This is a genomic window from Acidovorax sp. FJL06, assembly GCF_003852545.1.
Classification (GTDB): Bacteria; Pseudomonadota; Gammaproteobacteria; order Burkholderiales; family Burkholderiaceae_C; genus Acidovorax.
The window spans coordinates 1-166,071 of record NZ_QAJR01000030.1 but is presented as its reverse complement, the minus strand read 5'-3'; the positions used below and the strand labels follow the sequence as shown (position 1 = coordinate 166,071).

Genomic DNA, 166,071 nt, shown 5'->3' with positions numbered 1-166,071 from the left:
TCGACAGGCTCAGCCCGAACGGGTGGAGCAGGTGCGGGAAGGATCTGGCGCACATCCGCGCCCACCGGCCTCATGCCGATGAGCGTTCAAAAACCCCCCATCCGTTCACGCTGAGCGTGCCTGTCCTGAGCTGGCCGAAGCGCCGAAGCGCCGCGCGAGACTTTGACAGACCTGCCCTGGGCCCGCCCGAGGGCTCAGCCCGAACGGCTCCAATGGATCAGCCGCGCACCGGGATCAGAACCGCACGGCCTCAAACGCCGGGTGCAGCGCGTCGATCCAGTGGTCCAGCTCGTCCTGGGTTACATGCAGATGGTCCATGCAGGCCTGGCCATGCAGTTGCCACTCGCGCGTGGGCGCCAGGCCGTCGTGCTGGTTGACCAGGAACTCGGCCAGCAGGCCCAGGGCCACCAGGTGGCGCACCGTGGGGTCGAAGCGTTCGTCGTTCAGGCACGCAAAGTCGTGGTGCAGCCAGATGGCCTGGGCCACGTCGCCCGGCAGGTGCCAGGTGCGCGCCACGATGGCGCCCATCACGGCATGGTCGGTGCGGTGGCTGGCGTTTTCGGTCTGGGTGAAGGTGCGGTCCTTGCGGGCCAGGGCCTCGGTCACGGTGCCCGCGTAGCCACGCACGGCCTTCACCAGCACGGGCATGCCCACATGGCAAAACAGGCCAAAGCTGTAGCCCAGGCCGGGGTCAAAGCTGTAGAGCTGGTGGCCGATGTGCTCGCAGGCAATAGCGCGGCGCTGTGAGCTTTCCCAGAAATGGTCGAGCAGCGGCGAGCGCACCAGCAGCGCATTGCGGGTGATGAAGGCCGACATCAGCTCCACCGCCGGGCGCAGCCCCAGCACCGTGAGCGCCATGCCCACCGTCTGCACCGGCTGGGCCAAGCCATAGAGCGGGCTGTTGGCCAGCCGCATCACGGCGGCGGCCAGGGCCACATCGGAGGCGGCCAACTGCTCCAGCGCTGCCGCGTCCAGTTCAGGCTCGGCCATGATCTGCTGCAGGCGCAGCAGCGACTCGGGGCATGGCGGGATCACGATGGCGCGCACGGCGGGGTGCGCGCGGGCTTGCCGGATGTCTTGGTCGATGGAGTGAGAAGCGGTCACAAAGGCCCAGTTCCGGGCCGTTCCGCGCAGCGCCACACCCAGTGACGCCCAGGTGCGCTGTGTTGCAGGAAGGAAGGCGGCCCAAACAGTTGCAATTCGTTGCATTGTGGGGCCAAAAATGTGCGCGGCGGGCGCCGTCCCACGGGGGCACACGGTCTTTGTGGCGGCCGCTTGCCAAACCCGTGCAAGGCGCCCCGGTCGCCTCCGGGATCGCAGAGTCAAATATCGGCGCCATCCACCCCTTGCAGCACTTGGCGCGTGCTCAGGCTGCTGCGCCCGGGCATCGCCTCGCCCAGGTAGTCCAGAAAACGCCGCACGGCGGGCGACAGCCCCCGGCGCGACGGGAACACCGCATGCACGATGGCGGGCGCAGGCGCCCAGTCGGGCAGCACGCGCACCAGCTTGCGCTCGCGCATTTCGTCCTGGCACATGTAGTCAGGCATCCAGCACACGCCCGTGCCGGCCACGGCGGCGTACTTGAGCGTGAGCAGGTCGTCGGCCACGTAACGCGGGGTGTGCTGCACCACCTGGTGCACGCCGCCCGGGCCGATCAGGTTCCAGGTGGACCGGCCATCGGGTGCCGACATCGCAATGCTGTCGAGCTTGGCCAGGTCGTCCAGCGTTTGGGGCGTGCCCTGGCGGATCAGCAGCTCGGGGCTGGCCACCAGGATCTGCGTGGTGTGGTCCAGCCGCTTGACCACCATGCTGCCGCTGTCGTCCACCGAGGGGCGCACGCGCAGCGCCACGTCGATGCCCTCTTCCACCAGGTTCACCGCGCGGTTGCTCACCAGCATGTCGATGCGCACCTCGGGGCAACTGGCCAGGAACCGGGGGATCAGCTCGGCCACCACGGTCTGCGCCAGCGTGACGGGGCAGCTCACGCGGATGGTGCCGCGCGGCACGGTCTGCACCTGGGCCACCGTGTCGGCCGCCGCCTGGGCCGATTCGCGCATGGCCTGGCAGTGGCGCAGATAGGCCTCGCCCACCTCGGTCAGCGACAGCTTGCGGGTGGTGCGCTGCAGCAGGCGCACGCCCAGGTGGGTCTCCAGGTCGGACACACGCCGCGACAAGCGGGACTTGGGAATGCCCAGCGCACGGCCCGCAGCGGCAAAGCCACCGCGCTCCACCACTTCGGCGAAATAGAGCATGTCGTTGAGGTCTTGCATGGCTTTCATCGTCCTATGGATGGAACAATCTATCGCAAGTTCCCGGCCTTATCAACAACTGGATGAACAACCACAATTCATCCCATGGCCACACGCTGTGGCTCCATCCACAGACCCCCCAGGAGTTTTCCATGCAACTGCTTCACATCGACTCTGCCATCACCGGCGAACAATCCGTGTCCCGCCAGCTGACCGCCCGCACCGTGGCCGCCTGGCAAGCCGCTCACCCCGGCACCCGGGTGGACTACCTGGACCTGGCCGTGCAGGCCCCCTCGCACCTGTCGGTGGAATCGCTGGGTTTTCGCACCGGCCAGGCCGCTGCCACCGAGGCAGAGCGCAATGAAAACGCGCTGTCCGAAGCGCTGGTGAGCCAGTTTCTGGCTGCCGACGTGATCGTGATCGGTGCGCCGCTGTACAACTTCTCGGTGCCCAGCCAGCTCAAGGCCTGGATCGACCGCGTTGCCCAGACGGGCCGCACCTTCAAGTACACCGACAAGGGCCCCGTAGGCCTGGCCGGCGGCAAGACGGTGATCGTGGCTTCGACCCGGGGCGGTGTGTATTCGACCAGCGAAGGCGGCCAGGCCATGGAGCACCAGGAGAGCTACCTGAAAGTGGTGTTCGGCTTCTTCGGCATCACCGACGTGCGTTTTGTGCGCGCCGAAGGCGTGGGCATGGGCCCGGACGCCAAGGCCGCCGCCCTGGCCTCGGCCGAGCGTGAAATCGCCACCAGCACCAGCGAAGCCGCCAACCAGGCGCGCGTGTCGCAGGCTGCATAAGCAGCGGCTGCCCGGCCTTCACCAGACACCCGGCCCCGTGCTGGGTGTTGCGTTTGGGGCGCATGATCCAGAGCGAAAACCGGCCCTGGCGCTCGTCCATCATGCCCTATCAGCTATCATTTTTGATAACCTGCGCCAACGGGCCATCGGCCACCGGTTGCAACCATTGCCGCGCCAGGTCCTCCGGCGCCAGGGCCGGCGCAAACAGCCAGCCCTGAAACCGCTGGCAGCCCATCTTGACCAAAAGCTGCAGCTGCTCCTCGGTCTCCACCCCTTCGGCCACCACCTCCAGGCCCAGGGTGCGGGCCAGGGCGTTCACGGTGGCGCAGATCTCGCGGTCGTTCGGGTCCACCACGATGTCGCGCACAAACACCTTGTCGATCTTCAGCTCGCCCACGGGCAGGCGCTTGAGCTTGATGAGCGACGAATGGCCGGTGCCAAAGTCGTCGATGGACAGCGCAAAACCCGCGTTCTTCACATCCAGCGCGATGGCGTAGAGCGACTCGTCCAGCAGCTGCGACTCGGTGATCTCCAGCACCAGGCTGGCGGGCTCCACCCCGGTGCGCTGCGTCACGCCCAGCAGGGCTTGGGTGAACCCGGGCTCGCGCAGCTGGATGGTGGAGACATTGACCGACACCACCGGCACCTGCCAGCCCTCGGCGCGCCACTGCGCCACCTGGCGGCAGGCCGCCTCGAACACCCACAGGCCGATGGGCACGATGAGCCCGCTCTCTTCGGCCAGCGGGATGAACGCGTCGGGCGGCACCGCTTTGCCGTCCACCGACCAGCGCAGCAGCGCCTCGGCGCCCACCGTCTGGCGCAGGTGGTTGAGCTGCGGCTGGTACACCAGCGTGAACTCACCGCGCTGCAGCGCGCTGTGCAGGCGGCGGCGCAGCTCCAGCCGGCTGCGCGTGGTCTGTGTGAACTCCTCGATGTAGAAGCGGTACGAGCCCCGCCCCGCACTCTTGGTGGCATGCAGCGCCGCATGCGCGTGCCGCACCAGCTCCAGGCTGTCGCCCGCATCGTCGGGGAACAGGCTGATGCCGATGCTTGCGCCCATGTACTGCGCCCCCACCTCCGACAGCCCCCAGGGCCGCGCCAGCCCTTCAAGCAGCGCCGTCGCCCGCTGCGCCAGCACCGTGCGCGATGCCGGGCGCTGCAGCATCACCGAGAACTGATCATTGGCCAGGCGCGACACCAGCCCCTGCCCTTCAAGCAGCTGGTGGATGCGCTGCGCCACCTCGCTCAGCAGCGCATCGCCCACGCGGTGGCCATAGGTTTCGTTGACGCTCTTGAAATGGTCCAGGTCGATCAGCAGCAGCGCCACGCGGCTGTCGGGCGCCTGGGTGTAGCGCGCGGCCTCGGCCACGGCGCGCTCCAGCGCATCCTCAAAATAACGGCGGTTGGGCAGCCCAGTGAGGGCGTCGAAATGCGCCAGGTGGTAGAGCTGTTCTTCGTTGCGCAGCACGGCGGCCTCGGCGGTGCGCAGGCGGTGGAGCAGGCCCACCACGATGGTCTGGCGCAAGGCCGCCAGCAGCACAACCAGCAGGCAGCACCCCAGGATGAGCGCCTGCATCCCGGCCCGCCCATCGGGGGCCGCGAACAGCAACACCAGCGTGATGGCCGCCAGCGTCATCGACACCAGCGGGACATAGTTCATGGCCTGGTCGCACCGGCGCAGGTAGCCGGGCTCGGCCGACACCTCGAATCGCAGCCAGCGCGCGCCCCAGCCCAGGGCCAGCCCGGCCAGGCTGAAGCCGCCGTTGAGCCAGATGCCCGGCTGCACGGTGCCGCCCAGCAGCATCAGGTTCCATTGCATCCAGCTCAGGCCATAGCCCAGCATGCCCAGAAACACCAGCAGGTGCGAGCGTGTGATGCGCACCCCCACCGTGGGGATGGCCAGCGCCGTCACGCCAGCCGCCGTCAGATAGCCCGCCGGGTACAGCAGCAGCACCGTGCCCACCGCCAGCGAATCCACCCCACCCGAGGGCAGGTAGATCACCAAAGTGAAGGCCACCAGCGCCAGCACCGCGCCCCCGAAGTCCAGCGCAGCGGGGTAGACGCGGTCCCTGGACAGGCGCGCAAACGTGGCGCGGATCACTGTGGCCGCCCACAGCGGCCCCACGCTCACAAAGAACAGGTCGGACGGCGCCGGGAACGGGTTCCAGTCCTGCACCACCTGCAGGTTCCACACCAGTTGCCCGGCCAGCACCAGCACCGTGCCCGCCCACAACCCCGTGTGCAGCAGGCGCCCGGCCGGCGGCACCTGCGCCCGGCCCCGCCAGGCCCAGAAGGCCGACAGGCCAAACGCCAGCGTCCACGAAGCGTTGTCGAGGAACACCTTCATGCCCGCATCCGGCACCCACAGCGACGCGGCGAACAACAGCATGGCTGCACCCAGCCAGACCGCTGCGAGGGCTCGTTCGGCAAAGGGCATGGGGATGGATGGGCGGGGTGTTACTGGACGTTACCCTTCCATTGTGGACGCAAGCGCCGCAGCGCTGTTGCCTCAGAAGCACGCGGGGGTGCTGGGGTGGCTCGATAGCTACAAATACGATAGCTATCAGCGCTTGATGGACAGGCGTTGGGGCCTGATTTCATTCAGAATTTCGATTGCAACCCCCTCGCCCACAAGGGGAGAGGGCACCGCACCAGGGAACCGCAGCGCCCCCTCACAGGGTGCGCTGGCAGTCAGCCTCAGAACCCCGGCAGCACCGAGCCCTTGAACTCGGTCTGGATGAACTTCTTCACTTCTTCCGAGTGGTAGGCCTTCACCAGCTTGGCCACCCAGGGCTTGTCCTTGTCGGCTTCGCGCACGGCGATCAGGTTGACGTAGGGGCTCTTGGCGTTTTCTTGCGCAATGGCATCCTTGCCAGGATTCAGGCCGGCCGACAGCGCAAAGTTGGTGTTGATGGCCGAGGCGTCCAGATCGTCCAGCGAACGGGGCAGTTGGGCGGCATCCAGCTCCACGAACTTGAGCTTCTTGGGGTTGCTCACCACATCGAGCGGCGTGGCCTTGAGGCCCGCGCCGTCGCGCAGCTTGATCAGGCCCTTGTCCTGCAGCACCAGCAGCACGCGGCCGCCGTTGGTGGGGTCGTTGGGGATGCCGAACTTGGCGCCTTCCTTCAGGTCTTCCAGCTTCTTGACCTTCTTGGAATACAGGCCGATGGGGAAGTTGACGGTGTAGCCCACCGCCGCAAACTTGTAGCCCCGGTCGGCAATCTGGGCGTCCAGGTAAGGCTTGTGCTGGTAGCTGTTGGCGTCCAGGTCGCCCGCCGACAGCGCGGCGTTGGGCTGCACATAGTCGCTGAACTCGATGACCTGGATCTTGAGGCCGTCTTTCTCGGCCACTTTCTTCACCTGCTCGAAGATCTGCGCGTGGGGGCCGCCCGTCACGCCGATTTTCAGGGGCTTGTCTTGGGCCAGGGCGCCAGTGGAGAAAGCGGCAGCAGCGGCCAGGGCCAGGGCGGATTGCAGGAGGAGGCGCTTGTTGTTCACAGGAAAACCTTTCATGAAGAGATGGTTCGCATCCTAGGGTTTCCCCGATAAAACAGGAACGAATAAGTTTTCATTTCGTTCCAACCCAATCGCATATCAAACCATCTAGCCCCGGGCACTCAGCCGCGCAACGCGACATTGTTCAGCTTGTCCAGCCGCTCCGGCCAGGTGCCCTCCACCGTCGCGCCCTGCAGCAGGATGCGCGTCCAGGCCACCCAGGCGTCCCACTGCACGCGCTTGTCCCACGCATTGCCCCAGGCGCTGAACAGGTGCAGCGCGCTCTCGGCAGCGGCCTTGGCCTCGTCCTTGCGACCGGCCGAAAGATACAGCTGAGCCAGCACCATCTGCGGCTCACCCACCCAGGGGTTGTGGCGCACGGCAGACTCCAGCACGCCCGTGGCCACGTCCAGGTCCACCAGCGGCTGGTCTTGCTGGATGACCGACCAATACAGCGACGTGGCCGCCGCCTCGTTGGCCGCAGACAGGTACTGCGTGCAGTGTGCAAACACGGGCGGCATGGGCAGCACATCCTTCAGGCCCGGGTGCTGCAGTGCCTTCGCCAGCCCATTGATCTGGTGCACCATGCGCCCCGATGGCCGCATGGGCCCGGGCCAGAGCGACGCGGCCCAGTGCGCCTTTTGATTGCGGTGCTGCACCTCCGGGAAGCGCGAAAAGATGTCGTCCTGCCAGCTGAACCACTGCTCGATGGTGTCGGCCATGCTCACGATGATGAAGGCCGCCACCTCATACGGCGTGAGCACATGGTCCTGCCCATCCTTTTGCAGCACCAGGCTGCCATCGGCCTCCAGCGCGTGGGCCAGCACCTTCTGCACAAACTGCGTGCGCGACTGGGTGCAGAACAGATACACCAGGTGCTCGGCCGACTCGCCTGCAATCTCGCGCACGCGGGCGCGCTCCTTGGCGGGGTCGAACTTCACCAGGTCCACAAATGCATTGCCATACACGCTGTGCAGCAGCCCCAGCAGGCGCACATCGCGCGGCTGCTGCCACACGGTCAGGGTGCGCGTCACGCCCACCAGGTGGTGGCGAAACGTGCCCGCCTTGTGCCAGTCCTGCCCCACATTGCGCGCCAGCACGGTGGGCAGCACGGGGGCCAGCTCGGGGTCGCGGGCCAGCCACTCGTCGTCCAGCAGCGGCAACGCGCGGGCAAACAGGTCGGCATCCAGGGGGTGAAGCGGCAAGGTCATGGTGGGGTGTCTCCGGTGTTCTCGTGCGATCAGGCCCATCGGGTGGGCTGAATGGATCGGCGGGCAGGTGAAGAAAAATGCAAAGTACACACAGTATCAGCATCGCCCCCAGCCCGCGCCAGCGGGCACACCCTGGGGGTTGCAAGCAAAAAGGGGCCCTACCGCTCGACTGGATTGCCCAAGCAGCTATCAAAAATATAGTAACTACCGCCAACCCAGCACGCACCGGCGCTCCGCATCGCGCCACGGCACTCTGGTGGAGTCCTGCAATTTCCAGTTTTATGGATTCAAGTTCCAATAAACTGCCGCCATGGACATCCACCACCGCATCGCCCAGCGCCTGCGCGAACTGCGCAGCGCCCGGGGCTACTCGCTCGACGCCCTGGCCGAACGCAGCGGCGTGAGCCGCTCCAACATCTCGCTCATCGAACGCGGCGAAAGCAGCCCCACGGCCGCCGTGCTCGACAAGCTGGCAATCGGCCTGGGCGTGGCGCTGGCCTCGTTTTTTGACGACGGCAGCGAAGGCGGAGAGGGCATGCAGGCCCCCTCCCCCCACATCCGCGCCGCCGACCAGCCCCGGTGGCAAGACCCCGCCTCGGGCTACGTGCGCCGCCGCCTCTCGCCCCCCGCGCCCTCGCCGCTGCAGCTGGTGGAGGTGGTCTTCCCTCCCGGCCAGCGCGTGGCCCTGGACTCGGCCGTGCCGGGCGCCGACATCCACCAGCAGGTCTGGCTGCTGGAAGGCCGCATGGAGCTGACCGTGGGCGACACCCTCTGGCCACTGGCCGCAGGCGACTGCCTGGCCATGCAGCTCAACCAGCCCATCGTGTTCCACAACCCCGGCACCGCGCCCGCGCGCTACCTGGTGGCGCTGGCCACGGTCGCGCCCTTTGCAGCATTCACACCATTCGCCCCGCCCGCACCGCTCGGCCCACTCGGCCCACGCAGCCAGCCCCCTGCGCGCGTGACCGCCCCCACCACCACTCCACCCACCGCCCGGAGAAAACCATGACCGCCGCCCACACACAGGCCCAGCCATCGTCCACAGCCACCATCCGCCGCCTGGGCCCCCAAGACGCCGCTGCCCGCGTGGGCGCGCTGGCCGATGTGCTGATCGACTGCGTGCACGGCGGCGCCTCGGTCAGCTTCATGACCCCCCTGCCACGCGACAAGGCCCTGGCCTTCTGGCGCGGCGTGGCGGACGGCGTGGCGCGCAACGAACGCGTGCTGCTGGTGGCCGAAGATGCCAGCGGCGCCATCGTGGGCACCGTGCAGCTCATCACCGCCATGCCCGACAACCAGCCCCACCGCGCCGACGTGGCCAAGATGCTGGTCCACCGCCGCGCCCGCCGCCAGGGCATCGCCCAGCAACTCATGGCCGCCGTGGACGATGCCGCGCGTGAAGAACACAAAACCGTGCTGGTACTCGACACCGTGACCGGCGGCGACGCCGAGCGGCTGTATGAACGTGCGGGCTGGCAGCGCGTGGGCGTGGTGCCGGACTACGCGCTGATGCCGGATGGAGCGTTGTGCGGGACGACGTTTTTTTGCAAGAAGGTGTGATACGGATCAGCGTTCAAAAATGGAAAGCCGTTCACGCTGAGCGTGTCGAAGCGCCGCGCGAGGCTTCGACAAGCGCAGCCCGAACGGTTCTTTTTGAAGGATCGAACGCGAATCCGTCGCATGGGAAGGATTGCGTGGGGCACGGTGCTGAGACAGGCCACCAGCCTGGGGGTTGCCCGTCTGGTGCCCAGGTTTCGCCTGGTTCGCGGGCTATAGTCCGCTCGTTGCACACCTGCCGGGTTTCTCGGATTTTTTGTACCTGGATGTTCACACAGCGCAGCGACTGCAAACCCAGGCTGCAAGCCACGCTCAGGAGGAATCAGTGTCCAGAATATCCCGCACGATCCAGTTTATCCCGAAGGTTTTTCGGTCTAAATTGCGTTAGGCCCATGATTCCCGCTGCCGTAGAAACTGAAATCCTTCGTCGAATCCGCGCTGCCGAAGAGCAGCACGGTGTTCGAGTTCTCCTTGCGGTGGAGTCGGGGAGCCGCGCTTGGGGTTTCGAGTCACCGAACAGTGATTTCGATGCTCGATTCATCTATGCACATCCACAAGATTGGTACCTGTCAGTAGGCCTTGAAGAACAACGCGACGTAATCGAATATCCGATCGTTGACGACATCGATCTGAATGGATGGGATGTTCGAAAGGCACTTCGCCTATTTTGGAAGTCCAACCCAGCATTCATCGAATGGATTCAGTCGCCGATCATCTACGCCGAGCACGGGTCGTTCGCCGCTCAGGTCCGAAGCCTGATGCCAAGCATCTACTCGTGTGAGAGTGGAGTTCATCACTATCGAAGCATGGCCAAGACAAACTTCCGCGGCTATCTGAAGGGTGACTTGGTGCCCCTGAAGAAGTACTTTTATGTCTTACGGCCGTTGCTATCGGTTCGTTGGCTTGAGCGCTATGGAGGTGCTGCCCCTATCGAGTTCCAGAAGCTTCTCCACCTGATTGAAGGCGATCAATTATTGGTAGCAGATATCGAGGCCTTGCTTGCGCGCAAGCGTGCCGCACCTGAAATGGGGCTTGAACCTCCTGTAAGAAGCATCCATGCGTTCATAGAGGCAGAGCTAGAGCGGCTTGAATCCATTCGACCGCCCGCACCGCAGCGTGGCGAGGTGGTATCCAAGCTAAATGAGGTCTTCCATCGAAGCCTCCGCGATGCATGGGCCTAACCCTTCCATCGAGAGGACTCGCCCCGGCAAGCCGGGTCGAGCCCCTCATGTCAAACGTTATATCTAGGTCACAGAACACGATGGTTGCATTTTTGAATTGGTTGATTCCAGCGCTTGTCGGAATAATCCTGTTGTCGACCCTCGTCTTGGGGCCGTTTATCAAGCGCTGGTGGATCAGGCGTTATGGTGAACCAGACCCGATCAAAGAGGCTGAGGTGTACCTTGCCTACGGTAGAACCCAGCAAGCGATACAAGTCCTGGAGGTCGGGCTTCAACGCTGGCCCGAACGTCAGGACATCGCAGCAAAAATAGCGCCCCCTCACCCCCCCGAAGCCGCCACCACAAAATCCAGAAACGTCTTGACCCGCAGCGAGGTCCGGTGCTGCTGCGCATACACCGCATAAATATCCGCGTCCGGGCTGCTGTATTGCGCCAGTAGCTGCACCAGCCGGCCCGACTGCAGGTATTTCTGCACATCCCACTCGGCGCGCAGCAGGATGCCGTGGCCGTCGAGCGCCCAGTTCACGGCGATGCCGCCATCGTTGGTGGTGAGGTTGCCCCGGATCTTCACGCTCTCGGTGGATTCGGTTTTGCTGTTGCTGCTGTTCTTGCCCTTGCCTTTGGTCGTGGCAAACCGCCACAGGCCATAGGCCTCGTCGCCCTGGCGGATGCCGATGCAGTTGTGGCGGGCCAGGTCGGCGGGCGTCTTGGGTTCGCCATGGCGCTTGAGGTACGCGGGCGATGCCACCACCACGCGGCGGTTGGCGGCGATCAGGCGGGCGATGGATCGGCTGTCTGGCGGGTTGCCGAACCGAAAGCAGATGTCATAGGCGTCGTCCCCGCTGGGCGGCGGGTTGACCGACAGCTGCAGCTGGATGTCCACCTGCGGGTACTTGCGCACAAAGTCCGAGATCAGTGGCGCAATGTGGCTGCGGCCAAAGCCCAGGGTGGCGTTCACGCGCAGCAGGCCCTGCGGCGATGCGGTGGCGCCCAGCAGCTGGTCTTCCATCTCGCCGATGCTGCCCAAGATCTTGCGCGCATGGCCCAGGTACACGTCGCCCTCGGGGGTCAGGCTCATGCTGCGGGTGGTGCGGTTGAACAGCGGCACGCCCAGGCGCGACTCCATCAACGCCAGGTGTTTGCTGACGGCGGCCGGCGTGATGCCCAGCTCGCGCGCGGTTCGGCTCACCGAGCAGGCGTTGGCCAGCGCCAAGAAGAACTCCAGGTCGGTGGGGCTGATGAGTCGGGCCATTTTTTATTAACTCCAGGTTAATAACCAATTGAAAAACAGGCCTGATTTTAAAGTTTCAATCGCCTAAATTACAAGCCATCCGAGACCATGAGGTTGCGGAAATTCCAAACCCACGGAGACAAAAAAGATGGCACCCCCACGTTCTCAAGGACTTCTTGCCGCCGCACTGTGCGGCTTTGCGCAGCTGGCTTCGGCGCAGGCCCAGGCACCCGCCTGGCCCACCAAGACCCTCACCATCGTCGTGCCCTTCCCGGCCGGTGGCACCACCGATGTGCTGGCGCGCGCTGTCTCGACCAAGCTGGCGACCGCGCTGGGCAAGCCTGTCATCGTGGACAACAAACCCGGCGCGGGTGCCACGCTGGGCGCGCTGCTGGTAGCCAAGGCCCCGGCCGACGGGCACACCCTGCTGATGGGGGCGGTGCACCACACGGTGGCCCCCAGCGTCTACAAGAACCTGCAGTACAGCTTTGAAAAAGACTTCGCCCCCATCAGCACCGTGGCCCTGGTGCCCAACGTGCTGGTGGTGAGCGCCAAGGCACCCTATGGCAGCGTGAAGGATCTGATCGCCGCGGGCAAGGCTGCGCCCGAAAAGCTGTCCTACGGCTCCAACGGCAACGGCACGGCGCAGCACATGATCGGCACACAGTTCCAGATGGAAACCGGTGCCAAGGTGCTGCACGTGGCCTACAAGGGCAGCGCCCCGCTGACCACCGACCTACTGGGCGGGCAGATCGACATGTCGTTCGACACCATCACGCCGGTGCTCCCGTTCATCAAGGACGGCAAGCTGAAAGCCCTGGCGGTGACCACGGCCAAGCGCTCGTCCACCCTGCCCAACGTGCCCACGCTGCAGGAGATGGGGGTGCCCCACATCGCCATCGGCACCTGGTTTGGGCTGCTGGCGCCAGCAGCCACGCCCAAGGGCGTGGTGGCGCAACTGAATGCCGAGGTGGTCAAGATCGTCCACTCGCCCGAGTTCAAGAAGCAGATGCTGGACATCGGCGCCGAGCCCGTCGGCAACAGGCCCGAAGAGATGGCCGCCCAGATCAAGGAAGAGACCGAGAAGTTTGCGCACCTGGTCAAGGTGGGCAAGGTCACGCTCGACTGACAGACCGCACCCCACCCCAACCCACAGCCCACAAGAGAGAGAGCCCCATGGACAAAGAAGCTGCCGTCGCAGACCTGACCCACCTCATGTCGAAGTTCACGTCGTACATCGGCAAACGCCTGCCCACCGACGTGACCGAAAAACTCGGCGAGCTGCGCGAGAAGGAGGTCAACTTCCTCGCCAAGGAGGTGTACGAATCGATGCGCCAGAACCAGGAGGCGGCCGACGAGCTGGATCGCCCCAGTTGCCAGGACACCGGCGTGATCCAGTATTTCCTCACCGCCGGTGCCAACTTTCCGCTGCTGGGCGAGCTGGAGGGCATCCTGCTGGGTGCCACCGCAGGCGCCACCAAAGACGGCCCGCTGCGCCACAACGCGGTGGAGACCTTTGTCGAGAAGAACACCGGCACCAACACCGGCACCAAGATCCCGTGGCTGGACTGGGAGATCGTGCCCGGCGACGACAGCGTGACCATCGATGTCTACATGGCGGGCGGCGGCTGCACGCTGCCGGGCGCGGCCAAGGTGCTGATGCCAGGCCAGGGCTATGAAGGCGTGGCCGAGTTCGTGTTTGACGTGATCACCTCGCGCGGTGTGAACGCCTGCCCGCCGCTGCTGGTGGGCGTGGGGGTCTCGACCTCGGCCGAGACGGCGGCACGCCTGTCGAAAAAGGCCATCCTGCGCCCCGTCACATCGCGCCACAGCAATGACAGCGCGGCGCTGATGGAAGAGCTGATGACCGAGGGCCTGAACGAGCTGGGCCTGGGGCCGCAGGGCCTCACGGGCAATGCCAGCGTGATGGGCGTGAACATCGAGTCATCGGCCCGCCACCCTTCCACCATCGGCGTGGCGGTATCCACCGGCTGCTGGGCGCACCGCCGCGGCAAGGTCCGCATCAACGCCGACCTGTCTTACGAAGTCATCTCGCACCAAGGATTCGCGCTGTGAAAAAAATTCTCACCACCCCCATCCAAGACGAAGACCTGGAAGCGCTGAACATCGGCGACGTGGTCTACCTGAGCGGCACCCTCGTCACCTGCCGCGACGTGGCGCACCGCCGCCTGATCGAGCTGGGCCGCGAGCTGCCGGTGGACCTGAAAGGCGGCGCGATCTTCCACGCCGGGCCCATCGTGCGGCAAAAGGAAGATGGCGAATACGAGATGGTCTCCATCGGCCCCACCACCAGCATGCGCATGGAAAAGTTCGAGAAGGAGTTCATCCGGCAGACCGGTGTGAAGCTCATCGTCGGCAAGGGCGGCATGGGCGCCGAGACGCAAGAGGGCTGCGTGGAAAACAAGGCCGTGCACGCCATCTTCCCTGGTGGCTGCGCCGTGCTGGCCGCCACCAAGGTCGAGAAGATCGAGGCCGCCGAGTGGAAGGACCTGGGCATGCCCGAGACCCTGTGGGTCAACCGTGTGAAGGAGTTCGGCCCGCTCATCATCTCGATCGACACCAAGGGCAAGAACCTGATCGAGGAGAACAAGGCGGTCTTCAATGCGAAGAAGAAACCGATCCTGGAGCGCATCAACGCACAGGTGCGGTTCATCAAGTAGCTCCATCGCTCAAGCCGCGCGGCGCGCGCGGCACCCGGTTGCGCTCAGGCAGGTCGCTGGATCACATCGACGGATCCATCAACACCTTGCCCCCCGTGTTGCGCGGTCCGTAAAACGCGATGGATTCCGCGCTCAGGGCCCCCGCCAACGACACCGTGCGCGCATAGTGGCTGGCAAACGTGGTCTTGAGTTCGGCGGCCACCCGCTCGCGCAGCGCCTGGGTGGCAGCGTCGCCGATCTTGACCAGAAACGGGAACAGCAGCCAGCCCCCCACGCCCCAGGCCATGCCAAAAGTGCGCTGAATTTCGGTGGGGCGGGTGTCCAGGTGGCCGTACAGATAGACCTGCTTGTGCACGGCCGAGCCATAGCGGCTGTATTCCTTGGCGTTGCGGTTGATGGCGGCTTCCATGCACTGCAGGATCTGCCCGGCCAGCGTGCCGCCGCCCGTGGCGTCAAACGCGATGGTGGCGCCGGTGGCGGCCAGCGCATCGGTCAGCTCGGCCATGAAGGTGGGCGCGCTGCTGTCGCACACATACTGGGCACCGATGCCGCGCAGCAGTGCGGCCTGCTCGGGCTTGCGCACGATGTTGACCAGGCCGATGCCGTCTTTCTGGCAGACCTTGTTGAGCATCTGCCCCAGGTTGCTGGCCGCAGCGGTGTGCACCAGCGCGGTGTGGCCCTCGCGCTTCATGGTTTCGACCATGCCCAGTGCCGTCAGCGGGTTGACAAAGCACGACGCACCTTCTGCCGCGGTGGTGCCGGTCGGCAGCACCAGGCACTGCGCGGCGGGCATGGCGCGGTACTGCGCATACATGGCGCCGCCAATCACCGCCACCGTGCGGCCCAGCAGCGCCTGCGCTGCGGCTGACGCACCAGCAGCCACCACCAGCCCCGCGCCCTCGTTGCCCACGGGCATGCTCTGCCCGATGCGCGCCGCCATGCCGGGCATGGCGCGTTCGGGGATGCGGGCGGTGGCGACCGGCCGGTCCGGGCTGCCTGCGACTTGCACGGTGGACAGATCAGCGGGCCCGAGCAGCAGCCCGATGTCCGATGGGTTGATGGGCGTGGCCTGCACCTGGATCAATACCTCGTCGGGCCCTGGGGTGGGCACAGGCACCGGTTCCAGGCTGATTTGCAAAGTGCCGTCGGCCTGCACAAGCGAGCGCAACTGGAGCTCGGTGGTGGGGATGGTGGGGTTCATGCGGGGTTTTCGGTGGGGGTGGCGGGGGGAGGGAGGTTCCGCGTTCGGCGGTGGATGTGGCGGGAACCACCGCATCCAGATGGCAGGGCCTTGCCGTTGGCAGGTCCATTGTTGATCAATCGACGTTGCTTTGCTCAGTGCCGCCCACAAACACTGCGGGGGCCGAACCGTGGCCCATGACCGAGGTCCGATTACTTTGCGGCCCCACCCACCGGCATGGGCCGCACCAGCCGCACGGGCAGCTTGCTGGCCCGCGCTGCATCCCCCCGCGCCTCGCCAGTGGAGAGGTTCACGGCCCAGCCGTTGATGATGGCGGCCTGCCGGGCCCCGTCACCAGCGCGGCTGTGCGCGATGTTGCCGTAGGTGTAGGGGTTGACGCTGGGCGCGCTCACGTTGGCGGTGGCCGACCAGTGCCACTGGCCCGGCGCGGCCGGGAACAGCAGGGGATTGAGGCCGGGGGGCGAAAGGGACTTGTCCAGCAGCCGCTGCAGCTCGGCCGCACGGGGGATGCGCCAGCCGACGCCTTCGGCCTTCCAGCGGTCGGTGGCCAGGGCCGTGGCCTCAGCGCGGTCCAGCAGCAGGGGCTTGCCGGTGCAGGTTGTGCCGCTCCATTGCATGCCCTCCACACAGCGCGGCCAAGCCAGGCCGGCGCGCAGGTCGAGCACATAGGCGCCATTGGCCGACAGCGACCAGTCGGCAAAGGCCGATGGCTCGGCCGCCCGCGCGGCGCCGCCCGCCCCGGCCAGCGCCGCGAACAGGCACAGCAGGAAAGAAAAGCACGTGGTGGGTTTCAGTGTCATGGGCAGAAGCGGCATGCGACAAGCGCATGCGGCAGACGGAGGGGACCACCACACCCTAACCGCAGGTGGCCCCCGGCGCCCCGGCCCAGATCAAAAAATCGCCATGGGAAGCAGCGCGCGCCCGTCCTGCCTGGCAAGGGGTCCATCCCGGCATGTGGGCGGATCACCCGCCTTCACTGTTAACTTCAGGTTAATAACGGATTCACCTGCACGCCGCGCCAAAGCACCCTGCAGGACGTAACTTTGGCCCACGGCCCCGCCTATCCCTCTGGCAGGGGCTCCCCATTCTTAACCAAGACGACCTTCGCATGACCACCTACCACATCGCTACCATCCCCGGAGACGGCATCGGCAAGGAAGTGATCCCCGCCGGCCAGCGCGTGCTGGAAGCCCTGTCCGCCCAGCGCCCCGGGCTGCAGTTCGCGTTCGAGAACTTTGGCTGGGGCGGCGACTGGTACCGCGCCCACGGCGTGATGATGCCGGCCGATGGCCTGGATGCCCTGCGCGGCAAGGACGCCATCCTGTTCGGCTCGGCCGGCGACCCCGACATCCCAGACCACATCACGCTGTGGGGCCTGCGCCTGAAGATCTGCCAGGGCTTCGACCAGTACGCCAACGTGCGGCCCACGCGCATCCTGCCGGGCATCGACGCGCCCCTGAAGCGCTGCGCGCCCCAGGACCTGGACTGGGTCATCGTGCGCGAAAACTCCGAGGGCGAATACTCCGGCGTCGGTGGCCGCGTGCACCAGGGCCACCCCATCGAGGCGGCCACCGATGTCTCCATCATGACCCGCGTGGGGGTGGAGCGCATCCTGCGCTTTGCCTTCCGCCTGGCGCAATCGCGCCCGCGCAAGCTGCTCACCGTCATCACCAAGAGCAATGCCCAGCGCCATGCGATGGTGATGTGGGACGAGATCGCCGCGCAGGTGTCGGCCGAGTTCCCGGACGTGAAGTGGGACAAGGAGCTGGTGGACGCCGCCACGGCCCGCATGGTCAACCGCCCCGCCACGCTCGACACCATCGTGGCCACCAACCTGCACGCCGACATCCTCAGCGACCTGGCCGCCGCGCTGGCCGGCAGCCTGGGCATTGCGCCCACCGGCAACATCGACCCCGAGCGCCGCTACCCCAGCATGTTCGAGCCCATCCACGGCTCGGCCTTCGACATCATGGGCAAAGGCCTGGCCAACCCCATCGGCACCTTCTGGTCGGTGGTGATGCTGCTGGAGCACCTGGGCGAAGCCGAGGCCGCGCAGCAGGTGATGCAGGCCATCGAACAGGTCACGGCCAACCCCGCGCTGCACACCCGCGACCTGGGCGGCACGGCCACCACGGCGCAGGTGACGGACGCCGTGTGTGCGCTGATCAGCAGCGCACCGCCCGCGCGCAAGGCCGCCTGACCCGCCTGACCGCGCAGCACGCCCACGGCCCGCAAAGACGGACCTGGGCGCCCCGCCGGTGGACACCACAACAAGGCCGCACAGGCCACGCATCCGCCGCCCTACCCCCTTTCGGAGACACACCATGCGCTGCCCCACCGCCCGCCACCCCGGCATTGCCCACCCTTTGCGCCGCCACCTGATGACCGTGGCGCTTGCCGCAGCCGCCACCTGCCTGCTGCCCGGCGCACGGGCCCACGCGCAGGCCTGGCCCACCAAGCCCGTCACCATCGTCGTGCCCTTTGCGGCGGGCGGCACCACCGATGTGCTGGCGCGCGCGCTGGGCGAAAAGTTGGGCGCGGCCCTGGGCCAGCCGGTCATCGTGGAAAACCGGGGCGGCGCGGGCGCCACCATCGGCGCCGACTACGTGGCCAAGGCCGCACCCGACGGCCACACGCTGCTGATGGGCGCGGTGCACCACACCATTGCCACCAGCGTGTACAAAAAGCTCGGCTACGACTTTCAAAAGAGCTTTTCGCCCATCACCACCGTGGCCCTGGTGCCCAACGTGCTCGCCGTCAGCGCGGCCACACCGGCCAAGGATGTAAAGGAGCTGGTGGCGCTCATCAAGGCCGCGCCCCACAAGTTTTCCTACGGCTCCAACGGCGCGGGCACGGCGCAGCACCTGATCGGCACGCAGTTTGCGGCCACCGTGGGCCAGCCGCTGCTGCATGTGCCCTACAAGGGCAGCGGCCCGCTCACCACCGACCTGCTGGGCGGCCAGGTGTCGATGTCGTTCGACACGGTCACGCCAGTGCTGCCCCACATCAAGGCCGGCAAGCTGCGTGCGCTGGCGGTGACCACGGCCAGGCGGTCCTCATCGCTGCCCGACGTGCCCACGCTGCAAGAGAGCGGCTTTGCGGGCTTTGACATCGGCACCTGGTTTGGCGTGCTGGCCCCGGCACGCACGCCCGCCGATGTGGTGGCCCGGCTGAACGCCGAGATGGTCAAGGTAATCCAGTCGCCCGACTTTCACAAGCGCATGCAGGACATCGGCGCTGAGCCCATCGGCAACACCCCGGCGCAGATGGCCGAGCAGATCGCGGCAGACACGGCACGCTTTGCCAAGCTGGTGGCAGACCACAAGATCACGACCGATTGAGCGTGCGCCTGTGGTGGCGGGTTGGTATAACGCCTGCCATGACGCCCACCACCATCGAGCCCACCGTTCCCATTGCCCTCATCCGCGCCCTGGAAGAGCGCGCCTTCAACGCCTGGCCTGCACGCCAGACGGTGTTCCACCGGGGCTGGGTGTTCCGGCTGTCGGGGGGCTACACCAAGCGCGCCAACTCGGTCAACGCGCTGCAGCCCGGCGCGCCGTTTGACGGCGTGCGCGAGGCAGCGGCAGCGCTGTATGCGCGGCATGGGCTGCCCGCAGTGTTCCGCATCTCGCCCCTGGCCCCGGCCGAGGCCGACCAGGAACTGGCCGAGGCGGGCTACCAGCATTTCGAGCCATCGCTTGTCCTGCACCGGCCGCTGGCCTTGGGGGCCGCAGGCAAGCCCGATGGCAGCACCCTCATCGGCACCAGCCCCACCGGCGCCTGGCTGGAGGGTTTTGCCGCCGCCAACAACGTGCCCCTGCACCACCGCGCATTGCACAACAGCATGCTGGACCACATTGCCCACCCTGCCGCGTTTGCGCTGCAGCACAACGTCCAGGGCCAGCCCGTGGGCTTTGGGCTGGCGGTGCTGGAGCGCGGCGCCGTGGGCCTGTACGACCTGGCCGTTGCGCCCGAGCACCGGGGCGGCGGGCGCGGGCGCGCGCTGGTGCAGGCCCTGCTGCACTGGGCGGCCGAGGCCGGGGCAACCAGCGCCTACCTGCAGGTGCGCGCGCACAACGCACCTGCGCTGGGGCTGTATGAGTCGATGGGGTTCAAGACGGCCTATGGCTACCACTACCGGGTGCCGGGCTGAGGCGTTGAGAGGCCGCGCGGCAATAGCGGTTTAGATTGGCGTCAGGGCCTCGTAGAGAATGCGATGCAGATGACGGCGATGTGCATGTAGTACCAAGACGCCGTGAGTTGCCGAGTGTGTTTTTTCAACCTGGAGGGAAGTAGATGATGAAAAGGGTTCTTTCTCTGTGTATGACTGTTCTTGTGACTGGCTGCGCTTTCTCACCCGTAGACAAGCCGGTCGCAGCCAAGCACGTGTCGCAAGACAAGCTTTGGCAGGTTAAAAGCAAGGACACAGTAGCAGTTCTAGACGCAACAAAGGTCGCTCTTGAATCCGCAGGCTACGAGACCGCCTCCACAACTCCAGAGCTAGGGGAACTTAAAACCAAGCCCAAACAGCTTCCTATTCCTGAGCACTGTGACTGTGGTACGTGGAACAGCGGCGTTGTACAAGGCTCAGCGCAGTCTGTTCTGGTAGCCACATTCAAAACGCAGCCGAATGATGAAGGGGCGCTGAAAATCTCGCACGGCTGTGCAACAACGTTTATGGGGCGGAATTTATACGGCGCTGTAACCACCCAAGAGACCTACGTTTGTGCGAGTCGGGGTCAAACTGAATCTGATGTGTCTCAGCGGATCGAGGCGATCTTTAAGGCTCGAGGTATTGCGCTCAAGTAAGGTCGCGGGAAAACGGACGGTTTTCATACCGTCGCGTCCCCCTTGGAGTAGCTGTGTAAGCTGGTGGCACGCCTGATCGCCGACCCGGACTTCCGCAAGGCGCTGGCCAGATAACTAACAGCCTTCACCCGGCCACCGGCCTCACCGGCCAGAACGGTCTCTTGTGCTGCCGCGCAAGAGACCGTTTTCTTTGCGGACCGCCGTCCCGCGCCATGTGCCGCGCCCCCCTGCGCCAGAGCCCACAAAGAAAAAAGCTGCTAGCGCCCATCCATCAAGCGCTAGCAGCTATCTAATCCATAGCAGCCACACACTGCGGCGGCTGGGGCATCAACGGTGGCTGAGCCTGCGCACCGCCCAGTCGCCCAGGCTCTGCACCGCCTGCACGAAGAAGATCAGCACCAGCACCACGGCCAGCATGATCTCGGGCAAAAAGCGCTGGTAGCCGTAGCGGATGCCCAGGTCGCCCAGGCCGCCGCCGCCAATCGCGCCGGCCATGGCCGAGTAGCCCGTGAGGCTCACGAAGGTGATGGTCAGGCCCGCCACGATGCCGGGCAGCGCCTCGGGCAGCAGCACCTTCCACACGATCTGGCTGGTGGTGGCGCCCATGGCCTGGGCGGCTTCCACCAGGCCTTGGTCCACCTCGCGCAAAGCGGCTTCAACCAGGCGGGCCACGAAAGGCGCGGCGGCGATGGTCAGCGGCACCACGGCGGCCGCCGTGCCGATGGACGAGCCCGTGATGAAACGCGTGAACGGGATGATGGCCACCAGCAGGATGATGAAGGGCGTGGAGCGCACGGCGTTCACCAGCCAGCCCACGAGCTTGTTGACGGGGCCGTTCTGCAGCACGCCGCCGTGGTCCGTGAGGCGCAGGAAGACGCCCAGCGGCACGCCGATCAGGCCGCCCACCAGGCCGGAAATGCCCACCATGATGAGCGTCTCCCACAGCGAGGAGGCAAAGAGGTCCAGCATGGCCGGTGTGAAATGGTCGAACATGGTCTGGGCCCTCAAATTTCAATCGTGACTTCTTCCACCGCCACGCCGCCTGCGCGCAGGTGCTCCACCGCGCCGCGCAGGTGCATGGGCTCGCCGCTGGCATACACGGCCAGCGAGCCGAAGGTCTCGTCCTGGATTTCGTCCACCTGGCCGTGCAGGATGCTCATGTCCACGCCAAACTCGCGGATCAGCTGCGACAGGATGGGCTGGTAGGCGCTGTCGCCCGAGTACGACAGCCGCAGCAGCCGGCCCGCGTGGCCGGGCGCCGTGGTGGCCAGCTGGCGGGTGAGCTTGCGCACATGGTCGAGCACGCTCACGGGCAGCTCCTGCGGCAGGATCTCGTCGATCAGGCTCTTGGTGATGGCCTGCTGCGGGCGGGTGAACACCTCCAGCACCCGGCCCTGCTCCACAATGCGGCCCGCCTCGATCACGGCCACGCGGTCGGCCACCTGCTTGATGACCTGCATCTGGTGCGTGATGAGCACCACCGTGAGGCCCAGCTCGCGGTTGACCTGGCGCAGCAGGTCGAGGATGGAGCGCGTGGTCTCCGGGTCCAGCGCCGAGGTGGCTTCGTCGGAGAGCAGCACCTTGGGCCGGCTGGCCAGTGCGCGCGCAATGCCCACGCGCTGCTTTTGCCCGCCGCTGATCTGCGCGGGGTAGCGGTCGGCCAGGTGGGCCAGGCCCACCAGTTCGAGCAGCGGGTTCACGCGCTCGCGGATGGCGGCTTTGTTCATGCCCGCCAGCTCCAGCGGCAGCGCGGCGTTGTCAAACACCGTGCGCGAGGACAGCAGGTTGAAATGCTGGAACACCATGCCGATGTCGCGGCGGGCTTCGCGCAGCTGCGCATCGCCCAGTTGCGTGAGGTCGCGGCCATCCACGATGACCTGGCCCGTGGTGGGCCGGTTGAGCAGGTTGATGACGCGCACCAGCGAGCTTTTGCCCGCGCCGCTCTTGCCGATGATGCCGAACACTTCGCCCGGCGTGATGTGCAGGTCGATGCCCTTCAAGGCCTCGACCGGGCCTTGTGGGCCCCGGTAGGTTTGGGTGATACCCCGTAAGTCGATCATGAAATGCCAGGGCGCCGCGCAGACCGGGTCTCGGTCCGCAGCGGCGCCCGTGAGGAAAAATTGGGATGCCACAAATATAGGTGCAAACCCTAATACCTCAAACTACAAAAAACTCCAATGTTTAGATGCAACGCTTATATGGGGCCGGCCAGCGCCTGGACTCACTACTAAATTAATAGCAATTAGCGCACTCCTATCAAGCCCAAAAAGGCAATTTCTCTGACCAGGTGCCTGCGCCTCCAAACACGGCCCCCGCGGCTCAAGCCCCGGCCACCGCCCCCCGCGCCTGCACCCGGCGCGAAATCAGCAGCCCCAGCACAAAAATGCCCACGGCCGCCGCAGAGAACACGGGCGGCAGCCAGCCCCGGTCCACGCTGAAGGCCACGATCAGCACCCCCGTGGATTGGCCCAGGAACAGCAGGCAGGCAAACAGCGTCACCGCCGTGCCACGCGCCTGGGGCGCCATCTGCGTGGCCTGCACCTGCAGCGTGTTGTGCAGCATGTAAAACCCGATGCCCGCCAAAAAGCACCCCAGCATGGCCCAGCCCACGGCCGGCGCCCAGGCCAGGGACAACAGCCCCACGGCCACAAACGTGGCCCCCAGCACGGCCAGCCCCTGCTCGCCCAGGGCCGCCAGCCAGCGCCGGGCAAACACGCTGTAGATCAGGCCGCCCACGCCATACAGCACCATCACGCCCCCGGCCGCTGCGGCCGACAGCCCAAAGCCGTCGACCATGCGTGCGGGCACGAAGGCCAGCGTGCCAAACGCCAGCGCCCCCTCGATGGCCACCACCGCGAGCACCCAGCGCACGCGCGCAATGCGCAACAGGGCCATGGTGCCCGCCAGGTAGTTGGCCATCGAAAACGCCGGCGCACCAGGCGCAGCCACCGCGCGCAGCACCCCGCTGGCGCGCGCATGGCGCAGCAGCAGCGCAGCCGCCGTGAAAAAGGCCAGCGCCAGAGCGCCCAGCGCGGCCCGCCAGCCCAGCGTCTCGGTGGCAAAACCGCCGAACCACTGGCCCGCCATCATCCCGGTGACGGTGGCCACCATGATGCGCGCCAGCGTCTCCTGCCGCTGCTCGTAGGCCACCTCGTCGCCGATCCAGGCCATGGACAACGGAATGATCCCTGCCGCTGCTGCCCCCATGGCTGCGCGCGCCACCACCAGCACCGTGAAGCTCGGCGCCAGCGCCGTCACCCCGCTGAACAGCGCGCAGGCCGCCGTGGCCCCGATGATCACGCGCACCTTGCCCACACGGTCGCCCAGGGGGCCATACACCAGCTGCAGCACCCCGTAGGCCACGGCAAACGCGGCGATCACGGCCGAGGCATCGCCGGTGGTGATCTTGTATTCGAGGGCCAGTGCCACCAGCATCGGGTCGCACACACGCATGGACGCCATGCTGCAAAAGGCCGCCAGGCTGATCAGCCGCAGCATCGTCGAGGAAGAGGTCATATGACCCGATTGTGGTGTGGCCCACGCAAGGCTGCTGGCGCGTGCGCGCATGCACCCCGGGCATTGAAGGTTGAGCGCAGCACACCCACACGGGTGCCTGCCATTTTTTGGGATGCAGAAGCGCAGCCCGCGCTTACCATGCGCGCCTGATCTGAACAGGAGCACACGATGATGAAGATGAACAAACGCCGCTTTGTCGCCGCCGGCGCCGGCCTGGCCGGCTTGTGGACGGCCGCCACCAGCGTCAGCCACGCCGCCCCGCCCGCCAAACCATCCGCCAGCCCGGCCCTGCTGACCATCAGCGGCGCCATCACCCAACCCAACCGGGGGGCACTGGACACCACCATCGACCAGATGATGGGCAAGCACGGCATCCAGTTCACCAATGCCCACGCGCTCGACGCCGCCGCGCTGCAGCGCATGCCCGCCATCACCATCAAGCCCACGCTGGAGTACGACAGCAAGCCCCACACGCTGCAAGGCCCCCTGCTCACCACCGTGCTGGCCGCCGCCGGCGTCACCACCAGCAGCCCCCTGCAACTGGTGCTGCGCGCGGTGGACGGCTACAACGTCTCCATCAGCCTGGCCGACGTGCAGGCCTACCGCATGATCGTCGCCACCCACATCGACGGCCACCCCATGGCCCTGGGCGGCCTGGGCCCGCAGTGGGCCGTGTACGACGCCGATGTGCTGCCCGCCTTCAAGGACAAGCCGGTGAAGGAGCGCTTTGGCTTGTGCCCGTGGGGGCTGTACCACATCGAGGTGAAGAAGGGCTGAGCGGGCCTGCCTTCGCCACTATTGTTTTTATAGCTGTTGGCGCTTTCTGCACAAGCGGAAAAGCCATTTCTTCCTCTTGATGGCGAGCCTGCGCCTGGCCGACGCGGCCTGCACCGTGCCCGCCTCCCCCGCCCTGTGCCGGAGACACGCATGCCCCCACCCAGCCCCGCAGGCAACCCGCCCGCCTCCACCCTGATCGACCAGCGCATTGCCGACCTGGGCGACTGGCGCGGGCCGGTGCTGGCCCGCATGCGCCAGCTCATCCACGAAGCAGCGCCCGGTGTGGTGGAGGAGTGGAAGTGGATGGGCACGCCGGTGTGGTCGCTGGGCGGCATCCTCTGCACGGGCGAGAGCTACAAGGCGGCAGTGAAGCTCACTTTCCTCAAAGGCGCCTCGCTGCCCGACCCGTGCAGGCTGTTCAACGCCAGCCTGGACGGCAACGCGCGGCGGGCCATCGACATTCATAAGGGCCAGGAGGTGGATGCCAACGCCTTCCAGGCCCTCATCCGCGCCGCCGTGGCGCTGAACACCGCCCAACAGACCACCGCCAGGAAGCCTGCGCGGGCCAGGTAGCCGGGCCAGGCCTGCGACGGCCAGACCGTGGACAATCTGCCAGCACGCAATCATCTCCCGCTCTCTTCCTCCCTTTCCTTCGGCCGGCAACATGGAACCCGCAACCCAGGCACAACTGCACCACAAGCTGCAATCGGGCGGGCATCTCTCCGTCTTGATGGTCTGCATGGGCAACATCTGCCGCAGCCCCACGGCCCATGGCGTGCTGGAAAAGATGGTGGCCGACGCCGGGCTGTCTGGCCGCATCCATGTGGACTCTGCCGGCACGCATGGCTACCACGTGGGCGAGCCGCCCGACGCACGCGCCCAGGCCCATGCCGCGCGGCGGGGCTATGACCTTTCGGCCCAGCGCGCCCGCCAACTCACGCGGCGCGACTTTGCCGACCACGACCTGCTGCTGGTGATGGACGACAACAACGAGCACGCCGCCCGCGCGCTGTGCCCGCCCGGCAGCGAGAACCGGCTGTACCGGCTGACGGACTTCTGCACCGCCCTGCAGGCCCACGAAGTGCCCGACCCGTACTACGGCGGCGCCAACGGGTTCGAGCATGTGCTCGACGTGGTGGAGGATGGGTGCGCAGGCGTGCTGAGGCAACTGGTGCCAGCCCGGTAGGCCGTCCGTCCCTCACCAGGAACCGAAGGAGGTGAATCTATGCAAATCACGCTCACCAGCCTGCTGGTCGAAGACCAGGAGCACGCCCTGCACTTCTACACCGCGGTCCTCGGCTTTGAGAAGAAGCACGACATCCCCATGGGCAGGTTCCGCTGGCTCACCGTGACCTCGCCCGAAGGCGCCACGGGCGTCGAACTGGTGCTGGAGCCCGTGGCCTTTGCCCCCGCGCGGGTGTACCAAAAGGCCTTGTTCGACGCGGGCATACCGGCCACGGCGTTCATGACGCAGGACATCGACGCAGAGTTCCGCCAGTTGGCGGGCCGGGGCGTGCAGTTCCGCAGCGCGCCCCAGGCCCTGGGGCCGATCAAGGCAGTGCTGTTCGAGGACACCTGCGGCAACCTCATCAACCTGGTGCAGCCGGTGGCTTGACACACCGCCACGTGCGGAAAACCGCCGCGCAGGAGCCGCACCAGTTCTGCGCCCCGCCAGCCGCGCCATGCTGCCGGCACCTTGCCCGGGGCCGGCGAGCCCTGGCCGATGCCGGGCTGAATACTGTGATTAAAATCAGTATTCAACCAACCTCCCACCCCCATGACGGCGCCGCCCTCTCCGCCCCTTCCCGTGGCCTTGACCCGGTTTCACCGCACGCGCCTGATGCAGATCTGGCGCTCGGCGGGCTGGCCGTGCAAGGACGGGCTGGAGATCGACCTGCTGGCCGCCGGGCTGATTGCACCGCGCACGTCGCCCCAAGGCGGTGAAACACTGCAGCTCACCGATGAAGGCATCCGCACACTGGCCCTGGCGCGCCAGCGCAGCGTGCGCGCGCTGAGCGCCCACGACCGGCTGGGCCAGAAGTTTGCCGCGCAGCTGCTGGCCAGCGGCCGCATCGTGTGGGCCGAGCTGTCGCTGCGCGCCGTGATCGACGCGCCCGCCATGCCGCCTCCATCGCCCCCGTCGCTGGCCCTGCCACCGGCCACCCCGGTCATGGCCCCGCTGTGGAGCGACGACGACGCGCCCGCCACCCGCGCCGCGGCCCACCTGTGGCGCATGGCGCGGCCCGACCTGTTCTCGGTGCGCAATACCTCGGTGCCCGCCTACCTGCAGCCCATGGTGCACGAGATCAAGGCCAGCCGCGCCGACCTGCTGTCGGACCTGCGCCACGGCGCCAAGCGCCAGGCCTACCAGTGGCTGTGCGAGGAGTGCTACTACGTCTTTCCGGCGGGCATTGCCGAGCCCGACGAGATCCCCGAGCAGTTCGGCATCTGGGTGCTGCAGGGCGGGCTGGACACGGGCCGCTTCGAGCTGCTGCGCCCCGCGCGCCACCAGCCCTGCACCCTGCCCTTTGCCGTGTGGATGGCCCTGTGCAAGGCCACGCCGCTGCGCAGCGATGAGGACAAGGCCCAGGCGCTATTGGGTGACATGGGCGACACGGGCACACCGCCCTTCGGCACCGAGGCGCCATGACCTACACCGTGGCGGTGCGCGAGCTGTGCGAGTTCACCGCCAAGCAGGGCGACCTGGACCTGCGCTTTACCCCTGCCCCCACCGCGCTCGAAGGCATGGCGGGCCACGCCGTGGCCGCGTCGCGCCGGGGCGCGGGCTACCGCGCCGAAGTACCGCTCAGCGGCAGCTACCAGGCCCTGCAGGTGCGTGGCCGGGCCGACGGCTACGACCCCGCACAGCAGCGCATCGACGAGGTCAAAACCTTCAAAGGCCGGCTGGACCGCCAGCCCGCATCCCACCGCCACCTGCACTGGGCGCAGGCCAAGGTGTATGGCTGGCTGCTGTGCGCGCAGGAGCAGCTTGCGCGCATCGACGTGGCGCTGGTGTACTTTGACATCGGCTCGCAGCAAGAGACAGTGTTCACCGAACGCTGCAGCGCCGACGATTTGCGCCAGCACTTCGAGGCCCAGTGCGAGCGCTTCCTGGCCTGGGCCGAAGCCCAGGTGGCACACCGCGCGGCACGCGATGCGGCACTGGCCGCACTGGCCTTTCCCTTTGGCGCATTCCGCACCGGCCAGCGGCCACTGGCCGAGGCCGTGTACAAGGCCGCCACCGCCGGCCGCTGCCTGCTGGCCCAGGCGCCCACGGGCATCGGCAAGACGGTGGGCACGCTGTTTCCGCTGCTCAAGGCCGCGCCCGCGCAGCAGATCGACAAGCTGTTCTTTCTGGCCGCCAAGACCTCGGGACGCCCACTGGCGCTGGATGCGCTGGAGCGCATCCGCGCAGGCCTCCCCGGCCTGCCGCTGCGCGTGCTGGAGCTGGTGGCGCGCGACAAGGCCTGCGAGCACCCCGACAAGGCCTGCCACGGCGAATCCTGCCCGCTGGCCCGGGGCTTCTACGACCGCCTGCCCGCCGCCCGCGCCGCCGCCGTGGCGCAATGCGCAACAGGCGGCGCGGCGCTGCACCAAGCCGGTGTGCGCACGGTGGCCCTGCGGCACCAGGTCTGCCCCTACTACCTGAGCCAGGAACTCGCCCGCTGGGCCGACGTGGTGGTGGGCGACTACAACTACTACTTCGACCTGGGCGGCCTGCTGCACGGTCTGGCCCAGGCCAATGGCTGGCGCACGGCCCTGCTGGTGGACGAAGCCCACAACCTGGTGGACCGTGGCCGCAAGATGTTCAGCGCCGAATTGCACCCCGCCACGCTGGCCGAGGCCCGCCGCAGCCCCGGCGCCACGCGCCATGCCCCGGTGAAGAAGGCGCTGGACAAGGTCCGCCGCGCCTGGGTGGCACTGGACAAGGAGTGCGACAAGGCGCACAGCGGCACCTACACCGTGCTGGAGGCCTTCCCCGGCAAGCTGCTGGCCGCGCTGCAGCAGTGCGGCAGCGCCCTGGGCGAGCACTTCGCCGAGCACCCCACCGAGCCCGATGCCGCGCTGCAGGCCTTCTACTTCGACGCACTGCACCTGGTGCGCATGGCCGAGCTGCTGGATGCGCATTCGATGGTGGACCTCACCCCGCCTCCGGCTGTGCAGGGCAAGGCGGCCAGGCCGGGCGACTCGGTGGTGTGCATCCGCAATGTGGTGCCCGCGCCCTTCCTGCAGCCCCGGCTGGCCGCCGCGCGCACCAGCACACTGTTCTCGGCCACGCTGCTGCCCGCGCACTACCATGCCGACCTGCTGGGACTGCCGGCCGACCATCTCTGGATCGATGTCGAATCGCCCTTCCACGCCCGGCAACTGCAGGTGCAGGTGGCACGGCACATCTCCACGCGCTTTGCACACCGCACGGCATCGCTCGCCCCCATCGCGGCACTGATGGCGCAGCAGTTTCGCGCGCGGCCGGGCAACTACCTGGCATTTTTCAGCAGCTATGACTACCTGCAGCAGATGGCAGCGCTGCTGGCGCAGCAGCACCCCGAGGTGCCGCACTGGTGCCAGTCGCGCCGCATGCTGGAGGCCGAGCAGCGCGCCTTCCTGGACCGCTTCACCGAGTCGAGCCAGGGCATTGCATTTGCCGTGCTGGGCGGCGCGTTCGCCGAGGGCATCGACCTGCCGGGCCCGCGCCTCATCGGCGCCTTTCTGGCCACGCTGGGGCTGCCGCAGATCAACCCCGTCAACGAGCAGATCCGTGCGCGCATGCAGGCCCTGTTTGGCGCGGGGTATGACTACGCCTACCTCTACCCCGGCCTGCACAAGGTGGTGCAGGCCGCCGGCCGCGTGATCCGCACGCCCAGCGACGAGGGCGTGCTGCACCTGATGGATGACCGGTTTGGTCAGGCGCAGGTGCGGGCGCTGCTGCCCGCCTGGTGGGGGGCCTAAGAACCTGTTCAAGATCTTTTCGGGGATCGCATTGGAGTGCCATCGTGATGAAGTGGATGCTTCGGGTGCGCCGCATGGGCTCGTGCCCATGCAAGCAGCCGGGGCGTCCAATCGCCCGATTTCACTCCAACCCTTCGGGCAAGTGCCTTGCCTGGCGGTCTGCGGCGTTGCGGCGCTTGCCAATAGCCGAGCTATTGGCGGCGCACCGCGCCTAGCATCCCATCCCGGCAAGGGACTTGTGCGACCCCGAAAAGATCTTGAACAGGTTCTAAAAAAAAGGCCGGTCGCCATGCGGCGACCGGCCTTGCAAAACCGCCAAGGCGGTATACAGGGAGTCAATCTTCAGGTTGCGGCGGGCGCCACCACCAGTTCCTTGGCCTTGCCGCGCTGGCGGAAGAACCCGATGGTCTGCCACAGGATGAACAAGGCGATCAGGCCGATCAGCGTGCCGCTGATGGGGCGGTTCACAAACACCTCGAAGCTGCCGCGCGACAGCAGCATGGAGCGGCGGAAGTTCTCTTCCAGCATCGGGCCCAGGATGAAGCCCAGCATCAGCGGCGACGGGTCCATCTCCAGGCGCATGAACAGATAGCCCAGGGCACCGAACACCACGGTGATGAACACATCGTCCAGGTTGTTGTTGATGCTGTAGGTGCCGATGCAGCAGAAGAACAGGATGGCCGGGAACAGCACGTTGTACGGGATCTTGAACACCGACAGCCAGTAGCGCACCAGCGGCACGTTCAGCACCAGCAAAAAGCAGTTGCCGATCCACATGCTGGCCACCAGGCCCCAGAACAGCTCGGGGTGGCCGGCGATCATGTTGGGGCCGGGCTGGATGCCCTTGATGATGAACGCAGCCATCATCAGCGCCATCACGGCGTTTTCGGGGATACCGATGCTCATCAGCGGGATGAAGCTGGTGCGCGCGGCGGCCTCGTCGGCCGCAGCCTGGCCGGCCACGCCCTCGATGCAGCCGGTGCCGATTTCGTGGCGGTACTTGCTGACCTTCTTGTCCAGTGCATAGGCCGCAAACTGGGCGATCACCGGGCCGCCGCCGGGCAGGATGCCCAGGATGGAACCCACCACGCTGCCGCGCAGGGCGCTGGGGATGATGCGCTTGAACTCGGGCCAGGTGGGGATGAGTTTGATCTTGCCGTTGAAGGGCGAGCGCTCTTCGCGCGAATCCAGGTTCTTGGCGATCTCGGCAATGCCGAAGCAACCGAGCGCAATGCTCACAATGCCCACACCGTCGGCCAGGAAGGGCATGTCCAGCGTGAAGCGGGCCAGGCCGCTGTTCACGTCGGTGCCGATGGAGCCCAGCAGCACACCCACCATGCACATGGCCAGGCCGTTGAGCAGGCTGCCCGTGGTCACAAAGCTCACGCACACAAAGCCCACGAGCATCAGCGCGCAATAGTCGGCCGGGCCGAACAGAAAGGCCACTTCGCCCAGGCTGGGCGCCAGGTATGCCAGCACCACAATGGCCACCGTGCCCCCAATGAAGCTGGAGAACCCGGCGGTGAACAGCGCGAGCCCCGTCTTGCCCTTGAGCGTCATCTGGTAGCCGTCGATACAGGCCACGATGCTGCTCGCGTGCGGGATCTTCATGGTGATCGCGCTCACGCTGTCGCCGTACTGCGCACCGTAGTAGATGCCGGCCAGCATGATGAGTGCGCCGGTGGTGTCGATGGAATAGGTCAGCGGCAGCAGCAGGCTGATGGTGGCCAGCGGGCCCAGGCCCGGCAGCAGGCCCACCAGGGTGCCCACGGTGCAACCCAGGGCGCAGAACATCAGGTTCTGCAGTGTCAGTGCGTGGCTGAAGCCGAACGCGAGGTTATTGAGAACTTCCATGGTGGCGACCTCAGTACAGCGGCAGGCTCACGCCCAGCAGCTTTTGGAATGCAAACGCAATGCCAACCAGCACCGCAGCGATCTTCAGGTTGCGCTTCCACGAGTACGACGTACCCGCAAACCCTGAGCAGAACACCAGAAACACGATGCCCGCGATCATGTTCACAAAGTGCGACAGTGCCGCAAAGCCGCACAGGCTGCCCAGGATGATGGCGATGTTGCGGTACTGAAAATCCATGGGAACCGGCGCCACCAGGCGTGCGCGCACCACGGTGATGGCCCCGATGGCAAACAGCATGCAGCTGACGATGAAGGGGAACATCCCGGGCCCGGCTCGGCCCAGCGACCCCAGTGAGTAGCCCATCGACGGCAGGCCAAAGCCCAGCGCCAGGGCCATGAGGACAAAGCCTCTGACTAGATTGCGGTTGATCATGAAAAATGTGTCTCCTGAAAGGCTGGACGGCCCCCCTTGGCCTGCGCCAATGCGGCCCGAAGCTGGGGTATGCTGACAACCGAACTATCCCCACCCAACCTGATCGCAGGCTGATCGCAGCCATGCGTAATTTCACGTAGCCCCATGCGCCTCCTCCTGGTGGAAGACGACCCCGTGCTGAGCCGGACCATGGCCCAGGGTCTTGAAAAAGCCGGCCACCGGGTCGAAATGGCCCACACCGTGGAAGAAGCCCAGCACTGGTGGGCCGTGCAGGTGTTCGACGCCGTGCTGCTGGACCTGAACCTGCCGCACGCCGCCCATGCGCGCAGCGGCCTGGGCAGCGGGCTCACCGCCCTGCGCAGCGCCCGCGCACGCGGCGACCGCACGCCCGTGCTGGTGCTCAGCGCCCGCGACAGCACCGAAGAACGCATTGCCGGGCTGGATGCCGGTGCCGACGACTACCTGGGCAAGCCCTACGAACTCAAGGAAGTGGAAGCCCGCCTGCGCGCGCTGCTGCGGCGCGCCAGCGGCACCGCCGACCTCGTGGCCGTGGGGCAACTGGCACTCGACCGGCAGGCACGCCGCTTCAGCGTGGCCGGCCAGGCGCTGGAGCTACCGGCGCGCGAATTCGAGCTGCTGTGGGAGCTGATGACGCCCCCCGGCCGCGTGCTCAGCAAGGGTGACCTGTCGGCGCGCCTGTCCGACACCGGCGAAGCCCTGGGCGAGAACGCGCTGGAGGCCTCGTTCTCGCGCCTGCGGCGGCGGATTGCGGGCAGCGGCGCCGCCATCCGCACGCTGCGCGGGCTGGGCTATGTGATGGAAGATGATTCCGCCTAGCGCCCCCCCGCGCCAACCGCCCGCGCTGCGCCAGCGCATCGGCCGCCATGTGCTGCTGTCGCTGGTGCTGATCTGGGGGCTGGGCAGCGCCGTGGTGCTGGGCGTGGGCAACCACTTTGTGGCCGAGGCCTTTGACCGCGCGCTGCTGGACGACGCCCACGCGCTGGCTGCCCATGTGCGCGGCGACCAGAGCGGCGACCGCGCGGGCGAACCCCTGCGGCTGGACCTCACGCCGCGCGAGGTCGGGCTGCTGCGCTTCGACCAGAGCGAAACCGTCTGGTTTGCGGTGTATGGCCCCGACGGCGCGCTGGTGGCGGGCGACAGCCACCTGGCGGCAGGCCCCGTGGCGGCCGGCAGCACCCACGCGTTTTCGCAGCTGGCGCACGAGGGGCGTGAGCTGCGCCGTGTCAGCCTGCGCATCGACGGGCAGCCCCCCTTCACCGTGGTCATGGCCCAGACCACCGCCGAGCGCACGCATCTGCTGCGCAGGCTGCTGGCCTACTCGGGCCTGGCCCAGCTGTGGCTGCTGGTGGCGCTGGGCTCGTGGCTGCTGCGCGGCATCGAGCACGACCTGCGCCCGCTCACCGAGCTGCAGGATGCGGTGGACCACCGCGACGCGGCCGATCTGCAACCACTGCCCCCAGCCCTCACCCACGCCGCCGCCACGCGTGATGTGCAGCGCCTGGGCGAGGCCCTGGACCGCCTGCTGGCGCGGGTGCAGCAAAGCCTGCATGCACAGCGCGACTTTGCGGGCAACGTGGCGCACGAGCTGCGCACGCCGCTGGCAGGCATCCGCGCCCAGGCCGCCCGTGCGCTGGAGCACTCCGACCCGGCCGTGTGGCGCAGCGAACTGGAAGGCATTGCCCAGGCCGAACAACGCGCCAGCCGCACCGTGGACCAGTTGCTCGCCCTGGCCCGCGCGGCCGAAGGCGGCATTGCCCTGGCCCTGCAGCCCCTGGCACTCGACGCGCTGGTGCGCGACGTGCTGCTGCGCTATCTGCCCCGCGCCGACGCGCTGGGCGTGGACCTGGGCGCCGAAGGCCTGGACCAGACCATGGAGGTGCGCGGCAACACCGCGCTGATCGAAGGCATTCTGAACAACCTGCTGGACAACGCCCTGCGTTACGGGCGCGGCCAGCCGCCCCGCATCACCGTGGCGCTGCACACCGAGCCGGACTGGGCCGTGCTGCGCGTGACCGACAACGGCCCAGGGGTGGATACCGGCCTGGCCCAGCACCTGCAGCAGCGCTGGGCGCAGGGCGCGCAGGGGCTGCAGCTGGGACAGGGTGCGGGGCTTGGGCTGTCCATCGTGGCGCGGTATGCGCAGCTCATGGGGGGCCGGCTTGCGCTGGGCGTGGCCGAGACGGGCCCCGGGCTGGTGGCCAGCGTATGGCTGCCCAAGGCCCATCCCGTGGAACCCGAGGCCCACCCAGCGCCTTGATGCAAATCAAGACAGCGCCCTGCCACACGCGGCCACAATCCCCCGGTGCCAAGCCTGACCACCACCTCCTCCACCGTGCCGCTCTTCCACCGTGCCCACCGGGCTGCTGCCCTGGCGCTTGCCGCCATGGCGCTCATGCTCGCGGGGTGCGACCAACCCACCGGAGCGGCCCCGGCTGCGCCGCAAGGCCCTGCCGAAACCAGCTTTGACGCCATCGTGGCGGCGTGCACCCAGTCCGTGGCGGGCCGCACCCCCACGGTGCGCCCCACAGAGCCAGGCACCTGGGCCAAGGTGGGCTACGGCCCGGCCCTGGTGCAGCGCGAGCTGACGCGCACCGAATCGCCCATCACGCCCTACGTGGGCAAGATCGTCGTCAAGGACAACGAGGCGCGCGCCACCGCCCCCACCGAGGCCGCCGCCCAGGCCATCACCCTCACGCCGGCGCACCTGCTGTCCAACCGCACGCACACCTTCGTCTACCGCTTCGACGGCAAGGCCTGGCACTGGAACAACGGCTCGCGCTTCACCAAGACCCCCTCGCAAAGCGATACCACGGAAGCGCTCACACTGGCCGATGTCTCGGCGCCCAGCAAGGGCTTCGCAGGCTGCCTGCCGCGCTGACGACAAGCGTCAGGCGTCAGGCGTCAGGCGTCAGGCGTCAGGCGGCAGAAGTACCCGCTACTTCAGCACAAACCGCAGGTTGGCGGGCTTCTTGCCCGGCAACGTCACCAGCGCCACCACCTTGGTTCCGGCCGCTACCTGAAAGCTGCCTTTGGATTGCAGCGCACCCTCGCCGGTGGGCGCCAACGCCACCTCGGATTTTTCAGCGCCCTGCAGCAGGGTCAGCCGGGCACTCGCGCCCTGCACGCTCACGGGTTTGCCGTGGTCGCGCACATGCAGCGTGAGGGCATCGGGCCGGGCAACCAGCTCGTAGTCCATATCGTTGCTCTCCGCCACCACACCGCCATGCAGCGGCTGGGAGGCATGGGTGTGGTTGCCCGCTGCATAGGCCGCGGCGCCGCTGGTCAACAGCAGTGCGGCCAGGAGTTGGTGGATGTAGGTCATTCGCATGGCGTTCCTTTCAATGGTCGGAAAAAGTGGGGGAAAAAATCAGAAGGCCTCGGCGTTCTTGTCGTCGAGCAGGCGCTCAGCGTCCTTGCGGCCAAAGAGCCAGAACATCGCCGGGGTGAGGAAGGTGTCGAGCAGGGTCGAGCTGATCAGGCCCGAGAAGATGACCACGGCCACGGGGTTGAGGATCTCCGTGCCCGGGCGCTCGGCCTCGAACAACAAAGGCGCCAGCGCAAAGGCCGTGACCAGCGCGGTCATCAGCACCGGGCTCAGGCGCTCCAGCGAGCCGCGCGTGATCATGGCGTGGTGAAAGCCCTCGCCCTCGATGCGCATCAGGTTCAGGTAATGGCTGACCTTGAGGATGCCGTTGCGCACCGAAATCCCGGCCAGCGTGATGAACCCGATGAGCGCCGCCACCGACAGCGGCTGGCCCGAGATCCACAGTCCCAGCACCGCCCCCACCAGCGCCAGCGGAATGTTGGCCATGATGAGCAGCGACAGCGTGGCCGATTGGTAGCGGGTGTACAGCACCACAAACATGAGCACCAGCGAGACGACCGAGAGCATGCCCACCAGGCGGCTCGCTTCCTCCTGCGCCTGGAACTGGCCGCCCAGGGTCACGAAGTAGCCCTCGGGCAGCGGGGTGCCATCCACCACCTGGCGGATGTCGGCCACCACGTCGGACAGCGCACGCCCCTGGGCGTTGGCCGACAGCACGATGCGCCGCTTGCCATCGTCGCGGCTGATCTGGTTGGGGCCGTCGCCCTCTTCAATGGTGGCCACCCGCGACAAAGGCACGCGCCCACTGGGCGTCTCCAGCAGGATCTGCCCTAGCCCGTCCAGCGAGCGAGCGCTTTCGGGCAGGCGTACCACCAGCGCAAAGCGGCGGCTTCCTTCCACGATCTGCGTGATCTTTTCGCCCTCCACCAGGCTTTGCAGCGCAGACAGGATCTGCGGCACCGGCACGCCGTAGCGCGCTGCGGCCGCGTAGTCCACCCGCACCGTGATCTGCGGCGCCAGCACCTGCTTTTCGACCTCCAGGTCTGCAAGGCCGGGGATCGCGGACAGCCGCGAGCGCAGCGCATCGGCCTGCCCGCGCAGCGTGTCCAGGTCTTCGCCAAACAGCTTGATGGCAATCTGCGAGCGCACGCCCGACAGCATGTGGTCGATGCGGTGCGAGATGGGCTGGCCGATGCCGATGGCGGCGGGCAGGCCCGACAGGCGGCTGCGGATATCGCCCTGGATCTCGGCCATGCTGCGCGTGAGCTGGGACGCGGGCAGCAGGCCCACGTCCAGCTCGCTCACATGCACGCCCTCGGCATGTTCATCCAGCTCGGCCCGCCCGCTGCGCCGGCCCACGTGGGTGACCTCGGGCACGGCACGCACCAGCACCTCGGCCTGGCTGGCCAGCGCTGCCGATTCGGCCAGGGTCACGCCGGGGTTCAGCCGCAGGCCGATGAGCAGCGTGCCTTCATTGAACGGCGGCAGGAAGGTGGTGGGAAACAGAGGCACCGCCGCCGCCGACAGCACAAACGCCACACCGCCTGCAGCAATGGCCGCCCGGGGGCGGTTGAGCACGGCCTGCAGGCCGCCCTGGTAGCGCGCCTTGAGCCAGGCCACGAGCCGCGTGTCGCCATGGTCCAGTGTTTTCATGCGCGGCAGCAGGTAGAACGCCAGCACCGGTGTGACCGTCACCGACACCAGCAGCGACGCCAGCGTGGACACGATGAAGGCCACGCCCAGCGGCACGAACAACCGCCCTTCGATACCCGGCAGCGCAAACAGCGGCAGGAACACCAGCACGATGATGGCCGTGGCATACAGGATGCCCGACCGCACTTCCATCGACGCGAGCTTCACGATCTCGATGGGGTGCAAGCGCTTGTGCGGGTGTTTCTGACGGTCCACCTTGAGGCGCCTGAGCACGTTTTCCACGTCCACCACGGCATCGTCTACCAAGCCGCCGATCGCAATGGCCAGGCCGCCCAGTGTCATCGTGTTGATCGACAGGCCGAAGTGCTTGAAGACCAGCCCGGTGATGAAGATCGAGACCGGGATGGCCGTGAGCGCAATGATGGTGGGACGCAGCGTGCCCAGAAACACAAACAGGATCACCGCCACGAACACCGAGGCGCCGATCAGCTTGCCCTGCAAGGTGGTGACCGAGGCTTCGATGAAGCTCGCCTGCCGGAAGGTGACGCGCGGCGTCTCCATGCCCGCGGGCAGGGACTTCTGCAGCTCGCCCAGCGCCGCCTCGATGGTGCGCGTGAGCCCGATGGTGTCGGCCGTGGGCTGCTTCTGGATGCCCAGGATCACCGCCGGCCGGCCTTCAAAGCCCGCGTCGCCGCGCTTGAGCGCCGGGGCAAAACTCACCTCGGCCACCTGGCGCAGCAGCACGGGCTGGCCGTTTTTCGCGGTCAGCGCCAAATGCTGCAGGTCTTGCAGGCGCGAGGTGCGGGCCAGGTTGCGGATGAGGTATTCGCGCCCGTTCAGCTCCAGAAAGCCGCCCGAGCTGTTGGACGCGAAGCCCTTGAGCGCGCCCGACAGCTGCTCGTGCGTGATGCCCAGCTCGGCCATGCGCGCGGTGTCGGGCTGCACCTGGAACTGGCGCACCTCGCCGCCGATGGGGATGACCTGCGCCACCCCCGGGATCGCCATCAGCCGAGGCCGCAGCACCCAGTCGGCATATTCACGCACAGCCATGGGCGAGGTCTTGGCCACGTCGATGGGGATGGCCACCTGCATGATCTCGCCCATGATGGAGCTGATGGGCCCCATGCGGGGCACCACGCCGGCGGGCAGGCCCTCCTCCATCGACGACAGGCGCTCGGACACCATCTGGCGGGCGCGGAAGATGTCCGTGCTCCAGTCAAAGGTGACGTAAATGAACGACAGTCCGGCACTGGACACCGAGCGCACGCTCTCCACGCCCGGCAGGCCGTTCATCGTTGTCTCCAGCGGAAACGTGATGAGCTGCTCGGTCTCTTCGGCGGCCATGCCGCCGGCCTCGGTCATGAGGGTGACGGTGGGCTTGTTGAGGTCAGGGAACACATCCACCGGCGTGCGCGACAGGGTGAAGGCGCCATAGGCCATCAGGATGGCGCTGGCGATCAGCACCAGCAGCCGATTCGCCAGGCTGTTTTCTAGGAGCCACTTGAACATAGCAACTCCTTCAGCGGACCTGGTTGATGAGGGTGGCGCCGTGGGTTACGACGCGGTCGCCCGCGCTCAGCCCGCTGGTCACCGCCACCGTGGCGCCATCGAGCGGTTCCACCGTGACGACCCGGGGCTCGAACTGCTCCGGCGCCTCCTTGACCCACACGATGGTCTGGTTCGACGGGTTCCTCTGCAGCGACGCCACCGGCACCCGCAGGCCCTGCACGCGCGCCTGCGACTGCACGAAGACCTTCACCGTCTGCCCCAGGGCCAGTTGGCCCAGGGCCGCCGCGTCGCCCGCAAACACCAGCGGCAGCGCCTGTTCGCGCAGGCTGCGCGCCGCGCCCAGAAACTTCAGCGGCACGCGCTCTGCCCCCAGTGCCAGCGTGGCACCGGCCACCTGGCGGGCCTGGGCGCCGTCGTACGACAGCGCCTCGATGCGCAGCCGCTCGGGGTCCACCACCTCAAAAACCAGCTCGCGCGCATCCACCACCTGCCCCGCCACCGCGTTGGCCGAGGCGATCACCCCCGACACGGGCGCCACCAGGGCATCGCGCTGCGACAGGCCTGCCCCCACGGCCGCCAGCCGCGCCGACAGGCTTTGCAGCTCGCTCTCGGCCGCCTCGATGTCCTTGCGCGGCACGGTGTCGGCCAGTTCCCTCAGCCGCAGCACGCGCTTTTCGGCCAGCGCCTGTGCGGCGCGCAGCTCGGCCTGCTGCGACAGCTGGTTGGAGCGCTCGATGGCACCGGCCGTGGGCACCACATAGGCCAGCACCTGGCCCTTGCGCACCGCCTGGCCCACGCCCGGCAGGCCCTGCGGCCCGGCCTCCAGCCGCCCCGCCAGGGCCGCCTGCACCTTGCCGCCCGCGTTGGGGTCCATCACCACCTTGCCCGCCAGCTCAAAGGCCTTGGGCAGCTCGGCCTGCACCACCGGCACCGTGCGCACCGCCAGCTGCCGCTGGGTGGGTTTGGGCAAAAACACCCGGCCATCGGGCTGCCGCTTGGGCGCGTTGCCCAGGGCGGCGGGCGGTGCGTCGCCATGGTCATGGCCCTCGCCCGACCAGGCCGGCAGCGCCCCCGCGAGGGCGCCACACAGCAGCGCAAGGGCCAGGGGTTGTGCAATGGGGCGGCGGCTCATGCAGCACCTCCCACCAAGGCGGTGCGGGCCGCACGGGCACGCCTGGCCCTCTGCAACGCCAGCAGCGCCAGCGCGGCGCCGATGGCCGCCACCACCGCTGCGGCCAGGGTGGTGCGGGAAACCTGGCCCCGGGTCTCGGGCGCATGCGCGCTGGTGTGGATGTCCAGCGCACCGGCCAGCAGGTCCGAGTCATGGCCCGCCACCACGGTGGCCGTCACGGCCAGCAGGCCCTCGGGCAGGGGGTTGGGCAGCGTGGCTTCAAACGCGCCATCGCCCACCGCCTGCACCGTCACGGGGTTTTCACCCAGCGCCAGCTCCAGCGTCGCGCCTTTGGCGGGGCTGTTGTCGTCGGCACGGTCGAGGTACAGCGACAGTGTCTGGCCATTCAGCACACCCACCAGCTCAAACAGCTCGGAGGTCGCTGCAAAACGGGGGGACGCGGCGCCTGTGGGCGCGGCAGGCGCTTCGCCATGGTCGTGGCCTTCGCCAGCCCAGGCGGCCTGGAGGGAAAGGCCCAGCACCAGGGCGGCACACAGCGCCCGGAAAAAAGGGATTGGTTTCATGTTGCTTGCTTGTCAGATGCGTTGTGGATGGGGAACAAACCCCGGTCATTCGGGCAACAGGCCCAGGGCCTGGCGCAATGCAGAGACGGCGGCGGCTTCGTCGATGCGCAGGCGCGCCAGTTGCCGCTGGGCCTGGGCGGCCTCCAGCGCCACGCGCAGCCGCGTGGGCAGGTCCGTCTCGCCCAGGCGGAACGACTTTTCGTAAAAGGCCAGGGTTTCGCGCGCCAGCCCAGCGTTGCGGGCCATGGCCGCCACCTGGGCCTGCAGGGCCGCAAGCCGTGCCCGGGCCGCAGCGGCTTCGGCGGCCAGCCGCGACTGCGCAATGGCCGCGCGGGCCTCAGCGTCGGCCGTTTCGGCCAGGGCCGTGGCCTCCCGCGCCTGCGCGCGGGGCCCCGCGCCCAGCGGAATGCGCACGCCCAGGGTCACGGTCTGCTGGTAGCGCTCGCCCGCCTGCCCCTTGCTGCGGGTGGTGGCCAGCGTCAGCTCCGGGTTGGCGCGCGTCTGGGTGGCGGCCAGCTCGGCCGCCCTGCGCGCAGTCCAGGCCTGGTCGTGCAGTTCGGCCAGTGCGGGATGGGCTTCGGGCACCGCGGCCACAGACAGGGGTCCGGGCAGGGGTTCGGGCCGGGCTTCGTCGCTGCCTCCGCCCTCGCCCGGCGCTGCATCGGCAGGGCGGGCGCCCCAGTGCGCGCGCAGCGCTGCCAGGACCCCATCGTGCGCGCCCTGCGCTTCGGCCACGGCGGACTCGGCCTGGGCCACCGCGCTGTCGGCCTGGTGCCTGTCGGCCTGCGACAGGTCGCCCGCCTTGAACCTGCGGGCCACGTCGCGCGCCAGGCCCTGGGCACTGGCCAGCCGGTCCTGGGTCAGGTCCAGCTCGGCCCGGGCGCGCTGCCAGGCCCACCAGGCCTCGCGCACCTCGCCCGCCAGCCGCAGCCGGGCGGCCGCCAAGCCACTCTCCAGCGCGGCCTGCTCCGCGTGCGCCAGCCGGCCCTTGCGGGCCCGCTCGCCCGGCAGCCACAGGGGCACCGACACGCCGGCCTCGTACTCCCGGCTGCCGTGGTTCGACCCGGGCCGGTCGGTCTGGGTCTGCAGGTTCAGCGCCAGGGGCTCTGGCGTCCAGGCCGACGCGGCCTGGCGTGTGGCGTCGGCCGCAGCGCGGCGCAGGTCGGCCGAGCGCGCCTCGGGCTGCCGGGCCCAGGCCTGCTCGAACACGCCGTGCAGCGACAGCGGGGTGGGCGCTGTGGCGGCAAGGCCCCCGGGCGGCTGCTGCGCCCACGCCATGGTGGAAACCATCCAGCCTGCCGCCACAACCAGCGGCCAGGATGGGAATGACGGCCGCGCGGGCCATCGCTTGATTGTTTGCATCCGATTCCTCGTTGGTGGAAAACCACGTTGAAATCGGCGAGGCACGACAGCCTGTGCGCACCGGCGCACAGGCGCACCGGCCAGGCGCTCAGAACAGGTTCAGGGAGCGCTCAGACCAAGTCGCTGGGGAAAGGGCCGCCCGGCCCGCCTCGCCGTTCAGGCGAGGGGCTGCCACCTGGGGCGTTCAGGCCGGGAGAGCGGGGGTTGCAAAGACTGCAGGGCGATGCCCTGCGGGTAGCGCGACGGGCTGGGCGCTGCGCGCGGGACGCCAGGCTCCAGCACCATGGCACTGCCGTAGCCGTGGCAGGAATGGCAGTCCAGGTCGGCCAGGCCAGCGGGCGTGCCCTGGTCGGGGCCCGCATCGGCAGCCGCTGGTGCCGCGCCATGGGACTCGTGTGCGTGCTGGTGGTGGCCCACATGCTCCACCGCCGCCGAGGGCTCGTGCCCACAGTACGGCGCGGCAGCCACCCAGGCCGCCTGGAGCGGCAGCAGGATGAGCAGGAAGATGGCAAGCAGGCGTCGCATGGGCAGCGGGATTCTACCGAGAGCCGCGCAGGGTTTCGCCATGGCGACCCGGCAAATCCTTGCGCCTTCGATGGCATTGCGCCCAAAGCCTGCGCCGGCTCACCACTCCGCCAGTCCGGCCGGGTCGCCCGCCGCCTGCGCGCTGTGCTGCACGGCCCGCTCCACCGCCTCGCGCGTGAGCGTGGGCACGAAGCTCTCGATGAAGTGGTAGGCATAGCCGCGCAGCCACGCGCCCCGGCGCAGGCCCAGGCGCGTGAGGTTCACCTCGAACAGGTGGCCCGCGTCGATGAGCCGCAGGTGGCGGTCGCGCTCGGCGTCCACCGCGATCGAGGCCACGATGCCCACGCCCATGCCCAGCTCCACATAGGTCTTGATCACGTCGGCGTCCATGGCGGTGAGCACGATGTCGGGCGCGATGCCCTCGCGCGCAAAGGCCTCGTCGATGTGGGCCCGGCCCGTGTAGCCCAGCTCGTAGGTGATGATGGGGTGCTCGGCCAGCTGCTCCAGCGTCACTGGCCCGGCCTGGTCCAGCAGCGGGTGGCCGGGCGGCACCACGATGCTGTGCGTCCAGCGGTAGCAGGGCAAGGTCACCAGGCCGTCATAGCCGGCCAGTGCCTCGGTGGCCACGCCGATGTCGGCCTCGCCGGACATCAGCATCTCGGCCACCTGGCGCGGCGAGCCCTGGTGCAGGTGCAGCGATACCTGCGGGAACAGCGCACGGAAGTCGCGCACCACCTGGGGCAGCGCATACCGCGCCTGCGAGTGCGTGGCCGCCACCGACAGCCGCCCCTGCGCGCTGTCGCTGAAGTCCTGGCCGGCGCGCTTGAGGTTGTCGGCTTCGAGCAGCAGGCGCTCCACCGTGGGCAGCAGGGCCTCGCCGGGCGGGGTGAGCCCCGTGAGCCGCTTGCCCACGCGCACGAAGATCTCCACGCCCAGCTCTTCCTCCATTTCGCGGATCTGCCGGCTCACGCCGGGTTGCGAGGTGTGCAGCATGTGGGCCACCTCGGTCAGGTTGAAGCCGCGCCGCACGGCTTCGCGCACGGAGCGCAGTTGCTGAAAATTCATGGCGCCAGGGGCTTCTTCATTTGCTATAGTTTTTATAGCTTCTTGCGCTTATCCATCCAGCGCAAGAAGCCTGCAGGGCCCGCAGCGGCACGCACGGGGCGGGTGCGCGGGCCTGCGTGCTGCCCCTCAGTCCGCCCAGAAGCCCGAGGCCTCGATCACCGGCCGCCACTTGGCGATCTCGGCCAGGCGCAACTGCTCCAGCGCCTGCGGGCTGCGCGGGTCGGGGTCCAGCGCCAGCTCGTCGAGTCGGGCCTTCACCACGGGGTCGGCCAGCGACTTGTTGAGCGCGCGGTTGAACGCGGCGACGGTGGCCACCGGCGTGCCGCTGCGCGCCCACAGGCTGTACCAGCCGCTGCCCACGGCCTTGGGGTAGCCCGACTCGGCGAAGGTGGGCACATCGGGCAGCTCGCGCGTGCGCTTTTCCGAGAAGGTGCCCAGGATGCGGATCTTGCCCTGCCTGTGCAGCGGCAGCAGCTCGGTGGTGGTCTGGATGGCCGAGCTGATCTGCCCGCCCGCCAGGTCCGACAGCATGGGCCCGCCCCCTTTGTAGGCGATGTGCACGATGTCGATCTGCGCGGCGCCGCCCAGCAGCAGGCCAAAGAAATGCGGCAGGCTGCCCGCCGCCGGGCTGCCGAAGTTGGCGCGCTCGGGGTGGGCCTTGAGCCAGGCCACGAACTCGGCCACGTTGCGCGCCGGGTGGCTGGCCGGCACGGCCAGCGCGAACTGGAAATGCGCCACCAGGCCCACCGGTGTGAAATCCTTGGCCGGGTCGTACCCGGGCTTCTTGTAGACGATCTGCGACAGCACGGGCGTGATGAGCGGAGCGATCAAAAAAGTGCTGCCATCGGCCGGGGCCGAGAGCAGCGCCTGCACCGCGATCTGCCCGCCCGCGCCGGGCTTGTTGTCCACGATGAGGTGGTGCTTGCCCCCCAGCTGCGCGGGCAAGCGCTCGGCCAGCGCACGGGCCAGCAGGTCAATGCCGCCGCCCGCGCCAAAGCCGACCAGGATGCGCGCGGACTCGGGCACGGCCGCTGCCTGGGCCCGTGCCGCCGGGGCAGCGCCCACCCCACAGGCCAGTGCACACATGCTGGCGGCCGCGCGGCCCAGCAAAGTGCGCCGCTGGCGCGAAAAGGAAGACGTTGGCGATGTCCGTGTCGTTGTCATGCGGCCCCCGGTCAGAGCTTGGCGATCGACACTTCGGTGGACTTCACCAGCGCCACCACGTCGGAGCCCACGACCAGGCCCAGGTCGTCCACCGAGCGGGTGGTGATGACGGAGGTCACGATGCCCCAGGGGGTTTCGACATCGACTTCGGACACGACATCGCCGCGAATGATTTCGCGCACTTTGCCCTTGAACTGGTTGCGGACGTTGATGGCTTGGATGGACATGGAAAGGCTCCTGGAAGATGGGGAAAAAATGGGCGGGTGCTTGGGCGGTGGCACGCTTTGACAACGATCTGTCGCGCTGGGCCACCCGCTATGCACCCACAAAACTAAACAACCAAAAGCAATGTAAATTAACTTTCTTATACGAATAAATGGTCATTACTCATAAGCTTTGACTTAGATGTGTAGGGCATGAGTTGCAGCCGCCACGGCATAAGCGCGGGCCATGGAAGTGCACCGGTATTCGGTCCGCACCACCCGATGGCCGCTGCAAAACGCAGCCGCCCCGCCAGACCTTTCGATCTGGCGGGGCGAATGGGAGCGGCCGGTTCAGCCGGGGAAGTCGCTGGTGTCTCAGGCAGGCTGCGGCAGGTAGCTCGGCCGCGTGGCCGTCATCGACAGCTTGACGTGCTGCGTGAGCTCATCGGCCAGCACCTCGTCCGCACCGGCAGCCAGGCCGTCCAGCGCGCGCTGCACGATCTGCTCGGGGCTCGACTTGGGGACATCGAAGCCGCGCGTCAGGTCGGTATCGACATAGGCCATGTGCAGGCCCAGCACCTGCGTCTTTTGCGCCGCCAGTTCGTGGCGCAGCGCGTTGGTCAGCGACCAGGCGGCGGACTTGCTGGCCGAATACGCCGCCAGCTCGCCGCCATTGACCCACGACGCCACCGACAGCACATTGAGCAGCGCGCCGCCGCCGTTGGCCGCGAGAATGGGCGCAAACGCCTTGCTCACGCGCAGCACGGCAAAGAAGTTGGTGTCGAACAGGCGGCGGGCCACCTCTTCGCTGTCGGCGGCCAGAAAGCCCCCAGGCTGGGCGATGCCGGCGTTGTTGATGACCAGCGTCACATCCGGCGCGGCTGCGGCGGCAGCGGCCACGTCGGCGGGGTTGTTGACATCCAGGCGCAGGGCCTGCACGCCAGGCTGGGGCGTGACGGTGGCGGGGTCGCGCGCACCGGCGTAGACCTTGCGAGCACCGCGGGCGAGCAGCTCGCGGGCAAATGCCAGGCCGATGCCGCGGTTGGCACCGGTGATGAGGACGACAGCGTTTTCGATCTTCATGGAAATCTCCAGAGGGACAGGTGGAACGGATGGAAGGTTGGGTGGGGACTGACGGCGTGTGAAAAGGATGTGCAGCGGCCTGCTGGCTCACACCACCTGGATGACGACCTTGCCCTTGGCACGGCCCGATTCCACATAGGCCAGGGCGTCGTTGGTGGCGCTGAACGGAAAGACTTTGTCGACCACCGGGCGGATGGCGCCCGCTTCGACAAGGCGCGTGATCTCCTGCAGCTGCGCGCCGTGTGCCCGCATGAAGAGGAACGAGTAGCCCACGCCCAGCGCCTTGGAGCGCCGCCGGGTGCCCGCGCTCAGCAGGCGCATCACCAGCCGCACCATGCCGGGCGCGCGAAGGGTCTGGCCGAATGCCGGGTCGGGCGGGCCGGAGATCGAGACGACCTGGCCGCCGGGCTTGAGCACGCGCAGCGACTTGGCGAGCGCCTTGCCGTCCTGGCTGTGCAAAACGACGTCGTAGTCGCGCAGCACCTCTTCGAAGTCCTGCGTCTTGTAGTCGATGACGACATCAGCGCCCAGGCTTTGGACCAGCGCGGCATTGCCCGCGCTGGCCGTGGTGGCAACAGTGGCGCCCAGGTGCTTGGCCAACTGGATGGCAAAGGTGCCCACCCCGCCGGACCCCGCCTGGATGAAGACCTTCTGCCCTTTTTTCAACTGCGCCTTTTCCACCAGCGCTTGCCAGGCCGTGAGGCCCACCAGCGGGATCGATGCGGCCTCCTCCATCGTCAGGCCGCGGGGCTTGTGGGCCAGCGACGATGCCTTGACGGCGATCAGTTCTGCAAAGGTGCCGATGCGGAAATCGTCTGCCCGGGCGTAGACCTCGTCGCCCGGCTGGAACTGCTGCACGCGCGGCCCCACCCGCACCACCACGCCCGCCAGGTCGTGGCCGAGCACGAGCGGCATGGCGTACGGCAGGATGAGCTTGAACTCGCCGCTGCGGATCTTGGCGTCGAGCAGGTTCACGCCGGCGGCATGCACCGCCACCAGCACCTCGTCGTCGCGCAGGTCCGGCGCGGGGATATCGGCGTGCCGCAGTGGGCCCTGCTTGGCGTAGCGGTCGAGGACAAAGGCTTTCATGGGGCTTCCTGGGTGAAGGGCAAAGCGAAGGACAAGGCAGCTCGCAAGAACATTCGCATGATGATCGTCATATATAAAGGCAAAAAAAAGCGCGCCGCTGGGGGAGTCAGCCGGGCGCGCCGGGCGGCGTGGCAGGCACAGCGTCTGCAGCGTGCGTCGAGTTCGTCAGCTGCGTCAGGTGCTTGAGCGCGGCCTCGCGCAGGCTGTCCGACAGCGCCGGCTCGTCCACCGCGCGGGCCAGCACCAGGGCGCCCACCATGGTGGCCATGGTGACGAGCGCCTGTTCGTGCGTACCGGGCTGCCCCCACTGCGGCGACTGGCGCGCAATGAGGTCGACCATTTCCTTGATGTGCCGGGTGGCCACGCGGCGCACCTCGGGCGCCTGGCGCGATGTCTCCGAGCCCAGGGCGACCAGCGGGCAACCCATCTCAACGCTCTCGACATGCTGGCGCGACAGGTAGGCCGAAAGCATGGTGGCCAGCGCGTGGGGCGACGGCTCGCCGGCCGCGGCACCGGCCGCCAGCGCTGCGGATTCGGTGCACGCCTTGGCAGCAGCCTCCGCCAGCATGGCCTCGCGGGATTCGAAATGCGCGTAGAAGGCGCCGTGCGTCAGGCCCGCCTCTTTCATGATGTCCGCCACCCCCGTGCCGTGGTAGCCCTGGCGCCGGATCGCGCGCGAGGCCACCGACACGATGCGCTCGTGCGTGGCCTCCTTGGCGGCGGCTCTGGAATGGGGCGGCGAATTTGACATGACACGCATCATACGAAATATCGTTGGATGGCGCAATGCCGGCCGTCTACGCCGCTGCTGCTGCTGCGAGTCCCAATCCGCCAATCCGCCAATCCGCCAATCCGGTGAGCCCCAGGCCTCCTCGACACAAAAACCCAGGCCCTGCGAAAGGGCCTGAGGAGCAGTTGCGCCATGATCAGCGCTGAAGATCCTGCCTGCAAACGCTACATTGTTTATAGCGCCTTGCGCACTACCAGAAAGCGGTAGCGGCAGATTTCCCTCACATCCACTCACAGCTTGGCGATGGACACCTCGGTCGACTTGACCAGCGCGACCACATCGGAGCCCACGACCAGCGCCAGCTCATCCACCGAGCGCGTGGTGATGACGGACGTGACGATGCCCCAGGGCATTTCGACATCGACTTCGGAGACAACATCGCCGCGCACGATCTCGCGGACTTTGCCCTTGAACTGGTTGCGGACGTTGATGGCTTGGATGGACATGGGGTTCTCCTTGATGGGGCCGTAGGGCGAAGAAAGGAATGACAGCAGAAAGAAGCGAAAGGCAGCAGGCGGCAGAAACGGCTATACCGCCCAGCGCAGGCCATGCGCAGGCACGCCGGGCCACGGCGCTTCGTGCTCGGGCTCGGGCTCGCCCTCAGGCTTTTGCAGCACGCGGTCCAGGATGCGTTTTTCGATGGCAGCAAAGGCGGCGTCACCGTGCGACCGGGGACGCGGCAGGTCGATGCGCTGGTCCAGCGCGATCTGGCCGTCCTCGATCAGGACCACGCGGTCGGCCAGCGCCACGGCCTCCTGCACGTCGTGGGTCACCAGCAGCGCGGTGAAGCCGCTGGCGCGCCACAGGCCTTCGATGAGGCGGTGCATCTCGATGCGGGTGAGCGCATCGAGCGCGCCCAGGGGCTCGTCGAGCAGCAACAAGCGCGGGTTGTGCACCAGCGCGCGCGCCAGGGCCACGCGCTGGCGCTGGCCGCCGGACAGGCGCGCAGGCCACTCGTTCAGCCGGTCGCCCAGGCCCACGCGGGCCAGCACGTCGGCGGCCGCGCCGCGCCGCTCGGGCGGCAGGCCCAGGGCCACGTTGTCGGCCACGCGCTTCCAGGGCAGGAGGCGCGAGTCCTGGAACATGATGCGGGTGTCTTCGCTCAGGCCGGCCACGTCCTTGCCGTCGAGGCGGATCGCGCCGCCCGACACGGATTCGAGGCCCGCCACCAGGCGCAGCAGCGTGCTCTTGCCGCAGCCGCTGCGGCCCACGATGGCCACGAACTGGCCGGGTTCGATCACCAGCTCGGTTTTCTTGAGCACGTTGCGCGCGCCGTAGCGCTTGTCCACGCCGCGCACTTCCAGGCGCACGCCTTGCGGCGGCTGGGGTGTATTTGTAGTCAAAATGCTCTCCTGCGCTTACCTATCAAGCGCTAGCAGCTATAAAAATGTGAGTCATTGAATCGCGGCCTTCGCACGGAACGCGGCCCTGGCGCGGGAAGCCGCGCAGCGGCTCAGGGGGATGCATATCCAGGATGCCAACGCAGCCAGTAGCGCTCCAGCCCCTTGGCAAACAGGTCGGCCAGCTTGCCCAGCAAGGCGTACAGCAGGATGCCCACGAGCACGATGTCGGTCTGCAGGAACTCCCGCGCATTCATCGTGAGGTAGCCAATGCCCGCCTGCGCGGAGATGGTCTCGGCCACGATCAGGATCACCCACATCAGGCCCAGCGAGAAGCGCAGGCCCACCAGGATGCTGGAGAGCGCGCCCGGCAGGATGATCTGGCGGTACAGCTGCCAGCGGCCCAGGCCATAGGTGCGCCCCATCTCGATCAGGCCCGGGTCCACGTTGCGGATGCCGTGGAAGGTGTTCAGGTAGATCGGAAAGAGCACCGACACGCTGATGAGGAACAGCTTGGCCGATTCGTCGATGCCGAACCACAGGATCACCAGCGGGATGAGCGCCAGCGCGGGGATGTTGCGCACCATCTGCACGGTGGAGTCGAGCAGCGTTTCGGCCACGCGCACCGAGCCCGTGAGCAGGCCGAGCGCCAGGCCCAGGCCGCCGCCGATGGCCAGCCCTGCCAGTGCACGGCCGGCACTCACCTTGACGTGGGTCCACAGCTCGCCCGATGCGGCGAGCGTCCAGGCGGCCTGGATCACCTGCAGCGGCGCGGGCAGCACGCGGGTGGACAGCCAGCCCTGCGACGAGGCGATCTGCCACAGCACGATGAGCCCCACGGGCACGGCCCAGGGCAGCAAACGCTGCAGCACGCTGCGCAGGAAGCGCGCCACAGCGGCCGGCACCAAGGGGCTTTCGAGCGGCAGATCGACGGAGTCCGCGATGGGCGATACCTGCAGCTCTCGGACAGTCTGGGTCATGGGGTGGTTTCCTGGGGTTCGTGGTCGGGTTCGAGGAATTCCAGCTGGTTGCCCGCCGGGTCCTTGACGTAAAAGCGCAGGTAGCCGGGCAGCGCACGGTTTTCCACCAGCGCCAGGTCGGCCTGCAGCAGGCGGTGGCGCAGGGCCGGAAGGTCCTGCACTTCAAACGCCAGGTGCGACACCGCCGGCGCGGGCTGCCAGTGCTCGGTGGGCACCAGGTCGATGCGCTGCGTTCCGGCGGCAAAGCGCAGCGCGTTGCCGGCGTGCAAGCGCACTTCGGGCAGGCCCAGCAGGCTGGCATAGAAGCGCCGGATGGGCGCCTCGGCACCGGCCGGAAAGGCCAGCTGCACGTGGTTGATGGACTGGATGCTCATGGCATGGCTCCTGTGGGTGCGGTGCTCAGCTCTGCGAGGCGCGTGGCACGAAGTCGTTGGCCACGGTTTCGCCAAACGGGCCCAGCGGGGTGCCGAACAAGGGGTTGCCGCTGGCGAGCTGGTTGCGCAGCGGCAGGGGCAGCAGCGGGAACACCAGTTCGGCAAAGCGGTAGGCCTCGTCCAGGTGCGGATAGCCCGACAGCACGAAGTGGTCCAGCCCCAGCGCGGCGTATTCCTGGATGCGGGCGGCCACGGTCTCGGGGTCGCCCACCAGCGCCGTGCCCGCCCCGCCCCGCACCAGGCCCACGCCCGCCCAGAGGTTGGGGCTGATCTCCAGGTCTTTGCGCGTGCGCTTGACGCCCTGGCTGTGCAACGCCGCCATGCGGCGCTGGCCTTCGGAATCCATGCGGGCAAACGCGGCCTGGGCGCGCACCACGGTGTCGTCCTGGACATGGCTGATCAGCTCCTCGGCGGCGGCCCAGGCTTGCGCATCGGTCTCGCGCACGATCACATGCAGGCGGATGCCAAACTTCACGGTGCGGCCGTGCTTTGCGGCGCGGGCGCGCACATCGGCCACCTTCTTGGCGACCTCGGCCGGGGGTTCGCCCCAGGTGAGGTAGGTCTCGACCTGCTCGGCCGCGAGGTCGTGCGCCGCCTCGGACGAGCCACCAAAGTACACCGGCGGGTGCGGCTGCTGCAGCGGCGGAAACAGCAGCTTGGCGCCCTTCACGCTGAGGTGCTTGCCTTCGTAGTCCAGCGCCTCGCCACGGTGGCTGCGCGTGAGGATCTCGCGCCAGATGCGGATGAACTCGGCCGACTGTTCATAGCGCGTGGCGTGGTCCAGAAACACGCCGTCGCCCTCCAGCTCGGCCTGGTCACCCCCCGTCACCAGGTTGATGAGCAAGCGCCCGCCCGAGAGGCGGTCGAACGTGGCCGCCATGCGGGCGGCCAGCGCGGGCTGGTGCAGGCCGGGGCGCACTGCCACCAGGAACTTGAGGTTGCGCGTGACGGGCAGCAGGCTGGACGCCACCACCCACGGGTCTTCGCACGAGCGGCCGGTGGGGATGAGAACGCCTTCGTAGCCCAGGCTGTCGGCCGCCACGGCGACCTGCTTCAAGTAGTCGTGATTGAGCTGGCGTGCGCCTTTGGCGGTGCCCAGGTAGCGGCTGTCGCCGTGGGTGGGGATGAACCAGAAAATTTTCATGAATGAATGCCTTGGAAAGTGAGTGGTGGAGTCGTGGTCAAGTGGAAAACCACCCGTTCGGGCTGAGCCTGTCGAAGCCTCGCGCGGCGCTTCGACAGGCTCAGCGTGAACGGTTTGCAATGGGGTGATCCCGCCTCCAAAAAATCTCAGGACCGGGCCGATGCAGCCGCCAGCTGCGCCGCCGCGGGCCGCCACACGATGTCGGACACGTTCACGGGCTTGGGAATGAGCCCGAGCTTGAAGAACGCATCGGCCACGCGCTGCTGGTCGGCCACCGTGGCGTTGCTCAACAGCCCCACGGGCGACGAAGGGCGGCGCTGGATGAACAGGCTCACCACGCCCGCGTCCAGGCCGCTGAAGTCGGCCACCAGCTTGATCGCGTCCTTGCGCGCCTCCTGCGCCAGGCGGTCGGCGCGGCTGAGTTCGTCAAACAGCACGCGCAGCACCTGCGGGTGGCTTTGCACGAAGGGGCGGGCCGCCAGGTAGAACGAGTTGTTGCTGCTGGCCAGGTCGCGGCCTGTTGCGAGAACACGGGGCTGGATGGCCAACTCGGTGGCCGCATAGAACGGGTCCCAGATGGCCCAGGCGTCCACGCTTTTGCGCTCGAACGCGGCGCGCGCATCGGCCGGAGTCAGGTACACGGGCTGGATGTCGGCCCACTGCAACCCGGCCCGCTCCACCGCGCGCACCAGCAGGTAGTGGGCGCTGCTGCCCTTTTGCACGGCGATGCGGCGGCCCTGGAGGTCGGCCAGGGTGCGCAGGGGCGAATCCTTGAGCACCAGCAGGGCCGAGCTGTCGGGCTTGGGCGGCTCGGCGCCGACGTAGAGCAGGTCTTTGCCGGCGGCCTGGGCAAACACGGGCGGCGAATCGCCGGTCAGGCCGAATTCGAGGCTGCCAACCGACAGCGCTTCGAGCAGCTGTGGCCCGGCGGGGAACTCCAGCCAGCTCACGCGGGTGCCGGGGAAGCGCTTTTCCAGCACGCCCTGCTGCTTGAGGATGACGAGGTTGACGGCCGACTTCTGGTAGCCAATGCGCAACTGCTCGGGGCCTGGCACGGCCGGGCTTTGCGCGTGGGCGTAGCGGCTGGCCAGCGCCCAGCTGAACGCGGTGACGCCCAGCAGTTGCAGTGCGCGGCGGCGCTGGGGGCTCAAGGGGGTGTGGGTCATGGGGGTGACTCCTTGCGGTGCAGTGCCATCAGTCCCTCAAAGGTCCACCGGCGCGGCATGCAGCAGGTTGAGCTTTCTGGGGATGAGCTTGAGGTCGAAGAAGGTGTTGGCAATCGCCTGCTGCTCGGCCAGGATCTCGCGCGTGACCGGCGCCGTGCCGAAGCGGGCGCGGCTCAGGTACAGGTCGGTGATGGATTTATCGAGGCCCAGCACGGCCGACAGCTCGGCAGCGGCGGCGTCCTTGTTCTTGGACACCCAGGTGTCGATGGCGTTGACCTCTTCGATCGCAATGCGCAGCACGTCGGCGTTCTTGGTGGCGAAGTCGCGCGAGGTGAAGTAGTAAGCGCGGTTGTTGACCACGCCCGTGGCGTCGGCCAGCAGGCGGGCGTCCAGCGTTTTTTGCGCGGCGGCGAGGAAGGGGTCCCAGATGATCCAGGCATCGACCGCCCCCTTTTCAAAGGCCGCCCGTGCATCGGCCGGGGCCAGGAAGACGGATTGCACGTCGCCGTACTTCAGGCCGTGTTTCTCCAGCAGTTTGACCAAAAAATACTGCACGTTGGAGCCCTTGTTGTAGGCCACGCGCTTAGCCCTAAGGTCGGCCACGCTGCGGATGGGCGAATCCTTGGGCACGATCACGGCCTCCAGCGCAGGGCGCGGCACGGTGGCGCCCGCATACACCAGCGGCGCGCCAGCGGCCTGGGCAAAGATGGGCGGGGCTTCGCCCACATCGCCGAAGTCGATGGAGCCCACGTTGAGCGCTTCGAGCTGCACGGGGCCCGCGTTGAACTCGGTCCAGGTGACCTTCACGCCCAGCGGGGCCAGCCGCTTTTCGAGCGTGCCACGGCCCTTGAGGATGGAGAGCCAGCCCTTTTGGTGGCCGACGCGCAGCACGCGGCTGGTGGTCTGTGCTTGCGCAAGGGCCGAGGCCCCGGCCGTGCTGAGCGCTGCGGCGGCCAGGCTGGAGAGCAGCGCCTGGCGGCGATTGAGAGTGGAGTGCAATGGCATGGTGTGTTGTCTTTCTGAAATGTCTGGTCAGACAGGAATCGGGTTGGAAGATGGGCGGCGGCCTGTGGCTCACCGCCCGGCAGTGGCAACGGCAGGCACCACCGGCATGAGCAGGAAGGCGCCAATCACCACGAGCGAGGTGACCACCAGCAGGCTGATGCCCAGCCAGCGCAGCGCGTCGCGCAGGCCCAGGGGGCGCTCTTCGAGCGGCGCTTGCGTTTGCTTTTGCCTTTGCACTTGCGCGGGGGCCTGCGCCTGGGTTTGGGCGGGCAGAGGGATCGCGTCACCGGACATGAAAAACACCTTTGTCTGCAGGCAGCGGGCAGGCAACAGCCCACCCTGCCCGCACACAGCAGGCATTGCCAGGGAACCAATGGAAAGAGGAGAAGGGGAAGCGGGCCGCCACCGGCCGCCATGCGAGCCGGCGGCCACCGCGCTGTCAGACGCTACATCGCACCTGCGAGAAGTGCACCGGCGCGAAGCGCGTGGCCTGGGCGGGGGATGGACGCAGGGTTTCGGTGACCAGCACGTTGACCGCGTCGTCCAGGCGCGTGGCGATGTCGTCGTTCAGGTGGTAGGCGCCCTCAGGCGTCAAGGTGACCTGGGCATCCGTGGCATAGATGCCCGGCAGGATGCTTTTGGCACCCAGCGACTGCAGCACGGGGCGCAGCGCGTAGTCCAGCGCCAGCATGTGGTGCGGGCTGCCGCCCGTGGCCAGGGGCAACACCACCTTGCCCTTGAGGGCCGTCTGCGGCAGCAGGTCCAGGAACACCTTGAGCACGCCGCTGTAGGCGGCCTTGTAGACCGGGGTGGCCACCACCAGCACGCGGGCCTGGGCCACCTGGTCCACGGCCCCCGCCACCGTCGGGTGGCCAAAATCGGCCAGCAGCAGCGCCTGGGGCGACAGGTCGCGGATGTGGATGCGGTCGACCAGCGCGCCCCGCACCGACAGGCGCTGGGCCACAGCGTCCAGCAGGGCGGCGGAGCGGGAACGCTCGGAGGGGCTACCGGCGATGAGAAGGGCTGACATGTGATGCGATTCCAGAGGGCGTGGCAAGACCAGCGCCACCGTGGATCCGGCTTTGCCGGGCCAGGGGTGGCGCCCCTTGAGGGGAGGCGGCCAAAGGCCGCTTCGGGGTGAACCTATTTCTTCGTGTAGATCTGGTCGAAGCTCGCGTTGTCCGCAAAGTGCTCCTTGGCCGCCTTGTCCCAGCCACCGAACGCATCGTTGATGGTGAACAGGTTCAGCTTGGGGAACTGCTTGGCGTACTTGGCCTTGGCTTTGTCAGACACGGCGGGGCGATAGAAGTGCTTTCCCGCAATGTCCTGGCCTTCTTCGGTGTAGAGGTACTGCAAGTAGGCCTCGGCCACGGCACGGGTGCCCTTCTTGTCCACGTTCTTGTCCACCACCGACACGGCGGGTTCGGCCAGGATGGAGATCGAAGGGGCAATCACGTCGAACTTGGTGCCGAACTCTTTTTCGAGCAGGTAGGCCTCGTTCTCCCAGGCAATCAGCACGTCACCCTGGTTGCGCTGCGCAAAGGTGATGGTGGAGCCGCGCGCGCCGGTGTCCAGCACAGGCACGTTGCCATACAGCTTGGCCACGAAGTCCTTGGCCTTGGCGTCACCGCCGTACTTGCGCTTGGCAAACTCCCACGCGGCCAGGTAGTTCCAGCGCGCACCGCCCGAGGTCTTGGGGTTGGGCGTGATCACCTTCACATCGGCACGCACCAGGTCGTCCCAGTCCTTGATGCCCTTGGGGTTGCCCTGGCGCACCACCAGCACGATGGTGCTGGTGTAGGGCGAGCTGTTGTGCGGCAAGCGCTTTTGCCAGTCTTTCGGAATCCAGCCGCCATTGGTGTGCAGCGCGTCGGTGTCGCCCGCCAGCGCCAGGGTGGCCACGTCGGCATCCAGGCCGTCGATGATGGAGCGCGCCTGCTTGCCCGAGCCGCCATGGCTTTGCTTGATGGTCACGTCCTGGCCGGTCTTGGCCTTCCAGTGCTTGGCAAACGCCTGGTTGAAATCCACATACAGCTCGCGGGTGGGGTCGTACGACACATTGAGCAGCGTCACAGACTGTGCAAACGACGGCAATGCCGTCAGGGCCAAACTGCCCACCAGGGCGGCGGCAAAAGGAAACTTGATAAAGTCGCGGCGAAAGTTCATGGAGGGCCTCTTTTTAAGAATGTGTTGCGGTGCAAAACACCGATGGAACGCATTCTGAAAGCCCCTCTTCAAAACTGGAACTACTGAGATTTCAGTTCTTTATACCCAAAACATCTGAGCAGCCACCTCCCTATGGTTGCCCATTCCCATTCAAAAAAGGAAACCCCATGGCACGCACCGTTCAATGCATCAAGCTCGGCAAGGAAGCCGAAGGCCTCGACTTCCCCCCCTACCCCGGCGAGCTGGGCAAGCGCATCTGGGAGAGCGTGAGCAAGGAAGCCTGGGCCGGCTGGCTCAAGCACCAGACCATGCTGGTCAATGAAAACCGCCTGAACCTGGCCGACGCCCGCGCCCGCCAGTACCTGGCCCGCCAGATGGAAAACCATTTCTTCGGCGGCGGCGCAGACGCCGCGGCGGGATATGTCCCGCCCAGTGCGTAACGTAGTGAAGCACTGCGAGAAATGGTTTCGCTAAAACCATTTCTTCGGCGGCGGCGCAGACGCCGCGGCGGGATACGTCCCGCCCAGTGCGTGACGCAGCGCAACACACCCCGGAGCGGTTCGCGGTAAAACCCGCCTTCCCTTTCCAACAGGCCGGCGCCACGCCGGCCTTTTGCCGTTCTCATGACTGAACCCATCGAGTGGCTGCCGGACGGCACCCCCTACAGCCCCCGCTTCGGCGACCGCTACCACAGCGAAAACGGCGGCCTGGACCAGGCCCGCCGGGTGTTTCTGAACGGCTGTGGCCTGCCCGAGGCCTGGGCGGGGCAGCCGCAATGGCGCATTCTGGAGACAGGGTTTGGCTTTGGCCTGAACTTCCTGGTGACCTGGGCCGCCTGGCGGGCCGATCCCGCGCGGCCCACGCTGCTGCACTTCGTATCGACAGAAGCCTGGCCCGTGAGTGCAGCCGATCTGCTGCGTGCCACCTCGGTCCACCCTGAGCTGGCCCCGTTGGCAGAAGCACTGCACCAGCAATGGTGGGGCCTGCTGCCGGGCGTGCACCGCCTGCGTTTTGATGACGGCCGGGTGCTGCTCACCCTGTATGTGGGCGACACCCAGGCCATGCTGCGCCAGCAGAACCTGACGGTGGATTCCATCTACCTCGACGGCTTCAGCCCCCAACGGAACCCCGAAAACTGGGACCTGCACACCCTGAAGGCCGTAGCGCGCTGTTGCCGTCGCGGTACACAGCTCGCCACCTGGACCATCGCACGCGCTGTGCGCGATGCCTTGGCGCAATGTGGCTTTGAAGTGACCCGTGTGCCCGGTGTGCCGCCCAAGCGCGACAACCTGCACGCCACCTACAACCCGCGCTGGGAACCGCGGACCACGCGCCAGCCTGTGGCCACGGCCGACCCCGCCCTGCCCGGCCCCTGCATCGTGATCGGCGGCGGCATTGCGGGCGCGGCCACCGCCGCCAGCCTGGCGCGGCGCGGCTGGCAGGTCATGGTGCTGGACCAGGCCGCCGAGCCCGCTGCAGGCGCATCCGCCCTGCCCGCCGGTGTGTTTGCCCCCCATGTATCGCCGGATGACAGCGTGCTCTCGCGCTTGTCGCGCAGCGGCATCCGCACCACGCTGCAGCAGGCCCGCGAGTTGCTGAACGAAGGCGTGGACTGGGCCCCCTGCGGCGTGCTGGAGCACCGCACCGACGGCAGCCCCGGCCTGCCACCCGACTGGGCCACAGGCCCGGGCGCCGCGTGGAGCGAACCCGCCTCCCCCGCCACCCTGGCCGCAGCCCTGCTGCCGCCCGGCGCCACGGCCTGTTGGCACCCCCAGGCCGGCTGGGTGCGCCCGGCGCGCCTGGCCAGGGCCTTGCTGGCGCAACCCGGCATCCAATGGCAAGGAAATTGCCCGGTGGCCCAGCTGCGGCGCGTGGAGACGCCCGCCGCCCCTGGTGCCCCGGCCGCCACCACCGCCACCGCCTGGCAGGCGCTCGATGCCCAGGGCCAGGTGCTGGCCGAAGCGCCCACCGTGGTCATTGCGGCAGGCGCGGGCAGCCCGGCGCTGCTCAGCCACCGCTGGCCCCTGCAGCCGGTGCGCGGGCAGGTGTCCTGGGCCCCGCACCCCGATGGCGCGGACGCCTCGGGTGCACCTGCCGCGCCGCTGCTGCCGTTTCCGGCCAACGGCCATGGCAATCTGGTGCCCCGGTTTCCGCTGGGCGATGGCGCCGACGGCCCCCAGGGATGGGTGATGGGCTCCACCTTCGAGCGCGATGTGGAGGCCCTGCCGCCCAGCGCCGCCGACACCCAGGCCGCCCACGCAACCAATTGGGCCAAATTGCAAGGCCTGCTGCCCGGGATAGCCCCCCAGCTGGAGACCGCCTTCGCCCCGGCCCTCGCCACCGCCCCGGGTGCCGGCCTGGCGTTGCCAGGCACGCCCACCGTGCACACCTGGGCCGCCGTGCGCTGCACGGCGCCCGACCGCCTGCCCATCGTGGGGCCGGTGGATGCCGCCCGCCTCCCCGGCCTGTGGGTCAGCACCGCCATGGGGGCCCGGGGGCTGACGCTCGCGCTCTTGTGCGGCGAACTGCTGGCCGCCCGCCTGCAAGGCGAGCCTCTGCCGATCGATGCCCGGCTGGCCAAGGCGCTGGGCACAGAGAGGCTGGTTTAAGAACCTGTTCAAAAAGCCGGACGCGGCGCCCGGCCCACCACCGGGCTGATGGGCCAATCCATCGGCACCACCCCGCCAACCCGCGCCAATCCTCACTTATAAACAAATAAGCATATTGGCAGAGCAAAACAATAGTTTGCATCCATAAGAGAGCCCCCTACATTCGCAGCCATGCATGAATTGGCGTTTGTTTTTGCGGGCTTTGCTGTCGGGCTGATCGTGGGCCTGACGGGGGTGGGCGGTGGCTCGCTGATGACGCCTGTGCTCATCTTCTTCTTTGGCATCAAGCCCCACCTGGCCATCGGCACCGACCTGCTGTTTGCCGCCTTCACCAAGATGGGCGGCACGGTGAGCATGGCGCGCCAGCGCCTGGTGCCGTGGCGCGTGGTAGGCCAGCTGTGCGCGGGCAGCATCCCGGCGGCCCTGCTGTCGCTCTGGGCGCTCCAGACCCTCGGGCCTGCCAGCGCTGTGGCCCAGCGCATCATGACCACCACGCTGGGTTTTGCGCTGCTGCTCACGGCGGCGGCCACGCTGTACAAGGTGGTGGCTTTCTCGCGCCAGCGCCAGGCGGCCGACCAGGCCAAGCGGCTGGCCAGCGCCGAGCAGGCCACCCGCCCCCGCCACTGGAGCCTGCCCGTGCTGCTGGGCGCCGTGATCGGCACGCTGGTCACCTTCACCTCGGTGGGCGCAGGTGCCATCGGCGTCACTGTGCTGCTGCTGGTGTACCCCCTGCTGCCACTGCCACGCATCATCGGTGCCGACATCGCCTACGCCGTGCCCCTGACCCTGGTGGCCGGCCTCGGCCATGCCTCACTGGGCTCGGTGGATTGGCCTTTGCTTGCACAATTGCTGGCTGGCTCGCTGCCGGGCATCTGGCTGGGCTCGCGCCTGGTCACCCGCACGCCTGAGCGCCTGATTCGCTCCGCCCTGTCCCTCCTGCTGGCCTGGGCAGGCTTCAAACTGATTCTGATCTAGGAACCACCCGGTTCCCGCCCCACGATGTACCAATACACCGCTTTCGACACACAGTTCGTGCACCAGCGCGCAGCGCAGTTCCGCGACCAGCTCACACGCTGGCAGACCGGCAAGCTGAGCGAGGACGACTTCCGCCCGCTGCGCCTGCAAAACGGCTGGTATGTGCAGCGCTACGCGCCCATGCTGCGCGTGGCCGTGCCTTACGGCGAGATCGCCAGCCGCCAGCTGCGCGTGCTGGCCCAGATCGCCCGCGAATACGACGAGCCCGAAGCGGCGGTTTTCAAGGCCGCCATGGAAGGCCAGGGCAAGCTGGGCACCACGTTCCTGCCCAAGAACTGCGCCCACTTCACCACCCGCACCAATGTGCAGTTCAACTGGATTCCGCTGTCCAAGAGTGCCGACGTGATGGACCTGCTGGCCAGCGTCAACCTGCACGGCATCCAGACCAGCGGCAACTGCATCCGCAACACCACCACCGACGCCCTGGCCGGCATCGCCGTGGACGAGATCGTGGACCCGCGCCCCTATGCGGAAATCCTGCGCCAGTGGACCACGCTGCACCCCGAGTTCGCGTTCTTGCCGCGCAAGTTCAAGATCGCCATCAGCGGCGCCAAGGACGACCGCGCCGCCACCGGCTGGCACGACGTGGGCCTGCATGTGCTCAAGAACGACGCCGGCGAGATCGGCTTCAAGGTGTTCGTGGGCGGCGGCATGGGCCGCACGCCGGTGATCGGCACGGTGATCCGCGAGTTCCTGCCCTGGAACCAGGTCATGAACTACATCGAGGCCATCGTGCGCGTGTACAACGAGCACGGCCGCCGCGACAACAAGTACAAGGCCCGCATCAAGATCCTGGTGAAGGCCGAAGGCCAGCAGTACATCGACGATGTGGAAGAAGAGTACCGCCAGATCCTGGAGATCGACGGCGGCCCCCACACCATTCCGCAGGCCGAATTCGACCGCGTGGCCGCCTGCTTTGTGGCGCCCCAGCTGGCCGACATTGCCGACGTGGCTCCCGCTGCGCTCGAAGCCTCGCTGGCAGCCCAGGCCGCCGAGCATGTGGCCTTTGGCCGCTGGCTCCAGCGCAACGTGCATGCGCACCAGAACCCGCAGCTGCGCGCCGTCACGCTGTCGTTCAAGCGCCCCGGCCAGTCGCCCGGCGACGCGACCAGCGAACAGCTGATCGCCCTGGCCGACCTCGTGGACAAATACTCCGCCGGCGAAGCCCGCGTGACGCACGACCAGAACGTGTTGCTGCCCTGGGTGCATGGCAGCGAGCTGTTTGCCCTGTGGCAAGAGGCCAAGGCCCTGGGCCTGGCCAGCGCCAACGTGCAGCTGCTGACCGACATGATCGCCTGCCCCGGCGGCGACTTCTGCGCGCTGGCCAACGCCCGCTCGCTGCCCATTGCCGAGGCCATCACCCAGCGCTACCAGGACCTGGACGAGCTGGACGACATCGGCGAGATCGACCTGCACATCAGCGGCTGCATCAACAGCTGCGGCCACCACCACAGCGGCCACATCGGCATCCTGGGCGTCGACAAGGACGGCAAGGAGTGGTACCAGGTCACGCTGGGTGGCTCCGATGGTTCCGACCTGTCGGGTGCTGCCGTCGCAGGCAAGGTGATTGGCCCCTCGTTCTCGGCGGCCGAAGTGCCGGACGTGATCGAGGCCGTGCTCAGCACCTACCGCGACCTGCGCGAACCGGGCGAAACCTTCCAGTCGGCCGTGCGCCGCACGGGCCTGGACCCGTTCAAGGACGCCGCCAAGCAAGCCCGCCACAAAGAACCAGAAACCGCTGCCGCCTGAGGCGGTGCCGTACAGCACAGCCCCACAGACATGATGTTGAAACTACTCGCCGCCCAAGACCACCAGCCGCCCGCAGAGGGTGACGCCCGCACCGTGGCCCTGCCCAACGATGCCGACGCCATGGCCCTGCCACTCGATGGCGTGGAACGTGTGGACCTGCACTTCCCCAGCTTCACCGATGGCCGCGCGTTCAGCCAGGCCTTCTTGCTGCGCCGTCGCCGTGGCTTTGCGGGCGAAATCCGCGCCACGGGCGATGTGCTGATCGACCAGTTGGTGCAGATGCAGCGCACGGGCTTTACCAGCGCCGTGCTGCGCGAAGGCGTGGACCCAGCCGACGCCCAGCGCCAGTTCGAGATGTTCCCTGGCTTCTACCAGGGCGACGCCATCAACCCCCAGCCGCTGTTTGCCAGCAAGGCCGCTTGATCGGCGCCCCCCTGCCAAGCCCGCCCCTATCCCATCGCACCGCATCGCACAGCACAATGAGCCAACTCGACCTCGCACGCATCAACGCTGAACTCGGCCGCAACGCCGAAGGCCTCGTCGCCTGGGCCCTGGGCCTGGGCCAGAGCCCCATCGTCACCACCAACTTCCGCCCTTTCGAGGCGGTGATCCTGCACATGGTGTCGCAGGTAAACCCCGATGTGCCCGTGGTGTGGATGGACAACGGCTACAACACCGAGGCCACCTACCGTTTTGCCGACGAGGTGACGAAACAGCTGGGCCTGAAGCTGCAGATCTACCTGCCGCGCCGTTCGCGCGCGCACCGCGAAGCCGTGGAGGGCGCCACGCCCGCGCTGGACGACCCGCGCCACGCCGCCTTCACCGAAGAGGTGAAGCTCGAACCCTTTGCCCGCGCCCTGCGCGAAACGGCGCCCAAGGTGTGGTTCACCGCGCTGCGCGCCACCGACACCGCCGTGCGCGCCCAGATGGACCCGGTGAGCATCAACCCCGACGGCCTCATCAAGGTGGCGCCGCTGCTGCACTGGTCGTCCAAGGACCTGCACGAATACTGCGTGAAGCACGGCCTGCCCAACAACTTCGACTACGTGGACCCCACCAAGGGCGAAGACAACCGCGAGTGCGGCCTGCACCTGGCCCACTGACCCCAGGCCCGACCATGAACGCCCGCACAGACTCAGCGCTGCTTGAGAAAACCAACAACATGAGCTACCACCTCAACAACTCCCACCTGGACGCGCTGGAAGAAGAAACCATCTTCATCCTGCGCGAAGTCGCCGCTGCCTTCGAGCGCCCCACCCTGCTGTTCTCGGGCGGCAAGGATTCGCTGGTCATGCTCAAGTGCGCCGAAAAAGCGTTTGGCGCGGGCCGCATCCCCTACCCGCTGCTCATGATCGACACGGGCCACAACTTCACTGAAGTGACGGACTTCCGCGACTTCCGTGCGAAGGAGCTGGGCGCCGACCTCATCGTGCGAAGCGTGGAGGATTCGATGGCGCGTGGCACCGTGCGCCTGGCCCACCCGGGCGAATCGCGCAACGTGCACCAATCGGTCACGCTGCTCGAAGCGATTGAAGAGTTCCGCTTTGACGCCCTGATCGGCGGCGCCCGCCGCGACGAAGAAAAGGCGCGTGCCAAGGAACGCATCTTTTCGCACCGCGACAGCTTTGGCCAATGGCAACCCAAGGCCCAGCGCCCTGAACTGTGGACCCTGTTCAACACCCGCCTGCAGCCGAACGAGCACTTCCGCGTGTTCCCCATCAGCAACTGGACCGAGCTCGATGTGTGGCAGTACATCGACCGCGAAAACATCGCGCTGCCCAGCATCTACTACACGCACAAGCGCCAGGTGGTGGACCGCAAGGGCCTCTTGATGCCCGTGACCGAACTGACCCCGCCGCGCGACGGCGACGTGGTGGAAACGCGCGACGTGCGCTTTCGCACCGTGGGCGACATCACTTGCACCGCGCCGGTGGAGAGCACGGCCGCCACCCCGGCCGAGATCGTGATCGAAACCCTGGCCGCCGACGTGAGCGAGCGCGGCGCGACCCGCATGGACGACAAGACTTCCGATGCTTCCATGGAGAAGCGCAAAAAAGACGGGTACTTCTGATGACCACTACCAATTCGATAGCTGCAAGCGCAATCCAGACAAGCGCCGGAGCCCAAAACGACCACATCTCCGCCCTCAAGTTCATCACCTGCGGTTCGGTGGATGACGGCAAGAGCACACTGATCGGCCGCCTGCTGGTGGACAGCAAGGCCGTGCTGCAGGACCACCTGGCCGGCGTACAGCGCCAGGGCGAAACCGACCTGGCCCTGCTGACCGACGGCCTCAGCGCCGAACGCGAGCAAGGCATCACCATCGACGTGGCCTACCGCTACTTCGCCACCGAAGAGCGCAAGTTCATCATCGGCGACGCCCCCGGCCACGAGCAGTACACGCGCAACATGGTCACCGCCGCCAGCAGCGCCGATGCCGCCGTGGTGCTGGTCGATGCCACCAAGCTCGACTGGAAGAACCCCCACCTGGCCCTGCTGCCGCAAACCCGCCGCCACAGCCTGCTGGCCCATTTGCTGCGCGTGCACTCGCTGGTGTTTGCCGTGAACAAGCTCGACGCGGTGGCAGACCCCGCGCTGGCCTGGCAGCACATCCAGGGCGCACTGCAGTCCTTCGCCCAAGCGGCCGGCATCACCGTGCGCGCCACCGTACCGGTCTCCGCGCTCAAGGGCTGGAACGTGGTCGATGCCCATGCCGGCTGGTGCGGCTACGAAGGCCCCACCCTGCTGCAAGTGCTGGAAGTGCTGCCCAACACGCCCGCCGACACGGCGCTGGCACCGGCCTTTCCCGTGCAGTGGGTCGAAAAGTTCTCGTCCTCGTCCGACACCACGCAGGGCCGCCGCGTGTTCTGGGGCCGCGTGGCCGCAGGCAGCTTTGCGCCCGGCACCGCCGTGCAGGTCTTCCCCAGCGGCCAGCTGGCCACCGTGGCCCAGGTGCTGGACCACGCCCGCCGCCCCACCGATGTGCCCGCAGGCACCAGCGCCGGCATCATCCTCGACCGCGAGGTGGACGTGTCGCGCGGCGACTGGATCCTGGCCGCCCCCACGGCAGCCGCCGCCCCGGCCGACGATGACTTTGGCGACACACCCGCTGCCACCCCGGCCTGGCCCGCCAGCCGCGAGTTGCACACCACCATCGCCTGGATGGACGACGAACCCCTGGTCGCCGGCCGCGTGTACTGGGCGCTGCATGGCCACCGCTGGGTCAAGGCCAAGGTGAAGGCCGTGGTGCACAAGCTCAACATCAACACGCTGGCCGAAGAAGCCGCCACGCAGCTCGACCCCAACGCCATCGGCCATGTCCAGCTCGTGCTGCAAGAGGCCATTCCGGCCGCCGCCTTCGGCCAGGCGCGCGTGCTGGGTTCGCTGATTCTGGTGGACACCGCCAGCCACAAGACCGCTGGCGCCGTGCTGGTCAACTGATCCAAATCAGCACCCCAACCCCCAGTCACCCCATCGGGGTGAGGGACCCTGTAACCAAAGGTCGGTGAAAGCTTTTAAAATCGAGGGTTTTCACCGACCCACACAATTCCTGTCATGACCCACGTCGTCTCCGAAAACTGCATCAAGTGCAAGTACACCGATTGTGTGGACGTGTGCCCCGTGGACTGCTTCCGCGAAGGCCCGAACATGCTCGTCATCGATCCCGACGAATGCATCGACTGCGCCGTGTGCATCCCCGAATGCCCGGCCAACGCCATCTTTGCCGAAGAAGACCTGCCGGCCGACCAGCTCGCCTTCATCAAGCTCAATGCCGACCTGGCCTTTGCCGACGGCTGGAAAAGCATCACCAAGCGCAAGCCCGCGCTGCCCGACGCCGACGAGTGGAACGGCAAGCCTGGCAAAGTCAACGACCTGGTGAAGTAAGCCGAACGGGCACCCCTTGGTGAGCCAGGCTTTGCAAACGTCCGCCGTTGTGGAGACCGACGCCGTCGTCATCGGCGCAGGCCCTGTGGGCCTGTTCCAGGTGTTCCAGCTCGGGCTGCAAGGCATCAGCGCCCACCTGATCGACGCCCTGCCCCATGCGGGCGGCCAGTGCGTCGAGCTGTATGGCGACAAGCCCATCTACGACATCCCCGGCATCCCGGTGTGTACCGGGCGGGAGCTGGCAGACCTGCTGCTCCGGCAGATCGCGCCCTTCCAAACCCATTGGCACCTGAACACGCTGGTGTCTGCGCTCAGCGTGCAAACCGACGGGCGCCTGCTGGTCGAAACCTCCCAAGGCGCGCAGTTGCTGGCCCGCACGGTGTTCATTGCTGCCGGTGTGGGTGCCTTTGTGCCCCGCACGCTCAAGGTGGACGGCATCGAGCGCTTTGTGGGCACGCAGGTCCACTACCAGAACCTCCCCGCCAGCGTGGACGTGGCCGGGCGCCATGTGGTCGTGCATGGCGGCGACGAGCCTGCCGTGGCGCGCGCCGTAGAGCTGGCAGAACAAGGCCAGGCCGCTCGCGTCAGCCTGCTGCACCGCCGCGATGTGTTCCAGGCGCCTGAAGCCCTGCTGCAGCGCCTGCGGCAGTTGCGGGACGCGGGGCGCATCCATATCGAGGCCGCGCAGATCACCGGCATCGACCCCACGGGCGATCGACTGACGGCCTTGCAGGTGGTAGACGCCGACGGCAGCACCCGCGCCCTGGCCCTGGACCTGCTGGTGGCCGTGCTCGGCATCTCGCCCCGCCTCGGCCCCATTGCCGACTGGGGCCTGGCCATGGACCGCAAACAACTCGTGGTGGACACAGCGGCCTTCCGCACCAGCGTGCCCGGCATCCATGCCGTGGGCGACATCAACACCTACCCAGGCAAGCGAAAGCTGATCCTGTGCGGCTTCCACGAGGCCACACTGGCCGCCTTCGGCGCGGCCGAGGCGCTCAAGGGCGACAAGGTGGCGCTGCAATACACCACCACCAGCCCGCGCCTGCACCAGTTGCTGGGCGTGGCGCCAGCGGCCCCCGCCGCCTGAAAAGCGCCCCGGCACGGCCAGGGTGTCGCGTCAGGCCAGAAGCGCGTCTGCGCTGCCGGGCTCGATAGGCAACCGATACCCCTCAAGCCCGGCAGGCGCCTTGGCTCACGAAGGCCGCTTCATCTGGCACGAGGTGGGCTGGGCGCTGATGTAAGAATCCCACACGGCTTCGGTGCGAAAGCCGTAGCCCGTGCCCTCGGCGTCGTATTTCACGCCTTTGCTGCCCTGCTTGGCCCAGATGCCCAGGTACAAGGGCGCTTCCAGCTGGTGGTCGCTTTTGCGCATGCGCACTTCGCCCATCGGGCTCTTGTAGGTCATGCCTTCCAGGGCAAAAGCAACCTTCTTGGCGTCGGTGGACTGTGCCTTGCGCATGGCCTCGTGCAACATGTTCATGGTGTTCCAGTGCGCCGCAAAGACGAAGTCTTCGTTGTACTTCTTCTTGTAGTCCACATAGATCTTCTCCAGCTCTGGCGAGGGTGCGTTGTGGACCCAGTTCCACACCACACCGACCTTGCCGTCGCCCCAGGCCCCCAACTGCGCAGGGGTGCCCGGGTTGTTGGCATTCAAGGTGAAGTAATTGATGTTCAGGCCATAGTCGCGGGATGACTTGAACAACAGGGTCAGATCACTCCCCCAGTTGGAGGTGATGACCGTGTCGGCTTTGGAAGACGCAATCTTCGCCACATAGGGGGCAAAGTCGCGGGTCTGTGCGATGGGCACAAAGTCGTCTCCCACAATCTCGACATCGGGCCGCTTGCGGGCCAGGTATTCCCGGGCGGCTTTCGACACCTGCCGGCCATGGGTGTAGTCCTGGTTGATCAGATAGATCTTCTTGATGTCCTTGCGGCCTTCCATGTAGGTGGTCAGCGCCTCGATCTTCATCTCGCTCGAAGGATAGAAGCGAAAGTGCCAGAAGCTGCAGCGGTCGTTCGTGAGCTGAGGGTCCATGGCCGCGTAGTTGAGGTACACCGTGGCCCGTTCCGGGTCCCGTTCGGCCAGCTTGTTGAGCGCATCCACCAAGGCCAAAGCGGCACCCGACCCGCCCCCCTGGGTGACAAAACGGATTCCCCGATCAGTGGCTGCCTTGAGCGCGTTCAAGGTCTCTTGCGGGGTGCCCTTGTTGTCGAAATCGGCCACCTCAAACTTTGGGTCATTGGGGCCGGCTTTGGCATTGAGCTTTGCAACCACCTCCCTCAATTGCTTGAGCGAGTTCTGGCCCGTCAACGCGAAGGGGCCCGAAAGCAGGTCGATGAAGCCAATCCTGACCGTCTCGGCAGCGCCCGCGTGGGCGGTTGCCGCGAGTGCGCCTGCACATATCCAGACCCTGAGCGCATTCCTGCGGACCATGTTCATAGCTGTCTCCTTGTGTGTGGGTGGTTTTTCATGAAAGGCCGTCTTCTCAATCGCTGTCGAAAACATGTCCATGGCGTTGCCGCAGTTCGTTCTTCTGGACTTTGCCGGTGCCGCCCAGCGGCAGGCTGTCCACAAACAACACGTCATCGGGCAACCACCACTTGGCGACCCGTTCCGCCAGGAAATCCAGGATCTGGGGCTTGTCCAGGGCCTGCCCCGGCTTGCGCACGATGAAAAGCAAAGGGCGTTCGTCCCACTTGGGGTGTTTGACCCCGATCACTGCCGCCATGGCCACTGCCGGGTGCGCCACGGCCGCGTTTTCCAGGTCAATGGAACTGATCCACTCGCCGCCAGACTTGATCACATCCTTGCTGCGGTCGCGGATCTGCACCACCCCTTGGGGGTCGATGGTGGCGATATCGCCCGTGGGGAACCAGCCATCCACCAGCGCGGTGCGCTCGGCCTTGTGGTAGCGCTCGACAATCCACTGGCCCCGCACCATCAACTCGCCCTGCGAGGCGCCGTCGCGCGGCAGGGTGAGGCCCTGTTCGTCCACCAGCTTGAGTTCGATGCCGAACACCGATTTCCCTTGTTTGGCGACCAGCGCATGGCGCTCTTCGGGGGCAAGGTCGGCCTCCGCGGTGCCCAGGCTGCTCATGGTGGCAATGGCCGTGGTTTCGGTCATGCCCCAGCCGTGGCGCACCTCCACGTCAAAAACATCGTTGAACTTGGCAATCAGGGCTTTGGGCATGGCGGAGCCCCCCACCCCCGTGCGGCGCATGGTGGTAAAGCGCAGGCGGTTCTGCTCGACATACTGGATGAGGCCCATCCAGATGGTCGGAACGCCCGCACTCACGGTGACGCGCTCGGTCTCCATCAGCTCGTACAGGCTGGCAGCATCCAGCCGGGGGCCTGGCAGAACCAGCTTGGCACCGCCGATCAGCGCGGCATAGGGCAGACACCAGGCATTGATGTGGAACATCGGGACCACGGGCAACACGGTCTCTTGCGGGGAAATGCTGAGCACGCCCGGCATGCACGCAGACATGGCGCTCAGGCTCAGGGCCCGGTGCGAATACAACACCCCTTTGGGATGGCCGGTGGTCCCCGACGTATAGCAAAGTGCTGCACCTATTTTTTCGTCGCATTCGGGCCAATCAAACACATCGACCTCAGCGGCGATCAGCGGTTCATAGGCCAGCACTGAGCCCACCCCTTGCAGGTCCATGGCGGCCAACGCCTGTGCATCACACAGGGCAACCCAATGCCGCACGCGGGGGCACGAGGGCGCAACGGCTCGCACAAGGGGCGCAAACGTGGTGTCAAACAGGACGACCTCGTCCTCGGCGTGGTTGATGATGTAGGCCAGTTGCTCCGAATGCAGGCGGGGATTGCAGGTGTGAATCACCATGCCGCTGCCAGACACCGCGTAATACGCCTCCAGGTGGCGGTGGTTGTTCCAGGCAATGGACCCCACCACACTGCCCGGCCTCAGCCCCAGCGGTTTCAGGGCATTGGCCAGTTGCCTGGCTCGGCGCGCCATGTCGGCAAAGCGGTAGCGGTGCAATGCGCCATCTGTTTCGCGCGAAACAATGTGCTGGTCGCCGAACTGGTTTTCGCCATGCTCCAGAATGGCCGAAACGAGTAAGGGCCGGTCCATCATGCTGCCGGGCTGGTTCATTGTTCTGGCCTCCTGGTGGTGCGTGTTCTGCCAACGCTGTGCAACCGCTGGATGGCCTCTCGTGCCGATCCGTACAAGCGCCCCGCATATTCGCAAACATCGCCGCGCGGACTTGTCGTCTGCGGGACTGCGGAGCAGTGCCCCCTGTGCCGGGCCGTCGCGCACCAGACACCCTCTCGATGAAGCCCCCGGGAAAGACCGTGAACAGATTTGAAGAGCGCAGCCGCACGAATCCGTGCAATAGAATCCGCTGCGCACCACCACAACGCTGGTGCATTCGCTAGGGGTGCCCTGTGCCAGCTGTGGTGCAGAGGCTGAGAGAGTCCCTTTGAACCTGATTGAGATCAGCCGGCGTCAGGGTTGGAACAGTAAACGAGCGGCCAGCTATCGGCCAGGAGCAGTCGGTGGATACGAATGAAAACAGCCGCTCAAAGACGAAATTCACCCGCCGCGTCAGGCATTCGCGTGGATAACTTGTTCAGGCGGAGATGTTCAAGATTGCAAATCACCTTTTCGACTTTGACTTTTCAAAGACGCCTCTCAGCACGTCAGTTAATACTGTCTTTAACAGAGGCTCCGAATTGACCTTCATCGTGTTTCCTGCAAGCTCTTGCAGGGACACGAACTTCGGAGCAAAGGGCGACTTCTGCTTATCTGAGACTACAGAATCAAACTCCGCTGAAGTCATTAGTGGTGCCCATGCGTGAGCAAGATTTCTATTCCATTGTTCTTGATGCTTAGGAACAGAAACAGCAATTTCCGCTCGTAGAAGCTCATCTGCCTTTTGCGGCCCTAGCTCGGCCTCTACACCTTTGTAGGTCGTTGTGGCTTTGGCGATCTTGTAAGTCATGCCCGTGAGGTTTTCACCGAGTCGCAGAGCTTTGACCATCTTTAGTGCACTGTCTTCGCTTTGTCCAAAAGCGATCAGCGTGGCAAACATGAGTACGGGTGCAATTCCGACTCGAAAAGCAATGAGCAATTTTCTTGAAGTTGACATAGGCTTCAGGTTGTAGGCAGTTCTCGCATTACAGAACTCAGACAAAGACAGCGGGGGAGGTCATGGTGATACCAGACGACCTAGTTGACCATACCCGCTGTCGGCCAGGAGTAGCCGGGCGCGACAGATTAAGGGCCAGTCAACGTTTGAGAGGGGAGGCTACCAGAGGCAGTCCTCTCGATTGAAGAGTTAGGCGCCATGCTGCGGAGTGCATCGGATTGGCGGCCTCATCGGCCAGTGCTTTTTTCGAACCGGCAGCACGTATGGCAGGAAGCTCCCGCATAAGTGTTTGACCTAGCCCTTAGGCGAGAGCGAGCCATGATGCGAGCATGATGAAGTGCACTCCGGTCGGGACTTTTACGCCGCCGTATGGGGCCGCGCTTAGCAAGAACATCACTGGCAGCACTACGAGATACAGACCGGTGCCTAGAAGTCCAGCTGTCAGCCATTTCTTATAGGCGTGGAGATGGTGTGCTGATGCAGCCACCCGCAGCGTACAACTACAAGGAGCGCCACGCATAAGCCAAGCAACAGTATCGTGGCCCACCTGAGCGAGAGGACAGCCACGATTGCGCCGACTGGATGGCTTTCTTTTAAGAATGTCGCGACGTTCACTCCCATCTTCGATAGATATGTATCGAAGATGGGAGAAAAAATGGGTAGCTCGCACTGGCTAGAGTAGTTAACGAGAGAATGATTCGAAGCATTTATTGGCGCCCAGCGAATGAAAGGGTCTCCCCGTCTTTGTTGTCTTGCGCAGTTGCGGAGTGCGGCATCCAGTTGTCGCCATAAGAAGTTTGTTCTCTCATCAACTCACTCGTTTGTTGGAAGGGGAAGTCTATGACTGCCATCGTCGCCCTCGGAATCGATCTGGCCAAGAATGTCATTTATGTGCATGGCGATGACGCCACACGCGGCACGTTTTTGGACTGCCAGGCTGGGGGGCGAATGGACAGCAGCTTTGCGGTAGCGTTGCCCAAGGTCAGCTCTGGGCCCGTTGAAGACAGTCACTGTTCCCGCAACGCTCCACTTGCCCTCCAGACCAGACGACCTACGCCACTTGCGAAACAGCCCGTTAGCCTCCCTCCACGTTGTTTAACTAGAATTCAACCCAATCGCTAGGGGTGTCCTGCAATCAATCCGTTGCAGGGCTGAGATCAAACCCTTCGAACCTGTTGCCTGCATCGTTTTACTTTGCAGGCTTGAGATCATCCTCGCGCAGGGAAGCCAAGTCCGCCATGACCAGCCCGGAATGCATTGAGGGCCGCAGGTGGGCCGCCCCCTGCTCTGTACCGCTACGGAGCCTGCCCATGTCTTCCTCCCCCGCCGCACCCGCCAACGAAGCGCTGGCCCCCGTCTCCCCCGACCGCCGCGTCTTCCAGTGGCACGACCATGCCTCGCTCTGGTTCAGCCTGGGCGTGGGCCTGCTGGTCATGCAGGTGGGCGCCTACCTGATGCCTGCGCTGGGTACGCAGGAGGCACTCATCGCCATCGTGGCCGGCTCCATCGTGGGCGCGGGCCTGCTGGGCTGGGTGGCCAAGCTGGGCGCCGACAGCGGCCTGGCCAGCGCGGGGCTGATGCACGCGGTGTATGGCCGCACGTTTGCCAGCCTGCCGATCCTCCTGAACATCGTGCAGCTGGTGGGCTGGGGCACCTTCGAGCTGGTGGTGATGCGCGACGCCACGGTGGCCATCGGCCAGCAATCGGGCGCGATGGCCGGTGCGCATTGGCCGGTGCTGGCCACGCTGCTGTGGGGCGGTGTGGTGATGCTGCTGATCAGCGGCTCCATGGTGCAGCTGGTGCGCAAGGTGATCGCGCGCGTGGCGCTGCCGCTGGTGGTGCTGTCGCTGCTGTGGCTGTCGTGGCAGTTTTTGTCGCTGGCGCAGGCGCAGGGCTTTGAAGCGCTGTGGACGCGCAAGGGTGAAGGCGGCATGGGCGTGCTGCCCGCGCTGGACCTGGTGATCGCCATGCCCATCTCGTGGCTGCCGCTGGTGGCCGACTACGCGCGCCATGGCAAGAACGGTGGTTCGGCGCTGCGCGGCACCTGGCTGGGCTATGCGCTGGCCAATATGTGGTGCTACACGCTCGGGGTGCTGGTGGCGCTGACCTTGCCCAGCAAGGACCTGGTGCAGGCGCTGCTGCTGGCCCAGGGCGGGCTGATCGCGCTGTCGCTGATCCTCATCGACGAGGTGGACAACGCCTATGGCGACACCTACTCGGGCGCGGTGTCGGCCCACAGCCTGCTGCCCCGATGGGGCGTGCGCAAGTGGGGCCTGGCCATGGCTGCGGTCTGCACCGCCCTGGCACTGGTGCTGCCCATGCACAGCCTGGAGCCCTTCCTGCTGCTGCTCAGCTCGGTGTTCGTGCCACTCTTCGGCGTGATCCTGGGGCGCCTGGCCTTTGGCGCCAACGCCCCCGCCCTGCTGGCGGCGGCGCGCCGGGTGAATGCCGCGCCCGTAGCGATCTGGGTCGTGGGCATCGCCGTGTACCACCTCGCGCCCCAGGTGGCGCCCGCTGCCGGGTCGGCCCTGCCGGCGCTGGTGTTCAGCTTTCTGCTGGCCTGGGCCACACGGCCGCGTGCGGCCTGACATCGACGCTTCTCTTTTGATAGCTTGCAGCGCTTGATGCGCAAGCGCTGCAGGTCAAAAATCTAAAAAACTCAGAGCCTGAGAGTTTTTTGACCGTGCCTGAGCAGCGCGCCATAACGCCCCCGATCAAGGCGCAAAGCGCAGCCATAGCGCGGGCTATGGCGAGCATTTGCTTGCGGCGTGCGGGGGTGTTTTGGCGTGATGAGCGGGCATGGGCGAAAGACTCTCAGGCTCTCAACCCTGCACCACCACCTGCGCCACCGGTGCATGGCCGTGGTTCAGCGGCCCGTGGCCATGCCCCGTGTGCACATCGGCCCCGGCAGCGATGGCGCCCAGGATGTAGCTGCGGGCGCGCTCCACCGCCTGCACCAGGGGCAGGCCCAGCGCCAGATGCGCCGCAATCGCCGACGACAGCGTGCAGCCCGTGCCGTGGCCGTTGTGCGTGGCGATGCGTGCGGACTCCAGCCGCTGCACCACGCCGTCGCGTGTGGCGAGCACATCCACCACCCAGTCCCCGGGCAGGTGGCCGCCCTTGAGCAGCGCCGCTGGCGCGCCCAGCGCAAGCAGGCCCTGCACCGCACCTTGCAGGGCATCCACCCCCTCCAGCGGGCGGCCCAGCAGCCAGCCCGCCTCATCCAGGTTGGGGGTAATGACCTCGGCCAGCGGGAACAGCTCCTGCACCAGCACGCCCACGGTTTCCTGCGCGATGAGGCGGTCGCCGCTGGTGGCCACCATCACCGGGTCCAGCACCACATGCGGCAGTTGGTAGCTGCGGATGGCGTCGGCCACCACGCGCACCACCTCGGGCGAATGCAGCATGCCGATCTTGACGGCGTCCACGCCGATGTCCTGCACCACCGCGTCGATCTGGGCCTTGAGCATCTCGGGCGGAATGCCGTGGATGCCCGTGACGCCGCAGGTGTTCTGCGCCGTGATGGCGGTGATGGCCGTCATGCCGTAGCAGCCCAGGGCGCTGAAGGTCTTGAGGTCGGCCTGGATGCCCGCACCGCCGCCGCTGTCCGAGCCGGCGATGGAGAGCACGCGTGCATAGCGGCGCGCCGAGGACGGCGCCTGAGTCGAAGATGTCATGGCAAAAATTATGGCCTATGCGCTAGCGCAAAAAGAGCGGCCCGGGCTTGTGCTGTAATTGATTTTTCCGGACGAAACAGGGGTGTCCCGCCGTTTTGGTGTGCGACTGAGAAATACCCTGGGGCCCCACAGAACGCCGCGCACCGCACGGCGCCTCCTGGCCCCGCTACCCGATCCAGGTCATGCTGGCGTGGGGAGTTTCCATCAGCGGCACAGCCCCGTTTTGTCCATTGTTGCCTGCCAGCACACGGACACACCGACGGACTTATGCCACTTCAACCCTCTTCTTTTGCTATTCTGGGCGCGGGCCTCATGGGCCGATTGCTGGCCGTGGAGCTGGCGCGCCAAGGGCATCAGGTCAGTATCCATGACGCGGGCAGCCCCGCCGCCGAAGGCTCTGCCGCCACCGTGGCGGCCGCGATGCTGGCGCCCCTGGCCGAATCGGCCATCACCGAGCCCGGCGTGGTGCGCATGGGGCACCATGCCCTCGGCCGCTGGCCCGAGCTGCTGGCACCACTGGCCGAGCCGGTGTTCTTCCAGCAGGCAGGCACCCTCATCGTCTGGCACCGGCAGGACGCCGCCGAAGCCCAGCGCCTGACCCGCCAGCTGGAGGCCAACCAGCGCACCGTGCCCGAGCTGCCCGCCCTGCAAAAGCTCGGCAGCGAAGCCCTCGCGCAGGCCGAGCCCACACTGGCCCAGCGCTTTGCCCAAGGCCTGTACCTGCCCGGCGAAGGCCAGCTCGACAACCGCCAGTTGCTGGCGGCGCTGGTGGTGGAGATGGAGCGGCTTGCGGTGCGCACGCATTGGCACAGCCCCCAGTCGCCCGACACCTTCTCGCCCGGCGCCCCCGGCCAGCCCGACTGGGTGCTGGACTGCCGGGGCCTGGGCGCCAAGCCCCAATGGCCCGCACTGCGCGGCGTGCGCGGCGAGGTGGTGCGCATCCACGCGCCCGACGTGACGCTGCAGCGCCCCACGCGACTGGTGCACCCGCGCTACCCGATCTACATCGCGCCCAAGGAGAACCACCTGTTCGTGATTGGCGCGACCGAGATCGAATCGGACGACCTCTCGCCCGCCAGCGTGCGCTCCACGTTGGAGCTGCTCAGTGCCGCCTACGCCGTGCACCCCGGCTTTGCCGAGGGCCGCATCCTGGAGCTGGCCACACAGTGCCGCCCCACGCTGCCCGACAACCTGCCCGCCATCCGCCAGCCGCGCAAGGGGGTGCTGGAGATCAACGGCCTGTACCGCCATGGCTTCATGATCGCACCCGCTTTGCTCGATGTGACCCTGGAAGTGCTGAACGCGGGACAATCGGGGCTTTCGCAACGTTTTGATCTTGCGCTGGACCTGGAGCCCGCCAGCGCGGCCACCGCTCTCGCATGAACATTTCCATCAACCAGATTCCGCACGAACTGCCCGAAGGCGCCACCGTGGCCGATGCCGTGGCCGCAGTCGCGGCGCGCCCGCCCTTTGCCGTGGCCGTGAACACCACCTTCGTGCCCAACACCCGCTACGCCGCGCAGGCCCTGCAGCCCGGCGACCGCGTGGAAATCATCTCGCCCGTGACGGGCGGCTGACTTGCCTCCAGACCATTTGAAAGCAATGGACCTGACCATATACATGCCCCAGACACCTCTCCCAGATCCGTTCGGGCTGAGCCTGTCGAAGCCAGGGCGCCCTTTGCCAACAGCCCTTCGACAGGCTCAGGGCGAACGGGTTATTCGAGATAAGTATCCAATCAGGAAAACATGCCTCTAGCGCTTATCCACCAAGCGCTAAAAGCTATCAAAATAATAGTAACAACATGACCACTCCGACGCCCCAAGACTCCCTGGTGCTGTACGGCCAGCACTTCGCCAGCCGCCTGCTGCTGGGCACGTCCCGCTACCCATCCCCCGCCGTGCTGGAAGCCGCCGTGCAGCGCGCCCGGCCCGCCATGGTCACCGCCTCGCTGCGCCGCCAGGGCAGCAACCCGGCCGAAAGCGGCAGCAGCTTCTGGGAGCTGCTGCGCAAGCTGGGCGTGCCCGTGCTGCCCAACACCGCCGGCTGCCACAGCGCGCAAGAGGCCATCACCACCGCGCAGATGGCGCGCGAGGTGTTCAACACGCCGTGGATCAAGCTCGAACTGATCGGCGACGACTACACGCTGCAGCCCGACACGCTGAACCTGGTGGGGGTGGCCGAGCACCTCATCAAGGAAGGCTTCCAGGTGCTGCCCTACTGCACCGAAGACCTGGTGCTGTGCCAGCGCCTGGTGGATGTGGGCTGCCAGGCCGTGATGCCCTGGGCCGCGCCCATCGGCACGGGGCGCGGCCCCGTGAACCCCTATGCGCTGCAAACGCTGCGCGAACGCCTGAATGTGCCGCTGTTGGTGGACGCGGGCCTGGGCCTGCCGTCGCATGCCTGCCAGGTCATGGAATGGGGCTATGACGGCGTGCTGCTGAACACGGCCGTCGCCCTGGCGCAAGACCCGGTGGCCATGGCCGGTGCCTTTGCCGACGCGGTGAATGCCGGCCGCACGGCACACCGCGCCGGCGCCATGTCGGCGCAGGACTCCGCCCAGCCCAGCACGCCCGTGCTGGGCACCCCCTTCTGGCACCATGCACACCATGCGTGACACCGCCGCCCTGGCGCAGGAGATCCTGGCGCACCACGCAGCCACCTTTGCGGGCTTTGCGCCCGAACCCGTGCCCACCCCCACCCGCCAGGACCAGGCCTACCTGGCCGCCCTGCAGGCCTGCAGCGCCCTGGGTTTTATTGCGCACGATGCCGAGTGCCTCGCGCAGGCCTGGCAGGCCCGCACCGAGCGCACAGGGCGCCAGGAGCCCGCACTGTGGCCCGATGGGCCCGAGGATTTCGGACTGCAGCCGGTGCCGCGCGCACAGGCATTTGCCGCCTGCCCACAGAACCTGGGCCTCTATGCCGTGCTGCCCGATGCCGGCTGGGTGGGCCGCATGGCCCGCGCAGGCGTGCCCACGGTGCAGTTGCGCTTCAAGTCCGACGACGCCGCAGCCATTGAACGTGAAGTGCGCGCTGCGGTGCAGGCCGTGCAGGGCACCGGTGCGCTGCTGTTCATCAACGACCACTGGCGCGTGGCCATCGCCGCTGGCGCCTATGGCATCCACCTGGGTCAGGAAGACTTGGATGCGCTGGACGCCCAGGCGCTGCAGGTGCTGCGCGGCTCGGGCCTGCGCCTGGGGGTCAGCACCCACGGCTATGCCGAAATGGTGCGCGCCGATGCCGTGGGCCCCAGCTACGTCGCCATGGGGGCGGTGTTTCCCACCACCCTCAAAAGGATGGCCACTGCACCGCAAGGGGTGGGTCGGCTGGGGGTGTATGCGCGCCTGCTGCGCCACTACCCACAGGTGGCCATTGGCGGCATTGGGGCAGAACAGTTTGCGCAGGTACTGGCCACGGGGGTGGGGTCCATCGCCGTGGTGCGGGCCCTGGTCAATGCGCCCCATCCCGAGGACACGGCAGCGCAGCTGATGAAGCGCATGCAGGCGCCCGTGCCCGGCAACTCGTAGCACCCGCACCGCGCAGGGAACACAGGGGCTGGCAGCCCCTGTTTTACTTGCTGCGGTCGGTTTTTGCCTTCATCTGCTCCATCTCCAGTCGCAGCTCCATCAGATCGTTCTCCATGCCAAAGCCCACGGGCTGCCCGGGGGGCGGCGCAGCGGTCACGGGCACGGCAGGCAAATCGCTGAGGGTCAGGTGCACCGGCTCGGACAGATCCAGGTCCAGCGGGGAGTCGGCCCTGCCCTCTTCGCCGATGGCGGACGGGGCGGATGGCGTGGGTGCACCGGCCGCGGCACGCGGAGACTGCAGGCCAAAATCGAACTCCAGGCTCGCGGCCAGTGAATCCAGGAGCAGGTCATCCTGCGGGGCGGCGGAGGCCAGGGGGGCCGTGGCAAAGGGAGGCGGCTCGGCCACCAGCACATCGGCCCGGGGCGGCGCCAGCGGGGTGGTCCGCTTGCGTGGCGGCGGCTCTCCCCGGGCGCTGGCTGGCGTGGTCTGCGCAATGGAAAGCAGCAGCAGCAGGTCATCGTAGGCGGCCAGGTCGAACGGCTCGACAACCTCGCCCCCTGCGCGGCGGAACAGGAACTTCTCCAGCAGCTGCAGCACGGCCGGCGTGGTCCACTCGGCCTCAATTTCGGCCAGTGCATCGGTGTAGTGGTACAGCATGCGCCCCGTGCGATGGAAGCCGGAGAACTCGGGCACCTGCGCATTGAAGGACTGCATGAACTGGGAGCGCAGCTGGGCGAATTCGTCCACGCGGCTGAGGGTGTGGTACAGCTGCAGCAGCTCCAGATAGGCCAGCGGCGATGTCTCGCGGTGCTCGGCGATGTGGTTCTTCAGGACCTCGATGGCCTGCTGGTGCTCGCCCACCGAGATGAAGAATTCGGCCTGCTGCTGGATGTCAAACAGCTCTTCCGGGTTGACGATGTGCAGCGCCGAAGGGGCCACGGCGACGGGCTTTTTCGCCAGGGGCGCTGGGGCGCTGACCGCCGGGCTGGTCGCCACGAACGGCGCCGGGGCCGAGACCGGTGTGAATGCAGGCACCAGCGGCTCTGGGGCCGGGGCCTCCTCCTCGTGCCCTGGCTGCGTCTCGGGCGGCAACCAGGAGTCCCCCGGATCAGGGGCCAGGCCCAGGGTTTCCTCGTGTGCCGCGCCCGCATCGCGCGCGCCCAGGGCCACAGAGTCGCCCCAGGCCCGCACGGCCTTCTGGGAGGCGCTGCGCAGCCGCATCCCCATCCAGGCCGCCGCTGCCAACGCCAGCAGCAGCAAGCCGCCCAAGGCGTACACGATGGTGGCGGGGAAGCGTTCTTGTTCCACCAGTTCCAGCTGCTGCTGCAACTGCGCTGCAGCCGCACGGTCCTTGGATGCCTGCGCACGCATGGCGGCCACCTCGGACTCCAGTGTTTTCAGTTGCTCGCTGTCCTTGAGCAGGGTTTCCGGCTGTGCATTCAGGGACTTCCAGAGCGCAATCGCCTGGGCGCGCTGCACCGACATTTCCTCCGACGGCGTGACCGACAGCTCGGCGCTGGTGCGCAATGGCAGCGGGCTGTCCAGCCAGGTGTCCAGGGGCTCGATCACCAGGCGAGAGCGGTGGGCGGGCGAAGTGCCCGCAGCCAGGGCCTTGGCGGGCGGCCGCGCAGGGGCCACGGCCGGCGGCCGGGGCACTGGCGGCTGGGGAGCCGCCTGCTTGCCGGGCGGGGCCGGCGCCGGGCGGCTGTCCTGTGCCTTCGTAAAGGGCTTTGCGGCCTCGGCCGCCCCTGCGGCGGGCAGGCGCGACAGCTCGACCGGCAACGCGGACGCAAAGCGCGGGGTGATCGTGGGAAGGTCGGAGAGAAAGGTGTAGGTGCGTGTGGTCTTGCCCGCACACCCTGCCGAGAGGGTCACCGTCAGCACGGGCTCATCAAGCGCAACCGAGGCCATCACCCGCACGCCCGAGGGGCGGCCCCGCACTTCGGGCAAGGGGATGACGCGGACCTTGCTGTCACCAATCGCGTTGTCGCCAGCCACCAGTTTCGCCGTGACGCAGGAAGACGCGACATCAGTGCCCGGATCGGGCTGCAGTTCAAACGCCAGATCGACAGGAGCCCCCAACACCACCGTGCCACTACCACTGCCCAGGGACAGCGCCGAAGCTCCAGCTGCAAACACCCACAGCCCAGGCCCAAAAATGGTGTTACGGATTTTCACAATAAGTTCTGTTTCTGGTCCGAGGCATTCTTGCACATAAGTCCCAGATAAGGCCAGAGCCATAATGGCGCTATGAAAATTCAGTTTCCCAACATCGCTATCGTGGGCACCGGCGCCATGGGCCGGGGCATTGCACAAATCGCCGCCCAGGCCGGCAGCCAGGTTTTTCTGCTGGATGCCAACCCCGGCGCCGCCGATGCGGCCAAGGCAGCGCTCCAGGAACAATGGAGCAAACTGGTCGCCAAAGGCCGCATCGACGCCGCGCAGGCCAGCGACTTGACCGCACGGCTGCACCCCGTCAAGGCCGTGGCCGACCTGGCGGGCTGCGACCTGGTGGTGGAGGCCATCGTGGAGCGTCTGGACGTGAAGAAGACACTGTTTGCCGAGCTCGAAGCCGTGGTGCGCCCGGATGCCGTGCTGGCCACCAACACCTCGTCCCTGTCCGTCACCGCCATCGGCGCGGGCCTGCAGCGGCCCGAGCGCTTTGCCGGCTACCACTTCTTCAACCCGGTTCCGCTCATGAAGGTGGTGGAAGTGATCGCCGGGCTCAAGACCGATGCCACCGTGTGCACGGCCCTGGCGGCCTACGCACGCGAGATGGGCCACACGCCCGTGCAGGCGCAGGACACGCCCGGTTTCATCGTGAACCACGCCGGTCGCGGCTATGGCACCGAGGCCCTGCGCATCGTGGGCGAAGGCGTGGCCGATTTCGCCACCATCGACCGCATCCTGCGCGACCAGGTGGGCTTCAAGCTCGGGCCGTTCGAGCTGATGGACCTCACGGCACTCGACGTGTCGCACCCGGTGATGGAATCCATCTACCGCCAGTACTACGACGAGCCGCGCTTTCGGCCCAGCGTGATCACGGCGCAGCGCCTGGCGGGTGGCATCGTGGGCAAGAAGGTGGGCGAAGGTTTCTACCGCTATGTGGACGGCGCGGCGCAGGTACCGGCCGAAGCCCCGGTGCCCGTGGTCAACGACATCCCTCCCGTCTGGGTATCTCCGCGCGCTGCCCGGCGCGCCGAGCTGTACCAGCTGCTCAAGGACCTGGGCGCCACCATCGAGACGGGGCAATCGCCCTCGCCCCACGCCATCACGCTGGTGGCGCCACTGGGCTTCGACGTGACCACCGTGGCCGTGGTCGAGCGGCTGGACCCGGCCCGCACCATCGGCATCGACATGCTGATCGACGACGCGGCCACCAAGCGCCGTGTGCTGGCCACCAACCCCGCCACGCGCGTGGACATCCGCAATGCCGCGCATGCGCTGTTTGCGCGCGACGGCAAGGCCGTGAGCGTGGTCCGCGACAGCGGCGGCTTCGTCACCCAGCGCGTGGTGGCCACCATCGTCAACATCGCAGCCGACATCTGCCAGCAGGGCATCTGCTCGCCCAAGGACCTGGAGACCGCCGTGACCCTGGGCCTGGGCTACCCACTGGGCCCATTGGCCATGGGCGACCGCTGGGGCCCCACCAACATCCTCGAAGTGCTGTTCAACATGCAGACCGTGTATGGCGACACCCGCTACCGCCCCAGCCCCTGGCTGCGCCGGCGCGGCGCCATCGGCCTGAGCCTGACGCATGTAGAAGAAAACTGAACGCCCGCACCAAAGCCACACATGCCCGCAGAACTCCGAAGCACCAGCCAGGGCCAGACCCTGATCCTGACCCTGAGCAACCCCGAGCGGCGCAACGCCATCGACCCGTCCATGTACGCGGCGGGCGTGGAGGCGCTGAGCGTGGCCGAGAGCAGCGCCGACGTCCGCAGCGTGGTCATCACCGGGTCCGACGGCATGTTCTGCTCGGGCGGCAACCTGCAGCGGCTGCTGGCCAACCGCCAGCTACCGCCTGAAGTGCAGGCCCAGAGCATCGAGGGCCTGCACAACTGGATCGAAGCCATCCGCACCTACCCCAAGCCGGTGATTGCGGCCGTGGAAGGCGCAGCGGCGGGCGCGGGCTTTTCGCTGGCGCTGGCCTGCGACTTCATCGTGGCGGCGCGCAATGCCGTGTTCGTGATGGCCTACAGCAACGTGGCACTGTCGCCCGATGGCGGCGCAAGCTGGAGCCTGTCGCAGGCCCTGCCCCGCCAGATCGCCACCGAGATCCTCATGGGCGGCGACCGCATCGGGGCCGAGCGCCTGCATGCGCTGGGCCTGGTCAACCGCGTGGCCGAGGCGGGCTCTGCACTGGACGCCGCGCTGGCGCTGGCCGAACAGCTCAATGCCAAGGCCCCCAACGCCCTGGCCAGCATCAAGGAGTTGCTGAACGAAGCGCCCCACGCCGGCCTGACCCAGCACCTGGGCCACGAGCGCGACCACTTCGTGAAGAACCTGCACCACGCCAACGGCGGTGCAGGCATCTCCGCCTTCCTCGAAAAACGCGTGCCGCGCTACGAGTAAGCCGCCAACACATCCACGCCCCAAAGCCCCTGGCAGCCGAACCGGCTGCCAGGGGCTTTTTGCTGCGCGGCTGCGCGACCGCAGCAGACGCGCAGGTGACAACCCTGACGCAGCGCGCAGGTCCCTCACGCGACAATGGTCCCGTTACCAGTCACGCAAAAGACAGACCATGGACGACCCGATTCTTACTATCGAAGAACGTGAAGCGATCAACTCCGGTCGCTGGTTTTCATCCCTCTCACCTTCGCTACGCCACGACATCCTGCGATGTGCATACGTCAAACGCTTCAAGGACGGCGGCCTCATCGCCGCACGCGGAGATCCGCCCGAGGAGTGGATTGCCTGCGCACGCGGTGCTGTGCGGGTGAGCTCCACCTCCATCTCGGGCAAGCAGATCACGCTGACCTATGTGGAGCCGGGCATCTGGTTCGGCGACGTGGCGATCTTCGACGGCGACCGGCGCACGCACGACGCGTATGCGCATGGCGACACCACCATCCTGTGTGTGGCCAAGGCCGACTTCAAGAAGATCCTCGCAGCGCACACCGAGTTCTACGAAGCCATGCTGCGCCTGCATGCGCGGCGCATCCGCCAGCTCTACGGCCTGGTGGAAGACCTCAACACCCTGCCCCTGCGCGCGCGGCTGGCCAAGCAGCTGGTGCACCTGGTGCGCAGCTACGGCATTCCCAGCCTGTCGGATGGCAGCGAGATGCGCATCGGCCTGCAGCTGGCGCAGGAAGAACTGGCGCAGCTGCTGGGCGCATCGCGCCAGCGCGTGAACCAGGAGCTGAAAGCCATGGAACGCGAGGATGCCATTCGCATCGAGCCGGGCGGCCTGGTGGTGCGCGATCGCGAGGCACTGATGCGCATTGCCGAAACCGACAACTGAAGAAAAAACACAAACTCCCCGCCCTTCCATGAGCAACTTCGACCACTTCGTGGGCACCCGGCCCGTTTCCGACCAGCACGCGTTCGATACCGCCGCGCTGAGCACCTGGCTTGCGCAGCACATGGAGGGCTTTGCCGGCCCCCTGACGGTCGAGATGTTCAAAGGCGGGCAGTCCAACCCCACCTACAAGCTCATCACGCCCACCACCAGCTATGTGATGCGCGCCAAGCCCGGCCCAGTGGCCAAGCTGCTGCCCTCGGCCCACGCCATCGAGCGCGAGTTCGCGGTGATGAGCGGCCTGTACGGCACCGACGTGCCCGTTCCGCGCATGTTCGTGCTGTGCGAGGACGAGTCGGTGATTGGCCGCGCCTTCTACGTGATGGAGTGCATGCAGGGCCGCGTGCTGTGGGACCAGTCCCTGCCCGGCATGTCGCAGGCCGAGCGCGGTGCGATCTACGACGAGATGAACCGTGTGATCGCGGCATTGCACACCGTAAAGTTTGCGGACCGGGGCCTGGCCAGCTACGGCAAGCCCGGCAACTATTTCGACCGCCAGATTGGCCGCTGGAGCAAGCAGTACGTGGCCTCCGTCACGCAGCCCATCCCCGAGATGGACAAGCTCATGGAATGGCTGCCCACACACATCCCCGCCGGCGCGCGCGATGAACGCCAGGTGTCCATCGTGCATGGCGACTACCGGCTGGACAACCTCATGTTCCACCCCACCGAGCCCCGCGTGATCGCCGTGCTCGACTGGGAGCTGTCCACCCTGGGCCACCCCCTGGCCGACTTCAGCTACCACTGCATGAGCTGGCACATCCCCGCCGCCATGGGCCGGGGCATTGCGGGCCAGGACCTGGCCGCACTCGGCATCCCCAGCGAAGACAGCTACATCCGCCTGTACTGCGAACGCACCGGCATCGCCACACCCGAGGCGCTGCGCGCCGACTGGAACTTCTACCTCGCCTACAACATGTTCCGCATTGCGGCCATCCTGCAGGGCATTGCCAAACGCGTCGAGGCGGGCACCGCCTCCAGCGCGCAGGCCAAGGCCTCGGGCGACACCGCGCGGCCCATGGCCGAGCTGGCCTGGTCGTTTGCACAGCGCGGCTAAGGACACCCGGACACAGGCCAAGGCACAGGCGCCGCCCCACGATTACCAACGGAGAAGAAACCCATGGACTTTGACTACTCGCCCAAAACCAAGGAACTGCAGGCCAAGCTGCTCCAGTTCATGGACGACCACATCTACCCGAACGAAGCCAGCTACACCGCCGAGCTGGCGGCCAACACGGCCGCAGGCAAGCGCTGGAGCGCGCTCAAGACCATCGAAAACCTCAAGCCCAAGGCCCAAGCCGCCGGTTTGTGGAACCTGTTCCTGCCGGTGGACAGCGCTGCCGCCTCGGGCTACGCCGGTGCGGGCCTGACCAACCAGGAATACGCGCCCCTGGCCGAGATCATGGGCCGCGTGCCATGGGCGAGCGAGGTGTTCAACTGCTCGGCCCCCGACACGGGCAACATGGAAACCATCGCCCGCTACGGCGACGAGGCCAACAAGGCCCGCTGGCTCAAGCCCCTGCTCGAAGGCAAGATCCGCTCGGCCTTTGCGATGACCGAGCCCGACGTGGCATCGAGCGACGCCACCAACATCGAAACCCGCATCGAACGCCAAGGCGACGAGTACGTGATCAATGGCCGCAAGTGGTGGATCTCCGGCGCGGCAGACCCGCGCTGCGCCGTGTTCGTGACCATGGGCAAGACCGACCCCGAGGCGCCCAAGCACTCGCAGCAAAGCATGGTGCTGGTGCCCGCCGATGCCAAGGGCATCACCATCATCCGCCCGCTGAACGTGCTGGGCTACGACGACGCGCCCCACGGCCACGTGGAGATGACCTTCGAGAACGTGCGCGTGCCCGTCTCCAACATCCTGCTGGGCGAAGGCCGTGGCTTCGAAATCGCACAGGGGCGCCTGGGCCCCGGCCGCATCCACCACTGCATGCGCCTCATTGGCCTGGCCGAGCGTGCATTGGAGCTGATGTGCAAGCGCGCCTCCTCGCGCACCGCCTTCGGCAAGACCGTGGCCCAGCAGACGGTGACGCAAGAGCGCATTGCCGAGGCCCGCTGCAAGATCGACATGGCCCGCCTGCTCACGCTCAAGGCCGCCTGGCTGATGGACGTGGCCGGCAACAAGGTCGCCAAGACCGAGATCGCCATGATCAAGGTCGTCGCCCCCAGCATGGCCTGCCAGGTCATCGACTGGGCCATGCAGGTGCATGGCGGCGGCGGCATGTGCGACGACTTCCCGCTCGCCTACGCCTACGCCGGCGCACGCACGCTGCGCTTTGCCGACGGCCCGGACGAAGTGCACCGCAACGCGATTGCCAAGTGGGAGCTGGGCAAGTACGGCACCTATGGCCGTGATGCGGGTGTGCCCATCACGCGCGGAGCGTGATCGCGCGGGCTGCACAATGAGCAACGGGGCCACAGGCCCCGTTTGCTTTTTGGGTCGGCATGGCGAGGGGGTTTACCGCTCGACGTTCGGCAGATCGTCCGGCCCCGCCACCGACAGGGGCGGCAGGTTCTGCAGGGCGGCCTGGGCGCCTGTCAGCAGCATCTGCGTGGCATGTGCGATCTCGGCCAGGTTGCGCTGCGTGTGCTCCATGCGCACGTAGACCTTGCCGCGCACCAGCATCAGCACCAGCGGTGACTGCGCACGGGTGGCGCCGTGCTCGCCCTCCAGGAAGTTGAGCAACTGCGACACCATGGGCGCGTGGATCCAGCGCTGGGCCACGTCGATGCGCTCGGCGATCACCGCGAAATGCTGGCGGAAGGACGCGGGCAGGCCGGGCCAGGTCATCTCCTCATACATGGCCAGCCAGCGCATTTCCTCGGGCAGGTTGGCATCCACCGTGGTCTGCAGCGTGTCGGTGATGGCGTTGTAGGCGCTACCCTCCAGCGCCTCGTGCAAGGAACGGTTGAGCACCATCACGGCCGCATCCGGGTCGGCGCCTACATCGGCGCGGCCACGCAGTTCCAGGCCGCGCACGTAGTCGCGCGTGGGGGCACCGCATTCCAGCCGCCAGGGGTGGCCGCCCACATCGCCCCCCAGGTCGAAGTGCCCCTCGGTGGCCGACGGCACGATGGCCAGTTGCTGCGACGCAGCCCAGCGGGCCACTTCCTTGTTGGTGACGGGCCGAGCGGCAGCGGCGGCGGACGGACTAAAGGCTTTGCGCAGGCGATCGAACATGGCCAGGGGGAAGCAGGAGGCTTCGCAAGAGTCGCGGGTACAGGCATTATTGGGGGCATTCGCCGGGGAAGAAAGCCCCCTCGTGAAAGCCCCCCTGAGTCGCCTGCGGCGCCTTCCCCCGGAGGGGGACGCACCCGGTGGCCTGGCAAAGCCAGCTCCACGGGTGCACTGGCCTTGCGCCGCGCCCGTTTCACCGGCCTGGGGTGGGGCACAGCGTTTGGACGACTTGCATGTTTTCACCATGAACCGCCGTCTCGCCTTCTGCGCCATAGGTTGCACGCTGGCCTTCGCGCCGCTGGCCGCCCTGGCGCTGCCCGCCGATGCCTCGGCCAAGGCCCGCCAGCTGGTGCGCTGGGCCACGGACATGGCCGACCACCAGGGCCTGCCTTTCGCGGTGATCGACAAACCCTGGGCCCGCATCCATGTGTTTTCGGCCCAGGGGCAGTGGCTGGGCAGTGCGCCGGTGTTGCTGGGCGCAGCGCGGGGCGACCGGTCGGCGCCCGACCTGGGCACGCGCCCGCTGGCACAGATCCGGCCGGAGGAGCGCACCACACCTGCAGGCCGCTTTGTGACCGAACCGGGGCGCAACCTGCGCGGGGAAGACATTGTGTGGATCGACTACGACTCGGCCGTGTCGCTGCACCGGGTGCGCAGCGTCAGCGCCTCGGAGCGCCGCCGCCAGCGCCTGGTCAGCGGCAGCGCACGCGACAAGCGCATCAGCTACGGCTGCGTGAATGCGCCCGAGGCGTTCTACAACCAGCACATCGCCCCGCTGTTCGGGCAGGGGCCCGGCGTGGTCTACGTGCTGCCAGACACGGAATCATTTGCTACATTTTTTGCAGCTGCTAGCGCTTACCCATAAAGCGCCAGAGGCATTTTTCTCAGACTGCCAACTGAACCCGGTGTCATCTCGCTCAGGCCGTCTGCAGCCGGAACACGGACCGGCGCCCGCCCACAGTGAGCCCGCGCGCATTGACGACGTGCGCAGACCGGCACTGCACCAAAGCAGCGCGCTGGCCGGCGTCCAGCCAGCCCAGCCAGCCCAGCCAGCCCAGTTGGCCCGTCACTCCACGGCCACGGCGCCCCAGTGCTGGCATTCGGGCAGGCCGCCCCGGGTGACTTCAATCAGCGCTACAACCCCCATGGTGATGCTTCCTGGCAGCGGCCTTAGCGCGCGGCGGTGGGAGGGGTTGCGGGTGCCAGCGTCAGGCTGTGCACCCAGCGCACGGGCTGGCGCTGCAGCGCGCGGTAGCCGGTGTCGGCCCAGGTGGTGCTCATGTCGCGGTAGCGCGGCGAAAACACCAGGCCGCTCTGGCCCGTCTGGTAGATGAAGCGCGATTGCTCCAGGTCCGCCAGGTCGTACACCGCGCGCAGCGAGGCGGCATGGCGGTTCACATACGGGCCCTGGGCCTCGCCCGCGTTGTACTGGCCCACGTTCACGGTGTACGAGTCTCCGTGCGAGGGCACGCTCACGTCAAAGAAGCGCGCCAGCGCGGGCACATTGCCAAAGGGCCGGTGCACGCTGAGTGCGGGGTGCGCCGTGCCCCAGCGCCACTGGGCGGGGTCTGTGCCGTAGGCGGTCTGCAGGCGGTCCAATGCGCGGCCCAGGGCGGCGGCAGACTGCGCTGCGCAGGTCGCGGGCTGGCACCACCAGGTGTCGTTGCGCTCCAGGATGCCTTCGATGGCCGCGCGGTAATCGCGCTTGCCGTAGGTGGCCTTGAAGCGGTCTTCGCCAATGCGCGGAATGATCAGGCCCCGGGCCAGTTCGTCCGTCCAGGCCACGAAGATCAGTGGCGCGGCCCGGCCCGCGTCCATCACGCCGTCAAAGCCCTGCAGCTCTTTCTGCGCAGCGGCCGCCAGCGCGTGCGTGGACTGCGCCTGCTGCAGGTGCGGCAGCAGGCGCCGTGTGGCCAGCGAGGCCACATCGCGGTGGATGGCCTGCATGCTGGCCGCGTCGTGCTTGGGGATGGCCTCGATGAGCTGTGCGATGCGCTCGTAGCGGTAGGGCAAGGCCCAGTCCTGCGTGAGGAAATGCGGGTAGCCGGGCGCCGTCACGCGCTGGTTGGCCGTGGCCACCCAGCCCTTGCCACCATCGTCCTGCGGGGTCTCTTCGTAGGGCAACCAGCCCTTCCAGTCGTAGCGCGCCTCCCAGCCAGGCGATGGCGCCACGCCCCGGATGTCGTTGGCGGCATCGCGCAGTGGCACGCGGCCCGCGGCCTTGAAGCGGATGCTGCCCTGGTCGTCGGCCGCCACCACGCTCTGCATGGGCGAGTGGTAGTGGGCCAGGCCCGCAAAGAGTTCGTCCACCGTTTTGGCCTGGTTGGTCTTGAGGCCCGCCAGCACCGTCTGGTTGTCATCGTCCAGCGCGCTCCAGCGCAGCGCCAGCACATATTTGCCCAGGTCCAGCACCTCCGCGTGCGACTTCTGCACGTCGCTCAGCACGGGCCCGTGGCGGGTGCTGCGCAGCTGCAGCAACACGTCGGCTGCGCCCTTGACGCGGATGGTCTCGTTGCGCACGGCAAACGGCGCCCAGCCCTCGGGCGTGCGGTACTGCGTGGGGTTGGCCGGGTTGATCTGCTCCAGGTACAGGTCCTGCACATCGGGGCCGGTGTTGGTGAAGCCCCAGGCCACCTTGTCGGTGCGGCCCAGCACCACGAAGGGCAGGCCCGGCAAGGTGGCACCCACGGCGTCGATGGCAGCGATGGGCGTGCCGTCCGACGCGTGGCCTGCGGGCGCCTGCAGGCCGGCGAAGTACCAGATGGCCGGGGCCGACAGGCCCAGGTGCGGGTCGTTGGCCAGCAGCGGCTTGCCGCTCACGGTGCGCGAGCCGGCAATCACCCAGTTGTTGCTGCCCTTGCCTTCGTTGGTGCCCGCGTTGCGGGTCAGCTCATCGGCCCAGGCCAGCATGCCGGCGCTGATCTGGCGCGCCAGCGGGCCTTCTGCTTGGGGACTGGTGGGTTCCGCCGCGCGGCCCTGCGCCGCCGCCGTGGAGCCCGCATCTGCCGCGCGGTACACGCCCAGCTGGCGGTACAGCGCCGCCAGGTCGGCCGAGGCGGCGGGCTTCTCGCCCGGATAGGGCGGCATGAGCTGCCAGAGGCGGTCGGTATCGAGCGTGCGTGCCACCGACAGGCGCGCGAACTCGGTGCCCCAGTTGCCGCCCAGGTCCAGCGCCATCATCAGTGCCCAGCCCACGCTGTCCTCGGGCTCCCACACGGCGCCCCGCGCGCCACCGGGCTGCACGCCCAGCAAATGGAACTCGGGCGGCAATGCCTGCGGGCGGTTCTGGTGGAAGGCATGGATGCCCTGGCTGTAGGCCTGCAGGGCCTCCTTGGCATACAGCGGCAGGCCGGCGTACTGGCGCCTGGCCACGCCCGCAATGTCGAGCGCGCGCATGAGCTTGTCGGTCTCGACCGTGGCGGGGCCGAAGACTTCGGACAATTCCCCATGCATGACCCGGCGGTTGAATTCGAGCTGCCAGGTGCGCTCCTGCGCATGCACGTAGCCCAAGGCGAACCAGGCGTCCTGCGGGGCCTGCGCGCGCACATGTGTCACGTCCGATGCGTCACGCTGCACGCGCACGGCCTCACGCAGCCCCGGCACCTGCAGCGTGCCGTCCACCACCGCAAAGCTGCGCTGCACATACACCGCCGCCCCCGCACCCACCAGCAGCGCCGCCACCACCAGCCCGACGGCCGTCCGCTTCATCCACGCCATGCGATGTCTCTCCTGTTGCTGTGTTGCGTTGTGTTGCCTGTCCGGGGCGGTGCCCCCCCTGTGCGGCGCAGGCAGGGCCGCGGCACGCCGCTTCGGCCCTGCTGTGCACCAGGCGTTCAGCCCAGGTGCACGCTGGTACCCACCACGTGGAAGTTCACGGCCGGCGCGCTGGGCTCCGTAAAAGGCACCCCCAGTGCGATCTGCCCGGTGCCGTGCAGGATGCAGGCATCGCGGCGCAGCCGCACGGGCGCATCGCTGCCGTCAAAGCGCACCCAGGTGCCAAAGCTGCTCATGTCGGTCAGCACAAAACCGCTGTTGCGCCAGTCGATGCGCGCATGCAGGCGCGACACGCGGGGGTCGTTGATGCACAGCTGCGCATGGGTGGCACGCCCCACGTGCACCGGGGCGTCCGACGAGGTGAACGACATGTCCACGCCATGCCATGAGAACTGAATCTGCCCCAGGATCGGGTCCACCGGGGCAAAGCTGCTGACCAACGCCGCCTGCATGGTGAGGGAGTCCGGCGCCTCGTCTTCACGCCACTCCACGTGGTAGAGCATGAGCGCCTCGGCCTTGCCACGGATTTCCATGAGGCCCAGCTTGCGGTACCAGACATCGGGGGCGGTGCTGGCCAGCAGCACCGTGGTCTCGGTGGCCCAGATCTCGGCGGGCCCGGCGCGCTCGCACAGGCGGGAGGCCACATTGACCGCGTCGCCATAGCAATCGCCGTCCACATCCACCACCTCGCCACTGGCCACGCCCACGCGGATGTCCATGCGCAGCGGCTGCGGCCAGCGGCCCAGCCGCTCCTGGTGCTGGCGAAGCATGGTGGCGGTGGCCGACACCGCCCCGGCCGCATCACCAAAAACGCACAGCACGCCGTCGCCCAGCTTCTTGACCACCCGCCCCCCATGGGTTTCGATGGTGTCGGCAATCCACTGGGTGACCTGGGTCACGGCCTCCGTGGCACGCTCGTTGCCCAGCGTTTCGTACAACGAGGTGCTGCCCGAGATGTCCGCAAAGACCACCGTTGACAGCACGCTCATGAACGATGGCCTGTTAGTAACATCATGTGAATCAGTTTAGTGCAAGCGCCCTGAAGACGCACCCACCCAAGCGTTAACAATCCTGCGCCCCAGACTTTGACCCCGGCGGGCACCGCCGCACCGTGCATGGCCGGGCACCATGGGACCGGGCCGTGAATGCATGGCGCCGGTGGTCGCCCCCTTGGGAAACGGCGCCATGAGCGCCTGCCATGCCCCGAAGCCGGGCGGCGTCAGGACATTGCAAGCCTTGGCCCCGGATGCGTAAAAGTTCGCAACAAACCGCGCCAGCGTGTTGTCTTTATGCAAAAACAGGAGCACTACCCTTGCGTCAATCATCGCTCCCGCTTAATTTGATCGACTCTGTTACAAAAACCGTTTTGCGCCCCATCCATGCGCTGGAACAAACCCAATCTTCGCAACAACCTGCACGACCTGCTGGGCCGCGACAAGCCGTCGTCGACGGCCTGGGTGCGCGACCAGGGCCTGGAAGACGTCCGCCAGGCCATGCTGCAAGGCCTGATGGGCCTGTCGGGTTGCGAAGTGGCGCGCATGAACATGCGGCTGCGGTACGCGGGCGACATCGAGGCGCTGTGGTACCTGCGCACCGACCTTTTTGAAACCCTGGTGCCCTTGCGCGGGCAAGCCATTGCACAAAAGGTGCTGGACCAGGTCACCCCTTTGTTCCAGGGGCAGTTGCCATTGTCCCTGCGCACCCCCCAAGTGCCGCAGGAACCCCGGTTCAGAAACTTCTGAACTGAAGAATTGAAAAAGGGCACCCTGCAAGGCGCCCGACAACCCGCCGTTTCAGTGCGGGTGCCCCCAGTAGATCAGCGCATCGCGCGCCTCCACCGACAGCGACACCGTCGCCCCCACCGGCAGCAGCACCTTGGTCTCGACATGCCCGAACGGCAGGTTGGTCAGCACGGGCGCCTTGATCTGGGTGCGCAGCCAGTCCACCACCGACTGCAGCTTGTAGCCCTTGTCGTGCGACGCCAGCGTGAAGTTGGTGAACTGCCCCAGCACCACGGCCTTTTGCTGTGCCAGCACGCCGGCGTGCAGCAGCTGGGTGAGCATGCGCTCGATGCGGTAGGGGTGCTCGTGCACATCCTCCAGAAACAGCACCCCGCCCTTGATGGCCGGAAAGTACGGTGTGCCCACCAGCGAGGCCAGCACGGCCAGGTTTCCGCCCCACAGCGTGGCACTTTTCACATACACATCGGGCACCGCCGGTTTGCCCGTGGTGGCGTGGGGCTTTTCGTTGTTCATGCGCCAGCCCGTGCCTTCGCCATGGCCGGTGAGCAGGTCGTCAAAGCAGGCTTCCATGATGTCGTCCGGCTCGCCCGCCACGCCAAAGTCGGCACCCAGTGAGGGGCCGGCCCAGGTGGTGGCACCGGTCTTGGCCAGCACGGCGAGCTGGAAGGCCGTGAAGTCGCTCACCCCGACAAAGTGCATGCCTTTTTCAATCGCCTTGGCCACGGCCTTGTAGCGGATGCCCGGCAGGATGCGCGTGAGGCCATAGCCCCCGCGCGAGATCAGCGCCACATCGGCACCGCTGGCGGCAGCGCGGTGGATGGCCGCCAGCCGCGTTGCGTCGTCACCGGCAAAGCGGGTGTGGGTGGCGAGGGCATCGGTGTCCACCTCGACCTCATGGCCCAGGGCCTTCAGGCGGGCCAGGCCGCGCTTGAAGGCCGCCTTGTCGCGCACTGCGCTGGAGGGCGAATAGATGTAGATGTGCCGGGGACCGTGGTCGTGGTGGCACTGCGAATGGTCGTGATCGTGATCGTGCAAAGCGCTCAGGCCCCGAGGGGCCTGCTCCGTCAAAAAGAGAGGTCCGGCGCCGCGTCAGCCGGCAAAGCGGCCGGCACCAGGAAACGAGAAGTATTCCACAGCCCGCGCTGCCACCGCCTCGCCGTGCTCCTGCACAAAGTGCCCCGCATCCGGCAGCACCACGGGCTCTGGGCAGCCCCGGATGGTTTGCTGCAGCGCGCGCATGGTGGGCAAGCCCAGCACCGGGTCTTGTGCACCCACCACCATCAGGCTGCGGCCTTGCCACTGGTGCTGCCAGAAATCGCGGGCCGCACGCGACACGGCGGCCCCAGGGGCATCCACCGCCTGCGGCACCCGCTCGGGAAACGCCCGCAACGCGGCGCGGTAGCCCCGGTCGGGGAACGGCGCATCGTAGGCCGCGCACTCTGCGGGCGTGAGGTGCGGGTTGCCGCGCGCGAGCAGCCGCCCCACGCCATACAAAGGCTTGTCGCGGCACATGGCGCGCCAAGCGACAAAACCTGCGGGCAACGCCGCGTCGCCCGTGGCCAGCAGCGTGTTCATCACCAGCAGGCCTGCAAAGCGCTCCGGCATCGCCACGGGCAGCGTCAGGCCCAGGATGCCCCCCCAGTCCTGCACCACCAGCACCACGTTGCGCAGATCGAGTCGCTCGATCAACTCCAGCAGCACCTGGCGGTGCCAGTCGAACTGGTGGGCGCCCTCCTTCTTGGGCTTGTCGCTTTTGCCAAAGCCGATCAAATCCGGCGCCACCACGCGGTCGCCTGCGGCCAGAAAAATGGGCAGCATGCGCCGATACAGGTAGCTCCAGGCCGGATTGCCGTGCAGGCACAGCCAGGTGCGGGGCGCATCGCGGGGGCCTTCGTCCAGGGTGTGCATGCGCAGGCCAGCCAGGCTGGGCAGGTCGCTGACATACTGCGGCGCCCAGGGGTAACCCGGCAGGTGGGCAAACGCGGCATCGGGCGTGCGCAGTGCGTCGTCGCGCAACGGGTGGCGGGCCAGCGCCTCGGCGCGCTGCTGGCGGCGGCGCTGGGTAAAAAAGCCGCTGAGCAGGCTGCCACATTCGTCGGCCAGCACCCCGCCCACAACCTCGGTCTGGTGGTTGATCTCGGCATGGCCGAACAGGTTGAGCACCGAGCCTGCCGCGCCCGTCTTGGGCTCCACCGCGCCGTAGACGACGCGGGCCAGACGCGCATGCAGCATGGCGCCGCTGCACATGGCGCAGGGCTCCAGCGTCACATACAGGCTGCAGCCGTCGAGCCGATAGTTGGAGAGGCGTTGTGCCGCGGCGCGCAGCGCCACGATCTCCGCGTGGGCCGTGGGGTCGTGGCCCTGCACCGGGGCATTGCGGCCCGTGGCAATCACCTGGCCGTCCTTGACCACGATGGCACCCACGGGCACCTCGCCCGCCTGGGCGGCTGCCTGCGCCTCGGCCAGGGCCATGCGCATCCAGTGGGTGTCTGCATCAGCACTCATTGCTATATTTTTAATAGCTTGTAGCGCTTATCCATCAAGCGCTAGAGGCATTTTTATTACTTTGCAGCGTCCTCGGGCATGGGGCGCGCCTGCTGCATCAGGCCTTCCACCTGCTGCTTGACCTGTTGCTGCACCTGCTGGCTCTGCTCGCGCACCGTGCCCGTGGGCGCCGATGCGTCGGGGGCCGTCTGCAGCGCAGGCACGGGCGCGCGCGTGGCCGACAGCTGCTTCTTGACCAGCAGGCCCACAAGAGCCAGCGCCACCACCAGTCCGACCAAACCCAACATTGCACGCATGTGATTGCTCCTTGCCGGGCGCCGCTGGCCCGCAGTGGGCTCGACTGTAAAGGCAAATGCAGAACGCAAAAACGGCCGCACGCGGCGGCCGTCGAGTGCGGCGCGAAGGCCTCGGAGGGGGTGAACTTTTGTAGCGAGCGGCTGCCAGGCTAGGCGGACGGAGCGCAGGAACCGGAACGTACTGCCTGTACGTGAGGATTCCGAGCACCGCCCAACGACGCATGGCGGCCGCGCAGTAAAAAGTTCTCCCCCTCTCAGTTCAGCGCCACGCGGCTGCCGTCCTTGAAGGTATAGAGCGTCACTGCGGGCGTGGTCAGCTCACCCTTGGCCGTGAAAGCGATGTTCGCCGTCACGCCCTTGTACTCGGTCTTGGCGATGAAAGGGCCGAACACCTTGGGGTCCACCGAGTTGGCGCGCTTCATCGCGTCGGCCAGCACCATGGCAGCGTCATACGCATAGGGGCTGTAGATCTGGAACTGGCCGGGGAACTTGGCGTCATAGCGCTTCTTCCAGTCGGCGCCACCCTGCATCTTGTCCACCGATGCGCCGCCCGTGGCACAGGTCACATTCTTCAGGGCCGGGGTCTTGCCCGACAGCTCAGGCAGCTTTTCGGTGCACAGGGCGTCACCACCAAAGAACTTCACGTTGCCCAGGCCCAGCTGCTCCATCTGGCGCAGCATGGGACCGGCCTGGGCGTCCAGGCCGCCGTAGAAGATCGCGTCGGGCTTCTTGTTCTTGATGGCCGTGAGGATGGCCATGAAGTCAGTGGCCTTGTCGTTGGTGAACTCCTCGCCCACCACCTTCAGGCCCTTTTGCAGCGCGGTGGCCTTGAAGACCGAGGCCACGCCCTGGCCGTAGGCCGTGCGGTCGTCGATGATGGCCACGCTCTTGAGCTTCTGGTGGTCGGCACCAAACAGCGCCAGTGCTGCACCCAGCGCGTTGTCGTTGGCGATCAGGCGGAAGGAGGTCTTGTAGCCGGGCTTGGTCAGGTCGGGGTTGGAGGCCGACGCCGTGATGTGCGGCAGGTCGCACTTGGCGTAGACCGCCGAGGCCGGGATGGACGTGCCCGACTGCAGGTGGCCCACCACGCCAGCGACTTTCTGGTCACACAGCTTCTGTGCCACGGCGGTGGCCTGGCGCGGATCACCCGCATCGTCTTCGGCGGCGATCTCGAACTTGATCTTCTTGCCGCCGATCACCAGGTTCTGGGCGTTGAGGTCGTCAATCGCCAGGCGCACGCCGTTTTCGGTGTCCTTGCCGATGTGGGCAATGCCGCCCGACACAGGGCCCGCATGGGCGATCTTGACAGTCTGCACGTCTTGCGCAGAGGCCACGCTGGCGGCCAGCGCGATGGCGGTCAGGGCAGAAACGCGGAACAGGGGCGAGGAAGCAAAAGCGGGGCAAAACACGGTACGAGGTCTCCAGAATCAGTCAAAGCAGGCTTGTTGTGCACCGATCTTGTACACAACAAGCCCCGCATCCTAGCCATGACAGCGGCCATTTGCCGCACTTGCTATGCAAACTTAGCAATTTGCTCCGGCATTAACCACGCTAATGGGCAGCCCTCCCCCAGGCACGCACCGGGGTGCGCTGGGATAATCACGCCCCATGTCTCTCCTGCCCCACCAGCTCGAACTGCTCTCCCCCGCGCGCGATGCCGACATTGGCATCGAAGCCATCAACCACGGCGCCGACGCCGTCTACATCGGCGGCCCCGCGTTTGGTGCGCGGGCCAGCGCGGGCAACGACATCCGGGACATCGAGCGCCTGGTGCAGCACGCGCACCGCTTCAACAGCCGCATCTTCATCACCCTGAACACCATCCTGCGCGACGACGAGCTGGAGGCCGCGCGCCAGATGGCCTGGCAGGTGTACGAGGCCGGTGCCGATGCGCTCATCATCCAGGACATGGGCCTGCTCGCCCTGGACGACCTGCCGCCCATCCAGCTGCACGCCAGCACCCAGACGGACATCCGCACGCCCGAGAAAGCGCGCTTTTTGCAGGACGCGGGCCTGTCGCAGATCGTGCTGGCGCGCGAACTCACGGTGCAGCAGATCGCCGCCGTGCACAAGGCGCTGGGGCCGGTGGATGCACCGGGCCGCGCCAACATCGAGTTCTTCATCCACGGCGCGCTGTGTGTGGCCTACAGCGGCCAGTGCAACATCAGCCATGCGCAAACCGGCCGCAGCGCCAACCGGGGCGACTGCAGCCAGGCCTGCCGCCTGCCCTACCAGGTGACCGACGCACAGGGCCGCTTCATCGCGCACGACAAACACGTGCTCTCGATGAAGGACAACAACCAGAGCGACAACCTGCGCGCGCTCATCGACGCGGGCGTGCGCAGCTTCAAGATCGAAGGCCGCTACAAGGACATGGGCTATGTGAAGAACATCACGGCCCACTACCGCACGCTCATCGACGAGATCCTGGAAGAGCGCGAAAGCGCGGGCCGCCCGCTGTCGCGCTCGTCCAGCGGCAGCACCCGCTTCACGTTCACGCCCGACCCGCTGCAGAACTTCAACCGCGAGTTCACCGACTACTTCGTGACCGGCCGCAAGGAAGACATCGGCGCGTTCGACAGCCCCAAGAACCCGGGCCAGGCCATCGGCTGGGTGACCAAGGTGGGCCCCGACTTTGTGGAGCTGGAGGTGAGCAACCCCGCCACCGTGCTGCACAACGGCGATGGCCTGTGCTACTACGACCTGCACAAGGAGCTGGTGGGCATGGCCATCAACGTGGCCGAGCCCGTGTCCGCACGCAGCGTGGGCCAATGGCGCGTGTACCCCAAAGACCCCATGGAGGGCTTCAAGGACCTGCGCAAGGGCACCGAGGTCAACCGCAACCGCGACATGGACTGGGTGCGCACGCTGGAGAAGAAGTCCAGCGACCGCCGCATCGGCCTGTGGGCGCACCTGAGCGAAACGCCATCGGGCTTCAGCCTGATGCTGACCGACGAAGACGGCAACGTGGGCTGCGCCGATGTACAGCACGCCCACCAGAGCGCCACCGATTCCGCCAAGGCCGAGGCCAGCCTGCGCGAGCAGCTCGGCCGCTTTGGCGCCACGATCTTTGCGGTGCACGACATTGCGCTGCAACTCTCCGAGCCCTGGTTCGTGCCCGCCTCGGTGCTCAACGCGCTGCGCCGTGACGCATTGGCCGACCTGGAGGCCCAGCGCGCCCGCAATTTTGCGCGCCTGCCGCGCGCCACACCGGTGGAGCCCCCGGCGCCCTACCCCGAGGACACACTCTCGTTCCTGGGCAATGTGTTCAACCACAAGGCACACGACTTCTACGTGCGCCATGGCGTGAAGGTGATTGACGCCGCCTACGAGGCGCACGAGGAAGAAGGCGAAGTCAGCCTCATGATCACCAAGCACTGCGTGCGCTTTTCGATGAGCCTGTGCCCCAAGCAGGCCAAGGGCGTGACGGGCGTGCAGGGCACCATCAAGGCCGAACCCCTGATGCTCATCAACGGCAAGGAAAAACTCACCCTGCGCTTTGACTGCAAGCCCTGCGAGATGCATGTGGTGGGCAAGATGAAGAAGTCGGTGCTCAACCAGCACGCCAAGGACATGCAGGCCGTGCCCCTGGAGTTCTACCGCACCCGCCCCGCGCCCACCCCGGCATCCACGGGCTGACGGCAAGCCATCGCTGGGTTGCCTCGCCCGGGCTTGGGCTGCCGGTCTTGGCAATAATGCGCAACGCTGCGGCTCAGCCTGCGCAGGCCATGCCCCGCGCCAGCGCTGGCTGCAAGGCCACCACCCCACCCACAATGACCAGCGCCGGAGCCTGGACCGCCTCGGTGGCAGCCACCCCGGGCAGCGATGCCAGGGTGCCCGTGAGACAGCGCTGCCCAGGCAGCGTGGCGCGCTCCACGATGGCCGCCGGCGTGTCCGCCGGCATGCCATGGGCCATGAGCTGGGCGCAAATGGTGGGCAGCGTGGCCACCCCCATGTAGAACACCACGGTCTGGCGCGCACGCGCCAGCAGCGGCCAGTCCAGCGCGGTGTCGTTGTCGCCGCGCAGATGGCCCGTGGCCAGCACCAGGGTGCCGGCATGGTCGCGGTGCGTGAGCGGAATGCCCGCGCAAGCGCCCGCCCCCTGGGCCGCCGTGATGCCAGGCACCACCTCGAACGGAATGCCCGCCTGCGCCAGGCCCAGGGCTTCTTCCCCACCACGCCCGAACACGTAGCAATCTCCACCCTTCAGGCGCACCAGCGGCCGGCCGCTGCGCGCCAGCCGGCACATCAGGTCGATGATGGCCTCTTGCGGCAGCGTGTGGCGGGAGGACTCCTTGCCCACATAGATGCACTCTGCGCTGGCGGGCACCAGGTCCAGCACCTGTTCGCCTACCAAATGGTCATACAGCACCAGGCTGGCTTCGCGCAACACACGCGCGGCCTTGACCGTCAGAAGGTCCGGATCGCCCGGGCCTGCGCCCAGCAGCGTCACGCGCCCGGGGGGCACCGGGGCACCGGCGGCCGCGCCACGTGCGGGCTCCAGCCATTGGGGGTTGTCCATGAAGCTCATCGTGGGGCCTTCGGTTTGTCTGTGGGGTGATGCATTGTTCTGACACACCGGCCCGCGCGTCCTTGAACCAGTTCAAGGACAGCACGCACCACCCGCAGGACGATACGCAGGCCCGCACCAGACGAAGGACAGCCGTTGGCCGGGCCGCAGAGCGCAGCCGCGCCTTGCCGAAAACCAATCGCTGCTCCATGACGCAGAGGACCGATGATGAAAGCAATCAAAACCGTCCAGCACCTTGCACTGGCCGCCGCCGCCATGGCCGTGGCCACCTCGGTGATGGCACAGGCAGGCAAGGGAGTCTCGCAACCCGAAATGAACTACCAGGCTGGCGGGTCCCCTTTGGTGAATGAGCCCATGCACCAAAGCACCAACCCCAAGGCACCGCCCATGACAGCGGCCGAGTTCGAGAAAGCGCGCCAGACCTACTTCGAGCGCTGCGCGGGCTGCCACGGCGTGCTGCGCAAGGGGGCCACCGGCAAGCCACTGACGCCCGACCTCACCATCGCCAAGGGCACCGACTACCTCAAGGTATTCATCTCCTACGGCTCTCCCGCAGGCATGCCCAACTGGCTCACCTCCGGCGAGATGAGCGAGCAGGAAGTGGACCTGATGGCGCGCTACATCCAGCACGAGCCACCAACACCCCCCGAGTTCGGCATGGCCGACATGAAGAAGACCTGGAAGGTCATCGTCGAGCCCAAGGACCGCCCCAAGAAGAAGCTCAACAACTACAACATCGAGAACATCTTCTCGACCACGCTGCGCGACACGGGCGAGGTGGCGCTGATCGATGGCGACACCAAGAAGATCATCAACATCGTCAAGACCGGCTACGCGGTGCATATCTCGCGCACGTCGGCTTCGGGTCGCTATCTGTTCGTGATCGGCCGCGACGCCAAGATCAACATGATCGACCTGTGGATGGAAAAACCCGACAACGTCGCCGAAGTGCGCGTGGGCCTGGAGGCCCGTTCGGTGGACACCTCCAAGTTCAAGGGCTACGAAGACAAGCTGGCGATTGCCGGCAGCTACTGGCCGCCCCAGTACACCATCATGAACGGTGACACGCTGGAACCGATGAAGATCGTCAGCACCCGGGGCATGGTCGTGGGCACGCAGGAATACCACCCCGAGCCCCGCGTGGCCTCCATCGTGGCGTCGCACTTCAAGCCCGAGTTCGTGGTCAACGTGAAGGAAACCGGCAAGACGCTGATGGTGGACTACTCCAACATCGACGCGCTCAAGGTCACCGAGATCGGCTCGGCCCCCTTCCTGCATGACGGTGGCTGGGATTCGAGCAAGCGCTACTTCATGGTCGCTGCCAACAACAGCAACAAGATCGCCGCCATCGACGCCAAGGAAGGCAAGCTGGCCGCCATCACCGAAGTGGGCAAGATCCCCCACCCCGGCCGTGGCGCCAACCTGCTGCACCCCAAGTTCGGCCCCGTCTGGGCCACCGGCCACCTGGGCGACGACACCATCTCGCTGATCGGCACCGACCCCAAGAAGCACAAGCAGTACGCCTTCAAGGAAGTGGCCAAGCTCACGGGTCCCGGTGGCGGCGCGCTCTTCATCAAGAGCCACCCCAAGAGCACCCACCTGTACTCCGATGCGCCGCTGAATCCCGATCCCAAGATCTCGCAATCCATCGTGGTGTACGACATCAAGAACCTGGACAAGGGCTTCGTGACCCTGCCTGTCGCGGAGTGGGCCGGGCTGAAGGATGACGGCGCCAAGCGCGTGGTGCAACCCGAGTTCAACAAGGCGGGCGACGAGGTGTGGTTCTCGGTGTGGAGCGCCAAGAACAAGGAAAGCGCGCTGGTGATCGTGGACGACAAGACGCTCAAGCTCAAGGCCGTGATCAAGGACCCGCGCCTCATCACGCCCACGGGCCACTTCAACATCTACAACACCCAGCACGACGTGTACTGACCCCAACAACCAACAGGAGCACATCATGAAGAACCTCCGCATTGCATGGCCCCTGGCCGTGGCGGCGGCCCTGGCGCTGGCCAGTGGCGCCGCCAGCGCGGCCGGGCCGGAAGAGGCCATGAACAAGGCGGGCTGCATGGCCTGCCACTCCAAGGACAAGAAGCTCGTCGGGCCCTCGTTCAAGGACATCGCGGCCAAGTACAAGGGCAAGGACGTGATCGCGCAGCTCACCGACAAGGTGCGCAAGGGCGGTTCGGGGGCCTTTGGCCCCATCCCGATGTCGCCCAACGGGCCGGACAAGATCGACGACGCCGACCTCAAGGCCGCGATCGAGTTCATCCTGAAATCCTGAGCAGCACCGCGAGCCCGCCATGCCGGCCTTCACCCGCCCCGCCGCACTGCTGCTGTGCGCCCTGGCCTGCGCCGGGGCGGCAGCGCAGGTGCCGGGCACACCAGAACGCCAGCGCGAGCTGGTGCGCATGGTGCGGCAAGACTGCGGCTCGTGCCACGGCATGCACCTCACGGGCGGGCTCGGCCCGCCCCTTACCCCTGCGGCCCTGGCGGACAAGCCTGTGGAGTCCATGGCCGCCACCATTTTTCACGGCCGCCCCGGCACCCCCATGCCGCCGTGGCGCGCCTTTGTCACCGAGACCGAAGCACTGTGGATCGCCGGGCAACTGCTTGGCGGCTTCCCTCCATCGCCTCCATCCAAGCCATGAAAAACGCCCTCCACGCGCCCCACTCCGTGGGGTCACTGCCCCCCGAATCGGCAGGCTTTTCATCCTGGGGTGGCCTGGCGATGCAACGGCGCTCGCTGCTCTCCGGCCTTGCTGCCCTGCCCCTGCTGGCCAGCGGCTGCGCTACGCCCCTGGCACCCCCGCCCCCGCTGATGGGCACGGGCGACCTCGGGGTCGTCATCGAGCGCGCCACGGGCGCCGTCCTCATCGTCAACACCAGCCAGCGCGCCGTGCTCACCCGCGTGACCGGGCTGGGCGACCTGTCGCACGCCTCGGTGGTGTTCTCGCGCGACGGCCGCCACGCCTATGTGTTCGGCCGGGATGGGGCGCTCACGCGCATCGACCTGCTCACCCAGCGCATCACTGCCCGCGAGCAGCAGGCGGGCAACTCCATTGGCGGCGCCATCAGCGCCGACGGCACGCTGGTGGCCGCACAGAACTACTCGCCCGGCGGCGTCAAGGTGTTTGACGCCGAAAGGCTCACGCTGCGGGCCGACATCCCGGCCCTCACTGCCGACGGCCAGCGCTCGCGCGTGGTGGGCCTGGCCGACCTGCCGGGGCGGCGCTTCATCTACAGCCTGTTCGATGCCAACGCCATCTGCATTGCCGACTGCACCGACCCCGCGCGGCCGCGCGTGACCCGCATCGACGGCATCGGCCGCCAGCCCTATGACGCACTGATCACCCCCGATGGCCGGCACTACATCGCCGGCCTGTTTGGCGAGGACGGCCTGGCCCTGGTGGACACCTGGGCCGAGGCGCCCACAGCACAGCGCATCCTCGCCGGCTACGGCCGGGGGCAGGAGCCCCTGCCCGTCTTCAAGATGCCCCACCTGCGTGGCTGGGCCGTGGCCGGGCGCCACGCCTACCTGCCCGCCATCGGACGCCACGAGGTGCTGGTGGTGGACACCACCACCTGGGCCGAGGTGGGCCGCATCCCCGTGGCGGGCCAGCCCGTGTTCGTGATGGCGCGGCCCGATGGCCGCCAGGTATGGGTGAACTTCGCCGTGCCCGACTACCACCGCGTGCAGGTCATCGACACCCTGGCCCAGCGCGTGGCCGCCACGCTGCAGCCCGGCAAGGCCGTGATGCACATGGAGTTCACGCCACGCGGCGAGTCGGTGTGGATCAGCTGCCGCGACGACGACAAGGTGCAGGTGGTGGACACCGCCACGCTGGCCACCCAGGCATCGCTGGCCGCCCAGGCGCCCAGCGGCATCTTCTTCACGGCGCGCGCCCAGCGCATGGGTTTCTAGCATGGGTGCACACACCAGCGACCTGCCGCTGCTCAACACCTGGCAACGCGATTTCCCGCTCTGCCTGGCACCGTTCGATGTGCTGGGGCACGCCCTGGGCCGCCCCGCCAACGCGGTCATCGCCCATTGCCAGCGACTGAAGGACGCGGGGGTGCTGGGCCGCATCGGCGCCGTGTTTGCGCCGGGCGCAGGCGGCGCGGGCCTGCTGGCCGCCATGGCCGTGCCCCATGCGCGGCTGGAGGCCGTCGCGGCCCTGGTATCCAGCCACCCGGGCGTCAACCACAACTACGAACGCGAAAACCCGCTCAACCTGTGGTTTGTTGCTACCGCCACAGACCCGGCAGCCCTGGAGCAGGTGCTCTGCCGCATTGAACAGGACACCGGGCTTCGCGTGCTGCGGCTGCCCATGGTGCGCCCCTACCGCATCGACCTGGGCTTCGACCTCAGTGCCACCGCCGCCGCTGCGGGAGGCGCTACGCAGGCAGCCTCCACGCCCGTGCCCGCCCACGAAGCGGGACTGGCGGCATTGGCCGAGCAGGGCCTGCCGCTGGTCGCGCGGCCCTACGACGCCTGGGCGGAGCACCTGGGATGGAGCCCCGCCACCGTGCTGGAGACCCTGCACCGCTGGCTGGCACAAGGCATCTTGAGCCGCTTTGGCATGGTCGTGCGCCACCACGAGGTGGGCTACACCGCCAACGCGATGACGGTGTTTGATGTGGCCGACGAGCAGGTGGATGCCTGTGGCGCCCTGCTCGCCCGGCAGCCCGGCATCACCCTTGCCTACCAACGCGAGCGCTCGGAACACTGGCCCTACAACCTGTATTGCATGGTGCACGGGCAAGAGCGCACCGAAGTGCAGGCATTGATAGAGCAGGCCGCGCAGCAGGCCGGCATTGCACACCTGCGCCGCGAAACCCTGTTCTCCCTGCGGCGCTTCACCCAGCGCGGCCCGCGCCGGTTTGCAGCCCTCCAGGAGGCCCCCCATGCTTAGGCCGGACCAGCTTCGCCTCGTGGACTACCTGCACGGCGGCTTTCCCGTGGTGGACCGCCCCTTCGCTGCCGTGGGCGCAGCCCTGGGCTGGAGCGAGGACCATGTCATCGAATGCCTGCGCCAGTTGCTGGCCAGCGGCGTGCTCACGCGCTTTGGCCCCCTGTTCCAGATTGAGCGCGCGGGCGGGCAGTTCATGCTGGCAGCGCTGGCCGTTCCCGAAGAGCGCTTTGACGAAGTCACGGCGCTGGTGAACGCGCTGCCCGAAGTGGCCCACAACTACCGGCGCGACCACCCGTCGCTCAACATGTGGTTCGTGCTGGCCGGGGAATCTGCAGGCGCCGTGGCCGATGCTGCCCGCCGCATCGAGCACGCGACCGGCCTGCCGGTGTTCCAGTTCCCCAAGGAGCACGAATACCGCGTCGAGCTGCGCCTGCCCCTCATCCCGCCAGAAGGAGCCCGCCATGGCGCTTGATGCCTTCGACCGCGCCCTCATCGCCGCCGTGCAGGGTGGCCTGCCGCTGGTGGCCCGCCCCTACGAGGCCGTGGGTGCCATGCTGGGCGTGAGCGGCGAGCAAGTGCGCGAGCGCCTTGCCTCCATGCTGGACGAGGGCCTGGTGCGCCGCATCGGCGCCGTGCCCAACCACTACCGCCTGGGCTTTACCGCCAACGGCATGAGCGTGTGGGACGTGGACGACCGCCAGGTGGATGCACTGGCCACCCAGATCGCCCGGCTCAATGGTGTGAGCCACTGCTACCGCCGCACCCGCCACGGGCCCGACTGGCCCTACAACCTGTTCGCCATGCTGCACGGCCGCACGCGCGATGAGGTCGAGCGCCAGGCCGACGTGGTGGCCGCGCTGCTGGGCCCCGCCTGCCGCGCCCGCGACATTCTCTATTCCACGGCCATTCTCAAGAAGACGGGCCTGCGCCTGAAAGGAACCCACGATGTTCAGGATTAGCCAATACATGCGCGAGCTGGCCGCCGCCGAGGCGGCTGGCAGCTACCCCGCCACCCGTGACCGCCAGCCGAAAGGCCCGGTGGTGATCTGGAACCTGATCCGCCGCTGCAACCTCACCTGCAAGCACTGCTACGCGCTGTCGGCCGACCACGACTACGCAGGTGAACTCTCGCGCGACGAGGTGTTCGGTGTGATGGACGACCTGCGCGCCTATGGCGTGCCCGTGCTCATCCTCTCGGGTGGCGAGCCGCTGATGCGCCCGGACCTGTTCGACATCGCCGCCCGCGCGCGGGACCTGGGGTTCTACACCGGCCTGTCCACCAATGGCACGCTGATCGACGCCCCCATGGCCGACCGCATCGCCGCCATGGGTTTTGACTACGTGGGCATCAGCCTCGACGGGCTGCGCGACACCCATGACCGCTTTCGGCGCATGCAGGGCGCGTTCGACCTGAGCCTGAACGCGCTGAAGCTGCTGCGCGAACGCGGCGTGAAGGTGGGCATGCGCTTCACCATGACCGCGATGAATGCGCACGACCTGCCCGCGCTGCTGGCCCTGATGCGCGCAGAGCAGGTCGACAAGTTCTATTTCTCGCACCTGAACTACGCCGGGCGCGGCAACATCCACCGGGGCAAGGACGCCCAGTTCCAGGCCACGCGCGATGCGCTCACGCTGCTGTTCGACCGGGCCTGGCACGCCGCACGGAATGGCCTGGCCGAGGAGTATGTGACCGGCAACAACGATGCCGATGGCCCCTTCCTGCTGCAGTGGGCGCAAGCGCGCCTGCCGCGCTGGGCGCCCCAACTGGCGCAGCGCCTGGCCGCCTGGGGCGGCAACGCCAGCGGCCTGAACGTGGCCAACATCGACAACCTGGGCCATGTGCACCCCGACACCATGTGGTGGCACCACACGCTGGGCGACGTGCGCAAGCGCCCGTTCTCGGCCATCTGGAGCGATACCTCCGACCCGCTGATGGCGGGCCTCAAGCAGCAGCCGCGCCCCGTACAGGGCCGCTGCGCGCAATGCCGCTACCTGGCGCTGTGTGGCGGCAACACGCGCGTGCGTGCCCAGCAGCTCACCGGCAACGCCTGGGCCGAAGACCCTGGCTGCTACCTCGAAGACGACGAGATCGGCCTGCAGCCGCCCCTGGGCACCACGGCACAGGGCCAACGCCAGCGCGTCACCATCCCCATCCGGGAGCAGATCCATGCCTGACGCCCCCACCGCTTTCCGCTGGCGCGCGCGCCTGGCCGATGCCGCCCGCGCGGCCCTCGTTGTGGGGCTGTGCTGGATGGGCTACGACCTCGCTGCTGCCCAGGGCATCCCGGCCGCCACGCTCTACGGCACCCATTGCGCCAGCTGCCACGGTGCCCAGCGCACCGGCGGCATGGGCCCGGCCCTGCTGCCCGAAAGCCTTGGCCGCCTGCCCGCCGCCGAGACGCTGCAGGTCATCACCCAGGGCCGCGCGGCCACGCAGATGCCGGCCTTTGGCGGCACGCTGTCGGCCGCCGAAGCCCAGGCCCTCGCGGCCTTCATCCGCACGCCGGTGGTGCCGGCACCCCGCTGGGCAGAGGGCGACATCCGCGCCTCACGCGAGTTCCACCCCGCGCCCGCGAACGAACCAGCCGCGCCGCTGTGGCAGGCCGACCCCATGAACCTGTTTGTGGTGGTGGAAGGCGGCGACCACCACGTGAGCCTGGTCGATGGCGACCGCTTCGAGGTCATCACCCGCTTCGCCAGCCGCTATGCGCTGCACGGCGGCCCCAAGTTTTCGCCCGACGGGCGCTATGTGTACTTCGGCTCGCGCGACGGCTGGATCACCAAGTACGACCTGTGGCGCCTCGCCGTGGTGGCCGAGGTGCGCGCCGGGCTGAACATGCGCAACGTGGCTGTGAGCGCCGATGGCCGCTGGGTCATGGCCGCCAACTATTTGCCCCACACGCTGGCCCTGTTCGACAGCGACCTGCAGCTGGTGCGCACGTACAGCGCAGGCACGCTGGACGGCAAGGCCAGCTCGCGCGTGTCGGCCGTGTACGACGCCGCGCCGCGCCACAGCTTCGTGGTGGCGCTAAAGGACATCCCCGAGATCTGGGAGATCTCCTATGACCCCCAGGCCGCCCCCATCCACGACGGCCTGGTGCACGACTACAAGATGGGCGAGGCCATCGCCACGCCCGGCTACCTGGGCGTGCGCCGCACCCCGCTGGACGAGCCGCTGGACGACTTCTTTTTCGACCAGAGCTACCGCCATGTGCTGGGCGCAACGCGCCCCAAGGACGCTTCTGCATCCGGGACCCAAAGTGGCAACGGCGCAGCCACCGCCCAGGTGGTGAACCTGGACGTGCGCCGCAAGATCGCCGACCTGCCCATCGCAGGCATGCCCCACCTGGGCTCGGGCATCACGTTCGCCTGGAACGGCACCACGGTGCTGGCCTCGCCCAACCTCCAGGGCGGCGCCATCGACGTGATCGACATGCAGACCTGGAAGCCGGTGGCCACCATCCCGACCCCGGGCCCCGGCTTCTTCATGCGCAGCCACGAGAAGACGCGCTACGCCTGGACCGACTCGATGATGAGCCGCTCCGCCAAGGACACCATGACCCTCATCGACAAGGCCACGCTCCAACCCGTGGCCACGGTGCGCGAGCCGGGCAAGACCCTGGCGCACATCGAGTTCACCAAGGACGGCAAGTACGCCCTGGCCAGCGTGTGGGAGATGGACGGCGCACTCATCGTGTATGACGCCACGACCTTGAAAGAGGTCAAGCGCCTGCCCATGAGCAAGCCCGTGGGCAAATACAACGTGTGGAACAAGATCACGCGCTCGGAAGGCACCTCGCATTGACAACCGGCACGGCTATGCCCAGCGATGCCACGGCGGCCCTGCCCGGGCCCGCCCCGGCGCAGCAGCGCCTGGTGGGCGACCTGGTGGTGTGGCTGCTGGTGCTGGCCGAGCTGCTCACCTTCGGCATCCTGTTTGCGTCCTTTGCGGTGACCCGGGTGCGCGAGCGTGCGCTGTTTGCCGCCGGGCAGGCCACGCTCGACCTGTCCAGCGGCGCCATCAACACGGTGCTGCTGGTGTCGGCGAGCTGGTGCGTGGCCCGCAGCGTGCACGCCGTGCGGGCAGACCAGTCCCGCACCGGCGCGCGCTGGCTGCTGGGCGCATTGACCAGCGGCTGCGGCTTTCTGGTGCTCAAGACGGTGGAGTACGTGCACAAGTGGAACGAAGGCATCAACGTGGCCGAGAACAGCTTCTACCTGCTGTACGTGATGCTCACGGGCTTTCACTTCCTGCACGCCGCCGTGGGCTGCATCCTCTTTGCGGTGCTGTGGCGGCCCACACGGCACGGCGCCTATGGCCCCGGCAATTGCCATGCGCTGGAGACTGGCGCGGTGTTCTGGCACATGGTGGACCTGCTGTGGATGCTGCTTTTCCCCCTGGTCTACGTGCTGCGCTGAACACCATGAAACGCCCTGACCGCATCGACTGGATCTGGCTGGCCCTGCTGGCCGCCACCGCCACCACCTGGTGGCTGGGCGAGCACCCGGGTGCCACCCCCGGCACCCCGCTAGCCTGCGTGGTGCTGGCCCTGGCAGCGGGCAAGGGGGTGCTCATCGTGCGGGACTACATGGAGCTGCGCCACGCACCCGCCCTGTGGCAGCGCCTGCTGCTGGGCTGGCTGGGGCTGACCACGCTCATCCTTCTGGTGGCCACGGTGTGGCCACGCTAGGCTCGCCACACTTGCTATCAATAGAGTAGCTTATAGCGCTTACCTGGCGGGCGGTAGCGGCCTATTTCAACCACAACCCGCAGACAACCCCCTTCACCAGGCAGAGGCGCTTTCCTTGAACCCGTTCAAGGAAAAAAGTCGAGCAAATTGGGAGGATAAGGCCCTCAAGTTCGAAGGAGGGCTTACGAATGAGCCAGTCACACAGCGGTTTCACCAAGCAGATGGCCCGCAACATGTTTTACGGGGGCACGGTGTTTTTTGCCCTGCTGTTCGCCGCCATCGTGTTCGATAGCGAGCGCCGCATTCCCGAGCGGTCCAACGCCCAGGCCATCACCCCGGCCGTCGTGGCGGGCAAGAAGATCTGGGAGACGCGCAACTGCATCGGCTGCCACACCCTGCTGGGCGAAGGCGCGTACTTCGCGCCCGAGCTGGGCAATGTCTACAAGCGCCGGGGCGGCGACTTCATCAAGGTGTGGATGCAGGCGCAGCCCACCGGCGTGGCCCACCGCCGCCAGATGCCGCAGTTCAACCTGACCGACCAGCAGCTCAACGACCTGGTCGAGTTCCTCAAGTGGACCGGCGAGATCAACACCGAAAACTGGCCACCCAACATCGAAGGTTGAGAGAGGGAACCACACCATGCATATCTCCACACTCAAATACCAGAGCCAATCGGTCTCGAAGCTCTACTTCATCGCCGCCATGGCGCTGTTCGCCGGCCAGATCATCTTTGGCATCACGCTCGGCCTGCAGTACGTGGTGGGCGACCTGTTCTTCCCCTACATCCCGTTCAACGTGGCGCGGATGGTGCACACCAACCTGCTGATCGTGTGGCTGCTCTTCGGCTTCATGGGCGCGGCCTACTACATGGTGCCCGAGGAGGCCGAGACCGAGCTGCACTCGCCGCTGCTGGCCAAGGTGCTGTTCTGGATCTTCCTCGTGGCGGGCGCGCTCACCATCGTGGGCTACCTCACCGTGCCCTACGCCAAGCTGGCGGAACTGACGGGCAACGACCTGCTGCAGACCATGGGCCGCGAGTTCCTGGAACAGCCCCTGCCGACCAAGGTGGGCATCGTGGTCGTGGCCCTGGGCTTTCTCTACAACATCAGCATGACGGTGCTCAAAGGCCGCAAGACCGCCATCAGCCTCGTGCTGCTGATGGGCCTGTGGGGCCTGGCGCTGATGTTCCTGTTCAGCTTCGTGAACCCGCACAACCTGGTGCGCGACAAGATGTACTGGTGGTTCGTGGTCCACCTGTGGGTGGAGGGCGTGTGGGAGCTGATCCTGGGCGCGCTGCTGGCCTACGTGCTGGTCAAGACGACGGGCGTGGACCGTGAGGTCATTGACAAGTGGCTGTACGTGATCATCGCCTTCGCGCTGATGACCGGCATCCTGGGCACGGGCCACCACTTCTACTTCATCGGCCTGCCTGGCTACTGGCACTGGATCGGCAGCATCTTCAGCGCGCTGGAGCCCATTCCCTTCTTCATGATGACGGTGTTCGCCTTCAACATGGTGCAGCGCCGCCGCCGCGAACACCCCAACCAGGCCGCCGTGCTGTGGGCCGTGGGCACGGCCGTTCTGGGCTTCCTGGGCGCAGGCCTGTGGGGCTTCATCCACACGCTCTCGGCCGTGAACTACTACACCCATGGCTCGCAGATCACGGCCGCCCACGGGCACCTGGCCTTCTACGGCGCCTACGTGCTGGTGGTCATCACGCTCATCAGCTACGCCATGCCCACGCTGCGCGGTCGCATCGCCAACAGCAAGAAGGCCCAGGCTGCCGAGATGTGGAGCTTCTGGATCATGACCATCGGCATGGCCACCATGGTGCTGGCCCTCACGGGCGCAGGCATCCTGCAGGTATGGCTGCAACGCATGCCCCTGACCAACGCCATGGGCTTCATGGCCACGCAAGACCAGCTCACCATCTTCTACTGGGTGCGCATCGCCGGTGGCGTGGTCTTCCTGCTGGGCCTGTTGCTGTTCTTCACGAGCTTCTTCATCGGCGGCGACCCGGTGACCGAGGACACGGGCGGCAAGGGCGCCAAGAACGGCGTTCTGCCAGCCCGGTCGCTGAACCCAGCCTGACCCCCACCCACCGGCAAAGGCCCCCATGGACCACAGCGAACTGCAACACCTCGCCCCCCCGGCCCTGCCCTTCTATGCAGAACAAGGTGGCGAATCCGCCCTGTTCGAGCATGCCTGGCGCCAGCGCCTGCCGCTGCTCATCAAGGGCCCCACGGGCTGCGGCAAAACCCGCTTCGTGGAGCACATGGCGGCGCGCCTGGGGCGGCCGCTCATCACCGTGAGCTGCCATGACGACCTGTCGGCCGCCGACCTGGTGGGCCGGCACCTGCTGGGCATCAGCGGCACGGTGTGGGCCGATGGCCCCCTGGCGCGCGCCGTGCGCCAGGGCGCGATCTGCTACCTGGACGAGGTGGTGGAAGCGCGCAAGGACACCACCGTGGTGCTGCACCCGCTGGCCGATGACCGGCGGGTGCTGCCCATCGAGCGCACGGGCGAGCTGCTGGCCGCGCCGCCGGAGTTCATGCTCGTCATCTCCTACAACCCCGGCTACCAGAGCCTGCTCAAGAGCCTCAAGCCCAGCACACGCCAGCGCTTTGTGGCGCTGAACCTGGGCTACCCCGCCCCGGCGGTCGAAGAGGCCGTCCTGCGCACCGAAGCCGGTGCCAGCGCCGAACTGGCGGCCACGCTGGTGCGCCTGGGCACGGCCCTGCGCCAGATTACCGACCACGACCTGGAGGAAGTGGCCAGCACCCGCCTGCTGGTGATGGCGGCGCGCCTGGCCGTCTCGGGTGTACCACTGGCCACCGCCTGCCGTGCGGCCATCGTGGACGCGCTCACCGACGACGCCGACACGGCGTCTGCGCTGGACGAGGTGCTGCGCGCCCTGCTGGGGTGATGCCTCGCCATGCAACGCCAGCGCCGCGCCTGCCAGATTGCGTTCTTCGCGCTGTTCCTGTGCGCCCCGGCGCTGAACCTGCTGCGCTTTGACCTCACGGAAGTGCAGCTCTGGGTGCTGGGCCAGCGCTGGAGCCTGGGGATCGACACCTTCCGCCAGGGGCTGATTGGCCCCGGCGAGATGGCCTGGCGCCTGCTGCTGCGCGCACTGCTGCCAGCGCTCCTCATCGTGGGGGGATTTCTGGCCGTGGCCTGGCGCTATGGGCGCCTGTACTGCGGCTGGCTGTGCCCGCACTTTTCTCTGGTGGAGCTGCTCAACCACACGCTGCAAAAAGCCTGCGGCCGCCTGTCGCTGTGGGACCCCAAGCCCACGCCCCAACGCGGCCTCACGCCCGACCGGCGCTGGTGGCCCGTGTTTGTGCTGCTGTGCCTGCTGATGGGTTTTGCCTGGGCCATCACGCTGCTGACCTACCTGCTGCCCCCCGCCGATGTGTGGGGCCGTTTGCTGCACGGCACCTCCACCCCGGGCCAGGTGCGCTTCCTGGTGGCAGGCACGGCCGTGTTCACGGCCGAATTCCTGTTCGCGCGCCACCTGTTCTGCCGGTTTGGCTGCGCGGTGGGCCTGTTCCAGAGCCTGGTGTGGATGGCCAACCCGCGCGGGCGCGTGGTGGGCTTCGCGCGCGATGCCGGGCGCCTGCCGACCGCCTCCGCCGCCCCTGCGGCCCCTTCCGGCCTGCAGGCCGCCCACCCTTCGCAGTGCCGCAGTTGCGACGAGCCCCATGGCAACGCCTGCGACCGCGCCTGCCCCATGCACCTGCCGCCCCGCCAGTTCAAGCGGCGCAAGTTCTCGTGTGTGCAGTGTGGGCTGTGCGTGCAGGCCTGCGAACACTCGCAGTCTGCCCAGCAGCGTGCGCCCCTGCTGCAATGGAGCATTGGTGTGGATGCACTGCGCGAGTCCTTGCGTGCACGGCCACGTGAAACCCCCTCGGCCCCCACTTCGCGCGCCGCAGGCAACGCCATGGAGCACTGACATGGAAGAATGGATCGGCCAGCAATGGCACCGCCTGATTACCCACTGGGCCGCCGGCGGCCACCCCGAAGCCGCCGTCACGCTCGAAGAAGTGCGCAAGCCGCTGGGCCTGCTGTTCCGCTGCGGGGGCGGCCCCGCTGCCATGCGCATTGCCCCGGCCGCTGACCGCACCGTGGGCGGCCCGCGCGGCTGGCTGCAGCGCGCTGCAGGCGCCGGCACACGCGCCGCGCTGCCCGAATACCAGAACGACGTGTTGGCCCTGCCCGCCACGCTGGCCGTTTTTGCCGATCGCGCGCTCAACCGCGACCTGTACCTGTGGCTGGCGGCCCTGGGCTCGCAGTGGCATACCGCCCAACCCGCGCAGCCCGGCTGGCTGGCCCACAACCTGGCGGCGGAGCAAGCAGCCCGCGCCGCGTTTCCGGGCCTGGCCGCCACCCACGACCGGCTGCGGCACGCGCAGCTGGCCCAGCGCCCACCGCTGCACCGCCTGCGTGGCCCTGCCGCCGAGGCAGAGGCCTGGGTGCAGCGCGCACTGCGCGGCGAGCTGGACGGCCCCGCGCCGGGCTTGCCCCTGCCGGCCCTGCCCTCCAGCACCACCGCACCGGTCTGGCTGTGGCTGGACAACGGCCAGACCCTGGCGGCAGCCCCCCGCCGCCCTGCAGAGCCCCCCGAGCCCCCCGAAGGCCACGGCGTCACCGCGCCCGGCCCCGACGACCGCACGCGCCGCAGGGCCGAGCGGGTGCGCGATGAGCGCCACGCCGCGCCGCTGATGCTGTTCTTCCGCGCCGAATCCATCCTCTCCTGGGGCGAATTCACCAAGGTGCAGCGCGCCGACGACGACAGCGATGACGGCAACGCCCTGGATGCCGCGCGCGACATGGATGTGCTGGCCATCGCCGAGGACGCGGGCAATGCGCGCCGCCTGGCGTCGCGCGTGCGTTTTGACCTGGATCTGCCCAGCGCCAGCGCCGACGACATCGCCCTGGGCCCCGGCGAACACCAGCCCGAGTGGGACTGGAAGGCCCGGCTGCTGCGCCCCGCCCACTGCGCCGTGCAGCGCATGGTGGCGCGCGAAGCCCCGCCCTTTGCCCCCGACGCCCGGCTGCGCACCACCGCCCGCCAGGTGCGCCGCCGCCTGGAGGTGCTGCGCGCCGCACCGCTGCGCGCCCATGCCCAGCCCGATGGCGACGAACTGGACGTGGACGCCTGGGTGCGCCATGCCACCGACGGTGCCGCCTGGCGCAGCGAGTCGCCTGCCGTGTGGCAGCGCCGTGTGCGCGCCGAGCGCAGCCTGGCCACGCTGCTGCTGGCCGACCTGTCGCTCTCCACCGACGCCCATGTGGGCGGCGCGGGCCAGCCCATGCGCGTCATCGACGTGATCCGCGATGCGCTGTATGTGTTCGGCGAGGCCCTGGCCGCCGGGGGCGACACCTTCGAGATGCTGGGCTTCAGCTCGGTGCGGCGCCAGAACGTGCGCATCCAGCACCTCAAGGGATTCGACGATGCCTGGGGCCCCCTGGCGCGCGCACGCATCGCGGCCATCAAGCCCGGCTACTACACGCGCATGGGCGCCGCCATCCGCCACGCCACGGCGCAGCTGGCCGCACGGCCCGAGCGCCAGCGCCTGCTGCTGCTGCTGACCGATGGCAAACCCAACGACCTGGACGTGTACGAAGGCCGCTACGGGCTGGAGGACACCCGCCACGCGGTGCAGCAGGCCCGTGCCCAGGGGCTCACGCCTTTCGCCGTGACGATTGACGATGCGGGGCACGACTACCTGCCCTACCTCTTCGGCCAGCAGGGCTACGCACTGGTGCACCGCCCGCGCGACCTGGCACAGCGGCTGGCAGCGGTCTACAGCCAGATCACGCGCCAGCAAATTTGACGCGGTGCAGCATGCACCTTTGACGCTGGACAAGACCCTGCCGGGAACGTCCCCGTGTAATCGCTGCATTACTCCCAATGCAGCCCCACCATGGACATCCGGCAATTTGACATTCCGCGCTACCTGTCGGCCCTGCCGCTTTTTCAGGAATCCACCCCCGAGGAGCTGGCCCGCCTGGCCCAGGGCTGCCGGTTGCGCCGCTTCGCGCGTGGCGACAGCATCTTCCGCGTGGGCACCCCCTGCGAAGAGTTCCATGTGACGGTGCTGGGCCAGGTCAAGCTGTTTGCGCTCTCGCCCTCCGGGCAGGAGAAGGTGATCGAGCTGGTGGGCCCGGGCTCCAGCTTTGCCGAGGCCCTGATGTTCACGGGCAAGCCCTACATCATCAATGCCCAGGCACTGGCCGAGACCCTGCTGCTGAGCGTGGACAAAACCACGGTGGAGCGTGAAATCCAGGCCGATCCACGCTTTGCCATGCGCATGCTGGCAGGCATCTCGCGGCGCCTGCACGGGCTGGTGCACGATGTGCAGACCTACACGCTGCACAGTGGCATGCAGCGCGTCGTCAGCTACCTGCTGCACGAGCTGCCCGAAGACTCCAGCGACGCCGCCGGCATTGCGCTGGCCTGCGCGGGCTGCGGCGAACCCCAGGAGCCGGGTGGCCTGAGCCTGACGTTGCCGGTGAGCAAAGCCACCATCGCATCGCGCCTGTCGCTCACGCCCGAGTATTTCTCGCGCGTGCTGCACGAGCTCGAAGACGCAGGACTGATCCACATGGACAAACGCGACATCCACATCCCCGATGCGGTGCGCCTGGCCGAACACACCTGGTCCGACCCCGGTGCACGCCGCACCGCGCCCGCAACGGCCGCCGCATAAGCTCATCACGAACGATTCGATGCCCCGCGCATCTTCCGGTGCAAGAATGGCCCGGCCGCAGCGCCCGCTGCGCCCATTCACCTTGAGGAGGAGCACTACACCATGAAGATCGAAACCCTGGCCGTCCACGCAGGCTACAGCCCCGACCCCACCACCAAGGCCGTGGCCGTGCCCATCTACCAGACGGTGGCCTACGCTTTCGACAGCGCCCAGCACGGCGCGGACCTGTTTGACCTGAAGGTGCCGGGCAACATCTACACCCGCATCATGAACCCCACGACCGACGTGCTCGAAAAGCGCGTCGCGGCGCTCGAAGGCGGCATTGCCGCGCTGGCCGTGGCCTCGGGCATGGCGGCCATCACCTACGCCATCCAGACCATCGCAGAAGCGGGCGACAACATCGTCTCGGCCAGCACGCTCTATGGCGGCACCTACAACCTGTTTGCCCACACGCTGCCGCAGCAGGGCATCACCACCCGTTTTGCCGACCCGCGCGACCCGGCCAGCTTTGCGCAGCACATCGACGCGCGCACCAAGGCCATCTTCATCGAGTCCATCGGCAACCCGCTGGGCAACGTGACCGACATCCGCGCGCTGGCCGATGTGGCCCATGCGCACGGCATTCCGCTGATCGTGGACAACACCGTGCCCAGCCCCTACCTGCTGCGCCCCATCGAGCATGGCGCCGACATCGTGGTGCATTCGCTCACCAAGTACCTGGGCGGCCATGGCAACAGCGTGGGCGGCGCCATCGTGGACAGCGGCAAGTTCCCGTGGGCCGAGCACAAGGCGCGCTTCCCCCGCCTGAACGAGCCCGACGTGAGCTACCACGGCGTGGTCTACACCGAGGCCCTGGGCCCGGCCGCCTTCATCGGCCGTGCGCGCGTGGTGCCGCTGCGCAACACGGGCGCGGCCCTGTCGCCGCAAAGCGCGTTTTTGATCCTGCAGGGCATCGAGACCCTGGCCCTGCGCATGGACCGCATCTGCGACAACACATTGGCCATCGCTCAGTACCTGCAAAACCACCCCAAGGTGGAATGGGTGCGCTACGCCGGTTTGCCCGACCACCCCGACCACGCGCTGGTGCAGCGCCAGTCGGGCGGCAAGGCGTCGGGCATCCTGAGCTTTGGCGTGAGGAACAGCGATGCCGACCCACGCGCCGCCGGAGCACGCTTCCTCGACGCACTGCAGCTCTTCACGCGCCTCGTCAACATCGGCGATGCCAAGTCGCTGGCCACGCACCCGGCATCGACCACCCACCGCCAGCTCAACCCCGACGAGCTGGCCAAGGCGGGCGTGAGCGAGGGCATGGTGCGCCTGTCGGTGGGCATCGAACACATCGACGACCTGCAGGCCGACCTGGCGCAGGCACTCGAAAAGGTATGAACCCGCCGACCCCAACCGATCGCAGTCGATCGCGGTCGATACCGGCCGAGAGCGGGTTTCAATGGAAAAATGGCTGCAGCGCTTGATGGTCAAGCGCAAGCAGCTCCTTAATCCATAGCAATCACAGATCCCGCGCGAGCCGCACGCCCGTGAACTGCCAGCGTGCCGTGGCTGGGAAGAAGTTGCGGTACGTGGCCCGGGCATGCCCGGGCGGCGTGGCACACGAGCTGCCGCGCAGCACGTACTGGTTGACCATGAACTTGCCGTTGTATTCGCCCACGGCCCCCTCGGCCACCCGAAAGCCGGGGTAGGCCGCGTAGCCCGACTGGGTCCACTGCCAGGCGGTGCCGAACAACTGTTCCAGCCCTGCTCCGCCACCGCCGTCCGCCCCGGGGGCCGCTGCGCGGTGTGCCGCGTGCTCCCATTCGGCCTCGGTGGGCAGGCGCGCCCCCGCCCAGCGCGCATAGGCATCGGCCTCGTAGTACGACAGATGCAGCACCGGCTGGCCGGCCTGCAAGGGCTGCAGTCCGGCCAGGGAAAAGCGATGCCAGCCCCCCTCCCGGTGCTGCCAGTACAAGGGGTGGTCCAGGTTCTGGGCCCCGCGCCAATCCCAGCCCTCGGCGAGCCAGTGCACGGGATCCTGGTAGCCGCCCCCCTCCACAAAAGCCACCCATTCGGCATTCGTCACCAGCCGGGACGCCAGCGCAAAGGGCGCGAGGTAGGTGCGGTGGCGCGGGCTTTCGTTGTCAAACGCAAATCCTCCACCGGCGTGGCCGATCTCCACCAAGCCTCCGTCCAGAGGCAGCCAGCCCAGAGGCGCCGTGGCGGGTGCAATGGCAAGGCCCCCCTCCACTGTGGCGGCATCGCCATAGGCAGGGTACAGCGGGTTGCACGACAACAGGTGCTTGATGTCCGTGAGCAGCAGCTCCTGGTGCTGCTGCTCATGCTGCAGGCCCAGCTCGATCAGCGCGCACAGCGCCTGGTCTTGCAGCACGGCGGGCAGCAGGCGCGCCATGCGGGCGTCCACATCGGCCCGGTAGGCCAGCACCTCCTGCAGCGACGGGCGCGTGAGCAGCCCCCGCTGCGGCCGCGGGTGCTTGGCGCCCACGCCGTTGTAGTAGGAGTTGAACAGCACCCTGAACGCGGGGTTGAACGGCGCAAAACCCGGCTCGTGGGCCTCCAGCACAAAGGTCTCGAAGAACCAGGTGGTGTGCGCAAGGTGCCACTTGGCCGGGCTGGCGTCGGGCATGGACTGCGCGCCGCAGTCCTCGGCCGACAGGGGTGCCACCAGCGCCACGCTGTGGTCGCGGATGGCGGCGTAGCGCAAGGCCAGGTCAGCGGTTGTCATGGGGTCCATACGCCATCACGGCCTCGCATGCACCACCGCGAACCAGCCCCGCTCGTCGGTCCATGCCTGGGCCTGCGCAAAACCAGCTCGCGCCAGCATGGCGGTGAACACGGACAGCGGGTATTTGTAGCTGTTTTCGGTATGGATGCGTTCGCCTTGCTCAAAGCGGCGCCCGCCCCCCGGCCAGCGTACGTGGGAGTCGGCCACCGCCTCCAGGTGCATTTCGATGCGCGACTCCTGGTGGTTGAAAAACGCCCGGTGCTGCCACTGGTCCACATCAAAATCACTGCCGATCAGGCGATTCACATGTGTGAGCACATTGCGGTTGAAGGCGGCCGTCACACCCGCTGCGTCATCGTAGGCGGCCTCCAGCACCGCCACGTCCTTGGGCAGGTCGATCCCGATGAGCAACCCCCCATCGTCATCGATCAGCTCGCGCATGTGGGCCAGCAGGCCCAGCGCATGGGGCGGGTCGAAGTTGCCAATGGACGAGCCCGGGTAGAACACCAGGCGCCCGGTGCGGGGGATGTCCTCGGGCAACGCCACGCCCAGCGTCATGTCGCCCGCCAGCGCACGCGCGTCCAGCGCCGGGAACTCGTCGCGCAGCCCCTGCACGGCCTGCTCCAGGAAGTCGGCCGAAATGTCCACCCCCACAAAACAGGCGGGCTGCACCAGGCGGCAGAGGGTGCGGGCCTTCTGGCAATTGCCCGCCCCCAGTTCGATCAGCGTGCGCCCCGGGCCCACCACCCCGGCAATGCTGTGGGCGTGCGCCTGCATGAGGGCGGTTTCGGTGCGCGTGGGGTAGTACTCCGGCAGGCGGGTGATGGCCTCGAACAGCTGCGAGCCCTGCTGGTCATAAAAGTACTTGGGAGAGATGCGTGCCGGCCGCTGGGTCAGCCCGTGCGTGATGTCGGTGTGGCGAGGCATGAGCATGGGTGATGAAGCGTCTGGTGCGGCTGCGCCGCCGGGTCCAACAACATGGGGCACCGGAGGCACGCGCGCGGTGCGCCTGCCCGTATCCGTTCGGCCCCCATTGTGCGACGCCTCACCGAGCCTGTGTAGACCCCCTCTGCGGCCCCCTGCCCATAAAAAAAAAGGGCTGGCGCAAGCGCCAGCCCTTTTCCCCCTTGGAAACCGCTCGCTCAGAAGCGCCAGCCCAGACCCACGCCCACCAGAACGGGATCAACCTTGAACGTGCCCAGCTTGGCACCACCCGCGCTCACATCGGTCTTGATGAAGACCTTCTTCACGTCGAAGTTGAGGTACAGGTTCTTGGCCAGCGGGATGTCCACGCCCACTTGCAGTGCGGGGCCGAAGCTGTTGCGGTCAATGTCCACACCGGCAGGCAGGTTCACGCTGGAGAAGCGCGTGTAGTTCAGGCCTGCGCCCACATAGGGCTTGAAGCCGGCCGTGTCGAAGTGGTACTGCACCAGCAGCGTAGGCGGCAGGTGCTTGAGCGTGCCGATGGGCGCACCACCGGCGCGCAGCGTGTGCTTTTGCGGCACGGTGAGGACCAGCTCGGCCGCGATGTTCTTGTTGAAGAAATACGTGACATCCACCTCGGGGATGGTCTTGTCGTTGACCGACAGGCCCAGGGGGGTGCTGTCCTTGTTGGCGCTGTCCAGGTGCACCGCACGTGCACGGACCATCCAGGGGCCCTCAGCCTGTTGCGCCAATGCAGCGCCAGAAGACAGGGCACACAGAACGGCGACAGCCAGCAGGTTTTTTTTCATGGTATTTCGCATCGGTTGGACGGGGACGACCCCCGTGCATGCATTGAACCGCTGCGGCCCCCACCCGGCCTTGCCTTAGCTCAAGGGCTCCGTATTAACCCTTAGACCTACATCAAGACATACCCACTCTCACGCCATGGACTTGCCACCGCGCAGCCGCTGCACCAGCGTCACCCCCGCCAGCACCAATCCGCCAGCCACGATGCCCACCAGCGCGTTGAGCAGGTTGGGCAACAACACGGCCCACAGCCCCCCCACGGGCCACTGCGCGGCCGCCGTGCCCACCCCTTCGACCCCGTGGTGCAACACCGGCACCCCATGCACCAAAATGCCGCCCCCCACCAGGAACATGGCTGCCGTGCCCGCAATGGACAACCCCTTCATGAGCCAGGGTGCGGCGCGCAGAATGCCCGCCCCCACCGCGCGGGCCGCGCTGCTGGCCTTGCCACTGAGCCACAGGCCCAGGTCGTCGAGCTTGACGATGCCCGCCACCAGCCCGTAAACGCCAATGGTCATGATGACCGCAATGCCCGACAGCACGGCCACCTGCTGCGCAAAGGGCGCCGTGGCCACGGTGCCCAGCGTGATGGCGATGATTTCGGCCGACAGGATGAAGTCGGTGCGCACGGCGCCCTTGATCTTGTCCTTTTCAAAGGCCACCAGGTCCACCGCCGGGTTGGCATTGGCCTTGGCGTGGCTTTCGTGTTCGGCGTCATCCTCGTGCTGCGCATGCAGCAACTTGTGCGCGACCTTTTCAAAGCCCTCAAAGCACAGGAAAGCGCCCCCCACCATCAGCAGCGGCGTCACGGCCCAGGGCGCAAACGCGCTGATGAGCAGCGCGGCAGGCACCAGGATGACCTTGTTGACGAACGAGCCCTTGGCCACCGCCCAGACCACCGGGATCTCGCGCTCGGCGCGCACCCCCGTGACCTGCTGGGCGTTGAGCGCCAGATCGTCGCCCAGCACCCCCGCCGTTTTCTGCGCCGCCACCTTGGTCATGACCGACACATCGTCGGCCATGGCCACGCTCTTCTTGGCAGCCACCTTGGTCATCAGGGCCACATCGTCGAGGATGGTGGCGATGTCGTCGAGCAGGGCAAGCAGGCTGCCAGAGGCCATGGGAGGTCCTTGGAATGGTGAAAAGCGCCGACTATAGCAACGCGCCAAGACGATCCCGCACGCCCCGCAAGGCCCCATAAAAAACGGGGCCGCAGCCCCGTTTCTCAGTCATGCCTGCTGCCCAGATGGCAGGCAGTGGCAGGCAGGGTCAGCCGACCCACTTGCGCGCATTGCGCCAGATGCGCATCCAGCCGCTGTACTGGGCCAGGTCTTCGCTGGTCCAGCTCATCTGCACGTTGCGGAACACACGCTCGGGGTGCGGCATCATGGCCGTGAAGCGGCCGTCGGCCGTGGTCACGGCCGTGAGGCCGCCCGCGCTGCCGTTGGGGTTGAAGGGGTACTGCTCGGTGGCGCGGCCATGGTTGTCCACGTAGCGCATGGCGGCAATGGCCTTGTCGGCGTTGCCCCGGTACTTGAAGTTGGCATAGCCCTCGCCGTGCGCCACGGCAATCGGCAGGCGGCTGCCGGCCATGCCCTGCAGGAACAGGCTGGGCGATTCGAGCACTTCCACCAGCGACAGGCGGGCCTCGAAGCGCTCGCTCTGGTTGGTGGTGAAGCGCGGCCAGTCCTGCGCGCCGGGGATGATGTCGGCCAGCTCGGCAAACATCTGGCAGCCATTGCACACGCCCAGGCCAAACGTGTCCGTGCGGCCAAAGAAGCCCTGGAACTGCGCCGCCAGCACCGGGTTGAAGGTGATGGAGCGTGCCCAGCCAATGCCCGCGCCCAGCGTGTCGCCGTAGCTGAAGCCGCCGCAAGCGACCACGCCCTTGAAGTCTTCGAGCTTGACGCGGCCGGTTTGCAGGTCGGTCATGTGCACGTCATACGCCTCGAAGCCCGCCTCGGTGAATGCGTAGGCCATTTCGATGTGCGAGTTCACGCCCTGCTCGCGCAGGATGGCGACCTTGGGTTTTGCGAGGTTGAGGAACGGCGCGGCCACGTTGTCGGTGGCATCGAACGTGAGGTGCACCTGCATGCCCGGGTCGGTGGGCTCGCCTGCCGCCGCGTGTTCGGCATCGGCATTGGCGGGGTTGTCGCGCTGCTGGCAAATCTTCCAGCTCACCGCATCCCACACCTGGTGCAGGTCGGCCAGCGGGGCGCTGAACACGGCCTTGGCATCGCGCCAGACCTGCAGCTCGCCCTTGCCCGCGTCGATCTCGGAGGATGTGGGGCGCGTCTTGCCGACGAAGTGGCTGAAGGCCGACAGGCCATGTGCGCGCAGGGTCTGCATCACGTCGTTGCGCTCGGCGGTGCGCACCTGCAGCACCACACCCAGCTCTTCGTTGAACAGGGCTTTGAGCGTCAGCTCATCGCGGCGCGCGCCCACCTGGGTGGCCCAGTTCTTGGCGTCACCGGTTTCCATGCGGCTGTCGCTGATGCCGTCGCCTTCGGTGACCAGCATGTCCACGTTGAGCGCCACGCCCACGTGGCCCGCAAAGGCCATTTCGGCCGCTGCGGCCAGCAGGCCGCCGTCGCTGCGGTCGTGGTAGGCCAGGATCTGGCCCTTGGCGCGCAGTGCGTTCACGGCGTTGACGAGGTTGACCAGGTCTTTGGGGTCGTCCACATCGGGCACCACGTTGCCGCTTTGCTCTAGCGTCTGGCCCAGGATGCTGCCGCCCATGCGGTTCTGGCCCTTGCCCAGGTCGATCAGCACCAGGGTGGTGTCGGCCTCGGTGGCGTTGAGCTGGGGGGTGAGCGTACCGCGCACATCGGAGAGCGACGCGAAGGCGCTCACGATCAGGCTGACGGGGGACGTGACCTTCTTCTTGTCGGAGCCGTCAGACCATTGCGTGCGCATGGACAGCGAATCCTTGCCCACGGGGATGGACACGCCCAATGCTGGGCACAGCTCCATGCCCACGGCCTTCACGGTTTCGTACAGCGCGGCGTCTTCACCGGGCTCGCCGCAGGCGGCCATCCAGTTGGCCGACAGCTTCACACGCGGCAGCTCGATGGGCGCAGCCAGCAGGTTGGTGATGGCCTCGGCCACGGCCATGCGGCCCGAGGCGGGCGCGTTGATGGCGGCCAGCGGCGTGCGCTCGCCCATGCTCATGGCCTCGCCCGCAAAGCCCTTGTAATCGGCCAGGGTCACGGCGCAATCGGCCACAGGCACCTGCCAGGGGCCGACCATCTGGTCACGGTGGCTCAGGCCACCCACGGTGCGGTCGCCGATGGTGATGAGAAAGCGCTTGGACGCCACCGTGGGGTGGGCCAGCACGTCGATCACGGCCTTTTGCAGCGGCACGCCCGTCAAATCCATGGGCTTGAACTCGCGCGCCACGGTGGTCACGTCGCGGTGCATCTTGGGCGGCTTGCCCAGCAGCACGTTCATGGGCATGTCCACGGGCAGCTTCTGGTCTTCGGCCGTGGCAGCGGGGTCGTGCAGCACCAGTTGGCGCTCTTCGGTGGCCGTGCCGATCACGGCAAACGGGCAGCGCTCGCGCTCGCAGAAAGCCTGGAACTGTTCCAACGATTCGGGCGCAATCGCCAGCACGTAGCGCTCTTGCGACTCGTTGCTCCAGATTTCCTTGGGCGCCATGCCGGACTCTTCGAGCTGCACGGCGCGCAAGTCAAAGCGTGCGCCCCGGCCTGCATCGTTGGTCAGCTCCGGGAAGGCGTTGGACAGGCCGCCCGCGCCCACGTCGTGGATGGCGAGGATGGGGTTGGCCGTGCCCTGCGCCCAGCAGTGGTTGATGACCTCTTGCGCCCGGCGTTCGATCTCGGGGTTGCCGCGCTGCACCGAGTCAAAGTCCAGCTCGGCGGCGTTGGTGCCCGTGGCCATGGAGCTGGCCGCACTGCCGCCCATGCCGATGCGCATGCCGGGGCCGCCCAGCTGGATGAGCAGCGAGCCGGCAGGGAACTCGATCTTCTTGGTCAGCTCGGCGTCGATCACGCCCACACCGCCCGCGATCATGATGGGCTTGTGGTAGCCGCGCTGCACGCCGCCGACTTCCTGCTCGTATTCGCGGAAGTAGCCGTTCAGGTTGGGGCGACCGAATTCGTTGTTGAACGCCGCGCCGCCCAGGGGGCCTTCGACCATGATCTGCAGCGGGCTGGCGATGTGCTCGGGCTTGCCCACCGTGCTGCCCCAGAGCTTGGAGACGGTGAAGCCGGTCAGGCCGGCCTTGGGCTTGGAACCCCGGCCGGTGGCGCCTTCGTCGCGGATCTCGCCACCCGCGCCAGTGGATGCGCCGGGGAACGGCGAGATGGCCGTGGGGTGGTTGTGGGTTTCCACCTTCATCAGCACATGCTGGGTAGCGCTACTTTTTTGATAGCTGTTGGCGATTGATGCACCTGCGCTAGCGGCCATTTTCGCGACAAACCGCTCCACCGAATGGCCTTCCATGACCGAGGCGTTGTCCGAATACGCGATCACCGTGTGCTGGGGCGCCAGCTGGTGCGTGTTGCGGATCATGCCGAACAGGCTCTTGTCCTGCGCCACGCCGTCGATGGTGAACTCGGCGTTGAAGATCTTGTGGCGGCAGTGCTCGCTGTTGGCCTGCGCAAACATCATCAGCTCCACATCGGTGGGGTTGCGCGCGAGGCCCGTGAAGGCGGTCACGAGGTAGTCGATCTCGTCGTCGGCCAGCGCCAGGCCAAAGCGGGTGTTGGCGGCCTCCAGCGCAGCGCGGCCACCGGCCAGCACGTCCACATGCTCCATGGGCGCGGGCTGCAGTTCGGTGAACAGGGCGGCAGCGGCGCTGCGGTCGGCCACCACCGATTCGGTCATGCGGTCGTGCAGCAGGGCCGCGACCTGGGCCAGCTGCTCGGCCGTCAGCTCGGGCGTCTTGCCCAGCAGGCCCGATTTGAGGCTGATGCGGTATTCGGTGGTGCGCTCCACCCGGCGGATGGCAATGCCACAGTTGCGGGCAATGTCGGTGGCCTTGGAGGCCCAGGGCGACAGCGTGCCCAGGCGGGGCGTGACGATCAGCACGGCACCATCTTCGGGGCCTGCATACGGGTCGCCATAGGTCAGCAGCGCGGCCAGACGTTCTTGTTCCGTGGCTGTGGGGGCCGCATCGGTGGCAACCAGGTGCACGAAGCGCGCTGCAATGCCACTGATCTTGGGGTGGATGGCCTCCAGGGCGGGTTGAAGTTGCTGAGCGCGGAAGGAGCTGAGGGCGTTGCCGCCCGCCAGCGTGGTCATGTGCAAGGTCACGGTAGCGGCCTGTTGGGGGGTGTCAGGGGTAGAGGGTGGCTCCGGGCGCCAGCGTGCAACCAGCACCGGAGCCCGCCATTTTACCGGGCACGGCCGTGCCGCCTGCACAGTGCGGGGGCCAATGGGATAATCCAGGCATGAGCATCACCATCAAAAGCGCAGAGGACATCGAGGGCATGCGTCTGGCCTGCCGCCTGGCCTCCGAAGTGCTGGACTACATCGCGCCCCACATCAAGCCCGGCATCACCACCAAAGAGATCGACCGCCTGGGCGCCGAATGCATGGCCCAGCAAGGCACCATCTCGGCCACCGTGGGCTACCAGCCGCCCGGCTACCCGCCCTACCCGGCCTCGCTGTGCACCTCGGTCAACCATGTGGTGTGCCACGGCATCCCCAACGACAAGCCGCTCAAGAAGGGCGACATCGTCAACGTGGACGTGACCGTGATCACCAAGGACGGCTGGTACGGCGACAACAGCCGCATGTACCTGATCGGAGAGTGCTCGATCGCTGCCAAGCGCCTGTCGGCCCTCACCTTCGACGCCATGTGGCATGGCATCGTGCAGGTCAAGCCGGGCGCCCACCTGGGCGACATCGGCCATGCGATCCAGAAGTTCGCAGAAAGCCAGGGGTTCTCCATCGTGCGCGAATTCTGCGGCCACGGCATTGGCCAGAAGTTCCACGAAGAGCCCCAGGTGCTGCACTACGGCCGCCCCGGCACGCTCGAAAAGCTCCAGCCTGGCATGGTGTTCACCATCGAGCCCATGATCAATGCGGGCCGCCGCGAGGTGAAGGAACACGGCAACGACGGCTGGACCATCGTGACCAAGGACCACAGCCTGTCGGCCCAGTGGGAGCACACGGTGCTGGTCACCGAGACCGGCTACGAAGTGATGACCCTGTCGGCCGGCTCGCCCCCGCTGCCCGCCTTCGTCACCGCGACCAAGACCTGACCCTGACCGCCTGACCGGCGGGCGGGGCCGCCCGCAGACCCTTGCATGGCTTTTGCATGGCCCTTCTTCATTGCGATCCCCAACGACCATGACCGAAATCCATGCCCTGCGCGACGCCTACCGCCGCGACAAAGCCGCCCTGCTGGCGGCCATGCAAGCCACGGGCGCATCGACACGCGGCATCCGCGTGTTGCTGCGCAAACTGTCTTCGTTGGCCGGCAACCTGCTGCACACGCTGTGGCAGCGCGCCCAGTTGCCCGGCGACATGGCCCTGGTGGCGGTGGGCGGCTTCGGGCGCGACCAGCTGTTCCCTTACTCCGATGTCGATGTCCTGTTGCTGTTGCCCAATGGCGCTGCGCCCGAGGCCGGCAGCACGCTGCGGGCGCAGCTGGAAGGCTTCATCGGCAGCTGCTGGGACACGGGGCTGGAGATCGGATCGAGCGTGCGCACCGTGGCCGAATGCCTGGCCGAGAGCGCGGGCGATGTCACCGTGCAGACCTCGCTGCTCGAGTCCCGCTTGGTGTGCGGCAACGCCGCGCTGTTTGCCGAGTTCCAGCGCCAGTACCGCGCGCAGATGAACCCCGAGGCCTTCCTCGTGGCCAAGACGCTGGAGATGCGCCAGCGCCACACCAAGTACGAGAACACGCCCTACTCGCTCGAACCCAACTGCAAGGAGTCGCCCGGCGGGCTGCGCGACCTGCAGATGATCCTGTGGGTGGCGCAGGCCGCAGGCCTGGGCAGCAACTGGAAAGAGCTGGCCGCCAGCGGCATGGCCACGGCCTTCGAGGTGCGCCAGATCGAGCGCAACGAGGCCCTGCTGTGCCTCATCCGCGCGCGCCTGCACGCGGCCGCAGGGCGGCACGAAGACCGGCTGGTGTTCGACCTGCAGACGGCCGTGGCCGAATCGTTTGGCTACCGCTCGCAGGCGCCCGACGGCTCACGCCTGCCCATGCGCGCCAGCGAGAGCCTGATGCGCCGCTACTACTGGGCGGCCAAGGCGGTGTCGCAGCTCAGCCAGATCCTGCTGCTCAATATTGAAGAGCGCCTGAGCCCCTCGACGCACGAGCCGCGCCCCATCAACGAACGCTTTTTCGAGAAGGCCGGCCTCATCGAAGTGGCCAGCGACGACCTCTACACCCGCGACCCGCACGCGATCCTGGAGACCTTCCTGCTCTACCAGACCACCGTGGGGCTCAAGGACCTGTCGGCGCGCACGCTGCGCGCGCTGTACAACGCGCGCGGTGTGATGGACAGCGCCTTCCGGCGCGACCCGGCCAACCGCGATGCCTTCATGCGCATCCTGCAGCAGCCCTCGGGCATCACCCATGCCATGCGGCTGATGAACCAGACCTCGGTGCTGGGGCGCTACCTGTGGCCGTTTCGCCGCATCGTGGGGCAGATGCAGCATGACCTGTTCCACGTCTACACGGTGGACCAGCACATCCTGATGGTGTTGCGCAACGTGCGCCGCTTCTTCATGGCAGAGCATGCGCACGAGTACCCGTTTTGCTCGCAGCTGGCTGCGGGGTGGGACAAGCCCTGGATTCTGTATGTGGCCGCGCTGTTCCATGACATTGGCAAGGGGCGCGGGGGCGACCACTCGCAGATTGGCGCCGAAGAAGTGCGGCGCTTTTGCCGCCAGCACGGCGTGGACCGCGACGACGCCAAACTCATCGAATTTCTGGTGCGCGAACACCTGACCATGAGCACCGTGGCGCAAAAGCAGGACCTGAGCGACCCCGACGTGATCGGTGCCTTCGCCCGCCGCGTGGGCAACGAGCGCAACCTCACGGCCATGTACCTGCTCACCGTGGCAGACATCCGCGGCACCAGCCCCAAGGTCTGGAACGCCTGGAAAGGCAAGTTGCTGGAAGACCTGTACCGCGCCACGCTGCGCACCCTGGGCGGCCGCGCGCCCGATGCCGCCGCCGAAATCGAGGCCCGCAAGCGCGAGGCGCTGGTGCTGCTGGCGCTCAACGCCCTGCCGTTTGAGGCCCACAAGGCGCTGTGGGCCACGCTCGACGTGAGCTATTTCATGCGCCACGACGCCGCCGACATTGCCTGGCACACGCGCCACCTGTCGCGCCACGTGGGCGCAGCCAAGCCCGTGGTGCGCGCACGCCAGTCGCTGGCGGGCGATGGCTTGCAGGTGATGGTCTATGCCGCCGACCAAGCCGATCTGTTTGCGCGCATCTGCGGCTACTTCGACCGCGCGGGCTTCAGCATCCTCGATGCGCGCGTGCACACTGCCAACAACGGCTATGCACTCGACACCTTCCAGGTCGTGGCCTCTTTGGCATCCGAACAGCCCGGGCACTACCGCGAGCTGACCCACATGGTCGAAAGCGACCTGATGCGCGTGATCGAGGAAGGCGGCCCGCTGCCAGAGCCCGCGCGCAAGCGGGTCTCGCGCCGGGTCAAGAGCTTTCCGGTCGCGCCCCGCGTCACCCTGCGGCCCGACGAGAAAGCACAGCGCTGGCTGCTCGCCATCTCGGCCAGCGACCGTGCGGGCCTGCTCTACCTGGTGGCGCGCATCCTGGCGCAGCACCACCTGAGCGTGCAACTGGCCAAGGTCAGCACCCTGGGCGAGCGGGTGGAGGACACCTTCCTCATCCAGGGCCCCGAGCTGCAGAACAACGCGCGCCAGATCCAGATCGAGACCGAGCTGCTGCGCGAGCTGTCGTCATGACAGCAGCCCGGCACGGCACCATCCGCTGACAGGCTGCGCCCCCCCCCCCGGCCGCGTCAGTCGTCTTCTGCGGCACCGATGTCGGGAAACAGTACATCGGTGAACCCGAACTGCGTGAAATCCCGCACCCGCATCGGATAGAGCTTGCCGATGAGGTGGTCGCACTCATGCTGCACCACGCGGGCATGGAAGCCCTCCACCGTGCGGTCGATGGGATCGCCATACGGGTCAAAGCCCGTGTAGCGGATGCGCGACCAGCGCGGTACCTTGGCGCGCAGACCGGGCACGGAAAGGCAGCCCTCCCAGTCATCCTCCTCGTCGTCGCCCAGGGGGGTGATGACGGGGTTCAGCAACACGGTCGGGGGCACCAGGGGCCGGTCCGGGTAGCGCGGATTGCGGTCGTTGGAGCCAAAGATCACCAGCTGCAGATCCACCCCGATCTGGGGTGCCGCCAGGCCCGCGCCATTGACGGATCGCATGGTGTCGAACAGATCCAGCACGAGAAGGTGCAGGGCGTCCGTGTCGAACTCGGCCACGGGCTGGGCCACGCGCAGCAGGCGCGGGTCGCCCATTTTCAGGATGGTGTGGATGGTCATTGAATGAAAAGGAATCTCTGCAAAAGCCCACGCGGAGGTGCGCGCGGGCATACGGGGCGCATGCAGCATAGCGCGGGCAGCCATTGCGCAGCACAGCGCCCTCCAAGCCCATTCACAATACCCCCATGGCCACGATGCCCCCTGAAGACCCCATGACTGTGCCTCCAGAGCCCTCGCCCCGGCCCCTGCCCTGGCCTGTTCGCTGGCTGCTGCAGGCCTTTGCCGTGCTGTGCCTGGTGATGGGCGCCATCGGTGTGGTCGTTCCCGGCCTGCCCACCACCGTGTTCATCCTGATGGCGGCCTGGGCGGCCGCACGCAGCTCGCCACGGCTGTACCGCTGGCTCTGGAACCAACGGCTGTTTGGCCCCCTGCTGCGCAACTGGGCACAGGGCGGCAAGGTCAGCCGCCGTGCCAAGTGGAGCGCCGCCCTCATGATGTCATTGAGTGCCGTGGTGCTGCTGCTGACGGTGTCACGCCCATGGATCGTGGCGGTGGCGATTGGGAGCATGGCCTGCGTGCTGGCCTGGCTGTGGCGCCGGCCCGAGCCATCGTGAAAGCACGGAGCCAGCCCCCGCAGGTGCACCAGGAAAATCAGCCTGATTGCACAAACCCATTGCAAATGCTTTTTTGGCTATTTTTTGTGTATATAATCTAAGTCTTGTTCCTCGATAGCTCAGTCGGTAGAGCGCCGGACTGTTAATCCGTAGGTCCCTGGTTCGAGCCCAGGTCGAGGAGCCAAGATTTTGCAGGCCCTGCATGAGTGAAGCGGGGCCTTTTACATAGATAGATACCGATTATTCCTCGATAGCTCAGTCGGTAGAGCGCCGGACTGTTAATCCGTAGGTCCCTGGTTCGAGCCCAGGTCGAGGAGCCACTCCAATAGCCCTGCATCGTTATTCGATGTGGGGCTATTTTTTTGCCCGCAGCAGCATCCGCCGGCACCCCTGGCCACATGCCAGACAATGGTGTCTTTGCGCATAGCCACCATGCCCCCGCAACTGCCCTGGCTGGAAACCGAAGACCCCTTCCCCACTCCAACCTCAGCCTGGGGGCCCGACGACCCCGCCCCCGGCCTGCTGGCCGCCGGAGGCGCCCTGGACGTACAGCACCTGTGCGCCGCCTACGGGCAAGGCACCTTCCCCTGGTATGGCCCGGGGCAACCCATCCTGTGGTGGGCACCAGACCCGCGCATGGTGCTGCCAGTCGCCGAGTTCCGCCTGCGCCGCTCCCTGCGCAAGACGCTGCAGGCCTTCCGCACCCAGGCACACTGCGAAATCCGCGTGGACCACGCCTTCGAGCAGGTCATCACCGCATGTGCCACCAAGGAGCGCGAGGGCCAGGCGGGCACCTGGATCGTGCCGGAGATGGTGGAGGCTTACACCCGGCTGCATGCAGCAGGCCATGCCCACAGCGTCGAGACCTGGGTGCACGGCGAACTGGTCGGCGGCCTCTATTGCGTGGCGCTCGGCCAGGCTGTGTTTGGCGAATCCATGTTTGCCCATGCCACCGATGCGTCCAAGATCGCCCTCTCGGCCCTGGTGGCGCTGTGCCGCCGCCACGGCATCGGCCTGATCGATTGCCAGCAGAACACCGGGCACCTGGCCTTTCTCGGCGGGCGCGAAATCCCCCGCGCCGATTTCCTCCTGCAGGTCGAGAAGGCCCGCAGCCAGCCCGCCATCGCCTGGACGTTCGACCCCGTATACTGGGATGCGCTGCTGCCCACTGCGGCCCCCAAGGCATGACGCAACTCAACGACCTCCCCCTGCAGACCCTGCAGTTCTACGCGACAGCCCCCTACCCCTGCAGCTACCTGCCGGACCGGCAGGCGCGATCGCAGGTCGCCACGCCCAGCCACCTGATCCAGAGCGACCTGTATTCCGACCTGGTCGCCAAGGGGTTTCGGCGCAGCGGCATGTTCACCTACCGGCCGTATTGCGATGGCTGCCAGGCGTGCACGCCCCTGCGGGTGCTGGCGCACGAGTTCACACCGGATCGCAGCCAAAGGCGCGCTGCGGCCCGCCACGCAGGGCTGCAGGCGCGGGTGCTGCGCCTGTGTTTTGTGCCAGAGCATTACCAGCTCTACCTGCGCTACCAGAACGGGCGCCACGCAGGTGGGGGCATGGACCAAGACAGCATCGACCAGTACACCCAGTTCCTGCTGCAAAGCCGCGTCAACTCGCGGCTGGTGGAGTTTCGGGAGACCGATGCATCGGGAGAACCCGGCGCCCTGAAGATGGTCTCCATCCTGGATGTGCTCGATGACGGCCTGTCAGCGGTCTACACCTTTTATGAGCCCGACCCCCACTGCAGCTACGGCACCTACAACGTTCTCTGGCAGATCGAACAAGCGCGCTCGCTGGACCTGCCCCATGTGTACCTGGGCTACTGGATCGAAGCCAGCCCCAAAATGAACTACAAGGCCCGCTTCCATCCCCACGAGATCCGCACGGAAGGCCAGTGGCATCGCATGCATGCAGGCCCGCCCCACGGCGCGTGAACACCTGGCAACATTTCACAAGGTAAGATGCAGCGGCTTTTGCTTCACTGCCGCCCATGAAAAAAATCGATCCCAGCATTCCCGTCAAACCCAGCGTCCAGGTGCTGGAACGCATGTTTACGCTGATCGATGTGCTGGCCTCCCGTGAAGATGCGATCTCCCTGAAAGAAATCAGCGAAAAGACGGGGCTGCACCCGTCCACCACCCACCGCATCCTGAACGACCTGACCATTGGCCGCTTTGTGGACCGCCCGGAATCCGGCAGCTACCGGCTGGGCATGCGGCTGCTGGAGCTGGGCAACCTCGTCAAGGCCCGCCTGAGTGTGCGCGACGCGGCCCTGACCCCCATGCGCAACCTGCACAAACTGATCCAGCAGCCAGTCAACCTGAGCATGCGGCAGGGGGACGAGATTGTGTATGTGGAGCGCGCCTACAGCGAACGCTCGGGCATGCAGGTGGTACGCGCCATCGGTGGCCGAGCCCCCTTGCATCTCACGTCCACCGGCAAGCTGTTTCTGGCCCTGGACGACCCCCAGCGCGTGCGTGCCTATGCCACGCGCACCGGCCTGGCGGGCCATACGCGCAACAGCATCACCCAGCTGCCGGTGCTGGAACGCGAACTGGCCAAAGCCCGCCAATATGGCATTGCCCGCGACAACGAAGAGCTGGAGCTGGGCGTGCGCTGCATGGCAGCGGGGGTTTATGACGACCAGGGCAAGCTCGTGGCCGGTCTGTCGATTTCCGCCCCCGCCGACCGGCTGGATGAAGGCTGGCTGCCCAAGCTCCAAGCCACCGCCAACGAAATTTCCCTGGCCCTGGGCCATGCGCCTAGCGCGGATGCAGGCCATGAGATGGCGGCAACCGGCAGCCGCCACGACTTGCGCTGAGCGCGCGCGGCACGCTCCTTCAACGCCGACGCCTTCGACGCATCGCCCCCATTCTCATTCCCGCAGCACGGCGGGCGAGCGGTCCAGGCGGCACCAACTCCAGGCAAAAAAATACCCGGCAGGCCGCCAAAGCCCGTCGGGTGTTTTTTATCGGAACGGCTGCCGCTCGCTAGATGCGCGCCAGATCCTTCAACCGTTGCTGCTCCGGGCAGAGGCCACCGGCGCGGCCAATGCCGGCGTGGATTCCACCCAGCGGCGCACCCGCTCGGCATCACCCAGCCGACTGAACTTGCCCGCCGAGTCCAGGAACACCATGATCAGCTTGCGCCCGGCCACATGGGCCTGCATCACCAGGCAACGCCCTGCCTCCGAGATATAGCCGGTCTTTTGCAAACCGATGTCCCAGGTCGGGTTCTTCACAAGGCCATTGGTGTTGTTGTATTGCAGGGTTTTGCGCCCCACAGCCACCTCATAGCCCGGCGATGTCGAGAGCTCACGCAACAACGGATCGCCGTGCGCCACATTCACCAGCGTCGCCAGGTCGCGGGCACTGGACTGGTTGCGGCTGGACAGTCCGGTGGGCTCCACATAGCGCGTATCGGTCATCCCCAGCAAGCGGGCCTTGGCATTCATCTGCGCAACAAACACATCAAGGCCACCGGGATAGGTGCGACCCAAGGCATGCGCAGCGCGGTTCTCGCTGGACATGAGCGCCAAATGCAGCATTTCGCCGCGTGTGAGCGTGGTCCCGACCGTCAGGCGCGAGCGGCTGCCTTTTTCGGTATCCACGTCGTCCTGGGTGATCGTCACAGGCTCATCCATGGGCAACTTGGCCTGGGAGATGAGCATGCCCGTCATGAGCTTGGTCAGGGAGGCAATGGGCAGCACGGCATGGTCGTTCTTGCTGAGCAGAACCTCGTGCGTATCCTGGTCCACCACCAGCGCTACGCTGGACTTGAGGTCCAGCGGGTCGTTGACCTCATGCAGGCCCGCAATTTGGCCAAACGACTGCTTGGCCGGGACAAAAGCCACCCGGGTCGGGGCCTTGGCCGTTTTGGCGGTGGCCCGCACGGTTTTCGTGTTGGCGGCGGCCACCTTGCGCGCGGGAGCAACCCGCTTGGCGTTCGCCGCACTCGCCTGCTGCTTTTTGGCAGCGGCATTTTTTTGTTCGCCCGCATGTGCGAGGGGCCCGGCCAGGGCAGCACTCACGACAGCAAGACCCAGAAACTGGAAAAGACGATTCACTGCAGCGCGGTGGCGATGGTGCATCAAAGTGCTCCAAACGGTAATAAGTGTTGAGCAGTGTACAGAATCAAAAAAAGTCACGCAAGATCAATACCTTGCGCGACTTTCCAAGAAAGTGAGTGAAATTATAAATTGATCGTTCAGCCCTGCGCGGCAACCCGATCGGCTTTACTTTGTAATTTGTTCAACGCACTGAGGTAGGCTTTGGCTGACGCAACCACGATGTCAGGGTCTGCGCCCACGCCATTGACCACCCGGCCACTGTTCTGCAGGCGCACCGTCACCTCCCCCTGGCTCTCCGTCGAACCGCTGATCGCGTTCACCGAATACAGCACCATTTCGGCACCGCTCTTGACGTGCGACTCAATGGCCTTGAGCGAAGCATCCACCGGGCCGTTGCCACCCGACTCACTGCGCACCTCGTGCCCATCCACGGTGAAGACGATGCGCGCACGAGGCTGTTCGCCGGTTTCGCTCTGCTGAAACAACGAGACAAAACCGTACTGCTCCTTCTCGGCCGTCACGCTCTCGTCGCTGACCAGCGCCAGGATGTCTTCGTCAAAAATCTCGCTCTTGCGGTCCGCCAGCTCCTTGAACTTGGCGAAGGCGACGTTGATCTCGCTTTCGCTGTCGAGCTGCACGCCCAGCTCCTGCAAGCGTTGCTTGAAGGCGTTGCGGCCACTGAGCTTGCCCAGCACGATCTTGTTGGCCGACCAGCCCACGTCCTCGGCGCGCATGATCTCGTAGGTGTCACGCGCCTTGAGCACGCCGTCCTGGTGGATGCCGGACGCATGGGCAAAGGCATTCGCCCCTACCACGGCCTTGTTGGGCTGCACCACAAAACCGGTGGTCTGGCTCACCATGCGGCTGGCGGCGACGATGTGCTGGGCGTCGATGTTGAGGTCCAGGTTGAAGTAGTCGCGGCGCGTCTTGATGGCCATGACCACCTCTTCAAGCGAGCAGTTGCCGGCGCGCTCACCCAGGCCATTGATCGTGCACTCGATCTGGCGCGCGCCACCGATCTTCACACCGGCCAGCGAGTTGGCCACGGCCATGCCCAGGTCGTTGTGGCAGTGCACGGACCAGATGGCCTTGTCGCTGTTGGGGATGCGTTCGCGCAGCGTCTTGATGAAGTTGCCGTACAGCTCGGGGATGGCATAACCCACGGTGTCGGGCACGTTGATGGTGGTAGCGCCTTCGGCGATCACGGCTTCGAGCACGCGGCAGAGGAAATCCGGGTCGCTGCGGTAGCCGTCCTCGGGGCTGAACTCGATGTCGGCCACGAGGTTGCGCGCAAAGCGCACGGATTGCTTGGCCTGCTCCAGCACCTGCTCGGGCGTCATGCGCAGCTTCTTTTCCATGTGCAGCGCGCTGGTGGCGATGAAGGTGTGGATGCGCGCACTGTTGGCCCCCTGCAGGGCCTCGGCCGCCCGCGAGATGTCACGGTCGTTGGCACGCGAGAGCGAGCAAATGGTCGAATCCTTGATGGCGTTGGCGATGGCCTGCACCGCTTCGAAGTCGCCGTTGGAGCTGGCCGCAAAACCAGCCTCGATCACATCCACCTTCAGGCGCTCCAGCTGGCGCGCGATGCGCAGCTTTTCGTCCTTGGTCATCGAAGCGCCGGGGGACTGCTCTCCATCGCGCAAGGTGGTGTCGAAAATGATCAGTTTGTCAGCCATGTTGTTCTCCTGGTATCGGTGGGTGTGGGTCCCGCAACGTCAAAAATCTGGCGCCCAAAGCAAAAGGCCCGTTGCGGGTGCATACGGGCCTTTGTGGAAAAAGTGTGCGCGTGCGCCTACTGTCTCCGCCCGTGGGGAGGTAGCAGTAGAGCCAGAGCAAACATGTTCATACAGCGCAATGTAGCACAACTGCGCCGCCGCAGCGGTTGTCACTTGTGCAGCCCGCGCTCGTCCGGTTCATCCGTGGAGGTGCTGATCACACTGCTGTGCTGCCCCTTGGCCTTGCGCCAGGCATACACCGCGTAGCCGGAGAGGCCATAAAAAACGAACACACCGAACAGCACGATGGGCGGATGGATGTTGATGACGGCAATGCCCAGCGCAATCAGCACGATGGCGGCAAAAGGCACGCTCTTTTTCATCTGCACGTCCTTGAAGCTGTAGAACGGCACATTGGTCACCATGGTCAGCCCCGAGTACAGCGTGAAAGCGAACATCACCCAGGTAATCTGCGACCAGGTGAGCCACGCATCCTCGCCTGGCCGCACGCCCAACTCCGTCATCAACCAGATGAAGCCCGCAACCAGCGCGGCTGCTGCCGGCGACGGCAGGCCCTGGAAGTAGCGCTTGTCCACCACCCCCGTATTCACGTTGAAGCGCGCCAGCCGCAGGGCCGCACAGGCGCAGTACACAAAGGCGGCAATCCAGCCCCAGCGCCCCAGGCCTTGCAGCGACCACTCGTAGGCGATCAACGCAGGCGCGGCACCAAAGGACACCATGTCGGAGAGCGAGTCCATCTGCTCGCCAAAGGCACTCTGCGTATTGGTCATGCGAGCCACGCGCCCGTCCAGGCTGTCGAGCACCATGGCGCAGAACACCCCCACCGCCGCCTGGTCGAAATGGCCATTCATGGCCATCACGATGGAATAGAACCCACCGAACAAGGCCGCCAGCGTGAACAGGTTGGGCAGGATGTAGATGCCCTTGCGCCGTTTGCGCACCATCACACCGGGGTTGTCGGTGGACTCATTGCCGTCATGCATTAAAAAGACCTCCAGCGCCCGCCCATCAAACGCAAGCCGCTATTCAATTTATAGTATTTCACGCCGACCTGCAGCGCGCAAAGGCCGCTGCACGCGCAAAAGGCGAACTTCGCAGTGTAGCGCCTGCACACCGGCGCGCCGGGCAATAAAAAAGGCCACCGAAGTGGCCTTGGGATGCTTCACTCGGAAGTATCAGTTGCGGGTCTGGTCGACCAGCTTGTTCTTGGCGATCCAGGGCATCATGGCGCGCAGCTGGGCACCCACCTTTTCGATGCTGTGGTCGGCCGTGTTGCGGCGGCGGGCCGTCATCGATGGGTAGTTCAGGCGGCCTTCCTGGATGAACATCTTGGCGTAGTCACCGTTCTGGATGCGCTTCAAGGCATTGCGCATGGCGGCGCGCGACTGCTCGTTGATCACTTCGGGGCCGGTCACGTACTCGCCGAATTCAGCGTTGTTCGAGATCGAGTAGTTCATGTTGGCAATGCCGCCTTCGTAGATCAGGTCCACGATGAGCTTGAGCTCGTGCAGGCACTCGAAGTAGGCCATTTCAGGGGCGTAGCCGGCTTCGACCAGGGTTTCGTAACCCATCTTGATCAGCTCGACAGCACCGCCACACAGCACGGCCTGTTCGCCGAACAGATCGGTCTCGGTTTCTTCCTTGAAATTGGTTTCGATGATGCCGGCCTTGCCGCCGCCGTTGGCTGCAGCGTAGCTCAGGGCCAGATCACGGGCCTTGCCAGACTTGTCCTGGTGCACGGCCACCAGGTGGGGCACGCCGCCGCCCTGGGTGTAGGTGTTGCGCACCGTGTGGCCAGGGGCCTTGGGGGCGACCATCCACACGTCCAGGTCAGCGCGGGGCACGACCTGGTTGTAGTGCACGTTGAAACCGTGGGCGAAGGCCAGCGAAGCGCCTTGCTTGATGTTGGGCTCGACGTTGTTCTTGTACACGGCTGCGATGTCTTCATCGGGCAGCAGGATCATGACCACGTCGGCGGCCTTCACGGCGTCGTTGACTTCCAGCACATTCAGGCCAGCCTTGCCGACCTTGTCCCACGAAGCACCGCCCTTGCGCAGGCCAACCACCACCTTCACGCCGCTGTCGTTCAGATTTTGCGCGTGGGCGTGGCCTTGGCTACCGTAACCGATGATGGCCACGGTCTTGCCCTTGATCAGGCTCAGGTCGGTGTCTTTGTCGTAGAAAACTTTCATGGGTCGCTCCGGTTGAAATGCGTTGTTGGGGGTTGAAATGGAAAAAACGGGATGAATTGTCTTACACGCGCAAAATGCGCTCGCCCCGGCCAATGCCGCTGGCGCCCGTGCGCACGGTTTCCAGGATGGCCGTGCGGTCGATGGCTTGCAGGAACGCGTCGTTCTTGGACTGGTCGCCGGTGAGCTCAATGGTGTAGCTCTTCTCGGTCACGTCGATGATGCGGCCACGGAAGATGTCGGCCATGCGCTTCATCTCCTCGCGCTCCTTGCCCACGGCGCGTACCTTCACCATCATGAGTTCGCGCTCGGTGTAAGCGCCTTCGGTCAGGTCCACCACCTTGACCACCTCGATGAGGCGGTTCAGGTGCTTGGTGATCTGCTCGATCACGTCGTCGGAGCCCGTGGTCTGGATGGTCATGCGCGAGAGCGATGCATCCTCGGTGGGCGCCACGGTGAGCGATTCGATGTTGTAGCCACGGGCCGAGAACAGGCCCACGACGCGGGAAAGAGCACCAGGCTCGTTTTCCAGCAAGACAGCAATGATGTGTTTCATAAGACCAGATTCCTCTTCTCGCTGCCCTCCCCTGCGCACGGTAATGCGCAGGCTCGGCAGGCAATAGATTCGTCAAAAAGTGATCGCTACCAATTTGATAGCTGTTAGCGCTTGATAGACAAACGCTGGAGGCCGATTTTGCTTAGAGGTCCTCCGACCCCAGCAGCATCTCGGTAATGCCCTTGCCGGCCTGCACCATCGGGAACACGTTCTCGGTGGGATCGGTGCGGAAGTCCAGAAACACCGTGCGGTCCTTGAGCTTGCGCGCTTCGCGCAGCGCGGGCTCGACGTCCTTGGGGTGCTCGATCAACAGGCCCACATGGCCATAGGCCTCGGCCAGTTTCACGAAATTGGGCAGCGCGTCCATGTAGCTGTGGCTGTAGCGGCCGGAGTATTCGATCTCCTGCCACTGGCGCACCATGCCCAGGTAGCGGTTGTTCAGCGAGCAGATCTTGATCGGCGTGTTGTACTGCAGGCAGGTGGACAGTTCCTGGATGTTCATCTGCACCGAGCCTTCGCCGGTGATGCAGAACACCTCGGCCTGGGGCTTGGCCAGCTTGATGCCCATGGCGTAGGGGATGCCCACGCCCATGGTGCCCAGGCCGCCGGAGTTGATCCAGCGGCGTGGTTCGTCAAAGCGGTAGTACTGCGCGGCCCACATCTGGTGCTGGCCCACGTCGGACGTGATGTAGGTGTCCGCGTCCTTGGTCATGTTCCACAGCGTTTCCACCACGTACTGGGGCTTGATCACGTCGGGGCTGCCCATGCTGTACTTCAGGCAGTCGCGCTTGCGCCAGCCTTCGATGGTGTCCCACCAGGCAGCCAGGGCACCGGCATCGGGGCGGGTGCTGCTCTCGCGAATCATGGAGATCAGCTCGGTGAGCACGTCCTTCACGTCGCCGACGATCGGGATATCGACCTTCACGCGCTTGGAGATGCTCGACGGGTCGATGTCCACGTGGATGATCTTGCGGTCGTTCTGCGCGAAGTGCTTGGGGTTGCCGATCACGCGATCGTCGAAGCGCGCGCCCACGGCCAGCAGCACGTCGCAGTTCTGCATCGCGTTGTTGGCTTCGATGGTGCCGTGCATGCCCAGCATGCCCAGGAACTTGCGGTCAGACGCCGGGTAGGCCCCCAGGCCCATCAGCGTGTTGGTGACCGGGTAGCCCAGCATGTCCACCAGCGTGCGCAGCTCGTTGGTGGCATTGCCCAGCAGCACGCCGCCGCCGGTGTAGATGTAGGGGCGCTTGGCCGCCAGCAGCAGCTGCAGCGCCTTGCGGATCTGCCCGCCGTGGCCCTTGCGCACCGGGTTGTACGAGCGCATCTCCACCGATTGCGGATATCCGCTGTAGGGCACCTTCTTGAAGGAAACGTCTTTGGGCACATCCACCACCACGGGGCCGGGACGGCCGGTGCGGGCGATGTGGAAGGCCTTCTTCATCGTCGCGGCCAGGTCGCGCGGGTCCTTGACGAGGAAATTGTGCTTGACGATGGGGCGGGTGATGCCGACGGTGTCGCATTCCTGGAAGGCATCCAGCCCGATCGCGGGCGTGGGCACCTGGCCGGAGATGATCACCATGGGGATCGAGTCCATGTACGCCGTGGCGATGCCGGTGACCGCATTGGTCAGGCCCGGGCCCGAGGTCACCAGCGCCACGCCCACTTCGCCTGTCGCGCGGGCATAGCCGTCGGCTGCGTGCACAGCGGCCTGTTCATGGCGCACCAGCACGTGCTGAATGGTGTCTTGCTTGTAGAGTGCGTCGTAGATGTAGAGAACCGCGCCACCGGGGTAGCCCCAGATGTACTGGACGTTCTCGGCCTGAAGCGACTTGATGAGGATCTCAGAACCCATGAGGTCCTGGGTCGCCTGCGAGGAGGATGCGGGCGATGCGGCGCCTTGCGAGGCAGTGGCCGCCGAAGTGAGTTCAGCCTTGGAGATTTCCATGATCGATCAACCTTTGTGAATTTCTCTGACGAAAAACCTTGGGTGCTCCTTGCGCGCGCTCTTGTGAAGCCAGCTTGGAACTTGAGGCCAAGGACATGGGCGGGATGATTGCCGCGCCGGACCGTGACCCGTTTGCCTTTTGAATTGCAACGTGAATTATCGCATTGCAACACACTCAAAACCTACCCTGGCCAAAAAAAACCCCTGCGGATGCGATAATCGACAGCTTTACAGTGCCAGACAGCTCCTATTGAGTGGCGTTTCGGCACCGTCCCCTCCCCCGGGCTGATCCGTCTTGGCAACCGAACAAGAACTCTCCGACTTCCTCAAAAGTGTAGAAAAGCGCGCGTTCAAGCGCTCGGTCTACCACGTGCGCAATGAGGAAGCGGCGCTGGACATCGTGCAGGACAGCATGCTCAAGCTGGCCGAGCACTACGGGGACAAGCCGCCGACCGAGCTGCCCATGCTCTTCCAGCGCATCCTGTCCAACTGCACCCTGGACTGGTTCCGGCGCCAAAAAACCCGCAATGCACTGTTTTCGAGCATGAGCGACTTCGAAGGCCCAGGCGAAGATGGCATGGATTTTGATCTGCTGGAGGCCTATTCAGGCCCCGACGATGGGGACAAGGCCGAAAGCGCAGAGGACCTCACCCGCAGGGCCCAGATCTTTCACGGGATCGAAACCGAAATCGCCGAACTGCCGCCACGTCAACGGGAAGCGTTCCTGATGCGTTACTGGGAGGAAATGGATGTCGCAGAGACAGCAGCCGCCATGGGTTGCTCGGAAGGCAGCGTCAAGACGCACTGCTTTCGCGCCATACAAACCCTCAGCAAGGCACTGAAGGCCAAAGGAATCGAGCTATGAAGAACACTGTACAGACCCCATCGACCCCTGCTGAAGTGGCTGCAGAGCGCTTTGCGCTGCGCGTCACGGCCCGCCTGTCCAGCGGGACGGCAGAGCTGCCCTACGACATTTCCGAACGCCTGCGCGCCTCGCGCATGCAGGCACTGGCCAAGCGCAAGATTGCCGTCCCCGTCCGGCGCACTGCCCCTGCGGCCGTGGTGCTGGGTGCAGGCGGCGCCGCCACCCTGGGCCGCGGCAGCGAGGGGGGCGGCTGGTGGAATGCGCTGGTTTCGGCCATTCCGCTGCTGGCCCTGGTCGTGGGCCTGGTGGTCATCAACACCACCCAGGACGAACGCAGCGCCAGCGATGTGGCCGAAGTGGACGCCGCCCTGCTGACCGACGACCTGCCCCCGGCGGCTTATGCCGATCCAGGCTTCGTACAATTCCTCAAGACCTCCGCGCAGTCGAACTGATCGGCTGGCCTCTGGACTGCATGCACCCAAACCCACCCGACGCCCCTTCCGCCCTGCCAGCCTTCGTGCTGGCTTTGGCGCTTCTGGGTGCATTCACGGTGGTGGGCAGCCAGGTGTGGGTGCAAATGCGCATGGCCCCGGGAACCCTGCTGCAGGCCGGCGCCGAAGCGGCCATGGCCAGCCCCAACAATGCCCGCGCACCTGCAGCCTCCCATGCAGCCGCCCTGCCCCAGTCCGAATCGGGCCCCGGCTGGGAAACGCTGACCACGCTGCAAAAGGTGGCCCTGTACCCGCTGGCCGAGCGCTGGGCCCTGATCAGCGAGGCCCAGAAGCGCCGCTGGCTGACCTTGGCCTCCAGCTACCCCACCCTGTCGGAAGAAGAACAAAGAAAATTCCACGACCGCATCACCGACTGGGCCAGCCTGAGTGCCCAGCAGCGCAACCAGGCGCGGCTGAACTACGCGGTCACCAACCGGCTGGCGCGCGACGACAAACGTGCGCAGTGGGAGGCCTACCAGGCCTTGTCCGACGAAGAGCGCAGCGCACTGGCGGCCCGGGCACTGCCCAAGCCTGCGGGCGCGGCCACCGCCCTGCGCCCCGTGTCGCCCCGCAAGCTGGCCCAGGTGCCCGCCGCGACGGAGGCCAACCCCAGCCGCCCGAACGCACCCAAGATCCCGCCCGTCACCGAGCACGCCCCCCGTGTGGCGGCGCCCGTCACCCCCATGCCCGCCCCGGCGGCGGCCAACCCGGCCCCCAGCCCCAGCACATCGGCGGCCTCCAACGGCGTGGAAACCGCCCCCGTGGCCGTGCCCAGCGCCGTGCCCGCTGCGTTGCCCCCTCTGGGCACAGGATCGCCCGCCGAGGGCGGCAGCACGGCAGCACCGCCCCCCGTGACCCCCGACAACTCCGGCCTGTATCCTCAGTAGGTTTGCCACCTGCCTCGGCCTTGATGGCCCGACCTGGAATGTCCGCCACCCTCCCCACCCACTCCCCGCCGGCCGCAGTCGGCGCAACCCCCAATCTGGGGCGGCGCATGGCCTGCTGGCTCTATGAAGGCATGCTGATGTTCGGCGTGGTGTTCATTGCCGGCTATCTGTTTGGCACCCTGAGCCAAACCCGCAATGCCATGGACAACCGCCACGCGCTGCAGGCCTTCCTGTTCGTGGTGTTTGGCATCTATTTCACCTGGTTCTGGGCCAAGGGGCAGACGCTGGCCCAAAAGACCTGGCACATCCGCGTGGTGGGCCGAGATGGGCAATCCATCACCCAGGCACGCGCCCTGCTGCGCTATGTGCTGAGCTGGCTCTGGTTCCTGCCACCCCTGGCTGCGGTCACTCCGTTTTCACTGTCCGGCGGCGAATCCGCCGTCATCGTCCTGGGATGGGTGGCGGTCTGGGCGCTTCTGAGCCGCTTCCACCCCACCCAGCAGTTCTGGCACGACGCACTGGCCGGCACCCGTTTGGTGCATTTCGAACTCCCCCAAAAATAAGCCCATGCCCGTATCCCCCCCTCCTTCGGCCGCGCCAGCCAACCCCCAAAAAGCCCGCACGGGCCTGAACCGCATCTGGCACGCTGCGGGCTACTCCATCGAAGGCCTGCGGGCCGGCTGGAACGAAAAAGCCTTTCGCCAGGAGGCCGTCGCCGCCATGGTGCTGCTGCCGCTGTCGCTCTGGCTGGGGCGCGGCTGGGTTGAAGTGGCACTGCTGGCCGGTTCGGTCGTGATCGTGATGATCGTGGAGCTGCTCAACACCGGCATCGAGACCGCCATCGACCGCATCGGGCCCGAATGGCACGACCTGTCCAAGCGCGCCAAGGACATGGGCAGCGCGGCCGTGCTGCTGGCGCTGCTGCTGTGCACGGGCATCTGGGCCGCAGCGCTTTTCCAGAGGTTTTTCCATGGCTGAACCTGCTTTTTCCGTCTGTGTGTACTGCGGCTCGCGCCCCGGCGAAAACCCCGCGTTTGCCGAAGCCGCCCAGGCCGTCGGCACCTGGATCGGCCACCATGGCGGCCAACTGGTCTATGGTGGGGGCCGCAGCGGGCTCATGGGCACCGTGGCCGAGGCCACGCGCCAGGCTGGTGGCCGTGTGGTGGGCGTGATCCCCCAGGCGCTGGTGGACAAGGAGCTGGCCAACCGCCTGTGTGACGAGCTGCACATCGTGCAGACCATGCACGAGCGCAAGGCCATGATGGCCGAGCGCAGCGATGCCTTTTTGGCGCTGCCCGGCGGCATCGGCACCTTCGAGGAACTGTTTGAGGTCTGGACCTGGCGCCAACTGGGCTACCACGACAAGCCGCTGGGCCTGCTCAATGTGGCGGGCTACTACGACGCCCTGATGGGCTTCTTGAACCACAGCGTGGCCAGCGGCTTCATGGGCGAATGGCAGATGGGCCTTCTGCACGCGTCCGCCGATACTGAGGCCCTGCTGCGCACCCTGGTGCAGTCGGCCGGCCCGGACCACGCCCCCGTGCCACTGCGCGACGTGATCTGACCCCAGCAAGCCCAGCCAGGCGATCACCAAAACAAAGGGCGGATGAGGAATCCGCCCTTTTTTGTTGGCCTGCGGCCGTGGCCTCTTCAGGCCGGCACCGGAACCAGAACCGGCCAGCGTCAGACCGCCGCGTCGTCCAGATCACCGGTGCGGATGCGCACCACACGCTCCACCGCCGTCACAAAAATCTTGCCGTCGCCAATCTTGCCGGTGCGTGCCACGTTCACGATGGCGTCCACGCAGCGGTCCACGTCCTCGGACTTGACAACGACCTCGACCTTCACCTTGGGCAGGAAGTCCACCACGTACTCGGCACCCCGGTACAGCTCGGTGTGGCCCTTCTGGCGGCCAAAGCCCTTCACCTCGGTCACGGTGAGGCCGGTCACGCCACATTCGGCCAGGGCTTCGCGGACTTCTTCGAGCTTGAAGGGCTTGATGACGGCGGTGATCATTTTCATGGCGGGTCTCCTGATGGATGTGAAAGATGGAAGAAAGCGGGTGGCGCGACAGCGGAACGTTCAACAAAGCCGCCGTCAGGCACGGAATTTATTGGTGATAGGGTAACGCCAGTCCTTGCCGAAGCTGCGGCGCGTCACTCTAATCCCTACGGGCGCCTGGCGGCGCTTGTATTCATTGAGCTTGATGAGCCGCGTCACGCGCTCCACATCGGCCCGCGCATAGCCGCTGGCGATGATGGACTCGATGGGCTCATCGTTCTCCATGAAGCGCGCCACGATGGCGTCCAGCACCTCGTAGGGCGGCAGGCTGTCCTGGTCCTTCTGATCGGGCCGCAGCTCGGCGCTGGGCGGGCGGGTGATGATGCGCTCAGGGATGGGGCTGGCGCCCGTGCCATACGGGTCATTGGCATTGCGCCAGCGCGCCAGATCGAACACGCGCGTCTTGGCCACGTCCTTGATCACCGCAAAGCCGCCCGCCATGTCGCCGTACAGCGTGCAGTAGCCGGTGGACATCTCGCTCTTGTTGCCCGTGGTGAGCACGATGGCGCCAAACTTGTTGGACAGCGCCATGAGCAGCGTGCCGCGGATGCGCGCCTGCAGGTTTTCCTCGGTCGTGTCTTCGGCCAGCCCCGCAAAATCGCTGGCCAATGCAGCCTTGAAGGCCTCGAACTGCGGCTTGATGGAAATCTCGTCATAGCGCACGCCCATGCGGGTGGCCATGTCGCGTGCGTCGATCCAGCTGATGTCGGCGGTGTAGGGCGACGGCATCATCACCGTGCGCACCTTGTCCGCGCCCAATGCGTCCACCGCGATTGCGAGCACCAGGGCCGAGTCGATGCCCCCCGACAGCCCCAGCAGCGCGCCGGGGAAGCCGTTCTTGCCCACATAGTCGCGCACGCCCAGCACCAGCGCATCCCACAGGTCGGCCTCCAGGCTTTTCTCGGGCGCGATGCTTGCTTCAATTTTGATAGCTTCTTGCGCTTGATGGACACGCGCAAACACCAGTTTTTCTTCAAAACCCGGGCCCCGCCCCGCCACCGCGCCGTCGGCGTTCAACGCGAACGAGCGGCCCTCGAACACCACCTCGTCCTGCCCGCCCACCAGGTGGGCATACACCAGCGGCAGGCCGGTCTCGGCCACACGCTCACGCATGGTGGCCTCGCGCTCGGCGCTTTTACCCAGGTGGAAGGGCGAGGCATTGATGACCGCCAGCAGCTGCGCGCCGGCTGCCGCCGCATCCCGCGCGGGGCCGGCAAACCAGGCGTCCTCGCAGACCAGCACGCCCACGCGCACGCCCTCCACCTCGAACACGCAAGGCTGGGTGCCCGCCACAAAGTAGCGGCGCTCGTCGAACACCTGGTAGTTGGGCAGCTCGCGCTTGGCGTAGGTCTGCTCGATGTGGCCATCCCTCAGCACGCTGGCAGCGTTGTGGCAGGCGCTGAAGGCCGGGGCATCGGGCGCCAGGGCCTGCGGGTGGCCCAGCACGATGGCCAGGCCCTTCAACCCTGCAGTCTCGCGGGCCACGGTTTTCACGGCATCATCGCAGGCCGCAATGAAAGCGGGCCGCAGGAACAGGTCTTCGGCCGCGTAACCGCAGATCGCCAGCTCGGGCGTAAGCAGCAACCGCGCGCCCTGGGCGTAGGCCTCGCGGGCGGCGGCAATGATCTTCTGCGCATTTCCGGGCATATCGCCCACGACAAAGTTGAGCTGCGCAGTGCAAATGGAGAGCGTCATGGAACTGGAGTCGGCCCCTGCGGCCAGGTTGTGTATCGCCCCTGCAAACCCGCAGCACAGAGGGCTGGGCGAGGTGCTGCATGGCTGAAGAAGAAGCGCACATTATCGCCCGCGTGATCACATCTCCGCAGGGCGTGGAGGCCACCGCCTGGAACCGCCTGCTGGCACAGCAAAGCCATCCCACGCCGTTCATGCGCCATGAGTACCTGGCCGCCCTGCACGAAAGCGGCAGCGCCACCCCGCGCACGGGCTGGACGCCCCGCTTCATGACGCTGTGGGACGGCGACACGCTGGTGGCCGCCTGCCCGCTGTACCTCAAGGCCCATTCGTACGGCGAGTACGTCTTCGACTGGGCCTGGGCCAGCGCCTACGAGCAGCATGGCGTGCCCTACTACCCCAAGGCCGTGGTCGCCGTGCCCTTCACGCCCGTGCCCGGCACACGGCTGCTGGCACGCGACGAGGCCGCGCGGGCGCTGCTGCTGCAGGCGGTGCACCAGTGGTGCGAGCAGGAGGGCGTGTCGTCGGTGCACATGCTGTTTGCGAGTGGCGACGATGTACAATCAAGTGCCGAGCAGGACTGGATGCTGCGGCACACCGTTCAATTCCACTGGAAAAACGTAGCCCCTACGCTCGGCGCTGGCGTGTCCTCGCGGCCCCAGGCTGGGGAGGCCCCCCCGGCTTCGCCGGGTCGTGGGACGCTCGCCGCGTTGGGACGGCCCGGCGGCGGCTCGAACCACTTCACCGACTTCGACCACTTCCTCGCCAGCCTCTCCCAGGACAAGCGCAAGAAGATCCGCCAGGAGCGCCGCCGCGTAGCAGAGGCCGGGGTCCGCTTCCGCTGGTCGCGGGGTGCAGGCATCAGCACTGCCGACTGGGATTTTTTCTACCGCTGTTACGAGCGCACTTACCTCGAACACGGCAATCCGCCCTACCTCACGCGGGACTTCTTTGCCCGCATGGCGGCGCACCTGCCCGAGGCCTGGCTGCTGTTTGTGGCCGAGCGTGACGGGCGCCCAATTGCTACCAGTTTGATAGCGATTGAGTCAAACCCATCGGGCGGTAACGGCCCACAAGACCAAAACCTGGTGGCCTATGGCCGCTACTGGGGCGCGCTGGAGCGCGTGGACTGCCTGCACTTCGAGGCCTGCTACTACCAGCCCCTGCAATGGTGCATAGACCACGGCGTGCAGCGGTTTGAAGGCGGCGCCCAGGGCGAACACAAGATGGCCCGGGCGCTGTTGCCCGTGCAGGCGACCAGCGCCCACTGGCTGGCGCACCCGGCCTTTGCCGACGCGGTGGAGCGTTTCCTGGAGCGCGAGGGCGCGGGGGTCGAGGGCTATCTGCAAGAGCTGCAGGCGCGCAGCCCGTTCAAGGCGACCTGAAAAGGCCTGACGCTAGCAATTGCCTCTTCAGAGACTTCTCATCTGACTGGTTGTTATCTGCAATCTCCTGCTGTCATCAGGAATTTGTCGCCAGGGCGCGCCCATACATGTCATCAAACCGAACGATATCGTCTTCCCCTAGATATTTACCGGATTGAACCTCCACAATTTCCAACTCCCCTTCACCCACATTCTCCAAACGGTGCAATACTCCCTGTGGGATATAGGTGGACTCGTTCTCGGAAAGCACCACCACAGCCTCACCCTTTGTGACCCTGGCCACACCTTGGACGACGACCCAATGTTCAGCGCGATGCAAGTGCATCTGCAGGGACAGAGCTCCGCCGGGCTTCACAACCAAACGCTTCACTTGAAACTGCGTACCCGCATCCACCGTGTCATACCACCCCCACGGCCGGTACTTTTTGCGGTGCTTGCTGCCTTCCACGCGCCCCTCAAAGTTCAGCTTTTCCACTTCATTCTTGATTTCTTGCACGTCGCCCTTGGACATCACCAATACCGCGTCTGGTGTTTCCACAACCACCAGATCGCGCACCCCGACGCACATAACCAGACGTGAGGTTGCAATGGCCAGCGTTGAGTCAGTGCGGGTAAACCGTACATCGCCGTGGGCAGCGTTGCCCCGTTCGTCGGCATGAAGGACTTCACCCAGCGCACTCCACGCCCCCACATCAGACCAGCCCGTCCCCAAGGGCACCACGATACCTTCCGGAAGCATATGGTGGGCTGACTCCCCCAGGTAATCCATGACAGCAAAATCAATTGACTTGCTTTTGCATTCAGAAAATACCCCAGCATTCGCCCGCAAGAAACAACCGTCTCTGCTGCGCGCGCTCCAGGCCTTTTCGCACACAGCCAGAATTTCCGGCTCACAGGTGGCAAGCGCATCCAGCCACACTGATGGCTTCAACAAGAATATTCCGCTATTCCAGAAATGCTGCCCATCCTTGCAAAATGCCATGGCATTTTGCACATCTGGTTTTTCAACAAAGCGAGAAATAAAGTAACCTCCTTGCGGATGACATTCTCCACGACGAATATAGCCATACCCCGTCTCTGGATGTGCGGGCTCGATGCCAAAAGTCACAATCCTTCCATCATTTGCAAAATCAAATGATCGACTGACGGCACTTTGAAAAACTTCTGCATCCTCAATGAGGTGGTCGGCAGGCATGACCAGCATGGGAGCATCGCACCCTTGCTCTAACGAGAACAATGCAGCCAAGGTCAGGGCCGGGGCAGTATTTTTTCTGTCGGTTTCAAGTAAAAGAGTCGCATCAACATCCAGCTGCCTCAACTGTTCTGCCATGATAAATCGATGCATTTCATTGCCCACAACGATGGGCGGCAAGAAATCCCCCCCGCCTGCATCCAGTGTTCGCCGCACCGTTTTTTGAAAAAGCGACTCTTTTTCAAAGATTGATAAAAACTGCTTGGGATGGTCCTCCCGCGACAATGGCCACAATCGGGTCCCAGCACCGCCCGACAGTACAACTGGTTGAATTTTCATTGAGTCACGAGATGATGAGCCCCCTTCAGGAGCATTGTTTCAAACGCCAGGGACGAAAAGACACCATGGCAAAGTCGCAGGCCGTTAGGAGCTACTTCCTTCGCCCTAGCCCCGTCCCTGATCCGCGATACAAGCTGTGATCCCACAGCCCAGATCCAATCGGGGCACCCACACCACAGCTTCCGCCAGAGTGTCAAGTAAGAGTCACCGCAGGCATAAGACGACACACCAGAGTGCACCTAGAATTCATTTCTGAAGCGCGTGAACTTTGTGTATATTCTGAAACAAATCCAAAGAATCCAATGATGAGGGAGTGCCAATTGCGCCGAACATCCAACTTCAGGCCCACATCGTCCGCTGGATTGCTGCTCTTGGCATCGCTGCTGGGACTTTCCGGGACATCTTTACAGGCCCAGACGCCCCCTCCGGACAGCTCCCTGGACCGCCAGATCGACGAGGCCTTCCAGCGAGTTTTGAAGGCACCAGCCGATGCCAGCGCAGGCAGTAGCTACGCAACATTGCTGGTGAAAGCTGGCAACTACGAAGGGGCCATCGCCGCCCTTGAGCGCCAGCTTCTTGATCCGCAAGCGCCACCCACGGTCCGGGTTGAACTGGCGGTGCTTTACTACCGGCTGGGCTCCTACGCAATGTCAGAAAGCTTGTTGCGCCTGGCACTGGAAGATACGAGGCTCACCGCCGACCTGAGGCAACAAGCGGACAACCTTCTGCGCGATGTCGCTTTCCGCAACCAGACCTCGCAATGGAGCGGTTTGGCTATGCTAGGCCTGCGCTCGCAAACCAACCCTTCCGCACGAGCCAGTGGTGATTTGGTTTACTCGGCAGGTACCTTGGTTCCATTGCCTGAGCAATTCAAGCCCAAATCCGACTCGGACCTACAGGCCATGCTGCGTGTGGACCATCGTTACGACCTCGGTTTACAGAACGGGGCGGCGGTGGTCAGTTCGCTGGTGGCACAGGCCATCAACTTCAGTTCATCGTCTGGACGCCAGCTGCAGGCGACCCAGGTGAAACCTTACGACCTGACGGTGGTAGACGTCACCACCGGGGTGCGGTTCAAGCCCTCCCCGCTGGGTGCACCCGAACTGACGCTGCGGCCCTACCTGGGGTTTGCGCAAATTGGCGCCCAAGGCCACAACTACCTTCGCAACCATGGCGTCGGCCTTGAGGCGGACTATCGCCTCAATGAGCGCACTCTGCTTTCAGCAGGCTACGAACACCGACACTACGACTACGCGCAGCGCATTGATGTTACGGACGCCGCACTCAGAGGCGGACCTGACAACAGCCTGAGAGCCCGACTTAGCCGGGAAACCGGCCCTGGACAGGTGCTTAGCGGGGAAGTTGTTCTTCGCAATCACAAAGCCGACAAGCCGCTGTACAGCAACAACAGCCAGGAAGTGCGGCTGACCTATTCGCTGCGGTATTCGAGCCCATGGGCTGCCACCCCGGGCGACTGGGTCACCTCCGCCTGGGCGGGTGCAACTCGGCGCAGCTACGACGGGGCCGATGCTGCCGTGCATCCCCAGATCCTGCGCCGAGACACCGAATGGCGTGTGGGGCTGGCGCACACTGTGCCGGTTGCTTCTGCGTGGGCGCTGTTGCTGCAACTCGAACATGTGCGCACCAACGCCAACCTGCCCAACTACCAAAACAGCAACACGTCCGTACTGGGTGCGCTGACCTACCGTTTCTAGCCCTCTTTTGCGCTTTTTTATTGCCCCATGACCCACTTCGTCAGCATCAGGAGCCCAGAATGAGCCCCCCCATTTCCAAGGATTTGTGGCTGGCCGCTGCGATCACCAGCACCACCTTGCCAACGGCGTTGGCGCAACCCGCGCCACCCGCTGGCAGCGCCCCCCCCGCACCTGCCGGCATTGTGGCGGCCGTCACCCCTGGCGCCCAGATCAAGAGCAATGACCAGATTCTCTATGTAGGCAGCACTGCCCTGCCAGGGCAGCGCATCACCACCGGCAAGGACGAGGTGCTGCATGTGCTGTTGCAGGACCAGTCCGCGCTGACACTCGGGCCGGAGTCCGAGCTTGTCATTGATGAGTTCCGCTATGACGACTCCGCCAGGAAAGGCAAGATTCGCCTGAACCTGCGCCAAGGCATTGTTCGCGTGGTGGGTGGATACATCAGCAAAAACGAGCCTACAGAAATCAATACACCCCACGCTTTGGTGGAGATAAGCGGTGGGATTGCCTCGGTCTCCACTTCGCCCGACATCACTCAGACCGCCTTTCTGTTTGGGCAACAAATGAGAGTGAGTAACCCCAGCGGTACCCAAACAGTTACAAGGCTTGGGTTTGGAGTAACGAGTTCTGCAAACACCCCACCCTCCTCGCCAGTTTCATCAACAAATGTGATTCAGCTAATCAATCAGTTGGCTGTGCAGCCCTTAGCCGCAGCTACCTCAAGGCAGAGTGTAGACAGTCCCAATCCTGCGCCCGCTCCATCTGGTGTGCTTATTAGCACGGGGAACACGCCGGGGGGAACACAAAGTCCCGGGTCTACTTTGGCGAATGATCGTCTGAGAAGTGTGGTGGACAACACTATCACCACAAATCCTCAGTGGGTCTTGAATAACATCTTGAGCTCGGGGCAAATCCCAAATGCCTCTTGACTGACGCTGGTCCGCTCGTACCGGCGAAGTTTCACCTAGGCCTCGACCCGAGGCTGCCAAAGCCTATGCGCGTCCTGTTCGCCTCCAACTACCCTCACCTGCCCGAAATCACCGGCGGACTGCAAACCGCCACACACGATCTGTGCGTGGCCATCAAAGAGATGGGCGCTGAAGCAGCTGTGCTCTGCGGCAAGGCGCCCGACCCCGACGCTGGAAGCAGCACGAGCGCGTTTGCCCAGGATGAGCACCTGGGTTACCTGGTGCTCCGCGCAGACAACCCAGAGCAGGCGCTGCCACTGGCCTCCGCAGCGTGGAACGCCAGCGTCGTGGTGGTGCAAAATGGCACGGCCTTGCTGCCGATGGTGCGCAGCAGCCTGGAAAGTGGCAAACCCACGGCTGTGTATTTGCATAACGTGGAGACGCACCAGCTTGCAGGCAATTTGCCCGCACACGAGTCGTTGTTGTATCTCGCCAACTCGGCATTCACGGCACACCGCTGGAATGCGCTGTATGGCCTGGACTGCGCCGTGATCCCGCCGGTCATAGCACCCGACCGCTACCTTGCGAACCAGACCGGCACCAAGGTGCTGTACGTCAATCCGAGCCCTATCAAGGGCGTAGAGATCATGTTCGCCCTGGCCGCAGCATGCCCGGAGCTTCAATTCTTGGTCATGGAAAGCTGGCCACTCGATCCCCAATGGCGCCTTTACTGCCAGCAGCGCGCTGCACAGTTGGGGAATATCGAATGGTGCAGCCCCGCCGCAGATATGCGCGCTGTGTACGCTCAAGCCCGCGTTCTGCTAATGCCATCGGTGTGGGAAGAGTCGTTTGGCCGAACCGTCATCGAGGCTCAACTGAATGGGTTGCCTGTACTGGCGAGCAACCGCGGCGCGTTGCCACAGCTGGTGAGTCAGGGCGGTCTTGTGATGGATCTGCAGGCACCAGTGGCTGACTGGGCGCAGGCCTTGCGCAAACTGCACGCCCCTGCCACCAATGCAGCCTACGCTGCTGCAGCCCAGCAGCAAGCGGCCGCCTACGTGGCAGAAACCCCGCTGGTCCTTGCGCAATTGCTCAGCGTTCTGACGTTGCACGCCAGCCGCTGACCCTCGCCAGTTGACTTGGCGTCAACAGCGCCGCCCAAACGCTGTTGACACCTCCTTACAGTCCCGCCTATTTCGTCATACCCATGCAGCAAGTTACCCCCCGCGCGCCGCGCCTGGAAGATTGTCGTTTCTACCATTCCATGACGTTGGCTGAAGGCGAAATGCATGGCGAGTGGGACTTGAGAGGCAACCCTCAGGGTTACCTGGGTGGTGTCAATTTTCAAGGCCGATCTGTATTGGAAGTTGGCCCAGCCAGTGGATTCCTGACTTTTCACATGGAGGCGCAAGGCGCTGAAGTCACTTGTCTGGAACCTCCCATGTCCCATCTGTGGGACATCGTGCCTTTCGAAGGCTTTGATACGGACTCCTGGCGACGTGAATTCACCACCAGCATTGAGATGGTGCGCAACTCGTTCTGGTACGCGCACCACCAGAAGAAGTCCCGAGCACGCATGGTGGAGGCCGACCCCTACGCACTGACTGAAGCACTGGGATCATTTGATGCAAGCCTTCTCGCGTCCATCTTGCTTCATTGCCGTCGGCCCTTCGACATGCTGCAGAGCGTCGCTGCACGCACGCGCCGCACGGTGATCGTGACCGAGCAGTACAACCCAGCACTTGGCAATGACGCACTGTGTGGATTGCTGCCTCACCGAGGCGCCGAACCCCAGGTCCATACTTGGTGGCAATTTACGCCCCAGTTCTTTATTTCAGCCCTGGGTCTGCTCGGATTCACCCAGGTCCAGCTTAACTTCCACGTTCAGCGCCAGCCGGCCTCCCAGCGCGACGTTCACATGTTTACCGTAGTCTGCGAGCGGCCTGCCACGACATAGTGCCAGCCATGAGCGAACTTCCTCACGCCATCGACCCGGTTGCAGACGCCTGGCGCAACTATGGCCTTGGCCACAGGGCGCTGGCGATTGAACTGGCGCGCGAAGCCTGGGTAGGCGCATCGTCCCCCGCGGCAGCCGCCGCGCTTGGCTACTTCCTGCTGGATGCAGGCGCTCTGCAGCAAGCCGAAGATGTGCTGCTTGCCGCCATGCGCAAGGCCCCTCAAATGGGGGTACTGCACTGGTATGTGGGACTGCTTCGGCATGGTCAAGGGGATCTTGATCAGGCGGTAGACACTTTGCGTCATGCATGCCTGCTGGACGAGTCACTCGACGAAGCCGCCTGCACCCTGGCGTGGTGGTTGCACGACCAAGGCAATGTGTCAGAAGCGCTGCACTGGTCCCAGCGGGCGCTTCGCAGCGCGCGTCTGCCGCAAAGACTGCTGCAGCGGGCTTGGCTATTGCAGCAGCAAGGTTCTATCGAAGAAGCCGTGCTGGCCTATGAAGAAGCCGCCGTTTCGTTTCCCGCAGACGCAGTGGAGCAGTCGCGATTGCATCTGCACTGGGCGCAATGCCTGGAGGCTCTCAAACAGCCACACGAGGCCTCTCTTGTGCTTGCAAAGGGACTGGCCTGCTTCCCGCACCATCCGGACCTGATGACTGCGCAAGCCAAGCTTGAATGGCAGCGTGGCAACACGCACCAGGCGCTCACAATCGCGAAGCGGCAAACAGCGGTGCACCCAGAACTGGTTTCGGCCTGGCATTTATTGGGGACTTTGCTGGAACGAGCTGGAGATCTTGCAGCGGCCGACTGCGCTTTCAACGAGGTACAGCAGCGAGACATGACGCTGGTCGATGCGCTCTTGCGACGTGCATACATACAGGCGCGCTGGGGCAATGGTGAAGCCGCTGAATGGCTGTTGCAGCAGGTGTTATGGCGCGAACCTGGTTCATTGGCAGCACTGGGACTGCGGGCTCAGGTATTGCTGGATCTGGGCCGAACACGTGAAGCACGGATCCAACTGCATGCATGCCTGCAAAGGGATCCTGCCGACAGCGAACTGTGGCGGCTTCTGGCCGTCGCATTGCGCCAGCATTCGCGTCACCTGGTAGCCATGCGTTGGCTGGCCCACGCATTGCACCTGGCGCCCGACAACATTGAAGCGCTGCGAATGCAGGCATGGATGGAGCTTGAGCGGGGAGACGCCACGAAAGCCGCCCGCACAGTTCGGCACCTGCTGACGCTGAGGCCGCAGGACCATGCAGCCCGGGTGCAGGCAGCTTTTGTGTTCGCTGCGGCGGGTGATGCCGCCCAGGCCGCAAACTTCGCCGAAGACTCCGTAGTGGCCAACCCCCAGGATCCGGAGGCATGGCGAGCGCTGTCTCAAGTGCGGTACCAGCAGCTACGGCTCGAAGACGCAGAGCATGCCATTGACGTCGCGTTGCAACTGAGGCCCAGCCAAGTCGATAGTTTGCGCCAACTCGGCTGGATCTTGATTGCAGACCAACGCCCTGCACATGCCCAGCTCGCCTTTCTTCGTGTCCTTGACCAACGGCCACAGGACCCTGTTGCACTCCAGGAGGCCGCCGAATCCTGCCTGAGAGCCGGTCACTTCAGTGTGGGCTTGACACTAGTGAGCCGACTTCTGGATCGGCACCCAGAGCGGCTAGCGGGCCTTTTGCTCCGGGTGCGCCTGCTGTGCGAAGCTGCGCCCATCGTGCCGGATGCCCACGCGATGGCCCTTTCAGAGTGCCGCCGGTTGATCTCCCGGGGTTTGGCTGTAGGAGAAGTAGCACAGTCTTTGATGCGACTGCTGGGCCTTGGTGTTTCTGGTGCGCGGGCAGCACTGCGCTTGCTACCGCGCGGGACGCTCCTGGAGTCGTATAAAGCGGCCATCAGCGAAGCCACCGTCCGGCATGGCCATGACAACCTGCGCAGGCTTGCGATAGAAGCCAGCAAGGATTTTCCGAACGATAGCTGGGTTGCGACGGCATCGCTCTACGCGGCGTCACTTGACCCCGACTCCAACCCGCACGCTCTGTCGCTGGGCGCTCGAGATTGGTATCGCGGGCTGAAATTGCGAAGCGGCTTGTTCTTTGCAGAGAGCCCCGCTCCCCGCCCTGCGGATGCGAAAGCACGCATTGCCTACGTCGCCGGGCAAAGCCATCAGCGTCTGCTGGAGCGCGTGATTGCCAGCCATGATCCTGCACGCATAGAAGTTTTTCTCTACTCCAACCAACCGTTCCCGCCGCTGCCCACGCATGTCAGGCGGGAACCCCTGGTACCGGAGCGGCTCGCCCAGTCCTGCGCCGCAAACCGCATCGACGTAGTGATCGATACCGGGGGACTGCATCCATTTGAGGGACAACTCGGATTGCTGGAGTGTTATGCCCGTCGCCTGGCACCTTTGCAGGTCGGATGGCTGGGCGTCTGGGGAGGAACAGGCGGCATCTTCGACGCGCTGCTTACAGACGACGCCAGCATCCCGAAAGATAGCGAAAGTCACTACGAAGAGGATCTGTGGCGCCTGAAGGGCGGGCAATGGTGCTGGTCTCCTCCCATGCATGCACCCGCGCCAACTCCTGCTCCCGGATTGTCAACCGGCAGTGTCACTTATGGCGTCACCGCCCGAAATCTTCGACTCAGCCCCCGCTGCATTGATGCCTTCGCCCGCGTCCTGGCAGCCACCCCTCGTGCACGCATCCAATTTCTAGGCCTCTTGTCTTCGGACTGGCCACTCCAGAACCAGATACTCGAGGCAATGGCCCGCCACGGTGTCGCCAAGGGACGAATCGCCTTCGATGCCCATCGAAGCTATGAAAGGCTGCTCGACTGGTGCCAGCAGATTGACATGGTGCTGGACACCTTCCCCGGCAACGGCGGCCTCAGCCTCCTGGAGCCCCTGTGGATGGGCGTTCCGGTAGTGACCCTTGCGGGTGAATGGGCTGGGGCACGGCAAGGCTGCTCCGTACTGATGGCATTGGGTTGCCCGCAACTGATTGCGACCTCTGAGGACGAGTACGTGCAGATTGCCACCACCCTTGGGCAAGACCTGCACACCCTTCAAGAATTGCGGCACGGACTGCGAGCGCGCATGCTGGCATCCCCGCTCACCGATGGCCAACGTATTGCACGCCAGATTGAGGAGGCCATTGCTACCAAGCTTCCGGCATGCAGAGATCTGGCAACTGCGGACGCCAAAGCCAGAATCAAAGCGCAGGCGCGATGGCATCTTGCAGCCTGGATGGCAAAGGAAACCAAGCTCATTCTCCCCAGCATGGCTCCTTCCGAGACACCGGATCTATCGGTGCTCGTTGTTCTGTACAACCAGGCAGGGCTGACGCGCAAGACGCTGCAGGCCGTTGCAGACCAACGCGGAGTGTCCTTTGAAACCATCATTATCGACAATGCATCTTGCGACGAAACGCAAGAGCTGCTGAGGCGTGTTCAGGGTGCCACCATTGTGGTCAACGAACATAACAGAGGGTTCCTGCTCGCGGCCAATCAGGCTGCAGCTCTCGCCCGGGGACGGCATATCGTGCTGCTCAACAGTGATGCCATACTGCAGCAGGGCGCATTGGCCGCAGCGCGGGAGCGACTCGATTCGGACTGCACCATCGGAGCAGTAGGTGGACGAATCGTATTGACGAGCGGCGGATTGCAGGAAGCAGGCAACGCCGTCTTCAGCGATGGATCCACACTGGGGATTGGGCGCGGCGAGGATCCCTTTTGTCCAGCGGCCTTGGCCAGCAGGGCAACTGACTACGTGTCAGGCGTATTCACGGCCGTGCCGACTCATTTGTGGCGCATGTTGGGCGGGTTCAACGAAGCCTTTGCCCCAGCCTACTATGAAGATGCTGACCTGTGCCTGCGCATCTGGAAAGCCGGTTGGCGGGTCGTTTACGACCCCGACGTTCTTGTCGAGCATCTGGAATGGGGCAGCACCAGCGACAACATGGAAGCTCCTCGGCAAATGGGCATCAATCGCGAGCGTTTTCGTTCCTTCCATGCCGAGCTGCTGCGCGAGCGTGGTCACCCCGCGCCCGTGCCACTGGACGCGGACCGTTGGCAATCCCCCGAAGACTCTCCCCGCAAACCACGCATTCTGATTCTTGACAACGAAGTCCCGCACATGTTCAAGGGCGGTGGGCTTCCGCGTGCACGGAAGATATTGCAGGCGCTGGCCCAGTGGCCTGTCACCTTCTTTCCGCTCTGGGACGCGGATGACGATTGGCGGGAGGTGTATGCATCCCTGCCGCGCAGCGTCGAGGTGATGCTTGGCTATGGATTTGCCCGGCTCGAAGAATTTTTGGCCCAGCGAAAGGGCGTCTACGACACGCTGGTGGTGAGCCGCCCACCCAATCTCAAGGCGCTGCAACCGCTGCGCCAGCGCCGTCCTGAACTATTCAAAGGGATGCGCTTGATCTATGACGCAGAGGCGCTGTTTGCCTTGCGCGAGATCGCCGAGGCCGCGGTTCACAAACGGCCACTGCCGCGCGGCAAAGCACAAGCGAAACTGGCTGCCGAGATTCGGTTGGCACAGGGCGCCCAGCAGGTGCTTGTGGTTTCTGAGCGAGATGCGCGCCATTTCAGGCAAGCAGGACATCGCACCACGCAGGTTGGTCATGCCATGAAGGTACGGCGCAATGCACCAGGTCCCGCCCAGCGCAGCGGATTGCTTTTCGTAGGCGCACTGCACCCAGACACTCCCAACGAGGACGGACTTATCTGGTTTCTCGACGAAGTGATGCCGCGACTGGCACGCCTGCTCCCGCAGATGCCAACGCTGTCCATCATTGGGGTGTGCCGCTCTGCACGCATCCAAGAAAGAGCGAGCTCCACCATAAGAGTGTTGGGAAGTCAGGACCAATTGGAGCACTGGTACGACGCTGCCCGCGTGTTCGTGGCCCCGGTGCGATTTGCGGGTGGTGTGCCCGTGAAAGTCATTGAAGCGGCAGCCTGCGGTGTCCCGGTGGTTGCATCTGCCGTTCTGGCCCGCCAACTTGGGTGGATGAGTGGCCGGGAGATACAGCATGCACGTGATGCGGATGCCTTTGCTCGTGCAACAGCAAGACTTTTGCAAGACGATGCGCTCTGGCTGCGCCAGCAGACCGCAGCTGCCAACTTGTGCGAACACCAGTACAACCCGGAGCAGTTTATCCACGACGTACTTCAATTGTTCCGGGCAGATGCAAAGGTGAAAGCGTGAAGGCGCACCCCTTGGACACCCAGACCATGCGCTCAGCAAGGCGTTTCATCGCGCGGGGACAGTTCGATGAAGCCGAAGCCTTGATAGGGCACGCCTTGGTGCAAGAACCCAACCTGCCCGCCACGCATGTTGCTCTCGCAAAGCTGCGCTGGCCTGGGATGGACTACCTGGAATGGCTGGGTTGGTTTCACTCCGTGCTTTCGCCGGGTTTGTACGTAGAGATCGGTGTGGAGAGAGGAAACTCACTCGCTCAGGCGCGCCCTGGCACCCAGGTCGTTGGGATAGATCCCGCCCCGCAGGCCCAGCCCCAGGCACGATGCGCAGGACCGGTCCAGCTGTTCTCCCAGACCAGCGCTGAGTTCTTCACGGCGATGCCCGAAAACTGCTATTTGCAAAACCGCGGGTTTGACTTGGCGTTCATCGATGGCGATCATCGTTTTGAGGCAGTGCTTGCAGACTTCATGGCGCTGGAAAAATGGGCTGCACCAGAAGCGGTCGTGCTGATACACGACACCATTCCCCTCACCAGCGCGACATCCATCAGCCAGCGCAAAACGGGTTTTTATAGTGGCGATGCCTGGAAAATCGTTCCCTGCCTGCGCAGCCTACGGCCCGATCTGCATTTGGTCACGCTGCCTGCCGCACCCACAGGTCTGACGGTCGTAACCGGACTCAACCCTGCGTCGCGCACTTTGCAGGAGCGCTTGCCTTCGGTTCGGGCGGCGTACGCATCACTGTCAAGCGCACACATCGTCAGCATGCCTGCTGCCTTCTTGGCACTCGGCAGCAACGACAGGGATTGGATGTCGAATTGGCTCAGGCAGGCGCGCGCGCAATGACGCACGCAAAATCATGGGCTAGCCGCCCCGCGCGGTACAGCTCCTCCTCAGCAGCAATAACGCACTGCCTGTAAAGACTGGCCGATTCGGATGCAAAATTTTGGGCCGTTTCTGCCAGCAGCAAATGCAGCAGGGCGCCTCCGTATGGACGCACCTCCACAAGTTGGAAGTACCGGCCGACCAATGGCAACAAATTCGAGGAGCACACAGCTTCGCTGGGATCCACGGCAATCACCTCTTCCACGGTAGGCGCCCGAAAATTCCGCTTTAACTGGCCTGACAAAGTGGTCATCAATTGCTCTGGCAGCAAATCAGCCAGCCGGTTGATAAATCCTAGCTGCTCATTGCTCCACTGGAACCTGTCCGGTCCCACATACTCGTCCAAGAACAGCCAGCCTGATGGCTTCAGCAGAACTGCAAGACTTTCGTAGAGATGCTCAAGCTCCGAGCAGTGGTGCACGCTGGAAACGCCGAGAACGGCATCAAAACTCCCGGGCAGAAATGGATCAGTCCCCACGGGAATCTGATTCATATCCGCCTGGACATACTCGATGAAAGGCCACTCGACCGCCTGTTTGCGCGCCAGAGCCAGCGCCTTGGCGGACAAATCTGACGCCACGATCTTTTCGACCCATCCAGCACGTGCAATTTCACGCTCCAGCTGGCCTGTGCCACAGCCGACCACCAGCGCGCGACGCAAAGGCCGCGTTCTGGAAGCCCCCACAGTGCGAAAGAACCAGGCGAGCGGCGACGTATCGGGGCAACCAGTCACCCGCTGATTGATGCAGGTACGAACGTCTTCCAAATCAGTCCAGTGACCACCATTGGCCACCCAGCTTTCGGGGTCTCCCCATGTGGAATCCAGTTTCAGGGCCAGTTGGTTGTCCACCAACTCGGGTGGCATATGGCCTGGGCTCTGGCCTTGCACAGCAGGCTCGCAGGCAGATCGCAAATGATATTCGGTCATTTATTGCAATGGTCAAGAGTCAACGTGCCTGAGTTCATTCGACAGCGCTCGCACAAGCGCCCGGTCCTCCGACGCCGCTTGTTGCATCAGAATGCCCCGTTCACCATGTCGCTTACCGTTCATATAACGATCAAGCTGGTCCAGCATGCGGCCTGGATACTCAGTCGCACACGACTCCGCCTGAATAAATACAGCCACAAAATCATTCCAAATATCCCGCGTCTGATACGCGACGAATGACTCCAGCAATGCTGGCTTGAAGCCATTACGCTGCGCCCAGCGAACCAGAGCGCTACCTGCGTCTGGGTAAAACCGCCAGCAATCCACGGGATAGCGATGATAGTCTCCATTGGTCGGTGCATTGAGATAAAAGAGCCCCTGCGGTTTAAGGACACGCATAACCTCCATGAACATCAGCCAAAAGAACTCAACATGTTCAAAGCAGGAACTGCTCACCACGGCATCCACTGAACCATCAGCAAAAGGCAACCGATAAGGGTCCTGCAACACCACATCCACCCCCGCCCCTGCAGAGAAATCCACACCTATATATCGACAATATGCAGGAGCAACGCTACGCATAGTGCCATTGACATCCTGAGATCCAATATCCAATACAACACAGTGTTTTTCAGCCCGAAAGTAGGTGAAAAAGAACAGCCGTGCGTTGTCCATGGCGCTGGGGTGCATAGAAAGTAATAATCAATGGCGGCGAAGAATCACCAAATCCTGATTTCCTGCCATGCCCTCGATAATATCAAGTACATCAAAAAAACGACTCCAGTGCGTCATGATGTAGTCTGGGGAATGCAGAATATTACGATAATACTCCTGATCTGCAACCACATCCTTCAATTGAGAGTTGATGCCTTGATCAACAAAACCCCGCTGATGCATGTCGATCTTCTGTGATGTGGGTGCATCGTAGAGAGCCATTTGAGCCAAGCCTTGGACGGACAAAAGCAACAATGCACCTGGTCGTGTAAGGCGATTCAATTCCGCCAGCCACTCCGACTCCATCTCCCGATCCAAATGGGTCAGCACCGACACCCCCAACACCAAATCAAATGCGTCCGCAGGCAACGAGCAAGGAGGCCGCAGGCCCACGTGCACAAACCGCCCCTTCTGCAAAATTTGGCGGCAAGCTTGGATGTTGTCCGCATCGATGTCCGCGCCAGTCACTTCGGGCGCAAGCATGGTCAGATAGCGAGTCAGACGCCCGGCACCACATCCCCAGTCCAAAATGGATTCAAACGATGACATGGGCCGCCCAAAGCGCTCTAGAAGAAGTTGCTCGAAGCGCTTCACGATGGTGGCGCCGCCCAATCGGAATGCATTGACATCCGGAGCACCAATGACACGGGCAATGCGTGCAGGAGCTGGCGCCCCGGGCTCCAACGCAGGATCTGCCAGATACCAGGCTGTGCGGTAGCTCAGCCGGTGCTCACCGAACGCCCCAGTCACATTCACCCTGGCAAATCCACCGGGGAACAACATTTGACCTGGTGGCATACGAAATCGCGCACTAAAACGGGAAGCCTCGGCGTTGGGAACAGCTCCGAACTTGGCCAACACGTCGGGCGACGGAACGCGCCACGTGACATCCACAGCGTCCAGACCATTGACCAACACCCTGCTGGGCATGTCCCACAAACCCAGAGCCCAGCCTTCAATGACAAGCTCATCCCCATTGACCAGCATGGATCCAGGCATCCAGCGTAAAAATCGGGCCGCTGCAATTTGCATATCGGCGCTCAGGATATCGATCGATGGACTCATGGTAAATTGAAATTACAAACGTGCAGTGGTTCCATATACCCAGCATTTGACCTATCTATTGGATTATCACCCATTTTCGTCACAACGCCACCGCCCCTCCACTCCTGGCACAAAGCGGACGCTTTTTTCGAATGCGTCATCCATGGCGGGAAAATGATTGGTACCTACCAGCCGAGAGAGGCACCTACCGTGCCAGGGTCGATACGCCGTTGCGCCGAAAATCGGACTCCACCATCATTTGGCACAATTGTTCAAGTGTGGTTATTGGCTTCCAATCCAGTTTTTCCCGTGCCTTGGAAGAATCCCCAATGAGCAAATCAACCTCAGCAGGTCGATAAAAAGAAGAGTTAATTCGAAGCACGGTATTTCCAGTCGCCACATTCACTGCTTTCTCTTCTTTGCCAACCCCCAGAAACTCTACCTCCACACCCGCCACCTTAAACGCCATGCGGGTGAATTCGCGCACCGTTTCCGTGCGTCCCGTGGCCAAAACAAAGCTGTCAGGCTCCTCTACCTGGAGCATCCGCCACATGCCATCCACGTACTCTTTAGCAAACCCCCAGTCACGACGCGCATCCAAATTTCCAAGTTCTAGCACTTCCTGCTGTCCCAAGCAGATCCGTGTAACACCGTCGGTAATTTTCCGGGTCACGAACTCCATCCCTCTCAGGGGCGATTCATGGTTGAACAAAATACCGCAGCTGGCAAATATTCCGTAACTTTCCCGATAGTTCTGGGTAATCCAATGTGCATACAGCTTGGCCACCGCATAAGGACTTCTAGGATGAAATGGCGTTTTCTCCGTTTGGGGAATGGCCTGAACCGCCCCATACATCTCGGAGGTGCTTGCCTGATAAAAGCGGATACCAGGATCTACCGAGCGAATGGCCTCCAGCAGATACAAAGGCCCCATGCCTGTCGCCATCGCCGTCGCGATAGGTTGCTCAAAAGAGGCACCCACAAAGCTCTGTGCAGCGAGGTTGTACACCTCACTCGGATTGGTTTCTCGCAAAAGGCGAATGCCTGCGCTCAGGTCCGCAAGATCGTACTCATGAAGCCGAAGATGCGGATGCTCCGCGATACCCAGTTCTTTGAGACGCCAGAAATTTGTTGAGCTGGTGCGCCGATAAGTGCCATGCACTACGTAATTCTTGTCTAACAGCAATTGCGCCAGGTATGCGCCGTCCTGCCCTGTCACCCCTGTTATCAATGCCACCTTCATGCGCAGTTCCAAGAGAATTCTGATGAGCCTGATTCTCGGGGAAAGTCGGGTCTGGAGTGCGGTTGTTTGCAGAAGAGCAAAGCTTTAACCCTTCCCTGGACGCGCGTGCAACAAGTCGAGGCAGTTATGCCCACTCACAACAGCATGTGAGCTCAGATGCACGCGGGGTCAGAGGTCATGCAAACCTGCCCAACCTGGACCACGCAACGCAGCCAAACAGATGTGGTCAGACTCAAGGGTGCGGGCAATGAGAGTAAACACACCAAATTGCAGTTACGGCGCCAGAAGCTCTGCGGGTGCGCTCAGAAGTTTTCCCACTCTTCTTCTGCCCCCACAGCCACGGGCCGGTAACCTTTGTCCACGGCAGCAACCGGAGAGGCGGATGGAGCTGTTTTTTTGGCATTGCTGACCGGCGCCGCCCGCAGCGCCAATGTTTTCTTGGGGGCCAAGCCGCCCGCACCGGCCCCTCGGGCTGCACTGGCAGGCGCGGCAGTGGGTGCAGGGTGTGCTGCAGGAGCGGCGCCTGGCGAGGTCTTCCCCTGATCCGCCGATAGCTTGAACACTGCCACCGCTCCCACCAGGGCCTGGGCCTGGTGGCTCAGGCTGCCGGCGGCAGCGGCCATTTCTTCCACCAAGGCGGCGTTCTGCTGGGTGACCTGGTCCATCTGCGTCACGGCCTCGCCCACCTGGCTGACACCCTGGCTCTGCTCGCTGCTGGCCGCGCTGATCTCGCCCATGATGTCGGTCACACGGCGGATGGCGCCCACCACCTCGGTCATGGTGGTGCCCGCCTTGTCCACCAGCAGGGTGCCCTGCTCCACGCGCTCCACGCTGGCCGTGATCAGGCCCTTGATTTCCTTGGCCGCCTCGGCGCTGCGCTGGGCCAGGCTACGCACCTCGCCCGCCACCACCGCAAAGCCCCGGCCCTGCTCACCCGCGCGCGCGGCTTCCACGGCGGCGTTCAGCGCGAGGATGTTGGTCTGGAACGCAATGCCGTCGATCACGCTGATGATGTCGGCGATTTTCTTGCTGCTGTCGTTGATGCCCTTCATGGTGGTCACCACCTCGGCCACCACGTCGCCGCCCTGCCCCGCCACGGTGGATGCGCTCATCGCCAGCTGGTTGGCCTGGCGCGCGTTGTCGGCGTTTTGCTTGACGGTGGAGCTCAGTTCTTCCATCGACGCGGCGGTCTCCTGCAGCGCACTGGCCTGCTGCTCGGTGCGCATGGACAGGTCGTTGTTGCCCGAGGCGATTTCGGCGCTGGCCGATGCCACGCCCTGCGCATTGCCCCGCACGCCCGACACCACATGCGCGAGGTTGTCGCGCATGGCGGTCAGGCCGCCCAGCAGCTGGGCGATCTCGTCCTTGCCCCGCGCCTCGATCGGCACCGTGAGGTCGCCCTGTGCGACCGAATCGGTGATCTGCACCGCATTGCCCAGCGAGCGCGAGATCTGCCGGATCATGGTGCCGCCCATCAACCCCGCCAGCAAGATGCCCAGCACCACGGCCGTCAGCACCATCGCCCGGATGGACTGAAAGCTTGTCGCAGCACGGTCGTATTCGGCCTTGGCGTAGTCCAGCTGCACCTGCATCAGCTGCCCCAGCACCTCTTGCAGCGGGTCGATGGCGGGGTACATCTCCTTGGCGGCATAGCGGGTCAGCGCCGCCATGTCGCCGGACTTGAAATGCCCGACCAGGGTCTCTGTGGCCGCATCGGCCGTTGCCTGCAGGGGCTTGAAGCGCGCCACCAGCTGGGTTTCCTCCGGCACCAGCTGCGTCGCCAGATAGGCCTTCCAGTTGGCATCGATGGCCTTGCGCGCATCCGCCACCGATTGCAGGCCCTGCGCAGGCCTCATGGCACCGTCGCGCACCTTGTGGGCGGTGTCCACCACGTTGACGGCATACATGTCCGCCACCACCTTGATCTGCTTGAGCGGCACCACCCGGTCGTCATACACCGACTTGAGCCCGGTGTTGGACTGCCCCATGCCAAACAACCCGGCCCCCCCCACCAGCAGCACCAGCAGGCACAGGGCGGCAAGCAATCCCGCAAGGCGGGTGGAGATCTTGAACTGGCTCATGGCAACTCTCCTGGTAAGGATGGACGGAACCGGCGCGCCAGCCCGGCGCGGCCGTGCCGGCCGAGAGACAGGACCAGCATAGCGCTTTCTGTTACGTTTGCATACAACCTAAACAAGCCACAACACTGCGCAACCAGCGCAGCGCAGCGCGAAGCCAAACGCCACGGAGCCATCGCGGCGGTGAGCCGGCGGGCAGAGGGTTCGCGCAGGCCCGGCCCCAAGGCAAAAGGCCCTCGTCCCGCCCACAAAAAAGCACGCAGAGGGGTCCCCCTTCTGCGTGCTGCTCTTATACCTTCAGCTTC

General features: G+C 66.0%; 149 protein-coding genes and 2 tRNA genes. 82 read left to right on the top strand and 69 right to left on the bottom strand.

The features are described 5' to 3' along the window. Nucleotides 1–234 precede the first annotated feature (234 nt). Complete coding sequence (locus DBV10_RS17760) at nucleotides 235–1,104, bottom strand: HDOD domain-containing protein (protein ID WP_124514911.1); 870 nt, start codon at nucleotides 1,102–1,104, stop codon at nucleotides 235–237. Between the two features lie 218 nt (nucleotides 1,105–1,322). Beyond that, nucleotides 1,323–2,270 (bottom strand): LysR family transcriptional regulator, encoded by a 948-nt coding sequence (locus DBV10_RS17755; protein WP_124514931.1) that lies wholly within the window; start codon nucleotides 2,268–2,270, stop codon nucleotides 1,323–1,325. Nucleotides 2,271–2,401: 131 nt separating this feature from the next. On the opposite strand from DBV10_RS17755, the gene DBV10_RS17750 reads away from it, so the two are divergent. Next, nucleotides 2,402–3,046, top strand: coding sequence for an FMN-dependent NADH-azoreductase (locus DBV10_RS17750; protein WP_124514910.1), 645 nt, complete (start codon nucleotides 2,402–2,404; stop codon nucleotides 3,044–3,046). A 109-nt stretch (nucleotides 3,047–3,155) separates the two neighbouring features. Here the strand turns inward: DBV10_RS17750 and DBV10_RS17745 are convergent, their stop codons facing one another. The 3 genes from DBV10_RS17745 to DBV10_RS17735 all read right to left on the bottom strand — a co-directional run bounded on the left by DBV10_RS17745 (nucleotide 3,156) and on the right by DBV10_RS17735 (nucleotide 7,752). After that, nucleotides 3,156–5,483 (bottom strand): bifunctional diguanylate cyclase/phosphodiesterase, encoded by a 2,328-nt coding sequence (locus DBV10_RS17745; protein ID WP_124514909.1) that lies wholly within the window; start codon nucleotides 5,481–5,483, stop codon nucleotides 3,156–3,158. 260 nt (nucleotides 5,484–5,743) lie between these two features. Continuing rightward, nucleotides 5,744–6,544, bottom strand: coding sequence for a MetQ/NlpA family ABC transporter substrate-binding protein (locus DBV10_RS17740; RefSeq protein WP_370451195.1), 801 nt, complete (start codon nucleotides 6,542–6,544; stop codon nucleotides 5,744–5,746). Nucleotides 6,545–6,663: 119 nt separating this feature from the next. Then, nucleotides 6,664–7,752, bottom strand: a complete 1,089-nt coding sequence (locus DBV10_RS17735; protein ID WP_124514907.1) for a DUF6817 domain-containing protein — start codon at nucleotides 7,750–7,752, stop codon at nucleotides 6,664–6,666. A gap of 310 nt (nucleotides 7,753–8,062) precedes the next feature. Here DBV10_RS17735 and DBV10_RS17730 point away from each other — a divergent pair, with 310 nt between their 5' ends. From DBV10_RS17730 to DBV10_RS17720, 3 genes are all read left to right on the top strand, one after another. Continuing rightward, nucleotides 8,063–8,761 carry a helix-turn-helix domain-containing protein gene (locus DBV10_RS17730; RefSeq protein ID WP_124514906.1) on the top strand — a complete coding sequence of 233 codons (699 nt, stop codon included), beginning with the start codon at nucleotides 8,063–8,065 and terminating at the stop codon, nucleotides 8,759–8,761. After that, a complete protein-coding gene (locus DBV10_RS17725; protein WP_124514905.1) occupies nucleotides 8,758–9,312 on the top strand; it encodes a GNAT family N-acetyltransferase in 555 nt (184 codons plus the stop codon). Before DBV10_RS17730 ends, DBV10_RS17725 begins: the two co-directional genes overlap by 4 nt. 389 nt (nucleotides 9,313–9,701) lie before the next feature. Beyond that, entirely contained in the window at nucleotides 9,702–10,490 is a 789-nt protein-coding gene (locus DBV10_RS17720) for a nucleotidyltransferase domain-containing protein (RefSeq protein WP_124514904.1), read from the top strand. Between the two features lie 319 nt (nucleotides 10,491–10,809). On the opposite strand, the gene DBV10_RS17715 is transcribed toward DBV10_RS17720, so the two are convergent. Then, complete coding sequence (locus tag DBV10_RS17715) at nucleotides 10,810–11,742, bottom strand: LysR family transcriptional regulator (RefSeq protein WP_124514903.1); 933 nt, start codon at nucleotides 11,740–11,742, stop codon at nucleotides 10,810–10,812. A gap of 127 nt (nucleotides 11,743–11,869) precedes the next feature. Between DBV10_RS17715 and DBV10_RS17710 the strand changes: the two genes are divergently transcribed. The 3 genes from DBV10_RS17710 to ttdB are packed head-to-tail and all read left to right on the top strand — an operon-like array spanning nucleotide 11,870 to nucleotide 14,402. Further along, nucleotides 11,870–12,850 (top strand): tripartite tricarboxylate transporter substrate binding protein, encoded by a 981-nt coding sequence (locus DBV10_RS17710; RefSeq protein WP_124514902.1) that lies wholly within the window; start codon nucleotides 11,870–11,872, stop codon nucleotides 12,848–12,850. Between the two features lie 47 nt (nucleotides 12,851–12,897). After that, nucleotides 12,898–13,797: a L(+)-tartrate dehydratase subunit alpha gene (gene ttdA / locus DBV10_RS17705; RefSeq protein ID WP_124514901.1), complete on the top strand. Its 900-nt coding sequence runs from the start codon at nucleotides 12,898–12,900 to the stop codon at nucleotides 13,795–13,797. Further along, complete coding sequence (ttdB, locus tag DBV10_RS17700) at nucleotides 13,794–14,402, top strand: L(+)-tartrate dehydratase subunit beta (protein ID WP_124514900.1); 609 nt, start codon at nucleotides 13,794–13,796, stop codon at nucleotides 14,400–14,402. The genes ttdA and ttdB overlap by 4 nt, the downstream gene beginning before the upstream one ends. 61 nt (nucleotides 14,403–14,463) lie before the next feature. Here ttdB and DBV10_RS17695 read toward each other — a convergent pair whose 3' ends face one another. Further along, nucleotides 14,464–15,603, bottom strand: a complete 1,140-nt coding sequence (locus DBV10_RS17695) for a zinc-binding dehydrogenase (RefSeq protein ID WP_124514899.1) — start codon at nucleotides 15,601–15,603, stop codon at nucleotides 14,464–14,466. A 191-nt stretch (nucleotides 15,604–15,794) separates the two neighbouring features. Continuing rightward, nucleotides 15,795–16,403, bottom strand: coding sequence for a DUF1566 domain-containing protein (locus DBV10_RS17690; RefSeq protein WP_233589967.1), 609 nt, complete (start codon nucleotides 16,401–16,403; stop codon nucleotides 15,795–15,797). 308 nt (nucleotides 16,404–16,711) lie between these two features. Between DBV10_RS17690 and DBV10_RS17685 the strand changes: the two genes are divergently transcribed. The 4 genes from DBV10_RS17685 to DBV10_RS17670 all read left to right on the top strand — a co-directional run bounded on the left by DBV10_RS17685 (nucleotide 16,712) and on the right by DBV10_RS17670 (nucleotide 20,412). Beyond that, nucleotides 16,712–17,803, top strand: a complete 1,092-nt coding sequence (locus tag DBV10_RS17685) for a tartrate dehydrogenase (RefSeq protein WP_124514898.1) — start codon at nucleotides 16,712–16,714, stop codon at nucleotides 17,801–17,803. A gap of 181 nt (nucleotides 17,804–17,984) precedes the next feature. Further along, a complete protein-coding gene (locus DBV10_RS17680) occupies nucleotides 17,985–18,944 on the top strand; it encodes a tripartite tricarboxylate transporter substrate binding protein (protein ID WP_124514929.1) in 960 nt (319 codons plus the stop codon). Nucleotides 18,945–18,982: 38 nt separating this feature from the next. Continuing rightward, nucleotides 18,983–19,756, top strand: a complete 774-nt coding sequence (locus tag DBV10_RS17675; protein ID WP_124514897.1) for an N-acetyltransferase — start codon at nucleotides 18,983–18,985, stop codon at nucleotides 19,754–19,756. Nucleotides 19,757–19,902: 146 nt separating this feature from the next. Beyond that, nucleotides 19,903–20,412: a hypothetical protein gene (locus tag DBV10_RS17670; protein ID WP_124514896.1), complete on the top strand. Its 510-nt coding sequence runs from the start codon at nucleotides 19,903–19,905 to the stop codon at nucleotides 20,410–20,412. Between the two features lie 327 nt (nucleotides 20,413–20,739). Here the strand turns inward: DBV10_RS17670 and DBV10_RS17665 are convergent, their stop codons facing one another. From DBV10_RS17665 to DBV10_RS17655, 3 genes are all read right to left on the bottom strand, one after another. Next, a complete protein-coding gene (locus DBV10_RS17665) occupies nucleotides 20,740–21,405 on the bottom strand; it encodes a methionine ABC transporter permease (protein ID WP_124514895.1) in 666 nt (221 codons plus the stop codon). A gap of 11 nt (nucleotides 21,406–21,416) precedes the next feature. Continuing rightward, nucleotides 21,417–22,472: a methionine ABC transporter ATP-binding protein gene (locus tag DBV10_RS17660; protein ID WP_124514928.1), complete on the bottom strand. Its 1,056-nt coding sequence runs from the start codon at nucleotides 22,470–22,472 to the stop codon at nucleotides 21,417–21,419. Nucleotides 22,473–22,731: 259 nt separating this feature from the next. Further along, entirely contained in the window at nucleotides 22,732–23,928 is a 1,197-nt protein-coding gene (locus DBV10_RS17655) for an MFS transporter (RefSeq protein ID WP_233589966.1), read from the bottom strand. Between the two features lie 177 nt (nucleotides 23,929–24,105). Here DBV10_RS17655 and DBV10_RS17650 point away from each other — a divergent pair, with 177 nt between their 5' ends. The 6 genes from DBV10_RS17650 (at nucleotide 24,106) to DBV10_RS17625 (ending at nucleotide 29,655) form a co-directional block, all read left to right on the top strand. After that, the gene (locus tag DBV10_RS17650) at nucleotides 24,106–24,705 is read left to right on the top strand and encodes a molybdopterin-dependent oxidoreductase (RefSeq protein WP_124514926.1); all 600 of its coding nucleotides are present in this window, start codon (nucleotides 24,106–24,108) and stop codon (nucleotides 24,703–24,705) included. Nucleotides 24,706–24,855: 150 nt separating this feature from the next. Then, nucleotides 24,856–25,278 carry a DUF1801 domain-containing protein gene (locus tag DBV10_RS17645; protein WP_124514894.1) on the top strand — a complete coding sequence of 141 codons (423 nt, stop codon included), beginning with the start codon at nucleotides 24,856–24,858 and terminating at the stop codon, nucleotides 25,276–25,278. Between the two features lie 157 nt (nucleotides 25,279–25,435). Next, nucleotides 25,436–25,891 (top strand): low molecular weight protein-tyrosine-phosphatase, encoded by a 456-nt coding sequence (locus DBV10_RS17640; RefSeq protein WP_124514925.1) that lies wholly within the window; start codon nucleotides 25,436–25,438, stop codon nucleotides 25,889–25,891. A gap of 39 nt (nucleotides 25,892–25,930) precedes the next feature. Continuing rightward, entirely contained in the window at nucleotides 25,931–26,320 is a 390-nt protein-coding gene (locus DBV10_RS17635; protein WP_124514893.1) for a VOC family protein, read from the top strand. Nucleotides 26,321–26,482: 162 nt separating this feature from the next. Further along, a complete protein-coding gene (locus tag DBV10_RS17630; protein WP_370451194.1) occupies nucleotides 26,483–27,355 on the top strand; it encodes a hypothetical protein in 873 nt (290 codons plus the stop codon). Further along, nucleotides 27,352–29,655, top strand: a complete 2,304-nt coding sequence (locus DBV10_RS17625) for an ATP-dependent DNA helicase (protein ID WP_124514892.1) — start codon at nucleotides 27,352–27,354, stop codon at nucleotides 29,653–29,655. Before DBV10_RS17630 ends, DBV10_RS17625 begins: the two co-directional genes overlap by 4 nt. A 342-nt stretch (nucleotides 29,656–29,997) precedes the next feature. Here DBV10_RS17625 and DBV10_RS17620 read toward each other — a convergent pair whose 3' ends face one another. Further along, nucleotides 29,998–31,509, bottom strand: a complete 1,512-nt coding sequence (locus DBV10_RS17620; RefSeq protein WP_124514891.1) for a tripartite tricarboxylate transporter permease — start codon at nucleotides 31,507–31,509, stop codon at nucleotides 29,998–30,000. Between the two features lie 10 nt (nucleotides 31,510–31,519). Then, nucleotides 31,520–31,942, bottom strand: a complete 423-nt coding sequence (locus DBV10_RS17615; protein ID WP_124514890.1) for a tripartite tricarboxylate transporter TctB family protein — start codon at nucleotides 31,940–31,942, stop codon at nucleotides 31,520–31,522. A 144-nt stretch (nucleotides 31,943–32,086) separates the two neighbouring features. Here DBV10_RS17615 and DBV10_RS17610 point away from each other — a divergent pair, with 144 nt between their 5' ends. From DBV10_RS17610 to DBV10_RS17600, 3 genes are read left to right on the top strand one after another with little or no spacing between them, the layout of a single operon-like run. Continuing rightward, entirely contained in the window at nucleotides 32,087–32,779 is a 693-nt protein-coding gene (locus DBV10_RS17610) for a response regulator transcription factor (protein WP_124514889.1), read from the top strand. Continuing rightward, nucleotides 32,766–34,220 (top strand): sensor histidine kinase, encoded by a 1,455-nt coding sequence (locus DBV10_RS17605; RefSeq protein ID WP_124514888.1) that lies wholly within the window; start codon nucleotides 32,766–32,768, stop codon nucleotides 34,218–34,220. Before DBV10_RS17610 ends, DBV10_RS17605 begins: the two co-directional genes overlap by 14 nt. A 45-nt stretch (nucleotides 34,221–34,265) precedes the next feature. Continuing rightward, nucleotides 34,266–34,841, top strand: a complete 576-nt coding sequence (locus DBV10_RS17600; RefSeq protein ID WP_233589965.1) for a hypothetical protein — start codon at nucleotides 34,266–34,268, stop codon at nucleotides 34,839–34,841. 57 nt (nucleotides 34,842–34,898) lie between these two features. Here DBV10_RS17600 and DBV10_RS17595 read toward each other — a convergent pair whose 3' ends face one another. The 22 genes from DBV10_RS17595 to DBV10_RS17490 form a co-directional block, all read right to left on the bottom strand. Continuing rightward, complete coding sequence (locus DBV10_RS17595; protein ID WP_124514887.1) at nucleotides 34,899–35,285, bottom strand: hypothetical protein; 387 nt, start codon at nucleotides 35,283–35,285, stop codon at nucleotides 34,899–34,901. Between the two features lie 45 nt (nucleotides 35,286–35,330). Continuing rightward, complete coding sequence (locus tag DBV10_RS17590; RefSeq protein ID WP_124514886.1) at nucleotides 35,331–38,450, bottom strand: efflux RND transporter permease subunit; 3,120 nt, start codon at nucleotides 38,448–38,450, stop codon at nucleotides 35,331–35,333. A 10-nt stretch (nucleotides 38,451–38,460) separates the two neighbouring features. Further along, on the bottom strand, nucleotides 38,461–39,582 hold the full coding sequence (locus DBV10_RS17585; RefSeq protein ID WP_124514885.1) for an efflux RND transporter periplasmic adaptor subunit: 1,122 nt from the start codon (nucleotides 39,580–39,582) through the stop codon (nucleotides 38,461–38,463). After that, nucleotides 39,579–40,145 carry a hypothetical protein gene (locus DBV10_RS17580; RefSeq protein WP_124514884.1) on the bottom strand — a complete coding sequence of 189 codons (567 nt, stop codon included), beginning with the start codon at nucleotides 40,143–40,145 and terminating at the stop codon, nucleotides 39,579–39,581. Before DBV10_RS17580 ends, DBV10_RS17585 begins: the two co-directional genes overlap by 4 nt. 45 nt (nucleotides 40,146–40,190) lie before the next feature. After that, the gene (locus DBV10_RS17575) at nucleotides 40,191–41,423 is read right to left on the bottom strand and encodes a TolC family protein (RefSeq protein WP_233589964.1); all 1,233 of its coding nucleotides are present in this window, start codon (nucleotides 41,421–41,423) and stop codon (nucleotides 40,191–40,193) included. A 240-nt stretch (nucleotides 41,424–41,663) separates the two neighbouring features. After that, a complete protein-coding gene (locus DBV10_RS17570) occupies nucleotides 41,664–42,032 on the bottom strand; it encodes a hypothetical protein (protein WP_124514882.1) in 369 nt (122 codons plus the stop codon). A 99-nt stretch (nucleotides 42,033–42,131) separates the two neighbouring features. Then, a complete protein-coding gene (locus DBV10_RS17565; protein ID WP_124514881.1) occupies nucleotides 42,132–43,097 on the bottom strand; it encodes a CysB family HTH-type transcriptional regulator in 966 nt (321 codons plus the stop codon). Nucleotides 43,098–43,223: 126 nt separating this feature from the next. Then, nucleotides 43,224–44,261: a Bug family tripartite tricarboxylate transporter substrate binding protein gene (locus DBV10_RS17560; protein ID WP_233589963.1), complete on the bottom strand. Its 1,038-nt coding sequence runs from the start codon at nucleotides 44,259–44,261 to the stop codon at nucleotides 43,224–43,226. An 11-nt stretch (nucleotides 44,262–44,272) separates the two neighbouring features. Further along, the gene (locus tag DBV10_RS17555) at nucleotides 44,273–44,488 is read right to left on the bottom strand and encodes a molybdopterin-binding protein (RefSeq protein ID WP_015013774.1); all 216 of its coding nucleotides are present in this window, start codon (nucleotides 44,486–44,488) and stop codon (nucleotides 44,273–44,275) included. A 351-nt stretch (nucleotides 44,489–44,839) separates the two neighbouring features. Continuing rightward, nucleotides 44,840–45,547, bottom strand: a complete 708-nt coding sequence (locus DBV10_RS17550) for an SDR family oxidoreductase (protein ID WP_124514880.1) — start codon at nucleotides 45,545–45,547, stop codon at nucleotides 44,840–44,842. An 87-nt stretch (nucleotides 45,548–45,634) separates the two neighbouring features. Beyond that, the gene (locus DBV10_RS17545) at nucleotides 45,635–46,636 is read right to left on the bottom strand and encodes an NADP-dependent oxidoreductase (protein WP_124514879.1); all 1,002 of its coding nucleotides are present in this window, start codon (nucleotides 46,634–46,636) and stop codon (nucleotides 45,635–45,637) included. Nucleotides 46,637–46,742: 106 nt separating this feature from the next. Continuing rightward, complete coding sequence (locus DBV10_RS17540; RefSeq protein ID WP_124514878.1) at nucleotides 46,743–47,399, bottom strand: TetR/AcrR family transcriptional regulator; 657 nt, start codon at nucleotides 47,397–47,399, stop codon at nucleotides 46,743–46,745. Between the two features lie 257 nt (nucleotides 47,400–47,656). Next, nucleotides 47,657–47,872, bottom strand: coding sequence for a molybdopterin-binding protein (locus DBV10_RS17535; protein WP_124514877.1), 216 nt, complete (start codon nucleotides 47,870–47,872; stop codon nucleotides 47,657–47,659). Nucleotides 47,873–47,953: 81 nt separating this feature from the next. Continuing rightward, a complete protein-coding gene (locus DBV10_RS17530; protein WP_124514876.1) occupies nucleotides 47,954–48,769 on the bottom strand; it encodes an ATP-binding cassette domain-containing protein in 816 nt (271 codons plus the stop codon). Nucleotides 48,770–48,879: 110 nt separating this feature from the next. After that, nucleotides 48,880–49,746: an aliphatic sulfonate ABC transporter permease SsuC gene (gene ssuC / locus DBV10_RS17525; RefSeq protein WP_124514875.1), complete on the bottom strand. Its 867-nt coding sequence runs from the start codon at nucleotides 49,744–49,746 to the stop codon at nucleotides 48,880–48,882. After that, nucleotides 49,743–50,120 carry a VOC family protein gene (locus DBV10_RS17520; RefSeq protein WP_124514874.1) on the bottom strand — a complete coding sequence of 126 codons (378 nt, stop codon included), beginning with the start codon at nucleotides 50,118–50,120 and terminating at the stop codon, nucleotides 49,743–49,745. Before DBV10_RS17520 ends, ssuC begins: the two co-directional genes overlap by 4 nt. A 25-nt stretch (nucleotides 50,121–50,145) precedes the next feature. Further along, on the bottom strand, nucleotides 50,146–51,324 hold the full coding sequence (ssuD, locus tag DBV10_RS17515; protein WP_124514873.1) for an FMNH2-dependent alkanesulfonate monooxygenase: 1,179 nt from the start codon (nucleotides 51,322–51,324) through the stop codon (nucleotides 50,146–50,148). A gap of 146 nt (nucleotides 51,325–51,470) precedes the next feature. Further along, nucleotides 51,471–52,490 (bottom strand): sulfonate ABC transporter substrate-binding protein, encoded by a 1,020-nt coding sequence (locus DBV10_RS17510; RefSeq protein WP_124514872.1) that lies wholly within the window; start codon nucleotides 52,488–52,490, stop codon nucleotides 51,471–51,473. A gap of 36 nt (nucleotides 52,491–52,526) precedes the next feature. Next, complete coding sequence (locus DBV10_RS17505) at nucleotides 52,527–53,495, bottom strand: sulfonate ABC transporter substrate-binding protein (protein ID WP_124514871.1); 969 nt, start codon at nucleotides 53,493–53,495, stop codon at nucleotides 52,527–52,529. Between the two features lie 69 nt (nucleotides 53,496–53,564). Next, nucleotides 53,565–53,789 (bottom strand): hypothetical protein, encoded by a 225-nt coding sequence (locus DBV10_RS17500; RefSeq protein ID WP_124514870.1) that lies wholly within the window; start codon nucleotides 53,787–53,789, stop codon nucleotides 53,565–53,567. Nucleotides 53,790–53,934: 145 nt separating this feature from the next. Then, a complete protein-coding gene (gene ssuE, locus DBV10_RS17495) occupies nucleotides 53,935–54,525 on the bottom strand; it encodes an NADPH-dependent FMN reductase (RefSeq protein WP_124514869.1) in 591 nt (196 codons plus the stop codon). Between the two features lie 113 nt (nucleotides 54,526–54,638). Then, entirely contained in the window at nucleotides 54,639–55,661 is a 1,023-nt protein-coding gene (locus DBV10_RS17490) for a sulfate ABC transporter substrate-binding protein (RefSeq protein WP_124514868.1), read from the bottom strand. 167 nt (nucleotides 55,662–55,828) lie between these two features. Here DBV10_RS17490 and DBV10_RS17485 point away from each other — a divergent pair, with 167 nt between their 5' ends. The 10 genes from DBV10_RS17485 (at nucleotide 55,829) to DBV10_RS17440 (ending at nucleotide 66,029) form a co-directional block, all read left to right on the top strand. Continuing rightward, a complete protein-coding gene (locus DBV10_RS17485; protein ID WP_010461281.1) occupies nucleotides 55,829–56,101 on the top strand; it encodes an oxidative damage protection protein in 273 nt (90 codons plus the stop codon). Nucleotides 56,102–56,284: 183 nt separating this feature from the next. Further along, complete coding sequence (mnmC, locus tag DBV10_RS17480) at nucleotides 56,285–58,270, top strand: FAD-dependent 5-carboxymethylaminomethyl-2-thiouridine(34) oxidoreductase MnmC (RefSeq protein ID WP_124514867.1); 1,986 nt, start codon at nucleotides 56,285–56,287, stop codon at nucleotides 58,268–58,270. A 171-nt stretch (nucleotides 58,271–58,441) separates the two neighbouring features. Continuing rightward, nucleotides 58,442–59,245 carry a sulfite exporter TauE/SafE family protein gene (locus DBV10_RS17475; RefSeq protein ID WP_124514866.1) on the top strand — a complete coding sequence of 268 codons (804 nt, stop codon included), beginning with the start codon at nucleotides 58,442–58,444 and terminating at the stop codon, nucleotides 59,243–59,245. 24 nt (nucleotides 59,246–59,269) lie between these two features. Beyond that, entirely contained in the window at nucleotides 59,270–61,054 is a 1,785-nt protein-coding gene (locus tag DBV10_RS17470; protein WP_124514865.1) for a nitrite/sulfite reductase, read from the top strand. Between the two features lie 36 nt (nucleotides 61,055–61,090). Further along, complete coding sequence (locus tag DBV10_RS17465) at nucleotides 61,091–61,477, top strand: DUF934 domain-containing protein (protein ID WP_124514921.1); 387 nt, start codon at nucleotides 61,091–61,093, stop codon at nucleotides 61,475–61,477. 56 nt (nucleotides 61,478–61,533) lie between these two features. After that, nucleotides 61,534–62,157, top strand: a complete 624-nt coding sequence (locus DBV10_RS17460; protein WP_124514864.1) for a phosphoadenosine phosphosulfate reductase family protein — start codon at nucleotides 61,534–61,536, stop codon at nucleotides 62,155–62,157. Nucleotides 62,158–62,171: 14 nt separating this feature from the next. Beyond that, a complete protein-coding gene (gene cysD, locus DBV10_RS17455) occupies nucleotides 62,172–63,125 on the top strand; it encodes a sulfate adenylyltransferase subunit CysD (RefSeq protein WP_124514863.1) in 954 nt (317 codons plus the stop codon). Beyond that, nucleotides 63,125–64,495 carry a sulfate adenylyltransferase subunit 1 gene (locus tag DBV10_RS17450; RefSeq protein ID WP_124514862.1) on the top strand — a complete coding sequence of 457 codons (1,371 nt, stop codon included), beginning with the start codon at nucleotides 63,125–63,127 and terminating at the stop codon, nucleotides 64,493–64,495. Before cysD ends, DBV10_RS17450 begins: the two co-directional genes overlap by 1 nt. Before the next feature lie 114 nt (nucleotides 64,496–64,609). Then, nucleotides 64,610–64,939 (top strand): ferredoxin FdxA, encoded by a 330-nt coding sequence (gene fdxA, locus DBV10_RS17445; protein ID WP_124514861.1) that lies wholly within the window; start codon nucleotides 64,610–64,612, stop codon nucleotides 64,937–64,939. Between the two features lie 31 nt (nucleotides 64,940–64,970). After that, on the top strand, nucleotides 64,971–66,029 hold the full coding sequence (locus DBV10_RS17440) for an NAD(P)/FAD-dependent oxidoreductase (RefSeq protein WP_124514860.1): 1,059 nt from the start codon (nucleotides 64,971–64,973) through the stop codon (nucleotides 66,027–66,029). Between the two features lie 105 nt (nucleotides 66,030–66,134). Here the strand turns inward: DBV10_RS17440 and DBV10_RS17435 are convergent, their stop codons facing one another. The 3 genes from DBV10_RS17435 to DBV10_RS17425 form a co-directional block, all read right to left on the bottom strand. After that, nucleotides 66,135–67,382 carry a branched-chain amino acid ABC transporter substrate-binding protein gene (locus DBV10_RS17435; protein WP_124514859.1) on the bottom strand — a complete coding sequence of 416 codons (1,248 nt, stop codon included), beginning with the start codon at nucleotides 67,380–67,382 and terminating at the stop codon, nucleotides 66,135–66,137. Between the two features lie 46 nt (nucleotides 67,383–67,428). Next, entirely contained in the window at nucleotides 67,429–69,063 is a 1,635-nt protein-coding gene (locus DBV10_RS17430; RefSeq protein WP_124514858.1) for a long-chain-fatty-acid--CoA ligase, read from the bottom strand. A gap of 505 nt (nucleotides 69,064–69,568) precedes the next feature. Then, entirely contained in the window at nucleotides 69,569–70,003 is a 435-nt protein-coding gene (locus DBV10_RS17425) for a hypothetical protein (protein ID WP_124514857.1), read from the bottom strand. Nucleotides 70,004–71,370: 1,367 nt separating this feature from the next. Here DBV10_RS17425 and DBV10_RS17420 point away from each other — a divergent pair. Beyond that, entirely contained in the window at nucleotides 71,371–72,648 is a 1,278-nt protein-coding gene (locus tag DBV10_RS17420) for a cytosine permease (RefSeq protein ID WP_124514856.1), read from the top strand. A 234-nt stretch (nucleotides 72,649–72,882) separates the two neighbouring features. On the opposite strand, the gene thiD is transcribed toward DBV10_RS17420, so the two are convergent. After that, nucleotides 72,883–73,737: a bifunctional hydroxymethylpyrimidine kinase/phosphomethylpyrimidine kinase gene (thiD, locus tag DBV10_RS17415; protein WP_124514855.1), complete on the bottom strand. Its 855-nt coding sequence runs from the start codon at nucleotides 73,735–73,737 to the stop codon at nucleotides 72,883–72,885. 267 nt (nucleotides 73,738–74,004) lie between these two features. Here thiD and DBV10_RS17410 point away from each other — a divergent pair, with 267 nt between their 5' ends. The 4 genes from DBV10_RS17410 to DBV10_RS17395 all read left to right on the top strand — a co-directional run bounded on the left by DBV10_RS17410 (nucleotide 74,005) and on the right by DBV10_RS17395 (nucleotide 77,264). Then, the gene (locus DBV10_RS17410; RefSeq protein ID WP_124514854.1) at nucleotides 74,005–75,120 is read left to right on the top strand and encodes an FAD-dependent oxidoreductase; all 1,116 of its coding nucleotides are present in this window, start codon (nucleotides 74,005–74,007) and stop codon (nucleotides 75,118–75,120) included. Next, nucleotides 75,117–75,314 (top strand): sulfur carrier protein ThiS, encoded by a 198-nt coding sequence (gene thiS / locus DBV10_RS17405; protein ID WP_124514853.1) that lies wholly within the window; start codon nucleotides 75,117–75,119, stop codon nucleotides 75,312–75,314. Before DBV10_RS17410 ends, thiS begins: the two co-directional genes overlap by 4 nt. Before the next feature lie 227 nt (nucleotides 75,315–75,541). Further along, nucleotides 75,542–76,354, top strand: a complete 813-nt coding sequence (locus DBV10_RS17400; protein WP_124514852.1) for a thiazole synthase — start codon at nucleotides 75,542–75,544, stop codon at nucleotides 76,352–76,354. Further along, a complete protein-coding gene (locus DBV10_RS17395) occupies nucleotides 76,347–77,264 on the top strand; it encodes a thiamine phosphate synthase (RefSeq protein ID WP_199740163.1) in 918 nt (305 codons plus the stop codon). Before DBV10_RS17400 ends, DBV10_RS17395 begins: the two co-directional genes overlap by 8 nt. A 43-nt stretch (nucleotides 77,265–77,307) precedes the next feature. Here the strand turns inward: DBV10_RS17395 and DBV10_RS17390 are convergent, their stop codons facing one another. Next, complete coding sequence (locus DBV10_RS17390) at nucleotides 77,308–79,443, bottom strand: FimV family protein (protein ID WP_233589962.1); 2,136 nt, start codon at nucleotides 79,441–79,443, stop codon at nucleotides 77,308–77,310. Nucleotides 79,444–79,515: 72 nt separating this feature from the next. Between DBV10_RS17390 and DBV10_RS17385 the strand changes: the two genes are divergently transcribed. The 5 genes from DBV10_RS17385 to DBV10_RS17365 all read left to right on the top strand — a co-directional run bounded on the left by DBV10_RS17385 (nucleotide 79,516) and on the right by DBV10_RS17365 (nucleotide 85,181). After that, nucleotides 79,516–81,039, top strand: coding sequence for a 3-hydroxyacyl-CoA dehydrogenase (locus DBV10_RS17385; protein WP_124514850.1), 1,524 nt, complete (start codon nucleotides 79,516–79,518; stop codon nucleotides 81,037–81,039). Nucleotides 81,040–81,060: 21 nt separating this feature from the next. Next, on the top strand, nucleotides 81,061–81,840 hold the full coding sequence (locus tag DBV10_RS17380; RefSeq protein WP_124514849.1) for an oxepin-CoA hydrolase, alternative type: 780 nt from the start codon (nucleotides 81,061–81,063) through the stop codon (nucleotides 81,838–81,840). Nucleotides 81,841–82,009: 169 nt separating this feature from the next. After that, the gene (locus DBV10_RS17375) at nucleotides 82,010–82,729 is read left to right on the top strand and encodes a Crp/Fnr family transcriptional regulator (protein ID WP_100410718.1); all 720 of its coding nucleotides are present in this window, start codon (nucleotides 82,010–82,012) and stop codon (nucleotides 82,727–82,729) included. 28 nt (nucleotides 82,730–82,757) lie between these two features. Next, nucleotides 82,758–83,843: a phosphotransferase gene (locus DBV10_RS17370; protein WP_124514848.1), complete on the top strand. Its 1,086-nt coding sequence runs from the start codon at nucleotides 82,758–82,760 to the stop codon at nucleotides 83,841–83,843. A 63-nt stretch (nucleotides 83,844–83,906) separates the two neighbouring features. Next, entirely contained in the window at nucleotides 83,907–85,181 is a 1,275-nt protein-coding gene (locus tag DBV10_RS17365; RefSeq protein ID WP_124514847.1) for an acyl-CoA dehydrogenase family protein, read from the top strand. 72 nt (nucleotides 85,182–85,253) lie between these two features. Here DBV10_RS17365 and DBV10_RS17360 read toward each other — a convergent pair whose 3' ends face one another. After that, on the bottom strand, nucleotides 85,254–85,976 hold the full coding sequence (locus DBV10_RS17360) for a hypothetical protein (protein WP_124514846.1): 723 nt from the start codon (nucleotides 85,974–85,976) through the stop codon (nucleotides 85,254–85,256). A 241-nt stretch (nucleotides 85,977–86,217) separates the two neighbouring features. Between DBV10_RS17360 and DBV10_RS17355 the strand changes: the two genes are divergently transcribed. Further along, a complete protein-coding gene (locus DBV10_RS17355) occupies nucleotides 86,218–86,838 on the top strand; it encodes a hypothetical protein (RefSeq protein ID WP_124514845.1) in 621 nt (206 codons plus the stop codon). A gap of 52 nt (nucleotides 86,839–86,890) precedes the next feature. Here the strand turns inward: DBV10_RS17355 and DBV10_RS17350 are convergent, their stop codons facing one another. The 3 genes from DBV10_RS17350 to DBV10_RS17340 form a co-directional block, all read right to left on the bottom strand. Then, nucleotides 86,891–87,073, bottom strand: coding sequence for a hypothetical protein (locus DBV10_RS17350; RefSeq protein ID WP_124514844.1), 183 nt, complete (start codon nucleotides 87,071–87,073; stop codon nucleotides 86,891–86,893). A gap of 70 nt (nucleotides 87,074–87,143) precedes the next feature. After that, a complete protein-coding gene (locus tag DBV10_RS17345) occupies nucleotides 87,144–89,690 on the bottom strand; it encodes a penicillin acylase family protein (protein WP_124514843.1) in 2,547 nt (848 codons plus the stop codon). A 116-nt stretch (nucleotides 89,691–89,806) separates the two neighbouring features. Continuing rightward, nucleotides 89,807–90,736 (bottom strand): adenylate/guanylate cyclase domain-containing protein, encoded by a 930-nt coding sequence (locus DBV10_RS17340; RefSeq protein WP_199740159.1) that lies wholly within the window; start codon nucleotides 90,734–90,736, stop codon nucleotides 89,807–89,809. Nucleotides 90,737–91,126: 390 nt separating this feature from the next. Between DBV10_RS17340 and DBV10_RS17335 the strand changes: the two genes are divergently transcribed. Next, a complete protein-coding gene (locus tag DBV10_RS17335) occupies nucleotides 91,127–91,489 on the top strand; it encodes a hypothetical protein (protein ID WP_124514842.1) in 363 nt (120 codons plus the stop codon). A 51-nt stretch (nucleotides 91,490–91,540) separates the two neighbouring features. Here DBV10_RS17335 and DBV10_RS17330 read toward each other — a convergent pair whose 3' ends face one another. The 4 genes from DBV10_RS17330 to DBV10_RS17315 all read right to left on the bottom strand — a co-directional run bounded on the left by DBV10_RS17330 (nucleotide 91,541) and on the right by DBV10_RS17315 (nucleotide 95,699). Beyond that, nucleotides 91,541–92,524, bottom strand: a complete 984-nt coding sequence (locus tag DBV10_RS17330; RefSeq protein ID WP_124514841.1) for an LD-carboxypeptidase — start codon at nucleotides 92,522–92,524, stop codon at nucleotides 91,541–91,543. Between the two features lie 54 nt (nucleotides 92,525–92,578). Next, on the bottom strand, nucleotides 92,579–93,994 hold the full coding sequence (tadA, locus tag DBV10_RS17325) for a tRNA adenosine(34) deaminase TadA (RefSeq protein ID WP_124514840.1): 1,416 nt from the start codon (nucleotides 93,992–93,994) through the stop codon (nucleotides 92,579–92,581). A 56-nt stretch (nucleotides 93,995–94,050) separates the two neighbouring features. Further along, nucleotides 94,051–94,290 (bottom strand): hypothetical protein, encoded by a 240-nt coding sequence (locus DBV10_RS17320; protein WP_124514839.1) that lies wholly within the window; start codon nucleotides 94,288–94,290, stop codon nucleotides 94,051–94,053. 254 nt (nucleotides 94,291–94,544) lie between these two features. Continuing rightward, complete coding sequence (locus tag DBV10_RS17315; RefSeq protein WP_124514838.1) at nucleotides 94,545–95,699, bottom strand: branched-chain amino acid ABC transporter substrate-binding protein; 1,155 nt, start codon at nucleotides 95,697–95,699, stop codon at nucleotides 94,545–94,547. A 199-nt stretch (nucleotides 95,700–95,898) separates the two neighbouring features. On the opposite strand from DBV10_RS17315, the gene DBV10_RS17310 reads away from it, so the two are divergent. Then, nucleotides 95,899–97,929: a U32 family peptidase gene (locus tag DBV10_RS17310; RefSeq protein WP_124514837.1), complete on the top strand. Its 2,031-nt coding sequence runs from the start codon at nucleotides 95,899–95,901 to the stop codon at nucleotides 97,927–97,929. 73 nt (nucleotides 97,930–98,002) lie between these two features. Here DBV10_RS17310 and cobA read toward each other — a convergent pair whose 3' ends face one another. Continuing rightward, nucleotides 98,003–98,821, bottom strand: a complete 819-nt coding sequence (gene cobA / locus DBV10_RS17305; protein WP_124514836.1) for a uroporphyrinogen-III C-methyltransferase — start codon at nucleotides 98,819–98,821, stop codon at nucleotides 98,003–98,005. Between the two features lie 204 nt (nucleotides 98,822–99,025). Between cobA and DBV10_RS17300 the strand changes: the two genes are divergently transcribed. The 18 genes from DBV10_RS17300 (at nucleotide 99,026) to DBV10_RS17215 (ending at nucleotide 116,530) form a co-directional block, all read left to right on the top strand. Continuing rightward, the gene (locus DBV10_RS17300) at nucleotides 99,026–100,753 is read left to right on the top strand and encodes a cytochrome D1 domain-containing protein (protein ID WP_370451193.1); all 1,728 of its coding nucleotides are present in this window, start codon (nucleotides 99,026–99,028) and stop codon (nucleotides 100,751–100,753) included. 25 nt (nucleotides 100,754–100,778) lie between these two features. Beyond that, a complete protein-coding gene (locus DBV10_RS17295; RefSeq protein ID WP_124514834.1) occupies nucleotides 100,779–101,105 on the top strand; it encodes a c-type cytochrome in 327 nt (108 codons plus the stop codon). A 19-nt stretch (nucleotides 101,106–101,124) separates the two neighbouring features. After that, on the top strand, nucleotides 101,125–101,472 hold the full coding sequence (locus DBV10_RS17290; protein WP_124514833.1) for a cytochrome c: 348 nt from the start codon (nucleotides 101,125–101,127) through the stop codon (nucleotides 101,470–101,472). Between the two features lie 80 nt (nucleotides 101,473–101,552). Then, entirely contained in the window at nucleotides 101,553–102,746 is a 1,194-nt protein-coding gene (locus DBV10_RS17285; protein WP_124514918.1) for a cytochrome D1 domain-containing protein, read from the top strand. 1 nt (nucleotide 102,747) lies between these two features. Then, nucleotides 102,748–103,737: an Lrp/AsnC family transcriptional regulator gene (locus DBV10_RS17280; RefSeq protein WP_124514832.1), complete on the top strand. Its 990-nt coding sequence runs from the start codon at nucleotides 102,748–102,750 to the stop codon at nucleotides 103,735–103,737. Beyond that, nucleotides 103,730–104,209, top strand: coding sequence for an Lrp/AsnC family transcriptional regulator (locus tag DBV10_RS17275; RefSeq protein WP_124514831.1), 480 nt, complete (start codon nucleotides 103,730–103,732; stop codon nucleotides 104,207–104,209). Before DBV10_RS17280 ends, DBV10_RS17275 begins: the two co-directional genes overlap by 8 nt. Continuing rightward, entirely contained in the window at nucleotides 104,199–104,696 is a 498-nt protein-coding gene (locus tag DBV10_RS17270; RefSeq protein ID WP_124514830.1) for an AsnC family transcriptional regulator, read from the top strand. The genes DBV10_RS17275 and DBV10_RS17270 overlap by 11 nt, the downstream gene beginning before the upstream one ends. Then, on the top strand, nucleotides 104,683–105,912 hold the full coding sequence (gene nirJ / locus DBV10_RS17265; protein ID WP_124514829.1) for a heme d1 biosynthesis radical SAM protein NirJ: 1,230 nt from the start codon (nucleotides 104,683–104,685) through the stop codon (nucleotides 105,910–105,912). Before DBV10_RS17270 ends, nirJ begins: the two co-directional genes overlap by 14 nt. Next, on the top strand, nucleotides 105,905–107,542 hold the full coding sequence (locus DBV10_RS17260; protein WP_199740157.1) for a nitrite reductase: 1,638 nt from the start codon (nucleotides 105,905–105,907) through the stop codon (nucleotides 107,540–107,542). Before nirJ ends, DBV10_RS17260 begins: the two co-directional genes overlap by 8 nt. Before the next feature lie 14 nt (nucleotides 107,543–107,556). Beyond that, nucleotides 107,557–108,156, top strand: a complete 600-nt coding sequence (locus tag DBV10_RS17255) for a cytochrome c oxidase subunit 3 family protein (protein ID WP_124514828.1) — start codon at nucleotides 107,557–107,559, stop codon at nucleotides 108,154–108,156. A gap of 5 nt (nucleotides 108,157–108,161) precedes the next feature. After that, on the top strand, nucleotides 108,162–108,428 hold the full coding sequence (locus DBV10_RS17250) for a cytochrome C oxidase subunit IV family protein (protein WP_124514827.1): 267 nt from the start codon (nucleotides 108,162–108,164) through the stop codon (nucleotides 108,426–108,428). 188 nt (nucleotides 108,429–108,616) lie between these two features. After that, nucleotides 108,617–109,051, top strand: a complete 435-nt coding sequence (locus tag DBV10_RS17245) for a cytochrome c (protein WP_124514826.1) — start codon at nucleotides 108,617–108,619, stop codon at nucleotides 109,049–109,051. 16 nt (nucleotides 109,052–109,067) lie between these two features. After that, a complete protein-coding gene (locus tag DBV10_RS17240; RefSeq protein WP_124514825.1) occupies nucleotides 109,068–110,519 on the top strand; it encodes a cbb3-type cytochrome c oxidase subunit I in 1,452 nt (483 codons plus the stop codon). A gap of 25 nt (nucleotides 110,520–110,544) precedes the next feature. Then, nucleotides 110,545–111,354, top strand: a complete 810-nt coding sequence (locus DBV10_RS17235) for a CbbQ/NirQ/NorQ/GpvN family protein (protein ID WP_124514824.1) — start codon at nucleotides 110,545–110,547, stop codon at nucleotides 111,352–111,354. Between the two features lie 9 nt (nucleotides 111,355–111,363). Beyond that, a complete protein-coding gene (locus DBV10_RS17230) occupies nucleotides 111,364–112,383 on the top strand; it encodes a 4Fe-4S binding protein (RefSeq protein ID WP_124514823.1) in 1,020 nt (339 codons plus the stop codon). Between the two features lies 1 nt (nucleotide 112,384). After that, nucleotides 112,385–114,268 carry a nitric oxide reductase activation protein NorD gene (locus DBV10_RS17225; protein WP_124514822.1) on the top strand — a complete coding sequence of 628 codons (1,884 nt, stop codon included), beginning with the start codon at nucleotides 112,385–112,387 and terminating at the stop codon, nucleotides 114,266–114,268. A gap of 90 nt (nucleotides 114,269–114,358) precedes the next feature. After that, complete coding sequence (locus tag DBV10_RS17220; protein ID WP_124514821.1) at nucleotides 114,359–115,144, top strand: Crp/Fnr family transcriptional regulator; 786 nt, start codon at nucleotides 114,359–114,361, stop codon at nucleotides 115,142–115,144. Nucleotides 115,145–115,246: 102 nt separating this feature from the next. Further along, complete coding sequence (locus tag DBV10_RS17215) at nucleotides 115,247–116,530, top strand: O-acetylhomoserine aminocarboxypropyltransferase/cysteine synthase family protein (protein ID WP_124514820.1); 1,284 nt, start codon at nucleotides 115,247–115,249, stop codon at nucleotides 116,528–116,530. 121 nt (nucleotides 116,531–116,651) lie between these two features. Here the strand turns inward: DBV10_RS17215 and egtB are convergent, their stop codons facing one another. The 5 genes from egtB to purL form a co-directional block, all read right to left on the bottom strand. Next, the gene (gene egtB / locus DBV10_RS17210; protein ID WP_124514819.1) at nucleotides 116,652–117,878 is read right to left on the bottom strand and encodes an ergothioneine biosynthesis protein EgtB; all 1,227 of its coding nucleotides are present in this window, start codon (nucleotides 117,876–117,878) and stop codon (nucleotides 116,652–116,654) included. A gap of 15 nt (nucleotides 117,879–117,893) precedes the next feature. Next, nucleotides 117,894–118,811 (bottom strand): L-histidine N(alpha)-methyltransferase, encoded by a 918-nt coding sequence (gene egtD / locus DBV10_RS17205; protein WP_124514818.1) that lies wholly within the window; start codon nucleotides 118,809–118,811, stop codon nucleotides 117,894–117,896. 209 nt (nucleotides 118,812–119,020) lie between these two features. Further along, on the bottom strand, nucleotides 119,021–119,611 hold the full coding sequence (locus tag DBV10_RS17200) for an OmpW family protein (protein WP_124514817.1): 591 nt from the start codon (nucleotides 119,609–119,611) through the stop codon (nucleotides 119,021–119,023). 129 nt (nucleotides 119,612–119,740) lie between these two features. Further along, nucleotides 119,741–120,730 carry a DUF808 domain-containing protein gene (locus tag DBV10_RS17195; RefSeq protein ID WP_124514816.1) on the bottom strand — a complete coding sequence of 330 codons (990 nt, stop codon included), beginning with the start codon at nucleotides 120,728–120,730 and terminating at the stop codon, nucleotides 119,741–119,743. 148 nt (nucleotides 120,731–120,878) lie between these two features. Beyond that, nucleotides 120,879–124,886, bottom strand: coding sequence for a phosphoribosylformylglycinamidine synthase (purL, locus tag DBV10_RS17190; RefSeq protein ID WP_124514815.1), 4,008 nt, complete (start codon nucleotides 124,884–124,886; stop codon nucleotides 120,879–120,881). 137 nt (nucleotides 124,887–125,023) lie between these two features. On the opposite strand from purL, the gene map reads away from it, so the two are divergent. Next, nucleotides 125,024–125,839: a type I methionyl aminopeptidase gene (gene map, locus DBV10_RS17185; RefSeq protein ID WP_124514814.1), complete on the top strand. Its 816-nt coding sequence runs from the start codon at nucleotides 125,024–125,026 to the stop codon at nucleotides 125,837–125,839. Between the two features lie 88 nt (nucleotides 125,840–125,927). Next, entirely contained in the window at nucleotides 125,928–128,528 is a 2,601-nt protein-coding gene (locus tag DBV10_RS17180) for a [protein-PII] uridylyltransferase (RefSeq protein ID WP_124514813.1), read from the top strand. Between the two features lie 56 nt (nucleotides 128,529–128,584). On the opposite strand, the gene def is transcribed toward DBV10_RS17180, so the two are convergent. Beyond that, complete coding sequence (def, locus tag DBV10_RS17175; protein ID WP_124514812.1) at nucleotides 128,585–129,124, bottom strand: peptide deformylase; 540 nt, start codon at nucleotides 129,122–129,124, stop codon at nucleotides 128,585–128,587. 125 nt (nucleotides 129,125–129,249) lie between these two features. Between def and DBV10_RS17170 the strand changes: the two genes are divergently transcribed. From DBV10_RS17170 to DBV10_RS17145, 6 genes are all read left to right on the top strand, one after another. Beyond that, entirely contained in the window at nucleotides 129,250–129,678 is a 429-nt protein-coding gene (locus tag DBV10_RS17170; protein WP_199740155.1) for a YbaN family protein, read from the top strand. 108 nt (nucleotides 129,679–129,786) lie between these two features. Next, nucleotides 129,787–129,862, top strand: a tRNA-Asn gene (locus DBV10_RS17165). Between the two features lie 60 nt (nucleotides 129,863–129,922). Further along, a tRNA-Asn gene (locus tag DBV10_RS17160) sits at nucleotides 129,923–129,998 on the top strand. Between the two features lie 112 nt (nucleotides 129,999–130,110). Next, a complete protein-coding gene (gene aat, locus DBV10_RS17155) occupies nucleotides 130,111–130,866 on the top strand; it encodes a leucyl/phenylalanyl-tRNA--protein transferase (RefSeq protein ID WP_124514811.1) in 756 nt (251 codons plus the stop codon). Beyond that, complete coding sequence (locus DBV10_RS17150) at nucleotides 130,863–131,621, top strand: arginyltransferase (RefSeq protein ID WP_124514810.1); 759 nt, start codon at nucleotides 130,863–130,865, stop codon at nucleotides 131,619–131,621. The genes aat and DBV10_RS17150 overlap by 4 nt, the downstream gene beginning before the upstream one ends. Nucleotides 131,622–131,677: 56 nt before the next feature. After that, complete coding sequence (locus DBV10_RS17145) at nucleotides 131,678–132,508, top strand: IclR family transcriptional regulator (protein ID WP_124514809.1); 831 nt, start codon at nucleotides 131,678–131,680, stop codon at nucleotides 132,506–132,508. A gap of 189 nt (nucleotides 132,509–132,697) precedes the next feature. Here DBV10_RS17145 and pbpG read toward each other — a convergent pair whose 3' ends face one another. The 6 genes from pbpG to DBV10_RS17115 all read right to left on the bottom strand — a co-directional run bounded on the left by pbpG (nucleotide 132,698) and on the right by DBV10_RS17115 (nucleotide 140,182). Then, nucleotides 132,698–133,777 (bottom strand): D-alanyl-D-alanine endopeptidase, encoded by a 1,080-nt coding sequence (gene pbpG / locus DBV10_RS17140; protein WP_124514808.1) that lies wholly within the window; start codon nucleotides 133,775–133,777, stop codon nucleotides 132,698–132,700. 116 nt (nucleotides 133,778–133,893) lie between these two features. Further along, complete coding sequence (locus DBV10_RS17135) at nucleotides 133,894–135,432, bottom strand: 2-isopropylmalate synthase (protein WP_124514807.1); 1,539 nt, start codon at nucleotides 135,430–135,432, stop codon at nucleotides 133,894–133,896. A gap of 209 nt (nucleotides 135,433–135,641) precedes the next feature. Further along, the gene (pssA, locus tag DBV10_RS17130; RefSeq protein WP_124514806.1) at nucleotides 135,642–136,475 is read right to left on the bottom strand and encodes a CDP-diacylglycerol--serine O-phosphatidyltransferase; all 834 of its coding nucleotides are present in this window, start codon (nucleotides 136,473–136,475) and stop codon (nucleotides 135,642–135,644) included. A 192-nt stretch (nucleotides 136,476–136,667) separates the two neighbouring features. Further along, nucleotides 136,668–137,684 carry a ketol-acid reductoisomerase gene (gene ilvC / locus DBV10_RS17125; RefSeq protein ID WP_124514805.1) on the bottom strand — a complete coding sequence of 339 codons (1,017 nt, stop codon included), beginning with the start codon at nucleotides 137,682–137,684 and terminating at the stop codon, nucleotides 136,668–136,670. Nucleotides 137,685–137,745: 61 nt separating this feature from the next. Then, nucleotides 137,746–138,237, bottom strand: coding sequence for an acetolactate synthase small subunit (ilvN, locus tag DBV10_RS17120; protein WP_015013659.1), 492 nt, complete (start codon nucleotides 138,235–138,237; stop codon nucleotides 137,746–137,748). 142 nt (nucleotides 138,238–138,379) lie between these two features. Next, a complete protein-coding gene (locus tag DBV10_RS17115; protein WP_124514804.1) occupies nucleotides 138,380–140,182 on the bottom strand; it encodes an acetolactate synthase 3 catalytic subunit in 1,803 nt (600 codons plus the stop codon). 295 nt (nucleotides 140,183–140,477) lie between these two features. Between DBV10_RS17115 and DBV10_RS17110 the strand changes: the two genes are divergently transcribed. From DBV10_RS17110 to DBV10_RS17085, 6 genes are read left to right on the top strand one after another with little or no spacing between them, the layout of a single operon-like run. Beyond that, on the top strand, nucleotides 140,478–141,047 hold the full coding sequence (locus tag DBV10_RS17110; RefSeq protein ID WP_124514803.1) for an RNA polymerase sigma factor: 570 nt from the start codon (nucleotides 140,478–140,480) through the stop codon (nucleotides 141,045–141,047). Continuing rightward, on the top strand, nucleotides 141,044–141,499 hold the full coding sequence (locus DBV10_RS17105) for a DUF3619 family protein (protein WP_124514802.1): 456 nt from the start codon (nucleotides 141,044–141,046) through the stop codon (nucleotides 141,497–141,499). Before DBV10_RS17110 ends, DBV10_RS17105 begins: the two co-directional genes overlap by 4 nt. A 20-nt stretch (nucleotides 141,500–141,519) precedes the next feature. Continuing rightward, nucleotides 141,520–142,425: a DUF3106 domain-containing protein gene (locus DBV10_RS17100; protein WP_124514801.1), complete on the top strand. Its 906-nt coding sequence runs from the start codon at nucleotides 141,520–141,522 to the stop codon at nucleotides 142,423–142,425. A 38-nt stretch (nucleotides 142,426–142,463) separates the two neighbouring features. Continuing rightward, entirely contained in the window at nucleotides 142,464–142,988 is a 525-nt protein-coding gene (locus DBV10_RS17095) for an RDD family protein (protein WP_199740153.1), read from the top strand. Between the two features lie 4 nt (nucleotides 142,989–142,992). Further along, entirely contained in the window at nucleotides 142,993–143,403 is a 411-nt protein-coding gene (locus DBV10_RS17090) for a diacylglycerol kinase (RefSeq protein WP_124514799.1), read from the top strand. Beyond that, nucleotides 143,396–143,989 carry a TIGR00730 family Rossman fold protein gene (locus DBV10_RS17085; RefSeq protein WP_124514798.1) on the top strand — a complete coding sequence of 198 codons (594 nt, stop codon included), beginning with the start codon at nucleotides 143,396–143,398 and terminating at the stop codon, nucleotides 143,987–143,989. The genes DBV10_RS17090 and DBV10_RS17085 overlap by 8 nt, the downstream gene beginning before the upstream one ends. A gap of 119 nt (nucleotides 143,990–144,108) precedes the next feature. Here the strand turns inward: DBV10_RS17085 and DBV10_RS17080 are convergent, their stop codons facing one another. Both DBV10_RS17080 and DBV10_RS17075 read right to left on the bottom strand, forming a co-directional pair. Next, nucleotides 144,109–144,447, bottom strand: a complete 339-nt coding sequence (locus DBV10_RS17080) for a P-II family nitrogen regulator (RefSeq protein ID WP_124514797.1) — start codon at nucleotides 144,445–144,447, stop codon at nucleotides 144,109–144,111. Nucleotides 144,448–144,522: 75 nt separating this feature from the next. Next, nucleotides 144,523–146,181, bottom strand: coding sequence for an NAD+ synthase (locus tag DBV10_RS17075; RefSeq protein ID WP_124514796.1), 1,659 nt, complete (start codon nucleotides 146,179–146,181; stop codon nucleotides 144,523–144,525). An 80-nt stretch (nucleotides 146,182–146,261) separates the two neighbouring features. On the opposite strand from DBV10_RS17075, the gene DBV10_RS17070 reads away from it, so the two are divergent. Continuing rightward, nucleotides 146,262–147,563 (top strand): GNAT family N-acetyltransferase, encoded by a 1,302-nt coding sequence (locus DBV10_RS17070; RefSeq protein ID WP_124514795.1) that lies wholly within the window; start codon nucleotides 146,262–146,264, stop codon nucleotides 147,561–147,563. 76 nt (nucleotides 147,564–147,639) lie between these two features. Here the strand turns inward: DBV10_RS17070 and DBV10_RS17065 are convergent, their stop codons facing one another. Further along, nucleotides 147,640–149,094: a mannose-1-phosphate guanylyltransferase/mannose-6-phosphate isomerase gene (locus DBV10_RS17065; protein WP_124514794.1), complete on the bottom strand. Its 1,455-nt coding sequence runs from the start codon at nucleotides 149,092–149,094 to the stop codon at nucleotides 147,640–147,642. A 371-nt stretch (nucleotides 149,095–149,465) separates the two neighbouring features. Between DBV10_RS17065 and DBV10_RS17060 the strand changes: the two genes are divergently transcribed. The 6 genes from DBV10_RS17060 (at nucleotide 149,466) to DBV10_RS17040 (ending at nucleotide 159,720) form a co-directional block, all read left to right on the top strand. Then, nucleotides 149,466–150,809 (top strand): surface lipoprotein assembly modifier, encoded by a 1,344-nt coding sequence (locus tag DBV10_RS17060; RefSeq protein WP_199740151.1) that lies wholly within the window; start codon nucleotides 149,466–149,468, stop codon nucleotides 150,807–150,809. Between the two features lie 59 nt (nucleotides 150,810–150,868). Beyond that, nucleotides 150,869–151,738 carry a FecR domain-containing protein gene (locus DBV10_RS17055; RefSeq protein ID WP_124514792.1) on the top strand — a complete coding sequence of 290 codons (870 nt, stop codon included), beginning with the start codon at nucleotides 150,869–150,871 and terminating at the stop codon, nucleotides 151,736–151,738. A gap of 65 nt (nucleotides 151,739–151,803) precedes the next feature. Then, nucleotides 151,804–152,841, top strand: coding sequence for a glycosyltransferase (locus DBV10_RS22930; RefSeq protein ID WP_199740149.1), 1,038 nt, complete (start codon nucleotides 151,804–151,806; stop codon nucleotides 152,839–152,841). Nucleotides 152,842–152,924: 83 nt separating this feature from the next. Continuing rightward, nucleotides 152,925–153,674 carry a hypothetical protein gene (locus DBV10_RS22925; protein WP_199740147.1) on the top strand — a complete coding sequence of 250 codons (750 nt, stop codon included), beginning with the start codon at nucleotides 152,925–152,927 and terminating at the stop codon, nucleotides 153,672–153,674. Between the two features lie 8 nt (nucleotides 153,675–153,682). After that, on the top strand, nucleotides 153,683–158,881 hold the full coding sequence (locus tag DBV10_RS17045) for a glycosyltransferase (protein WP_124514791.1): 5,199 nt from the start codon (nucleotides 153,683–153,685) through the stop codon (nucleotides 158,879–158,881). Nucleotides 158,882–158,892: 11 nt separating this feature from the next. Further along, complete coding sequence (locus DBV10_RS17040; RefSeq protein WP_199740145.1) at nucleotides 158,893–159,720, top strand: class I SAM-dependent methyltransferase; 828 nt, start codon at nucleotides 158,893–158,895, stop codon at nucleotides 159,718–159,720. Here DBV10_RS17040 and DBV10_RS17035 read toward each other — a convergent pair. The 5 genes from DBV10_RS17035 to DBV10_RS17015 all read right to left on the bottom strand — a co-directional run bounded on the left by DBV10_RS17035 (nucleotide 159,698) and on the right by DBV10_RS17015 (nucleotide 165,769). Continuing rightward, the gene (locus tag DBV10_RS17035; RefSeq protein ID WP_233589961.1) at nucleotides 159,698–160,687 is read right to left on the bottom strand and encodes a class I SAM-dependent methyltransferase; all 990 of its coding nucleotides are present in this window, start codon (nucleotides 160,685–160,687) and stop codon (nucleotides 159,698–159,700) included. The two genes, DBV10_RS17040 and DBV10_RS17035, sit on opposite strands and share 23 nt — an antisense overlap. Before the next feature lie 12 nt (nucleotides 160,688–160,699). After that, nucleotides 160,700–161,362, bottom strand: a complete 663-nt coding sequence (locus DBV10_RS17030; protein ID WP_233589960.1) for a class I SAM-dependent methyltransferase — start codon at nucleotides 161,360–161,362, stop codon at nucleotides 160,700–160,702. Between the two features lie 27 nt (nucleotides 161,363–161,389). Next, a complete protein-coding gene (locus tag DBV10_RS17025; RefSeq protein WP_199740143.1) occupies nucleotides 161,390–162,466 on the bottom strand; it encodes a bifunctional 2-polyprenyl-6-hydroxyphenol methylase/3-demethylubiquinol 3-O-methyltransferase UbiG in 1,077 nt (358 codons plus the stop codon). Between the two features lie 184 nt (nucleotides 162,467–162,650). Next, the gene (gene gmd, locus DBV10_RS17020) at nucleotides 162,651–163,688 is read right to left on the bottom strand and encodes a GDP-mannose 4,6-dehydratase (RefSeq protein ID WP_124514912.1); all 1,038 of its coding nucleotides are present in this window, start codon (nucleotides 163,686–163,688) and stop codon (nucleotides 162,651–162,653) included. Between the two features lie 302 nt (nucleotides 163,689–163,990). Next, nucleotides 163,991–165,769 (bottom strand): methyl-accepting chemotaxis protein, encoded by a 1,779-nt coding sequence (locus tag DBV10_RS17015; protein ID WP_124514789.1) that lies wholly within the window; start codon nucleotides 165,767–165,769, stop codon nucleotides 163,991–163,993. Nucleotides 165,770–166,071 lie beyond the last annotated feature (302 nt).

Bases quoted from the DNA above. Each gene is read 5' to 3' on its own strand.
- DBV10_RS17755 (WP_124514931.1), bottom strand. From the start codon at position 2,270: ATGCAAGACCTCAACGACATGCTCTATTTCGCCGAAGTGGTGGAGCGC.
- DBV10_RS17750 (WP_124514910.1), top strand. From the start codon at position 2,402: ATGCAACTGCTTCACATCGACTCTGCCATCACCGGCGAACAATCCGTG.
- DBV10_RS17745 (WP_124514909.1), bottom strand. From the start codon at position 5,483: ATGCCCTTTGCCGAACGAGCCCTCGCAGCGGTCTGGCTGGGTGCAGCC.
- DBV10_RS17735 (WP_124514907.1), bottom strand. From the start codon at position 7,752: ATGACCTTGCCGCTTCACCCCCTGGATGCCGACCTGTTTGCCCGCGCG.
- DBV10_RS17730 (WP_124514906.1), top strand. From the start codon at position 8,063: ATGGACATCCACCACCGCATCGCCCAGCGCCTGCGCGAACTGCGCAGC.
- DBV10_RS17725 (WP_124514905.1), top strand. From the start codon at position 8,758: ATGACCGCCGCCCACACACAGGCCCAGCCATCGTCCACAGCCACCATC.
- DBV10_RS17720 (WP_124514904.1), top strand. From the start codon at position 9,702: ATGATTCCCGCTGCCGTAGAAACTGAAATCCTTCGTCGAATCCGCGCT.
- DBV10_RS17715 (WP_124514903.1), bottom strand. From the start codon at position 11,742: ATGGCCCGACTCATCAGCCCCACCGACCTGGAGTTCTTCTTGGCGCTG.
- DBV10_RS17710 (WP_124514902.1), top strand. From the start codon at position 11,870: ATGGCACCCCCACGTTCTCAAGGACTTCTTGCCGCCGCACTGTGCGGC.
- ttdA (WP_124514901.1), top strand. From the start codon at position 12,898: ATGGACAAAGAAGCTGCCGTCGCAGACCTGACCCACCTCATGTCGAAG.
- DBV10_RS17695 (WP_124514899.1), bottom strand. From the start codon at position 15,603: ATGAACCCCACCATCCCCACCACCGAGCTCCAGTTGCGCTCGCTTGTG.
- DBV10_RS17690 (WP_233589967.1), bottom strand. From the start codon at position 16,403: ATGACACTGAAACCCACCACGTGCTTTTCTTTCCTGCTGTGCCTGTTC.
- DBV10_RS17685 (WP_124514898.1), top strand. From the start codon at position 16,712: ATGACCACCTACCACATCGCTACCATCCCCGGAGACGGCATCGGCAAG.
- DBV10_RS17680 (WP_124514929.1), top strand. From the start codon at position 17,985: ATGACCGTGGCGCTTGCCGCAGCCGCCACCTGCCTGCTGCCCGGCGCA.
- DBV10_RS17675 (WP_124514897.1), top strand. From the start codon at position 18,983: ATGACGCCCACCACCATCGAGCCCACCGTTCCCATTGCCCTCATCCGC.
- DBV10_RS17670 (WP_124514896.1), top strand. From the start codon at position 19,903: ATGAAAAGGGTTCTTTCTCTGTGTATGACTGTTCTTGTGACTGGCTGC.
- DBV10_RS17665 (WP_124514895.1), bottom strand. From the start codon at position 21,405: ATGTTCGACCATTTCACACCGGCCATGCTGGACCTCTTTGCCTCCTCG.
- DBV10_RS17660 (WP_124514928.1), bottom strand. From the start codon at position 22,472: ATGATCGACTTACGGGGTATCACCCAAACCTACCGGGGCCCACAAGGC.
- DBV10_RS17655 (WP_233589966.1), bottom strand. From the start codon at position 23,928: ATGACCTCTTCCTCGACGATGCTGCGGCTGATCAGCCTGGCGGCCTTT.
- DBV10_RS17650 (WP_124514926.1), top strand. From the start codon at position 24,106: ATGAACAAACGCCGCTTTGTCGCCGCCGGCGCCGGCCTGGCCGGCTTG.
- DBV10_RS17645 (WP_124514894.1), top strand. From the start codon at position 24,856: ATGCCCCCACCCAGCCCCGCAGGCAACCCGCCCGCCTCCACCCTGATC.
- DBV10_RS17640 (WP_124514925.1), top strand. From the start codon at position 25,436: ATGGTCTGCATGGGCAACATCTGCCGCAGCCCCACGGCCCATGGCGTG.
- DBV10_RS17635 (WP_124514893.1), top strand. From the start codon at position 25,931: ATGCAAATCACGCTCACCAGCCTGCTGGTCGAAGACCAGGAGCACGCC.
- DBV10_RS17630 (WP_370451194.1), top strand. From the start codon at position 26,483: ATGACGGCGCCGCCCTCTCCGCCCCTTCCCGTGGCCTTGACCCGGTTT.
- DBV10_RS17625 (WP_124514892.1), top strand. From the start codon at position 27,352: ATGACCTACACCGTGGCGGTGCGCGAGCTGTGCGAGTTCACCGCCAAG.
- DBV10_RS17620 (WP_124514891.1), bottom strand. From the start codon at position 31,509: ATGGAAGTTCTCAATAACCTCGCGTTCGGCTTCAGCCACGCACTGACA.
- DBV10_RS17615 (WP_124514890.1), bottom strand. From the start codon at position 31,942: ATGATCAACCGCAATCTAGTCAGAGGCTTTGTCCTCATGGCCCTGGCG.
- DBV10_RS17610 (WP_124514889.1), top strand. From the start codon at position 32,087: ATGCGCCTCCTCCTGGTGGAAGACGACCCCGTGCTGAGCCGGACCATG.
- DBV10_RS17605 (WP_124514888.1), top strand. From the start codon at position 32,766: ATGATTCCGCCTAGCGCCCCCCCGCGCCAACCGCCCGCGCTGCGCCAG.
- DBV10_RS17595 (WP_124514887.1), bottom strand. From the start codon at position 35,285: ATGACCTACATCCACCAACTCCTGGCCGCACTGCTGTTGACCAGCGGC.
- DBV10_RS17590 (WP_124514886.1), bottom strand. From the start codon at position 38,450: ATGTTCAAGTGGCTCCTAGAAAACAGCCTGGCGAATCGGCTGCTGGTG.
- DBV10_RS17585 (WP_124514885.1), bottom strand. From the start codon at position 39,582: ATGAGCCGCCGCCCCATTGCACAACCCCTGGCCCTTGCGCTGCTGTGT.
- DBV10_RS17580 (WP_124514884.1), bottom strand. From the start codon at position 40,145: ATGAAACCAATCCCTTTTTTCCGGGCGCTGTGTGCCGCCCTGGTGCTG.
- DBV10_RS17575 (WP_233589964.1), bottom strand. From the start codon at position 41,423: ATGGCGTGGGCGCAGCAGCCGCCCGGGGGCCTTGCCGCCACAGCGCCC.
- DBV10_RS17570 (WP_124514882.1), bottom strand. From the start codon at position 42,032: ATGCGACGCCTGCTTGCCATCTTCCTGCTCATCCTGCTGCCGCTCCAG.
- DBV10_RS17565 (WP_124514881.1), bottom strand. From the start codon at position 43,097: ATGAATTTTCAGCAACTGCGCTCCGTGCGCGAAGCCGTGCGGCGCGGC.
- DBV10_RS17560 (WP_233589963.1), bottom strand. From the start codon at position 44,261: ATGACAACGACACGGACATCGCCAACGTCTTCCTTTTCGCGCCAGCGG.
- DBV10_RS17555 (WP_015013774.1), bottom strand. From the start codon at position 44,488: ATGTCCATCCAAGCCATCAACGTCCGCAACCAGTTCAAGGGCAAAGTG.
- DBV10_RS17550 (WP_124514880.1), bottom strand. From the start codon at position 45,547: ATGAAGATCGAAAACGCTGTCGTCCTCATCACCGGTGCCAACCGCGGC.
- DBV10_RS17545 (WP_124514879.1), bottom strand. From the start codon at position 46,636: ATGAAAGCCTTTGTCCTCGACCGCTACGCCAAGCAGGGCCCACTGCGG.
- DBV10_RS17540 (WP_124514878.1), bottom strand. From the start codon at position 47,399: ATGATGCGTGTCATGTCAAATTCGCCGCCCCATTCCAGAGCCGCCGCC.
- DBV10_RS17535 (WP_124514877.1), bottom strand. From the start codon at position 47,872: ATGTCCATCCAAGCCATCAACGTCCGCAACCAGTTCAAGGGCAAAGTC.
- ssuC (WP_124514875.1), bottom strand. From the start codon at position 49,746: ATGACCCAGACTGTCCGAGAGCTGCAGGTATCGCCCATCGCGGACTCC.
- DBV10_RS17520 (WP_124514874.1), bottom strand. From the start codon at position 50,120: ATGAGCATCCAGTCCATCAACCACGTGCAGCTGGCCTTTCCGGCCGGT.
- ssuD (WP_124514873.1), bottom strand. From the start codon at position 51,324: ATGAAAATTTTCTGGTTCATCCCCACCCACGGCGACAGCCGCTACCTG.
- DBV10_RS17510 (WP_124514872.1), bottom strand. From the start codon at position 52,490: ATGACCCACACCCCCTTGAGCCCCCAGCGCCGCCGCGCACTGCAACTG.
- DBV10_RS17505 (WP_124514871.1), bottom strand. From the start codon at position 53,495: ATGCCATTGCACTCCACTCTCAATCGCCGCCAGGCGCTGCTCTCCAGC.
- DBV10_RS17500 (WP_124514870.1), bottom strand. From the start codon at position 53,789: ATGTCCGGTGACGCGATCCCTCTGCCCGCCCAAACCCAGGCGCAGGCC.
- ssuE (WP_124514869.1), bottom strand. From the start codon at position 54,525: ATGTCAGCCCTTCTCATCGCCGGTAGCCCCTCCGAGCGTTCCCGCTCC.
- DBV10_RS17490 (WP_124514868.1), bottom strand. From the start codon at position 55,661: ATGAACTTTCGCCGCGACTTTATCAAGTTTCCTTTTGCCGCCGCCCTG.
- DBV10_RS17485 (WP_010461281.1), top strand. From the start codon at position 55,829: ATGGCACGCACCGTTCAATGCATCAAGCTCGGCAAGGAAGCCGAAGGC.
- mnmC (WP_124514867.1), top strand. From the start codon at position 56,285: ATGACTGAACCCATCGAGTGGCTGCCGGACGGCACCCCCTACAGCCCC.
- DBV10_RS17475 (WP_124514866.1), top strand. From the start codon at position 58,442: ATGCATGAATTGGCGTTTGTTTTTGCGGGCTTTGCTGTCGGGCTGATC.
- DBV10_RS17470 (WP_124514865.1), top strand. From the start codon at position 59,270: ATGTACCAATACACCGCTTTCGACACACAGTTCGTGCACCAGCGCGCA.
- DBV10_RS17460 (WP_124514864.1), top strand. From the start codon at position 61,534: ATGAGCCAACTCGACCTCGCACGCATCAACGCTGAACTCGGCCGCAAC.
- cysD (WP_124514863.1), top strand. From the start codon at position 62,172: ATGAACGCCCGCACAGACTCAGCGCTGCTTGAGAAAACCAACAACATG.
- DBV10_RS17450 (WP_124514862.1), top strand. From the start codon at position 63,125: ATGACCACTACCAATTCGATAGCTGCAAGCGCAATCCAGACAAGCGCC.
- fdxA (WP_124514861.1), top strand. From the start codon at position 64,610: ATGACCCACGTCGTCTCCGAAAACTGCATCAAGTGCAAGTACACCGAT.
- DBV10_RS17435 (WP_124514859.1), bottom strand. From the start codon at position 67,382: ATGAACATGGTCCGCAGGAATGCGCTCAGGGTCTGGATATGTGCAGGC.
- DBV10_RS17430 (WP_124514858.1), bottom strand. From the start codon at position 69,063: ATGAACCAGCCCGGCAGCATGATGGACCGGCCCTTACTCGTTTCGGCC.
- DBV10_RS17425 (WP_124514857.1), bottom strand. From the start codon at position 70,003: ATGTTTGCCACGCTGATCGCTTTTGGACAAAGCGAAGACAGTGCACTA.
- DBV10_RS17420 (WP_124514856.1), top strand. From the start codon at position 71,371: ATGTCTTCCTCCCCCGCCGCACCCGCCAACGAAGCGCTGGCCCCCGTC.
- thiD (WP_124514855.1), bottom strand. From the start codon at position 73,737: ATGACATCTTCGACTCAGGCGCCGTCCTCGGCGCGCCGCTATGCACGC.
- DBV10_RS17410 (WP_124514854.1), top strand. From the start codon at position 74,005: ATGCCACTTCAACCCTCTTCTTTTGCTATTCTGGGCGCGGGCCTCATG.
- thiS (WP_124514853.1), top strand. From the start codon at position 75,117: ATGAACATTTCCATCAACCAGATTCCGCACGAACTGCCCGAAGGCGCC.
- DBV10_RS17400 (WP_124514852.1), top strand. From the start codon at position 75,542: ATGACCACTCCGACGCCCCAAGACTCCCTGGTGCTGTACGGCCAGCAC.
- DBV10_RS17395 (WP_199740163.1), top strand. From the start codon at position 76,347: ATGCGTGACACCGCCGCCCTGGCGCAGGAGATCCTGGCGCACCACGCA.
- DBV10_RS17385 (WP_124514850.1), top strand. From the start codon at position 79,516: ATGAAAATTCAGTTTCCCAACATCGCTATCGTGGGCACCGGCGCCATG.
- DBV10_RS17380 (WP_124514849.1), top strand. From the start codon at position 81,061: ATGCCCGCAGAACTCCGAAGCACCAGCCAGGGCCAGACCCTGATCCTG.
- DBV10_RS17375 (WP_100410718.1), top strand. From the start codon at position 82,010: ATGGACGACCCGATTCTTACTATCGAAGAACGTGAAGCGATCAACTCC.
- DBV10_RS17370 (WP_124514848.1), top strand. From the start codon at position 82,758: ATGAGCAACTTCGACCACTTCGTGGGCACCCGGCCCGTTTCCGACCAG.
- DBV10_RS17365 (WP_124514847.1), top strand. From the start codon at position 83,907: ATGGACTTTGACTACTCGCCCAAAACCAAGGAACTGCAGGCCAAGCTG.
- DBV10_RS17360 (WP_124514846.1), bottom strand. From the start codon at position 85,976: ATGTTCGATCGCCTGCGCAAAGCCTTTAGTCCGTCCGCCGCCGCTGCC.
- DBV10_RS17355 (WP_124514845.1), top strand. From the start codon at position 86,218: ATGAACCGCCGTCTCGCCTTCTGCGCCATAGGTTGCACGCTGGCCTTC.
- DBV10_RS17350 (WP_124514844.1), bottom strand. From the start codon at position 87,073: ATGCCAGCACTGGGGCGCCGTGGCCGTGGAGTGACGGGCCAACTGGGC.
- DBV10_RS17345 (WP_124514843.1), bottom strand. From the start codon at position 89,690: ATGGCGTGGATGAAGCGGACGGCCGTCGGGCTGGTGGTGGCGGCGCTG.
- DBV10_RS17340 (WP_199740159.1), bottom strand. From the start codon at position 90,736: ATGAGCGTGCTGTCAACGGTGGTCTTTGCGGACATCTCGGGCAGCACC.
- DBV10_RS17335 (WP_124514842.1), top strand. From the start codon at position 91,127: ATGCGCTGGAACAAACCCAATCTTCGCAACAACCTGCACGACCTGCTG.
- tadA (WP_124514840.1), bottom strand. From the start codon at position 93,994: ATGAGTGCTGATGCAGACACCCACTGGATGCGCATGGCCCTGGCCGAG.
- DBV10_RS17320 (WP_124514839.1), bottom strand. From the start codon at position 94,290: ATGCGTGCAATGTTGGGTTTGGTCGGACTGGTGGTGGCGCTGGCTCTT.
- DBV10_RS17310 (WP_124514837.1), top strand. From the start codon at position 95,899: ATGTCTCTCCTGCCCCACCAGCTCGAACTGCTCTCCCCCGCGCGCGAT.
- cobA (WP_124514836.1), bottom strand. From the start codon at position 98,821: ATGAGCTTCATGGACAACCCCCAATGGCTGGAGCCCGCACGTGGCGCG.
- DBV10_RS17300 (WP_370451193.1), top strand. From the start codon at position 99,026: ATGATGAAAGCAATCAAAACCGTCCAGCACCTTGCACTGGCCGCCGCC.
- DBV10_RS17295 (WP_124514834.1), top strand. From the start codon at position 100,779: ATGAAGAACCTCCGCATTGCATGGCCCCTGGCCGTGGCGGCGGCCCTG.
- DBV10_RS17290 (WP_124514833.1), top strand. From the start codon at position 101,125: ATGCCGGCCTTCACCCGCCCCGCCGCACTGCTGCTGTGCGCCCTGGCC.
- DBV10_RS17285 (WP_124514918.1), top strand. From the start codon at position 101,553: ATGCAACGGCGCTCGCTGCTCTCCGGCCTTGCTGCCCTGCCCCTGCTG.
- DBV10_RS17280 (WP_124514832.1), top strand. From the start codon at position 102,748: ATGGGTGCACACACCAGCGACCTGCCGCTGCTCAACACCTGGCAACGC.
- DBV10_RS17275 (WP_124514831.1), top strand. From the start codon at position 103,730: ATGCTTAGGCCGGACCAGCTTCGCCTCGTGGACTACCTGCACGGCGGC.
- DBV10_RS17270 (WP_124514830.1), top strand. From the start codon at position 104,199: ATGGCGCTTGATGCCTTCGACCGCGCCCTCATCGCCGCCGTGCAGGGT.
- nirJ (WP_124514829.1), top strand. From the start codon at position 104,683: ATGTTCAGGATTAGCCAATACATGCGCGAGCTGGCCGCCGCCGAGGCG.
- DBV10_RS17260 (WP_199740157.1), top strand. From the start codon at position 105,905: ATGCCTGACGCCCCCACCGCTTTCCGCTGGCGCGCGCGCCTGGCCGAT.
- DBV10_RS17255 (WP_124514828.1), top strand. From the start codon at position 107,557: ATGCCCAGCGATGCCACGGCGGCCCTGCCCGGGCCCGCCCCGGCGCAG.
- DBV10_RS17250 (WP_124514827.1), top strand. From the start codon at position 108,162: ATGAAACGCCCTGACCGCATCGACTGGATCTGGCTGGCCCTGCTGGCC.
- DBV10_RS17245 (WP_124514826.1), top strand. From the start codon at position 108,617: ATGAGCCAGTCACACAGCGGTTTCACCAAGCAGATGGCCCGCAACATG.
- DBV10_RS17240 (WP_124514825.1), top strand. From the start codon at position 109,068: ATGCATATCTCCACACTCAAATACCAGAGCCAATCGGTCTCGAAGCTC.
- DBV10_RS17235 (WP_124514824.1), top strand. From the start codon at position 110,545: ATGGACCACAGCGAACTGCAACACCTCGCCCCCCCGGCCCTGCCCTTC.
- DBV10_RS17230 (WP_124514823.1), top strand. From the start codon at position 111,364: ATGCAACGCCAGCGCCGCGCCTGCCAGATTGCGTTCTTCGCGCTGTTC.
- DBV10_RS17225 (WP_124514822.1), top strand. From the start codon at position 112,385: ATGGAAGAATGGATCGGCCAGCAATGGCACCGCCTGATTACCCACTGG.
- DBV10_RS17220 (WP_124514821.1), top strand. From the start codon at position 114,359: ATGGACATCCGGCAATTTGACATTCCGCGCTACCTGTCGGCCCTGCCG.
- DBV10_RS17215 (WP_124514820.1), top strand. From the start codon at position 115,247: ATGAAGATCGAAACCCTGGCCGTCCACGCAGGCTACAGCCCCGACCCC.
- egtB (WP_124514819.1), bottom strand. From the start codon at position 117,878: ATGACAACCGCTGACCTGGCCTTGCGCTACGCCGCCATCCGCGACCAC.
- egtD (WP_124514818.1), bottom strand. From the start codon at position 118,811: ATGCTCATGCCTCGCCACACCGACATCACGCACGGGCTGACCCAGCGG.
- DBV10_RS17200 (WP_124514817.1), bottom strand. From the start codon at position 119,611: ATGAAAAAAAACCTGCTGGCTGTCGCCGTTCTGTGTGCCCTGTCTTCT.
- DBV10_RS17195 (WP_124514816.1), bottom strand. From the start codon at position 120,730: ATGGCCTCTGGCAGCCTGCTTGCCCTGCTCGACGACATCGCCACCATC.
- map (WP_124514814.1), top strand. From the start codon at position 125,024: ATGAGCATCACCATCAAAAGCGCAGAGGACATCGAGGGCATGCGTCTG.
- DBV10_RS17180 (WP_124514813.1), top strand. From the start codon at position 125,928: ATGACCGAAATCCATGCCCTGCGCGACGCCTACCGCCGCGACAAAGCC.
- def (WP_124514812.1), bottom strand. From the start codon at position 129,124: ATGACCATCCACACCATCCTGAAAATGGGCGACCCGCGCCTGCTGCGC.
- DBV10_RS17170 (WP_199740155.1), top strand. From the start codon at position 129,250: ATGGCCACGATGCCCCCTGAAGACCCCATGACTGTGCCTCCAGAGCCC.
- aat (WP_124514811.1), top strand. From the start codon at position 130,111: ATGCCCCCGCAACTGCCCTGGCTGGAAACCGAAGACCCCTTCCCCACT.
- DBV10_RS17150 (WP_124514810.1), top strand. From the start codon at position 130,863: ATGACGCAACTCAACGACCTCCCCCTGCAGACCCTGCAGTTCTACGCG.
- DBV10_RS17145 (WP_124514809.1), top strand. From the start codon at position 131,678: ATGAAAAAAATCGATCCCAGCATTCCCGTCAAACCCAGCGTCCAGGTG.
- pbpG (WP_124514808.1), bottom strand. From the start codon at position 133,777: ATGCACCATCGCCACCGCGCTGCAGTGAATCGTCTTTTCCAGTTTCTG.
- DBV10_RS17135 (WP_124514807.1), bottom strand. From the start codon at position 135,432: ATGGCTGACAAACTGATCATTTTCGACACCACCTTGCGCGATGGAGAG.
- pssA (WP_124514806.1), bottom strand. From the start codon at position 136,475: ATGCATGACGGCAATGAGTCCACCGACAACCCCGGTGTGATGGTGCGC.
- ilvC (WP_124514805.1), bottom strand. From the start codon at position 137,684: ATGAAAGTTTTCTACGACAAAGACACCGACCTGAGCCTGATCAAGGGC.
- ilvN (WP_015013659.1), bottom strand. From the start codon at position 138,237: ATGAAACACATCATTGCTGTCTTGCTGGAAAACGAGCCTGGTGCTCTT.
- DBV10_RS17115 (WP_124514804.1), bottom strand. From the start codon at position 140,182: ATGGAAATCTCCAAGGCTGAACTCACTTCGGCGGCCACTGCCTCGCAA.
- DBV10_RS17105 (WP_124514802.1), top strand. From the start codon at position 141,044: ATGAAGAACACTGTACAGACCCCATCGACCCCTGCTGAAGTGGCTGCA.
- DBV10_RS17100 (WP_124514801.1), top strand. From the start codon at position 141,520: ATGCACCCAAACCCACCCGACGCCCCTTCCGCCCTGCCAGCCTTCGTG.
- DBV10_RS17095 (WP_199740153.1), top strand. From the start codon at position 142,464: ATGTCCGCCACCCTCCCCACCCACTCCCCGCCGGCCGCAGTCGGCGCA.
- DBV10_RS17090 (WP_124514799.1), top strand. From the start codon at position 142,993: ATGCCCGTATCCCCCCCTCCTTCGGCCGCGCCAGCCAACCCCCAAAAA.
- DBV10_RS17085 (WP_124514798.1), top strand. From the start codon at position 143,396: ATGGCTGAACCTGCTTTTTCCGTCTGTGTGTACTGCGGCTCGCGCCCC.
- DBV10_RS17080 (WP_124514797.1), bottom strand. From the start codon at position 144,447: ATGAAAATGATCACCGCCGTCATCAAGCCCTTCAAGCTCGAAGAAGTC.
- DBV10_RS17075 (WP_124514796.1), bottom strand. From the start codon at position 146,181: ATGACGCTCTCCATTTGCACTGCGCAGCTCAACTTTGTCGTGGGCGAT.
- DBV10_RS17070 (WP_124514795.1), top strand. From the start codon at position 146,262: ATGGCTGAAGAAGAAGCGCACATTATCGCCCGCGTGATCACATCTCCG.
- DBV10_RS17065 (WP_124514794.1), bottom strand. From the start codon at position 149,094: ATGAAAATTCAACCAGTTGTACTGTCGGGCGGTGCTGGGACCCGATTG.
- DBV10_RS17055 (WP_124514792.1), top strand. From the start codon at position 150,869: ATGAGCCCCCCCATTTCCAAGGATTTGTGGCTGGCCGCTGCGATCACC.
- DBV10_RS22930 (WP_199740149.1), top strand. From the start codon at position 151,804: ATGCGCGTCCTGTTCGCCTCCAACTACCCTCACCTGCCCGAAATCACC.
- DBV10_RS22925 (WP_199740147.1), top strand. From the start codon at position 152,925: ATGCAGCAAGTTACCCCCCGCGCGCCGCGCCTGGAAGATTGTCGTTTC.
- DBV10_RS17045 (WP_124514791.1), top strand. From the start codon at position 153,683: ATGAGCGAACTTCCTCACGCCATCGACCCGGTTGCAGACGCCTGGCGC.
- DBV10_RS17035 (WP_233589961.1), bottom strand. From the start codon at position 160,687: ATGACCGAATATCATTTGCGATCTGCCTGCGAGCCTGCTGTGCAAGGC.
- DBV10_RS17030 (WP_233589960.1), bottom strand. From the start codon at position 161,362: ATGGACAACGCACGGCTGTTCTTTTTCACCTACTTTCGGGCTGAAAAA.
- DBV10_RS17025 (WP_199740143.1), bottom strand. From the start codon at position 162,466: ATGAGTCCATCGATCGATATCCTGAGCGCCGATATGCAAATTGCAGCG.
- gmd (WP_124514912.1), bottom strand. From the start codon at position 163,688: ATGAAGGTGGCATTGATAACAGGGGTGACAGGGCAGGACGGCGCATAC.
- DBV10_RS17015 (WP_124514789.1), bottom strand. From the start codon at position 165,769: ATGAGCCAGTTCAAGATCTCCACCCGCCTTGCGGGATTGCTTGCCGCC.